Raw genomic sequence first — 225,999 nt, 5'->3', positions numbered from 1 at the left:
CGCGCGGGCGAACGGCGCGCTCGCGTACACCAGGTCGATCCGCATGCCCTTGTTCTGGTGGAACATCCCGGCCCGGTAGTCCCAGTACGTGAACGGGTGTGGCCCCTTCATCGGCGTCGGCACCACGTCCTCCAGCCCGAGGTCACGCAGCGCGGCCAGGGCGGCCCGTTCGGCCGGGGTGACGTGGGTGGAGGTGGCGAACAGCGCGGGGTCCCAGACGTCGGCGTCGGTGGGCGCGACGTTGAAGTCGCCGCAGACGGCCACCGGCAGGGGCCCGGCGACCTCCGGTTCCAGGGCGTCGCGCAGCGCCGCGAACCAGGCCAGCTTGTACGCGTAGTGCGGGTCGTCCGGCGTGCGGCCGTTCGGCACGTACACCGACCAGACCCGCAGCCCGTCGCAGGTGGCCGAGATGGCGCGGGCCTCGGGCTCGGGGAAGCCGGGCTCGCCCGGGAAGCCGACCGCCACGTCGGCGAGCCCGACCCGGGACAGGACGGCGACACCGTTCCACCGGCCGTCGCTGTGGCTGGCCACCTCGTAGCCCAGCTCGCCCACCTCGGCGACCGGGAACGCCCCGTCCGGGCACTTGGTCTCCTGCAGGCACACGACGTCGGGTTTCGTGGTGGCAAGCCAGTCGAGCAGCCGGGGCAGGCGGGCCTTCACCGAGTTGACGTTCCAGGTCGCCAGGCGCATGGCCCCAGCCTGCCGCATCGCCGCCCGTCCCGCCGCCTCAGCGCTCCGGGGTGTCGCCGGGGCGGGTCTGCTCGGCCAGGAAGCGCTCCAGCTCGGCGCCGAGCTCGTCGGCCGTGGGCAGCGGACCGGTCTCGCCGGCGAGCAGGCTCTTCTCGCCCCGGCCGCGGGCGAACGCGTCGTACTGCTCCTCCAGCGCCTGCACCAGCGTGGCCGCCTCCTCGGTCTGGGTGACCTGGCGGTCGATCTCCACCCGGACCGCCTCGGCGGCGGTACGCAGGTCCTCGACCGGCAGCAGCAGGCCGGTGCTGCGGGACACGGCGGACAGCAGCGCCTCGGCGGCGGCCGGGTACTCGGCCTGGGCCACGTAGTGCGGCACGTGCGCGGCGAACCCGAGGGCGTCGCGGCCCTGCTCGCCGAGGCGGTACTCCAGCAAGTGGCCGACGCTGGCCGGCACCTGCACCTTCTGCAGCCACGGCTCGTGGCCGGCGATCAGGTCCTTGCGCGTGGCGTGCGCGGTGACGCCGCTGGGCCGGGTGTGCGGCACCGCCATCGGGATCGAGTTGAGCCCGACGGTGAGCCGGACGTCGAGGCGGGCGCAGAGGCCGGCGACGGCGGCCACGAAACGCTCCCACTGCAGGTCCGGCTCGGGGCCGGTGAGCAGCAGGAACGGGGTCTCGTCGTCGTCGCGCAGGAGGTGCAGCTCCAGCGCCGGGGCGTCGTAGTCGGCCCAGTGGTCCTCGACGAACGTCATCACCGGGCGGCGCGAGCGGTAGTCGAAGATCTGGTCGACGTCGAAGCGGGCGATCGTCCGGGCGTCGAGCGAGGTGAGCAGCTGTTCCCGGGCGAGCCGGGTGGCGTTGCCGGCGTCGACGAAGCCGGTGAGCGCCTGGATCAGCACCGGCTGGCCGAGCTCGGGCAGCTCGTCGGTGAGTTCGTAGAGCTCGTGTGGATCGAGCACCGGTGGGGTCCTCCCTGTCGACGCGTACGGGGGAGCGCCGAACGTGCGGTCTCCCCGGTTCGGCAAACGTACCGGGGGGTGTGGTCCATTCCGTTACGGACACCTCTGATGCCCGGATGGTGATCACGATTCGGCTACGCCCCGGTCCGGCGGCCGACATCCGGATCGTCCGAACGGACGAGTTAGTCGATCATCGGGCGGGAGCGGGACATCTACGAGGTTCGTGCCGGGAGAGTTTCGGCGCGTGGCCGGCGGGTGATTCGCCGGGTTCCCGAGGTCTGTCGTCGGCTGGGCGCGGCAGGCCGCGAGTGTCCGGCCCGGGTCGGCCGAAGTGTGGCGAGGGCCACTCGACAGGCCTGGGTGATCCCGGTTTGCCCTGCCTAGCCTCGTCGGATGCGTAGCGACGGCACCCTCGACGACCCGTTCGGCCCCGGCCGCCCGGCTGACCGTTCGGACGATACCCCCTCCACCAACCGTTCGGCGAGGCTCCAGGGACTCTTCCGGCGTACCCGCTTCTGGGCCCCCATGAACCCCCGGCCCGGCCGGACCAGGCTCGCGGTCGCCACCGGCGCGGCCTGCTGCCTCGGCCTGGTCGGCGTCAGCCAGGCCGGCTTCGGCGCGCCGGAGCGCGCCGCCGCCCCGGCGCCCTCGGCGGAGGTCGCCGAGCGCGCGGAGGCCGACGTCGCCTCCCGCGCGAGCGCCCGCCCGACCACCGCGCCGACCACCGCCGCCCCGTCCGCGCCGGCGAGCCCGAAGGCGACCGCCAAGCCCAAGCCGAAGCCCACGAAGACGGTCCGGCAGATCGTCCCGGTCGCCGGCCTGGACCGGACCCAGATGAACAACGCCAAGAAGATCGTGCAGGCCGGCAAGGAGATGGGCGTGCCGCGCCGGGCCCTGGTCATCGCGGTGGCGACCGCGATGCAGGAGAGCACGCTGCTCAACTACGCCAGCGGCGTGCTGCCCGAGTCGCAGAACTACCCGCACCAGGCCATCGGCTGGGACCACGACTCGGTCGGGCTGTTCCAGCAGCGGCCGAGCAGCGGCTGGGGCACCGTCGAGCAGCTCATGGACCCGGAGTACGCGACGAAGGCCTTCCTGTCCGCGTTGGAGGAGATCCCCGGCTGGCAGGACCTGCCGCTGTCGGTGGCCGCCCAGGCGGTGCAGATCTCGGCGTTCCCGGACGCGTACGCCCAGCACGAGTGGCGGGCCGGCGAGGTGGTGGCCGAGATCCTGGGCTGAGCCGGACGAGTGGTTGCCGAAGGGTCGATTCGGGTATCACGGGGCTTGCCGGTCCCAGGTACACATGAAGGGGACCGCGGGACGGAGGACACCATGTCGCTGATGCAACGGATCACCGCCTTCCTGCGGTCGCCGCGGGGCCAGCAGTTGGTCGACCGCGGCCGGCGTGAGATGTCCAAGCCGGAGAACCAGGCCCGGCTGCGGCAGATCGCGACCCGGCTGCAGTCGCGCCGGCGCTGACCCGCGTCACCCCCGCCGCACGAGCCCCCGGAGCCCTTCGTGACCGACCCCGCCCCCGTCGGGGAGCCCGACGCCGTCCCCGCCGCCCCCGCCCCGCCGGTGGACGCGCCCGAGGCGCCACCGGCCAAGCTCTGGGACCGGATGCGGGAGGACCCGCAGTACGCCCCGGAGCACCTGGCCCTGGAGGCGGTTCGCCGGCTCGGGCCGGAGGCCGCGCAGTGGGCGGCCCGGGAACGCGCCCTGCGGCCGGACGCGCCGCCCGAACAGCTGGCGGACCAGGCGGTCCGCAAGTTCGTCAACCACGCCCGGCTCTCCGGCGCGGTCTCCGGCGCCGCCGGGCTGCCCGGCGCGGTGATCGACGTGGGCGTGCTGGCCTGGACCCAGGCCCGGCTGGTGCTGCACGTGGCGGCCGCGTACGGCGCCGACCCGACGCACGTCGACCGGGCCACCGATCTGCTGGTGCTCCAGCGGGTGCACAAGGCCGCCCAGACCGCCCGCCTGGCGCTCGGGGTGGCCGCCGGCCGGGAGCGGGCCGGCGCGTTGTTCGGCTCCGCCGCCGATCGGGCGCTGGGCCGGGTGATGCTCCAGCTCGGTGTCCGGCTGGCCCGGATGGCCGGGGTACGCGCCGCCAAGCGGATGTTCGCCAAGGTCGTGCCGGGCGCCGCGATCGTGCTCGGCACCTGGGCCAACTCGTCGGCCACGAAGGAACTGGCCGACCGTACGCGCGCCCTCTACCGGGCCGGTGGTCCCCGGCCGCTTCCCGGCCCGCGTCAGCCCTGACCCTCCTCGGCCCCGGGCCCGTCCGTCCGGCCCGCGCCGGTCAGCTCGCCCAGCCGGACGCGTTCCAGGCCACCTCGGCCAGCCGGCCCTGCCCGGCCGCGTTCGGGTGGAACCAGTCCAGCGCGTTCACCTGGTCCAGCGTGAAGCGGTGACGGTGCACCGCGCCGCCGTCCCAGCGGCAGCGTGACCCGTACGCCCGGCAGGCGGCGCGCAGTTGTCCGTCGTACGCCTCGATCCGGTCCCGGACGCGGGCCCGGCGGGCCACCGCGGCGGGCGCGGTCGACGTGGCGTCTGCGAGCAGCGCCGGGCAGACGCCACGCGACCAGGCCCGCACGGCGCGGGGCTCGGTGTGCCCGATCTGCCAGAGCCGGTGCAGGTCCGGGATGCTGACCATCAGCACCCGGGCCTTCGGCCGGCCCTCGCGCAACACGCCGAGCGCCGCGTCGACCTGATCGCGGAACGTGGCGACGGGCGTCATGTCGTCGACGTCGCCCCGGCAGGCGTCGTTCGCGCCGATCAGCACGGTGACCAGGTCGGCCTTGTCGCGTACCGCCGACCGGGCCTGGCCGGTCAGCGCGGACGCGCGGGCCCCGGGCACGGCCCGGTTGTACGCCCGCAGGCCCGGCGCGTCGGCGCGCAGCCGCCGGTAGATGCTCTCCACCCGCAGGCCGTCCCCCGTCGACCAGGAGTTGCGTTCGCAGCTCACCAGCACCAGGCAGGAGCCGTAGCCGGTGCTGACCGAGTCCCCGAGCGCCGTGAGGACCCGGGGCTCGCCGGGGCGGGGTGTGCCGGAGGGCCGGGGCGACGCCTCGCCGGAGCCGTCACAGGCGAGCGCGACGAGCGCCGCCAGGCAGGCCAGGGCGGCGATCCAGCGTCGAGGCATGGGTTCCCCCGTCGGGCGGCGGCAACGGGCGCGTCGACCCTATGCCCCGGCGGGGTCCCGGAAGCGGTTCTGTCGGCTATCAGGCATAGACCACTGTCGTTCACATCTGTCGTGTCGGCGCAGGCCGGCCGTGCAGCCACCGGTGCAGCAGGCGGGTGATCCGGGGCAGCACCAGGTAGGTCATCAGCGGGGTGAGCACGAGCGTCATCAGCAGCGTCCGCCCGGCCAGCGGCACGTCGGCGAGGAACCGGGCGGTCAGCAGCGTGGCGGCCAGGCTGAGCGGGAAGAACGCCAGCCAGATCGTGACCGCCTGCTTCCAGCGCGGCGGCGCGGCCGGCTCCGGCTCGCCGAACGTCTCGACCACGTGGTCCACCGGCGGGTCGAACCAGCCCTCGATGCCGGTGCGCCGCTCGACCCGGGTGTGCTCGACGATGCCCTGCGCCGAGCTGAGCCACCAGCGCCGCTGCGGCGAGTCCTCCCAGCCGCGCAGCGTGTCCGCGTCGGCGAAGCGGTACATCACGTGCCACTCGCCGGAACCGGGGGCGCTGCGGACGAAACCGGCGCCGAGGAAGCCCGGGAAGCTCTCCGCGAGCGCCGTACCGGCCCGCATCCACGCCACCACCTCGTCGGTACGCGCGGGGTCGGCGCGCCGGGACACGGCGACGGTCACGGGTACGGCCTGCGTCGTGGTCATGCCATCCTCTCCACCGGCCCGCGGGATCTCCGCCGGAAACCGGCACCCCGAAGTAACGCACCCGCCCGCAGCGCGCATCCGGCGACCGCCCGCCGGGTGTCCCGGATCACCGGCGTTCCCGCCCCGGCCGGTTATCCCCGCCCGTGCCGGGGTAGGCCCCAGGAATGACCCGATCACAACCCCGGCGCGCCCGCGGCACGGTCGGCCACGCGAACAGCGCCCTGAACCTGCGGCTCGTGCTGGCGACGTTCGGTCTGGTCGTGATGACCGTCTTCGCGGTGCTCGCGTTCGCCGCCGGCATCGCCTGGCTGGGCGTGGTCTGCGCGCTGCTCGCCGTGGTGGCGGTGGTCGACCTGGTCGTGATCCAGCGCCGCCGCGCCGCGCGCCGCCGGGAGGAGCCGGGCGTGCGGCACTCGCTGTTCGAGTGACAGGAGGACGACATGCCCATCGCCACCACCAATCCCGCCACCGGACAGGTGCTCAAGACGTACGACGCGATGTCGGACGAGCAGATCGACGCCGCGATCGAGCGGGCCGACCTGGCCTTCCGGCAGTTGCGTGAGACCACCATCGCGCAGCGGGCCCGGTGGCTCACCGCCGCCGCCGACCGGCTCGACGCCGAGCGCGACGAGACGGCCCGGCTGATGACCACCGAGATGGGCAAGACGTACGCCGCCGCCAAGGCGGAGGTCACCAAGTGCGCCACCGCCTGCCGCTTCTACGCCGACAACGCGCCGGCGATCCTCGCCGACGAGCCCGCCGACGCCGTCGCGGTCAAGGCCAGGCGGGCGTACGTGCGCTACCAGCCGATCGGCCCGGTGCTCGCGGTGATGCCGTGGAACTTCCCGCTGTGGCAGGTCATGCGCTTCGCCGCCCCGGCCCTGATGGCGGGCAACACCGGCCTGCTCAAGCACGCCTCGAACGTGCCGCAGACCGCGCTCTACCTGGAGGACCTGTTCCGGCGGGCCGGGTTCCCCGAGGGCGCGTTCACCACGCTGCTGGTCGGCTCCGACGCGGTCGACCGGATCCTCAGCGACCCCCGCGTCCGCGCCGCCACGCTCACCGGCAGCGAGCCGGCCGGCCGGTCCATCGCCCAGATCGCCGGCCGGGAGATCAAGAAGACGGTGCTGGAGCTGGGCGGCAGCGACCCGTTCGTGGTGATGCCCTCGGCCGACCTGGACACCGCCGCCGAGGTGGCCACCACCGCCCGCTGCCAGAACAACGGTCAGTCCTGCATCGCCGCGAAGCGGTTCATCGTGCACACCGACGTGTTCGACGCGTTCGCCGAGAAGTTCGCCGCCCGGATGGCGGCGCTGCGCGTCGGCGACCCGATGGACGACGGCACCGACGTCGGCCCGCTGGCCAGCGAGCGTGGCCGCGACGAGGTGCACGCCCAGGTCACCGACGCGGTGGACCAGGGCGCGACGGTGCTCTGCGGCGGTGAGAAGCCGGCCGGGGACGGCTGGTACTACCCGCCGACCGTGGTCACCGACCTGCGCCCGGAGATGCGGATGTGGTCCGAGGAGGTGTTCGGGCCGGTCGCCGGGCTCTACCGGGTCGGCTCGTACGACGAGGCGATCGAAGTGGCCAACGGCACCAGCTTCGGCCTCGGCTCCAACGCCTGGACCAACGACCCGGCCGAGCAGGAGCGCTTCGCCGTCGACCTGGACGCCGGCAACGTGTTCATCAACGGGATGACCACGTCCTATCCGGAGCTGCCGTTCGGCGGCGTGAAGAACTCCGGGTACGGCCGCGAGCTGTCCGCCGCCGGCATGCGCGAGTTCTGCAACACCAAGACCGTGTGGATCGGCGAGGGCAAGGCGGGCGCGGGCGCCGGCGCGCACTCCGAGTAGACGCGATTGGCCGGACGCCGTCACGGGTAGGAGTGCCCACCATGACGGCGTTCGGCTTCCATGCATCCCACGAGCAGATCCACCCGGCCCGGCTGCTGGAGGCGGTGATCCACGCCGAGCGCGCCGGCTTCGACGCGGCCATGTGCTCCGACCACTTCTCGCCGTGGAGCGAGCGGCAGGGCCAGTCCGGGTTCGCCTGGTCCTGGCTCGGGTCCGCGCTCCAGGCCACGAACCTGTCCTTCGGCGTGGTGAACGCGCCGGGCCAGCGCTACCACCCGGCGATCATCGCGCAGGCCATCGGCACGCTCGGCGCCATGTACCCGGGCCGGTTCTGGGCCGCGCTGGGCACCGGCGAGGCGGCGAACGAGCACATCACCGGCGAGGTCTGGCCGCGCAAGGACGTCCGCTCCGCGCGGCTGCGCGAGTGCGTCGACGTGATCCGGGCGCTGCTGGCCGGCGAGGAGGTCAGCCACGACGGCCTCGTCACAGTGGACCGGGCGAAGCTGTGGACCCGGCCGGAGGAGCCGCCCGCGCTGGTCGGCGCCGCGGTCAGCGTCGCCACCGCACGCTGGTGCGCCGAGTGGGCGGACGGGCTGATCACCGTCAACGCGCCGGTCGAGCACCTGCGCCGGATGATCGACGCCTACCGGGGCGCGGGCGGACGCGGCCCGCTGCACCTGCAGGTGCACGTGAGCTGGGCGCCCGAGCAGGCCGAGGCCGAGGCGATCGCGTACGACCAGTGGCGCAGCAACGTGTTCGCGCCGCCGGTGTGCTGGGACCTGGAGACCCCCGAGCACTTCGACGTGGCGAGCGCCGACGTGCCGATGTCGACGGTCGCCGAGACCGTGAACGTCTCCGCCGACCTGGGCCGGCACATCGGCTGGCTGGAGGAGTACGTGGCGCTGGGCTTCGACCAGATCGCGCTGCACCACGTCGGGCAGGAGCAGCGCGCGTTCATCGACACGTTCGGCGCGGAGGTGCTGCCGAAGCTGCGCTCCGCCGCCTGATCACACATCGACGCCGCGGCGCATAGGCTCGACGCTCGTGGATGCTCTGTTCGAGGTAGTGGTCTTCCTGGCCATCGCCACGTTCGGCGCGGCGCTGGCCCGCAAGCTCGGCCTGCTCGCGCCGATCCTGCTCGTGGTGCTCGGTCTCGCGCTGTCCTTCCTGCCGTTCTTCCCGCACGTGCGGCTGGACCCGGACCTGGTGCTGGTGGGCATCCTGCCGCCGCTGCTGTACGTGGCGGCGGTGGAGACGTCGGTGCCGGCGTTCCGGCTCAACCTGCGGCCGATCCTGCTGCTCGCCGTCGGGCTGGTCATCTTCACCGCGTTCGTGGTGGGCACCGTCGTGCACTGGTTCCTGCCCCACCTGCCGTACGCGATCTGCCTGGCGCTGGGCGCGGTGGTGGCGCCGCCGGACGCGGTCGCCGCCACCGCGGTGGCCCGCCGGGTCGGCCTGCCCCGGCGGATCGTCACCATCCTGGAGGGCGAGAGCCTGGTCAACGACGCCACCGCGCTGGTGCTGCTGCGGGTCGCGATCGTCGCGGCGACCGCCACCACCGGCGGCGTCGGGTTCGGCGACGTGGCCCGGGAGGTGGTGGTCGCGGCCGGAGGCGGCGTCCTGGTCGGCCTGCTCGGCGTGGTGGTCTTCGGCTACCTGCACAAACGCGCCACCGACCCGGTGCTGGACAACGCGCTGTCGCTGATCGTGCCGTTCGCCGTGGTGTTCGCCGCCGAGGAGATCCACGCCTCCGGGGTGGTCGCGGTGGTGGTGACCGGCCTCGGCATCGGGCACAAGCTGCCCACGCTCATGTCGGCCGCCTCCCGCCTGCAGGTGACGGCGTTCTGGCGGCTGATCCGGTTCCTCCTCGAAGGACTGGTGTTCCTGCTGGTGGGCCTGCAGCTGCCGGAGGTGGTACGCGACCTGGAGGAGCCGCTCGGCTCGCTCGCCGCGATCACCGCCGCGGTGCTGGCCGCCGTCTTCCTGGCCCGGTTCGTCTGGGTCTTCCCGGCGACCTACCTGGCCCGGCTCGTGCCCCGGATCCGTCACCGTGACCCGGCGCCGCCGGTGCAGTACCCGGTCGTCATCGGCTGGGCCGGCATGCGGGGCGTGGTGACGCTGGCCGCCGCGCTGGGTCTGCCGCTCACCCTCGCCGGCGACACGCCGTACCCGCGCGCGCTGCTGATCTGGCTGGCGTTCGCGGTGATCGTGGCGACGCTGGTCGGGCAGGGCGCCACGCTGCCGTGGCTGGCCCGGCGGCTGCGGCTGCCGCCGGACGACCCGGTGCAGGACGCGCTGTCCGCCGCCGGGGTGCAGCAGCGGGCGAGCCGGGCGGCCCGGGAACGCCTCGACGAACTGGCCGGGGGCGCGCCGGAAGCGGTGGTGGAGCGCCTGCGTGGGCTGACCACCACCCGGGCCAACCTGGCCTGGGAACGGCTCGGCGGCACCGAACGGGAAACCCCCTCCCAGGCGTACGCGCGCCTGCGACAGGAGATGATCGACGCCGAGCGGGAGGTGTTCCGGGCCGCCCGCGACTCCGGCCAGATCCCGGAGGAGGTGCTCACCCGCGCCTACCGTGACCTGGATCTGGAGGAGTCACTGCTGCGACAGGAGGTCGTCGAATGAGTTGCCGGCACCTGGCCGAGGCGGGCACGGCCGAGCCCGCCACCACCACCGAGTGCCCGGACTGCGTGGCGATCGGCAACCCCGACTGGGTGCACCTGCGCGCCTGCCTGACCTGCGGGCACGTGGGCTGCTGCGACTCGTCGCCGTACCAGCACGCCACGAAGCACTTCGAGTCGGCCGGGCATCCGGTGATGCGGTCGGTCCAGCCGGGGGAGTCGTGGCGCTGGTGCTTCGTGGACGAGGAGATCGGCTGACTCAGCCGACCCGGCGCTCCAGCACCTGCCCGGTCCACGTCGGGCGGCCCGGCCGCTCCACGGTGAACGGCTCGGTGGCGGTGAACCCGCAGCCCTCGTAGAACCGGACGAGCGCCCGGTCGGGGCTGCGGAAGCAGTCCACCCGCAGCAGGCCGACGCCGCGTTCGCGGGCCAGCTCCGCCGCGTACGCCAGCAGCGCCGCACCGACCCCGCGCCCCGCGTACGCCCGGTCGGTGACCAGCAGGTTCACGTACAGCTCGGGTTCGGTGGCCGGCGGCACGTAGTTCGTGGCCGCGCCCACCACCAGCGCGCCCGCCACCGTCGCGTCGATCTCGGCCAGGTACAGGCCGTTCCCGGCCGCCCACTCCTCGGCCTGGGCGATGCGGCGCGGGTCGATCGACGCCGGCTCGGCGCCCCACTGGTCGGTACGCCCGAGTTCGGCCAGCCAGGCGGTGGCGCTGTCGAGCAGCCGCAACAGCGTGGGCGCATCGCCGGGTCCGCCGGGGCGGATGGTGAGGGAGGACTGGTCGGTCATCCCGCCATGCTGCTACACCGCGCTCAGCCGGGCACACCGGCGGGTTGCGCCTGCGGTGCCGGCCGGTGCGCCACCGCCCGGCGGGTCAGCGCCGGGGCGGCCAGCCCGGCGGCGGCGAAGACCACGCCGAGCACCAGCCAGCCGACCGGCCCGCCACCGAGCACCAGCAGCGTGAGCAGGCCCCGGCCGAGCGCCTGGGCCAGCCCGGCGAGCAGGCCGTCCGCGCCCTGGTAGGCGCCGATCGCGTCGGGTGGGGCCAGGTCGTAGGCGAGGCCCGCGCCGGCCGCGCCGTGCCACAGGTCGCCCACCGTCCACACCGCCGTCGCGACGAGCAGCAGCACGACCGCCGGCAGCACCGGCAGGACGCCGGTCACGGCGTACAGGGGTGTCGCCGCCGCGAGTACCAGCCCGGCCCGGCGCAGCTTCCGGGCGGCCGGCGCGGCCCGCTCCGCGCCCCGGCTCAGCCGGACCGCGAGCAGCACGGTGAGCACCGTGTTTGCCAGCAGCACCGCCGACACCACGGGTGGCGGCGCGCCGGCCCGGTCCACGGTCCACAGCGGTACGACGAGCACGAGCACCGTCACGTGCGTGCTCAGCACCGCCGACGCGCCGCTGACCGCGAGGAACCGTCCGTCCCGCAGCGGTCCGCCGCGCCGCCGCGCGCCCGGTCCGCGTCGGGTGCCACCGCCGGTCGTCATCGCTCCGGGCGTCGTCTCCGCGTCGGGTGCCGGTCTCGCCGCCGTGGCCCGGCGCGCGTCGGCGGCCGGCTGCGGCGGCAGGCGCAGCAGCAGTGCCGCCGAGAGCAGGTAGGTGACCGCGTTGCCGACCACGAGCACCTGGTACGCCCGGTGCGTGTCCACCGCGAGCGCGATTCCGGCCAGCGCGGTACCGACGGTGATGCCCAGGTTCGCCACCGCGCGCAGCGTGGCGAAGGCGTGCACCCGGCCGTCCGGGCCGCCCACCGCGGCCACGAGCGCCGCCCGTACCGCCAGGTTGCCGGCCGCGAGCAGTGCCTCCGGCACCGCCACCGCCAGGAACGCCGGGAACGAGCCGACCAGCAGGTACGCGAGCGCGGCGAGCGCCTGCCCCACCTGGAGGACGGCCCGGAGCGTACGCGGATCCCACCTGTCCGCCAGCGCGCCCAGCGGCACGCTCGCGGTCAGCCCGACCAGCCCGGCGACTGTGAGCCCGGCGCCCACCGAGGTGGCGGAGAGCCCCACGTCCCGGGTCAGGTAGAGCGCTCCGCCCGCCAGCCACAACCCCGCGCCGACGGTGTTGACCAGCGTGGCGTACGCGAGCGTGCGCAGCGGCCCGGGCGGCGGGAGCGGCGAGACGCGCCCCATCAGCGGGGTCCGGCGAGGGCCATGTGATCGACGCTAGGGCCGTTCCCCCGCCCCCGGAGCCCCGCCAGGGGCGACGCCCGTCACACCGCGAGGCGGCGCTGGGCCTCGACCCGGGCCGAGCGTGTCACGACGGCGGCCGGTGGCCCTCCGGAAAGGTGAGGCCTCGAGCGATATGACTCTCAGGCATATTTATGCCCCACAGTCATATCGCTTTTTGGATGTTCCTTGTTCTCGCCACGACACGCCGGGCCGCCACGTCGCGAGGGGCGTCGTCGCGAGGCGGGCCGGGAGCCGTTAACCGGTCGACCGGGGGCGCGGGCCGTGCCACGATCGCGCGATGCCTGCCTCCGTGACCGGCCTGCTGCGCTGGCAGTTCGACCTGACCTGGGCGCTCGCCGAGTACCACTTCGACCGGCTGGAGCCGGCGGATTTCCTCTGGGAGCCGGCCGCGCTGTGCTGGACCATGCGCCCCGGCCCGGGCGGCGGGTGGCGTCCCGACTGGGCCGACAGCGAGCCGGACCCGGTCCCGGCGCCCACGATCGGGTGGCTGACCTGGCACATCGGCTGGTGGTGGTCGGTCGCGACCGACCACGTGCGGCAGCGCCCGGCGCGGGAACGCGACGACATCCGCTGGCCCGGGCCGGGCGCGGAGACGGTCGCCTGGCTGCGGGACCTGCGGACGGAGTGGACTGAAGCGCTGGACGGGCTGGCCGAGGCCGACCTGGACCGGCCGTCCGCGTACCCCTGGCCCGCCGACGCCGGTCTCACCGTGACGCACCTGGCCGCGTGGGTGAACGCCGAGCTGATGAAGAACGTGGCCGAGATCGGGCAGCTCCGGCTGCTGCGCGCGGCGGCCTGAGCCGGGTGGCGCTCAGTGCGCGCCGCCGAGGTTGAGCACCACCACCCCGGCGATGACCAGCCCCGCCCCGATCACCTTCGCCACGCTCAGCGGCTCGCCGAGGAACGCCGCGCCGATCGCCATGATGGCGGCGGTGCCGAGACCGGACCAGACGGCGTACGCGACGCCGACCGGGATGTCCTTCACCGCCAGCGAGAGCAGCCCGAACGCGGACAGGTACGCCACCGCCAGGCCCAGTGTGGGCCAGAGCCGGGTGAAACCGTCTGTGGCCTTGAGCAGGCTGGTGCCGATCACCTCGGCGGTGATCGCGCCGAGCAGGAAGAGGTACGCCATCGCAGGACCGTACCCGGTCCTGCGATGGCGTCCGGTCAGCTCGGTCAGGAGACCGTGCAGGCCTTCCCGTTCAGGGTGACCAGCCCCGGATCCGGGTTCGGGAACCGGGACGCGGTGCCGTTGAAGCCGAACGTGGTGGACGCGCCCGGCGCCAGCTTCGCGTTCCAGGACAGGTTCTTCGCGGTGACCGTGGCGCCGCTCTGGCCGAGCTGCGCCGACCAGGCGTGGTCCACCTTCTGGTCGCCGAGGAACGCCCACCGCAGGCTCCACCCGTTCACCGCCGTCGTGCCGGTGTTGCGCACCGTCACCTGGGTGGTGAAGCCGGACGGCCAGCTCCCGTGCGTGGTGTAGGTGACCGCGCAGGACGGCGCCGGCACCGCGCCGGCGTCACCCTGGTCGGCCAGGAACGACGCGAGCCACGCCAGCGCCGAGTTCCAGTTGATCGCCACCTCGTTCGTCGCGTACGAGTTGATGTCGTCGACGTAGCAGAACATCGGCGCGCATCCGGCGAGCAGGTTCGCCGCGAACGGGTCCTGCAGCGCGGCGTTCGGGCCACCGGCGAGCGAGCCGGCCGGCGGGCGCGGCAGGTCCGGGTTCAGCTGGTGGCCGAAGATCCGGCTGTGCTGGTTGCGGGCGTGCTGCTCGCCCCACCCGGTCACGTACGACATGTTCAGCGCGTTGCGGCCGAACAGGTAGTCGGCGGCCTGCACCGCGCCGTCCCGGTACTTCGCGTCCCGGCTCAGGTCGAACGCGGTGGCCAGCACGATCGCGTTGTTCACCAGGTTGCTGTTGCTGCCCCAGACGTACGCGTCGGCGCTGCCCGGGAACGGCAGCCCGTACGCCTGACCGGCGATCGTGGCCAGGTAGCTGTCGGCGGCGGCGGTGATCGACTCGCGGATCCGGGTCTTCTCCGCGGCGGGCAGCGTGTTCGGCACGGTGGCCAGGTCCAGGCGGCCCAGCGCGGCCACGCTCTGCCAGCCGAACGCGCCGTTCGGGGCGAACACGTCGGCGGTGTGCATCGGCGAGCCGGTGACGTCGGCCAGGTACGCCTTGTCGCCGGTGGTCAGCCACAGCTCGACCGCGGCCCAGTAGAACTCGTCGCTGACGTTGGAGTCGTCGTACGCGCCGCCGCCGGTGCCGTCGCTGGCCGAGGCGTAGATCGCCGGGTGCGCCTTGGCCGCGGCGTACGCGGTCTTCGCGGCGGTGCCGCAGCGCGCGGCGAAGGCGGCGTCGTACGGGGCGTACAGCCGCTGGCACTGCGCGGCGACGGCGGCCAGGTTCAGCGTGGCGGCGGTGGACGGCGCGTGCAGCTCGCGCGGCTCCGGGTCGTCCTGGGGCTGCAGCGGCAGGCCGGTCCAGTTCCGGTCGTGGATCTTGTGGTGGACCATCCCGGCCAGCGGCTTGCCGGCCGGCACCTGCATGCGCAGCAGGAACTCCAGCTCCCAGCGGGCCTCGTCGAGCACGTCCGGCACGTCGTTGCCGCGTTCGGGCAGCCGCAGCGTGGAGTCGCCCAGGGCGGCGCCGCCGTCGGCGGTCTCGGCGGTCTTGGTCCGCTCGAAGGTGCTCAGGAGCTGGTAGGTGGCGATGCCGCCGTTGACCACGTACTTGCCGTGGTCGCCCGCGTCGTACCAGCCGCCGCGCACGTCCAGCGAGTAGTCGCAGACGCCGGCCTGGCACGGCACGTCGGTGTCGCCCTGGTTCGGCGCGACGCCGAGGTGACCGGCCGGGCGGGCGTACTCCTCGCCGATCAGGTCGCCGTCGATCTCGATGCCGCTGCGCTGGGCGTAGAAGAACTGCAGCGAGTCGGCGCGCAGCCGGTCGTAGAGCGCGCCGGAGATGTCGAACGGGTGGCTGGTCTCGCCGTCCACGGTGAGCGTGTAGCCGGTGCCCGGCTTGCGGTACGCGGAGAAGTCGACGGTCTGCACGTTCTGCCCGGAGGCGGCGTCGGTGCCGCGCGGCGTGGTCTTCCCGCTGGCGACCACCGCGCCGCTGCCCGACTTCAGCTGCCAGGGCAGCGCGTCGGTGGCCTCGGTGACCACAGTGGCGTGCTTCGGCCCGCCGGGCAGGTAGCCGACCTGGTTGACCCGGACCCGGGGCCCGGTGTCCGGCTCGTACGGCGGCGCCGGCTCCCCGCCGCGCAGCGACACGTTGTCCAGGCAGAACGTCTGCGCCTCGGCGCTGCCGCCGACCTGGAAGATCAGCTGGGCGGTGGGGTTCTCGGCCGGGGAGGTGAACGTGGTGGTGACGCGCTTCGAGGTGCCGGTGGCGGTCGCGTCGACGCTCGCGTACGTGGTGTAGGGGGCGCTGCCGAGCTGCAGCACCGCCTTGACGGCCGCGCCCGGGGTGGCGGAGACGTCGAAGGACAGCTCGTACTCGGCGCCCTGCATCAGCGGCACCGCGTCCTGGCCGATGCCGGCGTCCCACGGGTTGGCGGTGCCGGCCGCGACGGTGGTGCAGAGCCGGCCGTCGACGACAGCGAGGTCGCCGGTGCCGTAGGAGAACCAGGGGGAGACACCGGCGCTGAAGTCGCCGTTGCGGAGTTGTTCGGGGGCGTCCGGCGGCACCTCGGCAAGGGCCGGGCCGGCGGTGAGGCCGGTGAGCGCCAGCGTGGTGGCCGCGAGCGCGGCGAGCCGACGTCGGGATCGGGTCACGGAGGTTCCTTCCGTGCTCGGGGGTGGTGGGGGGAGACCGGGAACTGGGAGCGCTCCCAATATCAGGCCGATGTTTCCACCGCGTTCCGTCGCTGTCAATCGATCCGGCCCGATGCTCGGCCGAGCGCCCGCTCGCGGAGGGGTCCGGCGCGCCACGTACGATGTCGGTGATCTCCTACAGACAACCGAGCCCTCGACCTGGCAGGCTGCGACCCATGACCCTGAAGCTTCGTTCCGTCGGAGCGAGCGACCGTGGGCTGATCCGCAGCGGCAACCAGGACGCCCAGCACGCGGGCCCCTGGCTGGTCGCGGTGGCCGACGGCATGGGCGGCATGGCGGCCGGCGACCTGGCCAGCCGTATCGCGATCGACGCGATCGCCCCGCTGGACGTGGAGACGCCGGAGGACGCGCTCGTCGCCGCGCTCCAGGGCGCGATCGAGCTGGCCACCGCGCGGATCCGCCAGGCGGTGGAGGAGGACCCGGAACGTCAGGGCATGGGGACCACGCTCACCGCGCTGCTGTTCGCCCGCACCGGCAGCTGCCTGGCGCTGGCGCACGTCGGCGACTCCCGCGCCTACCTGTTCCGCGAGGGCGTGCTCAAGCAGGTCACCCGCGACGACACGTTCGTGCAGATGCTCGTCGACCAGGGCGTGATCACCGCCGAGCAGGCCAGCAGCCACCCCCGGCGGGCCGTGGTCACCCAGGCGTTGCAGGGCGACCAGGTCTCCCCGTCGTACGCGACGATGGTGCCCCGCGCGGGCGACCGCTGGCTGCTGTGCAGCGACGGCCTCTCCAACGTCGTTCGCGCGGACACGCTCACCGAGGTCCTCAACGAGCAGATGGAGCGGGACGCCTGCGCGGCCCGGCTGATCGATCTGGCGCTGCGGGCCGGCGGCCCGGACAACATCACCGTCGTGATCGCCGACGTCGTCGAGGAGTAGCCCTCACCGGCGGCGCGGAGCGGCCCGGCGGGTCGGCTCGGCGGTGGTCGGGTCCTCCGGCCACGGGTGACGCGGGTAGCGGCCCCGCAGCTCCGCCCGCACCTGCGGATAGCCGGTGCGCCAGAACGACGCCAGGTCGGCGGTGACCGCCACCGGCCGCCCGGCGGGGGAGAGCAGGTGCAGCAGCACCGGCACCCGCCCGTCGGCGATGCGCGGCACGTCCCGCCAGCCGAACGTCTCCTGGAGCTTCACCGCCAGCACCGGCGCGGCCGGATCGGCGTAGTCGACACGTACCCGCGACCCGCTGGGCACCGCGAGCCGTTCCGGGGCCAGCTCGTCCAGCCGGGCGGCCTGCCGCCAGTCCAGCAGCCGGCGCAGCGCCGCCACCACGTCCACCCGGCTCAGGTCGGCCCGGCGGCGGGCGCGGACCAGCTCCGGCCCGAGCCAGTCGGGGGCGCGGTCGAGTAGCGCCGCGTCGGAGACGTCCGGCCAGTCCCCGCCGAGCGCCTGGCGGCAGAACGCCATCCGGCGGCGCAGCCCGGTCGCCTCCGGCGTCCAGCGCAGCAGTCCCGGCCCCTCCTGCCGCAGCCCGTCCAGCAGCGCCGCCGCGACCAGCTCCGGTTCCGGCGCGGTCAGTTGCCGCTCGCGCAGCTCGATCGCGCCGAGCCGGTCCACCTCCCGGGCCACCACGTCGCCGCCGGTCCAGGCCACCTCCCGCCCGGAACGCAGCAGCGCCGCCCCGGCCTCCCGGGCGGTCGCCTCGTCGATCGGCGCGGCCAGCCGTACCCGCGCGGCCGGCGCGCCGGGGGAGCGGTCCGCCACCGCGACGGCCAGCCACGCCGCTCCGGCCAGCCCCGACCCGGGCGCCAGCTCCGCGGCGGTCCCGCCGGCCATCAGGTACGCGGACCCGCCCGGCCGCCGCGTCCGGGCCAGCCGTTCCGGGTACGCGAGCCCGGCGAGCAGCCCCGCGGCCAGATCGTCGGGCAGGCGCTCCCGTTCGGCGTCGTCGGCGGGCAGAGCGGCGCGCAGGCGGCGTACCTCGGTGCGCCAGCGCGCGGTGGCGGCCGGGTCGACGCCGTCGCGCAGCCGCCGCCAGCGGGCGGGCAGGTCGTCCCCCGTCCCGCCCAGCGTGTCCTCGCCGAGGATCGCCACCACCTCGGCGGCCCGGTCCGCGCCGACCCGGGGCGCGCCGTCCAGCAGGGCCCGCGCCAGCCGGGGATGCGTGCCCGCCGCCGCGACCGCCCGGCCGCGCGCGGTGATCCGGCCGTCGTCGTCCACCGCGCCGAGCGTGCCCAGGGTCTCCCGCGCCACGGCCAGCGCGGCCGGTGGCGGCGGATCGGGCAGCGCCAGGCCGGCGCCGTCCGGGGTGCCCCAGGCCGCCAGCTCCAGCGCGAACCCGGTCAGGTCGGCGGTGGCGATCTCCGGCTCGGGCTGCGGAGCGAGCCGCTCGTGTGCCGCCTCGGACCAGCAGCGGTAGACCGCGCCCGGCGCCTCCCGCCCGGCCCGGCCCGCCCGCTGCGTCGCCGCCGCCCGGGACACCGGCACCGTCACCAGCGAACCCAGCCCCCGGGCCAGGTCGGTACGGGGCACCCGGCTCAGGCCGGCGTCCACCACGACCCGGACGCCCGGCACGGTCAGGCTGCTCTCCGCCACCGCCGTCGCGAGAACCACGCGCCGCCCGGCGGCGGGGGTGAGCGCCGCGTCCTGGGCCGGGCCGGGCAGCCGTCCGTGCAACGGCAGCACCGTGACGTCGCGCAGGTCGGCCAGGCGGCGCGCGACGGCGCCGATCTCACCCGCGCCGGGCAGGAAGACCAGCACGTCGCCGTCGCGTTCGCGCAGCGCCCGGCGGACCGTGGCGGCCACGTGGTCCAGCAGCGCGGGATCGACCCGGCCACCGCCGGGTGGCGTCACCGGGCGCGGCGGCGGCGCCCACACCCGCTCGACCGGGTGCAGGGCGGCCTCGGCGCGTACCACGGGGGCGGCGTCGCCCGCGCCGAGCAGCGCGGCGAAGCGGTCCGCCTGCGGGGTGGCCGACATGGCCAGCAGCCAGAGGTCCGGGCGCAGCGTGCCGCGCGCCTCGACGCTGAACGCCAGCGCCAGGTCCGCGTCGAGCTGCCGTTCGTGGCACTCGTCGAGCAGCACCGCGTCCACGCCGGGCAGCTCCGGGTCGTGGTGCAGACGGCGCACCAGCAGACCGGTGGTGACCACCTCGATCCGGGTACGCGGCCCGGCCCGGCGCTCGCCGCGCACCGCGTAGCCGATCCGGTCGCCGACCCGGTCGCCGAGCAGCGCGGCCATCCGGTGCGCGGCGGCGCGTGCGGCGACCCGCCGGGGCTGGGCGATCACCACCCGTCCGGCGACGGCGTCGGCGACCGCGAGTGGCGCGGTGGTGGTCTTGCCGGTGCCCGGCGGCGCCACCAGCACGGCGGCGCCCCGGTCGCGCAGCGCTTCGACGAGTGCCGGCAGCACCGGCCGGACCGGCAGGTCGAGGGCGACGTCGGCGAGCACCGACCCACTCTCGCACCCGCCCCCGGCGGGCTGTCGCACCGGCCCCGGTGGGCGGGCACGGAACGGCCCGGCCGGCGCACCGCCGACCGGGCCGGGTGGACCGCTGCGCCGGGTCCGCCGACCCGGCCGCCGCCACCTGCTAGTACGTTCCGTCGAGCTGACCGCGCAGCTTGGTCAGGGCCCGGGACAGCAGCCGGGACACGTGCATCTGCGAGACGCCGATCTGCTCGGCGATCTGCGACTGGGTCAGGTTGCCGTAGAAGCGCAGCGTGAGGATCTTCTGCTCGCGCTGGTCGAGCGTGGCCAGCGCCGGGCCGAGGGCGACGCGCGTCTCGGCCAGCTCGAACTCGCCGTCCTCGCCGCCGAGCAGGTCGCCCAGCTCGGTGGCCCGCTCGCCGTCGCCGGTCGGCGTGGACAGCGACACCGCGTTGTAGGCGCGGGCGCCCTCCAGGCCTTCGAGGACCTCTTCCTCGGTGAGCTTGAGGTGGGCGGCGATGTCGGCGACCGTCGGCGAGCGGCCGAGCGTCTGGAGCAGCGTGCTGTTGGCGTCGGAGATCGCCAGGCGCAGCTCCTGCAACCGGCGGGGGACGCGGATGTCCCAGGTGCGGTCGCGGAAGTGGCGCTTGAGCTCACCGATGATGGTGGGGATCGCGTAGCCGGCGAAGTCGACGCCGCGTGACGGGTCGAACTTGTCGATCGCCTTGATCAGGCCGATCGCGGCGGTCTGCGCCAGGTCGTCGTTCGGTTCGCCGCGGCCGCTGTAGCGGTGGGCCAGGTGGTTCGCCAGCGGCAGCCACGCCTCGATGGCGCGGTCGCGCAGCGCGGGCCGCGAGGGGTGGCCGGCCGGCAGCGCGGCCATGGCGGCGAGCAGGTCGGCGGCGCTGTCGGTGAGCGAGCGGGGGTCGAGCTTCGCGGAGCCGGCCGGCGTGGTCGCCGGGGCGCTGATCGTGTGGGCGGTCATGGGTGGTCCTCCCTGCACCTCGTCCGCGGAAGAAAAAAGACGTGACGCTCAGGTTTAGGTGACGTAGTACGTTCGGGAGCCACCATAGCCCGATCGTGCTGCCGAAATCTAGCCGAAAGTACGATGTACTTAAGGTGTGGCGGGGTATGGACCTCGTTTTTCCGGGCATAGCGCGCCCCGATCGGTCAACGCGGAATCCGACAGGTGGGCGAAGTGTCGCCTTTCTGTCGTTGTCCCGCCGACGGGACCGCCCGTACCGTCCGTAGCGACACGTCAACGGAGGCACCGTGCTGGATCCCGCCGCGCCGCAACTCGTCATCAACGCCCGGACGCTGCTGTTCAGCTGGCTCCCGGCGGATCCCGGCGTGGTCGAGACCCTGCTGCCCGCCGGTCTGCGTCCGCACCCGCAGCGTCAGGTCTTCGTCAACCAGTACGTGGTCGACGACGAGACACAGACCTCCGGCTTCGGCGCGTACTCGCTCACCTACCTGGGTGTCTCACTGGCGGACATGGATCCGCCCGACGGCGGGACGCCGGGTGGCTGGTGGACCCACTACTTCTCCTCCAGCGAGCGGGTCCGGCGGTACGCCGCCGCACGGGGCGCGCCCGCCGCCGCCGGGGAGACGCGACTGGACCTGCGGGGCGACCGGCTCACCGCCGAGACCCGGGCCGGCGACGGCACGCTGCTGATCCGGGTCACCGCCCGGGTCGGGCACACCGGCACCGAGGTCCACAACGGCCACCACCGCTACCTCACCGGCCGCGACGGCGAGCTGATCGTCACCGACTATCCGTACGTGGCCGAGCCGGTGTCACCGTTCGAGGTCGAGTCGGTGGAGTTCCCGGCGCCGGAGCATCCGGTCCACGCGCTGCGGCCGGCCAACCCGCTGCACGTGTGCTGGGGGTTCTACTCGCCCCGGGTCTCGTTCGCCTATCCGGCCCGCCCGAACGTGCCCGACGAGGTGAGCGACCGTCACCAGGTGCCGGCCCGCCGGGCGCGCAGCGGCCTGCCGTCCGGGTCGTAGACCAGCCGGTACGCGGGCAGCGCCCAGAGCCGCGTACGCCAGGGCAGCCGCTCCGGGCGGTGCGGCCGCAACCGGCCCGGCGGACGGGGACCGGCCCGGCCCCCGGCGTGCCAGCGGTCCAGTTCCTCCGCCGCCGTGGTGATCGCGGCCACCGCGTCCGCCGGGTCCAGCAGGTCGTCGTCCTGCGTGCCGCCGGGATCACGGTCCAGGTGCTCGCGCCACAGCCGCAGCCGCAGGTCGCGGGCGAACACCCGGGCTCCGTCGCCCATCCCGGCCGGGTCGGCCGGCGCGCGGGTGTCGCGGGTGTCGTCGAGCACCGCGCAGGACAACTCGCTGTCGTGCGTCCAGGAGCGGCGGTTGAAGTTGTCGCTGCCCACGCTGGCCCACACGTCGTCCACCACGCAGATCTTGGCGTGCACGTAGACCGGCGTGCCGTCGTGGTTCTCCACGTCGAACACGTGCACCCGCTCCGGCGCGGCCCGGTGGCACAGCGACAGCGCCTGCTCCCGGCCGACCATGTTCGGCGGCAGCGCGAGCCGGCCGTCCACGTCCGGGTGCCGGGGCACGACCGCCACCAGGTGCAGGTCCGGATGCTCGTGCAGCGCCTGCGCGAACAGCTCGGCCACCTCGGTCGACCAGAGGTACTGGTCCTCCAGGTAGATCAGCCGCCGGGCCCGGCGTACCGCCTTGGTGTAGCCGCGGGCCACGGTGCGCTCGCCGTCCGGGGCGAACGAGTAGCGGGGCCGCACCGCCGGGTAGGTGCGCAGCACCTGCACGTGGTGCGGCCCGCAGGGCGGCGGGTCGGCGGGCTGTTCGGGCAGCGGGTCGGGGCGCAGGTCGGAGCCGCGCAGCCGGTCCCGCAGGTAGGCCATCGGGTTCTCCGAGTCCAGCGGCATCGGGTCGGTCCACCGCTCCCGGAACGTGGTGTCGAGCGCGCCGACGACCGGCCCGCGCACCGCGAGCTGCACGTCGTGCCAGGGCGGCGTGGGGCCGTACCGGGGGGACATGCCGATCGGCTGCGGGTCGCCGGCGTGGCCGGCGTCGTCGCGGCGGCTGTGGCACAGGTCGATGCCGCCGGCGAACGCGATGTCCCGGCTCGGGTCGCCCGGATGGCGCAGCACCACCAGCTTCTGGTGGTGCGAGCCACCGCGCCGGACCCGCTGGTCGAGCAGCACCTCGCCGCCGGCCGCCCGGATCGCCTCGCTGAGGTCGCGGTTCTCCGCCTCGCTGTAGGACAGCGTGTCGAGGTGGGAGCGCCAGACCAGGCCCTTGACGATCACCCCGCGCTGGGCGGCCCGCGCGAACAACTGCGCCACCGTCGGGCCGTCCGGGCGCATCCGCTCGTCCGGGTCGCCGCGCCAGTCGGTGAAGAACAGATGATCGCCCGCGGTGAGCGATTCCACCTCGCTGACCAGGCGGTCGAAGTACGCGGCTCCGTGAATCAACGGCTCGGCGAGGTTTCCATCGGTCCAGACGGGTAACTCAGACCCCGGGTTGGCGCGTTCCTGTGCGGTGAGGAACCAGTCCCGCAGAGTCACGTTCCACCCCCGAGGTCGACGACGTCCTCACACGGTAGGACCCCCGGCAGGACCCCGCACGGCGAGCAGCAGGTCGCGTGGGTGCCGCGCGCCAGGGGTACGCCGGACCCCTGGATCGCGACACCGAGGAGGCACCGACATGCCCGCCGAGACGACGAACACCGTGACCGACGACCGCGACCAGGCGGTGGAGGGGGAGCGGGGTGCGCTGGTGGCGGTCCTGTTGATGGTGATCCTCGGCGTGGCCGGGATCTTCGCCGTCTCCTGAGACCGCGGCCGGGCGCCCCGGCGGACCGGGGCGCCCGTGGCAGGTCAGGGCCGGTCGCCCTGGCCGTCGCTGTGCGGCACCCGCCCGGTCGGGATCACCCCGAGCCGGCCGGCCTGGAAGTCCTCGACCGCCTGGATCAGCTCGGCGCGGGTGTTCATCACGAATGGGCCGTAGTGTGCCACCGGCTCGCGGATCGGCTGGCCGCCCATCAGGTACAGCTCCAGCGCCGGGGCGTTGGAGTCCTGCGTCCGGTCGGCGGTGATCCGCAGCGCCTCGCCGGGCCCGTGCACGGCGAGCTGGCCGAGGTGGATCGGCCGCCGGTCGGTGCCGACGGTGCCGCGGCCGGCCAGCACGTACACCAGCGCGTTGAAGTCCGACCGCCACGGCAGGCTCAGCTCGGCGCCGGGCTGCAACGTGACGTGCGCGATGGTGATCGGCGTGTGCGTCGAGCCGGGACCCTGGTGCCCGGCGACCTCCCCGGCGATGACCCGGATCAGGCCGCCGCCGTCGGGCGTGGTGAGCAGCGCCGACTCCCGGCCGCGGATGTCCTGGTAGCGGGGCGCGCTCATCTTGGCGATGCTGGGCAGGTTGACCCAGAGCTGCAGGCCGTGGAACAGCCCGCCGCTCATCACCAGGTGCTCCGGCGGCGCCTCGATGTGCAGCAGGCCACTTCCGGCCGTCATCCATTGAGTGTCGCCGTCGGTGATGGTGCCGCCGCCACCGGTCGAGTCCTGGTGGTCCATGATCCCGTCGATCATGTAGGTCACCGTCTCGAAGCCGCGGTGCGGGTGCCAGGAGGTACCCTTCGGCTCGCCCGGCGCGTAGTCGACCTCGCCCATCTGGTCGAGGTGGATGAACGGGTCCAGCTCGGTCATCGGCACGCCGGCGAAGGCCCGGCGGACCGGGAAGCCCTCGCCCTCGTACCCGCTGGGGGCAGTGGTGACCCGGCGGACGGAGCGGTATTCGGTGGCCTCGCCGAGCTTCGGCAGGCGGGGCAGGACGAGGACGTCGTCGACGGTGATCGCGGGCATCGCGGGGCTCCTTACTTGTCGGCCGGGACGGACGACGCGGTGCGGTCGGCGCGCAGGCGCCGGCCGAGCCGCTCGAAGACCCGGGTGAGGCAGGCGACCTCGGCGTCGTCGAGGTCGTCGATCAGGTGGGCGCGCACGGAGCGCAGGTGGTGCGGCGCGGCCTCGCGCAGGGCGAACAGGCCGGCCGCGGTGAGCACTGCCTCGCTGCCGCGCCGGTCGGCCGGACACGCCTCCTTCGCCACCAGTCCGCGCTTGCGCATCGTGGTGATCTGGTAGGTCAGCCGGCTCGGCGAGAACACCAGCCGGTCGGCCAGCTCCCCCATGCGCAGCCGCTGGCCGGGCGCCTCGGAGAGCAGCACCAGCACGTGGTAGTCGGCGAAGCTCAGGTCGCTGTCGGCGCGCAGGTCGTCCTCGAGCCGGGTGAACAGCCGCTGGCTCGACTCGATGTACGCGCGCCAGCAGGCCATCCGCTCGGCGTCCAGGCTCTCCGTCATGGCTCCGAGAGTAGCACTATTTAAAATTTAAACAAGTGGCCCTGGCGTGCGCGGACCAGCGCGCCTTAGGGGGCTTCTTAAAACCTGAACGGGCCGCCCGGCTAGGGTCGGGGAATGGACGATCTCGACCTGCTCGACTGGCGGGAGCGGGTGGCGGCGCTCTACCTGTCCGACCTCGACCTGGCCGGCTTCCGGGCCGCCCGCGACGAGCTGTTCCGCACCCACCCCAGCAGCCCGGTGCCGCCCGCCGAACGGCCCGGCTTCACCGGACTGCGCTGGTACCCGCCCGACCCGTCGGCAGTGGTCGAGGCGCCGCTGCGCGCCGCCTCCGGCGAGCTGCGCATCGACACCGGCGGCCCGGACGGCGTGGTCGCGTACCGGCGGGTGGCCGTCGCCGACACGCCGTGGGGACCGCTCACGCTCTGGTGGATCGAGGCGTACGGGGGTGGGCTCTTCCTGCCCGTGCGTGACGCCACCTGCGGCGACGGGTCGTACGGCGGGGGCCGGTACCTCACCGACACGGTGAAGGGCACGTTCGGCCGCGGCCTGACCGTGCTGCCCGGCGACCGGGTCCGGCTGGACGCCAACTACCTCTACAACCCCAGCTGCGCCTACGACGACAGGTGGGCCTGCCCGCTGGCCCCGCCGGAGAACCGGGTGGACGTGCCGCTGCGCGCCGGCGAGCGCGCGTACCACGAATGAGGGGAGGGCCGCCCGGCCCTCCCCTCATCGCCCTGCCGGTCAGCGGGCGGTGGCGCCCGTCGGTGTCAGGTGCATCCGGCTGAGCAGCTGCTGGGCCTGCCCGGCCATCTCCGCGTCCACCGTCACCGCGTACTGGGCGGCCCGCAGCGAACTGGCCGACGTGAAGTCACGCTGACCGCCGCTCATCGCGTGCGCGACAGCGCCGAACACGGCACCCCAGATCGCGCCGATCACGAGGCCGACCAGGATCACCGCGAGCCAGTTGCCGGCGGTGAAGATGCCGAAGAGCAACCCGATGAACAAACCGAACCAGGCGCCGGTGCCGGCCCCGAGCAGGGCCGCCCGGCCCGTGGTGAGCCGTCCCATCACGGTCTCCACGAGCGTGAGGTCCGTACCGACGATCGAGGTACGTTCCACCGGGAACCGGTTGTCGGCCAGATAGTCCACCACCCGCTGGGCGGACGGATAGTCCGGGTACGAGCCGATTGTGACGGTCGCCGAACCGGTCTGCGGTCCGTGCCCGTCCCCGCTCGGCGGCGTCGGGCGACCGCCCGGGCCGGACGGGAGGTTGTCGCTGCCCGGCATGCCGGGTTGCCAGGCCGTGGTCGGAGTCGAGGGTCTGGTCATGAGCATCCTCCTTCGTCAACCCGCCGCGTTCCCGTCGCCGGGCAGCGGTAACGCACCGGCCCGGACCGATGTGGCGAGGCATGCCGACGCCCCGCGCCGGGTAGCCACACCCGTGCCGACCCGACACATCAGCGAGCACGGCTTCCTCGCCGACGGGCGCAGCGCGGCCCTGGTCGACCGCGACGGCTCGGTCGACTGGTGGTGCCCGCCCCGGTTCGACGCGCCGTCGGTGTTCGGCCGCCTGCTCGACGAGGACGCGGGGCACTGGAGCATCCGCCCGGAGGGGCAGTCGACGAGCACGCGCTCCTACCTGGACGACGCGCTCGTGCTGCGTACCGTCTTCGCCACCGCGACCGGCACGGTGGCCGTCACCGACGCGCTGGCGCTGGAGCCCGGCGCGCGCGGTCACGACATCGGGATGCGCTCGCCGCGGGTGCTGGCCCGGCTGGTGGAAGGGCTCACCGGCGAGGTGACGATGCGCGTCGACTACGCGCCCCGCTTCGAGTACGGCCGCGTCGGCGCCTACCTGACCGAACGCGACGGCGTGATCCGCGCCACCGCCGGCGCCTGCCGCCTGGAGTTGCGCGCCGACGTCCCGCTCACCATCGCCGGGGGAGCCGCCACCGGGCGGTTCACCGCCCGCGCCGGCAGCACGCACCGCTTCACCCTCGGGTACGCCCCGACGTACGCCGGCGCCGAACCGGCGCTGCCCGACGCCGCCGAGGTGATCGCCGAGACGGTGGCCGGGTGGCGGTCCTGGTCGGCGCTGCACGACTACCAGGGCGAGTACCGCGACGAGGTGCGGCGCAGCGCGCTCGCGGTGCAGGGCATGACGTACGCGCCCAGCGGCGCCGTCGTCGCGGCGGCCACCACCTCGGTGCCGGAGCGGCTCGGCGGCGACCGCAACTACGACTACCGCTACGTCTGGCTGCGCGACTTCAGCCTCACCCTCCAGGCGCTCTGGCGGGCCGCCTGCCCGGACGAGGCGGACCGGCAGTTCACCTGGGTGGCGCGGGCGATGGGCCGGATCGGCGACGAGCCGGTGCCGATCATGTACGGCGTCGAGGGGGAGCGGGACCTGACCGAGCACGACCTCGACCACCTCGCCGGGTACGCCGGCAGCCGGCCGGTGCTCGTCGGCAACGACGCCTGGCGGCAGCGGCAGAACGACGTGCTGGGCGAGGTGCTGGATGCGGCCTGGCTGATGCGCTACTACCTCGACCCCATGTCACCGGAGGTGCGTGACCTGCTGCGCACGCTCGCCGACCAGGCCGAGCGCGGCTGGCACCGGCCCGACGCCGGCATGTGGGAGACGCGCGGCCCGCAGCGGCACTACGTCTCCTCCAAGGTGGAGTGCTGGACCGCGCTGGACCGGGCGGTCCGGTTCGGCTCCCGCATCGGCGAGCCGGCCGACGTGGCCCGCTGGGCCGCCGCGCGCGACGAGGTGCGGGCGGCGGTGCTCGCCCGGGGCTGGAACGAGCGGGTCGGCGCGTACACCGGTGCGTTCGGCTCCGACGACCTGGACGCCTCGGTGCTGGTCATGCCGCTGGTCGGCTTCCTGCCGGCGGGCGACCGGCGGATGCGCGCCACGATGGACCTGCTGGAGCGGCGGCTGTCGCGTGACGGGCTGCTGCGCCGCTTCGACGGCGACCCGGCCGGGTTCGTGATCTGCTCGTTCTGGCTGGCCGCCGGCCTGGCCGAGGCGGGGGAACTGGACCGGGCGCGGCGGCTGTTCGAACGCCTTGCGGCCCGCACCAACGACCTCGGCCTGTACGCCGAGCAGATCGACCCGGGCACCGGCGAGCAGATGGGCAACTTCCCGCAGGCGTACTCGCACATCGGCCTGATCACCGCCGCCGGCCGCATCACCGACGCCGCCGCCCGCGCCGCCGCCCCCGCCCGCGCCGCCTCTCCGCGTTGATCATGAAGTTGACGGCGTAGTCGATCTCCCCGAGTGCCGCCAACCTCATGATCGGCGCGGGAAAGAGGGGGGTGGGGGAGGATGAGGGGGTGGATCTGGTGATCATGGCGGACACGCACGTGCCCAAGCGGGCGCGGGATCTTCCGGGGCCGCTGTGGGCGGCCGTGGAGGCCGCGGATGTCGTGGTGCACGCCGGGGACTGGGTGGACGTGGCGCTGCTGGACGCGCTGGAGGCGCGGTCGCGCCGGCTGGTCGCCGTGTACGGCAACAACGACGGGCCGGAGCTGCGCGCCCGGCTGCCCGAGGTGGCCCGGGTCAAGCTGGACGGCCTGCGCGTCGCCGTGGTGCACGAGACCGGCCCGAAGACCCGCCGCGAGGAGCGCTGCGCCGCCGCGTACGGCGACTGCGACCTGCTCGTCTTCGGGCACTCGCACATCCCCTGGGACAGCGTCGCCCCGGGCGGCCTGCGGCTGCTCAACCCCGGCTCGCCGACCGACCGGCGGGCGCAGCCGCACGCCACGTACCTGACCGCGCGGGTGGCGGCGGGGCGGCTCGACCGGGTCGAGCTGCACCGCCTGCCCCCGCGCTGACCGCTCAGCGGCCCCGGCCGGTCTCCGCCTGCAACTCGTCGATCCGCCGGGACGCCTCGGCCTTGGTCAGGCCCTCCGGCACCGGCTCGCCCGCCTCCTGCGCCAGCGTGTGCAGGTACGACTCCTGGGCGGCGGTGGGCGGCTCGTCGCCGGTGACCCAGTCGTCCGGGTCCTTGACGGCGGCGTCCGGGTTCACGTTCCTGCCGTTGGTGTTGGCGCGGTCGGCCATGCTCATCACCTCTCCTCGAACAGGTGTTCCACTACCCCCGGGCCGCCGGGTTCATGCCGGCCGCCGCCTACGATCACCTGGTGACGACGGACCGGGCGGGCGTGGTGGTGGTCGGCGCGGGCATCGCCGGAGTGGCGTGCGCGACCGAGTTGGCGCGGGCCGGGATCCCGGTACGGCTGCGCGAGCGCGCTCGGGTCACCGGCGGGCGGATGGCCAGCAAGCGTTTCGACGGCCGCCCGGCCGACCTGGGCGCCGCGTACTTCACCGTCGACGACCCGGACTTCGCCGCCGTGGTGGACCGGTGGCGGGCGGCCGGGCTGGCGCGGGAGTGGACCGACACGCTCGCCGCGTACGGGCCGGGCGGACGCGAGCAGGTCACCGGCCCGATGCGGTGGGCCGCCCCACGCGGGCTGCGCTCGCTCGTCGAACACCTGGCCGGCGACCTTCCGGTGACCCACAACCGGCTGGTGATGACAGTCGAGCCGGGCCCCCGGGCCGACGGCGCCGAGGCCGAGGCGGTGGTGCTCGCCATGCCCGGCCCGCAGGCCGCGCTGCTGCTGGACCCGGCGCTGGCCGAGGCGACCCGGGCGGTGGCCGCGCAGCGGTGGTCGTCCGCGTTGACCGGGGTGCTGCACTTCCCGGCCCGCCGCTGGGCGGACTTCCGGGGCGCGTTCGTCAACGACCACCCGGTGCTCAGCCTGGTCTGCGACGACGGCGACCGGCGCGGCGACGGCGCGCCGGTGCTCGTAGCGCACACCACCGCCGGGTTCGCCGCCCGGCACCTGCTCCAGCCCACCGCCGCCCGCGAGGCGATCGAGCAGGCGGTCCGCGACCTGCTCGGGCTGCCCGAGCCGGCGCTGTCGACCCACGTGCACCGCTGGACGTACGCGACCCCGGCCGCGCACGCCGGGGATGCCACGTTCCACCTGGACGACGACGGCATCGGCCTGGCCGGCGACGCGTTCGGCCGCCCGCGCGTGCAGACCGCCTGGCGCTCCGGCCGGGACCTCGGCCGCGCGCTCGCCGCCCGGCTGGGCTGAACCGGGGCGCGCTCAGCCGGTGGCGCCCACCGGCTGCGCCGCCGACCCGGCCCGCGTGTCCTCGCCGGTGCGTTCACCCTCCCGGTCCAGCAACTGCATGACCGGTGTCGCGGCGATCCCGTGCGCCACCACCGAGACCACCACCACGAGACCGACTGTGGCCCAGACCAGCTCCGCCTGCGGGAAGTCGGTCTTGCTGGTGGCGTACGCCAGGTAGTAGAACGAGCCGACGCCGCGGATGCCGAACAGCGAGATCACCCAGTGCTCGGCCGGCTTGCCGGGCGCGCCGCGCAGCGACAGCCACCCGGCCAGCGGCCGGATCACCAGCACCAGGGCCAACCCGGCCAGCGCGGCCGGCCAGGTCAGCGGCGCGAGCAGCCCGCCGATCACCGCGCCGCCGAACAGCAGCAGCAACAGCACGGTGAGCAGCCGCTCCACCTGCTCGGCGAAGTCGTGCAGCACGGAGTGGAACTCGTGGGTGCGCTCGGCGGCCCGGATCGCCCGGGCGGCCACGAACACGGCCAGGAAGCCGTACCCGCCGATCACCTCGACCAGCCCGTACGCGAGGAACGTCGCGGCCAGCGCGAGGAACCCCTCGGAGTGCCGGGCCAGCCGCAGCTTGCTCGGGGCGCGGAAGAACAGCTTGCCGAGCAGCCAGCCGACGAGCAACCCGCCGCCCACCCCGGCGGCGAGCTTGTAGAGCACGTCGACGGCGAACCACTCGCCGAGCCAGCCGGACGGCGCGAGCCCGGTGGTGGCGATCGCGATGGCCGCGTACACGAACGGGAAGGCCAGCCCGTCGTTCAGGCCCGCCTCCGAGGTGAGCGCGAAGCGCACCTCGTCCTCGGAGTCCTCCACGTCGGTCGGTTCGCCCACCTGCACGTCGGAGGCGAGCACCGGGTCGGTGGGCGCGAGCGCCGCGCCGAGCAGCAGCGCCGCGGCCGGCACCAGCCCGGCCCACCACCAGCCGAGCAGCGCCACCGCGGCGATGCACAGCGGCATGGCGATCGCCAGCAGCCGCCACGTCGACGACCAGCGGGCCCAGCTCAACGGACGGTCGATCTTCAGGCCGGCGCCCATCAGCGCGACGATCACGCCGACCTCGGTGAGGTGGGTGGTCAGCTCCGGCCAGCGCAGCGGATCCGGTGTGGGCAGACCGGTGGGCAGCACGAAGACGAGCATGCCGAGCCCGAGGAACGCGATCGGCATCGACAGCGGCCGTCGCTCCAGGACCCGGGGCAGCACCCCGGCCAGCAGCGCACCGACGCCCAGCAGAGCGAACGCGACATCGACCGGTTCCACGGCACCACCCTTCCGACGCCCGGCGGCCGGGCGGTGGAGTCCAGCAGTGCCCCGAAGCGGACCCGGCTAAGCCTGCGCGCGCCCGCCGGTTGACCGCCGCTCAGCCGAGCGAGGCGATGGCGCTGTCGGACAGGGCGTCCAGCAGCGCGGCCGGGTCGTCGTACACCGCGACCGCGCCGGCACCGGCCAGCTCCGCGCGGCCGGTGCCGCCGCAGGTCAGCCCGATGCAGGGGATGTCGAGCTTGCCGGCGGCGGCGACGTCCCAGACCGAGTCGCCGACGAACACCACCCGCTCGGCGGCCAGCCCCGACTGCTCCAGCGCGGCGACCAGAATGTCCGGCGCCGGCTTGCTCTCCCGCGCGTCAGCCGACGAGGTGACCGAGTCGATCACGTCGTCGGCGTCCAGCGCGGCCCGTAGCGCGGTCACCTCGTGCTCGGCGGCCGAGGTCGCGAGCACCACCCGCAGCCCGCGCTCCGCGCAGGCGCGCAGCAGCTCCCGCGCCCCGGGCAGTGGCGTGAGGCGCTCCCAGTACTCGCCGTAGAGCGCGTCGTGCGCGTCGCGCAGCCGGCCGTCGGCGTCCCGGTCGCGCTCCGCGCCGAGCAGGTGGTCGAGGAGCTTGTCCGAGCCCATGCCGATGGACCTGTGGATCCGCGCCATCGGCACCCGGTGGTCGGCCTGGCGCAGCGCCTCCCACCAGCTCACCGTGTGCAGGTACGTGGTGTCGACCAGGGTGCCGTCCACGTCGAAGAGGACACCGCGGCGCTTGTCGTCGGTCATGTCCGGCTCCTACCCGGCCGGGGCGTCGCCGACGCGCGGTCCGTCCGCCGGGATGAGGATCTCGAACCACACAGTCGATCCGCGTACGGTCGGGTCGGTCCCCCAGGCGTCGCTCAGCTCCTCGATCAGGCCGAGCCCACGCCCCCGGCTGCTGAGCGTGTCGGTCTGGGCGCGGGTCACCTGACCCCGGGTGCCCGAGTCGGCCACCGACACCAGCAGCCGCTCCGCGGACAGGTCGACCTCGACCCGGGCGGCGGTGCCCGCGTGCAGCAGCGCGTTCGTGGTCAGCTCGCTCGTGCACAGCACCGCCGCGCCGATCACCGCCTCGGGCACCTGCCACTCGGTGAGCTGCGCGGTCATCCAGTGCCGGACCCGGCTCGGCGCGGTCGGCTCGGCCGGCACCTCCATGCTCGCCGACCGGCTCGGCCGGACCGCGTACTCCACCGCGAGCACCGCCACGTCGTCCTCGGTGGCGCCCGGCACCGCGGCGGTCGCGACAGCGCACAGCGCGCGCGGGTCCCCGCCGGCCGCTCCGGTCACCGCCGCGCCCAGCCCCGCCATCCCGGCGGCCACGTCCTGCCAGCGGCGCTCCACCACGCCGTCGCTGTAGAGCAGCAGGGTGTCACCGGGGCGGAACGGCACGGTGGCGGTACGCGCCCGCCCGCCCAGGCCCAGCGGAGGAGCGGGCGGCACGTCGACGAACTCGGCCACCGCCGCGTCGGGTCCGGCGCGCCGGATCAGCGGCGCGGGATGCCCGGCGCTGGCCAGCGTGACCAGTTCCCGGTCCGCATCGATCACGCCGAACACCACTGTGACGAACAGCTCCTGGGTGCCGCCCTCGACACCGAGGCTGGCGACCAGCCGGTCCAGGCCGTCGAGCACCGCGTCTGGGCGAGGGTCGACCAGGGCGAGCGCGCGCAGCGCGGCGCGCACCTGGCCCATCCGGGCGGCGGCCTGCACGTCGTGCCCGGCCACGTCGCCCAGCACCACCCCGAGCGCGCCGGTGGGCAGCAGGAACGCGTCGTAGAAGTCGCCGCCGGCGGCGTTGCCGTCCACGCCCGGGTCGTACCGGGCGGCGATACGCAGCCGGGGCAGGTCCGGCAGCCGCTCCGGCAGCATGCTGCGTTGCAGCATCTGGGCGGTGCCGTGCTGGGTCTCGAAGCGGCGGGCCCGCTCGGCGGCCTGGCCGACCAGCTCCGCCGACGCGGCGAGCAGCGCCCGTTCCGCGGGGGACCACGGACGCGGCTCCCGGTAACCGATGGTGAGCGAGCCACGGACCACACTCGTGCGCAGCGGCAGCGCCGCCAGCGCGCGGATCTTCTCGTCGTGCCGGTCCGCCGCGACGCCGCGCAGCGGCTGGCCGTCGGCGGTGAACGAGGCCACGCCGCTGCGCGCGGACACCACCGCCGGCAGCGCCGACTCGGCGGACATCCGCCGCCACAGCGGGGGCAGCCGCTCGTCGGCCTCGTCGAGCAGTTCGCCGCGGATGCGGCGGACCAGCCGCCAGGCGCTGCCCTCGTCCACCGCGAACGACACCCGGTCCGCGTCGAAGGAGTGCAGGCAGTAGCGCAGCGTCACCCGGGCCACGTCGTCCAGGGTGAGCGTGCCGGACAGCGCCGCCGCGAAGTCGCTCAGGCTCTGCAACTGCTGGGTCAGCTGGGTGGTCTGCGCCGAGACGGTGAGCACGCCGACGATCCGGCCGGTGGAGTCGCGTACCGCGCAGTGCCCACGGGTGAACACGGCCGGCTCGGCCGGACCCTGCCGGTCGGCGGGCAGCACCGCCTCCCGCTGCAGGAACGGCTCACCGTGCCGGTAGACGCGCTCCAGCGCCTCGCCGGCGCCGGGATCACGCCACACCTCGGCGAACGCCTCGGCCGCCGGCCGGCCCAGCGCGTGCGGGTGCCGGTCGCCGATCAGCTCGGCGTACCCGTCGTTGTAGAAGACGACGAGGTCGTCGCCGAGGAGCAGCGCCATCGGCACCGGGGAGGCGAGCACCACGTCCATCACGGCGCGTACCGCCGGATCCCAGCCCTGCGGTGCGCCCAGCGGCGTGCCGGCCCACGGATGACCGGTCTGCGCGGGCGGCCCGTGGACGACGGGATCGGCGGGCGCTCCCGGTGCGGGGGCGGGCGGTGTGGGAACCCGACCGACGGTGCCTGGCATGACCGCAGCCTAACCGGAGCGTGGCGGGCTGGTTCCGATCATGCGTTCGTGGCGGGTCCCGGCTTCCGGCGGCGCGGACGTTCGGGCAGGTCACGGCCGGTTCGATCACCCATGTCGGGAAATTGGCCCGGTCCGGCTCGGAGTGCTGCCCAGGTCACCGGGTATGCGGGCGGCGCAGTTCACGCGACAGGAGGGACATCATGCCGAAAACCCTCGCGGTCGGGCAGGTCGACATCGGTGCGGCCTGGACCGACTTCTGGAGGTCGGTGCTGCTCTTCGTACCGCGAGCGATCGCGTTCATCGCGATTCTCGTCGTGGGTTGGCTCATCGCTAGAGCCGTACTCAAAATCGTGGACGCGGCACTGGAACGGGTCGGGTTCGACCGCGCCGTGGAACGGGGCGGTATCAAACGGGCCCTGGAACGCACCAAGTACGACGCCAGCGACATCCTGGCCAAACTGGCCTACTACGCGGTCCTGCTGTTCACCCTGCAGTTCGCCTTCGGGGTGTGGGGGCCGAACGCGATCAGCGACCTGATCCGCGGGGTGGTGTCCTGGCTGCCGCGAGCCTTCGTGGCGATCGTGATCGTGGTGATCGCCGCCGCCATCGCCAACGCCGTCCGGGACCTGGTCTCCGGCGCGCTCGGCGGGCTCTCGTACGGCCGGGTGCTGGCCGACGTGACAGCGATCTTCATCCTGGCGCTCGGCATCATCGCCGCGCTGAACCAGGTGGGTATCGCCACCACGGTGACCACACCGGTGCTCGTGGCCTTCCTCGCCACCGTGGCCGGCATCCTGATCGTCGGTGTCGGTGGTGGTCTGGTCAAGCCGATGCAGGACCGCTGGGACGGCTGGCTGCACCGGGCCGCCGAGGAGTCCCGGGCGATCCGGCAGCAGCGGCAGGCGCAGCAGGCCGGCCGGGGCGACTACGAACGCAAGATGGCCGACCGGGGCGGGCAGCCGACGCCGGCCGCGCCGCAGTCGTCGATGTCGGGCGCGGGTACGTACCGCTCCGGCGAGATGGGCGACGAGACGCAGCAGTTCCGCCGGCCGGGAGGCTGACGGCAACGGGTGACGGGGTGTCCGCGGGATGGTGGCGGGCGCCCCGAAACCGTGTCCGGGTCCGGCCGGCTGCCGGTCAGGCCAGGTGACGCGGGTCGAGTCCGCGGGCCAGCAGGCAGACCGCCAGCAGGCGGGTGAGCACCCAGTCCGGCGCGGACCAGTCCACCGGCTCGGCCGGCGGCGTCCAGCCGTGCTCCGCCGCCGCGTCGCGCAGCCCCTCGGCGTATCCGGCGAGCGCCGCCACGGTGAGCGGGTGGCGGTCGCCGCGGAGGCTGTCGCGTACCCCGGCGGCGTGCTGGTCGACCTCGGCGAGCAGCCCGGGGTTCGCGTGGGCCGCGGCGAGGCCGGCGGTGCCGACGGCGGCGGTCAGCGTGGTGAGGGTCGACCGCGCGGCCACTGCCGCGGAGCGGGTCGCGACCCGGTTGTTCGGCACGCGCATGGTGTCCGAGGCTAACGCCGCCCGGTGCGGACCGACCTCGGCCGACCGGCGGACTGCGGGGTCGTCCGGGAGAGCGGCCACGTCGTCCGCGGGGATTGAGTCGCCCGTGCGGGGGCAGAAGTCCGGCACGAGGAGCACGCAGCAGCCCCACGGAGGGACACCATGGGACATCTGGCCGACGGCCCGGACCGGGCGCACCGCCGCCCCGACGGGGTGAGTGACGCCACGGTCGAGGCGCTGGGCAGGCTCAGCGAGGCCCTGGAGTGCGTCGAGCGGGCACGCGGGCACCTCTACGAGCTGCATCAGCTGATCGGCCACGCCGATCTGATGCTCGACGACGCCGTGGAGATGTTCCGCCGCGCCGGGCACCCGGGCCTGGCCGAGCGGATCGACCGGGAGCTGCTCGGGCGTAACGTCATCGCCGGGCGGTGGACGTTCCAGATCGTCGAGGACTTCGACGACGGGTACTACGCGCTCTTCCGGGAGCTGGACCGGCAGGCCCGCGACGAGCTGGTCGAGGGCCGGCGGCACCTCTACGAGGCCGAGATGAAGGAACGCCGCCGCAGCCGGGGGATGCCGGGGCACGAGGCGCGCCCCGGCACACGCTGACTCAGTCGGAGGAGCGGGCGTCGGCCGGACGGCGGCGCGCGCCGTCGTCGGCGATGATCACGGTCGCGACCATCAGCGCGACCACCAGGCTGAACAGCCAGGAGCTGTCCTCGGTGAACCGGGCGGAGACCGGAGCCTGGATCGCGGCGAGCAGGAAGCCCAGCCAAGCGAGCTTGCGCTGACGGTTGGAGAGGAAACCGGAGCCCTGTTGCATCCCGAAAGTCTTGCGCGCGACAGGGGGAGTGCCGTCAGCCGTTCGGCCGATTCTGGATGGGCTGTCCGTTTTCCTGGCTGTCCGTACCGCACTTTTTGTCGTATCGGCCGAGCATGAATCCGGCGGCCACGGGCATCGGCGCGGGTGCCCGCAGCCGTCCGGGGATCACATGCTGTCCGGGCCGGTCCGCCCGATCGTCGACGGCCGGTAGGCCCGGTCCGCATCGGTCATCTCGCGCCGCTCGGCCTCCGGGCCGGCGCCCCGGTCCACCGCCTCCGGGCCGTGCCCGAACGCGGCCTCCTCGCCGGCGTCGTTGGCGGTGACGTCGTCGCCCTGGCCGTCCGTGGCCGACCGGGCGATGGCCTGGTCCAGCTCGTGCAGGGGAGTGCGGTCCTCGTCGCGCCACACGTGGCGGTCGTTGTCGGTCATTCCCCTGCGGTACCCGGACCGGATGATCGCAAACGGGCACGGCGACAGCCGCGGTCCCGGCTCGTTTCGATCCCGACACCCGGTGGCCCGGAACGCTTCCCGGGCCACCGGGCATCGGCGATGGCGCTACTTGGCGCCGGTGAGGGCCACCAGGGCGTTGGCGGTGCGGAAGTACGGGTTGCGGCCGAGGTCGCCGACGGTGGTGATGTTGAAGGCGTCCTTGAGCAGCTTGGCGTCGCCGTCGCTGACCCCGGCGAGGGCGGACACCGGGGCGTCGACGATCTCGGTGAGGGTCTTGTCCTGGTAGGCCTTGTCGACCAGCTTGGTGAGGTCGGCGGTGACGGGCATGCACACTCCTTCGAGTTCCGGTCGGGCAATCCGACCGGTTGCGGACAAACCTGACGGAATTAGATCATGAAGCGGTACCAGAGATCCACTGTGGATCCCCGGGCTCACTCCTCCTCGTCGCCGCCCTCGTCGTCGCCGAAGGAGTCGAACACCTCGTCGGCGAGCATCCCGCCGGCGAAGCCGAGCGCGGCGCCGCCGACCACGCCCGCGGCGACGGCGCCCATGCCCGGGCCACCGTGCCGCTCGTGGTGCTCCTCCTTGTGGTGGCCGTACGCGGCGTGCCCGTAGCCGGGCGCGCCGTAGGCGGGCTGTCCGTAGCCGGGCGCGCCGTAGGCGGGCTGCCCGTAGCCGTGGCCGGCGTGCATGCTCTGGTAGCCGTCGAGGGCCTGGCGGACCCACGCGTCGACCTGAGCGGCCCAGTCGACCTGGTCGGCGTCGGTGTGCGCGACGTGGTAGCGGCCGAAGGAGTCATGGCCGCCGGAGAACAGGCCACCGCGCTTGTCGAACTCCAGCACGACGTCTACGCCGTACTCGTTCGCGACGAAGGTCAGCTCGACCTCGTTGACGGCGTGGGCGTACTGCGGGGCGGCGTAGTACTCGATCTCCTGGTAGAACGGCAGGCTCTGGCGCAGGCCCGAGATGTGCCCGCGTTCCAGGTCGGCGCCCTTGAACTGGAATCCGAGCCGGCCGAAGCCCTCCAGGATGCGTTCCTGCACCGGCAGCGGGTGCACGTACACCGGGTCGAGGTCGCCCTTGTCCACGGCGCTGCGGATCGCCACCTCGGTGCGCAGTCCCATCGTCATGCCGTGCAGGCGCTGCCCGTACAGGTCGGTCACCGGCGTCTCCCACGGCATCGCCACCTGGAACGGCAGCGACATCTGCTGTCCCTCGGACAGGCGCAGACCGCCGGCGACCTGGACCCGGTGGAACTCCACGAGGGCGTCGTACTCCTGCTCGGCGCCCTCCATCTCCACCCGGGTGACCAGCCCGACGGTGATGTGGTCGATCTCCACGTCGTGGCTGCCGCCGGTCAGGTTCACCTGCCCGCCCAGCATCAGCCCCGGGCGGGTACCCGGATTGGCCAGGACCGTGTCGACAGCGGGGCCGCCCACCCCGAACGCGCCCAGCATCCTCTTGAACACCACGAACATCTCCCTTGACGGCCACCGGACGTGCGGCACCCGGGATCCGGGGAGAGATTCACCTGGAACCCTTGTGCGCAACGAGATCAACGGCGTCCATAATGGATCACGCCGCGCCGGGAGACTACCAACGCCACCTGAGAGGTAGCTGAAAGCATTCGCTTCGTCACTGTGGGCCATCGGTCGGCGTGGGGCGCCGGAACAGCCGCAGCAGGCGGGCCGCGACCTCGCCGTCGCCCCGGACGACGACGTCGGCGGCATGCAGCGGCACGCCACCGAAGATGAGCGAGCGGAAGGTCCCGGCGCCGGCCCGGATCACCAGGTCGGGATCGGCGGCGTCGGCGCGTACCACGTCGACGCGTCCGTCCTCGACGGTGACGAGCAGGCTGTCGCCGTCGAGAAGAAGCTGACACCGTACGGCGAAGTCGCGCGCCGCGGCCGGGTCGAAGGTGGTCTTCATGGCGAGGGCCAGCGCGTCGACGCTCAGCTGCGCCGACGAGGTCAGCGGACCCCGGCTGCCCCACCTGGCCAGCCCCAGCAGGGCGGGTTCGAGGTCCCGCCCCCATTCGGTCAGCTCGTACGCCCGGACGCCCGCCGGTGGCCCGAGACGCCGCCGGCGCACCACTCCCGCCTCCTCCAACTCGGCGAGCCGGGCGGTGAGCATGCTCTGACTGGCGCCGGGCAGGCCGCGCCGCAGGTCGGTGAAGCGCTTCGGTCCGAGCAGCAACTCACGGACGATCAGCAACGCCCATCTGTCGCCGACCAGGTTGAGCGCCCGGGCCAGGCCGCAGGGATCGTCGTATGCGCGCGCCATCCGCTGATGGTATCGCTACAGCACTCTCTGGTGCTAAATTCGCACCGTGACGGCGTACATCCTGATCCCGGGAGCCGGCGGCGACGCCTGGTACTGGCACCGCCTGGTTCCCCTGCTGGAGCAGCGCGGCCACGAGGCGATCGCCGTCGACCTCCCGGCCGCGGACGACAGCGCGGGACTGCCGGAGTACGCGGAAACAGTGGTCGAGGCGGCCGGTGACCGCGGGGACCTGGTGGTGGTGGCCCAGTCGATGGGCGGCCTGACCGCGCCACTGGTCTGCAGTCGGCTGCCGGTCTCACGGCTGGTCCTGGTCAACGCGATGATCCCGGCGCCCGGTGAGACCGGCGGCGACTGGTGGACCAACACCGGGCAGGACCAGGCCCGCCGGGAGTGCGACAGGCGCGAGGGCCGCTCTCCCGACGGGCCGTTCGATCCGCTGGTGTACTTCTTCCACGACGTGCCGCAGGACATCACCGACCAGGCCATGGCGGGTGGGTCACCGCAGTCGGGCACGCCGTTCGCGCAGCCCTGGCCGCTTGATGCGTGGCCCGACGTGCCGACCGAGGTCCTGAGCGGCGGCGCGGACAGGTTCTTCCCGGCCGAGTTCCAGACCCGGGTGGCCCAGCAGCGGCTCGGCGTCACGCCCGAGCGCCTGCCCGGCGGGCATCTGCTGGCCCTCAGCCGGCCCGAGGCGCTGGCTGCCGCGTTGGACCGCTGAGGGCGGGGGAGGTTGCCTCAGGGGATGGGCCGGTCGACCGCACCGCGCCAGGCGCCCGTCTCCTGACCGCGCCGCTCGATGAACTGCTTGAACCGCTCCAGGTCGCCCTTGGCGCGCCGGTCGACCACGCCGAGCTTGTCGCCGGCCTGCTCGACCGCGCCGTGCGGCTCGAACTCCATCTGCAGCGTGACCCGGGTGTGCCCCTCGTCGAGGCGGTGGAAGGTCACCACGCCCGCCTGCTGGGTGCCCCCGGTGGAGCGCCAGGCCACCCGCTCGTCCGGCAGCTGCTCGGTGATCTCGGCGTCGAACTCGCGCTTCACGCCCGCGATCTCGACGGTCCAGTGGGTCATCGTGTCGGAGAGCTGCCGCACCTCCTGCACGCCGTCCATGAAGTGGGGGAACTCCTCGAACTGGGTCCACTGGTCGTACGCGGTCCGGATCGGGACGTCCACGTCCACGTGCTCGGTAACGCCACTCATGTCGGGGTTCCTCCTGTTCCGCCGGTGTGTGTCTCGTACGGGCCGTGGGCCGGCCCGCTCACCAGCGCGTCGTCTCGTTCCTGTGCCCGAGTGCGGCCCACACCTCGGAGATCGTCTGGTAGTGGGCGTCCGCGGGCAGGGTCTCCAGGGCGGCGACGATGTCCGTCGGCGCCTCGTTCTCCCGCGCGTTCGCCAGCAGCGCCTCCCGGTCGCCGGGCAGGGCGGTCATCGTGATGAACCGCCCCAGACGGCTGCGCGCCTCGACGTCCTCGGAGCTCATGCCCTGCGGCGTGCCGCTGCGCAGCTCCCCGGCCGGCGCCGTGGTGGCCTCCGGCTGGTCCTCGCCGGCGGGCTCCGGGATCCGGAACTCCTCGGCCCGCGAACCGCCGGTGCCGGCGCTCTGGACGAGACCGCTGACCTCGCTGCTCATCTGGTCGTCGACCCTGGGCGAGTGCTTGCTGCTGCCACGTTCCATGCCTTGGGAGATGCCCCGGGGGACCGCCGGTAAACCGGCGCCGGCCGGGAGAGCCGGTCATCCGGGCGGCAACCGGTCGGCCGGCCGCTGCCCGTCCGCCTTCTCGTCGTCGGCCGGGGCGCGCGGCGGCAGCACCGGGTCGTCCGGGTCCTCGACGCCGGCCTGCATCGCCCGCCCGCGCTGCAGCTCGGCGTTGACCTGCACGCCGAGCATCAACGCGCAGTTGGACAGGTAGAGCCACACCAGGAACGCGATGACCGCGCCGAGACTGCCGTAGGTGACGTCGTACGAGCCGAAGTTGGCCACGTACAGGCCGAAGCCGAAGGACGCGAGCACCCAGGCCACGAGCGCCAGCGCGCCGCCCGGGGTGAGCCAGCGGAACCGCGGCTGCTGCACGTTCGGCGCGATCCAGAACAGCAGCGACAGCAGCGTCATGGCGACCACGGCGAGCAGCGGCCACTTCGCCACCGACCACGTGGTGCGGGCCACCGCGCCGGCGTGCAGCAGGTCACCCACCGCGTCGGTGACCGGGCCGCTGACGATCAACCCCGTGGCCACCACCGCGAGCAGCACGATCGTCACCGCGGCCATGCCGATCTGCAACGGGCGCAGGCGGTAGAACGGACGGCCCTCCCGCACCCCGTAGATCGCGTTGGAGGCGCGGGTGAACGCGCCGATGAACCCGGACGCGGACCAGAGCGCGCCGAGCAGACCGAAGCTGAGCAGCACCTTCGCCGAGCCCTGCTGCTCGACCACGTTGCGCACCACACCCACGAACGCGTCGTTGCCGACCACCGAGCCGGCGCCGATCTCCCCGGCCAGGTCGATCACGGTGTCGACGGTGCGCGGGCCGTCGGAGACCAGGCCGACCAGCGCCACCACCACGATCGTGGACGGGAACAGCGCCAGCACCCCGTAGTAGGTGAGCGCCGCCGCCCAGTCGGCGCAGTTGTCGGTGACGAAACCCTTGCCGCTGCGCACCAGCACGCCCCGCCAGGTACGCCAGTTGAGCTGGCGGATCCGGCGGGGGAGACGGGACCGCGTCCGGCCGCCGACCGTCTGTGGTGTCGTCACGGTCATGTCCGCCTCCTCCAGGCTCCGCCACCGGGCGTGGCCGGGCGGTACCCCCGGGGGGAAATCGACAAACCGGGGCGCCGGTTTGCCCGCCGGACGGGAGGGAACCACACCAGGCAGCCGATCGAGACTCCAGGAGGAGGACGAGATGCCCGGGCGCGAGGTACTGCCCAGCACGCTGCGGCGCTCCCCGGCGAAGGCGCAGCGGACCTGGGAGAAGACGCACGACTCGGCGGTCGAGACGTACGGCGAGGGGGAGCGGGCGCACCGCACCGCCTTCGCCGCGGTCAAGCACGAGTTCGAGAAGGTGGGCGACCACTGGGAGCCCAAGGGCCGCAAGGGGCCCAGCGACGAGCAGGCCGAAGGCGGCGGCCCGGCCCGGCGCGCGCCGACGGCCGGCGGGGTGGACGCCAACGCCAGCAAGGACCACCTCATGGAGGTGGCGAAGAAACTGGACGTGCGCGGCCGGTCCCGGATGACCAAGCCGGAACTGGTCAAGGCGATCGAGAAGGCAAACAACAACGCGACCCGCAAGGCCCGCGGGGGTCGCTGACCCCTGGGGGTACGCGTCGAGCCCGGGACCGCCTCGGTCCCGGGCTCGTGTCGTGCCGTCTCACCAGTGGCCGCCGCCCGGCGCCTGAAGGTGCACCGCCTTGACGGTGCTGAACTCGTCCAGCAGTTCCGGGCCGTACCCGAAGCCCTGACCGCTGCCCCGGCGCGGCTGGGCCGCGCCCCCCGGTGCCCCGCCGAACACCGAATTGATCTTCACGGTGCCGACCGGCAGTTCCCGCCAGGCGCGCTGGGCGTGGCTCATCGAGCCGGTCAGCACGGTGGCGGCCAGGCCGTACGGGGAGTCGGCCGCGCAGCGCAGCCCCTCGCTGAACGAGTCGACCACCACCACCGCGGCGACCGGCCCGAACGTCTCCTCGCGGACCAGCGCCATGTCGTGCCGGCACCCCTCGACCACTGTCGCCGGGTAGAACGCGCCCGGCCCCTCCGGCAGCACACCGCCGGCGCGTACCCGGGCGCCGTCGGCGAGCGCGGCCGTCACCTGCCCGTGCACGTGGTCCCGGTGCCGCCGGTCCACCAGCGGGCCGAGCTGCGTTTCCGGGTCACGGCCGGGGCCCACGGTGAGCGCCTCGGCGCGCGCCACGAGCGCGTCCAGGAAGCCCTCGGCGACGTCCCGGTGCACGTAGACGCGTTCCACCGCCACGCAGATCTGACCGGCGTTGGCGAAGCACCCGAGCGCCGCCTGCTCGGCCGCCCAGACCGGGTCGACGTCCGCGTCCACCACCAGCGGGTCGCTGCCGCCGTTCTCCAGCAGCACCTTCGCGCCGGTACGGGCGCCCGCGGCGGCGATCGCCCGGCCGGTCGCAGTGGAACCGACGTGGGCGACGACGTCGACGTCCTGCCCGGACAGCGCGGCCCCCACCTCGCCGCCGCCGCTGAGCAGCGACAGCACCCCGGCCGGCAACGCCGAGTCCAGCGCGCGGGCGAGCAGCCAGCCGGTGGCCGGGGTGCGCTCGCTCGGCTTGTGGACCACCACGTTGCCGGTGACCAGGGCCGCGCCGAGCAGGCCGCACGACACCGCCACCGGGTCGTTCCACGGGGTGATCGCGGCGACCACGCCGCGTGGCTCGGGGGCCATGAAGTCCAGCGCGTCGTGCGCGCCGTGCAGCGTCCGGCCGCCCCGGACCGGCGCCAGTTCGGCGTACTGTCGCAGCGTGCCGATGCCCGCCGCCACCCCGCCCCGCGCGTCCTCCAGGGGCTTGCCCATCTCCGCGGTGGTCGCCTCGGCCAGATCTCCGGCCGCCGCCTCGACCGCGTCCGCGGCCCGGTGCAGCGCCGCGGCCCGCTCCGCGGTCGGGGTCGCGGCCCATTCCGCCGCCACGCCCCGGGCCGCCTCCACCGCCTTGGCCACCTCGTCGGCGGTCGCCACCGGCGTCCGGGTCACCGGCGACCCGTCCGCCGGATCGTGGACGACAAGCTCGCCGCCCTCGCCGCCGGCACCCCACACTCCACCTATGAGCTGCGCAACCGTGTACATGCGGCCCTGCTTGCCCCGGCCTGGGCTGGGCAAACGCGTTTCGCCCGGTGACCGGCCGGGTAGGCGGATCCGATGACCTCGACCGCCGACGCCGTCGTCATCGGAGCCGGGCACAACGGGCTGGTGGCCGCGAACCTGCTGGTGGACGCCGGCTGGGACGTCACCGTCCTGGAGGCCACCGAGGCGCCCGGTGGGGCCGTCCGCTCCGCGTACGTGACAGCGCCCGGTTACCTCAGCGACCTCTACAGCTCCTTCTACCCGCTCGGGTACGCATCTCCGGTCCTGGACGGGCTGAGCCTGGAACGGCACGGTCTGTCCTGGACGCACGCCCCGGACGTGCTGGCGCACCTGCTTCCGGACGGCCGGGCCGCCGTGGTCAACCGCGACCTGGACACCACAGCGGCCTCGCTGGAGGCGTTCGCGCCCGGCGACGGGGAGCGCTGGCGGCACGCGTACGCCGACTGGCGCCAGGTGGCCGAGCCGATGCTGCAGACCATCACCACCCCGTTCCCGCCGGTACGCGGCGGGCTGGGCCTGCTGCGGCAACTCCGGGTCGGCGGCGCGCTCCGCCTGGCCCGCCGCCTCCTGCTGCCCGTCCGCAAGCTCGGCGCGGAACTGTTCCAGGGCGAGGGCGGCACGGTCCTGCTGGCCGGCTGCGCCCTGCACACCGACCTGTCCCCGGAGGACGCCGGCTCCGGCGTGTACGGCTGGCTGCTCGCCATGCTCGGCCAGCAGGTGGGCTGGCCGGTGCCGGTCGGCGGCGCCCAGCGGATCACCGACGCGCTGGTGGCCCGGCTGGTCGAGCGGGGCGGGCGGATCGAGTACGGCGCCCGGGTCGAGCGGGTGCTCACCGCCCGGGGCCGCGCGATGGGCGTCCGTACCGCCGGGGGAACCGACTGGCGGGCCCGCCGCGCGGTGCTCGCCGACGTGCCCGCGCCGGCGCTCTTCCTCGACCTGGTCGGCGCGGCGGCGCTGCCGCCCCGGATGGTCGAGGACCTGGCGCACTTCAAGTGGGACGGCTCCACGCTCAAGGTCGACTGGGCGCTGTCCGCGCCGGTGCCGTGGAAGAACCGGGAACTGGCCGGCGCCGGCACCGTGCACCTGGGCGCGGACCTCGACGGGCTCACCACGTACGCGGCCGAACTGGCCCGCGGAGAACTGCCCCGGGACCCGTTCCTGCTGGTCGGGCAGATGTCGGTGGCCGACCCGAGCCACTCGCCGCCGGGCACCGAGTCGCTCTGGTCCTACACGCACCTGCCGTTCCGCCGGGACTGGCGGGCCGAGGACGTCGCGGGGCACGTGGAGCGGATGGAGGAGGTGCTGGAGGAGGCGGCGCCGGGCTTCCGGGCCTCGGTCGTCGGGCGGCACGTGGCCGCCCCGGCCGACCTGGAGGCCGCCGAGCCGAGCCTGGTGGGCGGCGCGCTCGGCGGTGGCACTGCCGCCGCGTACCAGCAGTTGTTCCTGCGGCCGATCCCCGGCCTGGGCCGCGCCGACACCCCGGTGGACCGGCTCTACCTGGCCAGCGCCTCCGCCCACCCCGGCGGCGGTGTGCACGGCGCGCCGGGGGCGAACGCGGCGCGGGCCGCGCTGGCCCGCGACCGGGCCGTCACCGGCGCGGTGTACGCCCGCACGATCGCCGCCGCCCACCGCGCCGTCTACCGCTGACCGCGTCTGCGCGGCACCACCCTCGCCGCTGCCGTCCTCCGCGCCCTCGCGGCAGTGGGGTCCGGCCCGCGTCAGCGCACCCGCTGCGGCTGACCTCCGCCGACGTCCGCTCGCCCTGGCTGACCTCCGGTCGCACCCATTGCGGCTGACCGCCCGACCCGCCAACCGCAGGACGCCTGGCACCGGAAGCTCACCCACCGACAGGCGGGTGGGCGTGCGGCGTGGCGGCTGGCGAGGGGCGGTCTCGCCCCTCGGAACACGGCGACCCGGCACGGGCAGGCTGGCCGAACACTCCCTTGACACACCGCGCGACGATCAGGCACCTAACCGCAGTCAGTACGTCACCGGGCACAGGCGCGGCCCGCAGATCTTGGTACGAAACGGCCCCCATGAGGGCCGTTTCGTACCAAGATCTGCGCCAGTTCCCGGGATGCGGGTTGCTGATCTCACTTGGCGAGATGAGGGCGGGAAGCGGCACCGTCCCGCGCGATCTTGCAGTTGGCGCCCGAGGGGTGCCGGTTTTGCCAGGCTTTGCCGGGCACCAAACTGCAAGATCGCGCCTGTGGCGGGGTGGCGGGGTGGCGGGGTGGCGAGGTGGAGCGGTGAGGCATGCGGGGTTGGTTACGCGGCGTGCTTGATTGCGCCTGGGGTGGGGCCGTGGCGCCGGGAGAGCGCCCCAGGTCAACGCGGTGCTGCGCCGGTGGCGGCAGAGCAAAGGCGCGGGGTGCGGGACATGGCGGGGCGAGCGCGCCCTCACGCGCCGTGACAGCGGCGTGAGGGCGCGTTGCGGGCGCGCGGCAGGGCAGGGCGGATCAGGAGTCGAGGTTGCGGTGCCGGCTGCGCAGCTTGAACGGCATCAACGCGCTCTCGATCTTGGTGGCGGTGGTCATCTTCGAGTCGCCGTCGCGGCGCTCCTCGAAGCGGATCGGCACCTCCAGGATGGTGTGGCCCAGCTTGGTGGCGAGGTAGTGCATCTCCACCTGGAAGCTGTAGCCGTTCGACTGGACCCGGTCGAGCCCGATCGCGCGCAGCGCCTCGGCCTGCCAGATCTTGAAGCCGGCGGTCAGGTCACGGATGCGCACGCGCAGCAGCGTGTGCACGTACAGGTTGGCCCAGCCGCTGAGCGCGCGCCGGTACAGCGGCCAGTTCTCGTCCAGCTCACCGCCGGGCACGTACCGCGAGCCGATGACCACCGAAGCCTGCGTGGACAGCAGCGCGCCGAGCATGCCGGGCAGCGCCTCCGGCGGGTGCGACAGGTCGGCGTCCATCTGGGCGACGAAGTCCGCGCCGTCGTCGAGCGCCCGGCCGATGCCGTCCACGTACGCCCGGCCGAGACCCTCCTTGCCCGGGCGGTGCACCACCGTCACCCGGTCCGGGTGCTCGATGGCCAGCTTGTCGGCGACCTCACCGGTGCCGTCCGGGGAGTTGTCGTCCGCGACCAGCACCTTCAGCCCCGGCAGAGGCAGCGCGAGCAGGCGCTCGACCAGCACCGGGAGGTTGCCCGCCTCGTTGTAGGTCGGAACGACGACGGTCAGGCGCGCATCCCCCCACGGGGAGGGTAACTGCACGGGTTCGATCATCACGGACATCCTCGGTCAGCGGACAGGTTCATCTGAGAGGGTATCCAGTGGGCCGTGCGGCGGCCGCACAGACGCCCCGCCGAGGGATCGATCCCGCTCCGGCTTCTGCCGGGTCGCGATGTCGGACAGCCGGGCCAGCGTCTCCCGGTTGCGAAGATGCAGCACCAGGTCGTTGAGCTTGGTCCGGACCCATCGCAGCGGCCCGGCGGCGAAGTCCTCGCCGATGGTCACCCGGGTCCGGCCGTCCTCCAGCGGTTCCAGAGCGAACGCCACTGTCGCCTCGCCGGCCGGCCACAACCCGGCGCGCAGCACGAGCCGGTGCGGCGCCTGGCACTCCAGCACGGTGGACTTGTCCTGCAGCGAGAACGGCCAGGGCCCGGCCCGGTGGTGCAGGTTGCTGCCGACCCGGGGCCACGTGTCGTCCACGTCCCGCACGTGCACGGTGCCCACCACCCAGTCGCTGTACGTCCACCCGTCCGCGAGCACCTCGAAGACCTGCTCCGGAGGCGCGTCGATCACTTTCTCCACAACCGCCATCACCAACCGGTACCCCGCCCCGGGCCGCCGCTAACGGCGATGCGGGTTAGCTTCTCGGGGGCGGCGGGTATCGCCGGACCGGAACGGTCGTGGCAACGTGTGCGCCGGCACCGGCGGGGCGCGCCTGGCACCGACGTCGACGTTTACTCCTCGGGGGCTCGGGAACCCGCCGCCCGTGCGACGGGACCAGGAGCGGGATCAGTGCAGGTCAGCCCGGGTTGACCCGGGTGCTGACCGGTTCCCGTCCGGCCTCTACGACGCGGTGCTGCTGGACCGGGACGGCACGCTGATCGAGGACGTGCCGTACAACGGCGACCCGGAGAAGGTACGGCCGGTGCCGGGCGCCCGGGAGGCGCTGGACCGGTTGCGGGCGGCCGGGTTGCGGCTCGCCGTGGTGACCAACCAGTCCGGCCTGGCCCGCGGCTGCTTCACCGCGGACGAGCTGAGGCTGGTCAACGCCCGGGTGGAGGAACTGCTCGGGCCCTTCGACCACTGGGCGATCTGCCCGCACGCGGAAGCCGACGGGTGCGCCTGCCGCAAGCCGGCGCCCGGGCTCGTACACGAGGCAGCCCGCGCGCTCGGCACCACACCGACCCGGTGCGTGCTGATCGGCGACATCGGCGCGGACACGGCCGCCGCCGCGGCGGCCGGCGCTGCCACGATCATGGTGCCCACGCCGGCCACCCGGGCCGCCGAGGTGGCCGCCGCGCCGACCGTCGCCGCCGACCTGCCGGACGCGGTGAGCACAGTGCTGGCCAGGATGCGCCTCACGGCCGCGCCGCAACGCGCGGGCCGTAACCGCCGGGGCACGGTCCTCGTGGTCCGCAGCGACGCCGCCGGTGACGTGCTGGTGACCGGTCCCGGCATCCGCGCGGTGGCGGCCGGCGCGCAGCGGGTGGTGCTGCTGTGCGGGCCACGCGGCCGGGCGGCGGCCGAACTGCTGCCCGGCGTGGACGAGATCATCGAAGCGCCGCTGCCGTGGATCGACGCGCCCGCCCCACCCGTCGACCCGGGCGACATGCGTGCGCTCACCGACCGGCTCGCGGCCGTACGCGCCGACGAAGCCGTCGTCTTCACCTCCTTCCACCAGTCCGCGCTGCCGCTGGCGCTGCTGCTGCGCCTGGCCGGGGTGCCCCGGATCAGCGCGATCAGCGACGACTACCCGGGCAGCCTGCTCGACGTGCGCCACCGCGTCCCGGCCGGCGTACCCGAACCGGAACGCGCCCTGTCCCTCGCCGCCGCTGCCGGATTCGCGCTGCCCGGCCACGACGAACCCGCCCTGCGCATCCGCTCCGACCGGCTTCCGCCGCCCGCGGCCGAGGCCGGGGCGCCCGGCTACGTGGTGCTGCATCCCGGGTCCTCGGTGGAGACCCGCGCCTGCCCGGAGGAACTGGCCACGCGAGTGGTCCGGGTGCTCGGCGCGGCCGGTCACCGGGTGGTGGTCACCGGCGGGCCGGACGAGCGGGAGCTGACCGCCCGGGTCGCGGCGGCGGGCGGCGTCGACCTCGGCGGGCGTACCGGGCTGGCGGAGCTGGCCGCTGTGGTCGCCGGCGCCGGCGCGCTGGTGGTCGGCAACACCGGCCCCGCGCACCTGGCCGCCGCGCTCGGCGTGCCGGTGGTGAGCCTGTTCGCGCCCACGGTGCCGTTCGGGCAGTGGGGGCCCTACCGGGTGCCGACAGTGCGCCTCGGTGACGCGGCGGCGCCCTGCCGGGACACCCGCGCCACCGTCTGCCCGGTCCCCGGGCACCCGTGCCTGTCGGCGGTCGAGCCGGGCCGGGTGCTGGAGGCGTTGCGGCTGCTCGGCGTGCCGGCGCCGGTGGCGGGCGGGGTGGTCGGATGAACATCCTGCTGTGGCACGTCCACGGGTCGTGGACGACGTCCTTCGTGCACGGCAAGCACCGCTACCTGGTGCCGGTGACGCCGGACCGGGGCCCGTACGGGCTGGGCCGGGCGCGCACCTACCCGTGGCCGGACAGCGCGGTCGAGGTCACGCCGGAAGACCTGCGCGGCGCCGACGTGGACCTGGTGATCCTGCAGCGCCCGGAGGAACTCGACCTGGCCGCCGAGTGGCTCGGCCGCCGCCCCGGACGCGACGTCCCGGCGATCTACGTCGAGCACAACACGCCGAAAGGCGACGTGCCGAACACCCGTCATCCCATGGCCGACCGCGACGACCTGCTGCTCACCCACGTCACCGCGTTCAACGAGCTGTTCTGGGACAACGGCGGCACCCGCACCACAGTGGTCGACCACGGCGTCGTACCGCCCGCCGTCGAGTGGACCGGCGAACTCGACCGCCTCGCCGTGGTCATCAACGAGCCGGTACGCCGCTGGCGAGTCACCGGCACCGACCTGCTCGCCCGGTTCGCCGCGCTCGCCCCGCTCGACGTCTACGGCATGAAGGTGGCCGGTCTCGCCGCCCACCTCGGACTGCCCGAGGACCGGCTGACCAGCCACGACGACGTACCCCAGCACGCCATGCACGCCGAACTCGCCAAGCGGCGCGCCTACCTGCACCTGTGCCGCTGGACCTCACTGGGCCTCAGCCTCGTCGAGGCCATGACCATGGGCATGCCGGTGGTGGCGCTGGCCACCACCGAAGCGGTGGAAGCCGTCCCGCCGGAGGCGGGCGCGCTGTCCACCCGGGTCGACACGCTCGTCGAGGCCGCCCGTGGCCTGCTGGACGACAGGGAGTCCGCCCGCCGGGCGGGCGCCGCGGCGCGGGCCGCCGCCCGGGGCCGCTACGGCCTGGAGCGTTTCCTCGCCGACTGGGACCGGCTGCTGGAGGAGGAAGTATGCGCATCGCGATGATCTCGGAGCACGCCAGCCCGCTCGCCGTCCTCGGCGGGGAGGACGCCGGTGGCCAGAACACGCATGTCGCGGAGCTCTCCGCCGCGCTCGCGGCCGCCGGTCACGACGTACGGGTCTACACCCGGCTCGACGCGGTGGACCTGCCGGTGAGCGTGCGGGCCCCGGACGGGTACGAGGTGGTGCACGTACCGGCCGGGCCGGCCGAGCCGGTGGCCAAGGACGACCTGCTGCCGTACATGCCGGCGTTCGGCAACTGGCTGGCCGACCGGTGGCGCACCGGCGACTGGCAGCCCGAGGTGGTGCACGCGCACTTCTGGATGAGCGGGCTGGCCGGGCTCGCCGCGGCCCGCCGCGCGGGCGTGCCGGTGGTGCAGACCTACCACGCGCTCGGCACCGTCAAGCGCCGCCACCAGGGCGCGCAGGACACCAGCCCGCCGGGCCGGGTCGAGCACGAGCGGAAGCTGGGCCGCTCGGTGGACCGGGTGGTCGCCCAGTGCCAGGACGAGGTCGCCGAGCTGGTCCGGATGGGTGTGCCCCGCTCCCGGATGACAGTCGTGCCGTCGGGGGTGAACCTGTCCACGTTCGCCCCGCTCGGCCCGGTCGCCGACCGTGACGGCGGCCGGGCCCGCATCCTCACCGTCGGCCGGCTGGTCGAGCGCAAGGGCTTCCAGGACGTCATCCGGGCCGTCGCCGAGGTGCCGGACGCCGAGTGCGTGGTGGTCGGCGGCCCGCCGGCCGGGCTGCTGGAGACCGACCCGTACGCGCTGCGCCTGCGGACGCTGGCCCGCTCGCTCGGCGTCGCAGACCGGGTGCGGCTGGTCGGCGCGGTCCCCCGGGAGGAGATGGGCCGCTGGTACCGGTCCGCCGACGTGCTCGTCGCCGCACCCTGGTACGAGCCGTTCGGGCTCACCCCGCTGGAGGCGATGGCGTGCGGCGTGCCGGTGGTCGGCACCGCGGTCGGCGGGCTCATCGACACGGTGGTGCCCGGTCGCACCGGCGACCTGGTGCCGGCCCGCGATCCGGCGGCGCTCGGCGCGGCGATCCGGGGCCTGCTCGGTGACCGGATCCGCCGGTTCGCCTACGCCACCGCGGCGCTGGAGCGGGCGCGCACCCGCTACTCGTGGGCCACCACCGCCGACCGCCTCACCGAGTTGTACGGCGAGGTGGCCAGCGTCGGCCGTCCCACCCGGGTGGTCGCCTGATGACGGCGACCCCGCCGGCCGCCGGCGGCACGCTGCTGGAGGACCATCTGGCGCTGCTGGCCGCCGCGCTGCTGCCGCTGCGGGAGTCGGAGCGGATGCTGGCCCGCTGGGGTGAGGATCTGGCGCAGCGGCTCGCCGCCGGCGGGCGGCTGCTGGTGGCCGGCAACGGCGGCAGCGCCGCCGAAGCCCAGCACCTCACCGCCGAACTCGTCGGCAAACTCCGCCACGACCGCCAACCCCTGTCCGCCATCGCCCTCCACGCCGAAACCAGCGCCCTCACCGCCATCGCCAACGACTACGGATACGACGAAACCTTCGCCCGACAGGTCCGCGCCCACGGCCGACCCCACGACATCCTCCTGCTTCTCACCACCAGCGGCACCAGCACCAACCTCCTCACCGCCGCCCACGCCGCCCACCAGACCGGCCTGCGCACCTGGGCCTTCACCGGCCCCGCGCCCAACCCCCTCGCCGACCTCTGCCACGAGCACCTGGCGATCGACTCGCCGGACGGGCAGGTGGTGCAGGAGCTGCATCTGGTGGCCTCGCACGTGCTCTGCGAGTACGTCGAACGGGCGCTGCCGGCGGCGCTCGCCGCCCCGGCGCCGGCCGAACCGGTGCGTACCGGCGTCGAGGTGGTGCTCGGCGACCCGGACCCGGCGGCGCCCGCCGGACCGGGAGGCCGGGCATGAGGGGGCCGGTGGTGGTGCTCGGGGACACGCTTCTGGACCGCGACGTCGAGGGTCTGGTGAACCGGCTCTGCCCGGACTCCCCGGTGCCGGTGCTGGACGAGACCTCCTCCGTCGACCGTCCCGGCGGCGCCGGCCTGGCCGCGGTGTTCGCGGCCGCCCAGGGCGCCGAGGTCGCGCTGGTCACAGCGGTCGCCGACGACGCCGGCGGGGCCCGGCTCGGCACGCTGCTCGCCGCCGCGGGAGTGCGGTTGTACGCGCTGCCGCTGGCCGGCGCCACCCCGGAGAAGGTCCGGCTGCGGGTACGCGGCCGGGTGCTGCTGCGCCACGACCGGGGCGGCGCGGCCGGTGTGCCCGGTCAGCCCAGCGACGCCGTGCTGCGGCTGATCGCCGACGCGTCCGCCGTGCTGGTGAGCGACTACGGCCGGGGCGTGGCCGGGCATCCCGCGCTGCGCGCCGCGCTGGCCGCCACCCGGGCGCCGGTGGTCTGGGACCCGCATCCACGCGGACCGGCAGCCGTACCCGGGGTGCACCTGGCCACCCCGAACGAGCCGGAGGCCCGCGACCTGGCCAAGACGCCGCCGGGCGGGTCCCGCCTCGCGGCCGCGTCCCGCAGCGCGCAGGCGCTGCGCCGCCGCTGGCAGGCGCGCGCGGTCGCGGTGACGCTCGGCGGGGACGGCGCGCTGCTCTGTCACGCCGGATCCACGCCCCTGGTGGTGCCGGCGCCACCGGCCGAGGGGGACACCTGCGGGGCGGGGGACCGCTTCGCGTCCACCGCGACGCTCGCGCTGGCCCGTGGGGCGCTGGTCTCCGAGGCGGTGCAGGAGGCGGTCGCGCAGGCGTCCGCGTACGTGGCCGGGGGCGGCGTGGCCGCCGCGCTGCCGGCCCCGGTACGGGCGGTGGCCCCGGCGGTGGTCACCGGCGGCGGCGACCGGGTCGGCGCCGGGGCGGCCGGTGAGGTGGTGGCCCGGGTACGCGCGGCCGGCGGCACCGTGGTCGCCACCGGCGGCTGCTTCGACCTGCTGCACGCCGGGCACGTGGCGACGCTCCAGGCGGCCCGGCAACTCGGCGACTGCCTGGTGGTCTGCCTCAACTCCGACGCCAGCGTGGCCGGGCTCAAGGGACCGGAGCGCCCGGTCGTGCCGCAGGGCGACCGGGGCCGGCTGCTCGCCGCGCTCGGCTGCGTCGACGCGGTGCTGATCTTCGACGAGCCGACCCCGGAGGCGGCGCTGTCCTGGCTGCGTCCGGACATCTGGGTCAAGGGCGGCGACTACGCCAGCGGCGGCGGCGCCGAGACGTTGCCCGAGTCGGAGATCCTGGCCCGCTGGGGCGGGCACACGGTGGTGGTGCCGTACCTCGACGGGCGCTCGACCACCGACATGATCGCTGCCGCGCGGGCGGGACGGGGCAGCGGCGGCTGGCCGGCCCCGACGCTCGACCCGGCGGAGGCCGTCGCGCAGACGGTGGTCCGGTCCACGGCGAAGGGAGCACGATGAACGAGCGACGCATCCGATCCGGCGCGGTCGCGCGGGCGGCGGCATGAACGCCCCCGCCCCCGGCGCCGGGCCCGCGGTCCTGGTCACCGGCGGGTCGAGCGGGCTCGGCGCGGCGGTGGTCGCCGCGGTGGCCCGCTCCGGTGGACGCCCGCTGGTGCTGGACCGGCAGCGTCCCGCCGACGGTGTGCCCTGGGCCGAGTGCGACCTGGCCGACACCCGAGCCGCCGAGGCCGCCACGCGCGATCTCGCGGAACGCTCCGGCGGGCTGGACGCCGTGGTCACCGCCGCCGGCATGGACGTGCCGGGGAAGCTGGCCGACATCCCGGCGGAGACCTGGGAACGGATCGTCACTGTGGACCTGCTCGCCACGGCCGCGGTGATCCGGGCCGCGCTGCCCTGGCTGGAGGTGTCCCGCGGCAACATCGTCACGGTGGCCTCGACGCTGGGCGTGAAGGCGGTGAGCGACGCGACGGCGTACTGCGCGGCGAAGTTCGGGGTGGTGGGCTTCACCCGGGCGCTCGCCGCCGAGCTGGCCGGCACTGTGGGCGTGACGCTGCTGATCCCGGGCGGGATGCGGACCGCGTTCTTCGACGAGCGGGACGCGCAGTACCGCCCCGGCCCGGACGCGGTGCTCAACGAGCCGTCCGACACCGCCGCCGCGGTCATGTTCGCACTCTCCCAGCCGGCCGGCTGCGCGGTACGCGAGATGGTGGTGTGCGCCGCGCAGGAGTCCTCGTACCCGTGATCCTGGTGCTGCGGGCTCTCGGCGTCGGCGACCTGGTCACCGCCGTGCCGGCGTTGCGTGGCCTGCGCGCCGGCCTGCCGGGCCGGGAACTGGTGCTCGCCGCGCCGGACTGGCTGGCGCCGCTGGCGGAGCTGACCGGGGCGGTCGACCGGGTACTGCCCACCACCGGACCGGACCGGATCGCGTGGACCGGACCGCCGCCGGAGGTGGCGGTCAACCTGCACGGCCGGGGGCCGCAGTCGCACCGGGCGCTGGCCGCCGTACGCCCCGGCCGGCTGCTCGCCCACCGCAACCCGGACGCCGGGCACCCGGACGGCCCGGCCTGGGACGACGACGAGCACGAGGTGCGCCGCTGGTGCCGCCTGCTGCACGCGTACGGCCTGCCGGCCGACCCGGGAGACCTCGCGCTGCGCCGTCCGGCGGCGGGCGGCGTACCGGCCGGGTTGACGCTGCTGCACCCGGGCAGCAAGATCCCGGCGAAGCGCTGGCCGGCGCGGCGGTTCGCCGGGCTGGCCCGGGAGCTGACCGCGCGCGGTCACCGGGTGGCGGTGACCGGATCTGCCGGCGAGCGGGCGCTGGCCGAGCGGGTCGCCCGCGACGGGGGGCTGCCGCCGGAGGCGGTGCTGGCCGGCCGGACCGGGCTGGCCGAGCTGGCCGCGCTCGTCGCGGGCGCGCGGCTGGTGGTCAGCGGGGACACCGGAGTGGCGCACCTGGCCACCGGCTACGGCACCGCCTCGGTGGTGCTGTTCGGGCCGGTGCCGGCGGCGCACTGGGGGCCACCGGCGGACCGGCCTCGCCACCGCGCCCTCGGTGCGATCGAGCCCACGCACGTCAACCCGGATTCGACCGGGTCACGCGGGGTAGGAAGCCACCCGACATTGAATGCCATCGGGATCGACGAGGTGGTGGCCGCGGTGGCCGACGTGGAACGGGTATCCGGTGCGGTTGCGGCGTAGCGATCCGGGCCGGCCGGGGTACGCGCGCCGGCGGCGCGGCAAGGGCTGGCTGTTCCTCGACCCGGCCGGCGAGCCGGTGCGCGACGCCGGGGAGCTGGCCCGGCTGCGCGAGCTGGTCATCCCGCCCGCCTGGCAGGACGTGTGGATCTCGCCGTACCCGAACGGCCACATCCAGGCCACCGGCATCGACGCGGCGGGCCGCAAGCAGTACCTCTACCACCCGGGCTGGCGGCGCAAGCGCGACGAGGCGAAGTTCGACCACGTGCTGGAGGTGGCCCACCGGCTGCCCGCGCTGCGGGACCGGGTCACGCAGGACCTGGCGCTGCGCGGCCTGCGCCGGGAGCGGGTGCTCGCCACCGTCGCCCGGCTGCTCGACATGGGCGCCTTCCGGGTCGGCAGCGACCAGTACGCCACCGGCGACGACCCGACCTTCGGGGTGGCCACGCTGCGCCCCGAGCACACCCGCTCCCGGGGCGGGTGCGTGGTCTTCGAGTTCCCCGCCAAGGGCGGCATCGAGCAGGTCCGCCGGATCGAGGACGCGGAGCTGTGCCGGGTGCTGCTCAACCTGCGCCGGCGGCGGCGGGCCCAGGAGCGGCTGTTCGGCTACTGGGACGGCCGGTCCTGGCGCGACGTGCGCAGCGACGAGGTGAACGACTACCTGCGCGACGCCAGCGGCGGGGAGATGACCGCGAAGGACTTCCGTACCTGGCACGCCACCGTGCTGGCGGCGGCCGAGCTGGCGAACGTGGGCCCGCAGCGCTCCGCCACCGCCCGCAAGCGGGCGGTGGCCGGGGTGATGCGGTCGGTGGCCGAGTTGCTCGGCAACACCCCGACGGTGGCGCGGGCCTCCTACGTGGACCCGCGGGTGGTCGACCTCTACCACGACGGGGTGCTGGCGCCGGTGCAGCCGGAGATGCCGCGCGAGGCGGTGGAGAAGTCGGTGCTGGCGCTGCTGGAGGAGGAGGCCGGCTGACCGGCCCCGTCGGTCCTGGGGGGAAGCGCGACGGGGCCGGAAACCTCGTCCGGCGCGGATGCGGGGAGACCGCCACCGGGGCGGCCGCCCGCGGCCGGGCCGCCGCGGACGCCACGCCACGGCCCCCCGATACCAGTGGGCCACCGCTGGGAGCGGTCTCAGCCCTGCGTTCAGTATGTCCGCGCCGAGTTGACTGCGGATGCCGTGGTGTTGACGATCCGTGCCGGTTCCAGATGACGGGCCCGGAATGCCTGCGGTGTCTCCGCGTGCGCGGCCCGGAAGGCGCGGCTGAAGTGTGCCTTGTCCCGGAACCCCCAGCGGGCGGCGATGAGCTGGATCGAGCGGTCGCTCAGCGCCGGGTCGGCGAGGTCGCGCCGGCACCGGGCCAGCCGCTCGTCCCTGATGTACGCCGCGACGGTGGTCTCCTCGTCCTCGAAGAGCCGGTGCAGCGAGCGCACCGAGATGTGGTGCGCGTCGGCGATCCGGCCCGGGTCCAGCGAGGCGTCCCCGAGGTGCTGCTCCACGTACGAGCGCACCTGGGCGAGCAGGGCGCGCCGCCGGATCTCGGTGGGGACCGCCTCCTCGGAGACCAGGTTGCGGCCGAGCAGCGTGGCGACCAGGTCCAGGCCGATCCCGCCCAGCCGCTCGGCGTCGGCGGCGTGGTACTGCTCGGGGTGCGCGGTGATCCGGACGAGGAAGTCGGCGAGCAGGCCGCCGACGCCCTCGGAGCCGGACATCCGCCCGGCGAACAGGGGAGCGAGACGGCGGCGCGGCAGCGGCAGCGCGTCGTACGGCATCAGGGCCACGATCGAGCGGGCGTACGCGGGCCCGGCCGGGTCGGCGTGGTGGCTGACCTCGTGCGGGCGGGAGCAGTCGTAGAAGGTGAGGTCGCCGGGGCGGCAGCACGCCCGCTGCCCCGCCTGGTCGGCCTGGCTGGTCCCGGTGAGCGTGAGCGCGAGCAGGTAGTAGTCCGGGTCGGAGCGCTGGATCAGCTTCGACGTGCGGACGCAGTCCACCGACGGGTAGCGGTAGCGGATGAGCCGCATCCGGCCCAGCTCGACGAACTCGGCCCGCGCGACGAAGTCGTCGGCGTGCGCGGTGTGCACCCGCAGCGGCGTCGGGGTGCTGGCCATCATGTCCAGCCACATGCCGAAGCGCTCGCGTGGTGGCAGATCCTCCGTGTCGAGCACCTGCCGGCGCAGCTTCCCGTCCATCAACCGACCCCCGTGGTTCGTCACACCTGCTAGAACCAGGACGCCCCACGGGGCCGAAAAGCGACACCCGTGGGGCCGTGACGTCCGTCATTGACGGACCGGGGAGCCTTCTGTTAGCAGTCCGTTCAGTCGTTCAGCACCTGGGCCAGCCGGTCCCGGAACCGCCGCTCCGAGTCGGTCACCGTGTCGCCGCCGAGGCCCAGGATGCCGCCGGTGGAGGCCGCGCCCACCACCTGCTCGGCGATGTCCACCAGCCAGTGCCGGTACGCCCCGGCCTGGCCCTCGTCCACCCGGGCGGCGAGCAGGGCGGCGGCCTGGCCGGCCCGGGCCAGCACGTCCTCGATCATCGCCTTCGGGTCCTCCGGCGTGAGCACCGGAAGCTCCGCGCCGGTCTCCGGGTCGCCGACCCGGTCGACGATCTCGCCGGCCACCGCCGCGACGAGCGGGCTCGCCGACTCGCGGCCGGCGGCGATGGTCTGCAGCCCGGCGGCGTTCTCGGCCATGGTGCGGCGGGTGCCGTCGGACTCGGCGGCGGCCGCCGCGGTAAGCACCGACTGCGGCAGCCCCACCAGCAGCCCCCACTCCTCGTCGGAGACGCCGAACCGGGTGTACGCCGGCTGCTCGATCACGATCAGGCCCCTTTCGCCGTGGTCGTCGTTCGTCGACGGGCGCCGCCGCGGCGCCCGGGTCAGGCTAGTCGAGTTCCAGCAGTCCCTGTTCGGACACCACGGGCACGGAGAGCGTCTTGTAACCGACCTCGTCGAAGAGCACAGTCATCCGGTCCTCCTCGTAGCTGAGCACCAGGCCGGCGCCCCACTCCGGGTGGCGCACCTGGCTGTGCACGGGGAACGGCCCGACCGCGCCGTCTCCGGCCACGCTGGTGCCGGCGTGGCAGTTGTCGCAGTGCCCGCAGACCTCGTGCATCTGCTCGCCGAAGTACGCCAGCAGGGCCTGGCCCCGGCACCCGGTGGTCTCGGCGAACGCGCGCATCATGTCGGTACGCGACCGGGTCACCGTCTGCTGCCGCTCCGCCTCGGCCAGCGCGGCCCGGCCGGACTCGGCGGCCGCCGGGGCGTACCGGGGCGCGCCGATGCGCTGCCGGGCGCGCGGCTCGGCGGCGCCGACCTGCTCCAGCAGGGACAGGTACTGGCCCAGTTTGCGCGGGCCGAGCCCGGTCAGCTCGCGCAGCTCCTTGCGGTTGCGGGCCTTGCCGCGCAGCACCGCGGCCAGCTCGGTCAGCTCCTTTTCGTCCGGCAGCCCGCCGCTGAAGTAGCGCTGCAGGCCGACGTCCTCGGCGCGCCACAGCAGCAGCACCCGGGCCGGTGAGCCGTCGCGCCCGGCGCGGCCGATCTCCTGGAAGTAGCTGTCCGGCGAGTCGGGCAGCGCCATGTGCACCACCCAGGCGATGTTCGGCTTGTCGATGCCCATGCCGAACGCCGACGTGGCCACCATGATCGGCACCCGGTCGGCGAGGAACGCCTCGTGCAGCTCGTGCCGGGCCGCGGTGGGCATGCCGCCGTGGTAGAACTCGGCCGGGAAACCGGCGCCGGTGAGCCGCTCGGCCAGTTCCTCGGCCGCGCGCCGGGTCGGCACGTAGATGATGCCGGGCCGCTCGTCGTCGCGCAGCAGCGCGATCAGCCGCCGCCACCGGTAGTCGTCGGTGGGGCAGTGGGCCACCTCGAGGAAGAGGTTGGGCCGGTCCAGCCCGGAGACCACCACCTCGGGCTCGCGCAGCCGCAGCCGGGCGATGATGTCGTCGCGTACCGGCGGGGAGGCGGTGGCGGTGAGCGCCACCACCGGCGGGCGGCCCAGGCCGTCGATCAGGTGGCCCAGCGCCAGGTAGTCCGGGCGGAAGTCGTGGCCCCACGCCGAGATGCAGTGCGCCTCGTCGATCGCCACCAGCGCCGGCTTCAGCTCCCGGACCTCGGCGAGCCGGTCCGGGTTGCTCAGCGCCTCCGGCGTGATGAACAGGAACTCCGCCCGCCCGGCCCGGATGTCCTCGATCGCCTCGGCCTGCTGGGCGGCGCTCTCGTCCGAACTGATCCGCACCGCGCGCAGCTCCGGACGCTGCCGTTCGTTGAGCGCGGCGATCTGGTCCTGCTGCAACGCCAGCAGCGGGGAGATCACCACCGTGGGGCCGGGGATCAGGCTGGCCGGGATCTGGTAGATCGCCGACTTGCCGGCGCCGGTGGGCAGCACCACCAGCGCGTCGCGGCGCTTCATCACGGCGCGCATGGCGGCGAGCTGGTTGGGCCGCAGCGCGGTCCAGCCGAACAGGTTCCGTGCCGCCCGGCGCAGGCTGGAGGAGTGAGTGGTCAGTTTCATCAAGCGCCTCAGCTACCCCCGGCGATCCCGCGCGAAACCGCCTGCGCCGCTCACCCGCCCGGTGCGGATCAGCGGCGGAACATGGCGCGGATGGCGATCAGCAGGAACAGGCCGCCGACGATCAGGCCGAGCAGCCGTACGCCGGGGATGTCGGCGGCGCTGGTGGCGTCGGCGAGCGGCAGGGCGGACATGTGGGAACTCTCCCACGGGAGGTCGCGGGACGCCACCGCCTAACAGTAAGGATTGTTGACTATTTAGCTGCGCGGTGTGACCATGTCAGCACCCGCCGGCCCCGGCGGGTCCGTGGGGGAGACGGGGGTACGACAGCACATGAGCGAGCGGACCGAGGGATCGACCGGAGATCTGGCGGCGCTCGCCGCCGCCGTCCTGCAACCGGGGTTCGTCGGCACCACGCCGCCGCCGTGGGTGTGCCGCTGGCTCGGCGAAGGGCTCGGCTCGGTCGTCCTGTTCGCCCGCAACGTCGTCGACCACGAGCAGGTCGCCACGCTCACCGCGAACCTGCGGGCCGAGCGGCCGGACGTCATCGTGGCGATCGACGAGGAGGCCGGCGACGTCACCCGGATCGAGTCCGCCCGGGGCAGCTCCCGGCCCGGCAACTACGCGCTCGGCGCGATCGACGACCCGGCGCTGACCGAGGAGGTCGCCCGCGACCTCGGCGCCGAACTGGCAGCCGTCGGCGTCACTCTGGACTACGCCCCGGACGCCGACGTCAACTCCAACCCGGCCAACCCGGTGATCGGGGTGCGCGCGTTCGGCGCCGACCCGGACCTGGTCGCCCGGCACACCGCCGCCTGGGTACGCGGCCTGCAGTCCGGCGGCGTCGCCGCCTGCGCCAAGCACTTCCCCGGACACGGCGACACCCGGGTCGACTCGCACCACGACCTGCCCCGCATCGGCGGCGACCGGGCCCGCCTCGACGCGGTCGAGCTGGCCCCGTTCCGGGCCGCCGTGGCCGCCGGGGCGCAGGCGGTGATGACCGGCCACCTGCTGGTGCCGGCGCTGGACCCGGAACTGCCCGCCACGCTCAGCCCGCGCGTGCTGGGCGGGCTGCTGCGCGAGGAGATGGGCTTCGGCGGCGTGGTGGTCACCGACGCGGTGGAGATGCGGGCGGTGGCCGACCGGTACGGCTTCACCGGTGCGGCGGTGCGCGCGCTCGTGGCCGGCGCGGACGCGATCTGCGTGGGCGGGGAACGGGCCACCGAGGCCGACGCCCGCGAGCTGCGCGACGCGATCGTCGCCGCGGTGATCAGCGGCGAGCTGCCCGAGGAGCGGCTCGCCGAGGCGGCCAAGCGCGTCGGTCAGCTCGCCGCCTGGAGCGTCGCCGCCCGCGCCCGCCGGGTCGCCGGCACGCCACCGGCCGACGGCTCACCGATCGGGCTGGCCGCCGCCCGCCGGGCGGTCCGGGTCAGCGGCGACGCCGCGCTGCTGCCGCTGGCCGGGCCGGCGCACGTGGTGGAGTTCGCGCCGCCGCGCAACATCGCCATCGGCGAGGAGACGCCGTGGGGGATCGCCGCGCCCCTGGCCAGCCTGGCGCCGGGCACCACGACCGCCCGCTACGCCGCCGACGCCGTACCGGCCGACCCGGGCGACCTGCCGGCCGGACGGCCGCTCGTGCTGGTGGTGCGGGACCTGCACCGGCACGACTGGATGCGGGACGCGGTGCGCCGGGCGCTCGCCGCGCGCCCGGACGCGGTGGTGGTCGAACTGGGCGTGCCCGAGCTGGTCACCGGCGCGGTGCACCTGGCCACCCACGGCGCCACCGCCGCCGCGGCCCGCGCCGCCGCCGAGGTGCTCAGCGGCGCCCGCTGACTCCCGGGCCGGCCGGGCGGGGAGGTCCCCCGGCCGGCCCGGGCCTCACGCCGGGTCGGCCACCAGGTCGGCGTACTCGGGGTGACGCTTGACGAACGCGGCCACGAACGGGCAGCTCGGCACGATCCGGCCGCCCCGGGCGCGGACCTCGTCCAGCGCGCCCCGGACCAGCGCCGCGCCGACGCCCTGACCCTGGAACCGGTCGTCGACCTCGGTGTGCGTGAAGACCAGCACCCCGTCGCCGGGGGTGTACGCGGCGAACCCGGCCAGCGCGTCGTCCACCAGGATCTCGAAGCGACGCTTGGCGGGGTTGTCCTCGACCTGAAAGCTCACCGGGCCATTCTCCCTCCGGGGCCGGCCAGCCGGTCCAGTTCGGTCAGCAGCCGGTCCACCTCCTCGACCGTGTTGTAGTGGTAGACGCTGGCCCGGACCGCGCCGCCGTCGGCGCGCAGGCCCATCGTGCGGAAGTACTCGTAGGCGTAGTAGTCGCCGTGCGACAGGCACAGCCCCGCCTCGCCCAGCGCCGCCGCCGTCTGCGCCGGGGCCAGGCCGGCCACCCGGAACGACACCGTCGGGCAGCGCCGGGCCGGTGCGCCGTAGACGGTCACGAACGACCGGCCGGTCAGCCCGGCGAGCAGCCGATCGAAGACCGCCTCCTCGTGCGCCTGCGCGGCGGCCAGCCCGGCGCGTACCCGCTCCCGCCGGTCGCCGGTCGCGGCCGGATCCAGGCCGGCCAGATGGTCCACCGCGGCGGTCACCCCGGCCAGCAGCGGGAAGCTCGGCGTGCCGTACTCGAACCGGTCCGGCACCGAGTCGGCGGAGGGAAGCAGCTTCGCCGGGCGCAGCGCCTCCCAGCGCGCCGGGTCGGCCACCATCGCCGCGAGGTGCGGCCCGGACCACTTGTACGCGCTGGTCACCAGGAAGTCCGCGCCGAGCGAGGCCAGATCGGTCGGGCCGTGCGGCACCGAGTGCACGCCGTCCACGCACACCAGCGCGCCGGCCGCGTGCGCGGTCTTGGCGATCGCCGCCACGTCCGGCACGGTGCCGATCGCGTTGCTGCCGGCGGTCACCGCGACCAGCCGGGTCCGCTCGGTGACCAGGTCGGCGTACTGGCCGGCGGGCAGCTCGCCGCTCACCGGGTCGAACTCGGCCCAGCGCACCGTGGCGCCGGCCGCCTGCGCGGCCTGCACCCAGGGCCGGACGTTCGCGTCGTGGTCCAGCCGGGACACCACCACCTCGTCGCCCGGCCGCCAGCCGGCGCCGAGCGTGCGGGCCAGGGTGTACGTCAGCGCGGTCGCGCTCGGACCGAGCACCACGCCCGACGGCTGCGCGCCGAGCAGGTCGGCGACCGCCGCCCGCGCCCCGGCGACCAGCTCCAGCGCCCGGCGGCCGGGTACGAAAGCGGTGCTGCGGTTGCCGGTGGCGGCGCGCATGGCGCCGGTCACCGCCTCGATCACGCCGGCCGCGGTCTGGGTGCCCCCGGCGCCGTCGAAGTGGGCGAATCCCTCGGCCAGGGCGGGGTAGGCGGCCCGGACCCGGGCGACGTCGAAAGCCATTCCGGCACCCTAGCGCGCACCCCGGACGCCCCGCCCGGCGTGGCCGTCGCGGGCCCCGGGCGCGACGGCGCGCTGGCGCAGTCCGCCTATCCTTGGGCGGGTGACGATCCGACGCGCCACCTCCGCCCCCGCCCGCCGTGCCGCCGGTCTGCTCGCCGGTCTCGCCCTCGGCGCCGCGCTGCTCGCCGGATGCAGCTCCGAAGGTGCCGAGACCGACTGCGGCCTCGACGCCTGCACGATCACCTTCGACCGCGGCGTGGAAGCAAGCGCCCGGATCCTCGGCGTCGAGGCGAAGCTGGTCGGCGCCCAGGGCGACCAGGTCACCGTCGAGGTGGCCGGGGAACAGCTCTCCCTGACCGTGGGTCAGCAGGCCACCGAGGTCGCCGGCTTCCAGGTCAGCCTGGACAGCGTCACCGAGCAGCAGGTGGTGCTGCGGGTCGCCCGCGACCTCGCCGGCTGATCCGTTTCGGCCGCTCCCGGCGGGCGCGGACGTTTGGAAAATCGCCCGCCGGGAGATTGAGGGCTCATGTCTCTCACCCGGAATGCCGGAGCCACCGCCGCCCAGGCTCGAAACAGCCGGTGGCTCGAACTGTTGACCCGTGGCGGCTTCATCGGATACGGAATCGTGCACCTTCTCCTCGCCTGGCTGGCGCTGCAGATCGCCTTCGGCAAGTCCGGCGAGGAGGGGAACCAGAACGGCGCGCTGCGCACCCTCGGTGAACAGCCGCTCGGGAAGTTCCTCCTGATCGCGATGGCGGTCGGCCTGTTCGCCATGGCGATCTGGCAGGCCTTCGAGGCGATCTCCGGCCACGTCTCCCGGACCGGCAAGGAACGCACGTTCGAACGGATCGCCTCGGCGGTCCGGGTCGTCGTGTTCGTCTGGCTGGGCTGGACCGCGATCAAGGTCTTCCAGGACGCCAGCGCCAACGCCTCGGACCAGCAGCAGCAGTTCTCCGAGAAGCTGATGGCCTCCGACGGCGGCCGGTGGCTGGTCGGGCTGGCCGGACTTGCGCTCGCCGCGCTCGGCGTCGGCATGGTGATCTACGGCCTGAAGAAGAAGTTCGAGCGCAACCTCAAGACCGGCGAGATGAGCCCGAAGACCCGCCAGCTCACCCGCCGTCTCGGCATGGCCGGGTACGCCTCCCGGGGCACCGTGTTCGCCATCGCCGGCGTGCTCGTCGTGGTCGCCGCGGTCAACTACGACCCGGAGAAGGCGCGTGGCCTGGACGCCGCGCTGCGGACGCTGCGCGACCAGTCGTACGGGCCGTGGCTGCTGGCGCTCATGGCGCTGGGCATCGCCGCGTTCGGCGTCTACTGCTTCTTCCAGTCCCGGTACCGCAAGGTCTGATCCTGGTCGATACCCGGCCCGCCGGGCACCATTGGGCCTTTGCGCCCGATTCCGCCCGGTCGGAGGGAGAGAGAGTTCGTGCAGAGTTACGTCGTGACCATCGCCGCCGCGCTCGCCGCGGCGGCGATCGCGTTGGTGCTGGCCCAGGTGGTGCACCGGGTCACCCGCCGGCTGGGCCGCCGCTCGCTGCTGATGACCGAGCTGACCGAGCACTCGCACCGCGCGTTCCAGGTGGCCGCCACAGTGGTCGCGGTGCAGATCGCGGTGCGGTTCACCACCCTGTACGCGGTCGGCAGCCCGTGGCGGCAGTTCGTCCTGCACACGCTCGTGCTGGCGATGATCGCCGCCACCGCCTGGCTGGTGGCCTCGCTGCTGGTGGTGGCGGAGGACACCGCGCTGGCCCGGTTCCGGGTGGACGTGCCGAACAACCGGCACGCCCGCCGGGTGCGTACCCAGGTGGTGCTGCTGCGCCGGCTGACCATCGCGGTGATCGTGATCCTCACCGTCGGCGTCATGCTGATGACGTTCCCGGCCGTACGCGGCGTCGGCGCGGGTGTGCTGACCTCCGCCGGTGTGATCGCCGCGGTCGCCGCGCTCGCCGCGCAGAGCCTGCTCGGCAACGTCTTCGCCGGTCTCCAGCTCGCGTTCAGCGACGCGGTGCGGCTCGACGACGTGGTGGTGGTCGAGGGCGAGTGGGGCCGGATCGAGGAGCTGACGCTCAGCTACGTGGTGGTGCAGGTCTGGGACGACCGCCGCCTGATCCTGCCCACCTCGTACTTCACCAGCCGGCCGTTCCAGAACTGGACCCGGACCGAGGCGGCGGTGCTCGGCACCGCCGAGTTCGACCTGGACTGGGCCATCCCGGTGCAGGCGATGCGGGAGGAGTTGCGCCGCCTGTGCGAGGGCACCGAGCTGTGGGACGGGCGGGTCTGCGTGCTCCAGGTGACCGACGCGACCGGCGGCATGGTCAAGGTCCGCGCGCTGGTCAGCGCCGCCGACGCGGGCAGCCTGTGGGACCTGCGCTGCCTGGTCCGTGAGCACCTGGTGACCTGGGTACGCGACCAGCGCCCCACCGCCCTGCCCCGGCTGCGTGCCGAGGTGGGCGACGCCACCGGCCCCCTGCCCTGGCAGGCGGCGCAGCCGCGCCGCCCGGTCCGCCGCCCGGCCGGCACCGAGGCGCCCGACGACGCGCGGGTCTTCGGCGGCAGCGACGACGGCGAGGCGCGCAGCGAGGTGTTCGTGGGCCGCGAGGACCACGCCGAGGCGCGTCGCTGACCCCGTACCCCCGATCGGGACCCCGGCTGCCCACGGCGCCGGGGGTTCCCGCGTTCGGGCGGCTTTCCGGCCGGACGGGTTTGGCCGGACGGTTGCGGGGGACGTGGTGCGCACGCCCCGGATCCGGCGCTCACGGCGCCGGGTTCCGGCGGCGCGCGGCCGGGCGGACCGGCCGCGCCGCGCAGGATTGACGGGCGGCGACTCCGGGCATACAGCGCGGTGATGACGAAAGGAGGACAGCATGGCTGACGTCGCGAGTCGCAGCACGTCCCGGACCGGGAACGAGCCGTCCACCGCGGAACTGGTCCAGCGCGCCACCGAGCAGGTCACCCGTCTGGTACGGGACGAGCTGGCGCTGGCCCGGGCGGAACTGACCCAGAAGGGCAAGCACGCCGGGATCGGGATCGGTCTGTTCGGCGGCGGCGGGGTGATGGCGCTCTACGGCGCCGGCGCCCTGGTCGCCACCGTGATCCTGCTGCTGGCGCTGGTCATGCCGGCGTGGCTGGCGGCCCTGATCGTGGCGGTGGCGTTGTTCCTGCTCGCCGGGATCCTGGCGCTCGTGGGCAAGAAGCAGGTCAGCCGTGCCGTCCCGCCGGTGCCCGAGGCGGCCGTCCGTAGCGTGCGGGCGGACGTCGACACGGTCACCGCCGCGGTGAAGGACGGGAGACGGGCATGACCGGCAACGGAACCGGGGACGTGGCGGCGCTCCGGGAGGAGATCCGCCGGACCCGGGTGGAACTCGGTGAGACGATGGAGCTGCTCGCGGCCAGGGCCGACCCGAAGGCGCTGGTGCGGCACTCCGCCGAGGCGGCGAAGGCGCGGATGCGCGAGCAGGCGTCGCTGACCGCGGCCCGGGTGCGCGGGCGGGCGGCGGAGCGGGCCCGGCTGGTCCGGGCGCAGGCGTACGAGAAGGGTGAGGCGGTCGGGCGCAACCCGTTGCCGTGGGCGGCCGTCGCGGCCGGGGCCCTGGTGACGGTGGTGGTGCTGGCGATCGTCCGAGGGAGGCGCAGGTGAGCGGGAAGATCGGCAAGGCGGCGTACAAACCGGTGGGGGTGCTGCTCGGCCTGGCCGCCGGTACCGTCGCCGGCGTGATCTTCCGCCAGGTCTGGAAGTTGACAGCGGGCGACGGCGAGGCGCCGAGCGCCACCGACGAGGACCGCCGCTGGGGCGAGGTGCTCGCCGCCGCGGCCCTGCAGGGCGCCATCTTCTCGGTGGTGCGGGCCGCCGTCGACCGAGGTGGAGCGGTGGGCGTGCGCCGGTTGACCGGTCGCTGGCCGGACTGACGAAAGGCCGGAAAGGCCCCTTTCCCGAGCGCGGGAAAGGGGCCTTTCGCATGGCTCCGGCGGGGCCGCGCAGCGGCGTCGGCGCGACCTTCAGGTCACATGTCGGAGAATTTCGTCCGCTAGGCTGTGCGAAGTTTTTGCGTACGTGGTTTGCTGTCTCACGCTGTTGAGAGACGCGTGGGTTGAGAGAAGTCTCCGGTACTGGGGGCCGCCTCAGGCGCCGCTGCTCGAAAACGGCCAATCGGCCGCACGGCGTGCTCGGCCGCCAGTTTTAGAAGGAGATACACATGGCGCAGGGAACCGTGAAGTGGTTCAACGCTGACAAGGGCTTCGGCTTCATCACCGTCGACGGCGGGGGTGCTGACGTGTTCGTCCACTTCTCGGCCATCCAGACCAGCGGCTACCGCACGCTGGAGGAGAACCAGCGGGTGGAGTTCGAGATCGCCCAGGGTCAGAAGGGTCCGCAGGCCGAGCAGGTCCGCCCCATCTGAGCTGACCGCACCGGCCGCGCCGGCCGGTGCCGGAAGCCCCGCATCCCGTACGGGAGGCGGGGCTTCGCCTTGCCCGGCGCCTCAGCGGCGGGCACGCATGCCCCACCACAGCCCGACGAGTCCGATCAGGATCAGCACCGCGCCCACGTACGCCCAGAGCCGCTCGTCGCTCAGCGCGCTGCCCTCGACATACCCGAGCCCGAGCACCGTCCACAGCGCACCCAGCACCACGGCGAGCAGCCCCACTGTGAGCCGGAACCAGCCCCTCATCGTTCCCCCTCCGACGACGACAGTTCCGCTCCAGCATGCCCGGCGGCGCGGGCGGCCGGCGACGCCGCGCCGGCCGGCCGGCTCACCACCGGTCGTGCACCTGCGGGCGGATCAGCTCGTCGTAGGCGGCCCGCACCGCGGCCAGCTCCACGTCGGTCAGTGCCGGCTGGCCGGCTGCCTCCGCGTTGCGCCGCGCCTGCTCGGGGGAGCGGGCGCCGGGGATCACCACCGTCACGCCCGGCTGGTCGAGGATCCAGCGCAGCGCGAACTGCGCCATCGTGCGGTCGTCGCCGACCAGCGGCGCGAGCCGGCGCACCGCGGCCAGGCCCAGGTCGTAGTCGACGCCGGAGAACGTCTCGCCGACGTCGAACGACTCACCGTGCCGGTTGAACGTGCGGTGGTCGTCCGCCGGGAACGTGGTGTTCTCGTCGTAGCGGCCGGAGAGCAGGCCGCTGGCCAGCGGCACCCGGGCGATGATCCCGACCCCGGCGGCAGCGGCGGCGGGCAGCACCTGCTCCAGCGGCTTGTGCCGGACCGCGTTGAGGATGATCTGCACGCTCGCCACCCCGGGCCGGGCGATGGCGGTGAGCGCCTGGTCGCAGGTCTCCACGCTGACGCCGTACCCGGCCACGCGCTCCTCGGCGACGAGCGTGTCGAGGGCGTCGAAGACCCGGTCGTCGGCGAAGACGGCGGTGGGCGGGCAGTGCAACTGCACCAGGTCGAGCGTGTCGACGCCGAGGTTGGCGCGGGATCTGTCGGTCCAGGCCCGGAAGTTGTCGAGTGTGTACGCCTCCGGCGTCTGCTCCACCCGTCGGCCCATCTTGGTGGCCACGGTGAGCCCGTGTCCGGGGCGGGAGCGCAGGAACCGGCCGATCAGCGCCTCGCTGCGGCCGTCGCCGTACACGTCGGCGGTGTCCAGGAAGGTGACGCCCGCGTCGACGGCGGCGGCGAGCACGGCGAGCGCCGCGTCCTCGCTGACCTCGCCCCAGTCCGCGCCGAGCTGCCACGCGCCGAGTCCGATGATGCCGACGTGCCGGCCGAGCCGGTCGAAGCTGCGCTGTTCCACCCGGTCGAGCCTAGTGAGCCGCTTGCCGTGGCGCGCGGCGGGCCGTACGGTCCAAAAAGACGTACGTACGGTTTGGAGGCTGTCATGTGGGATCCGCGCACCTACCTGCGCTACGGCGACGAGCGCTCCCGGCCGTTCCACGACCTGCTGGCCCGGGTCGGCGCCGAGTACCCGCGTGCCGTGGTCGACCTCGGCTGCGGCCCCGGCACGCTCACCGCCACGCTCGCCGGCCGCTGGCCCGGCAGCCGGGTCACCGGCCTGGACTCCTCCCCGGAGATGATCGCCCGGGCGAGCGCCGAGAGTGGACCGGTCGGCTACGCCGTCGGCGACGTCCGCGACTGGCGGCCCGAGCCCGACGTCGACGTGCTGGTCGGCAACGCCGTGCTCCAGTGGGTGCCGGAGCACCGCGACCTGCTCCGCCGCTGGGCGCACGCACTGCCGGCGGGCGCCTGGATGGCGTTCCAGGTGCCGGGCAACTTCGACGCGCCGTCGCACCGGCTGCTGCGCTCCGTCGCCGCGCGGGAACCGTGGCGCGACGCGGTCGCCGGCAAGCTGCGCGAGGCGCCGGTCGACGAACCCGTCGGCTACGCCACGCTGCTGACCGGCGTGGGCTGCGCGGTCGACGCCTGGGAGACTACGTACGTGCATCTGCTGCCCGCCACCGGCGCCGACCACCCGGTGCTGGCCTGGATGGAGGGCACGGCGCTGCGCCCGGTCCGCGCCGCGCTGGACGCCGCCGGCTGGGCCGCCTTCCGCGCCGAGCTGGGGGTACGGCTCGCGCAGGCGTACCCGGTGCGGCAGGGTCAGGTGTACTTCCCGTTCCGCCGGATCTTCATGGTGGCCCGCACCGGCGCCCGCGCAGAGGAGAACTCGTGACCGACCTGCCCACCTTCATCGCCGGACTACCAAAGGTGGAGCTGCACGTGCACCACGTCGGCTCCGCCTCGCCCCGGATCGTCGCCGAGCTGGCCGCCCGGCACGAGGGGCGCAGCCCGGTGCCGGCCGACCCGGAGGCGCTCGCCGACTACTTCGCGTTCCGCGACTTCGCCCACTTCATCGAGGTCTACCTCAGCGTGGTGGACCTCATCCGCGACGCCGACGACGTCTGGCTGCTCACCCACGAGGTCGCCCGGGAACTGGCCCGCCAGCAGGTCCGGTACGCCGAGCTGACCGTCACGCCGTACTCGCACGTGAACCGGGGCATCCCGGCGCCGGCGTTCTGCGAGGCCATCGAGGACGCCCGCAAACGCGCCGAGGCCGACTTCGGCATCGCGCTGCGCTGGTGCTTCGACATCCCCGGCGAGGCCGGCCTGCCCGCCGCCGAGCAGACGCTGCGGATCGCGCTCGACGAACGACCCGACGGGCTGATCAGCTTCGGCCTCGGTGGCCCCGAGATCGGCGTGCCCCGGCCGCAGTTCAAGCCGTACTTCGACCAGGCGCGGGCGGCCGGGCTGCGCTCGGTGCCGCACGCCGGTGAGACCACCGGCCCGGAGACGATCTGGGACGCGCTGCGCGAACTGGGCGCCGAGCGGATCGGCCACGGCATCTCCGCCGTGCAGGACCCGGCGCTGCTGACCTACCTGGCCGAGCGGCGGATCCCGCTGGAGATCTCCCCGACCTCCAACGTGCGGACCCGGGCCGTGCCGAGCATCGACGCGCACCCGCTGCCCCGGATCGTCGAGGCCGGCGTGCCGGTCAGCATCAACTCCGACGACCCGCCGATGTTCGGCACCACGCTCAACGACGAGTACGCGGTGGCCGCCCGGCTGCTGCGACTCGGTCCGGACGGCGTCGCCGCGCTGGCCCGCGACGCGGTCGCCGCTGCGTTCCTGCCCCCGGCCGAGCAGGCCCGGATCAGCGCCGAGATCGACGCGTACCGGGTGAGCGCGGCACGCTGAGCGGCCGTACCGGCGTCGGCCGCCGGGAACCCCGGGGCGGCCGGCGCCGCGCGGTCAGCATCACCCCGGCCAGGGCCAGCGCGGACAGCGCGGCGGCCGGACCTGACGCGACAGCCGCCGGCCGGACCGGGCCGTGGGCGAGCACCGGGTCCTGCCAGAAGGCGAGCGTGAGGGCGATGCCCAGGCCGATCACGGCGGCCCAGCGGAGCAGACGGCCGACGGTCGGCGTCATGACGGTCACCTCGCCCGGAACGACGGGAGAGCGCGCGACGGGAGCGAGGTGTGGGGGGACCGAACTCCCGCCGCGCGCACCGATCCGTCGGCCGAAAGGTGTTACGGGGCGTCCCGGCCGACGGAACTGATGGGTTCTGTCGGTAATCCTGGCAGTTCACGGCGGTTTCCCGGCCGTCGTTAAACCACCTTTAAGGAGAACTTGCGCCGGCCCACAGTCAAGGCGTCAGCGCGGACGCGGCCAGCGCCGCCCGGCACGCGGCTCGCGGGCGTCCCGGGCCATCCGTCCGACCAGCCCGAACCGGTTCACCGGCCGGGGCGCCGCGTCCGGGTCGGCCAGCAACATGACCACGCTGGCCCCGCCCAGCCGGGCCCGGTCGATGCTCACCGAACCGTTGGCCTGCAACGCGACCCGCTTGGCGATGTCCAGCCCGAGCCCGGTGGAGCCCTGGTCGCTCTCGCCCCGGCGCAGCGCCCGGTCCGGGTTCGGGATGCCCGGCCCGGCGTCGTCGATCCGGATCGCCACCCAGCCGTCCCGGCGGCTCACCGCCACCTCGAACGCGGTGCCCTGCGGCGTGTACCGGAACACGTTGCCGATCACCGCGTCCAGCGCGGCGGCCAGCTCGGCGCGCGGCACCGGCGCCGGGATGCGCAACTGCGCACCGACCACCCGGTGCGGGCGGTTCTGGTCCCCGGCCAGCGCCGACCAGAACACCATCCGGTCCCGCACCACCTCGCTGACGTCGCACGACGCCGGCGCCGACTCCTGGCTCACCGCCTTGCGGGTCGTCTTGATCAGCTGGTCGACCTCGCCCTCCAGCGTGACGATCGCCTGCCGGATACGCCGGATGCCACGCCGCCGGTCCAGCTCCGCCTCACTGAACGTGCCGATGCTCGTGTCGTCGGACTCCAGCGCCTCGGCGTCCAGCCGCAGCGCGGTCAACGGCGTCCGCAGCCGGTGCGACAGGTCGGCGACCAGCTCGTGCTCGTCGGCACGCAACGCGACCAGCCGTTCCGTCATCCGGTTGAACGCGTGCCCGGCCTCGGCCAGCTCGCGCGGTCCGGTCGGCTCGACCCGTACCCCCAGCTCGCCGTCACCCACCGCGAGCGCCGCCTTGACCAGGTCGCCGGTGGCGTCCACGGCCCGGGCCGCCACCCGGTCGACCACCACCACCGCCGCGCCGACCAGCGCCAGCGCAATCCCGAGCAGCAGCAGCCAGCGGCCCCCGCCCTCGTCGAGCGCCTCGTCGGGTACGAAGACCTCCACCACGGCGACCCGCTCGCCGAGCACCACCGGGTCCAGCCGCAGCACCCCGCCGTCCACCTCGGTCACCACCGAACGCCGCTGCGCGGCGGCGTCGGCGAGAGCTGCCGCGTCGGCCCGGCCGGCGGACTCGTCCGCCCCGATGCCGTGCACCACCGGGCGCAGCGCCGGGTCGTCGCCCGCCGCGGCGGCCACCGCCCGCTCGACAGCAGCGGTGTCGGTGCTCACCGCCAGGGCCCCGGTCACCAGCGCGGCGCGACGCGCGGCGTCGGCCAGTTCCGCCTCCCGGGCCCGGTCGGCGAGGGTGAGCCCGAGCGGGACGAGGAAGGCGAGCGCGATCAGGCCGCACATGCCGGCGGTGAGCCCGGCCAGCGTCAGCCTCAGTCCGGCGCCACCAGCCGGAAGCCGACCCCCCGCACGGTGCGCAGGTAGCGCGGCTTCGCCGCGGACTCGCCCATTTTGCGGCGGAGCCAGTACAGGTGCACGTCGATGGTCTGGTCCTCGCCGACCGATGGCTGCCGCCATACCTCCTCCAAGAGTTCCCGCCGGGACACTACCCGGCCGGGACGTGCGGCGAGATACGCCAGCAGGTCGAATTCCTTGCGGGTCAGCGCCAGCGGTTCCCCGTCCAGCACCGCGCTGCGCTCACCCACGTCGACCCGCAGGCCGCCGACCGTGTGCACGGCCGGCGCGACGGTACGGCTGGCCCGCCCGGCCCGCCGCAGCACAGTGGTGATCCGGGCGTCCAGGTGCGCGCCGGTGAACGGCTTGACCATGTAGTCGTCCGCCCCGGCGCGCAGCAGACGCACCACGGACTGCTCGTCGTCGCGGGCGGTGGCGATGATGATCGGCACGTCGGTGATGCCACGCAGCATGCGCAGCGCGTCCGAGCCGTCCAGGTCGGGCAGACCGAGATCGAGCACCACCAAATCCGGTGTCTCGGCGGCGACCCGGCGCAGCGCGTCGAGCGCGGTGCCGACGGCGTGCACCGCGTGCCCCCGGTCGGTGAGCGACCGCAGCATGGCGCCGCGCACGACGTGGTCGTCTTCGACCAGCAGGACGGTTGCCACGTCAGCACCGTACTCGTCGTGGCAAGCCGGTCGCGTTGCGGCGGTCCGGCGAAGCGGGCAAGCTGGGACGGCGATGACGTTCACGCTCTTCCCCGACACCCGCCTCACGCTCGCCCGCGACGCGCTGGCCGGCCTGTCGGTGGGCGACGCCCTCGGCTCCCAGTTCTTCGTTCCCGGCCGGCGCCCGGACGACCTCGCCGCCGGCCGGCTGCCCGCGCCGCCGTGGGAGTGGACCGACGACACCGAGATGGCCTGCTCGGTGGTGGCCGAACTGGCTGCCGGGGCACGGATCGACAGGGACCGGCTGGCGTTGGCGTTCGCGCAGCGCTGCGAGCCCTACCGGGGGTACGGGCCGGGCGCGGTGAGGGTGCTGCGGCTGATCCGTACCGGCACGCCGTGGCCGGTGGCCGCCGCGTCCGCGTTCGACGGGCAGGGCTCCTGCGGCAACGGCGCGGCCATGCGGGTCGCGCCGCTCGGCGCCTGGCACGCCGACTCCACCCGGCGCGCCGCCGAGCAGGCCCGGGCGTCGGCCGAGGTGACCCACGCCCACCCGGAGGGCGTCGCCGGCGCGGTGGCGGTCGCTGTCGCCGCCTCGCTCGCCGCCCGCGCCCGCCTCGACGGCGACCGGCCCGAGCCGGCCCGGCTGCTCAGCGCCGTCGCCGGGGCGCTCGACCCGGCCGGGGAGGTGCACCAGGGGGTACGCCGGGCCGCCACGCTGCTCGGTCGTCCCGCCGCCGAGGCGGCCGACGCGCTCGGCAACGGATCCCGGGTCACCGCGCAGGACACCGTGCCGTTCACGCTCTGGGTCGCCGCCACGCTGCTGCACGACTATCCCGCCGCGATCCGCGTCTGCGTGGAGGCGGGCGGCGACGTGGACACCACAGCCGCGATCGTGGGCGGGATCGTTGCCGCGTACACCGGGGTCGGCGGGCCCGGCGGCGTGCCGCAGGACTGGCTGACCGCGCGCGAGCCCCTTCCCGGCTGGGTCACCACCCCCGCCTGACCCGTCTCACCCGCACCCGCGCTCGCGGTTTGCCGCCGTAGGAGTCCGAGATCTTGGTACGGAACGGCCCTCCTGGGGGCCGTTCCGTACCAAGATCTACTGTGGTCTCGCATCGGTGCTCCCGCTTGCTGGGCGGGCGGCGGTCAGGGGCGCGTGGAGGCGGTGCCGGCGGTGACGGGTTCGCCGGCTTCGGAGGTCGCGCTCTCGAGGGCCGCGTTGCCGACGCGGGGCACGCTGTCTTGGGTCGCGGTGGCGTCGGGAGGTGTGCGGCAGTCGGGGGCCGCGGTGGTGTCGTCGAGCGGCAGGGTCATGGCGTCGCGCCGGCGGCGGCTGAGCAGCCAGCCGATCGCCGCGCCGCCGGCCAGTCCGGCGAGCAGGCCGCCGCCGAGCAGCAGGTCCGCGCTCGGCCCGTCGTCGACCGTGCCGGCCGTCGGCGCGCCGTTCGGGGCACCGTTCTGCACCCCGCCCTGCACCCCGCCCGCCGCGCCGTGACCGCCGTGCGCGCCGCCGTTCGTGCCGGCGCCGTTCGCGCCGGGGTCGCCGTTGTGCGTCATGGCGCCCGGCAGCGGCGGCAGCAGGTCGACGGTCGGCGCCGGGTGCTTGCCGCCCGCCGGGTCGGCCCACTGCACGACGGTGCCGTCGGCGTACGTCTGGGTCACTGTGAACGTGAGCCGGTCGGTGGCGGGCATCGGACCCATGCCGAGCGGCAGCCGGGCCGCTCCGGCGCCGGTGCCGGGCACCCGCAGCCAGGTCACCGAATGGGTCACCTGGTTCAGTTCGGCCGCGTGCATGCCGGGGACCGGCTGGTCCAGGGTGCGGGTGGTGATGGTCGGCGCCCAGTCCGGCACCGACAGCGGGTACACCTCGCCGATCGGGGCGTCCGGGGGCATGGTCAGTTCGATCTTCGTGGTGCGGGTGCCGGGGCGGTCCGCCGGCACCACCACAGACAGCTGGATCGCGTCGCCCTGGCGTACCTCGGCGGGAGAGGTCGTGACCGTGACCTCGGCCGCGCTCGCCGCGCCCGGCCAGCTCACCGCTCCGGCGAGCGCGGCGGCCAGCAGCGCCGCCGCCCACCGGCCCTGACGAATCATCCTCATCGTGGCCCCCATCCATCTCGACCGGGGCCGGTCCGGCTCCGGCCCCACCTGGTAGTTCGGGCGGCGGGGCGAAAAGGTTCAACGCGGGCCGAACTCGTTGCCGGCGGGCAGCGGCGTCGGCGACGGCACGCCTCGGGGCGACCGATAGCATCGCAGGGGCCGGTCACCGGCCGATCCGTACCGTCGACGACTAGGAGTCACCGTGTCCGCACCCCGTACCCCCGTCGTGGCCGACCCCGTCGTCGTCGCCGCCGGGACCACGGCGGCCGACGCGGTGGCCGCGGCCGGCCTGCCGATGAGCGGGCCGAAGGCGATCGTGGTGGTCCGCGATCCGCAGGGCCAGCTGCGCGACCTGGACTGGCGTCCGGCCGAGGAGGTCGCGGTCGAGCCGGTCGCGCTGGACAGCCCGGACGGGCTGAACGTGCTGCGCCACTCCACCGCGCACGTGCTGGCCCAGGCGGTGCAGGACGTCTTCCCGGAGGCGAAGCTCGGCATCGGCCCGCCGATCGAGAACGGCTTCTACTACGACTTCGGCGTCGACAAGCCGTTCCAGCCGGACGACCTGGCCAAGCTCGAGAAGCGCATGCAGGAGATCGTCAAGTCCGGCCAGCGGTTCCGCCGCCGCCGGTTCGCCGACCTGGACGAGGCGCGGTCCGAGCTGGCCGCCGAGCCGTTCAAGCTGGAGCTGATCGAGGTCAAGGGGGAGGGGCTGGACTCCTCCGAGGTGATGGAGGTGGGCGGCGGCGAGCTGACCATCTACGACAACCTCGCCGCGAACGAGGACAAGGTCTGCTGGTCGGACCTGTGCCGCGGCCCGCACCTGCCGAACACCCGGCTGATCGGCGCGTTCAAGCTGATGCGCTCGGCCGCCGCGTACTGGCGCGGGTCGGAGAAAAACCCGCAGCTGCAGCGCGTGTACGGCACCGCGTGGCCGACCCGCGACGAGCTCAAGGCGTACCTGAAGCTCCTGGAGGAGGCCGCCCGCCGCGACCACCGCAAGCTCGGCGCGGACCTCGACCTGTTCAGCTTCCCCGACGAGATCGGCTCCGGCCTGCCGGTCTTCCACCCCAAGGGTGGCGTGCTCAAGCGGGTGATGGAGGACTACGTCCGGGCGCGGCACGTCGAGGAGGGCTTCGACTACGTCGGTACGCCGCACATCTCCAAGGAAGGTCTCTTCCACACGTCGGGACACCTGCCCTACTACAAGGACACGATGTTCCCGCCGATGGAGATGGAGGGCAGCGACTACTACCTCAAGGCCATGAACTGCCCGATGCACAACCTGATCTACCGGTCGCGCGGGCGGTCCTACCGGCAGCTGCCGCTGCGGCTGTTCGAGTTCGGCACGGTCTACCGGTACGAGAAGTCGGGCGTCATCCACGGCCTGACCCGGGTGCGCGGATTCACCCAGGACGACTCGCACTCCTACTGCACGAAGGAGCAGGCGCCGGCCGAGATCAAGCACCTGCTCGGCTTCGTGCTCAGCCTGCTGCGCGACTTCGGCATCGACGACTTCTACCTGGAGCTGTCGACCCGCGACGACTCGAAGCCGGACAAGTTCGTCGGGTCCGACGAGGACTGGGCGACCGCCACCGCCGTGCTGGAGCAGTGCGCGCTGGAGACCGGGCTGGAGCTGGTGCCGGACCCGGGCGGCGCGGCGTTCTACGGCCCAAAGATCTCCGTGCAGGCCAAGGACGCCATCGGCCGGACCTGGCAGATGTCGACGATTCAATACGACTTCAACCAGCCGAAGGGCTTCGGGCTGGAGTACCAGGCCGCCGACGGCACCCGGCAGCAGCCGGTGATGATCCACTGCGCCAAGTTCGGGTCGATCGAGCGGTTCATCGGCGTGCTCACCGAGCACTACGCGGGCGCGTTCCCGGCCTGGCTGGCGCCGGTGCAGGTGGTCGGCATCCCGATCCGCGAGGAGCACGGCGACTACCTGGTCGACTTCGCCGCGACGCTGCGCCGGCACGGCGTCCGGGCCGAGGTGGACCTGGGCGACGACCGGATGCAGAAGAAGATCCGCAACGCGCAGCAGCAGAAGATCCCGTTCATGGTGATCGCCGGGGACGACGACGTGGCCGCCGGCACCGTCTCGTTCCGCTACCGGGACGGCTCGCAGCGCAACGGCGTGCCGATCGACGAGGCGGTCGCGCACGTGCGCGAGGTGGTGGAGTCGCGCACCAACGCCGGTCCTGCCGCCGAGCGGGCCGGATCGTAGGATCGCCGGTGTGACAGGGGCGGAGCGGGACACCGGGTACGGCGGCGACAACGGTCTGGCGGACGGGCTGGACCGGCTCTGGACGCCGCACCGGATGACCTACATCTCCGGCGAGGACCGGCCCGAGGGCGGGTACGAGAAGCCGGCCGGCTGCCCGTTCTGCCTCGCGCCCGGGCTGCCGGCCGAGGAGTCCCTGGTGGTGGCCCGGGGCGAGCACGTCTTCGCGGTGCTCAACCTCTACCCGTACAACCCCGGGCACCTGCTGGTCTGCCCCTACCGGCACGTGGCCGACTACACCGAGCTGGACGAGCCGGAGACGGTCGAGCTGGCCGCGTTCACCAAGGCCGCCATGCGGGTGGTCCGGCACGTCTCCAGCGCGCACGGCTTCAACCTGGGCATGAACCAGGGTGGCGTGGCGGGCGCGGGCATCGCCGCGCACCTGCACCAGCACGTGGTGCCGCGCTGGGGCGGCGACGCCAACTTCATGCCGGTGATCGGCCGGACGAAGGTGCTGCCGCAACTGCTCGCCGACACCCGCGAGCTGCTCGCCAAGGCGTGGGCGGCGGCCTGACGCCGGCCCGTTCCGACAGTACGATCTTGCGCATGGCTCTCCTGCACCGCGCGGAACTGCGCCCCTCGAAACTGGAGCTGCTCGTACCCTGGCTGCCCGGCCGGTCCTGGTTCGCCGGGGAGGCGGGCGCGGAGGTCACCCGGGTCGCGGCGTACCGGTTCGACGATCCGGCCGGTGAGGTGGGCGTCGAGACGCTGCTCGTGCGCGCCGGTGACGGCCCGGTGCTCCAGGTGCCGCTGACCTACCGGGGCGCGCCGCTGGCCGGGGCGGACGACTTCTTCGTGGGTCTCGTCGAGCACTCGGTGCTCGGCCGCCGCTGGGTGTACGACGCCTGCGGCGACCCGGTGTACCCGCCGCTGCTTGCTGCCGCAGTGCTCGCCGACGCCGGCCAGGCCGAGGAGTATTTCGAGGTCGACGGCAAGCGTGAGATGCGTCCGGCGAGCATGACGCTGACCGGGAGCCGGACCGGCCGCCCGGTGCCGACCGGTCCGGCTTCGGCTGGTTCGGTGTCGGCTGGTTCGGTTTCGACCGGCTCGGGTGACGGCGGCGTGACGGTGGTCCGGGTGGGGGACGTCGAGCTTGCGGTGGTCCGGCGGCCCGTACCGGCCGAGGTGCCGGGCTCCGGCGGGCTCACCGGCTCCTGGCCGGGCCAGGACGAGCCGGTGCTGCTGGCCTACGCGCGCTGACGGCTCGCCGGGCGGCGGCGTTCCTCCGCAGAGCCGGATCGGGAGGGATGACCTCGGACCGATATACCTCAGAGTCATATTTATGACTCTGAGGTATATCGCTTCACCGCGAACGTCCACCGCCTGGCGTCACGCGGCGTGACCGCGCCCGGACTCTTCGGCTACGAACCGGCCCGCGATCGCCGGGAAGATGACAGGATGCGGCGGTGGCAGTCGACAAGCGACAGTTGGGGCGCAGCGGCATCGAGGTGAGCGCCCTCGGTATGGGGTGCTGGGCCATCGGCGGCCCCTGGGCCGAGGGCGCCCGCCCGCTGGGCTGGGGCCAGGTCGACGACGACGAGTCGGTACGCGCGATCCGCCGCGCGCTCGACCTCGGTGTCACGCTGTTCGACACCGCCGACACGTACGGCGCCGGGCACGGCGAGCGGGTGCTCGGCCGGGCGCTCGCCGGGCGGCGCGGCGAGGCCGTGATCGCCACGAAGTTCGGCTACACGTTCGACGAGAGCGCCCGGCAGGCCACCGGGGAGAACGCCTCGCCGCACTACCTGCGCCGGGCGGTGACCGACTCGCTGCGCCGGCTGGGCACCGACCACATCGACCTCTACCAGCTGCACCTCGGTGACCTGCCGCTGCCCCGGGCCGAGGCGCTCATCGGCACGCTCGACGACCTGATGGACGACGGCCTGATCCGGGCGTACGGCTGGAGTACCGACCGGGCCGACCGGGCCGCCGCGTTCGCCCAGGTCGCCCGGGGCGCCGCCGCCGTGCAGCACGCGCTGTCGGTGCTCCGCGACGCCCCGGCCATGCTCGACGCCTGCGACAAGCACGACCTGGCCAGCCTGGCCCGGGGACCGCTCGGGATGGGGCTGCTCACCGGCAAGTACACGCCGGAGTCGACGCTGCCCCGCGACGACGTACGCGGACTCGGGCCGACCTGGCTGGAGTGGTTCCGCAGCGGCCGGCCCGCCCCGGAGTGGCTGCGCCGGGTCGCCGCCGTCCGCGACGCGTTGACCGCCGACGGCCGTACCCTCGCCCAGGGGGCGATCGGGTGGATCTGGGCGCGCAGCGACCGCGCGGTGCCGATCCCCGGCGCCCGTACCGTCGCCCAGGTCGAGGAGAACGCGGCAGCGCTGAGCTGGGGTCCGCTCGCCCCGGACCACTTCGCCGAGGTGGAGCGGCAGCTGGCGGCGGTACGCTCGGCAGCCCTCCGGGACGCCGACCGCCCCCACTGGCCGATGCCCCCGGTCCCCGCCGTCCGCCCCTGACCCCGCAGCGGTCCGCCCCCGTCGGCGTCGGCGTCGATCTTGCGGTTCCGGCCCTCAAGGTGCCCGAAATGTTCGCCTTTCGGGGGCTGAAAGTGCAAGATCGACGCCGACGGGGGCGGGTGGGCGGGGCGGGCGGGGTCAGTGGGAGGTGGACTCCTTGCGGGCCTGGTCGGCCAGGTGGGCGGGCATGGGCTCGTGGCGGGCGAACTCGCGGCGGAACGTTCCCGTGCCGGCGGTCATCGAGCGCAGCTCCACCGCGTACCGCAGCAGCTCCGTGGCGGGCACCTCGGCGCGGACCAGCGTGCGGCCCTCGGCCTCCGGGTCCGGCTCGGTGCCGAGCACCCGGCCGCGCCGCCCGGACAGGTCGCCCATCACCGCGCCGACCGACGAGTCCGGCACCCGCACGGTGATCTCGTCGACCGGCTCCAGCAGGGTCGGCTGGCCCTTCTCGGCGGCGTCACGCAGCGCCAGCGCGCCGGCGGTCTGGAACGCGGCGTCGGAGGAGTCGACGCTGTGCGCCTTCCCGTCCACGAGCGTCACCCGCAGGTCCACCACCGGGTAGCCGGCGACCAGGCCGCGTTCCATCTGGGCCCGTACACCCTTCTCCACCGACGGGATGTAGTTGTGCGGGACCGCGCCGCCGACCACCCGGTCGACGAACTCGAAGCCGGCGCCCCGGGGCAGCGGCTCCACCTCGATGTCGCAGACCGCGTACTGACCGTGGCCGCCGGACTGCTTGACGTGCCGGCCGTGCCCGCGCGCGGCGGCGCCGAACGTCTCGCGCAGCGGCACCCGGACCGGCTCGGTGTCCAGCTCGACCCCGCCGCCGCGCAGCCGGTCGAGCACCACGTCGGCGTGCGCCTCGCCCATGCACCACAGCACCAGCTGGTGGGTCTCCGCGTTGCGTTCCAGCCGCAGCGTCGGGTCACCGGCGACCAGCCGGGACAGGTTGCGGGCCAGCGCGTCCTCGTCGGCCCGGCTGCGCGCCACGATCGCCACCGGCAGCAGCGGCTCGGGCATCTCCCAGGGCGCGACCAGCAGCGGGTCGTCCTTGGCGGAGATGGTGTCGCCGGTCTCCGCACTGCCCGACTTGGTGATCGCGCACAGGTCACCGGCGACGCAGGCGGCCACCTCGCGCAGCGTCGCGCCCAGCGGGGTGTAGACGTGGCCGACCCGCTCGTCGGCGTCGTGGTCGGGGTGGCCGCGCTCGGCCATGCCGTGACCGGACACGTGGATGACCTGGTCGGGGCGGAGCGTGCCGGAGAAGACGCGCACCAGCGAGACCCGCCCGACGTGCCTGTCGACTGTCGTCTTGACCACCTCGGCGACGAGCGGGCCGTCCGGGTCGCAGGTCAGCGGCGGGCGGGGCGAGCCGTCCACGCCGGTGACCGCCGGCAGGTCGTGCTCCAGCGGCGACGGGAACGCCGCGACCAGGCCGTCGAGCAGCGCGTCCAGGCCCACGCCGGTCTCCGCGCAGACCGGCACCACCGGGTAGAAGTGGCCGCGGGCCACAGCGGTCTCCAGGTCGGTGATGAGCACCTCGGGGTCGATCTCCTCGCCGCCGAGGTAGCGGTCCATGAGGGTCTCGTCCTCGCTCTCGGCGATGATCCCCTCGATCAGCTCGTTGCGGGACTCCTGGATGGCCGGCAGGTGCTCCGGGTCCGGCTCGCGTACCTCCGGCGGCAGCCCGGCCGAGTAGTCGTACACCCGGCGGGTGATCAGCCCCATCAGGCCGGCCACCGACTCGCCGTCGTCGCCGAGCATGGGCAGGTAGAGCGGGAGCACGTTGTCGCCGAAGACGCGCTGGCACAGCGCCACCGCCTCGTCGAAGTCGGCCCGCGGGTGGTCCAGCCGAGAGACCGCCACCGCGCGGGGCATGTCGACGGCGGCGCACTCCTCCCACAGGGCGGCCGTGGCGGCGTCCATGCCGTCGACGGCGGAGACCACGAACAGCGCCGCGTCGGCGGCGCGCAGCCCGGCGCGCAGCTCGCCGACGAAGTCGCCGTAGCCCGGCGTGTCCAGCAGGTTGACCTTGACGTCGCGGTGCACCAGCGGCGCGCAGGCCAGGCTGACCGAGCGCTGCTGCCGTACGGCGGCGGGGTCGTGGTCGCAGACGGTGGTGCCCTCGGTGACGGCGCCGGCCCGGCCGATCGTGCCGCTGGCGGCCAGCAGCGCCTCGACGAGAGTCGTCTTGCCGGCGCCGGAGTGCCCGACGAGCACCACGTTGCGAACCCTGCCGGGCTCGGTCACCACCGGCGCGCCGCCGGTGACACCCTTCTCGTTCTTCTGCGCCATCGCGGCGCACCTCCCTCAACCGGTGGTGGTGGCGACCGCCGCGGGCGACGGGGGAGCGGACCCGGGACGGGCGCCGCGGCGATATCTTCCGGTGATCTCCTGCTGGCCGGGAACGCGGACCGGTGATCCGGTGAACTGGCTCACCTCCTGGCTCGATCTCACACCCGCGCGAGTGCGGGCACAAGGGCCGTCGGGCGGGTCGTGTGCCCGGCTGTGTCCCCGGCGGTTGCGGGCCGTTATCGTGGGACCGCCATGGCGAAGATCTTCCAAGTGACGGCCCGCGCGGGCATGACCCGCGTCGTGGAGCCGATCGCCCGTGCGCTGCTGCGTGCGGGCGTGTCCCCCAACGCGGTCACCGTGACCGGCACCGTCGGCGTGCTCGTCGGCGCGCTCGGCTTCGGCGCGCGCGGCCATCTGGTCGCCGGCGCGCTGATCGTCACGGTCTTCGCCCTCACCGACCTGCTCGACGGCACGATGGCGCGGATGAGCGGCGGGTCCACCCGGTTCGGGGCGTTCCTCGACTCGAGCATGGACCGGGTCGCCGACAGCGCGGTGTTCGGCGCGGTCGCGTACTGGCTGGCCACCGAGCACGACTACTCGGGCGTGGCGGCGGCGCTGATCTGCCTGGCCGCGGGCGGGCTGGTCTCCTACGTCAAGGCCCGCGCCGAGGGCCTCGGGATGACCTGCAACGTGGGCATCGCCGAACGCACCGAGCGGCTGCTCATCGTCGGCGTCGGCGGCCTGCTCACCGGCCTCGGCGTACCGCTGGCGCTGGAGATCGCGCTCTGGCTGCTCGCCGCCGTCTCGATCTTCACCGTCGGGCAGCGGATGGCCCACGTGTACCGCCAGGCCCAGCAGGTCGGCGTCGAGTGAACCTCACCGAGGCGGGCTTCGTCGCGGGCTGGCGCCTGATCCGGGCGCTGCCCCGGCCCGTCGCGGCCGCGGCCTTCCGGGCGGGCGCCGACCGCGCCCACCGCAAGGACGGCGGGGGTACGCGCCGGCTGCGCGCCAACCTGCGCCGGGTGGTCGGCCCGGAACTGCCCGACGCGGAGCTGGACGCGCTGGTGCGCGAGGGCCTGCGCTCGTACGCCCGGTACTGGATGGAGGCGTTCCGGCTGCCCGGCCTGAGCCGGGCGCAGATCCTCGCCGGGTTCCGCCTGGACGGGCAGGAACTGCTCGCCGCCGACGTGGCGGCCGGGCGGGGCGCGGTGGTGGCGCTGCCGCACGCCGGCAACTGGGACGCGGCCGGCGCCTGGGTGGCGGCCACCGGCTGGCCGATGACCACGGTGGCCGAGCGGCTCCCGGACGGCGTCTACGAGCGGTTCGTCGGGTTCCGGGAAGGGCTGGGCATGGAGATCCTGCCCAACACCGGCGGCCCGCGTCCCGCGTTCGACGTGCTGGTGGACCGCCTGCGCGCCGGCTACGTGGTGCCGCTGCTGGCCGACCGGGACCTGTCGGCCCGGGGCGTGGAGGTCGACTTCTTCGGCGGCCGGACCCGGATGCCGGCCGGGCCGGCGCTGCTGGCGATCCGCACCGGCGCGCCGCTCTACGTGGCCTCGATGTGGTACGAGCCGGACGCGGCGTGCGCGTCGATCGACGGCCCGCTGCCGCTGCCGGACCCGGACAGCGCCCCGCTGGACGAGCGGGTCCGCGCGGTGACGCAGCGGATTGCCGACGGTCTGGCGGCGGGCATCGCCCGGCATCCGCAAGACTGGCACATGTTGCAGCGGATGTGGCTGGACCAGGGCCGGGACGGTACGCCCACGTCGGCGGCGCCGCCGGCCACCACCGGGACGGTCTAGGGGGAGGGCGCAGTGCGTATCGGCATCGTGTGCCCGTACTCGTTCGACGTGCCGGGCGGGGTGCAGAACCACGTCATGGACCTGGCCGAGGCGCTGCTCGGGCTCGGCCACGAGGTGAGCGTGCTGGCGCCGGCCGACGAGGACTCGGCGCTGCCGCCGTACGTGGTGTCGGCCGGGCGGGCGGTGCCGCTGCCGTACAACGGGTCGGTGGCCCGGATCGCGTTCGGCCCGGTCTCCACCGCCCGGGTGCGGCGCTGGATCACCCGGGGCGACTTCGACGTGCTGCACGTGCACGAGCCGCTCACGCCGAGCCTGTCGATGCTGGCCGTGCTCTGCGCCCGCGGCCCGGTGGTGGCCACGTTCCACACCGCGATGACCCGTTCCCGGGTGCTGTCGGCCGCGCAGGGCGCGCTGCAGATCGTGCTGGAGCGGATCACCGCCCGGATCGCGGTGAGCGCGCTGGCCCGCAAGGTGCAGGTCGAGCACATGGACGGCGGCGCGGTGGAGATCCCCAACGGGGTGGCGGTGGCGAAGTTCGCCGGGGTGCCGCCGCTGCCCGGCTGGCCGGGGGAGTGCGCGCCGGGCACCGGCGGCACGCTGGGTTTCCTGGGCCGGTTCACCGAGCCGCGCAAGGGTTTCCCGATCCTGCGGGACGCGTTCGTCGCGCTCGCGCCGCACCGCCCCGGGCTGCGCCTGCTGGTCGCCGGGCCGGGCGACGCCGACGAGCTGTACGGGCGGTTCCCGGCCGCCCTGCGCGACCGGGTCACGTTCCTCGGCCTGGTCTCCGAGGCGGACAAGGCACGCATGTTGCGCAGCGTGCACCTCTACGTCGCACCGAACACCGGCGGGGAATCCTTCGGGATGATCCTCACCGAGGCGCTGGCCGCCGGGACGACTGTGGTCGCCAGCGACCTGGACGCGTTCCGCCGGGTGCTCGACGGCGGCCGGGCCGGACAGCTGTTCCCGACCGGCGACGCGGCGGCGCTGGGCGGCGCGCTGTCCGAGCTGCTCGACGACGCCGGCCGCCGCGCCGGGCTGACCGCCTGCGGCGACCAGGTGGTGGCGAATTTCGACTGGCCCGTGGTTGCCCGCCGTGTTCTGGAGGTATACGCAGCCGCGATCGAGGCCACCGACGGCCGGGTCATGGACCAGGAGTGGGCGGGACTGGGCTGACCGGGGTGGCCGCTGCGGCCGCTGTGACGAGCGCGTCGACCGGTGCCCCGCGCCGGGCGGGCGGGATGAGGAGCAGCACTACGATGCCGGGCATGTGGTGGGTGGTGGGCGCGGTCGGTGTGCTCGGGCTGGTCTCGGCGTACCTGATCTGGACCTCCGGCCGGGTGCAGCGGCTGCAGGTCCGCGCGGACTCGGCGGCCCGCGCGCTGGAGGCGCACCTGCTGCGCCGCGCGGCCGCCGCCGCGGTCCTGGCCGAGCAGCGGTACGGCGTGGAGCTGTACGCCGCCGCCCGGATCGCGCTCGACGCCGCCCCGGAGGAGCGCGAGGCGGCCGAGAACGACCTGACCCGGCAGTTGCGGGCGGTGCGGCTGGACCCGGACGACCCGGGCTGCGCGGCGGTGATCGCGGCGAGCCGCCGGCTGGCGCTGGCCCGGCAGGTGCACACCGACCTGGTCCGGGATGCCCGCTCGGCGCGCAGCCGCCCGGTGGTGCGGCTGTTCCGGATGGGGCGGGGGCGGGAGTGGCCCCGCTACTTCGACATCGACGATCCCACGCTGGCCTCCCCGGCGGACGTGACCACCGGCTGACCGCCGGTCGTGACCGGGGCCACACGGCAGGCCACCGGGGGTTCGATTGGCGCTCGGAGCGGCGTCGCGACGGTCGTAGCATTCCTGCGCAGTCACCTCCCGAGCACGCCGAGGAGCGATGTCCCGTGTCTGAGTCCGCAGCCCCGACCCCCGCCACCGCCGTCGGCACCGCCCGCGTCAAGCGCGGCATGGCCGAGATGCTCAAGGGCGGTGTGATCATGGACGTGGTCACCCCCGAGCAGGCGAAGATCGCCGAGGACGCCGGCGCGGTGGCCGTGATGGCGCTGGAGCGGGTGCCGGCCGACATCCGCGCGCAGGGCGGGGTGTCCCGGATGAGCGACCCGGACATGATCGACGGCATCATCTCCGCCGTCTCGATCCCGGTGATGGCCAAGGCCCGGATCGGCCACTTCGTCGAGGCGCAGATCCTCCAGGCGCTCGGCGTCGACTACGTCGACGAGTCCGAGGTGCTGACCCCGGCCGACTACGCCAACCACATCGACAAGTGGGCGTTCACCGTCCCGTTCGTGTGCGGCGCGACGAACCTGGGCGAGGCGCTGCGCCGGATCACCGAGGGCGCCGCGATGATCCGCTCGAAGGGTGAGGCGGGCACCGGTGACGTCTCCAACGCCACCACCCACATGCGCAAGATCCGGCAGGAGATCCGCCGGCTCCAGTCGCTGCCCGACGACGAGCTGTACGTGGCGGCCAAGGAGCTGCAGGCCCCGTACGAGCTGGTCAAGGAGGTCGCCGAGCAGGGCAAGCTGCCGGTCGTGCTGTTCACCGCGGGCGGCATCGCGACCCCCGCCGACGCGGCCATGATGATGCAGCTCGGCGCCGAGGGCGTCTTCGTCGGCTCGGGCATCTTCAAGTCCGGCAACCCGGCGCAGCGGGCCGCCGCGATCGTCAAGGCGACCACGTTCCACGACGACCCGGACGTGCTCGCCAAGGTGTCGCGCGGGCTGGGCGAGGCGATGGTCGGCATCAACGTCGACGAGATCCCGCAGCCGCACCGCCTCGCCGAGCGCGGCTGGTGAGTGAAAGGAAGGGCCCCCTGTTAACGCCTCCGGTAGAGGCGGGGCCCCTTGTTAACACCCCGGAAGGAGCGGCGTGACCGTACCGGTGATCGGCGTGCTCGCGCTGCAGGGCGACGTACGCGAGCACGTCGCGGCGCTGACCGGCGCGGGCGCCGACGCCCGGCCGGTGCGGCGCCCCGGCGAGCTGGACGCGGTCGACGGCCTGGTGGTGCCCGGCGGCGAGTCGACCACGATCAGCAAGCTGGTGGACATCTTCGAGATGCGCGAGCCGATCGACAAGCGGATCGCCGCCGGCATGCCGGTCTACGGCTCCTGCGCCGGCATGATCATGCTGGCCGTCGAGGTGCTGGACGGCCGCCCCGACCAGCGCGGCTTCGCCGGCGTCGACATGACGGTGCGGCGCAACGCGTTCGGCCGTCAGGTCGACTCGTTCGAGGCGCCGGTGGCGCTCACCGGCGTCGACGGCGGCCCGTTCCACGCCGTGTTCATCAGGGCGCCCTGGGTCGAGCGCGTCGGCCCCGACGTCGAGGTGCTCGGCCGGGTGACAGACGGCCCGGCCGCGGACCGGATCGTCGCGGTACGGCAGGGCAACCTGCTGGCCACCTCGTTCCACCCGGAGCTGACCGGCGACCTGCGCCTGCACCGCCACTTCGTGGAACTGGTCCGGGCGAGCCGCTGAGCGGCCGGTCCGTCCCTGATTGTGCCGGTTCGGGCGGCTCGGGGCGGGCCGCTGCCGTGCGGCGCGTGACAGTGACCCGGCCCCCGCCGGTAGGATTGCCGAGATTCGGCAGGGCCATCAGCCCGCCGCGGCTCCCAGCAGAGATCACGGCACCTCGGCGTCGGCGTGCGCCGGCGGGGGAGCGGGGCGTGTGGTGCGGTCGATGCAGACGGCGGGTAGCAACGGAGGTAACAGATGTCCGGCCACTCAAAGTGGGCGACGACCAAGCACAAGAAGGCGGTCATCGACGCCAAGCGCGGCAAGATGTTCGCCAAGCTGATCAAGAACGTCGAGGTGGCCGCCCGTACCGGCGGTGGTGACCCGGCCGGCAACCCGACTCTCTACGACGCCATCCAGAAGGCGAAGAAGAACTCGGTCCCGAACGACAACATCGACCGCGCGGTCAAGCGCGGCTCCGGCCTGGAGGCCGGCGGCGCCGACTGGCAGACGATCATGTACGAGGGTTACGGCCCGAACGGCGTGGCGATGCTGATCGAGTGCCTCACCGACAACCGCAACCGTGCCGCCACCGAGGTGCGTACCGCGCTGACCCGCAACGGCGGCTCGCTGGCCGACGCCGGCTCGGTGTCGTACATGTTCTCCCGCAAGGGCGTGGTGATCGTCCCCAAGGGCGGCACGACCGAGGACGACGTGATGATGGCCGTGCTCGACGCGGGCGCGGAGGAGGTCAACGACCTCGGCGAGGCGTACGAGGTGGTGTCCGAGCCGGGCGACCTGATCGCGGTCCGCACCGCGCTGCAGGACGCCGGCATCGAGTACGAGTCGGCCGAGTCCTCCCTCATCCCCAGCGTGAACGTGCCGCTGGACGAGGAGGGCGCGCGCAAGATCTTCAAGCTGATCGACGTGCTGGAGGACTGCGACGACGTGCAGAACGTCTACGCCAACTTCGACGTGTCCGACGAGGTGATGGCCGCGGTCGGCTGACCCCGGTCCGACGTGCCGAGCGCCGGCTCCCCGCTGCGGGGTGGCCGGCGCTCGGCGTATGCCGTCGTCAGCCGATCGGCTCGCGCTGCCGCCACGCCGCCCGCACCGAGGTCCGCCCGTTGGTGCGCAGCAGCGAACCCTCGTAGACCCGGGCCCCGGCGAGCAGGAACCCGGCCGCCGCGAGCAGCAGCAGCGCCAGCGACACGAACGGCTCCCACGTCGCCGCGTCACCGGTGAACAGCCGTACCGGCATCGCTGTGGGCGCGGAGATCGGCAGGTACGACAGGACCCGCATCGCGGTGGCGTTGTCGTTGAGGAACACCACCGCGAAGAACGGCGCCATCACGGCGAGCTGCACCGGGGTGGACGCCCCGGCGATGTCCTCCTGCCGGTTCACCAGCGCGCCGGCCGCCGCCCACATCGCAGCCAGCAGCAGGAAGCCGCACAGGAAGAACGGCACGAACCAGCCGATCGCGGGCGCGATCAGGCCCAGCAGGTCACCGCCGTCGGTCAGGCGCATCCCGATCAGCGCGACGGCCGCGATCAGCGTGATCTGTCCCAGCGCCAGCGCGCCCGCGGCGAGGATCTTGCCGGCCAGCAGCGCCCGGGCCGGCACGGCGGCCACCAGGATCTCCACGATCCGGGTCTGCTTCTCCTCGGTGACGCTCTGCGCGATCTGCAACCCGAACGTCTGGGACATGAAGAAGAAGACGAACGCGAAGGCGAACGGCACCAGGTACGCGACGAGTGGATCCACCGCGTCCGGGTCCAGCAGCTTCACCTGCGGGGCCGCGCTGAGCGCGGCGACCACGTCGTCCGGGGCCCGCTCGTCGGCGACCACCACCGGACCGGCCACCACCGCGGCGTCCGCGTCGCCGTCGCGTACCGCCTGCTCGGCGGCGCCGTCGTCGGCGACCAGCAGGACGTCCAGCCCGGCCGCGCGCAGCGGTTCGGCGCCGGCCGCGGTCACCGCCACCGTGGACGGGCCGCTGCTCAGCATCGCCGGCACCACGGTGGCCACGACGGCGAGCAGCAGGAAGATCAGCGTGCTGTAGAGGAACGTCTTGTCGCGGACCTTGACCTTGATCTCGCGGGCCGCGACCAGCCGGGTGGCCTGGAACGTGTTCACTGGTTGACCTCTCGGAAGATCTCGGCGAGGGACGGGGTGACCGGGCCGAACGCGCGTACCGGGCCGCGTTCCAGCGCCGCGCGCAGCACCGCCTGGTCGTCGGCGGGCGGGTCCACCTCGAACACGGCGCGCGCGCCGTCGAGGTCGACCAGCCGCACGCCGGGCTGGTCCCGCAGCCAGCCGGCGTCGCCGTCCACCACGAGCGAGAACCGGGGCAACGTGTACGCGGCGCGCAGCTCCTCGCGGGCGCCGGCGGCCCGGATCGTCCCGCCGGCGATGAGCACCAGGTCGTCGCAGAGCCGCTCCACCACGTCGAGCTGGTGGCTGGAGAACAGCACCGGCGCTCCGGCGGCGGCACGTTCCCGCAGCACCGCGACCACCATGTCGACGGCGAGCGGGTCGAGCCCGGAGAACGGCTCGTCCAGGATCAGCACCTCCGGGTCGTGCACCAGCGCGGCGGCGATCTGCGCGCGCTGCTGGTTGCCCAGCGACAGCGTCTCCAGCAGGTCGTCGGCCCGCTCGCCGAGACCGACCCGCTCCAGCAGCGCGTCGGTGCGGCGGCGCGCCCCGGCGGCGTCCAGCCCGTACAGGCGGCCGAGGTGGACCACCTGCTCGCGGGGCGTCATCTTCGGGTAGAGGCCGCGTTCCTCGGGCATGTAGCCGAACCGGGCCCGGTCCTCCCGGGTGAGCCGGTGTCCCCGCCAGGTGACCTGCCCGGCGTCCGGGGCGAGCACGCCGAGGATGATGCGCATGGTGGTGGTCTTGCCGGCGCCGTTGCCGCCGACGAACCCGGTCATGCGCCCGGCGGTCACGTCGAAGGAGACGTCTTTGAGCACCTGACGGCCGCCGAAGCTGCGGTCGACGCCGTCGAGGCGGAGCACGCTGGTCATGATCCCGACGCTACGGCCGGCGCCCGCACCCGTCGTCCCACCGCGGAACGATCACGTGGTCCGCCCTGCGGCGGACCGGCGTCATCCGCCGGGCCGGACCACCCCGTGCTCGTACGCGAACACCACCGCCTGCACCCGGTCACGCAGCCCCAGCTTGGCCAGGACGCGGCTGACGTGGGTCTTCACCGTCGCCTCGCCGACGCGCAGCACGTCCGCGATCTCGGCGTTGCTGGCGCCGCTCGCGACCAGCTCCAGCACCTCCCGCTCGCGCGGGGTCAGGTCCGCCGTCGCCGCGTCGTGCCGGGGGTCCGGCGGCGCCCCGCCGGGCCGGGCGAACGTGGAGATCACCCGCCGGGTCAGCGCCGGCGCGATCAGCCCTTCGCCGCGCGCCACCACCCGCACCGCCTCGACCAGGTCCTCCGGGGTGCCGTTCTTCAGCAGGAAGCCGCTCGCCCCGGCGCGCAGCGCCGCGAACAGGTAGTCGTCCCGGTCGAACGTGGTGAGGATCAGCACCGCCGGGCCGCCCGGCGTCGAGTCGGCGGTGATCCGGCGCGTGGCCTCCAGCCCGTCGAGCACCGGCATCTCCACGTCCATCAGCACCACGTCCGGCCGCAGCGCGGACGCCATCGACACGGCGCGCTGCCCGTCGGCGGCCTCGCCGACCACCTCGATGTCGTCCTCGACCTCCAGGATGACCCGGAAACCGGTCCGGACCAGGTGCTGGTCGTCGACGAGCAGCACCCGTACCGGCGCGTTCACGCCGCCCGCCCGGCGGCCTCGACCGGCAGCGGCATGCGGGCCCGGACCCGGAACCCGCCGCCGGGGCGCGGCCCGGCCTCCACCTCACCGCCGTGGGCGGCGACCCGCTCCCGCATGCCGATCAGGCCGAGCCCGGTCCCGGCCGCCGGCGCGCCGCCCTGCCCGTCGTCGCTCACGTCGATCTCCAACTCCCTCGCCAGATAGCGGATGCGCACGTCCAGCGTGGTGGCGTGGGCGTGCTTGACCACGTTCGTCACCGCCTCCTGGACGATCCGGTACGCCGCCTGCGACACCGAGCGCGGCAGCGGCACCGGCTCCCCGTACACCCCGAGGTCGGCCCGTAGCCCGGTCTCCCGGGCCCGGTCGACGAGCGCGCGGACCTGGTCGATGCCGGCGGTGTCCTCCGGCGCGGTGACCGCGCCGGCCGCGGCGTCCGGGTCGCGCAGCACGCCGAGCATCCGGCGCAGCTCGTCGACGGAGGTGCGGGCCGTCTGTTCGATGGCGGCCAGCGCGGTACGCGCCTTGTCCCGGTCCCGGTCGAACACGCGCCGGCACGCGGCGGCCTGCACGCCCATCACCGACACGTGGTGGGCGACCACGTCGTGCAGTTCGCGGGCGATGCGGACCCGCTCGCCCATCACCGCGCGCTCGCGCGCCTCCGCCTGGGAGCGGCGCAGCTGCTCGGCCTGTTCGCGTAGCTCGTGCCGGCGGCGCGCGGCCACCCAGGCGGTCTGCCCGGAGTAGTAGGCGAAGCCGAAGAACAGCACGTTGTAGAGCACACCGTTCACCACTGCGGCGAGCACCGGCGGCACCGGGCCGGCGGCGTCGGCGAAGGAGGCAGCGGAGATCTGGTCGGCCCGCAACGCGAGGGACAGCCAGAGCCAGGCGAACATCGCGACGATGATGCCGGCCCGCAGCCGCCCGGCCAGCCGCCGGTCGGTGCCCCACGCGCCGAGCGTGAACAGGGCGGCGAACAGCGCGCCCGACGGGATCTGGGCCAGCGGGACCGCCCGGGCCTGCCCGGCGACGAAGGCGACGGCCACGATCACCGCGACGGTGGCGGGCCAGCGCCGCCGTACGGCCAGCGGGGCGGTCACCGCGACGGTCCACCAGACCTGCTCGGCGACGCTCGGCGGCGGCCCGAGCAGGAACGCCCCGGTGCTGTACGCCAGGGTCAGCTCGAACAGGGCCAGCACGGTGACCGCGAGCCCGACCCAGAGGTCGGCGCGGAACTGCGCCGCCGTGGGAGCCGGCCGGCGCCAGGCGGTGGTGGGTGCGGTGCTCACCGTACGACCATGCCACCGACCGGGCCGTCGCGGTGGCCGGGGCGTAATCGGGTGGGCCGGACGACAGTGCCGACGTAGCCTGCCGGGGTGTTCGTGCCTGATCTGCCGTTGCGTACCGAGCGTCTGCTGCTGCGCGCCTTCACCGCCGCGGACGTGACCGTGCTCCGGGACTACCGGGGCCGCCCGGAGGTCACCCGCTACCTCTACCACGAGCCGTACGACGACGGCGCCGCCCGGGCCGCGATCGAGCGGCTGGTCCGGCGGACCGCGCTGCGCGCCCCCGGCGACGTGCTCAACCTCGCCGTGACGGTCGCGGACACCGGCGAGTTCGTCGGCGACGTGCTGCTGAGCTGGACCAGCGGGGAGCACCGGCAGGGCGAGATCGGGTACGTGGCGCATCCCGCGCACACCGGCCGCGGGTACGTCACCGAGGCGGCCCGGGAACTGCTGCGGATCGGCTTCGACGGGCTGGGCCTGCACCGGATCGTCGGCCGGCTGGACGCCCGCAACACCGCCTCGGCCCGGTTGCTGGAGCGGCTCGGCATGCGCCGGGAGGCGCACCTGCGGGAGAACGAGTTCGTCAAGGGGGAGTGGACCGACGAGGTGGTCTACGCGCTGCTGGCCCGGGAGTGGCGGGCGGCGGCCTGACTGCCCGCGTACCCGGAAGGGCCCGGCACGCCCTCGACGGGGCGTGCCGGGCCGGGCGTGGCTCAGGTGGCGCGGGCGGCCTTGACCGCGCTGTCGATCACGTCCCAGATCGCGACCAGCACGACCACCGCGCCCGCCACCCGGGCGAACTCGACGGTGCCGCCGTCGCGCAGCCAGGCGAACCGCTCGACCAGCTCCGGGTTGAGCAGCCGGTCGGTGGCGAGCAGCCAGAGCACCGGGGCGGCGAAGGCGACGTTGAGCACCGCGTTGACCGCCACCAGGGGCCAGGTCCACCGGCCGGACCGGTACTTGGCGATCTCCAGGCCGACGGTGGCCAGCAGCACCACGATCAGGGCCGGCAGCCAGAAGCTCCAGAGCGCCGGGTCGAGCGCCGGCAGCCGGGTGCCGTCGTCGGTGGTCCAGCGCTGGAAGTGCTGGCCGATCAGGAGGCCGATGGTGGCGAGCAGGAACACCACCGAGGCGATGCTGTCGGAGTGGTTGATCTGCCGTTCCCGGGTCTCCTCGGGGAGCTGGTCGACGGTCCACTCGGGCAGGCCGAGCGGGGTGCGGGTGCGTTCCAGCACGGCGAACACCAGCGTGACCCAGAACGCGATCTGCACCGCGGTCTGCATGGCGGCCACGATCGCCGCGCCGATCGCCGCGCCCGGCTCGCCGTCGACGAGCGCCTTCGTGACGCCGGAGAGCACGCCGACGATCGCCGGGATCCAGGTGAGCAGCAGTCGCAGCAGCCGCCACCAGGTCAGGTAGTAGCGCGGGCCGATGAGTTGCAGCGTGCGGTCGCTGTAGCGGGCCGCGAGCTTCTCCGGGTGGCCCAGCTCGGTGAGCACCTCGCGTTCGGCGGAGGCGTGGTCCTGCCCGCCCGCGGTCCGGTCGTCGATCATGTCGGCGATGGAGCCGCGCAGTTCCTCGGCGAGTTCCAGGCGGCGCTGCGCGGGCACGGCCCGCATGGTGGCGGCGACGTAACGGTCGGTCAGGGAACTCATCGTTCCGCTCCTTCGATCAGGTCGGTGACGGACGTCCGCACCGCGGTCATGTCGTCGAGCAGGCGGTTCAGGACGGACTCGCCGTCGCCGCTGGTCCGGTAGAACTTGCGCGGCCGGCTCTCCTCGGTGTTCCACTCGCTGGTCAGCAGGCCCTGGTCCTCCAGCCGGCGCAGCAGCGGGTAGAGCGTGTTGGCGTCGACCGCGAAGCCGTGCGCGGCCAGCCGTTGCAGCAGGGCGTATCCGTAGTCGGGGCGGCGCAGGGCGACCAGGCTGGCCACCACGACAGTGCCGCGCCGTAGCTCCTGGAGGTGGGTCCGGAGGACCTCTTCGCTGACCATGCTCAACACGATAGTGTGTGCCACACACCATTGCAATAGAGAAGAACATCGCGTGCCGCACACCGGCCGGCCGGAGAGACCCGGGCCACGCCCGGCGCGGACGGTGGAGCCCGCGAGATCACCTCGGTAGGGTGGGTCGGTCGACTCCGACGCAGCTTGATCCACAACCCGGGGGGCGCCACGCATGGGCGATTCGTTCGCGCATCTGCACGTACACACCGAGTACTCGATGCTCGACGGGGCGGCCCGGCTCAAGGACCTCTTCGCCGAGGCGGCGCGGCTCGGCATGCCGGCGGTGGCGATCACCGACCACGGCAACATGCACGGCGCGAACGACTTCTACAAGCAGGCCATGGACGCCGGGGTCAAGCCCATCCTCGGCGTCGAGGCGTACGTCGCGCCGGAGTCGCGCTTCCACAAGGCGCGGGTCAAGTGGGGGCGCCCCGAGCAGAAGAGCGACGACGTCTCCGGTAACGGCGCGATCACCCACATGACCATGTGGGCGGCCAACCGCGACGGCCTGCACAACCTGTTCAAGCTCAACTCCCGCGCCTCCATGGAGGGCCACTACGTGAAGTGGCCCCGGATGGACATGGAGCTGATCGCCGAGCACGCCCAGGGCATCATGGCCACCACCGGCTGCCCGTCCGGCGCGGTGCAGACCCGGCTGCGGCTGGGCCAGTTCGACGAGGCGCTCAAGGTCGCCGCCGCCTATCAGGACATCTTCGGCAAGGACAACTACTTCCTGGAGATCATGGACCACGGCCTCGACATCGAGCGCCGCGTCCGCGACGGGCTCACCGAGATCGCCCGCAAGCTCGACATCCCGCCGGTGGTCACGAACGACTCGCACTACACGCACGAGGCGCAGGCCGAGGCGCACGACGTGCTGCTCTGCGTACAGACCGGCAGCAACGTGGCCGACCCCAACCGGTTCCGGTTCGAGGGCGGCGGCTACTTCGTCAAGTCCGCCGACCAGATGCGCGCCGTCGACTCCTCCGAGCTGTGGCAGCAGGGCTGCCGCAACACGCTGCTCGTGGCCGAGAAGGTCGACCCGGCCGGCATGTTCACGTTCCACAACCTGATGCCGCGCTTCCCGATCCCCGAGGGCGAGACCGAGGAGTCCTGGTTCCGCAAGGAGACCTTCGCCGGGCTGAAGCGCCGCTTCCCCAACGGCATCCCCGAGGGCCACGTCGTCCAGGCCGAGTACGAGCTGGGCGTCATCATCCAGATGGGCTTCCCGTCGTACTTCCTCGTGGTCGCCGACTTCATCCAGTGGGCCAAGAGCCAGGGCATCGCGGTCGGCCCCGGGCGTGGCTCGGCGGCCGGCTCGCTCGTGGCGTACGCGCTCGGCATCACCGACCTCGACCCGATCCCGCACGGCCTGATCTTCGAGCGGTTCCTCAACCCCGAGCGCGTCTCCATGCCCGATGTCGACATCGACTTCGACGAGCGCCGGCGCGGTGAGGTCATCAAGTACGTGACCGACAAGTGGGGCGAGGACAAGGTCGCGCAGATCGCCACGTTCGGCACGATCAAGGCGAAGGCCGCGATCAAGGACTCGGCCCGGGTGCTCGGCTACCCGTACGCGGTCGGCGACCGGATCACCAAGGCCATGCCCCCGGCGGTGATGGGCAAGGACATCCCGCTGTCCGGCATCTTCGACCCGAAGCACCCCCGCTACGCCGAGGCGGGCGAGATCCGTGGCCTCTACGAGTCCGACCCGGACGTCAAGAAGGTCATCGAGACCGCCAAGGGCATCGAGGGCCTGATCCGGCAGACAGGTGTGCACGCCGCCGGCGTCATCATGTCCGCCGAGCCGATCATCGAGCACATCCCGCTCATGCGGCGCGACTCCGACGGCGTCATCATCACGCAGTTCGACTACCCGACCTGCGAGTCGCTCGGGCTGCTGAAGATGGACTTCCTCGGCCTGCGCAACCTGACGATCATCGACGACGCGGTGAAGAACATCCAGCTCAACCACGGCCGGGAGCTGGACCTGCTCGGCCTGCCGCTTGATGACAAGCAGGCGTACGAGCTGCTGGCCCGCGGCGACACGCTCGGCGTGTTCCAGCTCGACGGCGGGCCGATGCGCTCGCTGCTGCGGCTGATGAAGCCGGACAACTTCGAGGACATCTCCGCCGTCCTGGCGCTCTACCGGCCCGGCCCGATGGGCGTGGACTCGCACACCAACTACGCGCTGCGCAAGAACGGCCTCCAGGAGATCACCCCGATCCACCCGGAGCTGGAGGAGCCGCTGCGCGAGATCCTCGCGCCCACCTACGGCCTGATCGTCTACCAGGAGCAGGTGCAGCGCGCCGCGCAGATCCTCGCCGGCTACACGCTCGGCCAGGCCGACCTGCTGCGCCGGGCGATGGGCAAGAAGAAGAAGGAGATCCTCGACAAGGAGTTCATCCCGTTCCGGGACGGCTGCCGCGAGCGCGGCTACTCCGACGAGGCCATCCAGGCCGTGTGGGACGTGCTGGTCCCGTTCGCCGGCTACGCCTTCAACAAGGCCCACTCCGCCGCGTACGGCCTGGTCTCCTACTGGACCGCGTACCTCAAGGCGCACTACCCGGCCGAGTACATGGCCGCCCTGCTCACCTCCGTCGGTGACGACAAGGACAAGATGGCGATGTACCTGTCCGAGTGCCGCCGGATGCGCATCCAGGTGCTGCCGCCGGACGTCAACACCTCGGCCGGGCCGTTCACCCCGGTCGGCGAGGAGATCCGCTTCGGTCTCGGCGCGGTACGCAACGTCGGCGCGAACGTGGTCGCCTCGATCATGCGGTGCCGCGAGGAGAAGGGCGACTACGCCGACTTCTACGACTTCCTGTCCAAGGTCGACGCCGTGGTCTGCAACAAGAAGACAATCGAATCGCTGATCAAGGCCGGGGCGTTCGACGCGCTCGGCCACCCGCGCAAGGGCCTGCTCGCAGTGCACGCCGACGCCATCGACGCGTACGCCGACGTCAAGCGCAAGGAGGCGGTCGGCCAGTACGACCTGTTCGGCGCGGGCTTCGGCGAGTCCGAGACCGGCGGCACCACCACCGTCATGCCGGTCATCGGCGAGGGGGAGTGGGACAAGCGCGACAAGCTCGCGTTCGAGCGCGAGATGCTCGGCCTGTACGTCTCCGACCACCCGCTGTTCGGTCTGGAACACGTGCTCGGCGCGGCGGCGGACACCACCATCGCCGCGCTGTCGGAGGAGGGCACGGTGCCCGACGGCGCGGTGGTCACCCTGGCCGGCATCCTCTCCGGCGTGCAGCGCCGGGTCACCAAGCAGGGCCGGGCGTGGGCGTCGGCCACCCTGGAGGACCTGGCCGGCGGCGTGGAGACGCTGTTCTTCCCGAACACGTACGAGGTGATCGGCCAGTACATCGCCGAGGACGCGATCGTGGTGGTCAAGGGCCGGGTCGACCGGCGCGACGACACCCCGCGCATCATGGCGATGGACATGTCCATGCCGGACGTCACCAGCAACCCGGCGAACAAGCCGGTCACGCTCACCATCCCGGTGCACCGCTGCACGCCGCCGCTGGTGGAACGGCTCAAGGAGACGCTCGTGCTGCACCCCGGCGACACCGAGGTGCACGTCAAGCTGCTCAACGGCGGCAAGGTCACCACGCTGCGCCTCGGCCCGTTCCGGGTCGCGCCGACCACTGCGCTGATGGGTGACCTGAAGAGCGTGCTCGGCCCGGCCAACGTGAGCTGACCGGGCCGAGCGGGGACGTGCCGGCTAGACGCGGGTGACGCGGATGGCGTCGGCGATCACGTACCCGGTGCTGCCGGACCACCTGCTGACACCGACCTTGTTGGCGTCACCGGCGGCCAGGGTGAAGGTGCCCAGTGACCGCCACGCACCGCCGTTGGCGCTCTGGTTCACCGCTACCGTCTGGTTGCCGCTCGTCGTCGCGACGATGTACGGCGTGGAGGTGTTGTAGCCGGCGACGGCCGGATACCAGACCTCAACCCGGTAGGTGGCCGTCGCCGGGATGTTCACCTTGTACCAGGCGGTGTCGCTGGCCGCGACGGGGTTGGCGTACCGGTAGTCGGCGCCGTAGCGCTGCGCCGAGTACGTCGAGGTGCCCCAGTTGGCGCTCGCGGTGAACCGGCCGGCGGTGGTGTTGTCCACGATCGTCGACCAGGCAGTCGGCGGGGGAGTGGTGCCGCCGGTGACGAGCTGCATGTAGTAGGTCCAGTTCCAGTTCGACCCCGGGTCGGTGTGCGTGGCGCCCGGCACCTGGTTGTGCCCGATGATGTTGGTGCGGGTCTTCGGGATGCCGTACTTGTCGCACAGGAAGCGGGTCAGCGCCGCCGACGACCGGTACATCGCGTCGGTGTACCAGGAGGCGTTGTCGACGTACCCCTCGTGCTCGATGCCGATCGACTGGGTGTTGTAGGTCCAGTTGCCGGCGTGCCAGGCGATGTCCTTGTCCCGCACCATCTGGGTCACCGCGCCGTCGGAGGAGCGGAGCAGGTAGTGCGCGCTGGTGCCGGCGGCGGCGTTCTGGAACCAGCTGATCGAGCCGGCGTAGCTGCCCTGCATGGTGTGGATGACGATGTAGTTGATCGGGTACGCCGACTCGCGGCTGGAGACCGTGTAGTTGGACGAGTTGGCCGGCACCCATGCGGCCGGGCCGTAGTCGGTGCTCAGGGTGCCGAAGTCGCCGGTGCCCAGCGGCGCCACGGCGGCGTACCGGCCCCGCTGCGGCGCGACCGGACGGCCGTCCACGCTGACCTCGCCGCCGGCGGTGGTAGCGATGAAGCCCCGGGCGAGCAGGTCGTACACGGCGTCCGCGTACAGCCGGGCGGTGGCCGCGTCCGTCGAGCCGCCGTAGCGGGCGATCGGGACGTACCACTGATTGACGTCGTCGCGCTGCGCCGCGGTCAGCCCGGCCTCGTCGGCGTAGGAGCGCAGCACGGCCGCCGCGCCGGCCACGTTCGCCGCGTCCCGGGTACGCAGGTCGGCCCGGTCCAGCCGGGTCCGGCGTGCGGCCTCGTCCAGCGTCCGTACCTTCGGGTTGCTGGTCAGGTGCATCACGCCGTATCCGCCGGAGGCGCTGGGCTGCCCGCCGTGACCGTCCAGTCGGGTCTCGGCGTACCCGAGCGCGGCGAGCAGGTCGCGCGGCACGTCGGAGCCGGCGGCGGCCCGGTCGAAGGCCGCGGCGAGCGGTGGCGCGGCGAGCGGCTGAGCGCCGTGCGCAGGCGCGGCGTGGGCCGGCTGGCCGGTCAGGCCGATCATGAGGATCACGGCGCCGCCGAGCAGGTGGCTCACCCGGCGCGAGGGTCTCCGAACTGTCACGTCACTCCTCGTCGACTGCATGGGGCGACTGGCTCCCGTCGCCGGTTCGCCGCACCTTATAGCGTGACGTTCGTCTATGTCGATACCTTGCGTCGAAGGGCAGTTTGCTGAAGACTTCCTTCAGATGCGGAGCTGTCCCCGTACCGTCGCGGTCTTGCCCGCCGCGCCGCGGCCGGGCAGCATCGTGCGGATGCCGCCCACCGACCTGCTGCTCGTCCGTGACCTGGTGCCCGACTTCCTGGCCCGCGCCGAACGGTCCGGCCCGCCGTGGACCTCCCGCTACCTGGCCGGGCACCCGGACGTGGTCCGGGCGCTGCGCCGCGACGGCGGCTGGTCCGACGCAGCCGGCGTGGCCGCCGCCCTGGACGGGCTCCGCGGCCGCGCCACCGAGCTGGCGGCACGAGCCGAGACGGTACGCGCGCTGCTGCCCGGCGGCGTCGCGGCGGTGGCCGGCGCGCTGGGCTGGTCCGGCGACGGCGGGCCGGTCGAGTGCGTGGTGCTGGTCGGGCGCAACCAGGCCAACGGCTGGGCCGGTGAGCTGAACGGCAGGTACGCGCTCTTCCTCGCCGTGGAACAGCTCGGCCCGCCCGAGGATCTCGACCTGCTGGTACGGCACGAGGCCGCGCACGTGGTGCACGACCGCGGCGCCGCGATCCGCGACTGGCCCGAGTACGGGGTGGCGAACGCCCTGTTCACCGAAGGGCTCGCCACCCAGGTGACGGCGGAGCTGGACCCCGGGCGGCCGGACGAGGAGTACCTCTGGTTCGGCCGGCCCGGCCACCGGCAGTGGCTCGACGAGTGCCGCCGCCGGTGGCCGGAGATCCTGCGCCGGGTCCGCGCCGACCTCGACGCCACCGACGTCGAGCACCACGCCCCGTACTTCCTGATGCGGGACTCGCCGCTGGCCGACGGCCTGCCCAAGCGGTGCGGCTACCTGGTCGGCCTGACCGTGGTACGACACCTGCGCCGCCACCACTCCCTGCGAGACCTGGCCACCTGGCCCCTGCCCCGGGTCCGCGAGGAGCTCACTGCCGCACTCCCCAACCTCCCCCCACCCCCCTGACCCTCCCCACCCCACCGCGTCGATCATGAAGTTGACGGCACCTGACGTCCGATTTGTCGCCGCCAACTTCATGATCGACGGGACGGGGAGTTGGCGCGTTGGTGCCCACGCCTGGCCCCGCGATCTTGCACATTCCGCCCCTCGCCCTCGTTCCGCCGCGCGATTTTGTACATCTCGCCGCCCCCAACGCCCTCGTTCTGCCGCGATCTTGCAGCTTCGGCCCCACCGAGGGCCTGTTTGCCCCGATTCGCCGGGGCCGAAAGTGCAAGATCGCGGGGCCGGGGCGGGGGCGGGCGTGGGGGCGGGGGTGCGGGGGCCACGGGGGTGGGATTGGTGGTGTCGGGGGTGGGGTGGGGGTGGTTAGCGTCGGGGGCATGGAGCTGGAGCAGGCACGGAAGTTGTGGCAGCCGGAACCGGGCTGGTTGAACACCGCCACCTACGGGCTGCCGCCCGAGCCGGTGTGGGACGCCGTGCAGCGGGTGCTCGCCGACTGGCGGGGCGGACGGGTGTCGTTCGAGGTGTGGGACGAGTCGGTGGACCGGTCCCGGGCCGCGTTCGCCCGGCTGACCGGCGTGGACGCCGCCGACGTGAGCATCGGTTCCGCCGTGTCGCAGCTGGTCGCGCCGATCGCGGCGAGCCTGCCGGAGGGTGCGACTGTGGTGGTGCCCGAGAGCGAGTTCACCTCGATCCTGTTCCCCTGGCTCGTCCAGCAGGAGCGCGGGGTGCGGGTCCGCACCGTGCCGCTGGCCGGCCTGGTCGACGCGATCGACGCCGGCACCGACCTGGTGGCGTTCAGCGTGGTGCAGTCCGCCGACGGCGTCGTGGCCCCGTACGACGAGATCGTCGCGGCGGCCCGGGCGCACGGCGCCGTCGTGGTGGTCGACGCCACGCAGGCGTGCGGGTGGCTGCCGTTCGCCGCGGACCGGGCGGACGCGGTGGTGGTCGGGGCGTACAAGTGGTTGATGGCACCGCGCGGCGCGGCCTTCGCCTACCTGGCGCCGGAGCTGCGCGAGCGGATTCGCCCGGACGCGGCCGGGTGGTTCGCGGGCAAGGACCCGCACGCCTCCTACTACGGACTGCCGCTGCGCCTGGCCGACGACGCCCGGCGCTTCGACATCTCCCCGTCCTGGCTGTGCTACGTCGGGGCCGCGCCCGCGCTGGAGTTGCTCGCCGACCTCGATCCGGAGGCGGTGCGCGCGTACGACGTGGGGCTGGCCAACCGGTTCCTGACCGGGCTGGGCCGCCCGCCCGGCGACAGCGCGATCGTCAGCGTGGACGTGCCGGACGCGCAGGAGCGGCTGGCCCGCGCCGGGGTGCGCGCGGCGGTACGGGCGGGCCGGGTCCGCGCCTCGTTCCACCTCTACACGACCGAGGAGGACGTGGACCGGGCGGTCGAGGCGCTGACCGGCTGACGGCTACGCCCGGCGACCGCCCAGGCCACTCAGGCCGCTCAGGCCAGGTGCCCGCCGATCTTCGTGTAGCCGCGCAGCAGGTCCCGGGAGATGATCAGCCGCTGCATCTCGTCGGTGCCCTCGAAGATCCGGTAGAGCCGGACCTGCCGGTACCAGCGTTCGATCGGCAGCTCGCGGGTGTAGCCCATGCCGCCGTGGATCTGCAGCGCGCGGTCCACCACCCGGTTGACCATGCCGGCGCCGTAGAGCTTGCCCATCGAGGAGGCGTGCCGGGGGTCGAGGCCCTGGTCGACCGTCCAGGCCGAGCGCAGGATCAGCCAGCGGGCCGCCTCCAGTTCGGTCTCCGAGTCGGCGATCATCCACTGGATGGCCTGGTTGGTGGCGATCGGCGCGCCGAACGTCTCCCGCGTGTTGGCGTGGTCGATCGCCATCTGGAGGACTCGTTCGGCGATGCCGACGGCGTGCGACGGGATGGTGTAGCGGCCCTTGCCGATCCACTCCATGCCGAGCGTGAAGCCCTGCCCGATCTCGCCGAGGATGTTGCGGTGCGGCACCCGTACGCCGTCGAAGATCAGCGAGGCCGGGCCGCCCTCGCCCATGGTCTGGATGAACTCCGAGCGCCAGCCCATCGCGCGGTCCACCAGGAACGCGGTGGCGCCGCCGCGGCGGGCGCCCTTCTCCGGGTCGGTCACCGCGACCACGATGGCGAAGTCGGCGTCGTTGCCGTTGGTGATGAACGTCTTCTCGCCGTCGAGGATCCAGTCGTCGCCGTCGCGGCGGGCGCGCAGCTTGATGTTCGCCGCGTCGGAGCCCGCGCCGGGCTCGGTGATGGCGAAGCAGGAGATCCGTTCCCCCTCGATGGTGGGGATGAGGAACTCGCGCTTCTGCTCCTCGGTGGCGTGGAACAGGATGTTGTCGGCTTCGCCGCCGAAGCGGAACGGCACGAAGGTGCGGCCCAGCTCGGTCCAGATCAGCGACTGCATGACCGCCGGCAGCGCCATGCCGCCGTACTCCTCCGGGGTGGCCAGCCCCCAGAAGCCGAACTTCTTCGCCTTGAGCTGCAGTTCGCGCAGCTCGGAGCGGTCGAGGCCGGGCTGGTGGGCGCGCTCGCGGCGCAGCACCTCCGCCTCCAGCGGCATCACCTCGCGGGTGACGAACGTGCGAACGGTGTCCCGGATCGCGCGTTCCTCGTCGGACAGTGCGAAGTCCACGGTTCCCCCTCAGGTCGACTGGCTATAAACTAGCGCTGGAAGTTTTCCCGCGTCCAGACCCGATGTCGAAAGGAGGATGATGATCAGGTGCCCCGACCCCGACAGGCCCTGCTCACCCGCGACCGGATCGTCGAGACCGCGCTGGCGCTGATCGACGCCGACGGGCTGGACGCGCTCTCCACCCGGCGGCTCGCCGCCGCGCTGGGCGTACGCGGCCCCTCGCTCTACAACCACTTCGCCACCAAGGAGGAGATCCTCGACGCGGTGGCCGACGGCGTCGCGGCGACCGTGGACATCGGCGTCTTCGACGAGTACGAGTGGCTCGACGCGCTCGGCCGCTGGGCGCGCTCGTACCGGGCCGCGCTGGCCGCGCACCCGAACATCGTGCCGTACCTGGCGCAGGGGCCGGGCCGCCGTCCGGCCGCGCTCGCCATGGCCGACGCGGTCTACGGCGCGCTGGTCCGGGCCGGCTGGCCGCCCGCGCGGGCCACCCACATCGGGGCCGCGATGCGCTACTTCGTGGCCGGGTCCGCGCTCGGCTCGTTCGCCCGCGGCTTCGTCGAGGACCCCTCGCTCTACGCCGCGCACCCGCACCTCAACCAGGCGCACCGCCTCGCCGGCCACCAGCGCAGCGTGGACGAGGGGGCGTTCGCGCTCGGCCTGGACGCGCTGCTGCACGGCCTCGCCGCCGAGTACGCGGCCACCGTCGCCCCGCTGGAACGGGTCGGCGGTCCGGAGTAGCGTCCAAACTCCCACCGCTAGTTTCCACCGCCGCCCCCGAAGGACGCCATGGATCTCGCCGCCGCCCCGCCCGCCCTGCTGACGCGCCGCCACCTGCACATCGCCGGTGACTGGGCCGACCCGTCGTCGGACGACACCGTCCCGGTGGAGAACCCGGCCACCGCGAGCATCATCGGCGAGGTGCCGGCCGGTACGCCGGCCGACGTGGACCGCGCGGTCGCCGCCGCCCGCGCCGCGTTCCCCGGCTGGGCCGCAACCGCCCCCGAGCAGCGGGCCGCGCACCTGGACCGGCTGCACACCGCGCTCGCCGCGCGCGCCGACGAGATCGCCCGCACCGTGGCCACCGAGCTGGGCACCCCGCTCAAGCTCGCCACCCGCGTCCAGGCCGGGCTGCCGCTCAAAGTGCTGCGGAGCATGGTCGACCTGGCCGCCCGCCCGGCCGCCGAGCACACGGTCGGCAACTCGCTCGTCGTCCGCGAGCCGGTCGGCGTGGTCGGCGCGATCACCCCGTGGAACTACCCGCTGCACCAGGTGGTCGCGAAGGTCGCGCCCGCGCTCGCCGCCGGGTGCACAGTGGTGCTCAAGCCCAGCGAGTTGACGCCGCTCACCGCGTACCTGCTGTTCGACGCGATCACCGACGCCGGCCTGCCGCCCGGCGTGGTGAACCTGGTGCCCGGCACCGGCCCGGTGGTCGGCGAGGCGCTGGCCGCGCACCCCGACGTCGACCTGGTCTCGTTCACCGGCTCCACCGCCACCGGCCGGCGCATCGCCCACCTGGCCGCCGAGCGGATCGCCCGGGTGTCGCTGGAACTCGGCGGCAAGTCCGCGAACATCGTCCTGGCCGACGCCGACCTGCCCACCGCGGTCAAGGTCGGCGTCGGCAACGCGCTGCTCAACTCCGGGCAGACCTGCACCGCCTGGACCCGGATGCTCGTACACCGCGACCGCTACGACGAGGCCCTGGACCTGGTCGCGGCGGCGGTGGCCGGCTACCGGCTCGGCGACCCCTTCGACCCGGCCACCCGGCTGGGCCCGCTCGCCTCCGCCGCGCAGGCCCGGCGGGTACGCGACCACGTGGACCGGGCGCTCGCCGACGGCGCCCGGCTCGTCGCCGGCGGACCGGACGCGCCGCTGCCGCCGCAGGGGCACTTCGTCGCGCCCACCGTCTTCGCCGACGTGCACCCGGACAGCGCGCTCGCCCAGGAGGAGGTGTTCGGCCCGGTGCTCGCGGTGATCCCGTTCGCTGACACCGACGAGGCGGTCGCCATCGCCAACAACTCCCGGTACGGGCTGGCCGGCGCGGTCTGGTCCGCCGACCCCGACGCGGCGCTGGCGGTGGCCCGGCGGATGCGTACCGGTCAGGTGGACGTCAACGGCGGCGCGTTCAACCCGCTCGCCCCGTTCGGCGGCTACAAGCAGTCCGGCCTGGGCCGGGAACTGGGCGCGTACGGCGTGGAGGAGTTCACCGAGCTGAAGGCGATCCAGCGGTGAGGGCGCTGGTGGTACGCGGCCGGGGCGAGACCCCGGCGGTCGAGGAGGTACGCCTGCCCGCCCCCGGCCCGGGCGAGCTGCGGGTACGCATCCGCGCCGCCGGCATCTGCCACTCCGACCTGGCCATGGTGGACGGCACGCTGGCGCCCGCGTACCCGCTGGTGCTGGGCCATGAGGCGACCGGCGTGGTGGCCGAGGCCGGGCCGGACACGACGATCGCGGTCGGCACGCCAGTGGTGCTCAACTGGGCGCCGGCCTGCCGGGACTGCTGGCACTGCCGGCACGGTGAGCCGTGGCTCTGCGCGGCCAATCCCAACCCGTCGACACCCCGGGGTGAGACGGCCGCCGGTGAGCCCCTCGCGGTCACGCTCGGGCTCGGCGCGCTCGCCGAGGAGGTGGTGGTGCCGCAGCGCGCCGCCGTACCGGTGCCGGCCGGGCTGCCGCCGGAGCAGGCCGCGGTGCTGGGCTGCGCGGTGCTCACCGGCGTCGGCGCGGTCCGCAACACCGCGCGGGTCGCGCCCGGCGAGTCGGTAGCGGTGATCGGGCTCGGCGGGGTGGGCCTGGCCGTGCTGACCGCCGCGCGGCGGGCCGGCGCGTCGCCGATCCTCGCCGTGGACGTGGTGGAGGCCAAGCGGGACCTGGCGCTCGCGGCCGGGGCCACCGACTTCCTGCGCTCCGACGACACGCTGGGCAAGCAGATCCGGGCGCGCACCGACGGGCGCGGCGTGGACCACGCCTTCGAGTGCGTCGGCCGGTCCGCCACCATCCGCGCCGCCTGGCGGGCGACGCGGCGCGGGGGAGCGGTCACCGTGGTCGGCATGGGCGGCAAGGACGACATGCTCAGCCTCTCCGCGCTGGACATCTTCCACTCCGCCCGCACGCTGCGCTCCTCGGTGTACGGCTCGACCGACCCGGACCGGGAGGTGCCGGAGCTGGCCGCCGCGCTCGCCGCCGGTGATCTCGACCTCGGCCCGCTGGTGAGCGGCACGGTGCCGCTGGCGGAGGCGCCCGAGGCACTCTCGCGGCTGTCCCGTGGCGAGGGCGCCCGCTGGGTGGTGACCTTCCCGGACTGACCGGCCGATCCGGATCCGCCGTCGGCGCATCCGGATCGGCCGGTGCGAGCGAACCCCTGGGTAGGAGAGCTACCCGGGGGTACGTCCGTTGCTGACCGAGAACATGCCGGCCGGGGCCGCCGAGACGGCCCGCAAACGGCTGACCGCCGCCGCCGAGGACCTGGACGACAACCAGGTCGCCGGGCTGCTGCTCGACCTGGCCGCCGAGGCCGGCGTGGTGCCCGCCTGGGAACAGGTCTGCCTGCCGCTGCTGGGCTCGCTGCGCGGCGACAGCGCCGCCGAGATCGCGATGGAGCACGCCCTCTCCGAGGGGCTGCGGGTCGGGCTGGACGTGTTCGGCCGCGAGCCGACCCGGCCGCTGCCCGCCCAGGGTGTGCTGCTGGCCGGCGCCGAGCACGAGACGCACTGCCTCGGGCTGCACGCGCTCGCCGCGGCGCTGCGCGAGCGCGGGCGCGGCGCGCTGCACCTCGGCCCGGCCCTGCCCTGGTCGGCGCTGGCCAGCGCGGCGGCGCGGGTCCGTCCGCGGGTGGTGGTGGTCTGGTCGCAGACCCCGGTGACCGGCCGCGCGTACCGCCTGGTCCGGCTGCGGCGGGACCTGCCGGGGGTACGGGTGCTCGCCGCCGGCCCGGGTTGGATCGAGCCGTTCCCGCCCACCTCGGCCGTGCCGCAGCGCCTCACCACGCTCGGCGAGGCCACGCTGGCCTGCCTGCGTAGCGCCGCCTGACGCCGAGAAGTGACCTGGCACACATTCGATACGAACCGGTTCCGTATCGAAATCCTCGCGCCTACGCTCGTCACCGTTACGAGTCTGACCCGTATCGTATTTCGACGCGGGGGAGCCGGGGGGAGAACCTGCAGTGGAACCACACGGGAACACCGGACACCCGAGGAGGTGGGCGATCCTCGGGGTGCTGGTGATCAGCCTCCTCGTGGTCGTCCTCGACAACACCATCCTCAACGTCGCGCTGCGCACCCTCGCCGACCCGGTGCACGGCCTCGGCGCCACCCAGGGCGAGCTGGAATGGGCGATCAACTCCTACACGCTCGTCTTCGCCGGGCTGCTGTTCACCTTCGGCGTGCTCGGTGACCGGCTCGGCCGCCGCCGCTTCCTGATCCTGGGCCTGGCGCTGTTCGGGCTGGCCTCGCTGCTGTCCGCGTACGCGCAGGACCCGGCCCAGCTCATCGCGGCCCGCGCGCTCATGGGCGTCGGCGGCGCGGCCATCATGCCGGTGACGCTCTCGATCATCTCCAACGTCTTCGACCCGCGCGAGCGGGCCAAGGCGATCGGCGTCTGGGCCGGCGCGGTCGGCCTCGGCGTGGCGATCGGCCCGGTGCTCGGCGGCGCGCTGCTGGAGCGCTTCTGGTGGGGCTCGGTCTTCCTGATCAACGTGCCGGTGGTGGCGCTCGGCGTGGTGCTGGTCGCGGCCCTGGTGCCGGAGTCCCGCGACCCGAAGCCCGGCCGGGTCGACGTGCCCGGAGTGCTGCTGTCGGTGGTCGGCCTGGTCGCGCTCACGTACGGCATCATCGACGGCGGCGAGCACGGCTTCGACCGGCCGCAGGTGTGGGTAGCGGTGCTGGGCGGTCTCGCGGTGCTCGGCTGGTTCATCGCCCACGAGCTGCGCAGCGACCACCCGTCGCTGGACGTACGGCTGTTCCGGGTGCCCCGCTTCGCCGCCCCGGTGGCGCTGGTCGGGCTGGTCTTCTTCGCCGCCATGGGCGTGATGTTCTTCGGCGCGTTCTACCTGCAGCTCGTCCGCGGCTACAGCCCGCTGGAGAGCGGCCTGCTGTTCCTGCCGTTCGCGGTGGCCCAGCTGATCTTCGCCCCGCGCAGCGCGGCGATGGTCCGCCGCTACGGCGGCCGGTCGGTGGCGGCGGTCGGACTGCTGCTCACCGCCACCGCGCTGGGCGCGTTCGTCTTCATCGACGCGGACACCCCGATCTGGATCTTCTCGGCGCTCGGCTTCCTCCAGGGCGCCGGCATGGCCAACATCATGCCCCCGGCCACCGAGTCGATCATGTCGTCGCTGCCCCGGGAGAAGGCCGGTGTCGGGTCGGCGGTCAGCAACACCGTGCGGCAGGTCGCCGGCGCGCTCGGCGTGGCGGTGCTCGGCTCGGTGCTCTCCGCCGTCTACCGCGACCAGGTCGCCCCGGCGGTGGCCGCCCTGCCCGCGCCGGTACGCGACGCGGCCCGCGAGTCGGTCTCCGGGGCGTACGCGGTCGCCGACCGGCTCGGCCCGGCCGCGCCGCGACTCATCGACGCGGCGAACGACTCCTTCGTCTCGGCCATGCACTGGGCCGCCGGCGTCTCGGCGGTGGTGGCCGCGCTCGGCCTCGTCATCGTGCTGCGCTGGATGCCCGGCCGGCCGGTCGCCGCCGCCGGTGGTGCGACCCCCGCCACGGACCGGGAGCTGGCCGGGGCCGCGTAGGTTCGTGGACAATGTCTGACATGACTTCCACGGCGGATGCTCCGCGGTCGCCCGGACGACCGCGGAGCACCCGCGCGGACGAGGCGATCGTGGACGCCACACTCGACCTGCTGGCCGAGGGCAACAGCGTCGAGTCGCTGAGCATCGAGGCGATCGCGGCCCGCGCCGGAGTCGGCAAGGCCACCATCTACCGCCGCTGGCCGGGTAAGGACGCGCTGCTGCTGGACGCGCTGCGCACGCTCAAGGGGCCCGCGCCGCACTGCGCCGGCCGTTCCGTCCGCGACGACCTGGTGCTGCTCGTCGGCGCCGTCGGTCAGCACGCCGACCCCCGGGCCCGCAAGATCATGCCGTGCCTGGTGCCCGAGGTGAACCGCAGCTCGGCCCACCGGCAGGCGTACGAGGCGATCGTCGAGCCGCGCCGCGAGGCGTTGCGCGAGGTGCTGCGCCGCGCGATCGAGCGCGGCGAACTCCGCGCCGACATCGACATCGAGGTGACCATGGCGCTGCTCACCGCGCCGATGCTCACCCAGCGGATGCTGCACTGGCACGCCGGGGACGAGCGGGTGGTGCCCGAGCGGATCGTGGACACCGTCCTGGACGGCCTGCGCGTCCGCTGACCCCGGGTCGCCGTGCCCGGCCCGCTCAGCGGGCGGGCGTGCGCAGGCGGTGCAGGCGCAGCGCGAGCTGCACCTCCAGCGCCCGATCCGGGCGCTGCCAGTCCGCGCCGAGCAGTTGCCCGACCCGTTCCAGCCGCTGGGTGACCGTGTTCACGTGCACGTGCAGCTGCTCGGCGGCCCGGGCCAGGCTGCCGCCCACCCCGAAGTACGCCTCCAGCGTCTTGACCAGCGCCGTGCCCCGCCGGGCGTCGTAGTCCACCACCGGACCCACTGTCGCGGTGAGGAATCCGGCCACGTCCCGGTCCCCGGCGTCGCCCACCGCGCCCAGCAGCAGCCCGACGAAGCCCAGCTCGGCGGTGCTCGCCCCCTGCCCGGCCCGGCCCAGCGCGCCCAGCGCGGACAGGCAGCGCTCCGCCTCGGCGAACGTGACTGCGAGCGACGCCGGCCCGGTCGAGGGGCCGCTCGCCCCCGCCGTCACCGGCCGCCCGGTCACCCGCGACAGGTCCCGGGCCACCGCCCGGGCCGCGCCGCCCGCGTCCCGGCCCGGCAGCATCAGCACCACCCGCCCGTCGCGCGCCGCCGCCAGGCCGCCCCGGGTCGAGGCGTACGTGGTGGCCCAGGACAGCACCCGCTGCCGGGCCGAGCCGGTCTCGGCGAACGCGTCGTCGCCGACCGCCACCAGCACGTGCGGCGCGTCCAGGTCCACCCCGATGCGGCGGGCCCGCGCGCGCAGCGCGTCCGCGTCGCGCAGCGGCCGGGCGATCAGGTCGTCCAGCAGCTCGCCGCGCACGCGCCCCTCCGCCTCGGCCACCGTGCGGCGGAACAGCAGCAGCAACGCGGTCACCAGCGCGGCCCGCTCCAGGATGCGCTGGTCGGCGTCGACCAGCTCGTCGTCCGGGCGCAGCACCAGCGCGCCCAGGTTCTCCGCGCCGGCCACCACCGCGGCGTACCAGAGCGGACCCCGGCGCACGCTGCGCCCCTCGGTACGCGACGCGGCGACCGCCTCCACGATGTCCGCCCGGTCCGGCTCCTCGATCTCGCCGACCCGGGCCAGCCGCCGGCCCTCGGAGTCCAGCGCCAACAGCGCGCCGCCGAGAACCTCGGTGACCGCCGCGGCCACGTCCTCCATCCCGCCGCCGCGCACCACCAGCGCGGTCATCCGGTCGTGCGCGGCGGCGGCACGCTCCACCGAGCTGCTGTGCGCCCGGATCGTGCTGTTCGCCGCCGACAGCTCGGCCAGCGCCGCCCGCGTCTCGGCCAGCAGCCGCGCGGTGTCGATCGCCACCGCCGCGTGCGCCGCCAGCGACACCAGCAGCGAAACCTCCTCCCGGGCGAACGGCCGGGCCGAGCGGTTCGCCGCGTACAGCACGCCGATCACGCTGGAGCCCAGCCGCAGCGGCACGCCCAGGATGGCCACCAGGCCCTCCTCGCCCACCCCGCCGTCGATCTCGCCGGTGTGCCGGAACCGCTCGTCCTCCTGGTAGTTCGAGGTGACGTACGGCGTCCCGGTCTGCGCCACCAGGCCGCCCAGGCCGTCGCCCAGCTCCAGCCGCAGCCGCTGGAACCGGGCCGAGATCGAGCCGTCGGTCACCCGCATGTACGTGTCGCCGCGCTCCTCGTCGTTGAGCGTCATGTACGCCACGTCGGTGCCGAGCAGGATCCGCGCCCGGTGCACGATCGCGTGCAGCACGTCGTCCAGGTCGCGCAGCCCGGCCAGGTCGCTCGCGGTGTCGTAGAGGCCGGACAGCTCGGTCTCCCGGCGCCGCCGCCGGGCCAGCAGCGCCCGTACCCGCAGCGCCACCACCTTCGCCTGCTCCAGCTCGGCCAGCCGGTCGGCGGGCAGCCCGGCGGCGCGCGCGGCCACCAGCGGACCCTCGAACTCGACCGCGGCGGCCTCGCGCGCCAGCAACTCCAGGAACTCGACCGGCGACGACATGACCGACATTGTGCGTGGCGCCACTAGTTCGCCGTCCAGCCCCCGTCGAGGGCGATCGAGGCGCCGGTGAGGAACGCGGCCGGCGGGGAGCACAGGTACGCCAGCAGCTCGGCCACCTCCTCCGGCTCGATCAGCCGCTTGATCGCCGCCCGGGCCAGCATGATCTTCTCGACCACCTCGTCCTCGCCGATGCCGTGCGTGGCCGCCTGGTCGGCGATCTGGCTCTCCACCAGCGCGGTCCGCACGTACGCCGGGTTGATGCAGTTGGCGGTGACGCCGTGCGCGGCGCCCTCCAGCGCGACCACCTTGGACAGGCCCTCCAGCGCGTGCTTGGCCGAGACGTACGCGGCCTTGAACGGCGAGGCGCGCAGCCCGTGCACCGAGGAGATGTTGACGATCCGGCCCCAGCCGTTCGCGTACATCCGGGGCAGCGCCCGGCGCACGAGCAGGAACGGCGCCTCGACCATCACCCGCTGGATGTACTCGAAGCGCTCGACCGGGAAGTCCTGCACCGGCGAGACGTGCTGCAGGCCGGCGTTGTTGACCACGATGTCGGCGTCGACGTCGAGGCGGTCCACCGCCGCCGGGTCGGCGAGGTCGATCCCGACCGCCCGGCCACCGGCCTCGGCGGCCACCGCCCCGGCCGCCGCCTCGTCGCGGTCCAGCACCACCACTGTCGCGCCGGCCGCCGCGAGGCGCAGGGCGCAGGCGCGTCCGATGCCGCTGCCGCCGCCGGTGACCAGCGCGGTACGGCCGGTCAGGTCGACGTGTACGACGTGGGGGACCACCACGGGTTCTGCCGTCATGGCGCATGAACGTACGAGCCGGGTGCCCCCTGGCACATGGGGCGGCGACACATACTCCACCGCTCGGGTGTGTGGTGCGCCGCGTCACCGGCCGCGCCCGGCGTGTCCGGCCGACCCGCCGTCGGCGGGCACCAGTAGGGTGTGTCGAACACACGTACTGCTGGCGGCTCGGGGAGGAGGCGGCGTGCGCGTGCTGGGCGTCGACCCGGGGCTGACCCGGTGCGGGGTCGGCGTGGTCGAGGGCGTGCCGGGCCGCCCCTGCACGCTCGTGGCCTACTACGTGGTCTACACCGACCCGGCCGACGACCTGCCGCTGCGCCTGCTGCACCTGGACCGCTCGCTCACCGACCTGGTCGCCGAGCACCGCCCGGACGCGGTCGCCGTGGAGCGCGTGTTCAGCCAGCACAACGTCCGCACCGTGATGGGCACCGCGCAGGCCAGCGGCGTCGCGGTGCTCGCCGGGGCCCGGGCCGGGCTGCCGGTGACGACGTACACGCCGAGCGAGGTGAAGGCGGCGGTGACCGGCTCCGGCCAGGCCGACAAGGCGCAGATGACGGCGATGGTCACCCGGCTGCTGCGGCTGCCCGAGCCGCCGAAACCGGCCGACGCCGCCGACGCGCTGGCGCTGGCCATCTGTCACGTGTGGCGCGGCGGCACCCGGTCCAAGCTGGCCGAGGCCGCGCAGCGGGCCCGACGAGGAGGGACGCGATGATCGCGAGCGTACGCGGCACGGTGACCGCCACCGGCCCGGATCACGCGGTGGTGGAGGTGGGCGGCATCGGCCTGGCCGTGCAGTGCGCCCCCGGCACGATCGCCGAGCTGCGCGTGGGCCAGCCGGCCCGGCTGGCGACCAGCCTGGTCGTCCGGGAGGACTCGCTCACCCTCTACGGCTTCGCCGACGACGACGCCAAGCAGCTGTTCGAGCTGCTCCAGACCGCCAGCGGGGTCGGTCCCCGGCTGGCCCAGGCGGTGCTCGCCGTGCACACGCCGGATGCGGTCCGCAAGGCCATCGCCAACGCCGACACCGCGGCGCTGACCCGGGTGCCGGGCATCGGCAAGAAGGGCGCCGAGCGGCTGGTGCTGGAGCTGCGCGACCGGATCGGCCCGGTGCCGGTGGGCGCCGACGGCGCGGCCGGGGTGACCGCCGGCGCCTGGCCGGAGCAGGTCCGCCAGGCCCTCGTCGGGCTGGGCTGGACGGCCGCCCAGGCCGAGCAGGCGGTGGCCGCGGTGGCGGAGACCGTGGACGGTGAGACGCCGCCGGTGCCGGTCCTGCTCAAGCAGGCGATCCGCCTCCTGGGCCGGACCCGATGAGCGGGGAGAACCTGGTCTCGGCGTACGTCGACGACGCCGAGCGGGACGCGGAGGCGAGCGTCCGGCCGAAGCGGCTGGCCGAGTTCATCGCCCAGGACCGCGTCCGGGACCAGCTCGACCTGCTGCTGCAGGGCGCGATGCGGCGTGGCTCGCCGCCGGACCACATCCTGCTGTCCGGTCCGCCCGGCCTGGGCAAGACCAGCCTGGCCAACATCGTCGCCGCCGAGCTGGGCGCGGGGATCCGGGTGACCAGCGGCCCGGCCATCGAGCGCTCCGGCGACCTGGCCGCGATCCTGACCAGCCTCGCCGAGGGCGACGTGCTGTTCATCGACGAGATCCACCGGATCGCCAAGCCGGCCGAGGAACTGCTCTACAGCGCCATGGAGGACTTCCGCGTCGACGTGGTGGTCGGCAAGGGCCCGGGCGCGACGGCCATCCCACTCGACGTGGAGCCGTTCACGCTGGTCGGCGCCACCACCCGGTCCGGCCTGCTGACCGGGCCGATGCGCGACCGCTTCGGCTTCGTCGCGCACCTCGACTTCTACGCCCCGGCCGACCTGGAGACGCTGCTGCACCGGTCGGCCCGGATCCTCGGCGTGCCGATCACCGCTGACGGCGCGGCCGAGATCGCCGGCCGGTCCCGCGGCACCCCGCGTATCGCCAACCGGCTGCTGCGCCGGGTGCGCGACTACGCCGAGGTGCGGGCCGACGGCGTGGTCACGCTGGAGACCGCCCGGGCCGCGCTGACCGTCTACGACGTGGACGCGCTGGGCCTGGACCGGCTCGACCGGGCGGTGCTCACCGCGCTCGTCGACTCGTTCCGGGGCGGCCCGGTGGGCCTGTCCACGCTGGCGGTCGCGGTGGGGGAGCAGCCGGACACGGTCGAGGAGGTCTGCGAGCCGTTCCTGGTGCGGGCCGGCCTGCTGGCGCGTACGCCGCGGGGGCGGGTGGCGACGGAGGCCGCTTGGCGGCATCTGGGCCGCAACCCGCCGAATGGTACATTTGGTGCGGATACCTCTTCGGGGCCCGATCTCTTCTCGGTACAGACCGACCAGCCGTGATCCGTTCGTGATCTGTGCCGCATTCGGTCTTCTCAGGAGCAGGGACTAGACTTCGCCGCGGTTTGTACAGGACGTGAGAATCCGCTTCCGCTGCGGCGCCCTCCGGCGCCGGGACGGAGGCCAACCGGAAGGTCTACACCGTGCTTTACGCAGCAGCGAGTGGCGGGGGAGCCGGCGGTCTGACGCCGATCCTGATGATCGCTCTGCTCTTCGTCGTCATGTACTTCATGATGATCCGACCGCAGCAGAAGCGCCGCCGCGAGGCCGAGCAGATGCAGTCCGCCCTGGCCCCGGGCGACGAGGTGGTCACCATCGGCGGCCTGCACGGCACTGTCACCGCGGTCGAGGACGAGACCGTCCTGCTGGAGGTGGCCCCGGGTGTGCAGACCCGGTACGCCCGCCCCGCCGTGGCCCGCGTGATCAAGCGCGCCGAGGCGCCGGCCGCCGAGACGATCAGCGAGGAAGCCGAGCCGGTCAAGGAGTGACTGCCGCCCCGGACGGGGCAGCGGAATCATCGGTACAAGTGGATAGTTGGGGTCGGCGCCCGGCGCCGGCACCCGGCCAGGCCGTGCGGCGCCCCCGCGCCGTGCCCCGGTCGGCGTGCCGTCGGCCGGTGCCGATCCGCCGGAGCAGTCGGGCGGACACCCCCGGCCCGACAGTTGTCGCCGCCGCGGAAGCGGCGCGACCGTACAGGGAGACAGGACAGCCGTGGCACCACCTCAGGGACAGATGCGGCCCGGACGGCAGCTCGCCGTGCTCGGGCTCATCTTCGTCGTCCTCTATCTTTTGGTGTTCTTCTCGGGCGGCGCCAGCGGTGGCTGGAAGGACCGGCTGGAGCCCCGGCTCGGCCTGGACCTCGTCGGCGGCACCCGGCTGACGCTCGAGGCCACAAACACCGTGGACGGCAAGCCGCCGACCGCCGGCAACCTCGAGGAGGCGCGCCAGATCATCGAGAGCCGGGTCAACGCCTACGGCGTGGCCGAGGCCGAGGTGGTCACCGAGGGCAACCGCAACATCGTCATCTCCCTGCCCGGCCAGAACCGGGACCTGACCGACGTGGGCAGCGCCGCCGAGCTGCGCTTCCGCAAGGTCCTCAAGGCCACCGACGGCAGCGGCGCCGCCGCCGCGCCCGCGCCGACCCCGAGCGTCGCTCCGTCCGGGACCGCCAGCCCGGCGCCGTCGGGCAGCGCGTCGCCGCAGGCGACCACGAGCCCCAAGGTCAGCGGGTCGCCGAGCGCCGGCGGACAGGGCGGCATGGCCCCGAACCCGAGCGCCAGCGCCTCGGCCACCCCGTCGGCCTCGCCGAGCGCCGCGTCCCCCAGCGCCAGCGCCAGCGCCGAGCCGGTGCCGCAGAGCATCGAGCAGCAGCGCAAGGCCGTCGAGCAGAAGGTCGGCGCGGCCGCCTGGGCCGCCGCCTCGGGCCTGCAGGCCCCGGCCGACCTCACCACCGACCCGACGCTCGCCGACAAGCTCAAGCCGTTCGGCACGCTCACTCCGCAGGAGGTCGCGGTCCTGCCGGTCGAGATGCAGTTCAACGTCCCGACCATCACCTGCGCCCAGCTCGACAAGCGCCCGGCCGCCTCGATCAAGGACGAGAAGCAGAAGGCGGTCGCCTGCGAGTCCGGCGCGAAATACCTGCTCGACGTGGCGAAGGTGCTCGGCACCGACGTCAAGAACGCCTCCGCCCAGCTCGACCAGACCAGCTCCTGGGTGGTCAGCCTCAACTTCACCGGCAAGGGCCAGGAGAAGTGGACCGCGCTGACCCGCGAGGCGTTCAACAACGAGGGCCAGGCCTGCGACCAGACCGCGCTCGGCCAGGACGGCAAGTGCCGGGTCGCCGTGGTCCTGGACAACGAGATCGTCTCGTCCCCGGAGATCCAGGGTGTGCTGACCGGTGACTCGCAGATCACCGGCAGCTTCGACAACAAGACCGCGAACGCGCTCGCCAGCCAGCTCCGCTACGGCGCGCTGCCGGTCACGTTCGAGCCGCAGGAGCAGCAGAACGTCACCGCCACGCTCGGCGACAGCCACCTCAAGGCGGGTCTGCTGGCCGCCGGCATCGGCATGCTGCTGGTCATCATCTACTCGTTCTTCTACTACCGGCTGCTCGGCTCGGTCATCTTCCTGAGCCTGGTGCTCTCCGCGCTGCTGGTCTTCGGCGCGCTCGTGGTGCTCGGCCGTTCGATCGGCTTCACGCTCACGCTCGCCGGCATCGCCGGCATGATCGTCTCACTGGGCGTCGCGGCGGACTCGTTCGTCATCTACTTCGAACGATTGAAGGACGAGATCCGGGAGGGCCGCAGCCCACGCAGCGCGGTGCCGCGCGCCTGGATCCGGGCCCGCCGGACGATCATCTCGGCGAACGCGATCACGCTGATGTCGGCGGTGGTGCTCTACATCGTGTCGGTCGGCGCGGTGAAGGGCTTCGCCTTCGCGCTCGGCCTGGCGACAGTGCTCGACCTGGTCGTCGTGTTCCTCTTCCGCCACCCGATCATGACGATGTTCGCCCGCACCCGGGCGTTCCTGTCGCCGCGGGTCAGCGGTCTGGGCCGGGCTCTGCCGGCCCGGTCGGCCGAGTCGGGCACCGCCCGCAACCCGCGTGTCAAGGAGGCCTGAGATGGCTAAGAACGGTCTGGCCGCCCGGCTCTACCGGGGCGAGGCGGATCTCAACATCGTCGGCCGCCGCAACCTGTGGTTCGGCGTGGCGGGCGTCCTCGTCCTGATCGCGGTGCTCAGCTTCGCGATCAGCGGCTTCAAGCTCGGCATCGAGTTCGCCGGCGGCAACACGTTCCAGGTGCCGGCCAGCGTCGGCACGCTGGACCGGGCCGAGCAGACCGTCGACGAGGTGCTGGCCGACGAGGCGCCCGGCGTCGAGGTGGTGAGCGCGCAGAAGGTCGGCAGCACCAGCGGCGAGTTCTACGAGATGCGCACCGGGCAGCTCAGCGCCGAGCAGGCCAACGCGGCCAAGGCCGCGATGGCGGAGGAGTTCGGCATCCAGGCCGACCAGATCAGCGGCAGCCAGGTCTCCGAGGCGTGGGGCAGCCAGGTCACCTCCCGCGCCTTCCTCGGTCTGCTGATCTTCATCGCGGTGGTGTCGATCTACCTGGTGCTGCGCTTCGAGTGGCGGATGGCGGTCGCGGCGATCACCTCGCTGCTGACCAACCTGGTCCTCACCGCCGGCATCTACTCGCTGGTCGGCTTCGAGGTCACCCCGTCGACGATCATCGGCTTCCTCACGATCCTGGGCTTCGCGCTCTACGACGTGGTGGTGGTCTTCGACAAGGTGCAGGAGAACACACGCGGCATCACCGCGAACAACAACGTCACCTACGGCGAGGCGTCCAACCTGGCGCTCAACCAGAGCCTCATGCGGTCGCTGAACACCTCGGTGGTGGCGCTGCTGCCGGTCGGCGGCCTGCTCTTCATCGGCGCCGGCCTGCTCGGCGCGGGCACGCTGAAGGACCTCGGCCTGGTGCTGTTCGTCGGTATGGCGGTGGCGTTCCTGACCTCGATCGTGCTGGCCACCCCGCTGTTGGTGCTGCTGAAGAACATGGACCCGCGGATCAGCGCGCACAACAAGCGGGTGCTGTCCCGCCGGGCCGCGCTGGCCCGGGGCGAGATCACGCCGAAGGGCGCCTCGCGCGCCGCCCCGGCTGCCGACGCCGACGCGCCGATCGACCCGGAGGCCGCCGCGCTCGCCGGCGCCGCCCCCAAGGTCGGCGCCCGCCCGGCCGGCAAGCGTCCCAGCGGCGCCCGCGGCGGCCGGCCCGCCGGGGGTGGCGGCAACCGGCCCGGCGGCAAGCGCCGCTGAACCACGGGCCCGGACGTAGTCGCGACGACGGCGTCCGTCATGCTGGACTCACGGCATGACGGACGCCGTCGTCGTTTCGAAAGGACATGGGACGCACTGTGACGGAGACCCACACCACGGGCGTACGCGGAGACAGCGGCCCGGAGGTCGCCCAGCTCGTCGCCAGCCGGTTGCTGGACGTGCCGGACTTCCCCAAGCCGGGTGTCGTGTTCAAGGACCTGATGCCGCTGTTCGCCGACGGTACGGCGTTCCGTGAGGTGATCGACGGCATCATCGCGTACCACGGGCGCGACTCGTTCGACGCCGTCGCCGGCATCGAGGCGCGTGGGTTCGTGCTCGCCGCGGCCGTCGCGTACGCCACCGGGGTCGGCGTGGTGCCGGTGCGCAAGGCCGGCAAGCTGCCCCGGGCGACGCACTCCGCCTCCTACGCGCTGGAGTACGGCGAGGCGACGCTGGAGGTGCACCAGGACGCCTTCACCGCCGGCCACCGCGTGCTGGTGCTCGACGACGTGCTCGCCACCGGCGGCACCGCCGAGGCGACGCTGGACCTGGTGGAGCGGGCCGGTGGCACGGTGACCGGGTTCACCGTGCTGCTGGAGCTGGGCTTCCTGGAAGGCCGCAAGCGGCTCGCGCCGCGTCCGGTCCACGCCCTGTTGACCGTTTGACCCGGCCCCGGCCGTCGGGCCGGTCGGCGCCGACCGTCCGGGGGAGCGGTGGCGTACCCTGCGTACGGGTAGCATTGCGCTTTGCCCGACCCGGCCGAGGTGTCCGGGGCGGCGAAGGCGCCGGGGCCCGGCCCCGGTGACCGCGCGGAACAACACCGGCCCCCGGGCCGGTTGAACCAGACGTCGGCCGAACGGCCGGCGCATCCCGGCGAGCGGTGAGGAGGCCGGTGTCCCACGATGTCGTCCCTCCGGTGGAGGGCACGGTGCACCCGACAGGCGACGCGGACGGCTCGGTGACCGAGCGCAGCGGCAACCCGCAGGCCCGGGCGACCGGCGCCACCGGCGGCGCGCCCGACGCGACGGCCGACGGCGGGGCGGTCGTGGTGCCGTTCCCGACCGAGGCTGCCGCCGACGCGGCGACCAGCGGCGGGTTCGCGCTCTCCAACGCGCCCACCGGCCGGCGGGTACGCGCCCGGCTGGCCCGGTTCAACGCGCCCTGGCAGACCTCGCAGGTCAGTGAGGTGCTGGAGCCGCTGATCGCGACGCACCGGGAGAACCACCCCAAGGCCGACGCGCGGCTGCTGCAGCGCGCCTTCGACACGGCCGCGCGGTGGCATTCGGGGCAGTACCGCAAGTCCGGCGACCCCTACATCACGCACCCGCTCGCGGTGGCGACCATCCTGGCGAACCTGGGCATGGACACCACCACGCTGGTCGCGGCGCTGCTGCACGACACCATCGAGGACACCGAATACACGCTCGACGCGATGCGCGCCGACTTCGGCGGCGAGGTCGCGCTGCTCGTCGACGGTGTCACCAAGCTCGACAAGGTCAAGCTCGGCGACGCGGCCAAGGCCGAGACCATCCGCAAGATGGTCGTCGCGATGGCGAAGGACCCCCGGGTCCTGGTGATCAAGCTGGCCGACCGGCTGCACAACATGCGGACCCTGACCTTCCTGCCGCGCCCCAAGCAGGAGCAGAAGGCCAAGGAGACGCTGGAGATCCTGGCGCCGCTGGCGCACCGCCTCGGTATGAACACGATCAAGTGGGAGCTGGAGGACCTCGCCTTCGGCACGCTGTTCCCGAAGCGGTTCGAGGAGATCAACCGGCTGATCGGGGAGCACCAGCCGCAGCGGGAGGCGCTGCTGCGCCAGGTGACCCAGAAGGTGTCCACCGACCTGAAGGCCGCCAAGATCAAGGCGGAGACGACCGGGCGGCCCAAGCACCTCTACTCGATCTACCAGAAGATGATCGTGCGGGGGCGCGACTTCAACGACATCTACGACCTGGTGGGTGTGCGGATCCTGGTCGACACGGTGCGCGACTGCTACGCGGCGCTGGGAGTCATCCACGCCAACTGGCAGCCGGTGCCGGGCCGGTTCAAGGACTACATCGCCATGCCCAAGTTCAACATGTACCAGTCGCTGCACACGACTGTCATCGGGCCCACCGGCAAGCCGGTGGAGATGCAGATCCGCACGTACGCGATGCACCGCACCGCCGAGTTCGGCATCGCCGCGCACTGGAAGTACAAGGAGCACAAGGGCACGCCGGTGGTGGGCCCGCCGGCGCACATCGACGAGATGACCTGGCTGCGGCAGCTGCTGGACTGGCAGCGCGAGGCGGCGGACCCGAGCGAGTTCCTGGACGCGCTGCGGTTCGACCTGTCCAGTCAGGAGGTGTACGTCTTCACCCCCAAGGGTGACGTCATCCCGCTGCCGACCGGGTCGACGCCGGTGGACTTCGCGTACGCGGTGCACACCGAGGTCGGGCACAAGTGCATCGGCGCGCGGGTGAACGGCAAGCTGGTGCCGCTGGAGTCGACGCTCTCCAACGGCGACGTGATCGAGATCTTCACGTCGAAGTCCGACACGGCCGGCCCCACACAGGACTGGCTCGGCTTCGTGAAGAGCCCGCGCGCGCGTACGAAGATCCGCCAGTACTTCAACAAGGAGCGGCGCGAGGAGGCGATCGAGGCCGGCAAGGACGCGATCGTCAAGGCGATGCGCAAGCAGGGCATGCCGTTGCAGCGGATGCTCACCTCGGACGCGCTGATGGCGATCGCGCGGGACCTGCACCTCGCCGACGTGGCGTCGCTGTACGCGGCGGTCGGCGACAGCCAGGTCTCCGCGCAGTCGGTCGTGCAGAAGCTGATGGCCTCCTACGGCGGCGAGGAGGGCGCGGCGGAGGACATCGCCGAGACCGCCGTCGCCACCCGGCCACCGCGCAGCCGGCAGAGCAGCGCCGACCCGGGCGTGGTGGTCCGCGGCGTCAGCGACGTCTGGATCAAGCTGGCCCGCTGCTGCACGCCGGTGCCGCCGGATTCTGTGTTCGGTTTCGTCACCCGCTCCGGCGGGGTCAGCGTGCACCGGGACGACTGCGCCAACGCCGAGGACCTGCGCGCCCAGCCCGAGCGGGTGGTCGAGGTCAGCTGGAAGCTCACCTCGGCGTCCACGTTCCTGGTCGCCATCCAGGTCGAGGCGCTGGATCGGCACAAGCTGCTCGCCGACGTGACCCGGGTGCTGTCCGAGGAGCGGGTGAACATCCTCTCCGCGACCGTCACCACCACGCGGGACCGGGTGGCGGTGAGCCGGTTCAGCTTCGAGATGGCCGACCCGAAGCACCTGGGCCACCTGCTGGCCGCGGTCCGCAAGGTCGACGGCGTGTTCGACGCGTACCGGGTCACCTCCGGGGCCTGAGCCACCACGTACGCGAAAGCGCCCGCCGGCTGCGATCAGCCGGCGGGCGCTTCGTCGTCGTACCGGTGCGGTCAGCCGCCCTCGACCGGGCTCATCGTCACCTTGGTCATGGTGATCTCCTTCTTCGGGTGACCACCGCCGGCCTGCTTGGCGAACGCGCCGTCGTCACCGGCCGCGGCGACCTGCTTCACCACGTCCATGCCACCGGTGATGGTGCCCAGCACCGTGTAGTTCGGGTCGAGCGGCGAGTCGCCGTACACGATGAAGAACTGGCTGCCGGTGCTGCCCGGCTGCCCGGAGTTGGCCATCGCGATGACACCCTCCGGGTACGGCGGGCGCTTGTTGGTGGGGAGGTTCTCCTCGGCCAGGTTGTAGCTGGGCCCGCCGGTGCCGTCGGTGTCCCGCCAGCCCTTGCCGGTGGCGCTCGGGTCGCCGCACTGGAGCACCTTGATGCCCTCGGTCACCAGGCGGTGGCACTTGGTGTTGTCGAAGAAGCCCTTGCTGGCGAGGTGCGTGAAGCTGCCCGCGGTGCAGGGCACGGCGGCACGGTCGATCTTGGCGGTGATCGGGCCCAGGTTGGTGTCGATGGTCATCGTCTGGGAACCCTTGCCGGCCTGCTGGGTCGGCGGCAGCCCGACGTCCTTGATCTGCGGCGGCCGGCCCTCCTTGGGCACCTCCGTGTACGCGCACTGCACGGCGTCGGCAGTGGTCGTGCCGCCCGTCTGCTCGTCGTCGTCGCCGCCGAGCGAGGTGGCCAGCCACACCGTGCCGGCAACGACGAGCACCAGCACGGCCGCGGCGCCGACGATCGCCTGGGTCTGCCGGCGCTTGCGGGCCTTGCCGGCCCGCTCCGCCATCTCCCGCTCGAGCTTGGCCCGCGCCGCCGCGCGCTGGCGGTCTCTGGTGGACGTCACGGTCACTCCTCACCTGCTGCGTTTGGGGTCGGCGCGCGCGCCGCCGGTCACGTGTGGGTGAGCCGGCGGGCTGCCGCCGACTCTGGGTCGGTCAGCCCGCGCTGGCGCTCGGCGAGGGCGCGGGACTGTCGGCCGGAGCCGCGCCCGGCTCGCCGACGGTGACGCTCTGCACCAGGATCTGCGTCTTGGGCTTGACCTTGGCGCCGTTGCCATTGTCCTCCGTCGGCATGGCGCCGATCTTCTCCACCACGTCGAGCCCGCCGGTGACCTTGCCGACCACGGAGTAGGCCGGCTTCTCCGGGCTGGCGTCCTTGAAGAAGATCAGGAACTGGCTGCCGTTGCTACCCGGCGGGTTGCCGATCATGGCGACCGTGCCCTTCGGGTACGTCGCCGGCTGCCCCGGGGCCGGGGAGGCCGACGGGCTGGGCTCCGGCGCGGCCGGCACGTTCTCGTCGAAGAACGAGTAGGTCGGTCCGCCGAGCCCGGTGCCGGTCGGGTCGCCGCAGCGCAGCGCGCCCTCGGCGGTGATCTCGTGGCACGTGGTGTTGTCGAAGAACGAGCGGCCGGCCAGGTAGCTCAGGCTCGCCGCGCCGCACGGCGCGTCGGTCTGGTCCAGCTCGACGGTGATCGGGCCACCCTGGTTGGTGGTGATCGTCATCGGCCGGGTGCCCGAGGTGGGCAGGCCCGTGGTGGGCGGCTCGCCGACGTCCTTGAGGTTGGTGTTGACGGCGCCGTCCTGCGCGGTCCAGAGGCAGACGTCCTCGGCGGCCTGCTTCTCCGGCTCCGAGTCGAACGCGCCGAGCGCCCAGGCGGAACCGGCCACGATCAGCACGAGCACCACCGCGGCGCCCACACCGGCCCGGATCTGCCGGCGGCGCTTCGCGGCCGCCGCCCGCCGGGCGAGCTGCCGGTCGAGCTTGGCCCGCGCCAGTTTGCGCTGCCGGTCCCTGCTGGAAGCCACGTGCGCTCCCCTTCCTCTGCCTGAATCGCCGCCGGCGCCGGGCGCCGGCCGCCGTTCCGGTCGGGGTGCGCCACGCCACACGCCCGCCAGAGTGTACGGGTAGCGACTGTGAATGTCGTGTACGAGGTCCCGTCATCTCAGCCCGGCCGGGGCGGACGGGCCCGGTGGCGGGCGGAACTCGCTCGCCGCTACGACTAGGCTGCAAGCAGACGACGACCGGACGGAAAGGGGAGCGACGTGCTCGTGGCCGGCTTTCCCGCGGACGCCTTCGGCACCAACTGCTACGTGGTGGCGACCGCTCCGGGGGAGCAGTGCGTGGTGGTCGACCCCGGCATCGGGGTGCTCGACCGGCTCGACGCCGTGCTCGCCGAGCATCGCCTGCACCCGGCCGCCGTGCTGCTCACCCACGGCCACCTGGACCACACGTTCTCCGTCGCCCCGGTCTGCGGCGCGCGGGGCATCCCCGCCTACGTCCACCCGGACGACCGGGAGCTGCTGGCCGACCCGAGCAAGGCGCTGTCGATGGACCTGACCCAGCTGTTCGGCGGCCGGCTGCCGTACGCCGAGCCGGACGACGTGGCCGAGCTGACCGACGGCGCGACGCTGTCGCTGGCCGGGTTGGAGATCACCGTCGACCACGCCCCCGGCCATACCGGCGGGTCGGTGCTGTTCCGGTTGCCCGGCGCCGGCTCGCCCTGGGAGGCGGAGCAGATCTGCCTCTCCGGTGACGTGCTGTTCGCCGGCTCGATCGGCCGTACCGACCTGCCGGGCGGCAGCATGCCCCGGATGCTGTCCAGCCTGCGGGACAAGGTGCTCCCGCTGGCCGACGACACAGTCGTCCTGCCCGGCCACGGCCCCGCGACCACTATCGGCCGCGAGCGCGCGACCAACCCGTACCTCGTCGAGGTGGCGGGCACCGGCGGCGCGCGCCCGGCCGCGCCCACCCGAGGCCTCTAGACCCTCACCCGCGCCCGCGCGGGTTCTCAAGGAGTTCGTGATGAGCAAGCCCACGCCCATTTCCGGCTTCCCCGAGTGGACGCCGGCGCAGCGGATGATCGAGCAGTTCGTGCTCGACCGGATCCGCGCCACGTTCGAGCTGTACGGCTTCGCGCCGCTGGAGACCCGCTCGGTCGAGCCGCTGGACCAGCTCCTGCGCAAGGGGGAGACCTCCAAGGAGGTGTACCTGCTGCGCCGGTTGCAGGCCGACGCCGACGGGCCGGCCGGTGACGACGCGCTCGGCCTGCACTTCGACCTGACCGTGCCGTTCGCCCGCTACGTGCTGGAGAACGCCGGCAAGCTGCAGTTCCCGTTCCGCCGCTACCAGATCCAGAAGGTGTGGCGGGGTGAGCGCCCGCAGGAGGGCCGCTACCGGGAGTTCCTCCAGGCCGACATCGACATCGTCGACCGGGACACGCTGCCGGCGCACTACGAGGCGGAGATGCCGCTGGTCATCGGTGACGCGCTGCGGTCGCTGCCGATCCCGCCGGTGCGTATCCAGGTCAACAACCGCAAGATCTGCGAGGGCTTCTACCGGGGCATCGGGCTGACCGACACGGAGGCGGCGCTGCGCGCCGTGGACAAGCTCGACAAGATCGGCCCGGCCGGGGTGACGGAGCTGCTGGCGAGCACCGCCGGGGCGAGTGAGGCGCAGGCCAAGGCCGTGCTGTCGCTGGCCGAGATCTCCGCGCCGGACGCCTCCTTCGCCGACGCGGTGCGCGGCCTCGGGGTGAGCGATCCGCTGCTGGACGAGGGCGTCGCGGAGCTGGCCGCCGTGGTGGAGACCGCCGCCGCGCACGCGCCCGGCCTCTGCGTGGCCGACCTGCGCATCGCGCGGGGCCTGGACTACTACACGGGTACGGTCTACGAGACGCAGATGATCGGCTACGAGCGGTTCGGGTCGATCTGCTCCGGCGGCCGGTACGACAACCTGGCCAGCTCCGGCAACGTCCGGTTCCCCGGGGTGGGCATCTCGATCGGGGTGACCCGGCTGCTCGGCCTGCTCTTCGGCGCCGAGGCGCTGTCGGTGTCCCGTTCGGTGCCGACCTGTGTGCTGGTGGCGGTCACCGCCGAGGAGGACCGGGCGGCCAGTGACGCGGTCGCGGCGGCGCTGCGGTCGCGCGGTGTGCCGACCGAGGTGTCCCCGTCGGCGGCCAAGTTCGGCAAGCAGATCCGGTACGCCGAGCGGCGCGGCATCCCGTACGTCTGGTTCCCCGGCGCGGACGGCGACGAGGTCAAGGACATCCGTTCCGGTGAGCAGGTGGCCGCTTCGGCGGGCGAGTGGACGCCGCCCCGGGCGGACCTGAAGCCGCTGGTCGGCCCGGCCGGCACTGGCGTCTGAAGGCGTTTGGACCTACGGTGGCGTAAGTTACGCCACCGTAGGGAGAACGTCGTGACCGTGCTCAGCCAGACCGCTCTGCTCACCGAACTCGAGCCGGTGGTCGAGAAGAACCTCGACCGCCACCTGTCGCTGGCCAAGGAGTGGTTCCCGCACGAGTACGTGCCGTGGAGCGAGGGCCGCACCTTCGACGGCCCGCTGGGCGGCGAGGCCTGGTCACCGGAGGACTCGACGCTGCCCGACGTGGCCCGGACGGCGCTGATCGTCAACCTGCTCACCGAGGACAACCTGCCCTCGTACCACCACGAGATCGCCACCCTGTTCGGGCGCGACGGCGCGTGGGGCACCTGGGTGCACCGGTGGACCGCCGAGGAGGGGCGGCACGGCACGGCGATCCGCGACTACCTGACGGTGACCCGGGCGGTGGACCCGGTGGCGCTGGAGCGGGCCCGCATGGTGCACATGTCGGCGGGCTACCAGAACGTCCACGACCAGGAGATGCTGCACTCGCTGGCGTACGTGTCGTTCCAGGAGCTGGCGACCCGCATCTCGCACCGCAACACGGGCCGGGCCACCGGCGACCCGACGTGCGAGGCGCTGCTGGCCCGGGTGGCGGCGGACGAGAACCTGCACATGGTCTTCTACCGCAACCTGCTCGGCGCGGCGTTCGAGCTGGCCCCGTCGCAGGCCATGCGCGCGGTCGCCGACGTGCTGGCCAACTTCCAGATGCCGGGCGTGGGCATCGACGGCTTCGCCCGCAAGTCGGTGGCGATCGCGTTGGCCGGCATCTACGACCTGCGCCAGCACCGCGACGACGTGGTGATGCCGGTGCTGCGCCAGTGGAACCTGTTCGACGTGACCGGCCTGAACGCCGACGGCGAGACCGCCCGCGACCAGATCGCCGCCCACCTGGACATGCTGGAGACCCAGGCGTCCCGCTTCGAGGAGAAGCGCGCAGCCCGAGCAGCCCGCCTGGCCGCAACCCGCTGACCCCGCCCCCTCTCTCCCGCGCGATCTTGCACTCACGGCCCCCGCGAATGCCGCGAAACCGGCGCTGCGGGGGCCGCAACCGCAAGATCGCCGGGCGCGCCGGGCGCGGCGGGGGCGCGGGGTGCGGTGGTCAGGGGAGGGGGAAGATCAGGCAGGTTGAGGTGGCGTGGGCCACCAGGCGGTCGGCGGGGTCGGTCAGGCGGGCCTCGGCCAGGGCGGTGCGGCGGCCCCGCTGGAGCACAGTGCCCTCGCAGCGCAGTGTGCCGGTGTCGACGGTTACCGGGCGCAGGAACTTCACGTTGAGGTCGAGCGACGTGTAGCCGACCCCGGGCGGCAGCGTGGTGTGCACGGCGCAGGCCGCGGCGGTGTCCAGCAGCGTGGAGAGGACGCCGCCGTGCACCGTGCCGAGCGGGTTGTAGTGGAACTCCTGCGGCAGCAGCTCGACCGCCACGCGCCCCTCTTCGGCCTCCATTCGGGACATGTCGACGAGGTGCATGATCGGCGGGGCGGCCAGCTCGCCGGCGATCATCGCCCGCATCAGTTCCAGGCCGCTGCGCCGGCCCAGGTGGGCGGCCCCGGCGGCCGGGTCGGACCAGGTGAACGTGCGCGAGCGTTCCTGCGTCTGCGTCATGGACTCAGCCTGGCAGCGCGTTGCTGAGTCTGTCAATCAGACCTAGCCTGGTCGGATGAGACCCGCGGCACTGGACTGGTCGGTGGAGAACTGCACCATCGCGCGCGCCATGGAGGTCCTCGGCGAGCGGTGGACACTGGTCGTGCTGCGCGAGGTCTTCAACGGTGTACGCCGCTTCGACGACATGCGGGTGCGTACCGGCATCCCGCGCCAGGTGCTGACCAACCGGCTCGCCATGCTCGTCGAGCGCGGGGTGCTGCGTCGCGAGCCGTACCGGGAGCCGGGCAGCCGGCCGCGTCACGAGTACCGGCTCACCGAGATAGGGCTGGACCTGTGGCCGGTGCTCGTCGCCGTGCTCGGCTGGGGTGACCGCTACCTGGCCGACCCGGAGGGCTCCCCGCTGAGCGTGGCGCATCGTGACTGTGGCGCCGAGGTCCGGGTCGAGCTGCGCTGCGCCGAGGGGCACGAGATCACCGAGGCGCGCGACGTGCTGCCCCGTCCCGGCCCCGGCGCCCACCGCCGCGCCTGACCACCCCGCGCGCCTGACCGTTCGCCGCGCCTGCCCCCAGCACGTCGACGCGGGTCGATCCCCGGCTCTGACACCTTGAGTCGATGTTGTTGCTGGGGCGTTACATCGGGCGCAGGTGCGAATCCGGGCAAAGCCATGTCTTGTTTACGATCTTAAATGTGTGAATACTTTGGGCACCCGGGCGGTTTCCCCAGGTCGCCCGGGTTGTCCTCGGGCGCGCCCCCATGACAGCGCCCGTTCACCCCCATTCGGAGGTTGTTACATGCGACCCACGAGGTCCACGCTCCGCCGCGCCGCCGCAGTCGCCGTTGCCGGCACCCTGGTCACCGGCTCGCTGCTCAGCGCCCCCGCGCAGGCCGCCCCCGCGGCCCTCTCGCCGGACGCCGCCGCCACCCTCGTCGAGAAGCTCGGCGCCCGCGCGGCCGGCACGTACGCCGACGCCAGCGGCAAGATGATCGTCACGGTGACCGACACCGCGACCGCCCGTCAGGTGCGCGCCGCCGGCGCCATCCCGAAGATCGTGACGCGCGGCGCGGACAAGCTCAACGCCGCCACCAGCGAGCTGGAGCGCTCCGTGAGCATCCCCGGCACCGCCTGGTGGACCGACCCGGTCACGAACCAGGTCGTCGTCTCCATCGACAGCACCGTCACCGGCGCCAAGCTGGAGCGGGTCAGGGCCGCCGCCGCCCGGCACAACGGCGCGATCCGCGTCGAGGCCGAGGCCGGCGTGCTGAGCACCCGGATTTCCGGCGGCCAGGCGATCTACGCCAGCGGCGGGCGCTGCTCGCTCGGCTTCAACGTGCGCAGCGGCTCGACGTACTACTTCCTCACCGCCGGGCACTGCACCAACATCGGCTCGACCTGGTACTCCAACTCCAGCCGCACCACCGTGCTCGGCACCCGGACCGGCACCAGCTTCCCGGGCAACGACTACGGCATCGTCCGGCACAGCAACTCGGCCAACGCGGCCGGTAACGTCTCGCTCTACAACGGCAGCACCCAGGACATCACCTCGGCCGGCAACGCCTACGTCGGCCAGTCCGTCCGCCGTTCCGGCAGCACCACCGGCGTGAAGAGCGGCAGCGTGACCGCGCTCAACGCGACCGTCAACTACGCCGAGGGCCGCGTCTCCGGCCTGATCCGCACCACCGTCTGCGCCGAGCCGGGCGACAGCGGCGGCTCGCTGTTCGCCGGCACCACCGCCCTGGGCCTCACCTCCGGCGGCAGCGGCAACTGCTCCTCCGGCGGCACCACCTACTTCCAGCCGGTCACCGAGCCGCTCAGCGTCTACGGCGTGAGCGTCTTCTGATCCACGCACTCATGAACGGGCCGCCGGTCACCCGGCGGCCCGTTCCGCGTACCCGCTCAGGCGCCCGCTCCAAGACGGCCCGGACCGATCGGCGGCCCGTCCGGGCGGGGCGGGTCCGACGGCCGGGCCGTCCAGTGCCGGTGGGCCCGCCGCGCCGACAGCACCGCCGCCAGCGGCCAGAGCGTCACCGCGAGCGCTGCCACCCGCTCGGCCAGCCCGGTCCGGGAGCCGCCTGTCACCTCCGCCACCGACCAGCCGAACAACGCCAGCAGCGCCGCCGTCACGGCCAGCGCCACCGGCCGGCGGAACGCCCACGGCGGCGTGCCGGCCGGGGAGGCGGCCACCTCGCGCGGGACTCTGCGGGGCAGCCGCAGCGCCGTCCCGGCCGGCCACAGCGACAACGCGAGCACCGCCACCGTCGCGACCACGCCGTGCGCCGGGGAGCCACCAACCTGCGGGCGGGGGAACGCGACCAGCGCGACGGTGGCCACCCCGCCGACCGCGAGCAGGAAGCGGCTGGGCAGCCCGGCGGCGTGCAGCGCGGCGGCGGTGGCGGCGTAGCAGCAGCCGAGCAGCACCAGCGCGCCGCCCATCAGCCACGGATCGGTGGCGCCCTCGCCGGCCAGCTCGCTGATCGTGTCCCGCACCGGGTCGTACCCCGGCCCCTGGCGGGCGCCCGCGACCGTCCAGCCCGTGACCAGCAGCGCGGGCGCGGCGGCCGCGGTGACCACGGCCCAGCTCGGTACGGCACGCACCCGGCCACGGTAGACCGCCGGAGCCGGCCCGCACGGCGCTTTCGCCACCGCCGGGGCGGACCGGCTCGACGGGTGCCCGGGAGCGGGCCCGCCCGCCCTGACAGAATGCGGGGGAGCAGTGAGTGGACCAGATTGAGGAGACGCCAGCCGTGATCCGTACCCACAATGCCGGAAGCCTGCGCGCCGCGGACGCCGGCTCGACGGTGACGCTCGCCGGGTGGGTGGCCCGCCGGCGCGACCACGGCGGTGTCATCTTCGTCGACCTGCGCGACGCCTCCGGTGTCGTGCAGGTGGTCTTCCGCGAGGAGGACGCGCACGCGCTGCGCAACGAGTTCTGCGTCAAGGTCACCGGCGAGGTGACCCGCCGCCCCGAGGGCAACGAGAACCCGGACCTGCCCACCGGCGAGGTCGAGGTGACCGCCTCCGCGCTGGAGGTGCTCTCCGAGGCCGCGCCGCTGCCGCTGCCGGTGGACGACCAGATCGAGGCCGGCGACGACATCCGGCTCAAGTACCGCTACCTGGACCTGCGCCGGGGCGGCCCGGCGAAGGCGATGCGGCTGCGCTCGCGGGCCAACCAGATCGCCCGTGGTGTGCTGCACGAGCGGGACTTCCTGGAGATCGAGACGCCGACGCTCACCCGCTCCACCCCGGAGGGCGCGCGCGACTTCCTGGTGCCGGTGCGGCTGCAGCCGGGCAGCTGGTACGCGCTGCCGCAGTCGCCGCAGCTGTTCAAGCAGCTGCTCATGGTCGGCGGCATGGAGCGGTACTACCAGATCGCCCGCTGCTACCGCGACGAGGACTTCCGTGCCGACCGGCAGCCGGAGTTCACCCAGCTCGACATCGAGATGTCGTTCGTCACCGAGGACGACGTGATCGACCTCGGCGAGGCGATCGTCTCGGCGCTGTGGAAGGACCTCGCCGGCTACGAGATCGCCCGGCCGATCCCGCGCATCACCTGGCACGACGCCATGTCCCGGTACGGCTCGGACAAGCCGGACCTGCGCTACGGCGTGGAGCTGACCGAGCTGACCGAGTACCTGCGCGGCACCGAGTTCCGGGTGTTCGCCGGCGCGATCGACGCGGGCGGCTACGTCGGCGCGGTGGTCATGCCCGGCGGCGCGGCGCAGACCCGCAAGGAGCTGGACGGCTGGCAGGACTGGGCCAAGGCGCGCGGCGCGCGCGGCCTGGCGTACGTGGTGCTGGACGCCGAGACCGGCGAGCCGCGCGGCCCGGTGGCGAAGAACCTGTCCGAGGCGCACCTGTCCGGTCTGGCCGACGCGGTCGGCGCGAAGCCCGGCGACGCGATCTTCTTCGCCGCGAGCACGAACACCCGCGAGGCGCAGGAGCTGCTCGGCGCGGCCCGGATCGAGATCGCCAAGCGGTCGAACCTGATCGACGAGAGCGCCTGGGCGTTCTGCTGGGTCGTCGACGCGCCGATGTTCGAACGCACCGACGAGGGCGGCTGGACCGCCGTGCACCACCCGTTCACCTCGCCGAACGCCGAGTGGGTGGACCGGTTCGAGGACGCGCCGGAGCGGGCGCTGGCGTACGCGTACGACATCGTCTGCAACGGCAACGAGATCGGCGGCGGCTCGATCCGTATCCATCGCGGCGACGTGCAGCAGCGGGTGTTCGACCTGCTCGGCATCACCGCCGACGAGGCGCAGGACAAGTTCGGCTTCCTGCTGGAGGCGTTCAAGTACGGCGCCCCGCCGCACGGCGGCATCGCGTTCGGCTGGGACCGGGTCTGCATGCTGCTGGCCGGCGCCGACTCGATCCGCGAGGTCATCGCGTTCCCGAAGACCCGCGGCGGCTTCGACCCGCTGACCGGCGCGCCCACCCCGATCACCGGGCAGCAGCGCGCCGAGGCCGGCATCGACGCCAAGCCGAAGGCCCCGGCCGGTCCGCACGCCGGCACCGCCGGCCCGGCCGCCCCGGTGGCCGACCCCGTCTGATCCTCGCTTTCCGGAACTGGCCCGCGTCATGATGACGCGGGCCTTTTTCGATCTTCGGGGGAGACGACATGAACCTGCTCGTGGTGGGAGCCAGCGGCTTCCTCGGCGCCGAGGTGTGCCGGCAGGCGGTCGCCGCCGGGCACCGGGTCGCCGGCACGTACCACCGCGCCGCCGTCGCGGTGCCCGGCGTCGCGCCGCACCGGCTCGACGTGACCGACCGCGCCGCCGTGCGGGAGCTGCTGACCCGGGTACGCCCCGACGCGGTCGTCGCCACCCCCTACCGGTACGACGACTGGGCGGTCACGGCGGACGGGGCGGCCCACATCGCGGTAGCCGCCGCCGAGGTGGGCGCCCGGCTGGTGCACCTGTCCAGCGACGCGCTGCACGCCGGGCGGCCTGCGCCGTACGCGGACGAGGACGTGCCCACGCCGCTGCACGCGTACGGGGCGGCGAAGGCGGCGGCGGAGACGGCGGTGCGGGCGGTCGATCCGGGCGCGGCGCTGGTGCGTACCTCGCTGATCGTGGGGGAGGGCAGCAAGCAGATCCAGCTCTGCCGGGAGGCGCTCGCGGGGCGGGCCACGCTGTTCACCGACGAGCTGCGCTGCCCGGTGCACGTCGCCGACCTCGCCGGCGCGGTGCTGGAGCTGGTGCCGGGCGACTATGCCGGGCTGCTGAACGTGGCCGGGCCGGACGCGGTGAGCCGCGCCGAGCTGGGGCTGCTGGTGGCCCGGCACGACGGGGTGGATACGGGCGGGCTGCGGACGACCACGATCGCCGCCGCCGGGCTGCGCCGACCGGGCGAGGTGGTGCTGGACTCCACCCGCGCCGCGGGCCTGCTGCGGACCCGGCTGCGGGGGATCACCGAGCTGTACGGCTAGTTGCACAGATTCTTTGCAAGTATCTTGTGCATGGAAAGTGTGCACAGATATTGTGCATCTCATGGAGGAGAAGAAGCGCACCGTACGCATCGACCACCGTCAGGTCCGCGCGCTGGCCCAGCCGCTGCGCATGCGGCTGATCGGGGCGCTGCGCGTGGTGGGCCCGTCCACCGCCACCGCCCTCGCCGAGGCGCTCGGCACCAACAGCGGCGCGACCAGTTACCACCTGCGCCAACTCGCCGAGGTCGGCCTCGTGGTCGAGGACCCGAGCCTCGGCACCGGCCGGCAGCGCTACTGGCGGGCCGCGCACGATGTCACCAGCTGGGAGTCCAGCGACTTCGACGACGACCCCGACTCGCGGGCGGCCATCGAGTGGGTCGAGGCGGACTACGTCCGCTTCTTCGCCGGGCACGCCGAACGCTGGTTCGCCCAGCGGCACCGGTGGTCGCCGGCCTGGCGTGACGCGTTCGGCATGGGCGACTTCTTCATGCGCATCCCGGTGGACCGCCTCAAGGCGATCCAGGAGGAGGTCTTCGCGGTCTTCGAGCGGCACCGCGACGAGACCGACCCGGACGACCCCGACGCCGAGACGGTCCAGCTCTACCTCGCCGCCCTCCCGATGGACGCGGCGTTCCCCCGGTCCACCCCGCCACCCGCCGAGGAGAAGCCGTGACCGCGCTGTCCGTACGCCAGATCCGGATCCGCTACCTCACGCTGTACGGCCTGCGCTGGCTACCCAGCGGCCTGCTCATGCCGGTGATGGTCCTGCTGATGCAGGAGCGCGGCCTCACGCTGTCCCAGATCGGCCTGGTCGCCACCGCGCAGGGCCTCGTCGTGCTGGCGCTGGAACTGCCCACCGGCGGCTTCGCCGACGCGCTCGGCCGCAAACCCGTGCTGGTCGCCGCCTGGGCCATCGGCCTCGGCTCGCTGGCGCTGATGGCGGTGGCCGACTCGTTCTGGATGTTCTTCCTGGTCTGGGCGCTGCAGGGCGTCTACCGGGCGCTCGACAGCGGCCCGATGGAATCCTGGTACGTCGACGCCACGCTCGCCGCCGACCCGAAAGCCGAGTACGAACGCGGCCTCGGCTGGGCCGGCACCGTGATCGGTGTCGCCATCGGCGCCGGCGCCCTGCTCAGCGGCGGCCTCGTCGCGCTCGGCCCGATCGGCCCGGTCAGCGCCCTCGCGCTGCCGGTGATCGTCGCCGCCGTGCTCCAGGCCGTGTCCATCGTGGCGCTGCTCGCGCTGATGGCCGAGCGGCGGCCCGCGTCCGGCCCGGCCGCGCTGCGCGCCTCCGTGGTCGACGCGCCCCGGATGGTCGGGCAGGCCGTCGGGCTGCTGCGCCGAAACCGGGTGCTGGCGGCCCTGGTCGCCGTCGAGCTGTTCTGGGGCTTCGGCATGGTCACCTTCGAGTCGCTGCTGCCGGTACGCCTCGCCGAGGTGCTCGACGACCCGGCCCGCGCCGCGGCGCTGCTCGGCCCCGCCGGCACCGCGGCCTGGCTCGCGAACGCCGCCGGCGCCGCGCTCACCCCGTTCCTGCTGCGCCGCCTCGGCGCCGCCCCGGCCGCCGCGCTGATGCGGATCCTCCAGGGCGTCACAGTGGTCGGCATGGGCCTGCTGGCCGGGCCGGTCGGCATCCTCATCGCGTACCTGGCCTGCTACACCGTGCACGGCGCGTCGAACCCGCTGCACATGGGACTGCTGCACCGGCAGGTCGACGGGCCGTACCGCACCAGCGTGCTGTCGCTCAACTCGATGGCCGGCCAGCCGGCCGGCGCGCTCGGCGCGGTCACGCTCACCGCGCTGGCCGACGCCACGAGCGTCAGCACCGCCATGATCGTCGGCGGGGTGGTGCTCGCCGTGGCCGCGCCGCTCTACCTGCCGGCCTGGCGCGCCGCCCGCCGTACCCCCTCGGCGGTCGACGTGACGCCGGAGGTGACGGGCGGCGGCCCCGGCCACGCCGGCCTGGCGTCCGAGCCGCCCCTCGACGCGGCGGACCGTGGCGCCGCCGTCGGCGCGGACGCGGCTGCCGTCACTGGCGGGCCCGGGCCGGTGGTCGTGCCGGCGTCACCCGGCCGCGACTGAGTCCTGCGGGCGTCGTCCGGCAGTGGTTGGGCCGTCCCGGCGTCCCGGCGTCCCGACGGCGGGCGTCGCCCGGCGGCGGCCGAGTGGTGCCGGCGTTGTCGGCGGCAACGTTCCCGGCATCGCCGTGCGGGTCACCGCCCCGCGGGTGGAACGTCATGGGTGTCTCGGCTCCCGTTTGACACCCATGACGTTCCACTCACCGGTTCGACGCGCCCGCTTCCGATCGCGGCCCTGGCCGGGTGCCGGCAGCGTCAGGCCAGCTTGATCGAGGTGCGGCGTTCGGTGGCGGTGAAGCCGAGCCGCCGGTAGAGCCGGATCGCGCCCAGGTTGTCCGGGTAGACGCCCAGCGCCACCGTGTCGTACCGGGCGAACAGCGCGCCCGTCATGCCGGCGGTCAGCGCCGCGCCCAGCCCCCGGCCGCGAAGCCCGGGTGCGACGGTCAACCCGGCCAGGAAGCCGATGTCGGCGCGGCTGCGATCCGCGCCGCAGGCGAGCAGGCGGTCCCCGTCGCGGATCCCGTACCAGTCGACGATGCCCGGCTCGCCCGGCCGGGAGGTGGTGCTCGGGAACGCCTCCTCGATCAGCGCGGTCAGGGCGGGGCGGTCGGCAGCGGTGAGCCGCTCCACCCGCTCCTGCTCCGGCTGGTGCGGCGGCGGCGCGGTGGTCCAGAGGAAGTCCCACTCGATCAGCCGGGCCACCGGCAGCCGCGCGGCCACCTCGTCCGGGTCGGCGTGGGGCAGGTTGATCGACTGACCGGCTCGCAGCGTCCCGTCCGCCCGGTGGGCGGCGAAGACGTCGATCGCCGGGCCGGGGGCGCCGACCGCCCCGCCGGCCGACCACTCGCCCGGCGGGAGCAGCCACCCGACCGCGCCGCCGTGCCGCCATCCGCGTACGGCCTGGTCGTCCCGCAGCGCGTGCCGGGCGTACGGGTGGTCGCCGGCCGCGGCGAGCAGCGCCTCGCGCCCGGTCAGCGCCTCGTCGACAGTGATCATTGCGCCAGCCTACGAGCACCCGCAGCCCGTATCGGAGGACGGCCATCTCCTGTTCCAGGGTGGAGATTGACGAACAGACCGATTGGGTACATCCGTCGCCGACCTGCTGGGAACCCCCACCGGAGGAACGACATGCTCGCCATTCTCGCGGCCATCGTGTTCGGTTTCGCGCTGCTGCTCGACTTCATGAACACCGACCTCGGCGCGCCCGATCTGTTCAGCACCTCGACGCTCATGCTCATCGGCTTCCTGCTGCTCTCGCTCTACCTGGCCGGCGTCGGCTCCGGCCCGCGCGGCGGCGGTGGCGGCCGCTGGTACCGGGGCCGGCGGCCGGGTCGCGGCTGACCGGAAACGACCACCCGGGTCGGGTCGGCGGCGCGATTCCGGCGCCGTCGGCCCGGCCCGGTACTGTTCTCGTGATGGAATCGGACGCCCTCTTCACCCTCGGCGAGCCCGCCGGAGCACCCGCGGGCGCGAGCGGCGCCGACGGCTTCACCGACGCCCGGGCGGACTCGCCCCTGCCGGTGCGGATGCGGCCGGCCGGCATCGACGAGCTGGTCGGGCAGGAGCACCTGCTCGCACCGGGCGCGCCGCTGCGTCAGCTGGTCGAGGGCGCGGCGCCGATGTCGGTCATCCTCTGGGGGCCGCCGGGCAGCGGCAAGACCACGATCGCGCATCTCGTGGCCCGGGCCACCGACCGGCGGTTCGTGGCGATGTCCGCGCTGACCGCAGGTGTGAAGGACGTCCGCGCGGTGATCGAGACCGCGCGGCGGCAGCGGCGTTCCGGCGGCCCGCCGACGGTGCTGTTCATCGACGAGGTGCACCGGTTCAGCAAGACCCAGCAGGACTCGCTTCTCGCCGCCGTCGAGGACCGTACTGTCACGCTGCTGGCGGCGACCACGGAGAACCCGTACTTCTCGGTCATCTCGCCCTTGTTGTCGCGGTGCGTGCTGCTCACCCTCCAGGCTCTCGACGACGACGACGTACGCGGGCTGCTGCGCCGCGCGGTCGCCGACGAGCGCGGCCTCGGCGGCGCGCTGGTGCTGGCCGAGGAGGCGGAGGACCACCTGGTCCGGCTCGCCGGGGGCGACGTGCGCAAGGCGCTCACCGCGCTGGAGGCGGCCGCGGCCACCGCGACCGCGCTCGGCGCCGGCCGGATCGACCTGGCCGTGGCGGAGCAGGCGGTCGACGTGGCGGCGGTGCGCTACGACCGCGACGGCGACGCGCACTACGACGTGACCAGCGCGTTCATCAAGAGCATGCGCGGCTCCGACGTGGACGCGGCGCTGCACTGGCTGGCCCGGATGCTGGTGGCCGGCGAGGACGCCCGGTTCATCGCCCGCCGGCTGGTGATCTTCGCCAGCGAGGACGTCGGCATGGCCGATCCCACCGCGCTGACGGTGGCCACCGCCGCCGCCCACGCGGTCGAGTACGTGGGCCTGCCGGAGGCGCAGCTCAACCTGGCCCAGGCGGTCATCCACCTGGCCACCGCGCCGAAGTCGAACTCGGCCACCGCCGCGATCGGCGCCGCTGTCGCCGACGTACGCGCCGGTCGTGGCGGCCCGGTGCCGCGCGGGCTGCGCGACGCCCACTACTCCGGCGCGCGCGGACTCGGGCACGGGGCCGGCTACCGCTACCCGCACGACGACCACCGGGGGGTGGTCACCCAGCAGTACGCTCCGGACGACCTCGTCGGGACCGACTACTACCAGCCCAGTGGGCACGGCGCGGAGCGGGCGGTGGCCACCCGGCTGCCGCTGCTGCGCCGGATCGTCCGTGGGCTGCCGGCACCGGCGACCCGGGCGGAGGCCGGCGCCCCAGCCGCCGTGAACGGGGCCCGGGTGGGTGGCGGCGAGCAGGCCAGCGGGGCGAGTGAGGGCGGCAGCGACGCCGCCGAGGGGGGTCAGTAGTGATGGCGCGTGGTCCGGAGCGGCCGGCGGACGGCCCCGACGAGCGGCGCGATCCGCGGGCCAAGGGCCGCCGGTGGGGACGCGGCCGGGCCGAGCCCGAGCTCGACCCGACCGTCGTCGGCGAGGAACTCGGCTGGATCGACGATCTGCGTACCGCCAAGCAGCAGGGCGGCGAACTCGGACCGGAGGCGGATTCCTCCGCGCCCGCGCCGGGCCGGCCGGGAGCAGCACCGGGCCCGGCCGCCGGGCCCGGCATGCCTCCGCCCGCCGCCGGGCCGGGGATGCCCGCCCGGTCCGCTCCGCGGCCCCCGGCGCCGGGCCCGCAACCACCCGGCCGGCCGGGTCCGCAGCCGCCCGCGTCCGGTCACCCGGGTCCGCAGCCACCCGTCTCCGGTCGGCCCGGCCCGGCGGCGCCTCCGTCGTCCGCCCGGCCCGGTCCGTCGTCTCCCGCCGCCCCGCCCCCCGGCCGTCCCCAACCGGCCGGGCCGGTGCCGGACGGCCGCACCGACCCGACGCAACCGGCCGTTTCCGGTCGTGGCGGCCCGGCGTTCCCGCCAGGCGTGGGCCGCGGAGGACCGGCCGGGCCCGGTCACGTCCGGCCCGGCGCGGACGTACCACCTGTCGCCGGGCGTTCCGCAGCGGACGCGGGCGCCGCCCGGCCCGGTCCGGAGATGCCACCCGGCCGCCCGGCTGACGCGCCGCCCCCGATGCCCGGCGGCCGGCCCGGTCCGCGTCCTCCGGTGACCCGGCGCGGTCCCGACCAGCTCGGCCCGGCCGCGCCGCCGGTGCGCCCCGGCGGTCCCGAGGCCGGCGCGCCGCGCCCGCCCGTCGACGGTCCCTGGCCCGGCGTGCCCGAGGCCCGTCGTCCGGCGGGAGCACCCGCCCGCCGGGGCGCGGACGGCCCCACCGGCCAGCAGCCGCCGGTCACCGGCGTCTCGCCGCCGCCCGGCGCGCCCGCCGGGCCGCCACCCGGCCGGGTACCCGCCGAGCCGGGCCGCCCGCCCGTCGACGGCGAGCACCGGCCCCCGACACCTCGCGGCCGGCACGGCGCCGGCGTGCCGGAGGGCGCGCACCAGGCCGCGGCCAACCCGCCCGTCACCTCGCCGCCCGGCGGCCGCCGGGCCCGGCCCGACGACACCGCCGGCGTCCAGCCGGTCTCCGGCGGGCCCCGTCGCGCGCGACCGGACGACGTTGCGCCCGGTGTCCGGCCCGTGTCGGGCGCGGGCCGTCGTGCCCGGCCGGACGACGTTCCGCCCGGCACCCGCCCCGTCTCCGGCGCCGGCCGCCGCGCCGCGCCGGAGGGCGTCGTGCCCCCGGCGGGTGGCCGCCGGGCCGCCCCGGAACCGGACCGCCCGCCGGTGGTGCCGCGCAGCGGAAACGCGCCGGACCTGCCCGGCGCGCCCGTGTCCGGCGGCCCGGCGAACGCGCCGCGCCGCGCCGCGCCGGGTGGCCGGAGGGCCGCTCCCGACGGGCCGGCCGAACCCGGCGCCGCGGCCGAGGCGGCGCGGCCCGGACGTCGCGCGGCGCCTGACGACACCGGCGACCCGCGCCCGCAGCGGCCGGGCGAATGGTTGCGGCAGGCCGGTCGCGCGCCACACACCGACCCCGCCATGCCGGTGACCCGCCGCCCGGCCGACGAGCCGACCGGCCGTACCGGCGCCGCCGTCCCACCGGTCCGCCCCGAACCGGCCGATCCGGGTACGCCGTCGCGGCGGCCCGGTCCGACCGGGCCGGGTGGGCCGGCGCGTGGCGCGGCGGCAGGCCCTCCGGCTGCACCGGTCCGGCCCGACCAGTCCGGCCCGATCGCGCCCCCGGCGGGTCCCCCGATGCCCGCCCCGGCCGCGAACCCCGCCCGTCCCGGCCCGGCCCGGGGCGCCGCCCGCCCCGGCGTACCACCCGGTGGCGGCCCGCAGAGCGACGTCGAGCGCACGGGTGGTGTGCCGATCGGTGGTGGCCGTCCCGGTGGTGGCCCGCCGCGTCCGGCCGGTCCGCCCGGCGGCGACGGTGGCCGTATCGGTCCCGGCCCGCATCCGCCCCGGCAGGGGCCCGGCGGGTCCGGCCCGGTCCGGCCCGGTGAGGCACCTCCGCCCGGTGGCGGACCCCGTCCACCGGTGGCGCCCGGCGCCCGGGGCGCGGCCGCCGGACCGGCGCCTGCCGCCCGCGCGGCGGCGGGTGTGGCGCGACCGGTCGGGCCAGACGAGCGGACCACCGGCCGGGCGGCCGGCCCCGGACCGGAGCCGGACCGCAGCGGTCCGGGCAACCCGGCCGGCATGGCACCGCCTCCGGGCGCTCCGGCGGTGGCGCGGGCGGCTGCTGTCGTACCCCCGGGGGAGGCTGCCGGGCCACGGCCCGGCGCGGACGGCATGCCCGCGCCGCGACCCGCCGGTCCCGGCGTGGACGAGACCGACGCGGAGGCCGGTGGCCTGCGCGGCGCCCGGTCCGAGCTGCGGCGGCAGATGCGCGAGCGGCGCCGCCTGCGGATGGGTGTCCTCGCGCTGGTGAGCCTCCTGCTGCTGGGCGCGGTACCGCTCTACTTCGGCATGCGGACGCTCAGCCGCGATCCGGTCTTCGACACCCTCGACGCGCTCGACGTGCCCGCCTGGGCCGAGAAGAAGACAGTCGACAACGTCAGCGGCAGCCGCTGGTGCCTGCAGGACTGCCGGCTGCGGGAACGCGCGGTCGAGTCGGAGCAGGGATGGGAGCAGACGGTCGCCGTCTACGAGCAGGCGCTGGCCAAGGACGGCTGGCGGCGGTGGAGCGTCGAACGCTGCCCGGAGGAGAAGGTCGAGGGCAGCTACACCTGCTGGCGTCGCGACGAACTCACGCTTGACCTGTGGGTACGCGACCCGGCCTGCACGCCGCCGCCGATCGACGGCGCGCCCGCGCCCTCCGCGCCGGCCGCGCCCGCAGCGGCGACGTGCACCGGCTCGTTGGTGTCGGTGAAGGTGCGCAACGCGATCGACGACGAGCGCACCGGGCCGACGCCGACCACCGATCCGTCACTCACCGGTGAGGATCCGTTCCCGACGCTGACCGACGACCCGCTGGGCGAGGCGACTCCCTCACCGTCGTGAGCCGACTTTCATCACGGACGGTAGGGTCTGGGGCTGGCACGCCCGTCCGCGCCCGGTGACCGGGTCGGCGTGGCGCGAAGTGGGTAGGTACGGTCGCGCGTTCCGGAGCGTCGGGTTCCGGGACACTGCTTGAGGAGGACATGCGCGTGAGTGGTGGAGAAATCGCTGCGCTGATCGCGGCCGGCGCGTTCCTGATGCTGGTGCTCGTGCTGGCGGTGCCGATCCTGCGGCTGCGGCACACCGTGGACGCGACGACCCGCATGATCACCGAGGTGAACGAGCGCACCGCGCCGCTGCTCGGGGACGTGAACACCACGGTGAAGAACGTCAACGTGGCGCTGGAGCAGGTGCAGACCTCGCTGGACGGGGTGAACCTGCAGCTCGCCAAGGTGGACACCATGACCAGCCACGCGCAGAACGTCACCGCGAACGTGGCGAACCTGGCCACCGTGGTCTCGGCCGCCGCCGCGAACCCGCTGGTGAAGGTGGCCGCGTTCGGGTACGGCGTGCGCCGCGCCGCCTCCGCGCGCCGGCACGCCGAGACCGAGCGCGAGGTGCGCGACACCATCAAGCAGCAGCGTCGCGCCGCCAAGCGCGGCAACCGCTGACCCCGACCGGCGTACGCGGGAGGATGAGAGCATGAGGCGGTTGTTCTGGCTGGGCATCGGGCTGGCCGTGGGCGTCCTGGTGGTGCGCAAGGCCACCCGGACCGCGCAGGCGTACACCCCGGCCGGCATCGCCAGCGGGCTGTCCGAGTCCGCCGGCGGTCTGGTCGAGTCGCTGCGGGCGTTCGTGGACGACGTCCGGGTCGGCATGGCCGAGCGTGAGCAGGAGATCCACGAGGCCTTCGCCCGCGGCGAGGTGTACGACGACCAGTTCGCCGAGCTGCGGGAGGACCCGCGCATCGGCGACCGAGAGATTTTCCCGGAGGACCACCAGCGATGAAGACGGCGGAGATCAAGCGGCGGTTCCTCGCCCACTTCGAGGCGAACGGGCACACCGTGGTGCCGTCCGCTCCGCTGCCCGCCATCAGCGACCCGAACCTGCTGTTCATCAACGCGGGCATGGTGCAGTTCGTGCCCTACTTCCTGGGCCAGCAGACCCCGCCGTACGCGCGGGCGACGAGCGTGCAGAAGTGCATCCGGACGCCTGACATCGACGAGGTCGGCAAGACCAGCCGGCACGGCACGTTCTTCCAGATGAACGGCAACTTCTCCTTCGGTGACTACTTCAAGTCCGGGGCGATCCCGCTCGCCTGGGACCTGGTGACGAAGTCGGTCGAGGCGGGTGGTTTCGGGCTGGACCCGGAGCGGATCTGGGCCACGGTCTACCTGGACGACGACGAGGCGTACGACATCTGGCGCGCCACCGGCGTGCCGGCCGAGCGGATCGTGCGCCGCGGCAAGGCCGACAACTTCTGGTCGATGGGCATCCCCGGCCCGTGCGGCCCGTGCTCCGAGCTGTACTACGACCGCGGCCCGGCCTACGGCCGCGAGGGCGGTCCGGAGGTCGACGAGGACCGTTACCTGGAGTTCTGGAACCTCGTCTTCATGCAGTTCGAGCGCGGCCCGGGCACCGGCAAGGAGGACTTCCCGATCCTCGGTGACCTGCCGGCGAAGAACATCGACACCGGCATGGGCCTGGAGCGGATGGCCTCGCTGCTGCAGGGCGTGGACAACCTCTACGAGATCGACGAGGTCCGCCCGATCCTCGACAAGGCCGCCGAGCTGACCGGCAAGCGCTACGGCGTGCACTCCGGTCACGCGGCGAACGAGTCGCACCCGGACGACGTACGGCTGCGGGTCATCGCCGACCACGTGCGCACCTCGCTGATGCTCATCGGCGACGGCGTGACCCCGTCGAACGAGGGCCGGGGCTACGTGCTGCGCCGGATCATGCGGCGGGCGATCCGGGCGGTGCGGCTGCTGGGCTACCAGGACCGGGCGCTGCCGGAGCTGCTGCCGGTGGCGCGCGACTGCATGGCGCCGTCGTACCCGGAGCTGGCCGAGGACTTCGGCCGGATCTCCCAGTACGCGTACGCCGAGGAGGACGCGTTCCTGGCCACGCTGCGCGCCGGCACCACGATCCTGGACACCGCGATCGCGGAGACCAAGTCGGCCGGCAAGGCGGCGCTCTCCGGTGACAAGGCGTTCCAGCTGCACGACACGTACGGCTTCCCGATCGACCTGACCCTGGAGATCGCGGCCGAGCAGGGGCTGCAGGTCGACGCGGAGGGCTTCCGCCGGCTGATGGCCGACCAGCGCAGCCGGGCCAAGGCCGACGCGCAGGCGCGCAAGACCGGGCACACCGACGTGTCGGCGTACCGGTCGGTGCTCGACGGCGGCGGGCCGGTAAAGTTCACCGGCTACACCGAGCTGAGCCGGGAGTCGCGGGTGCGCGCGCTGCTGTCCGGCGGCGCCGCGATCTCCGCCGCGGTCGAGGGCGACACCATCGAGCTGGTGCTCGACACCACCCCGTTCTACGCCGAGGGCGGCGGGCAGCAGCCCGACCAGGGGCTCATCACCGTCGGCGGAGGCCAGGTCGAGGTCTTCGACGTGCAGCAGCCGGTGCCCGGCCTGATCGTGCACCGGGCCAAGGTGGTGCGCGGCGAGGTCCGCTCCGGGGAGACCGGGTACGCCGAGATCGACGTGTCCCGCCGCCGGGCGATCTCCCGCTCGCACACCGCGACGCACCTGGTGCACCAGACGATGCGCAACTTCCTCGGCGAGTCGGCCACCCAGGCGGGTTCGCTGAACGCGCCGGGCCGGCTGCGGTTCGACTTCAACACCCCGACGGGTGTGGCGCCGAGCGTGCTGCACGACGTGGAGCAGCAGGTCAACGAGGTGCTGCTGGCCGACCTGGAGGTGCACGCGTTCGTCACCAGCCAGGAGGAGGCACGCCGGATCGGGGCGATGGCCCTGTTCGGCGAGAAGTACGGCGAGCGGGTCCGGGTCGTCGAGGTCGGCGACTACGCCCGGGAGCTGTGCGGCGGCACGCACGTGGCCCGCTCTGCCCAGCTCGGCCTGGTGAAGATCCTCTCCGAGGCGTCGGTGGGCTCCGGGGTACGCCGGATCGAGGCGCTCGTCGGCATGGACGCGTTCGGCTTCCTGGCCCGCGAGCACCTGCTGGTGTCCCGGCTGGCCGAGCTGTTCCGGGTGCCGGGGGAGCAGGTCGCCGACCGGGTGGAGCAGACCGTCACCCAGCTTCGCGACGCGGAGAAGGAACTGGAGAAGCTGCGCGCCCAGCTTGTGCTCGGCGGGGCCGGCGCCTTGGCCGCGCAGGCCAAGGACGTGCGTGGCGTCGCGTACGTCGGCACCGAGGCGCCCGAGGGCGCGGCCGCGAACGACGTGCGGACGCTCGCCCAGGAGATCCGGGGCCGGATCGACGCGGCCCGCCCGGCGGTGGTCGCGGTGGCGGCCCGGGCCAACGGCAAGGCGTCCCTGGTGGTGGCCGTCAACCAGGCTGCCCGAGGCCGGAGCCTGAGCGCGAAGGACCTCGTGAAGGCGGCGTTCTCCGGCCGGGGCGGCGGCAGCGACGACCTGGCCCAGGGCGGCGGCCTGCCCGCGGCGGAGGCGCCGAACCTGCTGGTCACCGTCGAGCAGGCGGTCGCTGGCACGGCATGAGTGAACGCACCGAGCGGAGCGAGGGCCGTGAGCGCATGCCTGGCGATACGGCATGAGCGCACCGATCGACGCCAGGGCGGACCACCCGGTCCGCCCTGGCCCGTACCGGCGGGGAGGTGTCCGATAGTGGCCGAGCTGTCCCGTGGCGTCCGGCTGGGCGTCGACGTGGGCCAGGTCCGGGTGGGTGTGGCCCGATGTGATCCGCACGGCATCCTCGCCACGCCCCTGGTCACGTTGGCCCGCGACCTGACCGCCGAACCGGACGCGGTGCCCGCCGACATGGCCGAGCTGGTCCGGCTCGCCGCCGAGCACGAGGCGGTGGGAATCGTCGTCGGGCTACCGGTCAACCTCGCCGGAAAGCACGGCCCCGCAGCGGTGAACGTATCAGCCTATGCCAGCCGATTGGCTGATGTAATGAGGCCGATTCCGGTGACGCTGACGGACGAGAGGATGTCTACCGTCGTCGCGAGTCGTAGGCTGGCCGAACGGGGCGTCCGGGGAAAGCGCCAACGGGCGGTGGTCGACCAGGCCGCCGCGGTGGAGATTCTGCAGAGCTGGCTGGACGCACAGCGGAGGCGGACGCAATGATCGACGACCTTGATCTGGGCTTCGACGAGCAGGACAGGGGGGAGAAGGGCCGGCACCGGCGCGGCGCGGTACGCCGACGGCAGGGCAAGTCCGGCGGCGGCCGGGGCAAGACCCTGCTCGCCCTCGCGCTCGCGCTGATCCTGCTGGGCGGCATCGGCGGCGGCGCGTTCTACGGCTTCGACCGGGTCCAGAACTACTTCGTCACCCCCGACTACGACGGCTCCGGCACCGGCGAGGTGACCGTCGAGATCAAGCAGGGCGCGCTGCTCGCCGACATGGCCGACGCGCTCGTCGCCGCCGACGTGGTGAAGAGCACCAAGGCGTTCATCGAGGCCGCCGAGGAGAACTCGCGCAGCAAGAACATCCAGCCCGGCACGTACAAGCTGCGCAAGCAGATGAGCGGCGACGCGGCGGTCGCGGCCATGCTGGACCTGAAGAACCGGATCGTGAACGGGATCACCATTCCCGAGGGGCTCACCGCGAAGACGGTCTACAAGCGGCTCTCCGAGAAGACCGACATCCCGGTCAAGGACTTCGAGGCGGCGGCGAAGGATCCGGAGGCGCTCGGCGTGCCGGACTGGTGGTTCAAGCGCTCCGACGGCAAGAAGGTCAAGCCGTCGATCGAGGGCTTCCTGTTCCCCGACACCTACGAGATCCCGCCGAAGGCCACCGCCGAGACGGTGCTCAAGCTGATGGTGAACAACTTCCTCACCGTCACCTCGAACATGCAGTACGCCGAGAAGGTGCAGCAGGACCGCGGTGGCATCACCCCGTACGAGGCGCTGATCGTCGCCTCGCTCGCGCAGGCCGAGGCCGGCAACAAGGTCGACCTGGGCAAGGTCGCTCAGGTCGCCTACAACCGGGTCTACAAGGGCAACTTCGACTGCGGCTGTCTGGAGATGGACGTCACCGTCAACTACTACCTGGAGTTGACCGGGCGGCCGACCAAGGCGTCGAAGGACATGACCGCCGCCGAGCTGGACGACCCGAAGAACCCGTACAACCGCAAGCTGCGCGGCCTGATCCCCACCCCGATCAACAACCCGGGCAAGGACGCCCTGCAGGGCGCGCTCAGCCCGCCGCCGGGCAAGTGGCTCTTCTTCGTGGCGATCAGCAAGGACGGGCGCTCCGCGTTCGCCGAGACCTACGCCGAGCACCAACGCAACGAGCAGAAGGCGCGCGAGGCCGGGATCATCTGATGGCCGATCCCCGCCGCGCCGCGGTGGTCGGCAAGCCGATCGCCCACTCGCTCTCCCCGGTGATCCACACCGCCGGGTACGCGGCGGCCGGGCTGAGCGGCTGGTCGTACACCCAGATCGAAGCCGGCGCCGACGACCTGCCCGGCCTGGTCGCGGGCCTCGGCCCGGAATGGGCCGGGCTGTCGGTGACCATGCCGGGCAAGGAGGCGGCGCTCGCGCTGGCCGACGAGGTCTCACCGGCCGCCGCCGCCGTCGGCGCCGCCAACACGCTGGTACGACGCGCCGACGGCACCTGGTACGCGGACAACACCGACGTCACCGGCATGGTCGAGGTGCTCACCGGCGCGGGCTGCGTCGCCGGGGCGGTCGTCACCGTGCTCGGCGCCGGTGGCACCGCCCGGGCGGCCATCGCGGCGGCAGCCCGGATCGGGGCGGCCGAGGTGACTGTGGTGGCCCGCCGCCCGGAGGCGGTCGACGAGCTGCGCCCGGTCGCGGCGGCGGCCGGCGTGCCATTGGCCGGGGCCGAGTGGGACGGCGCGCCCGCGCACGCCCGCGCCGACCTGGTGATCTCCACGGTGCCGAAGGGCGTGGCCGACCCGCTCGCCGACAACTTCGACTGGCGACCGGAGTCGGTCTTCTTCGACGTCGTCTACGATCCGTGGCCCACGCCGCTCGCGGCGGCGGCGCTGACAGCCGGGTGCCGGGTGGTCTCCGGGCTGGACCTGCTGCTGGCCCAGGCGTACGGCCAGTTCGAGCACTTCACCGGCGTCACCGCCCCACGCGCCGCGATGCGCGCTGCCCTGCCGGTGTAAGGAAGGGCCCCTTATTAACTCCTCCGGTAGAGGAAGGGCCCCTTGTTAACGCCTCGCCCCACGAGGCGGCAGATCGGCGCGGAGGCGGCCTGTCCGGTGGGCGGGATGCGGCGGGCGGCGTACGCCGGTGACCACCGGGCGTGACACACTGACCGTCGTGTTGCGCTGGCTGACTGCAGGTGAATCGCACGGACCCGCCCTCGTCGCGATGCTGGAGGGCGTACCCGCCGGCATCGGGGTGACCACCGGGGAGATCTCCGGCGAGCTGGCCCGGCGCCGGCTCGGCTACGGCCGGGGTGCCCGGATGTCGTTCGAGCAGGACGAGGTCGAGATCATCGGCGGGCTCCGGCACGGCGTGACGCTCGGCAGCCCGGTGGCGATCCGGGTCGGCAACTCCGAGTGGCCCAAGTGGCGCACCGTGATGGCCGCCGACCCGGTCGACCTGGAGGAGCTGGCGAGCCAGGCCCGCAACGCGCCGCTGACCCGTCCCCGCCCGGGTCACGCCGACCTGGCCGGCATGCAGAAGTACGGGCACACCGACGCCCGGCCGATCCTGGAGCGCGCCAGCGCCCGGGAGACCGCCGCCCGGGTCGCGGTGGGCACCGTCGCCAAGGCGCTGGTGCGTCAGGCGCTCGGCGTCGAGATCGTCTCCCACGTGGTCGAGCTGGGCCCGGTGGCGGTCAAGCCGGGCCTGCGGCCCACCCCGGAGGACGCCGCCCGCATCGACGCCGACCCGCTGCGCTGCCTCGACGCCGAGGCCAGCGCCCGGATGGTCGCCGAGGTCGACGCCGCGAAGAAGGCCGCCGACACGCTCGGTGGCGTGGTCGAGGTGCTCGCGTACGGGGTGCCGCCGGGCCTGGGCAGCCACGTGCAGTGGGACCGCAAGCTCGACGCGCGCCTCGCCACCGCGCTCATGTCGATCCAGGCGATCAAGGGCGTGGAGATCGGCGACGGCTGGCAGCAGGCCCGCTCGCGCGGCTCGGAGGCGCACGACGAGATCGTGCCCACCGCCACCGGCGTGCGGCGGATCACCGACCGGGCCGGTGGCCTGGAGGGTGGCATCACCACCGGTGAGCCGCTGCGGGTGAAGGCGGCCATGAAGCCCATCTCGTCGCTGAACCGGGCCCTGGCCACGGTCGACGTGACCACCGGCGAGCCGGCCACCGCGATCAACCAGCGCTCCGACGTGTGCGCGGTGCCGGCGGCGGCGGTGGTGGCCGAGGCGATGGTCGCGCTCGTGCTGGCCGAGGCGGCGGTGGAGAAGTTCGGCGGCGACTCGGTCGCCGAGATGCGCCGCAACCTGACCGGTTACCTCGACAGCCTGGTGATCAAATGAGTACCCGGCCGATCTGCGTGCTGGTCGGTGCGCCCGGTGCCGGCAAGACCACTGTCGGCACGGCGCTGGCCGAGGCGCTCGGCGTCGACTTCCGGGACACCGACGCCGACATCGAGAACCTCGCCGGCAAGCCCATTCCGGAGATCTTCGTGGACGAGGGGGAGGAGCACTTCCGTACCCTCGAACGGGCCGCCGTGGCGGCGGCGCTCGCGTCGCACGCGGGCGTGCTCGCGATCGGCGGCGGCGCGGTGCTGGCCGAGGAGAACCGGGCCGCGCTGATCGGCCACACCGTGGTGCACCTGTCGGTGGAGCTGCCGGACGCGGTCAAGCGGGTCGGTCTGGGCGCCGGGCGTCCGTTGCTCGCGCTGAACCCGCGCGCCACGCTCAAGCATCTGATGGACCAGCGCCGCCCGCTCTACGCCGAGGTGGCGACCGCGACCGTGGTGACGGACGGGCGTACGCCGGAGGAGTTGGCCGCGGAGATCGCCGCGCTGCTCAAGCCCTGACACCCGCACTGCCGCGCCCGGCTCCCGCCCTCGGTGGAACGCGGTGGGTGTCTCCGGGGTGTCGTGGCACCCATGACGTTCCACCCGGCGTGGATGACGTTGGTGGGTGGAACGCCTTGGGTGTCTCCCGAGCGTTATGGCACCCGTGGCGTTCCAGTCGGCGTCGGTGGCGTCGGTGGGTGGAACGCCATGGGTGCGTGGGAAAGCGTGCCGGTGCGGGACGGGCCGGTCAGGCATTTGCCGCAACGGCCCCGGCCGCCCTGCGGCGAGGGCTCCGCTCCGGTCGCCAGGTGGCGAGCAGCGCCAGCGCCAGCGCGATCTCGGCCAGGTCACCGAGGTAGTACATGAGCGTGGCGCCGGCCCGCAGCTCGGCGGCGGTCGCCGGCACGTCCACGAACAGCCCGGCGTAGAGCAGCTGGGCGATGGTGGCGTGCGCGGCCACCCCGAACCCGATCACCACCAGCCGCACCGGTACGCGCGGGCGGTGCGGGCCCGGGTCGGGACCGGCGATCGACCAGGCGAACAGGCAGCCGCTGAGCAGGAAGTGCACGTTCACCAGCGTGTGCAGGGCCGGGCTGTCCAGCGTGGCCCGGTACAGCGGGGTGAGGTAGAGCAGCCAGAGCCCGCCCGCGGTGAGCAGCAGGCCGGTCACCGGGTGGCCGAGCACCCGCGCTGTCGGATGCCGCAGCAGATGGACCAGTGCCCGGCCGGTACGCCGGTCCAGCGTGCGCAGCAGCAGCGTGACCGGGGCGCCGAGCACCAGCGCCAGCGGCGCGAGCATGCCGATCAGCAGATGCTGCCACATGTGTCCGACGAAGTCGCCGGCCGGCCACGCCAGCCCGCCCGCCAGCAGCAGCGCGCCCAGCCCGAAGCTCGCCGTCCGGGCGTGCGGCCAGCCGGGCCCGCCCGGGTCCCGCAGCCGCAGCGCGGCGGCCAGGTACGCCCAGAACAGCGCCGCCGGGATCAGCGCGATCGCCGGGAAGCCGCCGTCGGCGTGCCCGGCGTGAGCCAGGCTCACCGGCGCTCCGGCGCGCAGAGGTCCACCGCGCGGGCCCGGCGCTGGATCGTCCAGCCGACTGCGATCAGCACCACGCCGAGCGCGAGGAACCCGAGGTCCCACCAGAGCTGGTTCGGGCCGCCGCGGACGTGGTGGATGCCGAGCAGGTGGTGGTCGACGACGCCCTCGACCAGGTTGAACAGGCCCCAGCCGATCAGCGCCCAGCCCCACAGCATCGGCGAGCGCCACAGCCGGCCCCGCGAGTGTGTGACCCGGGAGTAGAGCAGGGCCAGGCCGGTCAGCACCGCCACCCAGGTGACCACGTGGAACAGGCCGTCCCAGAGCGTGTTCATCTGCAAGCCGGGCACGGTGTCCACCGGGTACTCGCGCACGCCGATCCGGTCGCTGCCGGTGCTGCTGAGCATGTGGTGCCACTGCAGGACCTGGTGCAGGACGATGCCGTCGACGAAGCCGCCGAGCCCGACGCCGAGGATCGTGGCGGGCAGCCGGATGCTCGTCGCGGACTCCGGTCGGGTCGCGTGTGCCGTCGTCTCACTCATTCCGGCCGCCCTACCCGCGATGTGGCCGGACAAACACCCAGCCAGTGGACAACGGCCGCGCGGGGGCGGCGCGCTGGACTAGGCTGCCCGCGATGGACGAGGTGACCCGGATCCCGGTCGGCGGCGAGCGGCCGTACGACGTGCTGGTGGGACGTGACCTGCTGGACCCGCCGCCGGTGCTGCTGGCGGGCGCCGAGCGGGTGGCCTTCCTGCACGCGCCGCCGCTCAAGGCGCTCGCCGACCGGCTCGCCGACGCGGTCCGCGAGGGCGGCGTGACGCCGCTGCTGATCGAGGTGCCGGACGCCGAGGCGGGCAAGCACGTCGACGTGGCGGCGGCCTGCTGGGAGCGGCTCGGCGACGCCGGGTTCACCCGTACCGACGCGGTGGTCGGGGTGGGCGGCGGCGCGGTCACCGACCTGGCCGGTTTCGTCGCCGCGACCTGGCTGCGCGGCGTGCGCTGGGTGCCGGTCGCCACGTCGCTGCTCGGCATGGTCGACGCGGCGGTGGGCGGCAAGACCGGCATCAACACGGCCGCCGGCAAGAACCTGGTCGGCGCGTTCCACCCGCCGGCCGGCGTGCTGGCCGACCTGGCGACGCTGGACAGCCTGCCCCCGTCCGACCTGGCCGCCGGCATGGCCGAGGTGGTCAAGTGCGGGTTCATCGCCGACCCGGTGATCCTCGACCTGGTCGAGCGGGACCCGGCCGCCGCGCTCGACCCGGCCGGGCCGGTGCTGCGGGAACTGGTCGAGCGCGCGGTCCGCGTGAAGGCCGACGTGGTCGCCGGGGACCTGCGCGAATCCGGGGTACGCGAGGTGCTCAACTACGGGCACACCCTCGCCCACGCGATCGAGAAGGTGGAGGGGTACCGCTGGCGGCACGGTCACGCGGTGTCGGTCGGCCTGGTCTACGCGGCCACTCTCGCGCGGCTCGCCGGCCGGCTCGACGCGGCCGACGCCGAGCGGCACCGCCGGGTGCTGACCGCGCTCGACCTGCCCACCGGCTACCGGGCCGACGCCTGGCCGGAACTGCTGGCCGCGATGCGGGTGGACAAGAAGGCCCGGGGCAGCCGGCTGCGGTTCGTGGTGCTCGACGGGATCGCCCGCCCGGCGATCCTGGAGGCGCCGCCGGACGACCTGCTCGCCGCCGCGTACGCGGAGATCAGCTCATGAGGGTGTACGTGCTCAACGGGCCGAACCTGGGCCGGCTCGGCACCCGCCAGGTCGACGTGTACGGGGTGACCAGCTACGCCCAGCTGGTGGCCGACTGCGAGCGGCACGGCCGGGAGCTGGGGTTGGACGTGGTGGTCCGGCAGACCGACGCCGAGCACGAGATGCTGGCCTGGCTGCACGAGGCGGCCGACGAGGAGGCGGCGGTGGTGCTCAACCCGGCGGCCTGGACGCACTACTCGGTGGCGGTGCGGGACGCCTGCGCGATGCTGCGCGGCCCGCTGGTCGAGGTGCACATCTCCAACATCCACGCCCGGGAGGAGTTCCGGCGCCACTCGGTGGTCTCCGCGGTGGCGACCGGGGTGATCTGCGGGCTGGGCGTGGACGGCTACCGGCTGGCGCTGCAGCATCTGGCTCAGCGTGCGAGTCCGATTCGACAGGGCGAGTAGACTTGGACGGTCTGTCCGCCAATTGATGATCAAGGCAGGAAATGGCCACCACCAACGACCTGAAGAACGGCCTGGTACTCAACCTGGACGGCGAGCTGTGGGCCGTCGTCGAGTTCCAGCACGTCAAGCCCGGTAAGGGTGGTGCCTTCGTGCGCACCACGCTGAAGAACGTGCTGTCCGGCAAGGTGGTCGACAAGACCTTCAACGCGGGCACCAAGGTCGAGACCGCGACCGTGGACAAGCGCACCATGCAGTACCTGTACGCCGACGGCGAGGACTACGTCTTCATGGATCTGGAGACGTTCGACCAGATCACCGTCCCCGGCGGCACCGTCGGCGAGGCCGCCAACTACCTCCTCCCCGAGGCCGAGGCGACCGTCGCCACCCACGAGAGCGTGCCGCTGTACATCGAGCTGCCGACCTCGGTCGTGCTCGAGGTCACCTACACCGAGCCGGGCCTGCAGGGCGACCGGTCGACCGGCGGCAACAAGCCGGCCACCGTCGAGACCGGCGCCACAGTGCAGGTGCCGCTGTTCATCACCACCGGTGAGAAGATCAAGGTCGACACCCGCGACGGCCGTTACCTCGGCCGAGCCTGATGGCCGAGGGTCCCAAGCAGCAGATGCCCGCGCGTCGCAAGGCGCGCAAGCGGGCGCTGGACGTGCTCTTCGAGGCCGACCTGCGGGACCGCCCGCCGGTCGAGGTGCTCGCCGGCTACCTGGAGCGGATCGAGCAGCCGCGCCCCGACCACCTCGGCTACGCGGTCGGGCTGGTCGAGGGCGTGGCGGCGCACCTCGACCGGATCGACGAGACGATCGCCAGCTACGCCGAGGGGTGGACGCTGGACCGGATGCCGGTGGTCGACCGCAACCTGGCCCGGATCGCCGTGTACGAACTGCTCTACGTCGACGAGATCGACGACGCGGTGGCGATCAGCGAGGCGGTGGAGCTGGCCCGGCAGATGTCGACGGACGACTCGCCCCGGTTCCTCAACGGCATCCTCGGCCGGATCGCCGAGTACGCCTCCCGCTGAGCCCCACGCTCCGACGACGAAAGGGCCCGTGCCTTCCGGCACGGGCCCTTCTCGTACGTGATGTCAGGACGCGAAGAACGCCCGCGGGTCGGCGACCAGCACGCCGTGCTCGGTCAGCCGCTCGATCAGCCCCGACGGTGAGGCGTCGTAGACGATCGCGAGGGCGCGCAGGTCGTCGGCGCGGATGGAGAGCACCCGGCCGTTGTAGTCGCCGCGCTGCTGCTGGATGGCGCGCGCGTAGCGGGCGACGTAGGCCAGGTCCTCGGAGGCCTCGTCGTAGAGCCGCTCCAGGTCCAGCACGATCTTGCTGGTGGGCTCGTGACGCACCCCGCTGCCGTCGGGCAGCAGCTCCGAGACGGGAACGCGGTAGAAGTCGGCCAGTTCCGCCAGGCGGGACACGGTGACGGCGCGGTCGCCGCGCTCGTACGAGCCGACCACCACGGCCTTCCACCGCCCGTTCGACTTCTCCTCCACCCCCTGCAGGGACAGGCCCTGCTGCTGGCGGATGGAGCGCAGGCGGGCGCCCAGCGACTTGGCGTATTCAGAGGGCATTCGGACACTCCCAGTGCTGCTCGGGGTTCTCCCAGCTATCGCTACGGAGCGTGACGGTACGGGGATTGCGACACGCGGTCAAGTGTTGCTGTCCACGACGTCTAGGACGCTCGTGTGGCTTGTCCCCATTTCTCCGGGCTGACCAGCAGGTCAGTACCGGCGGCGGGCGGCCCGGTGACCGCTGGTAACGTGGCGTGAAGCCCCGGTCCGGGCCCCGCGCGGGCCCCCGGAGCCGACCCAGACGTCCTTTAACGACCCGTCCCGTGAGGCGGGGAAGGAGGTCCGCCGTGGCCTACCCACCGGCTGCCCATTCGTCACCGCCGCGACAACCCTCGGTGAAGGTGATCCTCGCCGCTGCGGACGTGTCGCGGGTGGTCGACCGCATCGCCCACCAGATCCTGGAGAAGACCCAGGGCGCCGCCGACACCGTGCTGCTCGGCATCCCCACCCGCGGTGTGCCGCTGTCCCGCCGCCTCGCGGACCGGATCAGCACGTTCGAGGACGTCACCGTCCCGGTCGGCGTGCTCGACATCACGCTCTACCGCGACGACCTGCGCCGGCACGCCACCCGCGCGGTCGGCCCGACCGACCTGCCGTCCGGCGGGATCGACGGCAAGCGGGTGATCCTCGTCGACGACGTGCTGTTCTCCGGCCGCACCGTGCGGGCCGCGCTCGACGCGCTCAGCGACGTCGGCCGCCCGGCCTCGGTGCAGCTCGCCGTCCTGGTCGACCGCGGTCACCGTCAGCTCCCGATCCGCGCCGACTACGTCGGCAAGAACATCCCCACCGCGCTGGCCGAGAACGTGAAGGTCACCCTCGCCGAGACCGACGGCGCCGACGAGGTACGGCTGTACGGAGGCTCTCCCGCATGATCCGGCACCTGCTCTCCGGCGCCGACCTGGACGCCGCCACCGCCACCCTGGTCCTGGACACCGCCGCGGAGATGGCGACGGTGGCCGGGCGCGAGGTCAAGAAGCTGCCCGCGCTGCGCGGGCGCACCGTGGTGAACCTCTTCTACGAGGACTCCACCCGGACCCGGATCTCGTTCGAGGCGGCCGCCAAGCGGCTCAGCGCCGACGTGATCAACTTCTCTGCCAAGGGCTCCAGCGTGGCCAAGGGGGAGAGCCTGAAGGACACCGCGCTGACGCTCCAGGCGATGGGCGCGGACGCGGTGGTCGTCCGGCACCCCGCCTCGGGCGCGCCGCACCGGCTGGCCGAGTGGGTCGACGGGTCGGTGGTCAACGCCGGTGACGGCACCCACGAGCACCCCACCCAGGCGCTGCTCGACGCGTACACGATGCGGTCCCGGCTGGGCCGGCTCGACGGCCTGCACGTGGCGATCGTCGGCGACGTGCTGCACTCCCGGGTGGCCCGCTCCAACGTGCTGCTGCTGTCCACGCTCGGCGCGAAGGTCACCCTGATCGGCCCGCCCACGCTCATCCCGGTCGACATCGCCGCCGCCCTGGCCCCCGGCACCGACGTCTGTTACGACCTCGACGCCGTTCTCCCAGATGTGGACGTGGTGATGATGCTGCGGGTGCAGCGCGAACGGATGGGTGACTCCTACTTCCCGTCGGCCCGCGAGTACGCCCGCCGCTACGGGCTCGACGGGCCGCGCATGCGCCGGCTGCCCGAGCACGCGATCGTCATGCACCCCGGGCCGATGAACCGGGGCATGGAGATCACGCCCGAGGTGGCCGACTCGCCCCGCTCCACCATCGTCGAACAGGTCGCCAACGGGGTCTCCGTGCGGATGGCCGTGCTCTACCTGCTGCTCGGAGGGAACAACCGGTGACCGCGTACCTCATCACTAACGTCAGTGTGGTCGGCGGCGAGCCGACCGACCTGCTCATCCGCGACGGCGTGGTGGCCGCCGTCGGCGACGGACTCGCCGCCGACGACGCCACGGTCGTCGACGCGACCGGCCTGGTCGCGCTGCCCGGCCTGGTCGACCTGCACACCCACCTGCGCGAGCCCGGCCGGGAGGACGCCGAGACCGTCGAGTCCGGTTCCCGGGCCGCGGCGCTCGGCGGCTACACGGCGGTGTGCGCGATGGCGAACACCTCGCCGGTCGCCGACACCGCCGGCGTGGTCGAGCAGGTGTGGCGGCTCGGCCGGGAGGCCGGCCTGGTCGACGTGCAGCCGATCGGCGCGGTCACCGTCGGGCTGGCCGGCGAGCGCCTGGCCGAGCTGGGCGCGATGGCCGACTCCGCCGCCGGGGTGCGGATCTTCTCCGACGACGGGCACTGCGTGGCCGACCCGCGGCTGATGCGCCGGGCGCTGGAGTACGTCAAGGCGTTCGACGGCGTGATCGCCCAGCACGCCGAGGAGCCCCGGCTCACCGAGGGCGCGCAGATGCACGAGGGCGAGGTGTCCACCCGCCTCGGCCTGACCGGCTGGCCGGCCGTCGCCGAGGAGGCGATCATCGCCCGGGACGTGCTGCTGGCCGAGCACGTGGGCAGCCGCCTGCACGTCTGCCACGTCTCCACCGCCGGCAGCGTCGAGGTGCTGCGCCAGGCCAAGGCGCGCGGGGTACGGGTCACCGCCGAGGTCACGCCGCACCACCTGCTGCTGACCGACGCCAAGGCGGAGAGCTACGACCCGGTCTTCAAGGTCAACCCGCCGCTGCGCACCGCCGCCGACATCGCCGCGCTGCGGGAGGCGCTGGCCGAGGGCGTGATCGACATCATCGCCACCGACCACGCCCCGCACGCCGTGGAGGACAAGGAGTGCGAGTGGGCGTACGCCCGGCCGGGCATGCTCGGCCTGGAGACCGCCCTGTCCATCGCGCTCGACGTGTTCGGCCCCCGCTGGGACCTGATCGCCGAGCGGATGTCCCGCACGCCGGCCCGCATCGCCGGGCTGACCGGGCACGGCGTCGACCCGGCGCCCGGCGTGCCGGCCAACCTGACCCTTGTCGACCCCGCCGCCCGCCGCGTCATCGAACCGGCGGAGCTGGCCAGCCGTAGTCGTAACACCCCGTACGCCCGCATGACGCTGCCGGGTCGCATCGTGGCGACCTTCCTGCGCGGCGAGCCGACGGTCCTGGACGGAAAGGCAGTTAAGTGAAGAGACGTCCTGCGATTCTCGTCCTCGAGGACGGGCGCACGTTCCACGGCGAGGCGTACGGCAGCGTCGGGGAGACCTTCGGCGAGGCGGTCTTCAACACCGGCATGACCGGCTACCAGGAGACGCTCACCGACCCCTCGTACCACCGGCAGGTGGTGGTGCAGACCGCGCCGCACATCGGCAACACCGGCGTCAACGGTGAGGACGACGAGTCCGACCGGATCTGGGTGGCCGGGTACGTGGTGCGTGACCCGGCCCGGATCAGCTCCAACTGGCGCGCCGACGGCGGGCTGGAGGACCGGCTCGCCGCCGAGGGCGTCGTCGGCATCAGCGGGGTGGACACCCGGGCGCTGACCCGGCACCTGCGCGAGCGCGGCGCGATGCGGGTCGGCATCTCCAGCGTCGAGGACGACCCGGCCGCGCTGCTGGAGCGGGTGCGCCGTTCGCCGCAGATGGTCGGCGCGAACCTGTCCGACGAGGTGACCACCGCCAAGCCGTACGTGGTCGAGGCGGAGGGCGAGCACCGGTTCACGGTGGCCGCGGTGGACCTGGGCATCAAGCGCAACGTGCCGCGCCGGCTCGCCGCCCGCGGCGTCACCACCCACGTGCTGCCCGCCGGGTCGACGATCGAGGACCTGCTCGCCACCGGCGCGGACGCGGTCTTCTTCTCGCCCGGCCCGGGCGACCCGGCGACCGCCGACGGTCCGGTGGCGCTGGCCCGGGAGGTGCTGGCCCGGCGGATCCCGCTGTTCGGCATCTGCTTCGGCAGCCAGATCCTCGGCCGGGCGCTCGGCTTCGGCACCTACAAGCTGGGGTACGGCCACCGCGGCATCAACCAGCCGGTGCTCGACCGGGCCACCGGCAAGGTCGAGGTGACCAGCCACAACCACGGCTTCGCGGTGCAGGTGCCGGGCGCCGGGGCTGGCGCGGTGGTGCCGGATCAGGTGATCCAGACCGAGTTCGGCGGTGTCCAGGTGTCACATGTCTGCCTCAATGACAACGTGGTCGAGGGGCTGCGGGGCGTCGACATCCCCGCTTTCACCGTCCAGTACCACCCGGAGGCGGCGGCCGGCCCGCACGACGCGGACTACCTCTTCGACCGTTTCGCAGAGCTGATCGAGGGGCGCAAGAATGCCTAAGCGGACCGACCTCAAGCACGTCCTGGTGATCGGCTCCGGGCCGATCGTGATCGGACAGGCCTGCGAGTTCGACTACTCCGGCACCCAGGCCTGCCGGGTGCTGCGCAGCGAGGGGATCCGGGTCAGCCTGGTCAACTCCAACCCGGCGACGATCATGACCGACCCGGAGTTCGCCGACGCCACGTACGTCGAGCCGATCACCCCGGAGTTCGTCGAGCTGGTCATCGCCAAGGAGCGCCCCGACGCGCTGCTGCCGACGCTCGGCGGGCAGACCGCGCTGAACACCGCCGTCGCGCTGCACGAGGCCGGCGTGCTGGAGAAGTACGGCGTCGAGCTGATCGGCGCGAACATCGAGGCGATCAACCGGGGCGAGGACCGGCAGCTGTTCAAGGAGATCGTCGCGAAGGCCGGCGTACGGCTGGGCCTGGAGGATCCGTCCGCGCTGGTGCCGCGCTCGCGGGTCTGCCACTCGATGGACGAGGTCCGCGAGACGGTCGCCGAACTGGGCCTGCCGGTGGTCATCCGGCCGTCGTTCACCATGGGCGGCCTCGGTTCCGGCATGGCGCACACCGACGAGGACCTGGAGCGCATCGCCGGTTCGGGCCTCGCGGCCAGCCCGGTGCACGAGGTGCTCATCGAGGAGAGCGTGCTCGGCTGGAAGGAGTACGAGCTCGAACTGATGCGCGACCGCCACGACAACGTGGTGGTGGTCTGCTCGATCGAGAACGTCGACCCGATGGGCGTGCACACCGGCGACAGCGTCACCGTCGCGCCGTCGATGACGCTCACCGACCGGGAGTACCAGCGGCTGCGTGACCTCGGCATCGCGGTGCTGCGCGAGGTCGGGGTGGACACCGGCGGCTGCAACATCCAGTTCGCGGTCAACCCGGCCGACGGCCGGATCGTCGTGATCGAGATGAACCCCCGGGTGTCGCGTTCCTCGGCGCTGGCCTCGAAGGCCACCGGCTTCCCGATCGCGAAGATCGCCGCGAAGCTCGCCATCGGCTACACGCTGGACGAGATCCCGAACGACATCACGCTCAAGACGCCTGCGGCGTTCGAGCCGACGCTCGACTACGTGGTGGTGAAGATCCCCCGGTTCGCGTTCGAGAAGTTCCCCGGCGCCGACCCGGAGCTGACCACCACCATGAAGTCGGTGGGCGAGGCGATGAGCCTGGGCCGCAACTTCACCGAGGCGCTGAACAAGGCGATGCGCTCGATGGAAACCAAGGCGTCGGGTTTCTGGACCACTCCGGACCCGGACGGCGCCACGTTGGAGAACACCCTCGCGGCGCTGCGGACGCCGCACGACGGCCGGCTCTACACCGTCGAGCGGGCGCTGCGCCTGGGCGCGTCGATCGCCGAGGTGTCCGAGGCGTCCGGCGGCATGGACCCGTGGTTCCTGGACCAGATCGCCTCGCTGGTCGAGCTGCGCGCCGAGATCGTGGCCGCGCCGGTGCTCGACGCCGGTCTGCTGCGCCGGGCCAAGCGCGCCGGCCTGTCCGACCGGCAGCTCGCCGCGCTGCGTCCCGAGCTGGCCGCCGAGGACGGCGTCCGCACGCTGCGCCACCGGCTCGGCGTACGGCCGGTCTACAAGACGGTGGACACCTGCGCGGCCGAGTTCGAGGCGACCACGCCGTACCACTACTCGACCTACGACTCGGAAACCGAGGTGGCGCCCTCGGCGCGGCCGAAGGTGCTGATCCTGGGCTCCGGGCCGAACCGGATCGGTCAGGGCATCGAGTTCGACTACTCGTGCGTGCACGCGGTCCAGGCGCTCCGGGCCGTGGACTACGAGACGGTGATGGTCAACTGCAACCCGGAGACCGTCTCCACCGACTACGACACCGCCGACCGGCTCTACTTCGAGCCGCTGACGTTCGAGGACGTGCTGGAGGTCTGGCACGCCGAGGACTCCTCGGGCAAGGCCGCCGGCGGCCCCGGCGTGATCGGGGTGATCGTCCAGCTCGGCGGGCAGACGCCGCTCGGCCTGGCCCAGCGGCTCAAGAACGCCGGGGTGCCGATCGTCGGGACCTCCCCGGAGTCGATCCACCTGGCCGAGGAGCGCGGCGCCTTCGGCGCGGTGCTGTCCCGGGCCGGGCTGCGCGCGCCCGCGCACGGCATGGCCACCTCGTACGACGAGGCGAAGGCGATCGCCGACGAGATCGGGTACCCGGTGCTGGTCCGTCCCTCGTACGTGCTCGGCGGGCGCGGCATGGAGATCGTGTACGACGACGCCACGCTGCGCGACTACATCGGCCGGGCCACCGCCATCTCGCCGGACCGCCCGGTGCTGGTGGACCGGTTCCTGGACGACGCCATCGAGATCGACGTGGACGCGCTCGTGGACGCCGACGGCGACGTCTACCTGGGCGGCGTGATGGAGCACATCGAGGAGGCCGGCATCCACTCCGGCGACTCGTCCTGCGCGCTGCCGCCGATCACCCTGGCCGGCTCGCACCTGGCCCAGGTGCGCCGTTACACCGAGGAGATCGCCCGCGGCGTCGGGGTGCGCGGCCTGCTCAACGTCCAGTACGCGCTGCAGGGCGACATGCTCTACGTGCTGGAGGCCAACCCGCGCGCCTCCCGTACCGTGCCGTTCGTCTCGAAGGCCACGGCGGTGCCGCTGGCCAAGGCGGCGGCCCGGATCGCGCTCGGCGCCACCATCGCGCAGCTGCGCGCCGAGGGGATGCTGCCGCCCACCGGCGACGGCGGCACCATGCCGGCCGACGCGCCGATCGCGGTCAAGGAGGCGGTGCTGCCGTTCAAGCGGTTCCGCACCCCCTCCGGCAAGGGCATCGACGTGCTGCTCGGCCCGGAGATGAAGTCCACCGGCGAGGTGATGGGCATCGACACCGGCTTCGGGCAGGCGTTCGCCAAGTCGCAGGCTGCCGCGTACGGGTCGCTGCCCACCGCCGGGAAGATCTTCGTCTCGGTCGCGAACCGGGACAAGCGCGGCATGATCTTCCCGATCAAGCGCCTGGCCGACCTGGGCTTCGAGATCGTGGCCACCACCGGCACGGCCGAGGTGCTGCGCCGGCACGGCATCGCCTGCGAGCAGATCCGCAAGCACTACGAGTCGGGTGAGGGTGCGGACGCGGTCTCGCTGATCCTCGGCGGGGACGTGGCGCTGGTGGTGAACACGCCGCAGGGCTCCGGCGCGAGCGCCCGCTCGGACGGGTACGAGATCCGCAGCGCCGCGGTGAGCGTCGACATCCCCTGCGTCACCACGGTCCCCGGCGCCGCAGCCGCGGTAATGGGCATCGAGGCCCGAATCCGAGGCGACCTGAAGGTCCGCCCCCTGCAGGACCTGCACGCCGCCCTCCGGGCGGGCGAGTGACCCCGCGCCTGACCGCGCCGATCATGAGGTTGGCGGCGATGTGGATCTCCAAATCCGCCGCCAACCTCATGATCAACGGGGAGAGCGGGCGGGGGGCCGGGGCGTGATCTTCGAGAAGGTGGTGCGGCCCCGGCTGTTCTCGCTCGCGGGCGGGGACGCCGAGGGGGCGCACGAGTGGACCCTGGAACGGCTCGCGGCGGTGTCGCGGCAGCCGGCCGTTCTCGCGGCGCTGCGACGGGCGTACTTCCGGTCCGCGCCGCGCACCGTGTTCGGGGTGCGCTTCCCCAACCCGGTCGGGCTGGCCGCCGGGATGGACAAGAACGGACTCGCGTTGCCCGCCTGGCCGGCGCTCGGCTTCGGCTTCGTCGAGGTCGGCACCGTGACCGCGCACGCCCAGCCGGGCAATCCCCGGCCCCGGCTGTTCCGGCTGAGCGACAGCGAAGCGGTGATCAACCGGATGGGCTTCAACAACGCGGGCGCGGCGGCCCTCGCCGACCGGCTGGCGGCGTTGCCGCGCCCGCTCGGCGTACCGCTGGGCATCTCGCTCGGCAAGTCCAAGGTGACCCCGTTGGACCAGGCGGTCGAGGACTATCTCGACTCCTACCGGGCGCTCAAGGGACACGGTGACTACTTCGCCGTGAACGTGTCCTCACCGAACACTCCCGGGCTGCGCTCGCTTCAGGACCGGTCCCACCTGGACGCGCTGCTGGCCGCGCTGGTGGGGGAGAAGCCGGTGCTGGTGAAGATCGCCCCGGACCTCACCGAGCCGGCCGTGGCCGAGCTGCTGGAGGTCTGCCTCGACCGGGGCGCCGCCGGGGTCATCGCCACCAACACCACGCTCGCCCGGGACGGGCTGGCCCCGGCCGACCGGGCGCGCGGCGCGGAGACGGGCGGCCTGTCCGGCCGGCCGCTGACCGTACGGGCCCGGGAGATGGTCGCCTTCGTGCACCGGGAGACCGGCGGCCGGCTGCCGGTGATCGGCGTCGGCGGCATCCTCGACCCGGACGACGCGACGCGCATGTTCGACGCCGGCGCGTCCCTGGTCCAGCTCTACACCGGCTTCATCTACCGCGGCCCCGCCCTGACGAGAGCCATAACCCGGACCACCCACCCCTGACCCACCCCTCTCTTCCCCGCGATCTTGCACTCGCGGCCCCGGCACACCCCCTCATTCCGGGCGCGGCAGGGGCAGCAACCGCAAGATCGCGGGGGAAGAGAGGGGGCGGCGGGGAGGGGTGAAGGAGGAGACGTGACGCCTGAGGAGATTCTGGACGCGGACCGGCGGCACGTGTGGCATCCGTACGCCGCGATGCCCTCCGCCGGCGCGCCGTACGTCGTGGACAGCGCGCAAGGGGTGCGGCTGCGGCTGGCGGACGGGCGGGAGCTGGTCGACGGCATGTCGTCGTGGTGGGCGGCGATCCACGGCTACCGGCACCCGGCGCTCGACGCCGCGGTGACCGGCCAGCTCGGGCGGATGAGCCACGTGATGTTCGGCGGGCTCACCCACGAGCCGGCGGTACGCCTGGCGCGCACGCTCGTCGAGCTGACCCCGGACGGCCTGGAACACGTCTTCCTGGCCGACTCCGGCTCGGTGAGCGTCGAGGTCGCGGTGAAGATGTGCCTGCAGTACCAGCGGGCGCGGGGACGCCCGCAGCGCCGCCGGCTGGGCACCTGGCGGGGCGGCTACCACGGTGACACGTTCCACCCGATGAGCGTCTGCGACCCGGAGGGCGGCATGCACCACCTCTGGGGCGACGTGCTGCCCCGGCAGGTGTTCGCGCCGGCGCCGCCGTCCGGCTTCGACGCGCCGCCCGACCCGGCGTACGAGGCGGCTCTGGTGGACGCCGTGGAGCGGCACGCCGACGAGCTGGCCGCGGTGATCGTCGAGCCGGTGGTCCAGGGCGCCGGCGGGATGCGGTTCCACCACCCGCACTACCTGCGTGTGCTGCGCGAGGTGACCCGGAAGCACGGCATCCTGCTGGTCTTCGACGAGATCGCCACCGGCTTCGGCCGGACCGGGAAGATGTTCGCCGCCGAGCACGCCGGGGTGGCCCCGGACGTGCTCTGCGTCGGCAAGGCGCTCACCGGCGGGTACCTGACGCTGGCCGCGGCGCTCTGCACGCCCGAGGTGGCACGGGCGATCTCCGCCGACGGGGTGCTGGCGCACGGACCGACGTTCATGGGCAACCCGCTCGCCTGCGCGGTCGCCAACGCCTCCCTGGAGCTTCTGCGGGCCGGGGACTGGGCCGGCCGGGTGGCGGGGATCGCCGAGGGCCTGCGGGCCGGCCTGGCGCCGTTGCGCGGCGCGCCCGGCGTGGCCGACGTACGGGTGCTCGGCGCGATCGGGGTGGTGCAGCTCGACCACGAGGTGGACCTGCCCCGGGCGACCGCTGCCGCGGTGGCGCAGGGGGTGTGGCTGCGCCCGTTCCGGGATCTCGTCTACACCATGCCGCCGTACGTCTGCGACGCCGCGGACGTGGCACGGATCGCGGCCGGGGTGGCCGCGGCGGTGAAGGCCGGCTGAGCCCGGCCGAGTTCGACAGGGCGCGACGGGAAGACCGTCGCCGGACACGCCCAGGCGGCCCGGGGCCGCGGGGAGAGGAGAGACGCGATGGAGACGTTCGGCGCCCGACTGCACCGGGCCGTGGCGGAGCGAGGGCCGCTGTGCGTGGGGATCGATCCGCACCCCGGGTTGCTGGCCGACTGGGGGCTGACCGACGACGTCGACGGACTCGACCGGTTCTGCCGAACCGTGGTGGAGGCGATCGGGGACCGGGTGGCCGTGGTCAAGCCGCAGTCGGCGTTCTTCGAGCGCTTCGGCTCGCGCGGCGTCGGGGTGCTTGAGTCAACTATCCGACAGTTGCGAGATCTGGGAGCGCTCGTTCTGCTTGACGTGAAGCGCGGCGACATCGGCTCGACGGTGGCCGCGTACGCGTCGGCGTACCTCGATCCATCCAGCCCGATGTATGTCGATGCGGTGACCGCGAGCCCCTACCTGGGAGTAGGTTCACTCGCGCCGATGTTCTCCACCGCAGCCGAGCACGGTGGCGGGGTCTTCGTCCTGGCCCTCACCTCGAACCCGGAGGGCGCCTCCGTGCAGCGTGCCGTCGGGGCCGACGGGCGCACCGTCGCGCAGACCGTGATCGACGAGATTTCCCAGCTCAACCGGGGTGCGGAGCCGCTCGGAAGCTTCGGTTTGGTGGTCGGCGCGACGGTCGGCGAGACCGGTCACGACCTCGGCTCCGTGAACGGTCCGCTGCTCGCTCCGGGCCTGGGCGCGCAGGGCGGCACGCCCGCCGGGTTGCGCACCGTGTTCGGCGCCGCGCTGCCGTCGGTGCTCCCGTCGTACTCCCGGGAGGTGCTCGGCGCGGGACCGGACCCGGACGCTCTGCGCGCCGCCGCCGAGCGGGCGCTGGCCGAGTGCCGGAGCGCCCTGGACGTCGTAGGCTGACTGACGGCTCGGTCACTTTCCGTTGATCATCGCGCGCCCACGTTGCCGAAATCTCCGTTGACCGCTAGTTTTCCCCGCGCTGGGAACCACGGACCCCTTTGGTTGCCAGCGACACCACGTTTCACAGATGCGGTGGGGCGCTCCGCCCGCCGTACTAGGGACCTGAGGAGAACTGGTGCCGCTCCCGTCACTGACCCCCGAACAGCGCGCTGCCGCGCTGGAGAAGGCCGCGGAGATCCGCAAGGCCCGCGCTGAGCTGAAGGAGCAGCTCAAGCAGGGCAAGACCACCCTCGCCACCGTCCTCGAGCGGGCCGAGTCCGACGACGTCGTGGGCAAGCTGAAGGTTTCGGCCGTGCTCCAGGCGATGCCGGGCATCGGCAAGATCCGGGCCACCCAGATCATGGAGAAGCTCAAGATCGCGGACAGCCGTCGCCTGCGCGGCCTCGGCGAGCAGCAGCGCAAGGCTCTGCTCGGGGAGTTCGCCGCGAACTGAACGGCCCGCCGTGTAGAAACAAGCGGTGAGCACGGATGACGAGGCGCGCTCGGCGGCTCGGCTCACTGTCCTGTCCGGTCCCTCCGGGGCCGGCCGGAGCAGTGTGGTCGAGGCGGTCCGGGCGCGCCTTGCGTCTGTCTGGGTGCCGGTGGTCGCCACCACCCGGCCGCCGCGCCCCGACGAGCGGGACGGCGTGGACCGCGTCTTCCTCGACGCGCCCGCCTTCGACCAGCTGATCGCCGCCGGGGAACTGCTGGAGTGGTGCCGCATCGGGCCGTACCGCCGGGGGGTGCCCCGGGCCGAGGTACGGGCGCGGCTCGCCGCGGGCCGGCCGGTGCTGCTGCCGCTGGACCTGGGCGGCGCGCTCGCGGTACGGGCGGCGGCGCCCGGCGCCCGGCTGGTGCTGCTCGCGCCGCCGGCGTACCGGGCCGACCCGGACGTCGCGGCCCTCTTCGCCCACGCCGTGGCACACGACCACACCGAGCGCGCCGCGGCGGAGCTGGTAGGATTGCTCGGTTCGTCCTTCCTGGCTCCGGCCCGACCGCCCGCGGGCGGCGCACGAGACGCAGAGGTTTAATTCGTGGGATCCATCGCCACCAACCCCGAGGGCATCACCAACCCGCCGATCGACGAGCTGCTCGAGAAGACCACCTCGAAGTACGCGCTGGTCATCTTCGCCGCCAAGCGCGCCCGTCAGGTCAACGCCTACTACAGCCAGCTCGGTGAGGGCCTGCTGGAGTACGTCGGCCCGCTGGTGGAGACCACCCCGCAGGAGAAGCCGCTCTCCATCGCCATGCGCGAGATCAACGCGGGCCTGCTCACCGCTGAGCCGACCGACCAGCCGTAACCGCGCCCGCGCCGATGCCCGCCGAGATCGTCCTCGGGGTCGGCGGCGGCATCGCGGCCTACAAGGCATGTGAGCTGCTCCGGCTCTTCACCGAGTCGGGTCACCGGGTCCGGGTGGTGCCGACCGCCTCGGCGCTCCGTTTCGTCGGGGCGCCGACCTGGGCGGCCCTGTCCGGCCAGCCGGTGGCCGACGACGTCTGGTCTGACGTGCACGAGGTGCCGCACGTGCGGCTCGGGCAGCACGCCGACCTGGTCGTGGTCGCCCCGGCCACCGCTGACCTGCTCGCCAAGGCCGCCCACGGCCTCGCCGACGACCTGCTCACAAACACGCTGCTGACCGCGCGCTGCCCGGTGCTGCTGGCGCCGGCCATGCACACCGAGATGTGGGAGCACCCGGCGACCGTGGCGAACGTGGCCACGCTGCGCTCGCGCGGCGTCCGGGTGATCGAGCCGGCCGTGGGGCGGCTCACCGGGCGGGACACCGGCAAGGGCCGGCTGCCCGACCCGGCGGAGATCTTCGCGGTGGCCCGCCGGGCCCTGGCCCGCGGCGTCGAGGCCGAGGCCGACCTGGCCGGCCGGCACGTGGTGGTCACCGCCGGGGGCACCCGCGAGCCGCTGGACCCGGTCCGGTTCCTGGGCAACCGGTCCTCCGGCAAGCAGGGGTACGCGTTCGCCCGCGCCGCTGTGGCCCGGGGCGCCCGGGTGACGCTGGTCGCGGCGAACGTGGCGCTGCCCGATCCGGCCGGGGTGGACCTGGTCCGGGTGGGCACCACCGAGGAGCTGCGCACGGCGACGCTGGCGGCGGCCGTCGACGCGGACGCCGTGGTGATGGCCGCCGCGCCCGCCGACTTCCGGCCGGCCAGCTACGCCACCGGGAAGATCAAGAAGTCGGACGACGGTGTCGCGCCGACCATCGAGCTGGTCACCAACCCGGACATCGCCGCCGAGCTGGGTCGCGTCCGCCGCCTCGGCCAGGTGCTGGTGATCTTCGCCGCGGAGACCGACGACGCGGAGGCCAACGGCCGGGCCAAACTGGCCCGCAAGGGAGCCGACATGATCGTCGTCAACGAGGTCGGCGTGGACAAGGTCTTCGGCGCCGACACCAACGCGGCCACCGTGATCGGCGCCGACGGCGCCGTGCACCGGCTGGCCGAGCAGCCCAAGGAGGCCCTGGCCGACGCCGTCTGGGACCTCGTCTGTCCGCGGTTGCCGTCACGTTCCTGACGGTTGGTCGGCCCGCGTTCAGGGGGTCGCGGCGGAACGAGGATGGCTAAACTGCCGCCGAGCGACCTTTAAAAGTCTTCACATGCTTAGGAGTGCCGTGACACGTCTCTTCACGTCCGAATCGGTCACGGAGGGCCACCCGGACAAGATCGCCGACCAGATCAGTGACGGCATTCTCGACGCGCTGCTCGCCCAGGACCCGCACAGCCGGGTCGCGGTGGAGACCTTGATCACCACCGGTCAGGTGCACGTGGCCGGTGAGGTGACCACGAAGGCGTACGCCGACATCCCCACCATCGTCCGGGAGACCATTCTCGGCATCGGCTACGACTCGTCGAAGAAGGGCTTCGACGGCGCGTCCTGCGGCGTCAGCGTGTCCATCGGCGCCCAGTCGCCGGACATCGCCCAGGGCGTCGACAACGCCTTCGAGCTGCGTACCGGCGGGTCGGAGAGCGCGCTGGACGCGCAGGGCGCCGGTGACCAGGGCATGATGTTCGGCTTCGCCTGCTCCGAGACGCCCGAGCTGATGCCGCTGCCGATCGCGCTGGCGCACCGGCTGGCGCGCCGGCTCGCCACGGTCCGCAAGGACGGCACCATCCCCTACCTGCGGCCGGACGGCAAGACCCAGGTGACCATCGAGTACGACGGGCTGCGCCCGGTCCGGCTCAACACCGTCGTCGTGTCCAGCCAGCACGCGGCCGACATCTCGCTGGAGTCGCTGCTCACCCCGGACATCCGGGACCACGTCATCACCCCGGAGCTGGAGGGCCTCGGCCTGGAGACCGAGGGCTACCGGCTGCTGGTCAACCCGACCGGGCGCTTCGAGATCGGCGGCCCGATGGGTGACGCCGGCCTGACCGGCCGGAAGATCATCGTGGACACCTACGGCGGGTACGCGCGCCACGGCGGCGGCGCGTTCTCCGGCAAGGACCCCTCGAAGGTCGACCGCTCGGCCGCGTACGCGATGCGCTGGGTGGCCAAGAACGTGGTCGCCGCCGGGCTGGCCGAGCGGTGCGAGGCGCAGGTCGCGTACGCGATCGGCAAGGCCCACCCGGTGAGCCTGTTCATCGAGACGTTCGGCACCGAGACGGTGCCGGTCGCCTCGATCGAGAAGGCCGTCGCCGAGGTGTTCGACCTGCGCCCGGCCGCCATCATCCGGGACCTGCACCTGCTCCGCCCGATCTACCAGCAGACCGCCGCGTACGGCCACTTCGGCCGGGAGCTGCCGGACCTGACCTGGGAGGGCACCGACCGGGCCGCCGACCTCAAGTCGGCCGCGGGAGCCTGACCGCCGCCACGCGCCGCGACCGGCGACCCGCGCAGGGGTCGCCGGTCGCGCGCGTCTGCGTGGACGTGCCCCTGCCGCACCTGGACCGCCCGTTCGACTACCTGGTGCCGGCGGCGCTCGACGCCGAGGCGCAACCGGGGGTACGGGTGAAGGTGCGCTTCGCCGGGCAGCTGGTCGACGGCTGGCTGCTGGAGCGCGCCGAGTCCTCCGCGCACCCGAAACTGGCGTACCTGGAGAAGGTCGTCTCGTCGGTGCCGGTGCTTTCCCCGGAGGTGGCCCGGCTGGCCCGCGCGGTCGCCGACCGGTACGCGGGCAGCCTCGCCGACGTGCTGAGGCTGGCGGTGCCGCCCCGGCACGCCCGCGCCGAGAAGGCCGTCACCGCCGACGCGGACGCGCCCGCCGACCCCGACGCGCCCGCGGACGCCAGGCCGGGAGGCCGGGCGGAGGTGGACCCGCGCGGCTGGCGGGACTATCCGGCCGGGCCGGCGCTGCTGCGGGCGCTCACCGACGGCCGGCCCGCCCGCGCGGTCTGGTCGGCGCTGCCGGGGGAGGACTGGGCCGGCCGGTACGCCGACGCGGTGGCCGCCACCGTGGCCGGTGGCCGGGGCGCAGTGGTCGTGGTGGCCGACGCCCGTGACCTGGACCGGCTCGACGCCGCCCTGACCGCCGTCCTCGGCGCGGGGCGGCACGTGCGCCTCACCGCCGCCGACGGCCCGGCCCGCCGCTACCGGGCGTTCCTGGCCGCCCGGCGCGGCGACGTGGCAGTGGTGATCGGCACCCGGGCGGCCATGTTCGCCCCGGTGGAGCGGCTCGGCCTGGTGGCGATCTGGGACGACGGCGACGACCTGCACGCCGAGCCCCGCGCGCCCTACCCGCACGCCCGGGACGTGCTGCTCACCCGGGCGCAGCTCGGCGACGCCGCCGCCCTGGTCGGCGGGTACGCCCGCAGCGCCGAGGCGCAGCTGCTGGTGGAGACGTCCTGGGCCCGGGAGGTGGTGGCCGACCGGGCGGTGGTGCGCGCGCGTACCCCGGCCATGGCGCCCACCGGCGACGACCCGCAACTGGCCCGCGATCCCGGCGCGGCCTCGGCGCGGCTGCCGAGCCTGGCCTGGACCAGCGCCCGGGACGCGCTGCGCGCGGACCTGCCGGTGCTGGTGCAGGTGCCGCGCCGGGGTTACGTGCCGTCGGTGGCCTGCGCCGACTGCCGGACCCCGGCCCGCTGCCCGCACTGCGCCGGGCCGCTCGCGCTGCCCTCGGCGCAGGGCACGCCCGCCTGCCGCTGGTGCGGCCGGGTGGCCGCCGCGTACGCCTGCCCGGAGTGCGGTGGGCGGCGGCTGCGCGCCTCGGTCACCGGCGCCCGGCGCACGGCCGAGGAGCTGGGCCGGGCGTTCCCGGGCGTGCCGGTGCGGACCTCGGGGCGGGAGGAGGTGCTCGCCACGGTGCCGGGCGGGGCCGGGCTGGTGATCGCCACGCCGGGCGCCGAACCGGTGGCCGACGGCGGCTACGGCGCGGTGCTGCTGCTCGACTCCTGGGCGCTGCTGACCCGGGCCGACCTGCGGGCCGGTGAGGAGGCGCTGCGGCGGTGGATGGCCGCCGCCGCGCTGGCCCGGCCCGGTACGGCCGGCGGGCGGGTGGTGGTGGTCGCGGACGGCGCGCTCGCGCCGGTGCAGGCGTTGCTGCGCTGGGACTCCGCCTGGTTCGCCGCCCGCGAGCTGGCCGAGCGGCGCGAGCTGGGCTTCCCCCCGGCGGTGCGGATGGCGAGCGTCACCGGCGTCGCCGAGGCGGTCAGTGACCTGCTGGACGGCGCCCGGCTGCCGGACGGCGCCGAGGTGCTCGGGCCGGTGCCGGCCGACGAGGGCCGGGAGCGGATGCTCGTGCGGGTGCCCCGGTCCCGGGCCGCCGCGCTGGCCGAGGCGCTGCACGCCGCCGCCGGCCAGCGCAGCGCCCGCAAGGCGGCCGATCCGGTACGCCTGCAGGTCGATCCGCTCGTGCTGTTCTGACCGGCCGCCGCCGCGTGACACTGCGCACGCGGCCCCTCACGCACGGTCGTGAGCTGGGGTTTGCCGCACACCTGGTCCGGCAATTGGGTAGCGGGCGGTGATAGCATCGCCCGTCATGCCCAGCCGCGCGGTTTCCCCGCGCGGGACGCGGCGCGGCGGGTGCCAGAGCACGTCGGGCCGACACGGATTCGATGTCGTCAGTCAGCCGGTGAGCAGGGGTGGACCAGTCGTGACCGTTCGTCAGTCGATCGTCTTCAACGGTGACCTCGGCAGTGGCAAGAGCACCGTGTCCGTCGAGATCGCCAAGCGGCTGGGGCTGCGCCGGGTCAGCGTCGGCGACCTCTACCGCCAGATGGCCCAGGAGCGGCAGATGACCGCTCTGCAGCTCAACCTGCACGCCGAGCTGGACCAGGCGGTCGACGGCTACGTCGACCAGCTCCAGCGCGACATCGCCGCCTCCGGCGAGTCGCTGGTCATGGACTCCCGCCTGGCCTGGCACTTCTTCACCGACGCGCTCAAGGTGCACATGATCACCGAGCCGACCGAGGCGGCCCGGCGCGTGCTGGCCCGCCCGTCCGGCCCGGCCGAGAGCTACACCTCGCTGGAGGAGGCGCGGACCAAGCTGCGCGAGCGCAGCGAGAGCGAGCGGGGCCGGTTCATCGTCCGCTACGGGGTCGACAAGGCCCGCCTGCGCAACTACGACCTGATCTGCGACACCACCCGGGCCAACCCGGAGCAGGTCATCCAGCACGTCATCGACGTCTACGAGGGCCGCCTCGGCGCGGACGTGCTGCGCGCCGGTCAGCCGCTGCTGCTGCTCGACCCGACCCGGGTCTACCCCACCGAGGACGTGTCCGCGCTGCGGGGCCTGTGGGACGCCGACCTCGCCGCCGAGCTGGCCGAGAGCGGTGAGGAGCCGGAGCCGCTGAGCATCGGCTACACCGGCGAGTACTTCTTCGTCGTCGACGGGCACCGGCGGCTCAGCTCGGCGGTGCGCGCCGGCCTGCCGATGGTCCCCGCCCGGCTGGTCGCCGAGGTGGACGAGCCGGTGGTCGGCGGGATGAGCGCCGTCGACTTCTTCACCACGCAGGCCCGGCCGGGGCTGATCCACGACTGGGAGGACGCCCACGGCATCACGCTGCCGCTGCCCGAGCACGCGCTGCTCGACGGCGGCCCGGTGCTGGCCGGGGAGCCGGGCGCGGGCGCCTGACCGCGGTGGATACCGCCGTCTCGCCGTGACGGGTTGACCACCCTCGGGCGGCGCGGAGCATGATGGGGGTCTCCGACGCCTGGGGAGGCGGACCGTGGATCCTGCCGACGCGCTCGCGCTGCTGATGTCCCCCGAGGGTCGTGTCGACCCCTACCCGACGTACGAGCTGCTGCGCGCGCACGGCCCGGTGGTCCAGGCCGGCCCGGTCTTCTTCGTGGTCACCGGGTACGCCGAGGCCGACGCGATCCTGCGCGACGCCCGGTTCGGGGTGCTGGACGACGCGCTGCGCGACCAGTTCATGCCCGGCTGGCGGGAGAGCCCGGCGATTCTGTCGATCTCCCGGTCGATGCTGCGCACCAACCCGCCCGACCACAGCCGGATGCGGCGGCTGGCGGCGGGCGCGTTCACCCCGCGCCGGATCGCCGCCATGCACGACGTGGTGCGGGCGCAGGCCGACGAGCTGGTCGACGCGATGCTCGCCGCCGAGGGGCCGGTCGACTTCATGGCCGGGTTCGCGTACCCGCTGCCGGTCGGGGTGATCTGCGCGCTGCTCGGCGTGCCGGCGGCGGACCGGCCGTTGTTCCGGCGCTGGGCCACCGACCTGACCGGCGTGCTGGAACCGGAGATCACCGAAGAGGAGCTGGCGGTCGCCGACCGGGGCGCGAGCGAGTTGCGCGCCTACTTCACCGAGCTGGTGTCGGCGCGCCGCCGGGCGCCGGCCGACGACCTGACCAGCGCGCTGGTGCAGGCGCACGACGGCGGTGACCGGCTCTCCGGCGACGAGTTGCTGGCCAACCTGATCGTGCTGCTGGTGGCCGGCTTCGAGACCACCACCAACCTGCTCGGCAACGGCCTGGTGGCGCTGCTGGAGCACCCGCGCGCGGCGGCGACGCTGGCCGAGCACCCGGAGTTCGCCCCCGGGTACGTCGACGAGCTGCTGCGCTACGACTCGCCGGTGCAGCTCACGTCCCGGATGAGCACCGCGCCGGCCCGGTACGGCGACGTCGACCTGCCGCCGGAGAGCTGGGTGATCGTGATGCTCGGCGCGGCCAACCGTGATCCGCGCCGCTATCCGGAGCCGGCGCGCTTCGACCCGTGGCGTCCGCAGGTCCACCCGCTGTCCTTCGGCGCCGGGCCGCACTACTGCCTCGGCGCGGCGCTGGCCCGGCTGGAGGCGCAGGTGGCGTTCCCGCTGCTGCTGCGCCGGCTGCCCGGCCTCGCCGTGGCGGGCCGGCCCGAGCGGCGCGTCCGGCTCACGCTTCGTGGTCACGCCACGCTGCCGGTGCGCGTCGGCCGGGAGGCGTCCCCGGTCACCGTTCCCGGTACGCCACCCGGGGCGGCCGGGCCGACTCCGTAGACTGGACGCGCATCGTTCGACCCAGACAAGGAGCCACGCCGAGTGACCGTCCAGCCCATCCGTCTGTTCGGCGATCCGGTGCTGCGCACGCCGGCCGACCCGGTCGTCGACTTCGACGCCGAGCTGCGCAAGCTGATCGCCGACCTGACCGACACGATGCGCGAGCAGAGCGGCGCCGGCCTCGCCGCGCCGCAGCTCGGGGTGGGCCTGCGGGTGTTCACCTTCGACGTCGACGACGTCCTCGGCCACCTGGTCAACCCGGTGCTGGAGTTCCCCGACGAAGAGGAGCAGGACGGCCCGGAGGGCTGCCTGTCCATCCCCGGGCTCTACTTCGACACCAAGCGCCGGCAGAACGTGATCGCCAAGGGCTTCAACGGCTACGGCGACCCGTTGCAGATCGTCGGCACCGGCCTGATGGCCCGCTGCGTGCAGCACGAGACCGACCACCTCGACGGCGTGCTCTTCGTCGACCGGCTCGACCCGGCCGGCCGCAAGGAGGCCATGAAGGCGATCCGGCAGGCCGAGTGGTACGACCAGGCCGCCCCGCCCACGGTCAAGCTCAGCCCGCACGCCGCCGGCAACCCGTTCGGCCTGGGCCGGTGACCCGGATGCGCCTGGTCTTCGCCGGCACGCCGGCCGTCGCCGTACCGGCCCTGGACGCGATCGCCGCCTCCGGGCACGAACTGCTCGCCGTGGTCACCCGCCCCGACGCCCCGGCCGGGCGCGGCCGGGGGCTGGTCCGCTCGCCCGTGGGCGCGTGGGCCGACGCGCACGGCGTCGAGGTGCTTACCCCGGCCCGCCCGCGCGAGCCGGAGTTCCTCGACCGGCTGCGCGAGCTGGCGCCGGACTGCGTACCGGTGGTCGCCTACGGCGCGCTGGTGCCGCCGGTGGCGCTGGAGATCCCCCGGCACGGCTGGATCAACCTGCACTTCTCGTTGCTGCCCGCCTGGCGTGGCGCGGCGCCGGTCCAGCACGCCGTGCTGCACGGCGACGAGGTGACCGGGGCCAGCGTCTTCGAGCTGGAGGAGGGGCTGGACACCGGCCCGGTCTACGGCACGGTCACCGACGAGATCCGCCCGTCCGACACCTCCGGCGACCTGCTGGAGCGGCTCGCGCACTCCGGCGCCGGGCTGCTGGTCGCGGTGCTCGACGCGATCGGCGCCGGCACCGCCCGCGCCGTGCCGCAGCCGGTCGACGGCGTCTCGCTCGCCCCGAAGCTGACGGTGGAGGACGCCCGGGTCCGTTGGGGCGACCCCGCGTTCGCGGTGGACCGGCGCGTCCGCGCCTGCACTCCCGCGCCCGGCCCGTGGACGACGTTCCGCGACGACCGGGTCAAGCTCGGTCCGGTCACGCCGGTGGCCGACGGCCCGGAGCTGAAGCCGGGGGAGCTGCACGTGGCGAAGTCCGGTGTGCTCGTCGGCACCGCCACCACGCCGGTGCGCCTCGGCGAGGTGCGCGCCGCAGGCAAGAAGGCCATGCCCGCCGGCGACTGGGCGCGCGGCGCCCGGGTCACCGCCGGCGAGGTGTTCGCGTGACGGGGCCGTCGCGCGAGGACCGGCCCGTCGAGGGCGAGCGTCAGCGGGGGTACGGCGACCGGCAGCGTTCCGACCGGCAGCGCTCCGAGCGGCCCGGCGGCGACCGGCGCGGCGGGGACCGGTTCGGTGGCGACCGGCGCGGCGGGCGTCCGGTCCGTCCGGCCGTGGACCTGCCCCGGCAGATCGCCTACGAGGCGATCGCGGCGGTGCACCGCGACGACGCGTACGCCAACCTGGTGCTCCCGGCGATGCTGCGCGAGGCGGGTCTGACCGGCCGGGACGCCGCGTTCGCCACCGAGCTGACCTACGGCACGCTGCGGCACACCGGCACGCTCGACGCGATCGTGACCGACGCGGCCGGGCGGGACGTGCAGCGCATCGACCCGCCGGTGCGCGACGCGCTGCGGCTCGGGGCGTACCAGATCCTGCACATGCGGGTGCCCGCGCACGCCGCGGTGTCGTCCACCGTGGACCTGGTCCGGTCGGTGGGGCCGGGCGCGACCGGGTTCGCCAACGCGGTGCTGCGGGAGATCACCAGCCGGGACGCCGACGCCTGGGTGGCCAAGCTCGCCCCGGCGCAGGAGACCGACCCGGTCGGGCACCTCGCGCTGGCGTACAGCCATCCGCAGTGGATCGTGCGGTCGTTCGCCGAGGCGCTCGGCGGCGACATGGGCGAGACGACCCGGCTGCTCATCGAGGACAACGAGCGCCCGCCGGTGCACCTGTGCGCCCGGCCGGGCCTGGCCGACCCGGTGGCGCTGGCCGACGAGGTGGGCGGCGCGCCCGGCGCGTTCTCGCCGTACGCGGTCTATCTGCCCGGCGGCGCGCCGGGCGACCTGGCGGCGGTGGCCGACGGCCGCGCGCACGTGCAGGACGAGGGCTCCCAGCTGGTGGCGGACGCGCTGGCGGCGGCGCCGCTGGACGGCCCGGACGGCCGGTGGCTGGATCTGTGCGCCGGTCCGGGCGGCAAGTCCGGTCTGCTCGGCGCGCTGGCCGCGACGCGGGGCGCGCGGCTGACGGCGGTCGAGGTGGCCGAGCACCGGGCGCGGCTGGTGGAGCAGGCCACCCGTGGGCTGCCGGTGACCGTGCTGAACACCGACGGGCGCAGCGTGGGCAGCGACCCGAAGCTGCCGGAGGGGCACTTCGACCGGGTGCTCGTCGACGCGCCGTGCACCGGGCTGGGCGCGCTGCGCCGCCGGCCGGAGGCGCGATGGCGTCGCCAGCCGTCGGACCTGCCGCCGCTGACCCGGTTGCAGCGTGAGCTGCTGACCGCCGCGTTGCGGGCGGCCCGGCCGGGTGGCCTGGTCGCGTACGTGACGTGTTCGCCGCACGTGGTGGAGACGCACGTGACGGTGACCGAGGCGGCCCGGCGCTGCGGCCTCGGCGTCGATTTCGTCGACGCGCGGCCGCTGCTGCCGGCCGGCATGCCGGGCCTGGGGGACGGCCCCACGGTGCAGCTGTGGCCGCACCGTCACGGCACCGACGCCATGTTCCTGGCGGTCCTGCGCCGGAACTGACCCACCTCTCGCAGTCGACCAAGGAGTTCGTGTCCGCCGTGCCCGGACACGAACTCCTTGCTCGTCATGCGGAGAAATGGGGAGCGATGGAGCGTGTGCGGCATCCCGGTGGGGGAGGGGGCCGGTGGGATGTGACAGCCCGTTGACTGTCCGATCGATGCATGTAACTGTTTCGACCACCGGTCCCGGCACCCCGCCCGCCGAACCCCCACGAGGAGTCTCCATGAGACGCAGAACGCCGACCACGAGCCTCGCGCTCGCCCTCGTCGCCACCCTGACGACGGCGAGCCTGGCCGGCACCGCCTCCGCCGCCCCCGCGCCGGCCGCCGCCCCCGCCCCGGCGATCGCCGCGCTCGCCGCGCCGGACGTCTCCCTCAGCAACATCCAGGCCCACCTCACCCAGTTCAACTCCATCGCCACCAGCAACGGCGGCAACCGGCGCGCCGGCTCGGCCGGCTACACCGCGTCGGTCAACTACGTGAAGGGCAAGCTCCAGGCGGCCGGCTACACGGTCACCGAGCAGAACTGCTCCACCTGCACCTACCCGGGCAACAACCTGATCGCCGAGTGGCCGCAGGGCCCGTCGGACCAGGTCGTCATGTTCGGCGCGCACCTGGACGGCGTGGCCGCCGGGCCGGGCATCAACGACAACGCCTCCGGCTCGTCGGTGCTGCTGGAGAACGCGCTGGTGCTGGCCGCGCAGAACCCGACCATGACCAAGCGGGTCCGGTTCGCCTGGTGGAACGGCGAGGAGCAGGGCCTGCAGGGCTCCAAGCACTACGTCAACCAGCTCAGCTCCACCCAGCGCGGCTACATCAAGGGCTACTACAACTTCGACATGGTCGGCTCGCCCAACGGCGGCTACTTCATCAACCGGATCACCTCGGCCACCGCGGCGCCGCTGAAGGCGTACTGGGACTCGTTCGGCATCTCGCCGGAGGAGAACACCGAGGGTCAGGGCCGCTCCGACGACTACTCGTTCGCCAACGCCGGCATCCAGACCTCCGGCTACGCGGCGGGCGCCAGCTACACCAAGACGTCGGCGCAGGCCAGCAAGTGGGGCGGCACCGCCGGCGCGGCGTACGACGGCTGCTACCACCGCTCCTGCGACAACACCAGCAACATCAACACGACCATCCTGAACCGGGCCGCGGACGGCGTCGCGTACACGATCTGGGCGCTCGCGGTCGGCGGCGGCACACCCGCCAACGACTTCTCCGTCTCGGTGAGCCCCACCTCCGGCAGCGTCGCCCGGGGCGGCTCCACCACCGCCACCGTCAGCACCGCCACCACCTCCGGCAGCGCGCAGACCGTGGCGCTGTCCGCCAGTGGCGCCCCGAGCGGCGTGTCGGTGAGCTTCAGCCCGTCCTCGGTCACCTCGGGCGGCTCGTCCACCATGACCGTCAGCGCCTCGTCGACGGCCACCACCGGCACGTTCACGCTCACCGTGACCGGCACCGGCTCGGCCACCCGCACCGCCAGCTACACGATCACCGTGACCGGCGGGAGCGGCGGCTGCACCGGCGGCCAGCTCATCGGCAACAGCAGCTTCGAGTCCGGCACCACGCCGTGGACGGCCAGCTCCGGCGTGATCACCAACAGCTCCAGCCAGGCGGCCCGCACCGGGTCGTACAAGGCGTGGCTGAACGGGTACGGCTCCTCGCGTACCGACACGCTGTCCCAGTCGGTCACGCTGCCGTCCGGGTGCAGCAGCTACACGTTCTCGTTCTGGCTGCACATCGACTCGGCCGAGACGACCAGCTCGACCGCGTACGACAAGCTCACCGTGCAGGTCGGCTCGACCACGCTGGCCACGTACTCGAACCTGAACAAGGCCACCGGCTACACCCAGCGCACCTTCAACCTGGCCGCGTACGCCGGGCAGACGGTCACGCTGAAGTGGACCGGGGTCGAGGACTCCTCGTTGCAGACCAGCTTCGTCGTGGACGACGTGACGCTGCAGGTCGGCTGAGCGGACACGGGCGGGGTGGGCGCCGGCCCGCCCCGCCCGTGGCTCAGGTGATCGGCAGCGCCTTGGCGCCCGCGCCCTTCACCGAGCGGGTCAGCGTCCGGTCGGAGACCCAGAGGAAGCACTGCACGCCCCGGTCGCCGTCGCGCCACTGCTCCGCGTACGGGTGGTAGATGATGGTGCCGGCCCGGTACTGCATGTTGCCGTCGTCGGGCAGCTTCGCGTACTTGGCGATCAGCCCGCGGCACGCCTTGTGCGTACGCAGCGGCGTGCGCTCGAACTCGGCGTAGCTGATGTCCGGCGCCTGGTAGACGCCGACGAACTCGGCGTGGTGCTTCGCGGTGCAGGCCACCGGCCGCATCTCCTGCACGTCGTCCTTGCTCATCTTCGGGTTGAAGCAGCCCAGCGCCAGCTTCGAGCCGGGCTTCAGCGCGCCCCGCAGGCTGCCGGTGCGCTCGGCCACGTCGCCCTGATCCAGGTCGGTCACCTCGGCGACGTCGCAGCGGTACCAGCGGGCCCCGCCGGACCAGGCGAGCGCCGAGGGGAAGACCACCGACAGCCGCAGCCGCCCGGAGCGCCAGTCCCCGCCGAGGGCCTGGGTGACCTGGCGGGCGCAGTCGCCGTGCGCGGCGCGCATACCGGCCGAGCCGGTGCGCGGCGGGGCGGAGCGCTCCGCCTCCGGGCCGCTCATCGTGCCGACGTGCAGCGTCTCGGCGCGGTGGGTGGCGGCGCAGTCGACCGGCTGGTAGCCGCTGAGGTAGCCGACGTCGGCGACGGTGGGGTGACAGGCCCCGGTGCTCGGCACGAAGCCGACCGGCGCGGCGAACGCGGGCCAGTCGTCGGTCAGGTCGCGGTCCACTCCGGCCGGCGCGGCGCAGCCGCCGAGCGCCAGCGCCGCCACCGTTGACACGGTGACCGCCACCCACAAACGCCGCATCGCGACAGACCTCCCCGTGCGTCCGGAGCCGACCGGCCCCCCGGTACGCCTCGGCGGTGCAGCATACGGCAGCCGATCAGGTCACCGGGAGCCCCTCGGGACCGGCACCGCGCACCGATCGGTTGAGCTTGCGGTCGTCGCTCCACAGGAAACAACGCACCCCCCGGTCGCCCTCCTCCCACTCCCGCTGCGACGGTGGGTAGTAGATGGACCCGGCCCGGTACGGCAGTTCGGCGTTGTCCGGCACCTCGGCGAACTGGGCGATCAGCGTCATGCAGCGCCGGTGCGTGGCGGGCGCGCCCTTGGTGAACTCCGCCCAGCTCATGTCGCGTTCCTCGTACACGCCGACGAACTCCGCGCGGTGCGGCTCGGTGCAGAGCACCGGGGCCATGTAGTTGAGGTTCTTGCCGATCAGCTTCGGGTCGAAGCACCTGTGCACGAGCGGGTTGTCGCCGACCAGCGCGCCGCGCAGGCTGCCGACCCGGTTGATCGGACGGGTGTTGTCGATGCTGTCGGTCTCGGCCAGGTCGCAGCGGAACCAGCGCGCGCCGGCGCCCCAGGCGGCCACAGTCGGCAGCGCGATGTTCAGCGTGAGCCGGGCGGCGTGCCAGTCCCCGCCGATCATCTCCCGGGCGCTCCGGTCGCACTCGGCGCGCGCGGTCCGCAGCGCCGGGGTGCCCGGCTCGGGGCGGTCGCCGAGCGTCTCCGGCCCGGTGAACGTGCCGACGTGCACCGTCTCGGCCAGGTGGCTGCCCGCGCAGTCGACGGTCTCGTACGTGGCGGCGGCCACCACCGTGGTGAGCCGGGGCAGGCACGCGTCTGTCGCCGGTACGAACAGCCGCGGCGCCGGCAGCGCCGCCCAGTCGTCGATCAGGTCGCCATCGGCCCGGTGTGTCTGAGCGCAGCCGGCGAGCACCGCAGTCGCGGCGCCGGCCAGCGCGAGCACGTGGAGCCACCGTCGCATCGTCCGCCCCTTCCGGGAGAGATGGCAGCCGGTCGCCATAGGCCCGACCGGCGTCCCCCGCGCCCGGGCGTGCAGCATACGTGACCGTCCCTGTAGGAGTTTCGTCATCTTTCAATCGATCGGCTAGTCACCGACGACTATTCGTGCCATTTTCCGCTCCGGACGGCCCGATGGTGCACCACGGGTGACGGAAGGCTCACCACCTGTCGCTCCGGGAGCCGTGCCGCGACCTCCGGATCACCGCGTTCGTACACTGGCCCGGTGACCGTACCGCCGCCGATCGTCGCGCCGAGCATCCTGGCCGCCGATTTCGCCCGCCTCGCCGACGAGGTCCGTGCCGTGGAGCCCGCCGCCGACTGGCTGCACGTCGACGTCATGGACAACCACTTCGTGCCCAACCTGACCATCGGGCTGCCGGTGGTGCAGAGCCTGCGCGCCGTGACCGAGATCCCGTTCGACGTGCATCTGATGATCACCGATCCGCGCCGCTGGGCGCCCGGGTACGCCGACGCCGGGGCGTACAACGTCACGTTCCATGCCGAGGCGTGCGACGACCCGGTGGCGCTCGCGAAGGATCTGCGCTCGGCCGGGGCGAAGGCGGGCCTGGCGATCGACCGGGACACCCCGATCGAGCCGTACCTGGAGCTGCTGCCGAGCTTCGACACGCTGCTGATCATGACGATCAAGGCCGGTTTCGGCGGCCAGCGGTTCCTGCCGCAGCTGCTGGACAAGGTGCGCGCCGCCCGCCGGCACGTCGACAGCGGCCACCTGGAGCTGCGCATCGAGGTCGACGGCGGCATCGCCGCGGACACCATCGAGCAGGCCGCCGCGGCCGGGGCCGACGCGTTCGTCGCGGGCACCGCCGTCTACGGCGCCGACGATCCCGCGGAGGCGGTACGCCGCCTGCGGGGCCTGGCGGAACGTGCGATGACCGGGGCCTGAGATGGACGCGGCCGGCGAGCGCCCCGACGTCATCCTGGTCGTCGACGACGACGAGGACATCGCCCGCTTCGTCGAGTTCAACCTGCGCCTGCACGGTTTCGAGGTGCTGCACGCCAGTGACGGCCAGGAGGCGCTGGAGATCATCGAGCGGCAGCGGCCCGACCTGGCGGTGGTGGACCTGATGATGCCGCGCGTCGACGGCCTGGAGCTGACCCGGCGGCTGCGCGCCGACCCGATGACCTCCGCGCTGCCGGTGATCATGCTGACCGCCAAGGGGATGACCCAGGACAAGGTCAACGGGCTCAGCGTCGGCGCCGACGACTACCTGGTCAAGCCGTTCGACACGCTGGAGCTGGTGGCCCGGGTCAACTCCACGCTGCGGCGCAACAAGGAGTTCCGCGAGGTCTCGCCGCTGACCGGCCTGCCCGGCAACAGCCGGATCCGGCGGGAGATCAGCGACCGGGTCCGCAACGGCGTCGACTACGCCGTGGGCTACATCGACATCGACCGGTTCAAGAGCGTCAACGACCGGTACGGCTTCGTGCGCGGCGACGAGTTCATCTCGGCGCTGGCCCGCAGCCTGCACCGGGCGGTGGTGTCGATCGGGCTGCCGCCGGCGTTCCTCGGGCACGTCGGCGGCGACGACTTCGTGATCGTCTGCGCGCCCAGCCAGGTCCGGCCGCTGACCAGCCGGGCCGTTGTCGACTTCGAGAAGGCCGCGGACGCGCTCTACGACGCCACCGACCGGGAACGCGGCTTCGTCGAGCTGAAGGACCGGCGCGGCAACATCCGCCGCGCCGCGCTCGTCACGCTCTCCATCGGGGTGTCGCTGTCCGATTCCGGCAAGCGGTTCACCGACCCGCTGGAGGCCATCGCGGTGGCCTCGGAGATGAAGACGGTGGCCAAGAGCCAGCCCGGCTCGTACGTGGCGGTGGACCGCCGGCGCGGCGTCACCTGAGCGCTCCTGTGAGGTAGCTCGCCTCTGTGGCGCGCACCCGGCCGGAACGTGTAAGACTTCCCGTATACCCACCACGCGCTGGCGGGGCTCGGTGAAATTCCGAACCGGCGGTGATCCACGGTCCGACCGTGGTAAGCCCGCGACCCGGACGGCTTCGGCCGGACGGTGGACCTGGTGAGAATCCGGGGCCGACGGTTGGGGTGCGGCTCGTCCGCCCCCAGACAGTCCGGATGGGAGACAGCGCGCGGAACGGGGGAGGCCCCTGCCGGCCGCTGAGCACCCTCAGCCGCCGCGTGGGCTCCCCGGGGTCGGCGACGCCGTCCCCGGGTTCTCCGCCGCCGCGTGTCCGCGGCTTTGTGGCCGCTGCTCCCGAACCCGCCCGCGCGCGACCGGCGAGCGGGAGGACAGACGGCCATGGCGAGCGTCTCCGTCGACGAGGCGATGCGTCGTGCCATCGAACTGGCCGCGCGCGGCCTCGGCGCCACCAGCCCCAACCCGGTCGTCGGCTGCGTGCTGCTCGACACCGACGGCGAGGTCGTCGGCGAGGGCTTCCACGCCTACGCCGGCGGCCCGCACGCCGAGATCGTCGCGCTGGCCCAGGCCGGCGCCCGCGCCCGCGGCGGCACCGCTGTGGTCACCCTGGAGCCCTGCGACCACACCGGCCGCACCGGCCCCTGCAGCCACGCGCTCATCGCCGCCGGGGTGGCCCGCGTCGTGGTCGCCGTGCCCGACCCCAACCCGGTCGCCTCCGGCGGCGCGGCCACGCTGCGCGCCGCCGGGGTCCAGGTGACCCTCGGGGTACGCGCCCAGGAAGCCGAGGCCGGCAACGTCGCCTGGCTCACCTCGATGCGCCGGGGCTGGCCGTACCTGATCTGGAAGTACGCGGCCACGCTCGACGGGCGCTCGGCCGCCGCCGACGGCACCAGCATGTGGATCACCTCCGAGGCGGCCCGGATCGACGTGCACGCGCTGCGCGGCACCGTCGACGCGGTGCTCGCCGGGGTGGGCACCGTGCTCACCGACGACCCCCGGCTCACCGCCCGCAACCTGCGCGACGGCACCCTGGCCATCCGGCAGCCGCTGCGGGTGGTGGTGGACAGCTCGGGGCGTACCCCGGCCGAGGCCCGGGTCCGCGACGGTGCCGCCCGCACCTGGGTGGCCACCGCCGCGGAGGTCGGCGCCGGGCCGGACGGCCGGGTCGACCTGGCGGCGCTGCTCGCGGAGCTGCACCACCGCGGCGTGCGGGCCGCGTTGCTGGAGGGCGGGCCGACGCTGGCCGGCGCGTTCCTCGCCGCCGGCCTGGTCGACAAGATCGTCGGGTACGTCGCGCCGAAGCTGCTCGGCGCCGGCCCGACCGCGCTGCTCGACGCCGGCGTGAGCACCATCGCCGACGCCATCGATCTGGAGATCACCGACGTTACGCGGGTCGGTCCCGACCTGCGGATCACCGCGCTGCCCCGGAAGAGGGAGGCCTGACATGTTCACCGGCATCGTCGAGGAGCTGGGCGAGATCGTCCGGAGCACCGAGACCGGCGACGACTCCGCCCTGGTCGCCATCCGTGGCCCGCTCGTCACCTCGGACGCCCGGCACGGCGACTCCATCGCGGTGAACGGGGTCTGCCTGACCGTTGTCGACGTCGACGGCGGGGTGTTCACCGCCGACGTGATGGGCGAGACGCTGCGCCGCACCGCGCTGGGGGCGCTGCGCCCCGGCGACCCGGTCAACCTGGAACGCGCCGCCGCGCTCAACAGCCGCCTCGGCGGGCACCTGGTGCAGGGCCACGTCGACGGCGTCGGCGAGATCGTCGCCCGGGAGCCGGCCGCGCAGTGGGAGACGGTCCGGTTCCGGCTGCCCGACGGGCTGGCCCGGTACGTGGTGGAGAAGGGCTCGATCACCGTCGACGGCGTGTCGCTTACCGTCGCCGAGGCGGGCGACGACTGGTTCTCGGTCGGCCTGATCCCCACCACGCTCAAGCTCACCGTGCTCGGCACGAAGCAGGTCGGCGACCCGGTCAACCTGGAGGTCGACGTGCTGGCCAAGTACGTCGAACGGCTGCTCGGCGACCGCGGCGCGGGAAGCGTGCGGTGATGGGCCCGCTCGGCTGGCTGCTCGACGCCCAGGTGCACGTGGCCGGCTCGCCGGTGCTGGTCCGGGAGATCGTCGGCAACGGCTTCGGGCTCGCCTCGGCGCTGCTCGGACTGCGCCGGGTGGTGTGGGCCTGGCCGGTCGGCATGATCGGCAACGCGCTGCTGCTCACCGTGTTCCTCGGCGGCGTCTTCGTCACCCCGCAGGCGCACGACCTCTACGGCCAGGCCGGCCGGCAGGTCTTCTTCTTCGCCGTCAGCGTGTACGGCTGGTGGCGCTGGTCGCGCAACCGGCGTGCCGGTGGCGGGGACGAGCCGGCCGTGGTGCCGCGCTGGGCCACCTGGCCGGAGCGGCTCGGCCTGCTCGTGGCCGCCGTCGTCGGCACCGCCGCCGCGTACCCGGTGCTCGCCGCGCTCGGCTCGTGGGGGCCGCTGCCTGATGCCTGGATCCTGGTCGGCAGCCTGCTCGCCACGTACGGCATGGCCCGCGGCTGGGTCGAGTTCTGGCTGATCTGGATCGCCGTCGACGCGGTCGGCGTACCGCTGCTGCTGCGCGGCGGCTTCTACCCGTCGGCCGCCATGTACCTGGTCTACGGCGCGTTCTGCGCGGCCGGCCTGTACAGCTGGTGGCGCACCTCCCGGGCCGTCGCGACCGCGCCCGCCCCGATCCCGGCGACGTACTCGGAGGCAGTGGCATGACCACTTTCGGATCGATCGAGCAGGCGGTGGCGGACATCGCCGCCGGGCGCCCCGTGGTCGTGGTCGACGACGAGGACCGCGAGAACGAGGGCGACCTGATCTTCGCGGCCGAGCTGGCCACCCCGGAGCTGGTCGCGTTCATGGTCCGCTACACCTCCGGCTACATCTGCGTGCCGCTGACCGAGGACGAGTGCGACCGGCTCGACCTGCCGCCGATGCACCACACCAACCAGGACCGGCGCGGCACCGCATACACCGTGACGGTGGACGCCCGGGAGGGCGTCAGCACCGGCATCTCGGCCGCCGACCGGTCGCACACCATCCGGCTGCTCGCCGACGCCGCCACCGACCCGACCGACCTGGCCCGGCCCGGCCACGTGGTGCCGCTGCGCGCCCGCGCCGGCGGGGTGCTGCGTCGACCCGGGCACACCGAGGCGGCGGTGGACCTGACCCGGATGGCCGGGCTGCGCCCGGCCGGGGTGCTGTGCGAGCTGGTGAACGACGACGGCACCATGATGCGCCTGCCGGACCTGGAGAAGTTCTGCGCCGAGCACGGCCTGACGCTGGTCACCATCGCGGATCTGATCGCCTACCGGCGGCGTACCGAGAAGCAGGTCGAGCTGGCCGCCGAGGCCCGGATGCCCACCCCGTACGGCGTGTTCAAGGCGCTCGGCTACCGCGCCGAGCACGACCCGGCCGAGCACGTCGCGCTGGTCATGGGCGACCTCGGCGACGGGCGGGACGTGCTGGTGCGGGTGCACTCCGAGTGCCTCACCGGCGACGTGTTCGGCTCGCTGCGCTGCGACTGCGGGCCGCAGTTGCAGGCCGCGCTGGCCCGGGTCGCGGCCGAGGGCCGCGGCGTGGTCCTCTACGTGCGCGGGCACGAGGGCCGGGGCATCGGCCTGCTGCACAAGCTGCAGGCGTACCAGCTCCAGGACCAGGGCCGCGACACCGTGGACGCGAACCTCGACCTGGGCCTGCCGGCGGACGCCCGCGACTACGGCACCGGCGCGCAGATCCTCTACGACCTGGGCGTCCGCTCGATGCGGCTGCTGACGAACAACCCGGCCAAGCGGGCCGGGCTGGAGGGGTACGGGCTCACCGTGACCGGCCGGGAGGGGCTGCCCGTGCGGTCCAACCCGGAGAACGTGCGCTACCTGCGCACCAAGCGGGACCGGATGGGTCACCTGCTGGACGGACTGGACGAGGTGACCGAGGCGCCGATGGGCCGCCCGGTCGCCGGTGACGAGATCGGAGCGTAGGGCGATGGCGGGTTTCGGGGAGCCGGGCGTGAGCGCGGTGGACGCCGCCGGCATGACTGTCGGCGTGGTGGCCGCCCGCTGGCACGGCGAGCTGACCGACCACATGACCGAGCGGGCGGTGGCCGCCGCGCAGGCGTGCGGGGCGCGGGCCGTGGTGGCCCGGGTGGCAGGCTCGGTGGAGCTGCCGGTGGTGGCCCAGGCGATGGCCCGCCGCTTCGACGTGGTGGTCGCGCTCGGCGTCGTGGTACGCGGCGCGACGGCGCACTTCGACTACGTCTGCCAGTCGGTCACCGAGGGGCTGACCCGGGTGGCGCTGGACGAGGGCAAGCCGGTGGCGCACGGGGTGCTGACGGTGGACACCGTCGAGCAGGCCCGGGACCGGGCCGGGCTGCCCGGCTCGGCCGAGGACAAGGGCTGGTCGGCGACGGTGGCCGCGCTGGACGCCGCCCTCGCGATTCGCGGCCTGGACGCCCAGTCCGCCCACCGCGTCGGCTTCGCCTGACCCACCCGGCCCGTCACCAGCAGCGGCTGGAAGAATCGCCTTCCGTGAAGACGTTCGAGGAGTTGTTCGCCGAGCTGCAGGCCAAGGCCGCCGCCGGCACCCCGGGCTCGGGCACGGTCGACGCGCTCGCGAAGGGCGTGCACTTCATCGGCAAGAAGGTCGTCGAGGAGGCGGCCGAGTCGTGGATGGCCGCCGAGCACGAGGGCCCGGAGCGGGCCGCCGAGGAGATCTCCCAGCTGCTCTACCAGGCGCAGGTGCTGATGCTCGCCACCGGTCTGGAACTGAAGGACGTCTACCGACATCTGTGAGTGCCCGTCCGCTGATCATCCGATCGAACGAAGGAGCACTCCCATGCTGCGTGTCGCAGTACCCAACAAGGGCGCTCTGGCCGAGAAGGCGGCCCAGATGCTGCGCGAGGCGGGCTACCGCCAGCGCACCGACCCGAAGGACCTGGTCTGCCGGGACGAGCCCAACGACATCGAGTTCTTCTACCTGCGCCCCAAGGACATCGCCACCTACGTCGGCTCCGGTGACCTCGACGTCGGCATCACCGGGCGGGACCTGCTGATCGACTCCGGCGCTCCGGCCGAGGAGGTGGTGGACCTCGCCTTCGCCCAGGCCACCTTCCGGTTCGCCGCACGCCCGCAGGACGTGGACGACGTCCGGGATCTGGGCGGGCACCGGATCGCCACCGCGTACCCGGGTCTGGTCGAGCGGCACCTGGCCGAGCTGGGCGTCAAGGCCGACGTGATCCGCCTGGACGGCGCGGTGGAGAACGCCATCCGCCTCGGCGTGGCCGACGTGGTCGCCGACGTGGTGGAGACCGGCGCGACGCTGCGCCAGGCCGGCCTGGTGGTGTTCGGCGAGCCGCTGCTGCGTTCCTCGGCGGTGCTGGTCCGCCGCGCCGGCACGCCCGGCGGCGCCCAGCACGAGCAGCTGCTGCGCCGGCTGCACGGCGTCCTGGTCGCCCGGCGCTACGTGATGCTCGCCTACGACGTGCCGGCCGGCCTGCTCGACCGGGCCAGCTCGCTGACCCCCGGCATCGAGTCGCCGACGGTCTCGCCGCTGCACCGGGAGGGCTGGGTCGCGGTGCAGGCGATGGTGCTCCGCGACGACGTGCACCGGATCATGGACGAGCTGTACGAGCTGGGCGCCCGCGCGATCCTGGTCACCAACATCCACGCCTGCCGCCTGTGAGGCCGCTGCCGCTCCCGGCCGCGCTCGCGGTGGTCGTGGCCGGTGGCGTGGCCTCCGCCGCCCAGGGCGTGGTCAACGCCGAGATGGGGGAGCGGACCGGCGCCCCGGTCCTCGGCGCGGTCGTCAACAACCTCGGCGGCTGCCTGCTGGTGCTGGCCGGGATCGTGGCGCTGCCGTCGATGCGCGCCGGGCTGGCCGCGTTGCGCCGCTCCGGGCTGCCCTGGTGGACCTACCTGGGCGGGGTGGGCGGCGCGGTGATCGTGCTGGTCGCGCCGGTGGTGGTGCCCGTGCTCGGGGTGGCGGTGTTCACCATCGCCCAGGTGGCCGGCGGCAGCCTCGGCGGCCTGGCGGTGGACCGGGCCGGGCTGGCCGCGACCGGGCGGATGCCGCTCACCGTGCCCCGCGTCGGCGGGGCGGTGCTCGGCGTCGGCGCGGTCGCGCTCGCCCAGCTCGGCCGCCCGGTCGGCGAACTGGCGGTCGGGCTGGTGCTGCTCTGCGTCCTGGGCGGGCTGGCGGTGGCGACGCAGTCCGCGCTCAACGGCCGGGTCGCCGCCACCGTGGGCCCGGCCGCCGGGCTCGCCGTCAACTTCGCGGTCAGCACCGTGGTGATCGGCGCGGTGGCGGCGCTGACCGGCGCGCTCGCGAGCCAGCCCCGCTGGCCCGGCCAGTGGTGGCTCTACGCCGGCGGCCTGCTCGGCGTCGGCATCGTGCTCTCCCTGCTGGTCGGCGTACGCGCCGCCGGGGTGCTGCGCACCGGCCTGGCGCTGGTGGCCGGGCAGCTCGGTGGCGCGCTGCTGCTGGACCTGGTCCTACCCGGCGGGCCCGGCGTGCGGCTGCCGGTGCTGGCCGGCGCCCTGCTCACGCTGCTCGCCGTGGTGGTCACCAGCCTGCGCCGGCGCGGCCCGGACCGTGTGGCGGCCGAAGATGCGCGCGAACCGGATGGCAGACTGGTCGGGTGAGCGATTCCGTGGTGACCGTGCGACCCCGCCGCGTCCGGGTCGTGTGCTGGGTGTCGGCCGTCACGCTGTTCGTCGTGTTCAGCCTCGTCGCGACGTCGCTGACCGGCGCCACCGGCAACGGCTACGGCACGTTCCAGCGCGGCGACCAGTTCGCCATGATCGGCCTGGGCGTGTTCGGTGCGCTCGGCTTCCTGCTGTTCACCCGCCCGCGCGTGGTCGCCGACGCCAAGGGCGTCCGGGTGCGCAACGTGTTCAGCTCGTACGAGCTGCCGTGGGAGGTGATCCGCGGGGTCCGGTTCGACCGGGGCGCCCCGTGGGCCAGCCTGGAGCTGCACGACGACGACCTGCTCCCGATGGTCGCGTTGCAGGCCGCCGACAAGGAGAGCGCGGTCGAGGCGGTCCGCGCGTTGCGCCGGCTGCACCAGGCGCACCTGGCGGCGCTGTCCGCCGGCCAGTCGGCACCCCGCTGACCAGCGAGCCCGGTTTGGGCGGGCCTGGGCCGAGGGTGTAGTGTTGCGGAGTCGACCAGACTGCCCCCGTCCCTGACGCGCGGGCGGTCGTGAAGCGGAGCGCCCGCTCCCACCCGAGTCGCCGCCACGGTGGCCGGGTCCGGTCCCCGGTTTCGGGCACGTCCCGGCGCCGGATGCGCGATCCTGTGATCGTGCCGACCGGTCGAGTGGGCCCTGGCATATGCCGGGGCCTTCTGCTTTCCGGGTCGGCTCCCGCCCGGGAGCCCGCGGAGTCGGCACCGTAGGAGACTCGACTCGAGGAGGCCCCATCAGCGTCGAACCACGCGTGAACGAGCAGATCCGGGCACGTGAGGTCCGACTGGTCGGCCCTGAGGGTGAGCAGGTGGGCATCGTCCCGCTTGAGCGCGCCCTGCAGCTGGCCGCGGACGTCGACCTGGACCTGGTCGAGGTTGCGCCGATGGCGCGCCCGCCGGTGTGCAAGCTCATGGACTTCGGCAAGTTCAAGTACGAGAGCGCACTCAAGGCGCGCGAAGCGCGGCGTAACCAGCAGCAGACCGTCATCAAGGAGATGAAGCTCCGGCCGAAGATCGACCCGCACGACTACGAGACCAAGAAGGGTCACGTGGTGCGGTTCCTCAAGGCCGGCGACAAGGTCAAGGTGACGATCATGTTCCGCGGTCGGGAGCAGAGCCGCCCGGAGCTGGGTTACCGGCTCCTGCGCCGGCTCGAGTCCGAGATCACGGACCTGGGATACGTCGAGGCCGCTCCGAAGCAGGACGGCCGCAACATGATCATGGTTCTCGCTCCGCACCGGGCCGTCAAGGCCTCCGCGGTCGCCGCCACGGCGTCCCGCGGTGGACCGCGCGACCGGGCCGCGGAGGAACCGGCCGCTCCGGCCGGCGAGACCCCGGCGGCCGGCGACACCGCAGCAGCCGGCGAGACCGGTACGACCGCTGAGACCAGCGGCCAGTAACAGGGGAGAAGACGTTCCAATGCCGAAGATGAAGAGCCACACGGGTATGGGCAAGCGGGTCAAGGTGACCGGCAAGGGCAAGATCGTTGCCCAGCAGGCCGGCCTTCGCCACAACCTGGAGAAGAAGCCCAGCACCCAGACCCGTCGGCTGACCGGCACCGTCGAGCTGGCCAAGGCCGACGTCAAGCGCATCAAGAAGCTGCTCGGCCGCTGACGCGAGCCACCTGAACCGAAGAAGGAGTTGAGATGGCACGCGTCAAGCGGGCTGTGAACGCCCAGAAGAAGCGTCGTACCCTGCTGGAGACCGCGAGCGGTTACCGCGGTCAGCGCTCCCGGCTGTACCGCAAGGCCAAGGAGCAGGTGCTGCACTCGATGCAGTACTCCTACCGGGACCGTCGCGACCGCAAGGGCGACTTCCGGCAGCTCTGGATCCAGCGGATCAACGCCGGCGCCCGGGCCAACGGCCTGACCTACAACCGGCTGATCCAGGGCCTGCGCCTGGCCGGCATCGAGGTCGACCGGAAGATCCTGGCCGACATGGCCGTCAACGACGCCGCCTCGTTCGCGGCGATCGTCGAGCTGGCCCGCGCCGCCGTGGCGGCCGAGGGCACCGGTGGCGCCGCGGCTCAGGCCGCCTGACCCACCCCGTACGGCAGATCGAGGCGTCTCCCATGCAGTCACATCCGCAGGGGAGGCGTCTCGACGCCGTTCCCGGACCGTTCACCCCGCGTACCCCCAGGGTCGTGGCGGCCCGCCGGCTGCACCGCCGGCGCGACCGCGACCAGGCCGGCCGGTTCCTGGCCGAGGGGCCGCAGGCGGTCCGGGAGGCGCTGGCCCGCGCCGGCACCGTGGTGGAGCTGTTCGGCACCCCGGCGGCGCTCGACAGGTACGCCGACCTCGCCGCCGCGGCCGCCCGGGCCGACGTGCCCGTCTCCGAGGTGACCGACGACGCGCTGGCCGCGCTGGCCGAGACGGTCGCGCCGCAGGGACTGGTGGCGGTGTGCCGGCACCTCGACGTACCCCTGGCGCAGGCCGTGGCGCGCGGACCGCGACTGGTCGCGGTGCTCGCCGGGATCCGCGACCCGGGCAACGCCGGCACCGTGCTGCGCACCGCCGACGCGGCCGGGGCGGGCGCGGTGATCTTCGCTGGCGAGGCGGTCGACCCCTACAACGGCAAATGCGTGCGGGCCTCCGCCGGCAGCCTCTTCCACGTCGACGTGGTGCGCGCCGCCGACCCGCTCGCCGCCGTCGAGGCGCTGCGGGCCGCGGGCCTGAAGATCTTCGCCACCACCGGGTACGGCGACAGCGACCTGGACGACCTCGCCGACGCCGGAAGGCTGGCCGCGCCGACAGCGTGGCTGTTCGGATCGGAGGCGCACGGCCTGCCCGAGGAGCTGACCGCCGCCGCCGACGCCCGGGTCCGGGTGCCGCTGCACGGGCGCGCGGAGAGCCTGAACCTGGCTGCGGCTGCCGCCGTCTGCCTGTATTCTTCCGCCAGAGCACTGCGTGTCCCCCGGGGCGCGCGAGAGACAGCAGGGGAGTCCGCCTCGTCATGAACGCGCCACGGCGTTCGTTTAGCCAGCCCGCCGGTGTCGGCGGGCGGCGGGCCTGACCCTTCCCCCTGCACGACTCCCCACCGGCGGGCTGCGGCGAAGCCGCGCGTCCGTAGACTCGCCTAGCCACCCGTGAGGGTCGGCGCCGCCGTGAGGGAGTGCCCGTTCACCATGAGCTACCGCAACGATCCGTACGACCCGAAGCAGGTCGCCCTGCTCGACCCGGACGCCCTGGCCGGAGCAGTGGCCGACGCCGAGAAGGCGTTCGCCGACGCCACCGACCCGGACGCGCTCACCGCGCTGCGCCCCGCGCACCTCGGCGACCGGTCGCCGGTGTCGCTGGCGCGCCGGGAGATCGGCGCGCTGCCGCCGGCCGCGAAGGCCGACGCCGGCAAGCGGGTCAACGAGGCCCGCCGGGCGATCGAGTCCGCGTACGCCGCCCGGCAGGAGATCCTGGAGCGCGAGCAGGCCGAGCGGGTGCTGGTCGAGGAGCGGGTCGACGTGACCCTGCCGTACGACCGCCGGCCGCGTGGCGCCCGCCACCCGCTGAGCGTGCTGATGGAGCAGATCAGTGACCTGTTCATCGGCATGGGCTACGAGGTGGCCGAGGGTCCCGAGGTCGAGCTGGAGTGGACCAACTTCGACGCGCTGAACATCCCGGCCGACCACCCGGCGCGCGGCCTGATGGACACGTTCCACATCGCACCCGAGGGCTCGGGCCTGGTGCTGCGCACCCACACGTCGCCGGTGCAGGCGCGCACCATGCTCAGCCGCAAGCCGCCCATCTACGTGGTGGTGCCCGGCCGGGTCTACCGCACCGACGAGCTGGACGCCACCCACGCGCCGGTCTTCCACCAGGTCGAGGGCCTCGTGGTGGACAAGGGCATCACCATGGCGCACCTGCGCGGCACGCTCGACCACTTCGCCCGGGCCATGTTCGGCGAGGGCGCGAAGACCCGCTGGCGGCCGCACTACTTCCCGTTCACCGAGCCGTCGGCGGAGTTCGACGTCTGGTTCCCGGAGCACCGGGACGGTCCGCAGTGGGTCGAGTGGGGCGGCTGCGGCATGGTCAACCCGCGGGTGCTGCGCGCCTGCGGCATTGACCCGGAGGTCTACTCCGGATTCGCGTTCGGCATGGGCATCGACCGGACCGTGATGGTCCGGCACGGCGTCAGCGACATGCGGGACATGGCCGAGGGCGACGTGCGGTTCACCCGCGCGTTCGGCGCCTGAGCTACGGGAACGGTGGTTTAACAGTCATGCGAGTTTCTGTCAGTTGGCTGCGCGAGTACGTCGACCTGCCGGCCGACCTGCCCACCGGCGACCTGGAGCAGGCGCTGGTCGACCTCGGCATCGAGGTCGAGTCCGTGGTGGACCTGCGCGAGTCCGTCACCGGCCCGCTGGTCGTCGGCGAGGTACTGGAGATCGAGGAGCTGACCGGCTTCAAGAAGCCGATCCGCTTCTGCCGGGTCGACGTCGGCGCCGCGAACGGCACCGGCGAGCCGCAGGAGATCGTCTGCGGGGCGCGCAACTTCGCCCAGGGCGACAAGGTCGTGGTGATCCTCCCCGGCGGCGTGCTGCCCGGCGGGTTCGCGATCGGCGCGCGCAAGACGTACGGGCGCAACTCCCACGGCATGATCTGCTCGGCCCAGGAGCTGGGACTGGGCGACGACCACTCGGGCATCGTCGTGCTGCCCGAGGACGTCAAGGCCCAGCCCGGCGACGACGCCCGGCCCGTCGTCGGCCTGGACGACGTCGTGGTCGAGATGGAGATCACCCCGGACCGCGGGTACGCGCTGAGCGTGCGCGGCATCGCCCGGGAGCTGTCGCACGCGCTCGGCGTGCCGTTCCGCGACCCGGCCGACGCGCCAGCGCCCGGCGCGACCGCCGAGCCCGCGTACCCGGTGGAGGTCCGTGACCCGGTCGGCTGCGACCGGTTCGCGGCGCGGATGGTGCGCGGCGTCGACCCGACCGTGGAGACGCCGGGCTGGATGCGGCAGCGGCTCACCGTGGCCGGCGTGCGCAGCATCTCGCTCGCGGTCGACATCACCAACTACCTGATGCTCGAACTCGGCCAGCCGATGCACGCCTTCGACGCGGACCGGATCGCCGGGCCGCTCGTGGTGCGCCGCGCCGAGGCGGGGGAGAAGCTGACCACGCTGGACGGGGTGAGCCGGACGCTGTCCGCCGAGGACCTGGTGATCTGCGACGACACGGGTCCGATCTCGCTGGCCGCGGTGATGGGCGGTGAGACCAGCGAGGTGCTCGCCTCCACCACGAACGTGCTGTTCGAGGCGGCGCACTGGGATCCGGCGACCGTCGGCCGTACCGCGCGGCGGCACAAGCTGTTCAGCGAGGCGGCGAAGCGGTGGGAGCGGGGCGTCGACCCGGCGCTGCCGCTGGTCGCGCTGGACAAGGCGGTCCGGCTGCTCACCGACCTCGCCGGCGGCACGGCCGGCGACGAGGTGCTCGACATCGACCACGTCGCGCCGCGTACGCCGGTGACGCTGCCGGTGGACCTGCCGTCGCGGCGGGTCGGCGTGTCCTACTCGCCGGACCGCGTGGTGGAGCTGCTGGAGCAGGTCGGTTGCACAGTCACGCGCGGCGCGGACCGGCTCGCCGAGGACCCGGGCACGGCCGGGGTCGGCTCCGGCGAGGGTGAGGTGCTGACCGTGACGCCGCCGAGCTGGCGTCCCGACCTGACCGACCCGGCCGACCTGGTGGAGGAGGTGGTACGCCTCGACGGCTACGACCGGGTGCCGTCGGTGCTGCCCACCGCGCCGCCCGGCCGGGGCCTGACCTGGCAGCAGCAGCGCCGCCGGGCCGTCGCCCGCTCGCTCGCCGAGCGCGGCTACGTCGAGGTGCTGGCGCAGCCGTTCGTCGCGCCGGAACTGGTCGACCAGCTCGGCCTGCCCGCCGACGACCCGCGCCGCCCCGCGGTACGCCTGGCGAACCCGCTGTCGGAGGAGGAGCCGCTGCTGCGCACCACGCTGCTCGGCCCGCTGCTCGGCATCGTCAGGCGCAACGTCGGCCGGGGTCAGCGGGACGTGGCGATCTACGAGATCGGCACCGTCTTCCACCCGCGCCCCGGCGCCGGCGCCCCGCCCGCGATGGGCGTGGACCGGCGGCCCACCGACGAGGAGTTCGCCGCCGCCGACGCGGTGGTACCTGCCCAGCCGCGGCACGTCGCGGTCGCGCTGACCGGCGAGATCGAGCCGGCTGGCTGGTGGGGCGCGGGCCGCGCGGCCGGCTGGGCCGACGCGATCGAGGCGGGCCGGGCCGTGCTCGACGCCGCCGGGATCCCCGCCGACCGGGTGACGGTACGGGCCGGCGAGCGCGCGCCCTGGCACCCGGGCCGCTGCGCCGAACTGGTGGTGGACGACGTGGTCGTCGGCCACGCCGGTGAGCTGCACCCGGCCGTGCTGGCCGCGCTGGAGCTGCCCCGGCGGACCAGCGCCATGGAACTGGACCTGGACGCGCTGCCCGCCGCCCCCCTGGTCGCCGGCCCGACCATCTCCACGTTCCCGCCGGCGCTGATCGACGTGGCGCTCGTGGTGGACGACGCGGTGCCGGCCGCCGAGGTGCGGGCGGCGCTGGTCGAGGGCGCGGGCGCGCTGCTGGAGGACGTCCGCCTGTTCGACGTCTACACCTCCGAGCAGCTCGGCGAGGGGCGCAAGTCGCTGGCGTACAAGCTGACGTTCCGCGCCCCGGACCGGACCCTGGCGGGCGAGGAGGCGGTGGCGGCGCGCGACGCGGCGGTCGCTGTCGCCGCCGAGCGCTTCGGCGCCACCCTGCGCGGCGCCTGAAAGGAGGGGCCCCCTCTTAACGCCTCCGGTAGAGGAGGGGGCCCCTTTTAACACCGCGCGCACGCGAGCCGCCCGTGAACGTTGTCTCATGGCTATGCAGCGCGCCGTATGACCTTGCGATGAGGTCGCCCCGACCGGTACCCTTCTCTGCATAGTCATGCGGAGGTGGGTATGGGCATTCGAACAGTGGTGGCCGGGGCGAGTGGATACGCCGGGGGCGAACTGCTGCGCCTGCTCGCCGGTCACCCCGAGTTCGAGCTGATCGCCGCCACCGCGCACACCCAGGCTGGTCAGCCGGTCACCGCCGTACACCCGCAGCTCGCCGGCCTGGACCTGGTCTTCGCCGCGACCGAACCGGCGACCCTGGCCGACGCGGACCTGGTGTTCCTGGCCCTGCCGCACGGGCAGTCCGCGGCGCTCGCCGCGGCGCTGCCCGGCACGGTCAAGGTGGTCGACCTGGGCGCGGACCACCGGCTGCGCGACGCCGGCGCCTGGTCCCGCTACTACGGCGGGGAGCACGCCGGCGCCTGGACCTACGGGCTGCCCGAGCTGCCCGGCCAGCGGGCCGAGATCGCCGCCGCGTCGCGGGTCGCCAGCACCGGCTGCTACGCGGTGGCGACCACGCTGGCGCTGGCGCCGCTGATCGCGGCCGGCGCGGTACGCCCCGACGACGTGGTGGTGGTCGCCGCCTCCGGCACCTCCGGCGCGGGCCGGGCCGCCAAGGCCCACCTGCTCGGCAGCGAGGTGATGGGCGACCTGTCGCCCTACAAGGTGGGCGCGCACCAGCACGTGCCGGAGATCAAGCAGGCCACCGGCGCGACCGGCCTGTCCTTCACCCCGGTGCTCGCGCCGATGCCCCGGGGCATCCTGGCCACCGTCACCGCCGTGCCCACCGGCGACGCCGACCCGCGCGCGGTGCTGGCCGCCGCGTACGCCGACGCGCCGTTCGTGCACGTGCTGCCCGAGGGCGCGTGGCCGCACACCGCCGCCACCGCCGGCTCGAACGCCTGCCACCTCCAGGCGACGGTGGACGTCGACTCGGGGCGGGTGATCGTGGTCAGCGCGATCGACAACCTGGGCAAGGGCGCGGCCGGCCAGGCCGTGCAGAACGCCAACCTGATGGTGGGTCTCCCGGAGACCACCGGTCTGTCCGTGTTTGGAGTGGCCCCGTGAGCGTCACCGTCCCCCGTGGGTTCCGCGCCGCAGGTGTCGCGGCCGGACTGAAGTCTTCCGGCGCGCCCGACGTCGCCCTTGTGATCAACGACGGCCCGGACGCCGGTGTGGCGGGTGTCTTCACCGCCAACCGGGTCAAGGCCGCGCCGGTGCTGTGGAGCCAGCAGGTCGTGCACGGCGGCGTCGTGCGCGCCGTGGTGCTCAACTCCGGCGGCGCGAACGCCTGCACCGGCCCGGCCGGCTTCCAGGACACCCACGCCACCGCCGAGCACACCGCCGCCGCGATCACCGCGGCGAACGCGCGGCTCATCGTCGGCGCGGGCGAGGTCGCTGTGTGCTCGACCGGCCTGATCGGCGAGCGGCTGCCGATGGACAAGCTGCTTCCCGGCGTACGCGACGCGGTGCGCGGCCTGTCCCGCGACGGCGGCCCGGCGGCCGCCGAGGCCATCATGACCACCGACACCCGGCCCAAGACGACAGTGGCGCAGGGTACGGGCTGGACCGTCGGCGGCATGGCCAAGGGCGCGGGCATGCTCGCCCCGGCCATGGCCACGATGCTCTGCGTGCTCACCACCGACGCGGTGGCCGGGCCGGACGCCCTGGACGCCGCGCTGCGCGCCGCCACCCGGATCACGTTCGACCGGATCGACTCCGACGGCTGCATGTCCACCAACGACACGGTGCTGCTGCTGGCCAGCGGCGCGTCCGGCATCGAGCCGACCGCCGAGGAGCTGACCGCCGCGGTCACCGCCGCCTGCCACGACCTGGCCCAGCAGCTCCTGGCCGACGCGGAGGGCGCGACCAAGGAGGTCGCGATCGAGGTGGTCGGCGCGGCCAGCGAGGACGACGCGGTCGAGGTGGGCCGTACGGTGGCCCGCAACAACCTGGTCAAGACCGCGCTGTTCGGCAACGACCCGAACTGGGGCCGCATCCTCGCCGCGGTCGGCACCACCACCGCCGTGTTCGAGCCGGACGGCGTCGACGTCGCGGTCAACGGCATCTGGGTGTGCCGGGGCGGCGCCGCCGCCGAGGACCGCGCCAAGGTGGACCTCACCGGCCGCGGCGTCACCGTCCGGATCGACCTGCACGCCGGCGTCGACACCGCCACCATCTGGACCAACGACCTGTCCCACGCGTACGTACACGAGAACTCGGCCTATTCCACATGAACTTGAGTGCTGACCTCACCCGGGCCCAGGCCAAGGCCGCCACGCTGATCGAGGCGCTGCCCTGGCTGGCCCGTTTCTCCGGCGCCACCGTCGTGGTCAAGTACGGCGGCAACGCCATGGTCGACCCGGAACTGCAGCGGGCGTTTGCCGCCGACATGGTGTTCCTGCGCTACGCCGGCCTGAAGCCGGTGGTGGTGCACGGCGGCGGCCCGCAGATCTCCGCCATGCTCGGCCGGCTCGGCATCGCCAGCGAGTTCCGGGGCGGCCTGCGGGTCACCACCCCGGAGGCGATGGACGTGGTCCGGATGGTCCTGGTCGGCCAGGTCGGCCGGGAACTGGTCGGGCTGATCAACGCGCACGGCCCGTACGCGGTCGGCCTCTCCGGCGAGGACGCCGGGCTGTTCACCGCCGTGCGCCGTCCCGCGTACGTGGACGGCGAAGCGGTCGACGTGGGCCAGGTGGGCGACGTGGAGTCGGTGAACGTCTCGGCGGTCACCGACCTGATCGCCGCCGGCCGGATCCCGGTCATCTCGACAGTCGCGCCGGACGCCGACGGGGTGCTGCACAACCTCAACGCGGACACCGCCGCCGCCGCGCTCGCGGTGGCGCTGGACGCCCGCAAGCTGGTCGTGCTGACCGACGTGCCCGGCCTGTACGCCGACTGGCCGGACACGTCCAGCCTGGTCAGCGAGATCACCGCGGACGACCTGGCGAAGCTGCTGCCGTCCCTGGAGTCGGGCATGGTCCCGAAGATGGAGGCCTGCCTGCGGGCGGTGCGCGGGGGAGTGCCCGCCGCGCACGTCGTCGACGGCCGGGTCGCCCACTCCACGCTGCTGGAAGTGTTCACGTCGGAGGGCTTCGGAACCATGGTGATCGACTCATGAGCACGCTGGTGCAGCGGTGGAACGCCACCATGATGGACAACTACGGCACGCCGCCGCTGGCGCTCGTCTCCGGCTCCGGCGCCGTCGTGACCGACGAGACCGGCCGGGAGTACGTCGACCTGCTCGGCGGCATCGCCGTCAACGCGCTCGGCCACGCCCACCCGGCGGTGGTGGCCGCCGTCAGCAAGCAGGTCGCGACGCTCGGGCACGTGTCCAACCTGTTCGTCGCCGAGCCGCCGGTGGCGCTGGCCGAGCTGCTGCTCGCGCTGGCCGGCCGCCCCGGCCGGGTGTTCTTCGCCAACTCCGGCGCGGAGGCCAACGAGGCGGCGTTCAAACTGTCCCGGCTCACCGGCCGCCGGCACGTGGTCGCCACCCACGGCGGCTTCCACGGCCGGACCATGGGCGCGCTGGCGCTGACCGGGCAGCCCGCCAAGGCCGACCCGTTCCGCCCGCTACCAGGCGACGTGACGCACGTGCCGTTCGGCGACGCCGACGCGCTGGCCGAGGCGGTCACCGACGACACCGCCATGCTGATCATCGAGCCGATCCAGGGCGAGAACGGCGTGGTCGTCCCGCCGCCCGGCTACCTCGCCGCGGCCCGGCGGATCACCGCCGCGCACGGCGCGCTGCTGGTGCTGGACGAGGTGCAGACCGGCATCGGCCGGACCGGCCACTGGTTCGCCCACCAGGCCGAGGGAGTCGAGCCGGACGTCATCACGCTCGCCAAGGGCCTCGGCGGCGGCCTGCCGCTGGGCGCCTGCCTGGCCTTCGGCCGGGCCGCCGACCTGCTCACCCCCGGCTCGCACGGCACCACGTTCGGCGGCAATCCGATCAGCTGCGCCGCCGCGCTCGCGGTCGTCTCCACGATCGCGCACGAGGGCCTGCTCGACCACGTCAAGCGCGTCGGCGAGCGGCTGCGGCGCGGCGTCGAGGCGCTCGGTCACCCGCTGGTCCGTGAGGTGCGCGGCGCCGGCCTGCTGCTCGGCATCGTGCTCGACCAGCCGGTCTCCGCCGCCGCGGCGGCAGCGCTGCGCGACGCGGGTTTCCTGGTGAACCCGGTGCAGCCGGACGTGATCCGGCTCGCCCCGCCGCTGATCCTCACCGTGGCGCAGGCCGACGCCTTCGTCGCCGCGCTGCCCGCCGCGCTGTCCGCCGCCGCGCCGCACCCTTCCACCGACGCCGCAGCGACCGCCGACGACGCCGCGTCCGACGCCACGACCCCGACGGAGGCTCCCGCATGATCCGCCACTTCCTGCGCGACGACGACCTCACGCCCGCCGAGCAGGCCGCCGTGCTCGACCTCGCCGCCCGGATGAAGACCGACCGGTACGGCCACCAGCCGCTGGCCGGACCGAAGTCGGTGGCGGTGCTGTTCGACAAGCAGAGCCTGCGGACCCGGATCTCGTTCGACGTGGGCATCGCCGAACTGGGCGGGCACCCGCTGGTGGTGGACACCCAGGTCACCCACTTCGGCCGCGGCGAGACGCTCGCCGACGCCGGCCGGGTGCTGTCCCGCTACGTCGCCGCGATCGTGCTGCGCACCCACGGCGACGACCGGATCGCCGAGGTCGCCGAGCACGCCACGGTGCCGGTGGTCAACGCGCTCACCGACACGTACCACCCCTGCCAGATGCTGGCCGACCTGCTCACCGTGCGGGAGCGCTTCGGCGGCACCGCCGGGCGGATCCTCGCGTACGTGGGCGACGCGGCGAACAACATGGCCCACTCGTACCTGCTGGCCGGCGCGACCGCCGGGATGCACGTGCGGATCGCCGGCCCGGCCGGGTTCCAGCCGGACCCGGAGATCGTGGCCCGCGCGGAGAAGATCGCCGCCACCACCGGCGGCTCGGTCCAGGTGCTCACCGACCCGGCCGAGGCGGTACGCGGCGCGCACGTCGTCGCCACCGACACCTGGACGTCGATGGGACAGGAGGCCGACGGGCTGGACCGGATCACGCCGTTCCTGCCGTACCAGGTCAACGCCGCGCTGCTCGGCCACGCCGACGCCGACGTGATCGTGCTGCACTGCCTGCCCGCCCACCGGGGCGAGGAGATCACCGACGAGGCGCTCGACGGCCCGCACAGCGCGGTGTTCGACCAGGCGGAGAATCGGCTGCACGCCCAGAAGGCGCTGCTGACGTTTCTCCTGGAGGAATCCGCATGACCGCTCCGCTGACCCGCGCCGCGCGGCACGCCCGCATCGTCGAGCTGATCCGCGACACCCCGATCCACTCGCAGACCGAGCTGGCCGACCTGCTCGCCGGCGACGGCATCCAGGTCACCCAGGCCACGCTGTCGCGGGACCTGAAGGAACTGGGGGCGGTGACCGCGCGCGGCGGTGACGGGCGGGGCGTCTACCTGATCCCGGAGGACGGGCACCGGCCGCTGCGCGACGCCGAGGGCGCGCCGGCCCGGCTGGTCCGGCTGCTGCGTGAGCTGCTCAACGGCGTCGACTCCAGCGGCAACATCGCGGTGCTGCGCACCCCGCCGGGCGCGGCCCAGTACCTCGCCAGCGCGCTGGACCGGGCCGGCCTCACCGAGATCGTCGGCACCATCGCCGGCGACGACACCATCCTCGTCGTGGCCCGGGAGGCCGACGGCGGGGCGGCGCTGGGCGAGCGGCTCGCCGCCTGGGCCCGCCGGGACGACACAGTCGAAGGGAGCACGACGTGACCGAGCGGGTCGTGCTGGCGTACTCCGGGGGCCTGGACACCTCGGTCGCCATTCCGTACCTGGCCGAGCAGACCGGCGCGGAGATCATCGCGGTGGCGGTCGACGTCGGCCAGGGCGGCGAGGACATGGCCGTGATCCGGCAGCGCGCGCTCGACTGCGGCGCGGTCGAGGCCGAGGTGGTGGACGCGCGCGACGAGTTCGCCGCCGACTACTGCCTGCCGGCCATCCGGGCCAACGCCCTCTACATGGACCGGTACCCGCTGGTGTCCGCGCTGTCCCGGCCGCTGATCGTCAAGCACCTGGTCGCCGCGGCGCGCGCCCACGGCGGCACGATCGTGTCGCACGGCTGCACCGGCAAGGGCAACGACCAGGTCCGCTTCGAGGTCGGCCTGGGCGCGCTCGCGCCCGACCTGAAGGTGATCGCCCCGGCCCGGGACTTCGCCTGGACCCGGGACAAGGCGATCGCGTTCGCCGAGGAGAAGGGGCTGCCGATCGACGTGTCGGCGAAGTCGCCGTACTCGATCGACCAGAACCTGTGGGGCCGCGCGGTGGAGACCGGCTTCCTGGAGGACATCTGGAACGCCCCGGTCGAGGACCTCTACGCGTACACCGTCGACCCGGCGTCGGAACGCGACCCGGACGACGTGGTGCTCACGTTCGACGCCGGCGTCCCGGTCGCGATCGACGGCGAGACGGTCACCCCGTACGAGGCGATCCGGGAGCTGAACCGGCGCGCCGGGGCGCACGGCGTGGGCCGGCTCGACATGGTCGAGGACCGGCTGGTCGGCATCAAGAGCCGCGAGGTGTACGAGGCACCCGGCGCGGTCGCGCTGATCACCGCCCACCAGGAGCTGGAGGCGGTGACAGTCGAGCGGGACCTGGCCCGGTTCAAGCGCGGCGTCGACCAGCGCTGGGGTGAGCTGGTCTACGACGGGCTCTGGTTCTCGCCGCTGAAGCGCGCGCTGGACGCGTTCATCGACGACGCGCAGCGGCACGTCAGCGGCGAGGTGCGGCTGCGGCTGCACGGCGGCCGGGCCGTGGTGACCGGCCGGCGTTCCGAGGCGAGCCTGTACGACTTCGGCCTCGCCACGTACGACACCGGTGACACGTTCGACCAGTCGCTGGCGAAGGGTTTCGTGCAGTTGTGGGGCCTGCCCAGCCGGATGGCGGCGGCGCGGGACGCCCGGATGGGAGGAGTCTGATGGGGGGCACCACAATGGGTGGGGTGGACGACAAGAGCCTGACCGAGAACAGCGCCCCCGCCAACCGGACGAGCCTCTGGGGCGGCCGGTTCGCCGGCGGCCCCGCCGAGGCGCTCGCGCGGCTGTCGGTGAGTGTCCAGTTCGACTGGCGCCTCGCCCCGTACGACATCGCCGGTTCCCGCGCGCACGCCCGGGTCCTGGCCGGCGCCGGCCTGCTCGACCCGGACGAACTGGGCCGGATGCTTGCCGCGCTGGACGACCTGGAGGCGGCGTGCGCCTCCGGCGCGTTCCGCCCGACCGTTGACGACGAGGACGTGCACACCGCGCTGGAGCGTGGCCTGCTGGAGCGGCTGGGCAGCCTCGGCGGCAAGCTGCGCGCCGGCCGGTCCCGCAACGACCAGGTCGCCACCGACCTGCGGCTCTACCTGCGTGACCACGCCCGCGGGGTGGCGGCCCGGCTGGTCGAGCTGGCCGAGGCCCTCGTCGAGCAGGCGGAGCGGCACGTGGACACCGCCGCGCCGGGCATGACGCACCTGCAGCACGCCCAGCCGGTGACGTTCGGGCACTGGCTGCTGGCCCACGTGCAGCCGCTGCTGCGCGACCTGGAGCGGATGCGGGACTGGGACGAGCGGACCGCGATCAGCCCGCTCGGCGCGGGCGCGCTGGCCGGGTCGGGGCTGCCGCTGGACCCGGTGGCGGTCGCCAAGGAGCTGGGCTTCCGTACCTCGTTCGCCAACTCGATGGACGCGGTCGCGGACCGCGACTTCGTCGCCGAGTTCCTGTTCGTCACCGCGATGATCGGCGTGCACCTGTCCCGCCTCGGCGAGGAGGTGGTGCTCTGGACGTCGCAGGAGTTCGGCTGGGTCGAGCTGGACGACGCGTTTGCCACCGGCTCGTCGATCATGCCGCAGAAGAAGAACGCGGACATCGCCGAGCTGGCCCGGGGCAAGTCCGGCCGCCTGGTCGGCGGCCTGATGAGCGTGCTCACCATGCTCAAGGGCCTGCCCATGACGTACGACCGGGACATGCAGGAGGACAAGGAGCCGGCGTTCGACGCGGTCGACACGCTGGAGCTGCTGCTGCCCGCGCTGGCCGGGATGATCTCCACGATGACGGTCCGGGTGGACCGGCTGGTGGCGAGCGCCCCGTCGGGTTTCTCGCTCGCCACCGAGGTCGCCGACTGGCTGGTCCGGCGCAACGTGCCGTTCCGCGACGCGCACGAGATCACCGGCAAGCTGGTGGCGCTCTGCGCGGCCCGGGACTGCGCGCTGGACGAGGTGTCCGACGCCGACCTGGCCGCCGTCAGCGAGCACCTGGACCCGTCGGTGCGCGACGTGCTGTCGGTGCGTTCGGCGCTGGCCGCCCGCATCACGCCCGGCTCCACCGGGCCCGGCCCGGTCGCCGACCAGCTCGCCGCCGCGGCGGACAAGCTGACCGGCTGGCGGGAGTGGGCCGCCGAGCGGGTCGTCCCCCGCTGACCTGCGGCTGATCCGGGGGCAGGCACCCGCCTGCCCCCGGATCACACCGGTCAACCGGTGGGGCGCTCGCGTTTCGGCAGCTTCGCCACCACCGCGTCGTACGACCCGTCGACCGCCTCGACCAGCTCGTCGTCCGGGATGCCGCCGGAGAGCCGCAGCGTGTTCCAGCCCGACCGGCCGATGTAGGGGGAGGGGCGCGCGTCGGCCGGGAACCGGTGCAGCCACTCGTCGGCCACCTCCCGGGACGCCCCGCACTTCACCCCGACCCGCGCCTCACCCTCGGGCGAGCCGAGGAACGCGAAGATCCGGCTGCCCACCTTCACCACCTCGTCGCCCTCCCACGGCCGGTCGAGCCAGGCTCCCGGCTTGGCCAGGCAGTAGGCGAGCATCTCCTCGCGCGTCATCGCGTCCTCCCGTGCCGTCGTCCGGCGCAGTCTCGCCCGCGGCTGTGACAGTGCGCGCCGCCGGTCAGTCGCCGGTGCCGGTGCGGACGGTGAGCCGCTCGTAGCGCTGCCGGGCCGCCTGGGCGCTGCCCAGCCCCAGCCCGAAGGCGATCGCCTGCCAGGTCATGCCCCGGCCGCGGGCCACCTGGAGCAGCCCGGCCTCCAGTGCGTCCACCTCGGAGCGCACGTGCGGGATGAGCGTCAGCGCGGCCATCAGGTCGGCCTGGTCGACCGGCTCCTCACCCTCGTCCAGCTCGGCGCCCCCGGCGAGCGCCATCACCAGCGTGGCCGCCTCGTAGGCGTCGGGCACGTCGGGGTGGGCGTAGCGACGGCGGCGGGAGTTGGTGCCGGCGTGCCGCTCGGCGATCCGCAGCAGCGCCGCGTAGTTGCGGTGCGCCCGTGCCTGGGCAGCATCCGGAGCGGTGAACGGGTCGTTGTCCACGGTGACCATGTCGTCCATCCCACACCCAAGAATGGCCCGTTGTCAACACCCCGTTGAAAGCCCCTCGTATAAAACACCGTGACCTCAACGCATGGTGAAGGGTCGGCGCGTCATGCCACCACAGACGCGCCGCGGGGTGTCCCGGGTTGCCCGGAACGGCCGATTCAGGCCGGCGAGTTCCGCACCGGGGCGGCCGGAGCGGGCCGGCGACGCGGGGTGTGCCGCCGGTAGACGCTCACGCTCGGCTCGTCCGCCAGCCAGAACCGCCACGGCAGGTCGTGCGCGGCGGCGACCCCGACACGCGGCCCGGCGACGATGTGCGCCGGGTCGACCGGGATCGCCGGTGGCGTCAGCAGCAGCGGGCCGCTGCCGTCGATAGCCGAGGTGCCGTTCGCGTCCCGCCCGATCCCGAGCGCGGTGACCAGCCGGGCCGGCCCGCGGGCCAGATCCCGGTCGGCGGCGCGCGGCCTGCGCTCGCGGGCGGTCTCGACGCCGCCGACCACCTCGCCCGCGCGCAGCAGCACCGCCGCCGCCTCGCCGTCGCGCCCGCAGACGATGTTCGCGCACCAGTGCATGCCGAACACGAAGTACACGTAGACGTGCCCGGCGGGCCCGAACATGACCTGGTTGCGCGGCGTCGGCCCGCGGTGGGCGTGCGACGCCGGGTCCTCGCCGGTGCCCGCGTACGCCTCCACCTCGGTGAGGCGTACGGTGACGCCGCCGGCCGACACGGTCCAGCCGAGCAGCGTCCGCGCGGTCTGCGCGATCTGCGCGGCGGGCGCGGAGAGCCAGGGGTACGTCATCGCGGCAAGGGTAGTCGGTGGGAGGCGCGTGATCCGGGCCACGCCGGGGCGGGCGGCCACCGGAATAGTTGACTCGTCAAATATGTTGTGAGGAGCGATCCCGGGCCGACCGGTCCGGACCCCACGCGAGGAGCTGGTCATGCAGTTCGGAGTCTTCACCGTCGGTGACGTCACCCCCGACCCGACAAACGGGCGACTGCCGTCCGAGCGTGAGCGGATCAAGGCCATGACCGCCATCGCGCTCAAGGCCGAGGAGGTCGGCCTGGACGTCTTCGCCACCGGCGAGCACCACAACCCGCCGTTCGTGCCGTCGTCGCCGACCACCATGCTCGGCTGGATCGCCGCGCGCACCGAACGGCTGCTGCTGTCCACCGCGACCACGCTGATCACCACCAACGACCCGGTGAAGATCGCCGAGGACTACGCGATGCTGCAGCACCTCGCCGACGGCCGGGTGGACCTGATGATGGGGCGCGGCAACACCGGGCCCGTCTACCCGTGGTTCGGCCAGGACATCCGCAACGGCATCCCCCTGGCCATCGAGAACTACGACCTGCTGCGCCGGCTCTGGCGCGAGGACGTGGTCGACTGGAAGGGCCGGTTCCGTACGCCGCTGCAGGCGTTCACCTCGACCCCGCGCCCGCTCGACGGCGTGCCGCCGTTCGTCTGGCACGGCTCGATCCGCAGCCCGGAGATCGCCGAACAGGCCGCGTACTACGGCGACGGCTTCTTCGCCAACCACATCTTCTGGCCCAAGGAGCACACCCAGCGGATGGTCGGCCTCTACCGGGAGCGGTTCGCGCACTACGGCCACGGCTCACCCGACCAGGCCATCGTCGGCCTCGGCGGGCAGGTATTCATGCGCCGCAACTCCCAGGACGCGGTACGCGAGTTCCGCCCCTACTTCGACAACGCCCCGGTCTACGGGCACGGCCCGTCGCTGGAGGAGTTCACCCGCGAGACGCCGCTGACGGTGGGCAGCCCGCAGCAGGTCATCGACCGGACGCTGGGCTTCCGCGAGTACGTCGGCGACTACCAGCGGCAGCTCTTCCTGATCGACCACGCCGGCCTGCCGCTGAAGACGGTGCTGGAGCAGCTCGACCTGCTGGGCGAGGAGGTGGTACCGGTGCTGCGCAAGGAGTTCGACTCGCTGCGTCCCGCGCACGTGCCCGAGGCGCCCACCCACGCCGGCCTGCTGGCCGCCCGCGACGCCGCTCCGGCCGACGGGGAGCAGCGATGACCCGTCGTACCCTGGCGGTCGTCTCGGCCGGGCTCGCCCAGCCGTCGTCCACCCGTCTGCTCGCCGACCAGCTCGCCGCGGCCGCCCGCGACGAGCTGGCCGGGCGCGGCGCGACGGTGGAACTGCGCACCGTGGAGCTGCGCGAGCACGCCCACGACGTGGTGAACCACCTGCTCACCGGCTTCGCGCCGGCCGCGCTGCGACAGACACTCGACGCCGTGGCGGCCGCCGACGCGCTGATCGCGGTGACGCCGATCTTCAACGCGTCCTACAACGGGCTGTTCAAGTCGTTCTTCGACGTGATCGACCGGGACACGCTCGCGGGCAAGCCGGTGCTCATCGGGGCGACCGGCGGCACCGCCCGGCACTCCCTCGCGCTGGAGCACGCGGTCCGGCCGATGTTCACGTACCTGCGGGCGGCGACACTGCCCACTGCGGTGTTCGCCGCGCCGGAGGACTGGGCCGGTGACGACGGGGACAGCGCGCTGCGGTCCCGGATCCGCCGGGCCGCCGCCGAGCTGGCCGAGCAGGTGGACCGCCGCCCGCCCGCGACCGGCCCGGCCGACCCGTTCGCGCTCACCACCGACTTCGCCGACCTGCTCGCCGGCCGCGACCCGGCCTGACGCCGGGGCGGTGCGGCGCGGGGGCGACCGCTACCGAGCGTTACCGTCCCGGCGAAACCACGCCGGAAACTCGATATGCCTGAGAGGCATATTTATGCCTCTCAGGCATATCGCTCGGAAGACATCTCTCGCGCCGGGCGGCCCGGCGGACAGGGCCGGCGCGGGGCCGCCGCCCGCGAGGCGGCTCAGTCGTCGGCCGGCTCGGGCCGGTGGGCGACGAGCACCGGGCAGTGGGAGTGCTGCACCATTGCCTGGCTGACCGAGCCGAGCAGCAGCCCGACGAAGCCGCCCCGGCCCCGGGAGCCGACCACCACGAGCGCCGCCTCGCCGCTGGCCTCGACGAGCGCGGTCTCCGGCGAGGGGGAGGTGACGGACCGCTCCGTCACCCGCAGGCCCGGATGCGCCGACCGGACCCGGTCCGCGGCCTCGGCCAGCAGTCCCGCCGCCTCGGCCCGCTCGGCGGTGGAGGCCTCCGCCGCGACCTCGGGCGCCACCGCGCCGCGTTCCGGCGACCGGACGTGCATCAGCACCAGCTCCGCGTCGCGCCGCTCGGCCTCGTCGGCAGCCAGCTCGATCGCGTACGCGGCCGAGTCGGAGCCGTCCACGCCGACCAGCACCGGCCCGTCCACCGGAATCGGCTGCTCCTCCGGGCGGACGATCAGCACCGGGCAGTGCCCGTGCTGCGCGAGCTGCCCGCTGACCGAGCCGAGCAGCAGGCCGGCGAAACCGCCCACGCCCCGGCTGCCCACCACGACCAGCTCGGCGCGGCGGGACTCCTCGACCATCGTCGCGCCCGGACCGCCGGCCACCTGGCGCACCTGCACCCGCAGGCCCGGGTGCCGCTCGGTCAGGTCGGCGGCGACCGACTCGAGCATCTTCTCCGCCTCCGCGGTGGGCGCCGGCACCCCCAGGTCGTACGGGTTGAGCGGCACGCCGTAGCCGAGCGGGTGCAGGTAGCCGTGCACCAGCACCAGCGGCCGGGAACGTGCCACGGCGGTCGCGGCAGCCAGGTCGGCGGCGGCCAGGCTGGACGGCGATCCGTCCACTCCCACCACGACGGGTCGGTTCATCAGGTCTGTTCCCTCCGGTCGGCTCAGGCCATTGTGGCGGTCCCGGCGGCGCCGGGACCGCCGAACCGGGGTCAGCGTTCCCGGCCCCCGCGGTGCCGGACGACGGCCAGCGGGCTGTGGCAGTGGTGCAGCACGGCGTGGCTGACCGAGCCGAGCAGCAGCGAGCCGAGGCTACCCCGCCCGTGCGCGCCGACCACCGTCAGCTGCGCCCCGACGGACTCCTCGACCAGCACCCGGGCCGGCGTGGCGGCGGCGACCAGCTTCGGCCGCACCGTGACCTCCGGGTAGCGCTCGGTCCAGCCGGCGACCGCGTCGGCCAGCACCCGCTGCTCGTCGGCGCGCAACTGCTCCGGCTCGTACGCCAGCGGCAGGACGTCGCCGAACGCCTCGCGGTAGCTCACCGGCTGCGGGTACAGCCAGGTGTGCACCACCACCAGCTCGGCGTCGCGCGCCGCGGCCTCGGCGAACGCGAACCCGACCGCCTCGTCGGACAGCGCGGACCCGTCCACGCCGACCACCACCGGGCCGTCGGCGCGGGCCTCGCCCCAGGCGACGAGAACCGGGCAGTCCGCGCGGGCGGAGAGCTGCACCGCCGCCGAGCCGACCAGGAGTTCGGCGAAGCCGCCCAGGCCACGGTGGCCCAGCACGAGCAGCGCGGCGTCGCGGCTCTCCCGCAGCAGCACCGCGACCGGCCCGCCGTCGACCACCGCGCCGGTCACCGCCAGCTCCGCGTCGACCTTGCGGGCCTCGTCCACCGCCTCCTCGACCAGCTTCTCGGCCTCCTGGCGCAGCTCGATGTCGGGCAGCACCGGGGCGACCATGCCCAGCGGCGTGCCGACCAGCGGCCACAGGAAGGCGTTCACCACCCGCAGCGGCCGGTGCCGCAGCACCGCCTCGCGTGCGGCCAGCCGTACCGCGTCCAGCGCGGACGGGGAGCCGTCCACGCCCACCACGACGGGGGCACCGGTCCTGTCGGTCATGACGTCCTCCTTCGGTTCCCCCTCAGCCTGCGCCGACGGCTCCCACCTGGGCAGAGTCGATCCGCCCGGCACGGCCGGGACCATCGGCCCCTACCGGCCGGGCCGTTCGCGAGGTGGAATGGGAACCAGTGCTCCCTCCTGTCGATCCTGGAGGCGCGATGACCCCGCTGGAGATGCTCCGCGTCCACCCCTTCCTGGCCGGGCTGCCCGACGAGTGGCTGCCCCGGCTCACCGGGTACGCCCGCCCGGTGGTCTGGCACCCCGGGCACCGGCTGTTCCGCGCCGGCGCGCCGGCCGACCGGTTCTGGCTCGTCCGCGGCGGCCAGGTGGCACTCGACTTCCCGGTGCCGGGCCGCGGCGACGTGGGCATCGAGACGATCGGGCCGGGCGGCGTGCTCGGCTGGTCCTGGCTGTTCCCGCCGTACCGCTGGCAGTTCGGCGCGGTCGCCACCCAGCGCAGCACCGCCGTCGAACTCGACGCCGACGGGGTACGCCGGCTGATGGAGTCCGACGACACGCTCGGCCGCCAGCTCACCAGCCGGTTCATGAGCGTGGTGGTGGACCGCCTCCAGGCGTCCCGGGTCCGGCTGCTGGACCTCTACGGCTACCCGACGGCCGCAGCCAGCTGAACCGGCGCGCGGTCAGGTGACGGTGAGACCGCGGGCGGCGAACTGACCGCGTACCCGGGTCAGCAGGTCGGCATCAGGCGGCTCGGTGTCCGCCAGCGGGAAGGTCAGCCCCAGCTCGGCGTACTTGTGCGCACCGAGCCGGTGGAACGGCAGCACCTCCACGCGCTGCAGCGTGGCCAGCCCGGCCGCGATGTCGGCCACCCGCTCCACCTCGTCGACCGCGTCGGTCAGGCCGGGCACCAGCACGTACCGGATCCACATCGGCGTACCCCGGTCGGCCAGCCGTTGCGCGAACCGCAACGTCGGCGCGAGCCGGCCGGTGCCGGTGACCCGGCGGTACGTCTGCGGGTTGCCCGCCTTCACGTCGAGCAGCACCAGGTCGGTGGCGTCCAGAAGCGTGTCGTCGGCGCGGACGCCGAGGAAGCCGGAGGTGTCCAGCGCGGTGTGCAGGCCCAGGTCGACGTGACAGCGCCGCAGCAGCTCCCGGGTGAACGCCGGTTGCAGCAGCGGCTCCCCGCCGCTCACAGTGACGCCGCCCCCGGCCACCTGGATGAACCGGCGGTACCGGCCGGCGAGCGCGACCATCTCGTCCACGCTGCGGCGGCGGCCGCTGCGGCCGTACCAGGTGTCCGGGCTGTGGCAGTAGCGGCAGCGCAGCGGGCAACCGGCCAGGAAGACCACGAACCGGGTGCCCGGGCCGTCCACCCCGACCGAGGTGTCCCAGGAGTGCACAGCGCCGGTGACGCACCCCGGCGCCGCCGCAGTCACCTGCGGCGGCGCGGGCGGGCGGCCGTTCACAGCGACCCGTGGAAGGTCCGCGACACCACGTCGCGCTGCTGCTCCGGCGTGAGCCGCACGAAGTTCACCGCGTACCCGGAGACCCGGACGGTGAGCTGCGGGTACCGCTCCGGGTGCGCCATCGCGTCCAGCAGCGTGGCCCGGTCCAGCACGTTGACGTTGAGGTGGAACCCGCCGGCGTCGGCGTAGCCGTCGAGCACCCCGGCCAGGTTCGCGATCCGCTCGTCGCGGGTGTGGCCCAGGCCGTCCGGCGTGACGGTGCCGGTCAGCGAGATGCCGTCGCGGGCCGCGTCGTACGGCAGCTTCGCCACCGACAGCGCGGACGCGACCAGGCCGTGCGTGTCCCGCCCGTTCATCGGGTTCGCCCCCGGCGCGAACGGCTCACCGGCGCGCCGCCCGTCCGGCGTGTTGCCGGTGTGCTTGCCGTACACCACGTTCGAGGTGATGGTGAGCACCGACATGGTCAGCTCCGCGTCGCGGTACGTGCGCTGCCGGCGCAGCTTCTCCGCGAACGTCTCGACCAGCCACACCGCGATCTCGTCGGCCCGGTCGTCGTCGTTGCCGTACGTCGGGAACTCGCCCTCGACCGCGTAGTCGACCGCCAGCCCGGACTCGTCGCGCAGCACCTTGACCCGGCCGTACCGGATGGCCGACAGGCTGTCCACGGCGACCGACAGGCCGGCGATGCCGGTGGCCATGAAGCGGCGCACCGGGTGGTCGTGCAGCGCCATCTCCAGCCGCTCGTAGGCGTACCTGTCGTGCTGGTGGTGGATCACGTTCAGCGCGTCCACGTACGTCTGCGCCAGCCAGTCCAGCGTGCGGTCGTACGCGGCCAGCACCTCGTCGTAGTCGAGCGTCTCGCCGCCGACCGGCGCGGCCGGCGGGGCGACCTGCGCGCCGGACAGCTCGTCGCGGCCGCCGTTGATCGCGTACAGCAGCGCCTTCGCCAGGTTCGCCCGGGCGCCGAAGAACTGCATGTCCCGGCCGACCCGCATGGCCGACACGCAGCAGGCGATCGCGGTGTCGTCGTCGTACGCCGGGCGGATCAGCTCGTCGTTCTCGTACTGGATGGCGCTGGTGTCCAGCGACACCTGGGCGCAGAACCGCTTGAACCCCTCGGGCAGCCGCGGCGACCAGAGCACCGTCAGGTTCGGCTCCGGCGCCGGGCCGAGGTTGTACAGCGTCTGCAGGTAGCGGAACGTGGTGCGGGTGACCAGCGGCCGGCCGTCCGCGCCCATCCCGCCGAGCGACTCGGTGACCCAGGTCGGGTCGCCGGAGAAGAGCTGGTCGTACTCGGGGGTGCGCAGGAAGCGGATGATCCGCAGCTTGATCACGAAGTCGTCGATCAGCTCCTGCGCGCCGCTCTCGTCCAGCCGCCCCTCGGCGATGTCCCGCCGCAGGTAGGCGTCGAGGAACCCGGCGGTGCGGCCGAGCGACATGGCGGCGCCGTTCTGCTCCTTCGTGGCGGCCAGGTAGGCGAAGTAGAGCCACTGGATCGCCTGCGCGCCGGTGACGGCCGGGCGGGAGATGTCGAAGCCGTACGAGGCGGCCATCTCCTTCAGCTCGCCGAGCGCGCGGATCTGCTCGGCCAGTTCCTCCCGGTCGCGGATCACGTCGTCGGTGCTGCGCCGGTCGTCCAGCGCCGCCTTGAGCGCGCGGCGTTCCTCGATCAGCCGGTCCACGCCGTACAGCGCCACCCGGCGGTAGTCGCCGATGATCCGCCCGCGTCCGTACGCGTCGGGCAGGCCGGTGATGATGTGCGAGCGGCGGGCCGCGAGCACGGTCTCCGGGTACGCGTCGAACACCGCGTCGTTGTGCGTGCGGCGGTACCGGGTGAAGATCTCGTGCACGCGCGGGTCCGGCTCACGCCCGTACGCGCGCAGCGCCGTCTCCACCATCCGCAGCCCGCCGGCCGGCATGATCGCCCGCCGCAGCGGCGCGTCGGTCTGCAACCCGACGATCAGCTCCCGCTCCCGGTCGATGTACCCGGGGGCGTGCGAGGTGATCGTCGACGGGGTGGCCGCGTCGACGTCGTACACGCCGCGGCGCCGCTCCTCCGGGAACATGTCCCGCAGCCGGTCCCACACGGCGAGCGTGCGCGGCGTCGGCCCGGTCAGGAACGAGGCGTCCCCGGTGTACGGCTCGTGGTTGTGGCGGACGAAGTCGGCCACGTCGACTGTCTCCTGCCACGCGCCGGCGTGGAATCCGCGCCAGGGGGCCAGGGGTTCGGTGGCGGTCATGTCGGTCCCTCTCCGGGCGTCGGCGGCCCGGTCCCCGCGGGTGCGGGGACCGGGGGCGGGGGTCAGGGCTGGAGCACGAGCCGGGCGGCGACCCGGCCGGCGAGGACGTCGTCCACCGCGTCGTTGATGTCGTCCAGCTTGCGGGTCTCGTAGACGACCCGGGTGCGGCCGGCGGCGTGCAGCGCGAAGACCTCGGCCAGGTCGGCGCGGGTGCCGACGATCGAGCCGAGCACCGTGATGCCCTTGAGCACCGTCTCGAAGACGGGCAGGGTGATCGCGTTGTCGGCGGGCAGCGACACCAGCACCAGACGGCCGCCGCGGCGCAGCGAGCGGTGCGCCTGCTCGATCACCCGGGGGCTGGCGGCCAGCACGATCGCCACGTCCACGCCGCCCAGCGCGGTGATCCGCTCGACCGGGTCGGTGGTGGCGGCGTCGACAGTGTGCGCGGCGCCCAGCGACGTGGCCAGCTCCAGCTTCTCGGCGGTCACGTCCACCGCGACCGTCTCGGCGCCGAAGATCTGCGCGTACTGCTGGGCGAGGTGACCCAGACCGCCGATGCCGAAGATCGCGACCCGCTCGCCCGGCCGTACCCCGGCGACCTTGACGGCCTTGTACGTGGTGACGCCCGCGCAGGTCAGCGGCGCGGCCTCGAACGGGTCCACGCCATCGGGCACGCGGACCGCGTAGCGGGCCGAGGCCACCGCGTACTCGGCGTGCGCGCCGTCGATGCTGTAACCGGTGTTGCGCTGCGACTCGCACAGCGTCTCCCAGCCGGTCACGCAGTACGCGCAGGTGCCGCAGGCCCAGCCGAGCCAGGGCAGCGCGACCCGGTCGCCGACGGCGTGCTCGGTGACGCCGGGGCCGACCTGCTCGACCAGGCCGACGCCCTCGTGACCGGGTACGAACGGCGGGGTGGGCTTCACCGGCCACTCGCCGCGGGCGGCGTGGATGTCGGTGTGGCAGAGTCCGCTGGCTTCGACGCGGACCAGGATCTCGCCCGGGCCGACCTCCGGCACGGGACGCTCGGTGATCTCCATCGGACGGTCGAACGCGGTGACGACACTGGCGCGCATCGGGGGCCTCCCTCGGTCTCGTTCTCACCCTCAGCGTCGTCGGTCCGGGCGCCGCCGGGCAGGGGCGCAGGACCGCGGTGACCCGGGACCAACGGCCCCTCCGCCGAGAGCCGACGGGAGAACGGCGGTACGGCCGCCGGTGACGTACCGGCGGCCGTACCCCTGGGTGGTCAGCGGTCGACGACCAGGCGGCGGGCCCGCAGCACGCGCGCCCACCAGGGCCGGTCGTCCGGGCGCAGCCGGGGCGCCGGCAGGCCGCGCAGGCTGACCCAGCCGCCCGGCCCCATGGTGACGGTGCCGACCGACGGCGGACGGCGCCGCGACCACACCGCCACGGCGGCGGTGAGCGCGGCCACCGCGAACGCGCCGGTGGCCGCGGCGACGAGCTGGTCCGGTTCGACCACGCGCCGGTAGCGGACCCGGCCACCGGCCGCGACGAACACGCCGACCGGACGGCCGTCGCGGTTCACCGGCACCAGCGCGGCGTCCCCGGGCAGCTCCAGCACCGGGCCGACCGGCCCGGCCGGGGTGGGGGTGGGCGTCGCGGGCGGAGGCGCGGCCTGCGGTGGCGCCGGGCGGGGGACCGGCGCGACCGCCGGACCGGTCGGGTTGAAGATGGCGGTCATGACGCTGCCCTCCTAGCGGGAGTCGGACTTCTCGGTACGGGCCTCGACGGCGGCCCGGCCGGCGGCCAGCCGCGCCACCGGCACCCGGTACGGCGAGCAGGAGACGTAGTCGAGCCCGGCCGCGGCGAAGAACCCGATCGAGTCCGGGTCGCCGCCGTGCTCGCCGCACACCCCGACGGTCAGGTCCGGCCGGGCCGCCCGCCCCTCGGCTACGGCGAGGCGGACCAGCCGGCCCACGCCGGTGGCGTCGATGCTCTCGAACGGCGACACCGGGAAGATCCCCCGTTCCAGGTACGTGGAGAAGAACGCCCCCTCCACGTCGTCCCGGGAGAACGCCCAGGTCATCTGCGTCAGGTCGTTGGTGCCGAAGGAGAAGAAACGCGCCTCGGCGGCGATGTCCCCGGCGGTCAGCGCCGCCCGGGGCGTCTCGATCATGGTGCCGATCGGGATCTCCGGCGCGTCCGGCACCCCGGCCAGGACCCGCCGTGCCTCGTCCGCCACCGCGGCGAGTTCCCGCACGTCCCCGACCAGCGGCACCATGATCTCCGGGCGCGGGTCACCGCCGGCCCGGACCCGCTGCGCGGCCGCCTCGGCCAGCGCCCGCACCTGCATCGCGAACAGACCCGGCACCACCAGCCCGAGCCGCACGCCGCGCAGCCCCAGCATCGGGTTCGTCTCGTGCATCCGCCGAACCGCCGTCAGCAGCACGCCGTCGTGGCCCGGTTCCTCGCCGCGCGCCTGCGCGCCCGCCACCCGGGCGGTCAGCTCGGCGAGCGGAGGCAGGAACTCGTGCAGCGGCGGGTCGAGCAGCCGCACCGTGACCGGCAGCCCGTCCATCGCGGTGAGCAGCCCGACGAAGTCGGCCCGCTGCAACGGCAGCAGCGCGTCCAGCGCCGCGCCGACCTCGGCCGGTCCGTCGGCCAGGATCAGCCGCTCGACCAGTTCCCGGCGCTCGCCGAGGAACATGTGCTCGGTGCGGCACAGACCGATCCCTTCGGCGCCCAGCTCACGGGCCCGGCGCGCGTCGTCCGGGGTGTCGGCGTTGGCGTGGACGCCGAGCGTGCGTACCGCGTCGGCGTGCCCGAGCAGCCGGTGCACGGCGGCGACCAGCGGGTCGGCTTCCGGCCGCAGCTCACCGGTCAGGTACCGGGCCACCGGGGACGGCTGCACCGGCACCTCGCCGCGCCAGATCCGCCCGCTGGTGCCGTCGATCGAGATCACCTCGCCGGCGCGCACCACCTGCTCGCCCACCGTGAACTCGCCGCGCTCCACGTCGATGGTCAGCGCCTCGGCCCCGCAGACGCAGGTCCGGCCCATGCCGCGGGCCACCACGGCGGCGTGCGACGTCTTCCCGCCGCGCGAGGTGAGCACCCCGGCCGCGGCGATCATGCCGGGCAGGTCGTCCGGGTTGGTCTCCGGCCGGACCAGGATCACCGGCCCGGTGGACGCCGCCGCGGCGGCCGAGTCGAAGACCACCCGCCCGACCGCGGCGCCGGGGGAGGCGCCGACGCCGACGGCGAGCGGCTCGGGCGCGCCGGCGGTGTCGAAGGCCGGGAACATCAGCTGGGCGAGCTGCGCGCCGGTGACCCGGGTCAGCGCCTCGTCGGCCGTGATCAGCCCTTCCTCGGCCAGCTGCGCGGCGATCACGAACGCCGCCGCCGCGGTGCGCTTGCCGACCCGGGTCTGGAGCATCCACAGCTTCCCGCGTTCGATGGTGAACTCGACGTCGCACAGGTCGCGGTAGTGCCGCTCCAGCGTCGCCATGATCTCCCGCAGCCGGTGGAAGCTCACCGGGTCGAGGTTCGCCAGCTCGGTCAGCGGCACCGTGTTGCGGATGCCCGCCACCACGTCCTCGCCCTGCGCGTCGCTCAGGTAGTCGCCGTACACGCCGGGTGCGCCGGTGGCCGGATCACGGGTGAACGCCACCCCGGTGCCGGAGTCCGGGCCGAGGTTGCCGAACACCATCGCCATCACGTTGACGGCGGTGCCCAGGTCGTCCGGGATGCGCTCCTGCCGCCGGTAGATCCGGGCCCGCTCCGAGTGCCAGGACTCGAACACCGCGCGCACGGCCAGGAACAGCTGCTCGTGCGGGGCCTGCGGGAAGTCGTGCCCGACGTGCCGGGCGAAGATCTTCTTGTACGTGTCGACCAGGTCGCGCAGCTGCCCGGCGCCCGGCCCGCCCGGACCGGCGGTGGCCCGCAGCGCGGCCAGCTCGTGCTCGAACTCGTCGCCCGGAATGCCGTGCACGGTGCGGCCGAACATCTGGATCAGCCGCCGGTACGAGTCCCACGCGAACCGCTCGTCGCCGGTGCGGGCGGCCAGCCCCGCCACGGTGGTGTCGTTGAGCCCGATGTCGAGGATCGTCTCCATCATCCCCGGCATCGAGTACCGCCCGCCGGAGCGCACCGCCAGCAGCAGCGGGTCATGCGGGTCACCCAGCCACCGGTCCAGCCGCGCCTCCACCTCCCGCAGGTGCGCGTTTATCTCCTCGTACAGCCCGGCCGGCGGCGCCCCGGTGGCCAGGTAAGCCCGGCACGCGTCGGTGGTGACGGTGAACCCGGGCGGCACCGGCAACCCGAGCCGGGTCATCTCGGCGAGGTTGGCGCCCTTGCCGCCGAGCAGGTCGGCCTGGCTGCGGTCACCCTCGATGAAGTCGTAGACGTACTTCGACATGGTCCGGCCTCCTCGACTGCGTCGTTGCACCTCCTTGGTAACCGGGCCGGCCGGCCGTGCGGCAGGGCCGGACGGGACACACACCGGGCCGGAGGTCCCGACCGTGTCGGAGGGGGCCCGTATCGTTCCGGCCGTGACAAACGAGGTGCTGCTCCGCCCGGTGCGCGACGACGACCTGCCCGCCTTCTTCGCCCACGAGCAGGATCCGCAGGCGAACTGGATGGCCGCGTTCGGCCCGAAGGATCCGTCCGACCGGGCCGCGTTCGAGGCGCACTGGGCGCGCATCCGCGCCGACGCGCGCATCGTGAACCGCGCGGTCACCGTCGACGGCCGGCTGGTCGGGCGGGTGGCGGCGTTCCCGGTCGGCGAGCAGACCGAGGTCAGCTACTGGATCGACGCGGCGTACTGGGGGCGCGGCCACGCCACCGCGGCGCTGCGCGCGCTGCTGCGCGAGGTGCCGCACCGGCCGCTGCACGCCCGCGCCGCGAAGGACAACGCCGCCTCGCTCGCGGTGCTGCGCAAGTGCGGCTTCGTCGTGGTCGGCGAGGACTCCGGGTACGCCCCGGCGCGCGGCGCCGAGGTCGAGGAGTACGTGCTGGAGCTGCCCGCCGAGGGGCCTGACCAGGCAGACCGCTAGTCTCCCCGGGTGAACTGGCTGGAACTCGTCGGCTGGGCCGGCTCCGCGCTGCTGGTCTGGTCCCTGCTGCAGACCCGGATCCTGCGGCTGCGCGCGCTCAACCTGGTCGGCTGCCTCATCCTGATCGGCTACAACGCCGCCGTGCAGGTGTGGCCGATGGTGGGGCTGAACGTGGTGCTCGCCGTGATCAACGTCTGGTACCTGCGCAAGCTGCTGGCCACCCGGCACGACGAGCAGACCTACCAGGTGGTCGAGGTGGGCACCGGCGACGCCTTCCTGGCGCACACGCTGCGGGTGCACGCCGCCGATATCGCCCGCTTCAACCCGGGCTTCCGCTGGGACGCCGACGCCGACGACCGCTCGGCGTTCCTGGTGGTACGCGCCGACGAGGTGGTCGGCGTGATGCTCTCGCACGCCGAACCGGGCGGCGTGGCCCAGATCGACCTGGACTATGTGACCCCGCCGTTCCGGGACTTCACCCCGGGCGAGTTCGTCTACCGGCGCAGCCGGCTGTTCACCGACCGGGGCTTCCGCCGCGTGGTCAGCCCGCCCGGCATGGTCGCCCCCTACTACCACCGGCTCGGATTCCGGCCCGAGGGCGGCGCGTACGTGCTCGACCTGCCCGTACCGGCCTGAGCCCCGGCCCCGGCGGGTGACACCGGGGCCGGTCATGATTCAGCGGCGGGCCCGCGGGGCACAGAGGGGCCACGCCGACCGGATCTGCCGGCCGGCGGGTCGGCCGTCGGCCGGCCCGGATCGGGTCGAGGGAGATAACCGGTCGTGCAGAGCTACTGGAGCCAGCTGGCCCTGGTCGGTGTGCTGGTGATCCTCAACGCGGCGTTCGCCGGCAGCGAGATGGCCCTGGTGTCCCTGCGGGACAGCCAGGTGCAGCGGCTGGAGCGCAGCGGCCGGGGCGGACGGACACTGGCCCGCCTGGCGAAGGATCCGAACCGGTTCCTGGCCACGATCCAGATCGGCATCACGCTCGCCGGGTTCCTCGCGTCCGCGGCCGCCGCGGTCTCGCTGGCCCGGCCGCTGGTGCCGCTGCTCAGCGTGTTCGGCAACGCCGCCGAGACCGTCGCCATCGTCGCGGTGACGCTGGTGCTCACGTTCGTCACGCTGGTCTTCGGCGAGCTGGCCCCGAAGCGGATCGCGATGCAGTCGGCCGAGCGGTGGGCGCTGCTGGTGGCCCGCCCGCTGGACCTGCTCTCCAGCATCACCCGGCCCGCCGTCTGGCTGCTGGGCGCCACCACCGACCTGGTGGTACGCCTGTTCGGCCTGGACCCGAAGGCCGAGCCGGACGAGATCGGCCCGGACGAGCTGCGCGACATCGTGGCCGGCAACCACGGCTTCACCAAGGAACAGCGCACGATCATCGCCGGTGCGGTGGAGATCGCGGACCGGCAGTTGCGGGCTGTGCTCGTACCCCGGTTGCAGGTCTTCACGCTCGACAGCGGCACCACCGCCGAGGCCGCGCGGCTGGTCCTGGCGGCGACCGGCCACTCCCGGGCGCCGGTGGTCCGCCACGGCGGCCTGGACGACGCGGTCGGCGTCATCCACCTGCGTGACCTGGTCGGCGTCTCCGACGACCGGCCGGTCGACGAGATCGCCCGCCCGCCCATGCTGCTGCCCGACTCGCTGCCGGTGGTCGACGCGCTGCGCCAGTTCAAGGCCGAACGCCAGCACATCGCGCTCGTGGTCGACGAGCGCGGCGCGGTCGACGGGATCGTCACGCTGGAGGACATCCTCGAGGAGATCGTCGGCGAGATCTACGACGAGACCGACCGCGACCTGCGTTCCGTGCGCACCGAGCCGGACGGCACGCTGGTGCTGCCCGGCACGTTCCCGGTGCACGACCTGACCGACCTGGGCGTGGAGCTGCCGAACCGGCCGGCGGGCGACTACACCACCGTCGCCGGGCTGGTGCTGATCTGCCTCGGGCACATTCCGACGGTGGCGGGGGAGCAGGTCACCGTCGACGGCTGGGAGCTGGCGGTGGCCGACGTCGACCAGCGGGCCATCACCGAGGTGCGGGTCCGCCGGCGCGGCCGCGGCGACGACTCCCCGGACGACGACGCCGCGGACGACGCCGGCGAGCCGGCCGACGCCCCGGAACTCGACGAGGCGCGCCGCTGACGGACGGCGTCCGGCAACTCGGGCCTCAGCGGCGTCCGGCCGGCGGGCCGAACGGGAAGCCGGGCACCGGCGGAAGCAGCTGCACCGCGTCGGCGGGCAGCTGACGGGTGCTCCGCCCGACCAGCCGGGCCACCATCCGCAGCAGCCACGGCCCGGACGGGTGCAGCTCCGGGCCGATCAGGCGGCTGATCACCCGGGTCCACCAGTGCCCGGCGACGATCACGTCGGTGATCCGCAGCCGGTCCGGCGGCCACCCGCCGCGCACCACCACGTCCACCACCCGGCCCAGCCGCCGCCCGTGCAGGTCGTAGGCGGTACGGCCGAGCAGCTCACCCGCTCGCACGGCCGGACCCGGGAATGTGCTCGATCAGGTGCCGGCGCAGCCACGCCTCCACCGGCGACGGCGGCAGGTCCGCCGCCCGGCAGCGCAGCCGCACCGCGCTGTCCACGTGGGCGACCTGCGACAGCGGTACGCGCAACGGCGGCACCGGCGGGTCGTCGGTGAACCGGTCCGCCACCGCCACCAGCAGCCGACCGACCCGCCCGCCGATCCGCTCCCCGAGCGCCCCCTGCCCGGTGAGCAGGCTGTCCACGTACGGGAAGCCCTCGTCGTCGACGGCGAACGCGATGTCGTCGACCCGCCCGACCAGCCGTCCGTCCACGTCGACGATCTGCCGGTCGAGCAGCCGCTTGGCCAGCTGAACCCTCATGGACCCATCCCCGTCATGATCGCCAGTGGGATCGCGGCCACCGACGCCGCGACGATGAGCAGCAGGAACACCGCGCCGAGCAGGTTCATCCAGCGCCCGTTGACCCGGTCGCCGAGGTACCCCCTGTCGTTCGCGACCACCAGGATCGGCAGGTACGTCAGCGGCAGCACCACAGCGCTCAGCACCAGCATGTACTCGGTCAGCCGCACCGGGTCCACGGTCGTCATCAGCATCACCACGCCGAGCAGCAGACCGACCAGCAGGACGCTGTGGAACCGGGCCGCCTCCCGGGGGCGGACACGCTTGCCCCACTGCCAGCCGAAGTACTGCGCCGCCGCGTACGCCGCCGACAGGCCCGTCTCCAGCGCCGCGCCGAACGTCACCGCGAAGAACGCCAGCACGGCGGTGGCCAGGCCGGCCCCACCGAGCGCCGTGGCCACCGGCCGCGCCACCTCGTCGAGCGTACTGAGCGACACCCCGGACGGGTGGTAGGCCACCGTCGCCACGGCGACCAGCGACAACGCCAGGAACCCGCCCACCGGAAAGCCGATCAGCACGTTCGACCGGGCCCGCGCCAGGTCCGCCGCGCTCCAGCGCTCCTCGACGCCGCCGGAGGAGAAGAAGAACACCTCGTACGGGCTCACCGTCGAGGCGAACAGCGCCACCGCCACGAACCAGTACAGCGGCCAGCCGTGCCCGGCCGCGCTGATCTGCCACGCGCCCTGCCCGAGTTCCGGCCAGTCGGTCGGCAGCGCCACCAGCGCGACCGCGAACACCAGCAGCGCCAGCCCGGCGAGGCCGAAGATCCGCTCCATCAGCTCGAAGCGCAGCCGCCACAGCACCAGCCAGACGGCCAGCGCGGCGAGCGGCACCCAGAACAGGTGACTCACCCGGGTGGCCAGTTGCAGCGCCAGCGCCACCCCGCCCAGCTCCGCGGCGAGCGTGACCACCGTGACCAGCCACGACGCGACCAGGTTGAGCAGCGCCACCCGCGGCCCGAGCCGCTCCCGGACCAGGTCGAAGACCGCCCGCCCGCTCACCGCCGCGATCCGGCCGGCCATCTCCGCGTACGCGCAGATGCCGACCACGCCAGCCAGCAGCACCCAGGTGTGGGCCATGCCGAACAGCGCGCCGGCCTGACTGGCCGCCACCAGGTCACCGATGTCGACGAAGCCGCCGACGGCCGACAGCACGCCGAGCGTGGCGGCGAACAGCTTCCTCACGTCGGTTCGGGAGCGGACGATCTCACCGAGGCGACGATATCGGCGTCAGTGCCCGGTTTCGGGCGAATGCGTCAGGAGGCGGTCAGGTTTTGCAGGCGCACCTGGCCGCGGGCCACCAGCCGGCCGTCCGCGTCGGTGATCTCCACGAGCCAGAGCTGCTGGCTGCGGCCCCGGTGCACGGGCGTGCCGACGGCGGTCAGCTCGCCGTCGCGCACCGCGCGCAGGAAGTCGGTCTGGTTCGACACCCCGACCACGTTGCCCTTGTCGCCAAGCCAGAGCGCGCCGCCGATGCTGGCCGCCGTCTCGACCACCGAGCAGTAGACGCCACCGTGCTGGATCCCGTACGGCTGGTGCAGCTCCGGGCGCACCTTCCACCGGATCACCACCCGGTCCCCGCTGACCTCGTCGAACGTCAGGCCAAGCAGGGCCACGAAGCCACCGGTCAGGTTCGGCATGTCCACCGCGGTTCCTCCTCGCGTTCGACGGCGCCGCCAGCCTAGTCGGCCGCACCTCGGCAAACCCGGTACGGCCCGGGTCCGGTAATGGGGGAGAATCGGTGACCGTGACCGACAGCAACCTCCCGCAGGGGCGGGACTCCCTGACCGACGACCTGCTGTGGCGGGGCCTGATCCAGGACTCGACCGGCCTCGACGAGCTGCGCGACCTGCTCGGGGGCGGGCAGGCCACGTTCTATGTGGGCTTCGACCCGACCGCCCCGAGCCTGCACGTCGGCCACCTCATGCAGGTCCTCACCGCGCGCCGGCTCCAGCTCGCCGGGCACCGTCCGCTGCTGCTGGTCGGCGGCGCCACCGGCCAGATCGGTGACCCGAAGGAGAGCGCCGAGCGGACGCTCAACTCGCCCGACGTGGTCGCCGGCTGGGTGGAGCGCATCCGCGAGCAGCTCTCGCCGTTCGTCACGTACACCGGGGAGAACGCGGCGCAACTGGTCAACAACCTGGACTGGACCGGCGAGATGTCGGTGGTGGAGTTCCTCCGCGACGTCGGCAAGCACTTCCCGGTGAACAAGATGCTCGCCCGCGAGGTGGTCAGGGCGCGCCTGGAGACGGGCATCAGCTTCACCGAGTTCAGCTACCAGCTGCTGCAGGCGAACGACTTCTTCGAGCTGCACCGCCGGCACGGCTGCCAGCTCCAGTACGGCGGCTCCGACCAGTGGGGCAACATCACCGCAGGGGTGGACTACGTTCGCCGGCGCGGCGCCGGGCCGGTGCAGGCGTTCACCACCCCGCTGGTGACGAAGTCCGACGGCACCAAGTTCGGCAAGAGCGAGTCCGGCGCGATCTGGCTCGACCCGCAGATGACCAGCCCGTACGCGTTCTACCAGTTCTGGGTCAACGCCGACGACCGGGACGTCAGCCGCTACCTGCGGTACTTCAGCTTCCGCTCCCGTGAGGAGCTGGAGGAGCTGGAGAAGGCGACCGCGGAACGCCCGCAGGCGCGCCTGGCCCAGCGGGCGCTCGCCGAGGAGCTGACCACGCTGGTGCACGGCGAGCGGGAGACGGCCCAGGCGGTCGCGGCGAGCCAGGCGCTGTTCGGGCGGGGCTCGCTCGACGAGCTGGCCCCGGAGACGCTGCGCGCCGCGCTGACCGAGGCCGGCCTGGTGCGCCTCGACGCGCTGCCGGACGTCGCCGGCCTGCTCAAGGAGTCGGGCCTGGTGCCGAGCATGAAGGAGGCCCGCCGGGTGATCGCCGAGGGTGGCGCGTACGTCAACAACACCCGGATCTCCGAGGTCGACGCCACCGTGTCGGCGGACGACCTGCTGCACGGCCGGTACCTCGTGCTGCGCCGGGGCAAGCGCTCGTTCGCCGGTGTCGAGCTGCGCGGATAGTCCGTTGTCGACAATGTGACGCGGGACGCGCCCAGCGGATTTGACGATCACTCCGCTGGGCGCGTAACTTTCTCTCTGCCAGCGCGGAACGGACGAAACAGGGCGAAAGACCTGGAAGGCCGGAGCGCAGGACCTGAGAACCGGGTGGTGCCCCGGATTCGCCGGGAGGCGGATTTGGCGAGGCGGAACCGACCGGGTAAGGTTATCGGCCGGCAGGGAAACGGACGAGCCAGCGGGAAACCGTGGGCGGCCGGCCTGCCGAATTCCTCGGAACGACCGACGGAAGTCGGTTGAATCGGGGTGCCCGGTAAAAGGGTGATGCACGACAAACTGGTTGACACCGGTTTGACACGGCAGAAACCACCGGGTAACGTAGCAAAAGTGCCCGGCGCGAGAGCGGCGGGTGGTTGAACGAAATGCCCCGGCTGGGGGTTCTGCTGATGCGGGGCCTGGTGGTTGGTGTGTGGTTGTTCTTTGAGAACTCAACAGGGTGCTTGTAAAGCCAGTGCCAATTGTTTTATACCCCGGACTGGTGGCTGTTCTTTGGAATGGTTGCTGGTTGGGATTCCTTTGGCAACAC

General features: G+C 73.8%; 222 protein-coding genes and 1 riboswitch (1 of these 223 only partly in view). Of the genes, 145 read left to right on the top strand and 77 right to left on the bottom strand.

All coding sequences use genetic code 11. The features are described from left to right. Positions 1-690 carry the 5' portion of an exodeoxyribonuclease III gene (locus tag DQE82_RS17060; protein ID WP_043325066.1) on the bottom strand. It extends 108 nt beyond the left edge of the window, so 690 of the gene's 798 nt are visible here — the first part of the coding sequence; its start codon is at positions 688-690; its stop codon lies beyond the left edge, outside the window. Positions 691-727: 37 nt separating this feature from the next. Continuing rightward, entirely contained in the window at positions 728-1,648 is a 921-nt protein-coding gene (locus tag DQE82_RS17055; protein ID WP_043325065.1) for a proteasome assembly chaperone family protein, read from the bottom strand. 393 nt (positions 1,649-2,041) lie between these two features. Between DQE82_RS17055 and DQE82_RS17050 the strand changes: the two genes are divergently transcribed. The 3 genes from DQE82_RS17050 to DQE82_RS17045 all read left to right on the top strand — a co-directional run bounded on the left by DQE82_RS17050 (position 2,042) and on the right by DQE82_RS17045 (position 3,907). Continuing rightward, complete coding sequence (locus tag DQE82_RS17050; protein WP_113973189.1) at positions 2,042-2,887, top strand: peptidase M23; 846 nt, start codon at positions 2,042-2,044, stop codon at positions 2,885-2,887. A 93-nt stretch (positions 2,888-2,980) separates the two neighbouring features. Continuing rightward, positions 2,981-3,127, top strand: coding sequence for a hypothetical protein (locus tag DQE82_RS30825; RefSeq protein ID WP_166456378.1), 147 nt, complete (start codon positions 2,981-2,983; stop codon positions 3,125-3,127). A gap of 39 nt (positions 3,128-3,166) precedes the next feature. Next, positions 3,167-3,907, top strand: coding sequence for an EcsC family protein (locus DQE82_RS17045; RefSeq protein ID WP_064447511.1), 741 nt, complete (start codon positions 3,167-3,169; stop codon positions 3,905-3,907). Between the two features lie 40 nt (positions 3,908-3,947). Here the strand turns inward: DQE82_RS17045 and DQE82_RS17040 are convergent, their stop codons facing one another. Beyond that, positions 3,948-4,790 (bottom strand): GDSL-type esterase/lipase family protein, encoded by an 843-nt coding sequence (locus tag DQE82_RS17040; RefSeq protein WP_113973188.1) that lies wholly within the window; start codon positions 4,788-4,790, stop codon positions 3,948-3,950. Between the two features lie 100 nt (positions 4,791-4,890). Further along, positions 4,891-5,484 (bottom strand): antibiotic biosynthesis monooxygenase, encoded by a 594-nt coding sequence (locus tag DQE82_RS17035; RefSeq protein ID WP_043325061.1) that lies wholly within the window; start codon positions 5,482-5,484, stop codon positions 4,891-4,893. Between the two features lie 164 nt (positions 5,485-5,648). On the opposite strand from DQE82_RS17035, the gene DQE82_RS17030 reads away from it, so the two are divergent. Genes DQE82_RS17030 through DQE82_RS17010 form a run of 5 tightly spaced genes read left to right on the top strand, consistent with a single transcriptional unit; the run spans position 5,649 to position 10,216 of the window. Beyond that, complete coding sequence (locus DQE82_RS17030) at positions 5,649-5,912, top strand: DUF6343 family protein (protein ID WP_043325060.1); 264 nt, start codon at positions 5,649-5,651, stop codon at positions 5,910-5,912. 12 nt (positions 5,913-5,924) lie between these two features. Further along, entirely contained in the window at positions 5,925-7,337 is a 1,413-nt protein-coding gene (locus tag DQE82_RS17025) for an NADP-dependent succinic semialdehyde dehydrogenase (RefSeq protein ID WP_113973187.1), read from the top strand. 32 nt (positions 7,338-7,369) lie between these two features. After that, the gene (locus DQE82_RS17020; RefSeq protein WP_255423753.1) at positions 7,370-8,344 is read left to right on the top strand and encodes a TIGR03885 family FMN-dependent LLM class oxidoreductase; all 975 of its coding nucleotides are present in this window, start codon (positions 7,370-7,372) and stop codon (positions 8,342-8,344) included. Positions 8,345-8,381: 37 nt separating this feature from the next. Beyond that, positions 8,382-9,962, top strand: a complete 1,581-nt coding sequence (locus DQE82_RS17015; protein WP_113973185.1) for a Na+/H+ antiporter — start codon at positions 8,382-8,384, stop codon at positions 9,960-9,962. After that, positions 9,959-10,216 (top strand): UBP-type zinc finger domain-containing protein, encoded by a 258-nt coding sequence (locus DQE82_RS17010; protein WP_043325056.1) that lies wholly within the window; start codon positions 9,959-9,961, stop codon positions 10,214-10,216. The genes DQE82_RS17015 and DQE82_RS17010 overlap by 4 nt, the downstream gene beginning before the upstream one ends. A gap of 1 nt (position 10,217) precedes the next feature. Here the strand turns inward: DQE82_RS17010 and DQE82_RS17005 are convergent, their stop codons facing one another. Together DQE82_RS17005 and DQE82_RS17000 are read right to left on the bottom strand one after the other, a co-directional pair. Further along, on the bottom strand, positions 10,218-10,751 hold the full coding sequence (locus tag DQE82_RS17005) for a GNAT family N-acetyltransferase (RefSeq protein WP_113973184.1): 534 nt from the start codon (positions 10,749-10,751) through the stop codon (positions 10,218-10,220). Positions 10,752-10,774: 23 nt separating this feature from the next. Beyond that, positions 10,775-12,094, bottom strand: coding sequence for an MFS transporter (locus tag DQE82_RS17000; RefSeq protein ID WP_113973183.1), 1,320 nt, complete (start codon positions 12,092-12,094; stop codon positions 10,775-10,777). A 337-nt stretch (positions 12,095-12,431) separates the two neighbouring features. Between DQE82_RS17000 and DQE82_RS16995 the strand changes: the two genes are divergently transcribed. After that, positions 12,432-12,953, top strand: a complete 522-nt coding sequence (locus DQE82_RS16995; RefSeq protein WP_113973182.1) for a DinB family protein — start codon at positions 12,432-12,434, stop codon at positions 12,951-12,953. Between the two features lie 12 nt (positions 12,954-12,965). Here the strand turns inward: DQE82_RS16995 and DQE82_RS16990 are convergent, their stop codons facing one another. After that, a complete protein-coding gene (locus tag DQE82_RS16990; RefSeq protein WP_043325054.1) occupies positions 12,966-13,286 on the bottom strand; it encodes a multidrug efflux SMR transporter in 321 nt (106 codons plus the stop codon). 44 nt (positions 13,287-13,330) lie between these two features. Next, on the bottom strand, positions 13,331-15,937 hold the full coding sequence (locus tag DQE82_RS16985) for a glycoside hydrolase family 9 protein (protein WP_113973181.1): 2,607 nt from the start codon (positions 15,935-15,937) through the stop codon (positions 13,331-13,333). A 215-nt stretch (positions 15,938-16,152) separates the two neighbouring features. Between DQE82_RS16985 and DQE82_RS16980 the strand changes: the two genes are divergently transcribed. Further along, entirely contained in the window at positions 16,153-16,878 is a 726-nt protein-coding gene (locus DQE82_RS16980; protein WP_043325052.1) for a PP2C family serine/threonine-protein phosphatase, read from the top strand. A gap of 3 nt (positions 16,879-16,881) precedes the next feature. Here the strand turns inward: DQE82_RS16980 and hrpB are convergent, their stop codons facing one another. Both hrpB and DQE82_RS16970 read right to left on the bottom strand, forming a co-directional pair. Then, positions 16,882-19,386, bottom strand: a complete 2,505-nt coding sequence (gene hrpB / locus DQE82_RS16975; RefSeq protein ID WP_113973180.1) for an ATP-dependent helicase HrpB — start codon at positions 19,384-19,386, stop codon at positions 16,882-16,884. 139 nt (positions 19,387-19,525) lie between these two features. Then, the gene (locus tag DQE82_RS16970) at positions 19,526-20,347 is read right to left on the bottom strand and encodes a SigB/SigF/SigG family RNA polymerase sigma factor (protein WP_113973179.1); all 822 of its coding nucleotides are present in this window, start codon (positions 20,345-20,347) and stop codon (positions 19,526-19,528) included. 287 nt (positions 20,348-20,634) lie between these two features. On the opposite strand from DQE82_RS16970, the gene DQE82_RS16965 reads away from it, so the two are divergent. Beyond that, entirely contained in the window at positions 20,635-21,372 is a 738-nt protein-coding gene (locus DQE82_RS16965; protein ID WP_064448764.1) for a hypothetical protein, read from the top strand. Here the strand turns inward: DQE82_RS16965 and DQE82_RS16960 are convergent. Continuing rightward, entirely contained in the window at positions 21,321-22,910 is a 1,590-nt protein-coding gene (locus DQE82_RS16960; protein ID WP_113973178.1) for a phospholipase D-like domain-containing protein, read from the bottom strand. The two genes, DQE82_RS16965 and DQE82_RS16960, sit on opposite strands and share 52 nt — an antisense overlap. 139 nt (positions 22,911-23,049) lie before the next feature. On the opposite strand from DQE82_RS16960, the gene DQE82_RS31340 reads away from it, so the two are divergent. Beyond that, positions 23,050-23,178, top strand: coding sequence for a hypothetical protein (locus tag DQE82_RS31340; RefSeq protein ID WP_255292629.1), 129 nt, complete (start codon positions 23,050-23,052; stop codon positions 23,176-23,178). A gap of 44 nt (positions 23,179-23,222) precedes the next feature. On the opposite strand, the gene DQE82_RS16955 is transcribed toward DQE82_RS31340, so the two are convergent. Both DQE82_RS16955 and DQE82_RS16950 read right to left on the bottom strand, forming a co-directional pair. Then, on the bottom strand, positions 23,223-24,209 hold the full coding sequence (locus DQE82_RS16955) for a pirin family protein (RefSeq protein WP_069089910.1): 987 nt from the start codon (positions 24,207-24,209) through the stop codon (positions 23,223-23,225). An 11-nt stretch (positions 24,210-24,220) separates the two neighbouring features. After that, on the bottom strand, positions 24,221-24,703 hold the full coding sequence (locus DQE82_RS16950; protein WP_043325045.1) for a MarR family winged helix-turn-helix transcriptional regulator: 483 nt from the start codon (positions 24,701-24,703) through the stop codon (positions 24,221-24,223). 114 nt (positions 24,704-24,817) lie between these two features. Here DQE82_RS16950 and DQE82_RS16945 point away from each other — a divergent pair, with 114 nt between their 5' ends. Continuing rightward, a complete protein-coding gene (locus DQE82_RS16945; RefSeq protein WP_113973177.1) occupies positions 24,818-25,405 on the top strand; it encodes a DUF1684 domain-containing protein in 588 nt (195 codons plus the stop codon). Positions 25,406-25,444: 39 nt separating this feature from the next. Here the strand turns inward: DQE82_RS16945 and DQE82_RS16940 are convergent, their stop codons facing one another. Then, positions 25,445-26,032: a general stress protein gene (locus tag DQE82_RS16940; RefSeq protein ID WP_113973176.1), complete on the bottom strand. Its 588-nt coding sequence runs from the start codon at positions 26,030-26,032 to the stop codon at positions 25,445-25,447. Positions 26,033-26,144: 112 nt separating this feature from the next. Here DQE82_RS16940 and DQE82_RS16935 point away from each other — a divergent pair, with 112 nt between their 5' ends. Beyond that, a complete protein-coding gene (locus DQE82_RS16935) occupies positions 26,145-27,953 on the top strand; it encodes a glycoside hydrolase family 15 protein (RefSeq protein WP_113973175.1) in 1,809 nt (602 codons plus the stop codon). 89 nt (positions 27,954-28,042) lie between these two features. Continuing rightward, a complete protein-coding gene (locus tag DQE82_RS16930) occupies positions 28,043-28,543 on the top strand; it encodes a metallophosphoesterase (protein WP_064448760.1) in 501 nt (166 codons plus the stop codon). 4 nt (positions 28,544-28,547) lie between these two features. Here the strand turns inward: DQE82_RS16930 and DQE82_RS16925 are convergent, their stop codons facing one another. After that, positions 28,548-28,772, bottom strand: a complete 225-nt coding sequence (locus DQE82_RS16925; RefSeq protein WP_013474820.1) for a DUF3072 domain-containing protein — start codon at positions 28,770-28,772, stop codon at positions 28,548-28,550. A gap of 101 nt (positions 28,773-28,873) precedes the next feature. On the opposite strand from DQE82_RS16925, the gene DQE82_RS16920 reads away from it, so the two are divergent. Next, on the top strand, positions 28,874-29,812 hold the full coding sequence (locus tag DQE82_RS16920) for an NAD(P)/FAD-dependent oxidoreductase (RefSeq protein WP_043330356.1): 939 nt from the start codon (positions 28,874-28,876) through the stop codon (positions 29,810-29,812). A 12-nt stretch (positions 29,813-29,824) separates the two neighbouring features. On the opposite strand, the gene DQE82_RS16915 is transcribed toward DQE82_RS16920, so the two are convergent. The 3 genes from DQE82_RS16915 to DQE82_RS16905 all read right to left on the bottom strand — a co-directional run bounded on the left by DQE82_RS16915 (position 29,825) and on the right by DQE82_RS16905 (position 34,055). Further along, positions 29,825-31,114, bottom strand: coding sequence for a sodium:proton antiporter (locus DQE82_RS16915; RefSeq protein ID WP_043325040.1), 1,290 nt, complete (start codon positions 31,112-31,114; stop codon positions 29,825-29,827). A gap of 100 nt (positions 31,115-31,214) precedes the next feature. Continuing rightward, positions 31,215-31,892: an HAD family hydrolase gene (locus tag DQE82_RS16910; RefSeq protein WP_043325039.1), complete on the bottom strand. Its 678-nt coding sequence runs from the start codon at positions 31,890-31,892 to the stop codon at positions 31,215-31,217. A gap of 9 nt (positions 31,893-31,901) precedes the next feature. Continuing rightward, positions 31,902-34,055: a SpoIIE family protein phosphatase gene (locus DQE82_RS16905; protein ID WP_043325038.1), complete on the bottom strand. Its 2,154-nt coding sequence runs from the start codon at positions 34,053-34,055 to the stop codon at positions 31,902-31,904. Positions 34,056-34,255: 200 nt separating this feature from the next. Here DQE82_RS16905 and DQE82_RS16900 point away from each other — a divergent pair, with 200 nt between their 5' ends. Continuing rightward, positions 34,256-35,116 (top strand): hypothetical protein, encoded by an 861-nt coding sequence (locus tag DQE82_RS16900; protein WP_043325037.1) that lies wholly within the window; start codon positions 34,256-34,258, stop codon positions 35,114-35,116. A 76-nt stretch (positions 35,117-35,192) separates the two neighbouring features. On the opposite strand, the gene DQE82_RS16895 is transcribed toward DQE82_RS16900, so the two are convergent. Beyond that, a complete protein-coding gene (locus DQE82_RS16895; RefSeq protein ID WP_043330355.1) occupies positions 35,193-35,555 on the bottom strand; it encodes a DUF6401 family natural product biosynthesis protein in 363 nt (120 codons plus the stop codon). 162 nt (positions 35,556-35,717) lie between these two features. Between DQE82_RS16895 and DQE82_RS16890 the strand changes: the two genes are divergently transcribed. Further along, positions 35,718-36,164: a hypothetical protein gene (locus DQE82_RS16890; protein WP_030499855.1), complete on the top strand. Its 447-nt coding sequence runs from the start codon at positions 35,718-35,720 to the stop codon at positions 36,162-36,164. A 1-nt stretch (position 36,165) separates the two neighbouring features. Here the strand turns inward: DQE82_RS16890 and DQE82_RS16885 are convergent, their stop codons facing one another. The 5 genes from DQE82_RS16885 to DQE82_RS16865 form a co-directional block, all read right to left on the bottom strand. Next, positions 36,166-36,378: a hypothetical protein gene (locus DQE82_RS16885; RefSeq protein ID WP_030499856.1), complete on the bottom strand. Its 213-nt coding sequence runs from the start codon at positions 36,376-36,378 to the stop codon at positions 36,166-36,168. Positions 36,379-36,543: 165 nt separating this feature from the next. Then, entirely contained in the window at positions 36,544-36,807 is a 264-nt protein-coding gene (locus DQE82_RS16880; protein ID WP_030270328.1) for a hypothetical protein, read from the bottom strand. Positions 36,808-36,933: 126 nt separating this feature from the next. Beyond that, positions 36,934-37,155: a hypothetical protein gene (locus DQE82_RS16875; protein WP_018788305.1), complete on the bottom strand. Its 222-nt coding sequence runs from the start codon at positions 37,153-37,155 to the stop codon at positions 36,934-36,936. Positions 37,156-37,259: 104 nt separating this feature from the next. After that, a complete protein-coding gene (locus tag DQE82_RS16870; protein ID WP_113973406.1) occupies positions 37,260-38,300 on the bottom strand; it encodes a sporulation protein in 1,041 nt (346 codons plus the stop codon). A gap of 163 nt (positions 38,301-38,463) precedes the next feature. Next, complete coding sequence (locus DQE82_RS16865) at positions 38,464-39,111, bottom strand: helix-turn-helix domain-containing protein (protein ID WP_197494992.1); 648 nt, start codon at positions 39,109-39,111, stop codon at positions 38,464-38,466. 46 nt (positions 39,112-39,157) lie between these two features. Between DQE82_RS16865 and DQE82_RS16860 the strand changes: the two genes are divergently transcribed. Continuing rightward, entirely contained in the window at positions 39,158-39,829 is a 672-nt protein-coding gene (locus DQE82_RS16860; protein WP_113973174.1) for an alpha/beta fold hydrolase, read from the top strand. 17 nt (positions 39,830-39,846) lie between these two features. On the opposite strand, the gene DQE82_RS16855 is transcribed toward DQE82_RS16860, so the two are convergent. From DQE82_RS16855 to DQE82_RS16845, 3 genes are read right to left on the bottom strand one after another with little or no spacing between them, the layout of a single operon-like run. Further along, positions 39,847-40,308 carry an SRPBCC family protein gene (locus tag DQE82_RS16855; RefSeq protein ID WP_030499861.1) on the bottom strand — a complete coding sequence of 154 codons (462 nt, stop codon included), beginning with the start codon at positions 40,306-40,308 and terminating at the stop codon, positions 39,847-39,849. Positions 40,309-40,366: 58 nt separating this feature from the next. Next, positions 40,367-40,783: a DUF2795 domain-containing protein gene (locus DQE82_RS16850; protein WP_043325035.1), complete on the bottom strand. Its 417-nt coding sequence runs from the start codon at positions 40,781-40,783 to the stop codon at positions 40,367-40,369. A 57-nt stretch (positions 40,784-40,840) separates the two neighbouring features. Continuing rightward, positions 40,841-41,863, bottom strand: coding sequence for a YihY/virulence factor BrkB family protein (locus DQE82_RS16845; protein WP_113973173.1), 1,023 nt, complete (start codon positions 41,861-41,863; stop codon positions 40,841-40,843). Positions 41,864-42,005: 142 nt separating this feature from the next. Here DQE82_RS16845 and DQE82_RS16840 point away from each other — a divergent pair, with 142 nt between their 5' ends. After that, entirely contained in the window at positions 42,006-42,410 is a 405-nt protein-coding gene (locus DQE82_RS16840; RefSeq protein WP_043325033.1) for a ChaB family protein, read from the top strand. A 60-nt stretch (positions 42,411-42,470) separates the two neighbouring features. On the opposite strand, the gene DQE82_RS16835 is transcribed toward DQE82_RS16840, so the two are convergent. After that, the gene (locus DQE82_RS16835; protein ID WP_104115374.1) at positions 42,471-43,904 is read right to left on the bottom strand and encodes an aldehyde dehydrogenase; all 1,434 of its coding nucleotides are present in this window, start codon (positions 43,902-43,904) and stop codon (positions 42,471-42,473) included. Positions 43,905-43,976: 72 nt separating this feature from the next. Between DQE82_RS16835 and DQE82_RS16830 the strand changes: the two genes are divergently transcribed. Further along, entirely contained in the window at positions 43,977-45,569 is a 1,593-nt protein-coding gene (locus DQE82_RS16830) for an NAD(P)/FAD-dependent oxidoreductase (RefSeq protein WP_113973172.1), read from the top strand. A gap of 812 nt (positions 45,570-46,381) precedes the next feature. On the opposite strand, the gene DQE82_RS16825 is transcribed toward DQE82_RS16830, so the two are convergent. Beyond that, positions 46,382-47,149 (bottom strand): polyprenol monophosphomannose synthase, encoded by a 768-nt coding sequence (locus DQE82_RS16825; RefSeq protein WP_043325031.1) that lies wholly within the window; start codon positions 47,147-47,149, stop codon positions 46,382-46,384. Between the two features lie 15 nt (positions 47,150-47,164). Next, positions 47,165-47,686: an SRPBCC family protein gene (locus tag DQE82_RS16820; RefSeq protein WP_307189071.1), complete on the bottom strand. Its 522-nt coding sequence runs from the start codon at positions 47,684-47,686 to the stop codon at positions 47,165-47,167. Positions 47,687-47,861: 175 nt separating this feature from the next. Here DQE82_RS16820 and DQE82_RS16815 point away from each other — a divergent pair, with 175 nt between their 5' ends. Genes DQE82_RS16815 through DQE82_RS16780 form a run of 8 tightly spaced genes read left to right on the top strand, consistent with a single transcriptional unit; the run spans position 47,862 to position 56,558 of the window. Next, complete coding sequence (locus DQE82_RS16815; protein ID WP_113973171.1) at positions 47,862-49,526, top strand: HAD-IIIA family hydrolase; 1,665 nt, start codon at positions 47,862-47,864, stop codon at positions 49,524-49,526. Next, a complete protein-coding gene (locus DQE82_RS16810) occupies positions 49,523-50,497 on the top strand; it encodes a glycosyltransferase (RefSeq protein ID WP_064448753.1) in 975 nt (324 codons plus the stop codon). The genes DQE82_RS16815 and DQE82_RS16810 overlap by 4 nt, the downstream gene beginning before the upstream one ends. Beyond that, on the top strand, positions 50,482-51,699 hold the full coding sequence (locus DQE82_RS16805) for a glycosyltransferase (RefSeq protein ID WP_043325028.1): 1,218 nt from the start codon (positions 50,482-50,484) through the stop codon (positions 51,697-51,699). The genes DQE82_RS16810 and DQE82_RS16805 overlap by 16 nt, the downstream gene beginning before the upstream one ends. Beyond that, positions 51,699-52,391, top strand: coding sequence for an SIS domain-containing protein (locus DQE82_RS16800; RefSeq protein WP_043325027.1), 693 nt, complete (start codon positions 51,699-51,701; stop codon positions 52,389-52,391). Before DQE82_RS16805 ends, DQE82_RS16800 begins: the two co-directional genes overlap by 1 nt. After that, positions 52,388-53,884, top strand: coding sequence for a PfkB family carbohydrate kinase (locus DQE82_RS16795; RefSeq protein ID WP_069089900.1), 1,497 nt, complete (start codon positions 52,388-52,390; stop codon positions 53,882-53,884). Before DQE82_RS16800 ends, DQE82_RS16795 begins: the two co-directional genes overlap by 4 nt. 43 nt (positions 53,885-53,927) lie before the next feature. Then, positions 53,928-54,629: an SDR family oxidoreductase gene (locus DQE82_RS16790; protein ID WP_113973170.1), complete on the top strand. Its 702-nt coding sequence runs from the start codon at positions 53,928-53,930 to the stop codon at positions 54,627-54,629. Continuing rightward, positions 54,626-55,585, top strand: a complete 960-nt coding sequence (locus DQE82_RS16785) for a glycosyltransferase family 9 protein (RefSeq protein WP_069089899.1) — start codon at positions 54,626-54,628, stop codon at positions 55,583-55,585. Before DQE82_RS16790 ends, DQE82_RS16785 begins: the two co-directional genes overlap by 4 nt. Continuing rightward, on the top strand, positions 55,569-56,558 hold the full coding sequence (locus DQE82_RS16780) for a DNA topoisomerase IB (RefSeq protein ID WP_043325023.1): 990 nt from the start codon (positions 55,569-55,571) through the stop codon (positions 56,556-56,558). The genes DQE82_RS16785 and DQE82_RS16780 overlap by 17 nt, the downstream gene beginning before the upstream one ends. Before the next feature lie 170 nt (positions 56,559-56,728). Here the strand turns inward: DQE82_RS16780 and DQE82_RS16775 are convergent, their stop codons facing one another. The 4 genes from DQE82_RS16775 to DQE82_RS31335 form a co-directional block, all read right to left on the bottom strand. Further along, positions 56,729-57,772, bottom strand: a complete 1,044-nt coding sequence (locus DQE82_RS16775; protein ID WP_043325022.1) for a helix-turn-helix domain-containing protein — start codon at positions 57,770-57,772, stop codon at positions 56,729-56,731. A 125-nt stretch (positions 57,773-57,897) separates the two neighbouring features. Beyond that, entirely contained in the window at positions 57,898-58,401 is a 504-nt protein-coding gene (locus DQE82_RS16770) for a hypothetical protein (protein ID WP_064448748.1), read from the bottom strand. A 64-nt stretch (positions 58,402-58,465) separates the two neighbouring features. Next, the gene (locus tag DQE82_RS16765; RefSeq protein WP_064448747.1) at positions 58,466-60,097 is read right to left on the bottom strand and encodes an ATP-dependent DNA helicase RecQ; all 1,632 of its coding nucleotides are present in this window, start codon (positions 60,095-60,097) and stop codon (positions 58,466-58,468) included. 68 nt (positions 60,098-60,165) lie between these two features. Next, a complete protein-coding gene (locus tag DQE82_RS31335) occupies positions 60,166-60,288 on the bottom strand; it encodes a hypothetical protein (RefSeq protein WP_255358596.1) in 123 nt (40 codons plus the stop codon). Positions 60,289-60,427: 139 nt separating this feature from the next. On the opposite strand from DQE82_RS31335, the gene DQE82_RS16760 reads away from it, so the two are divergent. After that, positions 60,428-61,927, top strand: a complete 1,500-nt coding sequence (locus DQE82_RS16760) for a glycoside hydrolase family 3 protein (protein ID WP_113973169.1) — start codon at positions 60,428-60,430, stop codon at positions 61,925-61,927. 45 nt (positions 61,928-61,972) lie between these two features. Here the strand turns inward: DQE82_RS16760 and DQE82_RS16755 are convergent, their stop codons facing one another. Continuing rightward, the gene (locus DQE82_RS16755; RefSeq protein WP_064448745.1) at positions 61,973-62,260 is read right to left on the bottom strand and encodes a GNAT family N-acetyltransferase; all 288 of its coding nucleotides are present in this window, start codon (positions 62,258-62,260) and stop codon (positions 61,973-61,975) included. After that, positions 62,257-63,483, bottom strand: a complete 1,227-nt coding sequence (locus DQE82_RS16750) for a cysteine desulfurase-like protein (RefSeq protein WP_113973168.1) — start codon at positions 63,481-63,483, stop codon at positions 62,257-62,259. The genes DQE82_RS16755 and DQE82_RS16750 overlap by 4 nt, the downstream gene beginning before the upstream one ends. A gap of 100 nt (positions 63,484-63,583) precedes the next feature. On the opposite strand from DQE82_RS16750, the gene DQE82_RS16745 reads away from it, so the two are divergent. The 7 genes from DQE82_RS16745 to DQE82_RS16715 all read left to right on the top strand — a co-directional run bounded on the left by DQE82_RS16745 (position 63,584) and on the right by DQE82_RS16715 (position 67,880). Further along, entirely contained in the window at positions 63,584-63,943 is a 360-nt protein-coding gene (locus tag DQE82_RS16745; RefSeq protein ID WP_043325017.1) for a hypothetical protein, read from the top strand. Between the two features lie 66 nt (positions 63,944-64,009). Continuing rightward, entirely contained in the window at positions 64,010-64,831 is an 822-nt protein-coding gene (locus tag DQE82_RS16740) for a DUF1206 domain-containing protein (RefSeq protein WP_043325016.1), read from the top strand. 78 nt (positions 64,832-64,909) lie between these two features. Next, on the top strand, positions 64,910-66,106 hold the full coding sequence (locus DQE82_RS16735) for a mechanosensitive ion channel family protein (protein ID WP_113973167.1): 1,197 nt from the start codon (positions 64,910-64,912) through the stop codon (positions 66,104-66,106). 241 nt (positions 66,107-66,347) lie between these two features. After that, on the top strand, positions 66,348-66,782 hold the full coding sequence (locus tag DQE82_RS16730) for a phage holin family protein (RefSeq protein ID WP_043325014.1): 435 nt from the start codon (positions 66,348-66,350) through the stop codon (positions 66,780-66,782). Next, entirely contained in the window at positions 66,779-67,120 is a 342-nt protein-coding gene (locus tag DQE82_RS16725; RefSeq protein ID WP_043325013.1) for a DUF3618 domain-containing protein, read from the top strand. Before DQE82_RS16730 ends, DQE82_RS16725 begins: the two co-directional genes overlap by 4 nt. Further along, the gene (locus tag DQE82_RS16720) at positions 67,117-67,389 is read left to right on the top strand and encodes a DUF4235 domain-containing protein (protein WP_043325012.1); all 273 of its coding nucleotides are present in this window, start codon (positions 67,117-67,119) and stop codon (positions 67,387-67,389) included. The genes DQE82_RS16725 and DQE82_RS16720 overlap by 4 nt, the downstream gene beginning before the upstream one ends. A gap of 287 nt (positions 67,390-67,676) precedes the next feature. Next, on the top strand, positions 67,677-67,880 hold the full coding sequence (locus DQE82_RS16715) for a cold-shock protein (protein ID WP_007075740.1): 204 nt from the start codon (positions 67,677-67,679) through the stop codon (positions 67,878-67,880). Positions 67,881-67,961: 81 nt separating this feature from the next. Here DQE82_RS16715 and DQE82_RS16710 read toward each other — a convergent pair whose 3' ends face one another. Next, entirely contained in the window at positions 67,962-68,150 is a 189-nt protein-coding gene (locus DQE82_RS16710) for a hypothetical protein (protein ID WP_043325011.1), read from the bottom strand. An 82-nt stretch (positions 68,151-68,232) separates the two neighbouring features. After that, positions 68,233-69,216: an aldo/keto reductase gene (locus tag DQE82_RS16705; protein WP_043325010.1), complete on the bottom strand. Its 984-nt coding sequence runs from the start codon at positions 69,214-69,216 to the stop codon at positions 68,233-68,235. A gap of 84 nt (positions 69,217-69,300) precedes the next feature. On the opposite strand from DQE82_RS16705, the gene DQE82_RS16700 reads away from it, so the two are divergent. Both DQE82_RS16700 and DQE82_RS16695 read left to right on the top strand, forming a co-directional pair. After that, a complete protein-coding gene (locus tag DQE82_RS16700; protein ID WP_113973166.1) occupies positions 69,301-70,092 on the top strand; it encodes a trans-aconitate 2-methyltransferase in 792 nt (263 codons plus the stop codon). Then, positions 70,089-71,114 (top strand): adenosine deaminase, encoded by a 1,026-nt coding sequence (locus tag DQE82_RS16695; RefSeq protein WP_064448740.1) that lies wholly within the window; start codon positions 70,089-70,091, stop codon positions 71,112-71,114. Before DQE82_RS16700 ends, DQE82_RS16695 begins: the two co-directional genes overlap by 4 nt. Here DQE82_RS16695 and DQE82_RS16690 read toward each other — a convergent pair. The 3 genes from DQE82_RS16690 to DQE82_RS16680 form a co-directional block, all read right to left on the bottom strand. Beyond that, the gene (locus DQE82_RS16690; protein WP_113973165.1) at positions 71,071-71,346 is read right to left on the bottom strand and encodes a hypothetical protein; all 276 of its coding nucleotides are present in this window, start codon (positions 71,344-71,346) and stop codon (positions 71,071-71,073) included. The genes DQE82_RS16695 and DQE82_RS16690 overlap by 44 nt on opposite strands. Before the next feature lie 225 nt (positions 71,347-71,571). Further along, positions 71,572-72,960 (bottom strand): HAMP domain-containing sensor histidine kinase, encoded by a 1,389-nt coding sequence (locus DQE82_RS16685; RefSeq protein WP_176722905.1) that lies wholly within the window; start codon positions 72,958-72,960, stop codon positions 71,572-71,574. 29 nt (positions 72,961-72,989) lie between these two features. Further along, positions 72,990-73,679 (bottom strand): response regulator transcription factor, encoded by a 690-nt coding sequence (locus tag DQE82_RS16680; RefSeq protein WP_064448739.1) that lies wholly within the window; start codon positions 73,677-73,679, stop codon positions 72,990-72,992. A gap of 73 nt (positions 73,680-73,752) precedes the next feature. Between DQE82_RS16680 and DQE82_RS16675 the strand changes: the two genes are divergently transcribed. Beyond that, the gene (locus DQE82_RS16675; RefSeq protein WP_113973164.1) at positions 73,753-74,682 is read left to right on the top strand and encodes an ADP-ribosylglycohydrolase family protein; all 930 of its coding nucleotides are present in this window, start codon (positions 73,753-73,755) and stop codon (positions 74,680-74,682) included. Positions 74,683-74,825: 143 nt separating this feature from the next. Here DQE82_RS16675 and DQE82_RS16670 read toward each other — a convergent pair whose 3' ends face one another. Continuing rightward, positions 74,826-75,779 (bottom strand): YcnI family protein, encoded by a 954-nt coding sequence (locus tag DQE82_RS16670; protein WP_116962587.1) that lies wholly within the window; start codon positions 75,777-75,779, stop codon positions 74,826-74,828. A gap of 202 nt (positions 75,780-75,981) precedes the next feature. Between DQE82_RS16670 and thrS the strand changes: the two genes are divergently transcribed. The 4 genes from thrS (at position 75,982) to DQE82_RS16650 (ending at position 80,525) form a co-directional block, all read left to right on the top strand. After that, positions 75,982-78,003 (top strand): threonine--tRNA ligase, encoded by a 2,022-nt coding sequence (gene thrS, locus DQE82_RS16665; protein ID WP_043325007.1) that lies wholly within the window; start codon positions 75,982-75,984, stop codon positions 78,001-78,003. A gap of 10 nt (positions 78,004-78,013) precedes the next feature. Then, positions 78,014-78,574: an HIT domain-containing protein gene (locus DQE82_RS16660; protein WP_043325006.1), complete on the top strand. Its 561-nt coding sequence runs from the start codon at positions 78,014-78,016 to the stop codon at positions 78,572-78,574. Positions 78,575-78,606: 32 nt separating this feature from the next. After that, entirely contained in the window at positions 78,607-79,260 is a 654-nt protein-coding gene (locus DQE82_RS16655; protein ID WP_113973405.1) for a hypothetical protein, read from the top strand. A 263-nt stretch (positions 79,261-79,523) separates the two neighbouring features. After that, complete coding sequence (locus DQE82_RS16650) at positions 79,524-80,525, top strand: aldo/keto reductase (RefSeq protein WP_199496038.1); 1,002 nt, start codon at positions 79,524-79,526, stop codon at positions 80,523-80,525. Between the two features lie 138 nt (positions 80,526-80,663). Here DQE82_RS16650 and DQE82_RS16645 read toward each other — a convergent pair whose 3' ends face one another. Then, entirely contained in the window at positions 80,664-82,820 is a 2,157-nt protein-coding gene (locus tag DQE82_RS16645) for an elongation factor G-like protein EF-G2 (protein ID WP_113973162.1), read from the bottom strand. 252 nt (positions 82,821-83,072) lie between these two features. Here DQE82_RS16645 and pgsA point away from each other — a divergent pair, with 252 nt between their 5' ends. The 7 genes from pgsA (at position 83,073) to DQE82_RS16610 (ending at position 89,082) form a co-directional block, all read left to right on the top strand. After that, on the top strand, positions 83,073-83,693 hold the full coding sequence (pgsA, locus tag DQE82_RS16640; protein ID WP_043325003.1) for a phosphatidylinositol phosphate synthase: 621 nt from the start codon (positions 83,073-83,075) through the stop codon (positions 83,691-83,693). Further along, entirely contained in the window at positions 83,690-84,622 is a 933-nt protein-coding gene (locus DQE82_RS16635; protein WP_064448893.1) for a phosphatidylinositol mannoside acyltransferase, read from the top strand. Before pgsA ends, DQE82_RS16635 begins: the two co-directional genes overlap by 4 nt. A gap of 12 nt (positions 84,623-84,634) precedes the next feature. Next, positions 84,635-85,795 (top strand): glycosyltransferase family 4 protein, encoded by a 1,161-nt coding sequence (locus DQE82_RS16630; protein WP_043325002.1) that lies wholly within the window; start codon positions 84,635-84,637, stop codon positions 85,793-85,795. 83 nt (positions 85,796-85,878) lie between these two features. Beyond that, a complete protein-coding gene (locus DQE82_RS16625) occupies positions 85,879-86,382 on the top strand; it encodes a hypothetical protein (RefSeq protein WP_043325001.1) in 504 nt (167 codons plus the stop codon). Between the two features lie 125 nt (positions 86,383-86,507). Continuing rightward, the gene (pdxS, locus tag DQE82_RS16620) at positions 86,508-87,419 is read left to right on the top strand and encodes a pyridoxal 5'-phosphate synthase lyase subunit PdxS (protein WP_043325000.1); all 912 of its coding nucleotides are present in this window, start codon (positions 86,508-86,510) and stop codon (positions 87,417-87,419) included. Positions 87,420-87,492: 73 nt separating this feature from the next. Next, positions 87,493-88,098 (top strand): pyridoxal 5'-phosphate synthase glutaminase subunit PdxT, encoded by a 606-nt coding sequence (pdxT, locus tag DQE82_RS16615; RefSeq protein WP_043324999.1) that lies wholly within the window; start codon positions 87,493-87,495, stop codon positions 88,096-88,098. 234 nt (positions 88,099-88,332) lie between these two features. Continuing rightward, positions 88,333-89,082, top strand: a complete 750-nt coding sequence (locus DQE82_RS16610) for a YebC/PmpR family DNA-binding transcriptional regulator (protein ID WP_043324998.1) — start codon at positions 88,333-88,335, stop codon at positions 89,080-89,082. A gap of 67 nt (positions 89,083-89,149) precedes the next feature. On the opposite strand, the gene DQE82_RS16605 is transcribed toward DQE82_RS16610, so the two are convergent. From DQE82_RS16605 to DQE82_RS16590, 4 genes are all read right to left on the bottom strand, one after another. Continuing rightward, the gene (locus DQE82_RS16605) at positions 89,150-90,211 is read right to left on the bottom strand and encodes an ABC transporter permease (RefSeq protein WP_113973161.1); all 1,062 of its coding nucleotides are present in this window, start codon (positions 90,209-90,211) and stop codon (positions 89,150-89,152) included. After that, positions 90,208-91,101 (bottom strand): ABC transporter ATP-binding protein, encoded by an 894-nt coding sequence (locus DQE82_RS16600; RefSeq protein ID WP_043324996.1) that lies wholly within the window; start codon positions 91,099-91,101, stop codon positions 90,208-90,210. Before DQE82_RS16600 ends, DQE82_RS16605 begins: the two co-directional genes overlap by 4 nt. Before the next feature lie 81 nt (positions 91,102-91,182). Then, positions 91,183-91,860, bottom strand: a complete 678-nt coding sequence (locus DQE82_RS16595) for a response regulator transcription factor (protein WP_104115898.1) — start codon at positions 91,858-91,860, stop codon at positions 91,183-91,185. After that, entirely contained in the window at positions 91,857-93,146 is a 1,290-nt protein-coding gene (locus tag DQE82_RS16590; protein ID WP_043324994.1) for a sensor histidine kinase, read from the bottom strand. Before DQE82_RS16590 ends, DQE82_RS16595 begins: the two co-directional genes overlap by 4 nt. An 87-nt stretch (positions 93,147-93,233) precedes the next feature. On the opposite strand from DQE82_RS16590, the gene DQE82_RS16585 reads away from it, so the two are divergent. After that, positions 93,234-93,794 carry a GNAT family N-acetyltransferase gene (locus tag DQE82_RS16585; protein WP_043324993.1) on the top strand — a complete coding sequence of 187 codons (561 nt, stop codon included), beginning with the start codon at positions 93,234-93,236 and terminating at the stop codon, positions 93,792-93,794. Positions 93,795-93,856: 62 nt separating this feature from the next. Here the strand turns inward: DQE82_RS16585 and DQE82_RS16580 are convergent, their stop codons facing one another. After that, on the bottom strand, positions 93,857-94,798 hold the full coding sequence (locus tag DQE82_RS16580) for a permease prefix domain 1-containing protein (RefSeq protein WP_113973160.1): 942 nt from the start codon (positions 94,796-94,798) through the stop codon (positions 93,857-93,859). After that, positions 94,795-95,136, bottom strand: coding sequence for a PadR family transcriptional regulator (locus DQE82_RS16575; protein WP_113973159.1), 342 nt, complete (start codon positions 95,134-95,136; stop codon positions 94,795-94,797). The genes DQE82_RS16580 and DQE82_RS16575 overlap by 4 nt, the downstream gene beginning before the upstream one ends. Before the next feature lie 184 nt (positions 95,137-95,320). On the opposite strand from DQE82_RS16575, the gene dnaE reads away from it, so the two are divergent. Then, complete coding sequence (dnaE, locus tag DQE82_RS16570; RefSeq protein WP_043324990.1) at positions 95,321-98,854, top strand: DNA polymerase III subunit alpha; 3,534 nt, start codon at positions 95,321-95,323, stop codon at positions 98,852-98,854. 24 nt (positions 98,855-98,878) lie between these two features. Here dnaE and DQE82_RS31455 read toward each other — a convergent pair whose 3' ends face one another. Continuing rightward, a complete protein-coding gene (locus tag DQE82_RS31455) occupies positions 98,879-99,829 on the bottom strand; it encodes an N-acetylmuramoyl-L-alanine amidase (RefSeq protein ID WP_369799359.1) in 951 nt (316 codons plus the stop codon). A 769-nt stretch (positions 99,830-100,598) separates the two neighbouring features. On the opposite strand from DQE82_RS31455, the gene DQE82_RS16560 reads away from it, so the two are divergent. Both DQE82_RS16560 and DQE82_RS16550 read left to right on the top strand, forming a co-directional pair. Further along, positions 100,599-101,507 (top strand): hypothetical protein, encoded by a 909-nt coding sequence (locus DQE82_RS16560; protein ID WP_233514691.1) that lies wholly within the window; start codon positions 100,599-100,601, stop codon positions 101,505-101,507. Between the two features lie 374 nt (positions 101,508-101,881). Then, positions 101,882-102,919 (top strand): aminotransferase class V-fold PLP-dependent enzyme, encoded by a 1,038-nt coding sequence (locus DQE82_RS16550; protein ID WP_113973156.1) that lies wholly within the window; start codon positions 101,882-101,884, stop codon positions 102,917-102,919. Between the two features lie 38 nt (positions 102,920-102,957). On the opposite strand, the gene DQE82_RS16545 is transcribed toward DQE82_RS16550, so the two are convergent. Continuing rightward, positions 102,958-104,130: an acyl-CoA dehydrogenase family protein gene (locus DQE82_RS16545; protein ID WP_043324984.1), complete on the bottom strand. Its 1,173-nt coding sequence runs from the start codon at positions 104,128-104,130 to the stop codon at positions 102,958-102,960. Positions 104,131-104,217: 87 nt separating this feature from the next. On the opposite strand from DQE82_RS16545, the gene DQE82_RS16540 reads away from it, so the two are divergent. The 6 genes from DQE82_RS16540 (at position 104,218) to DQE82_RS16515 (ending at position 110,478) form a co-directional block, all read left to right on the top strand. After that, positions 104,218-104,871 (top strand): TetR/AcrR family transcriptional regulator, encoded by a 654-nt coding sequence (locus tag DQE82_RS16540; protein WP_043324983.1) that lies wholly within the window; start codon positions 104,218-104,220, stop codon positions 104,869-104,871. A gap of 48 nt (positions 104,872-104,919) precedes the next feature. Then, positions 104,920-106,362 (top strand): aldehyde dehydrogenase family protein, encoded by a 1,443-nt coding sequence (locus DQE82_RS16535; protein WP_064448532.1) that lies wholly within the window; start codon positions 104,920-104,922, stop codon positions 106,360-106,362. Continuing rightward, positions 106,359-107,435: a zinc-binding dehydrogenase gene (locus DQE82_RS16530; protein WP_231915646.1), complete on the top strand. Its 1,077-nt coding sequence runs from the start codon at positions 106,359-106,361 to the stop codon at positions 107,433-107,435. The genes DQE82_RS16535 and DQE82_RS16530 overlap by 4 nt, the downstream gene beginning before the upstream one ends. Before the next feature lie 88 nt (positions 107,436-107,523). Beyond that, on the top strand, positions 107,524-108,159 hold the full coding sequence (locus tag DQE82_RS16525) for a transcriptional regulator (protein WP_223201133.1): 636 nt from the start codon (positions 107,524-107,526) through the stop codon (positions 108,157-108,159). A 133-nt stretch (positions 108,160-108,292) separates the two neighbouring features. Continuing rightward, entirely contained in the window at positions 108,293-109,861 is a 1,569-nt protein-coding gene (locus tag DQE82_RS16520) for an MFS transporter (RefSeq protein WP_043324981.1), read from the top strand. Between the two features lie 11 nt (positions 109,862-109,872). Next, complete coding sequence (locus tag DQE82_RS16515; RefSeq protein ID WP_030502541.1) at positions 109,873-110,478, top strand: TetR/AcrR family transcriptional regulator; 606 nt, start codon at positions 109,873-109,875, stop codon at positions 110,476-110,478. A gap of 25 nt (positions 110,479-110,503) precedes the next feature. Here DQE82_RS16515 and DQE82_RS16510 read toward each other — a convergent pair whose 3' ends face one another. Together DQE82_RS16510 and DQE82_RS16505 are read right to left on the bottom strand one after the other, a co-directional pair. After that, positions 110,504-112,423 carry a helix-turn-helix domain-containing protein gene (locus tag DQE82_RS16510; RefSeq protein WP_113973155.1) on the bottom strand — a complete coding sequence of 640 codons (1,920 nt, stop codon included), beginning with the start codon at positions 112,421-112,423 and terminating at the stop codon, positions 110,504-110,506. Between the two features lie 14 nt (positions 112,424-112,437). After that, a complete protein-coding gene (locus DQE82_RS16505) occupies positions 112,438-113,220 on the bottom strand; it encodes a 3-hydroxybutyrate dehydrogenase (protein ID WP_030502539.1) in 783 nt (260 codons plus the stop codon). 184 nt (positions 113,221-113,404) lie between these two features. On the opposite strand from DQE82_RS16505, the gene ruvC reads away from it, so the two are divergent. From ruvC to DQE82_RS16465, 8 genes are all read left to right on the top strand, one after another. Further along, positions 113,405-113,932 (top strand): crossover junction endodeoxyribonuclease RuvC, encoded by a 528-nt coding sequence (gene ruvC / locus DQE82_RS16500; protein ID WP_030502538.1) that lies wholly within the window; start codon positions 113,405-113,407, stop codon positions 113,930-113,932. Next, complete coding sequence (ruvA, locus tag DQE82_RS16495) at positions 113,929-114,531, top strand: Holliday junction branch migration protein RuvA (RefSeq protein WP_043324978.1); 603 nt, start codon at positions 113,929-113,931, stop codon at positions 114,529-114,531. Before ruvC ends, ruvA begins: the two co-directional genes overlap by 4 nt. Next, positions 114,528-115,592, top strand: a complete 1,065-nt coding sequence (gene ruvB, locus DQE82_RS16490) for a Holliday junction branch migration DNA helicase RuvB (protein ID WP_064448528.1) — start codon at positions 114,528-114,530, stop codon at positions 115,590-115,592. The genes ruvA and ruvB overlap by 4 nt, the downstream gene beginning before the upstream one ends. Positions 115,593-115,732: 140 nt before the next feature. After that, positions 115,733-116,077: a preprotein translocase subunit YajC gene (yajC, locus tag DQE82_RS16485; RefSeq protein ID WP_036343450.1), complete on the top strand. Its 345-nt coding sequence runs from the start codon at positions 115,733-115,735 to the stop codon at positions 116,075-116,077. Positions 116,078-116,300: 223 nt separating this feature from the next. Next, a complete protein-coding gene (gene secD / locus DQE82_RS16480; RefSeq protein WP_176722758.1) occupies positions 116,301-118,208 on the top strand; it encodes a protein translocase subunit SecD in 1,908 nt (635 codons plus the stop codon). Position 118,209: 1 nt separating this feature from the next. Beyond that, the gene (gene secF, locus DQE82_RS16475; RefSeq protein ID WP_043324975.1) at positions 118,210-119,403 is read left to right on the top strand and encodes a protein translocase subunit SecF; all 1,194 of its coding nucleotides are present in this window, start codon (positions 118,210-118,212) and stop codon (positions 119,401-119,403) included. Between the two features lie 98 nt (positions 119,404-119,501). Further along, positions 119,502-120,068, top strand: a complete 567-nt coding sequence (locus DQE82_RS16470; RefSeq protein ID WP_043324974.1) for an adenine phosphoribosyltransferase — start codon at positions 119,502-119,504, stop codon at positions 120,066-120,068. A 227-nt stretch (positions 120,069-120,295) separates the two neighbouring features. Further along, positions 120,296-122,767, top strand: coding sequence for a bifunctional (p)ppGpp synthetase/guanosine-3',5'-bis(diphosphate) 3'-pyrophosphohydrolase (locus DQE82_RS16465; protein WP_043324973.1), 2,472 nt, complete (start codon positions 120,296-120,298; stop codon positions 122,765-122,767). Between the two features lie 71 nt (positions 122,768-122,838). Here the strand turns inward: DQE82_RS16465 and DQE82_RS16460 are convergent, their stop codons facing one another. Further along, positions 122,839-123,681: a peptidylprolyl isomerase gene (locus DQE82_RS16460; RefSeq protein WP_043330340.1), complete on the bottom strand. Its 843-nt coding sequence runs from the start codon at positions 123,679-123,681 to the stop codon at positions 122,839-122,841. Positions 123,682-123,772: 91 nt separating this feature from the next. Further along, positions 123,773-124,642 carry a peptidylprolyl isomerase gene (locus tag DQE82_RS16455; protein ID WP_064448526.1) on the bottom strand — a complete coding sequence of 290 codons (870 nt, stop codon included), beginning with the start codon at positions 124,640-124,642 and terminating at the stop codon, positions 123,773-123,775. A gap of 237 nt (positions 124,643-124,879) precedes the next feature. Here DQE82_RS16455 and DQE82_RS16450 point away from each other — a divergent pair, with 237 nt between their 5' ends. Genes DQE82_RS16450 through DQE82_RS16440 form a run of 3 tightly spaced genes read left to right on the top strand, consistent with a single transcriptional unit; the run spans position 124,880 to position 127,967 of the window. Beyond that, the gene (locus tag DQE82_RS16450; RefSeq protein ID WP_030502528.1) at positions 124,880-125,599 is read left to right on the top strand and encodes an MBL fold metallo-hydrolase; all 720 of its coding nucleotides are present in this window, start codon (positions 124,880-124,882) and stop codon (positions 125,597-125,599) included. Between the two features lie 40 nt (positions 125,600-125,639). After that, the gene (gene hisS, locus DQE82_RS16445) at positions 125,640-126,980 is read left to right on the top strand and encodes a histidine--tRNA ligase (RefSeq protein WP_113973154.1); all 1,341 of its coding nucleotides are present in this window, start codon (positions 125,640-125,642) and stop codon (positions 126,978-126,980) included. A 51-nt stretch (positions 126,981-127,031) separates the two neighbouring features. After that, positions 127,032-127,967: an acyl-ACP desaturase gene (locus tag DQE82_RS16440; RefSeq protein ID WP_113973153.1), complete on the top strand. Its 936-nt coding sequence runs from the start codon at positions 127,032-127,034 to the stop codon at positions 127,965-127,967. A gap of 130 nt (positions 127,968-128,097) precedes the next feature. On the opposite strand, the gene DQE82_RS16435 is transcribed toward DQE82_RS16440, so the two are convergent. Beyond that, a complete protein-coding gene (locus DQE82_RS16435) occupies positions 128,098-128,598 on the bottom strand; it encodes a PaaI family thioesterase (RefSeq protein ID WP_104115182.1) in 501 nt (166 codons plus the stop codon). Between the two features lie 55 nt (positions 128,599-128,653). On the opposite strand from DQE82_RS16435, the gene DQE82_RS16430 reads away from it, so the two are divergent. Further along, positions 128,654-129,127, top strand: coding sequence for a helix-turn-helix domain-containing protein (locus DQE82_RS16430; RefSeq protein WP_113973152.1), 474 nt, complete (start codon positions 128,654-128,656; stop codon positions 129,125-129,127). 262 nt (positions 129,128-129,389) lie between these two features. After that, positions 129,390-130,436 carry a S1 family peptidase gene (locus DQE82_RS16425; RefSeq protein ID WP_113973151.1) on the top strand — a complete coding sequence of 349 codons (1,047 nt, stop codon included), beginning with the start codon at positions 129,390-129,392 and terminating at the stop codon, positions 130,434-130,436. A 56-nt stretch (positions 130,437-130,492) separates the two neighbouring features. On the opposite strand, the gene DQE82_RS16420 is transcribed toward DQE82_RS16425, so the two are convergent. Further along, complete coding sequence (locus tag DQE82_RS16420) at positions 130,493-131,191, bottom strand: DUF998 domain-containing protein (protein WP_233514690.1); 699 nt, start codon at positions 131,189-131,191, stop codon at positions 130,493-130,495. A gap of 149 nt (positions 131,192-131,340) precedes the next feature. Here DQE82_RS16420 and aspS point away from each other — a divergent pair, with 149 nt between their 5' ends. The 4 genes from aspS (at position 131,341) to DQE82_RS16400 (ending at position 136,106) form a co-directional block, all read left to right on the top strand. Further along, on the top strand, positions 131,341-133,146 hold the full coding sequence (gene aspS, locus DQE82_RS16415; protein WP_113973149.1) for an aspartate--tRNA ligase: 1,806 nt from the start codon (positions 131,341-131,343) through the stop codon (positions 133,144-133,146). A gap of 68 nt (positions 133,147-133,214) precedes the next feature. Then, positions 133,215-134,024, top strand: a complete 810-nt coding sequence (locus DQE82_RS16410) for a sugar nucleotide-binding protein (protein ID WP_113973148.1) — start codon at positions 133,215-133,217, stop codon at positions 134,022-134,024. Between the two features lie 61 nt (positions 134,025-134,085). Next, complete coding sequence (locus DQE82_RS16405; protein ID WP_104115176.1) at positions 134,086-134,697, top strand: winged helix-turn-helix domain-containing protein; 612 nt, start codon at positions 134,086-134,088, stop codon at positions 134,695-134,697. Then, positions 134,694-136,106 (top strand): MFS transporter, encoded by a 1,413-nt coding sequence (locus tag DQE82_RS16400; protein WP_113973147.1) that lies wholly within the window; start codon positions 134,694-134,696, stop codon positions 136,104-136,106. The genes DQE82_RS16405 and DQE82_RS16400 overlap by 4 nt, the downstream gene beginning before the upstream one ends. 251 nt (positions 136,107-136,357) lie before the next feature. On the opposite strand, the gene DQE82_RS16395 is transcribed toward DQE82_RS16400, so the two are convergent. After that, positions 136,358-137,098, bottom strand: a complete 741-nt coding sequence (locus tag DQE82_RS16395) for a GNAT family N-acetyltransferase (protein ID WP_113973146.1) — start codon at positions 137,096-137,098, stop codon at positions 136,358-136,360. Positions 137,099-137,230: 132 nt separating this feature from the next. On the opposite strand from DQE82_RS16395, the gene DQE82_RS16390 reads away from it, so the two are divergent. The 11 genes from DQE82_RS16390 (at position 137,231) to DQE82_RS16335 (ending at position 150,146) form a co-directional block, all read left to right on the top strand. Then, positions 137,231-137,443 carry a hypothetical protein gene (locus DQE82_RS16390; protein ID WP_018785054.1) on the top strand — a complete coding sequence of 71 codons (213 nt, stop codon included), beginning with the start codon at positions 137,231-137,233 and terminating at the stop codon, positions 137,441-137,443. Between the two features lie 74 nt (positions 137,444-137,517). After that, positions 137,518-139,008 (top strand): replication-associated recombination protein A, encoded by a 1,491-nt coding sequence (locus DQE82_RS16385; RefSeq protein ID WP_043324963.1) that lies wholly within the window; start codon positions 137,518-137,520, stop codon positions 139,006-139,008. A 2,456-nt stretch (positions 139,009-141,464) separates the two neighbouring features. After that, positions 141,465-142,082, top strand: a complete 618-nt coding sequence (locus tag DQE82_RS16375; RefSeq protein ID WP_043330338.1) for a hypothetical protein — start codon at positions 141,465-141,467, stop codon at positions 142,080-142,082. 146 nt (positions 142,083-142,228) lie between these two features. Continuing rightward, entirely contained in the window at positions 142,229-142,690 is a 462-nt protein-coding gene (locus DQE82_RS16370) for a DUF948 domain-containing protein (protein WP_104115776.1), read from the top strand. A gap of 31 nt (positions 142,691-142,721) precedes the next feature. Next, positions 142,722-143,027 (top strand): hypothetical protein, encoded by a 306-nt coding sequence (locus tag DQE82_RS16365; protein WP_013285491.1) that lies wholly within the window; start codon positions 142,722-142,724, stop codon positions 143,025-143,027. Further along, positions 143,024-145,705 carry an alanine--tRNA ligase gene (gene alaS, locus DQE82_RS16360; protein WP_113973144.1) on the top strand — a complete coding sequence of 894 codons (2,682 nt, stop codon included), beginning with the start codon at positions 143,024-143,026 and terminating at the stop codon, positions 145,703-145,705. Before DQE82_RS16365 ends, alaS begins: the two co-directional genes overlap by 4 nt. Positions 145,706-145,831: 126 nt before the next feature. Then, positions 145,832-146,293, top strand: a complete 462-nt coding sequence (gene ruvX / locus DQE82_RS16355) for a Holliday junction resolvase RuvX (RefSeq protein ID WP_043324961.1) — start codon at positions 145,832-145,834, stop codon at positions 146,291-146,293. Then, on the top strand, positions 146,290-147,492 hold the full coding sequence (mltG, locus tag DQE82_RS16350; RefSeq protein WP_043324960.1) for an endolytic transglycosylase MltG: 1,203 nt from the start codon (positions 146,290-146,292) through the stop codon (positions 147,490-147,492). The genes ruvX and mltG overlap by 4 nt, the downstream gene beginning before the upstream one ends. Further along, complete coding sequence (locus tag DQE82_RS16345; RefSeq protein ID WP_064448514.1) at positions 147,492-148,304, top strand: shikimate dehydrogenase; 813 nt, start codon at positions 147,492-147,494, stop codon at positions 148,302-148,304. The genes mltG and DQE82_RS16345 overlap by 1 nt, the downstream gene beginning before the upstream one ends. A 157-nt stretch (positions 148,305-148,461) precedes the next feature. Then, positions 148,462-149,640: a chorismate synthase gene (gene aroC / locus DQE82_RS16340; protein WP_113973404.1), complete on the top strand. Its 1,179-nt coding sequence runs from the start codon at positions 148,462-148,464 to the stop codon at positions 149,638-149,640. Beyond that, positions 149,637-150,146: a shikimate kinase gene (locus DQE82_RS16335; RefSeq protein ID WP_043324958.1), complete on the top strand. Its 510-nt coding sequence runs from the start codon at positions 149,637-149,639 to the stop codon at positions 150,144-150,146. The genes aroC and DQE82_RS16335 overlap by 4 nt, the downstream gene beginning before the upstream one ends. Positions 150,147-150,375: 229 nt before the next feature. Here DQE82_RS16335 and DQE82_RS16330 read toward each other — a convergent pair whose 3' ends face one another. Together DQE82_RS16330 and DQE82_RS16325 are read right to left on the bottom strand one after the other, a co-directional pair. Then, positions 150,376-151,164, bottom strand: a complete 789-nt coding sequence (locus DQE82_RS16330; protein WP_064448512.1) for a cytochrome c oxidase assembly protein — start codon at positions 151,162-151,164, stop codon at positions 150,376-150,378. Further along, entirely contained in the window at positions 151,161-151,703 is a 543-nt protein-coding gene (locus DQE82_RS16325; protein WP_043324956.1) for a DUF2243 domain-containing protein, read from the bottom strand. Before DQE82_RS16325 ends, DQE82_RS16330 begins: the two co-directional genes overlap by 4 nt. 92 nt (positions 151,704-151,795) lie before the next feature. On the opposite strand from DQE82_RS16325, the gene aroB reads away from it, so the two are divergent. From aroB to nusB, 4 genes are read left to right on the top strand one after another with little or no spacing between them, the layout of a single operon-like run. Next, complete coding sequence (gene aroB / locus DQE82_RS16320; protein ID WP_113973143.1) at positions 151,796-152,872, top strand: 3-dehydroquinate synthase; 1,077 nt, start codon at positions 151,796-151,798, stop codon at positions 152,870-152,872. After that, the gene (gene aroQ / locus DQE82_RS16315) at positions 152,869-153,318 is read left to right on the top strand and encodes a type II 3-dehydroquinate dehydratase (protein ID WP_113973142.1); all 450 of its coding nucleotides are present in this window, start codon (positions 152,869-152,871) and stop codon (positions 153,316-153,318) included. Before aroB ends, aroQ begins: the two co-directional genes overlap by 4 nt. A 41-nt stretch (positions 153,319-153,359) precedes the next feature. Then, complete coding sequence (efp, locus tag DQE82_RS16310; protein WP_013285503.1) at positions 153,360-153,917, top strand: elongation factor P; 558 nt, start codon at positions 153,360-153,362, stop codon at positions 153,915-153,917. Positions 153,918-153,940: 23 nt separating this feature from the next. Next, positions 153,941-154,351 carry a transcription antitermination factor NusB gene (gene nusB, locus DQE82_RS16305; RefSeq protein WP_174534511.1) on the top strand — a complete coding sequence of 137 codons (411 nt, stop codon included), beginning with the start codon at positions 153,941-153,943 and terminating at the stop codon, positions 154,349-154,351. 63 nt (positions 154,352-154,414) lie between these two features. Here nusB and DQE82_RS16300 read toward each other — a convergent pair whose 3' ends face one another. Then, on the bottom strand, positions 154,415-154,903 hold the full coding sequence (locus tag DQE82_RS16300) for a transcriptional regulator (RefSeq protein WP_013285505.1): 489 nt from the start codon (positions 154,901-154,903) through the stop codon (positions 154,415-154,417). Between the two features lie 287 nt (positions 154,904-155,190). On the opposite strand from DQE82_RS16300, the gene pyrR reads away from it, so the two are divergent. The 20 genes from pyrR (at position 155,191) to DQE82_RS16200 (ending at position 179,344) form a co-directional block, all read left to right on the top strand. Continuing rightward, positions 155,191-155,775 (top strand): bifunctional pyr operon transcriptional regulator/uracil phosphoribosyltransferase PyrR, encoded by a 585-nt coding sequence (pyrR, locus tag DQE82_RS16295; protein ID WP_043324953.1) that lies wholly within the window; start codon positions 155,191-155,193, stop codon positions 155,773-155,775. Continuing rightward, complete coding sequence (locus DQE82_RS16290; RefSeq protein ID WP_030502502.1) at positions 155,772-156,698, top strand: aspartate carbamoyltransferase catalytic subunit; 927 nt, start codon at positions 155,772-155,774, stop codon at positions 156,696-156,698. Before pyrR ends, DQE82_RS16290 begins: the two co-directional genes overlap by 4 nt. Beyond that, positions 156,695-157,972 carry a dihydroorotase gene (locus tag DQE82_RS16285; protein ID WP_113973141.1) on the top strand — a complete coding sequence of 426 codons (1,278 nt, stop codon included), beginning with the start codon at positions 156,695-156,697 and terminating at the stop codon, positions 157,970-157,972. Before DQE82_RS16290 ends, DQE82_RS16285 begins: the two co-directional genes overlap by 4 nt. Next, positions 157,969-159,111: a glutamine-hydrolyzing carbamoyl-phosphate synthase small subunit gene (carA, locus tag DQE82_RS16280; RefSeq protein WP_043324951.1), complete on the top strand. Its 1,143-nt coding sequence runs from the start codon at positions 157,969-157,971 to the stop codon at positions 159,109-159,111. Before DQE82_RS16285 ends, carA begins: the two co-directional genes overlap by 4 nt. Further along, positions 159,104-162,451, top strand: a complete 3,348-nt coding sequence (carB, locus tag DQE82_RS16275; RefSeq protein ID WP_064448508.1) for a carbamoyl-phosphate synthase large subunit — start codon at positions 159,104-159,106, stop codon at positions 162,449-162,451. The genes carA and carB overlap by 8 nt, the downstream gene beginning before the upstream one ends. 103 nt (positions 162,452-162,554) lie before the next feature. After that, a complete protein-coding gene (locus DQE82_RS16270; RefSeq protein ID WP_113973140.1) occupies positions 162,555-163,568 on the top strand; it encodes a quinone-dependent dihydroorotate dehydrogenase in 1,014 nt (337 codons plus the stop codon). Between the two features lie 132 nt (positions 163,569-163,700). Next, the gene (locus DQE82_RS16265) at positions 163,701-164,975 is read left to right on the top strand and encodes an adenosylmethionine--8-amino-7-oxononanoate transaminase (protein ID WP_069087676.1); all 1,275 of its coding nucleotides are present in this window, start codon (positions 163,701-163,703) and stop codon (positions 164,973-164,975) included. Positions 164,976-165,062: 87 nt separating this feature from the next. After that, positions 165,063-165,902 (top strand): orotidine-5'-phosphate decarboxylase, encoded by an 840-nt coding sequence (pyrF, locus tag DQE82_RS16260; protein WP_113973139.1) that lies wholly within the window; start codon positions 165,063-165,065, stop codon positions 165,900-165,902. A 175-nt stretch (positions 165,903-166,077) separates the two neighbouring features. Next, the gene (gene mihF, locus DQE82_RS16255; protein WP_013285515.1) at positions 166,078-166,395 is read left to right on the top strand and encodes an integration host factor, actinobacterial type; all 318 of its coding nucleotides are present in this window, start codon (positions 166,078-166,080) and stop codon (positions 166,393-166,395) included. Positions 166,396-166,420: 25 nt separating this feature from the next. After that, positions 166,421-166,972, top strand: coding sequence for a guanylate kinase (locus DQE82_RS16250; RefSeq protein WP_064448505.1), 552 nt, complete (start codon positions 166,421-166,423; stop codon positions 166,970-166,972). A gap of 3 nt (positions 166,973-166,975) precedes the next feature. Next, entirely contained in the window at positions 166,976-167,242 is a 267-nt protein-coding gene (gene rpoZ, locus DQE82_RS16245; RefSeq protein ID WP_013285517.1) for a DNA-directed RNA polymerase subunit omega, read from the top strand. A gap of 14 nt (positions 167,243-167,256) precedes the next feature. Continuing rightward, positions 167,257-168,465 carry a bifunctional phosphopantothenoylcysteine decarboxylase/phosphopantothenate--cysteine ligase CoaBC gene (gene coaBC, locus DQE82_RS16240; RefSeq protein WP_113973138.1) on the top strand — a complete coding sequence of 403 codons (1,209 nt, stop codon included), beginning with the start codon at positions 167,257-167,259 and terminating at the stop codon, positions 168,463-168,465. A 97-nt stretch (positions 168,466-168,562) separates the two neighbouring features. Next, positions 168,563-169,753 (top strand): methionine adenosyltransferase, encoded by a 1,191-nt coding sequence (gene metK, locus DQE82_RS16235; protein ID WP_223201130.1) that lies wholly within the window; start codon positions 168,563-168,565, stop codon positions 169,751-169,753. Positions 169,754-169,812: 59 nt separating this feature from the next. Next, the gene (locus DQE82_RS16230; RefSeq protein WP_113973137.1) at positions 169,813-171,753 is read left to right on the top strand and encodes a primosomal protein N'; all 1,941 of its coding nucleotides are present in this window, start codon (positions 169,813-169,815) and stop codon (positions 171,751-171,753) included. Positions 171,754-171,982: 229 nt separating this feature from the next. Beyond that, positions 171,983-172,963 carry an AAA family ATPase gene (locus DQE82_RS16225; protein ID WP_113973136.1) on the top strand — a complete coding sequence of 327 codons (981 nt, stop codon included), beginning with the start codon at positions 171,983-171,985 and terminating at the stop codon, positions 172,961-172,963. Positions 172,964-173,057: 94 nt separating this feature from the next. Next, positions 173,058-174,320 (top strand): cytochrome P450, encoded by a 1,263-nt coding sequence (locus DQE82_RS16220; RefSeq protein WP_104114317.1) that lies wholly within the window; start codon positions 173,058-173,060, stop codon positions 174,318-174,320. 42 nt (positions 174,321-174,362) lie between these two features. Continuing rightward, positions 174,363-174,923: a peptide deformylase gene (gene def, locus DQE82_RS16215; RefSeq protein WP_043324943.1), complete on the top strand. Its 561-nt coding sequence runs from the start codon at positions 174,363-174,365 to the stop codon at positions 174,921-174,923. A 5-nt stretch (positions 174,924-174,928) separates the two neighbouring features. Beyond that, complete coding sequence (fmt, locus tag DQE82_RS16210; RefSeq protein WP_113973403.1) at positions 174,929-175,855, top strand: methionyl-tRNA formyltransferase; 927 nt, start codon at positions 174,929-174,931, stop codon at positions 175,853-175,855. Beyond that, a complete protein-coding gene (locus tag DQE82_RS16205) occupies positions 175,852-177,372 on the top strand; it encodes an RsmB/NOP family class I SAM-dependent RNA methyltransferase (RefSeq protein ID WP_113973135.1) in 1,521 nt (506 codons plus the stop codon). The genes fmt and DQE82_RS16205 overlap by 4 nt, the downstream gene beginning before the upstream one ends. A 223-nt stretch (positions 177,373-177,595) precedes the next feature. Continuing rightward, positions 177,596-179,344: a M28 family peptidase gene (locus tag DQE82_RS16200; RefSeq protein ID WP_064448499.1), complete on the top strand. Its 1,749-nt coding sequence runs from the start codon at positions 177,596-177,598 to the stop codon at positions 179,342-179,344. A gap of 43 nt (positions 179,345-179,387) precedes the next feature. On the opposite strand, the gene DQE82_RS16195 is transcribed toward DQE82_RS16200, so the two are convergent. Further along, a complete protein-coding gene (locus DQE82_RS16195; protein ID WP_043324941.1) occupies positions 179,388-180,278 on the bottom strand; it encodes a septum formation family protein in 891 nt (296 codons plus the stop codon). 76 nt (positions 180,279-180,354) lie between these two features. Further along, complete coding sequence (locus DQE82_RS16190) at positions 180,355-181,242, bottom strand: septum formation family protein (RefSeq protein WP_043324940.1); 888 nt, start codon at positions 181,240-181,242, stop codon at positions 180,355-180,357. Positions 181,243-181,503: 261 nt separating this feature from the next. Here DQE82_RS16190 and rpe point away from each other — a divergent pair, with 261 nt between their 5' ends. From rpe to argH, 25 genes are all read left to right on the top strand, one after another. Then, on the top strand, positions 181,504-182,184 hold the full coding sequence (rpe, locus tag DQE82_RS16185; protein ID WP_043324939.1) for a ribulose-phosphate 3-epimerase: 681 nt from the start codon (positions 181,504-181,506) through the stop codon (positions 182,182-182,184). A gap of 1 nt (position 182,185) precedes the next feature. Further along, on the top strand, positions 182,186-183,142 hold the full coding sequence (locus DQE82_RS16180) for a response regulator (RefSeq protein ID WP_043324938.1): 957 nt from the start codon (positions 182,186-182,188) through the stop codon (positions 183,140-183,142). A gap of 73 nt (positions 183,143-183,215) precedes the next feature. Further along, positions 183,216-183,388, top strand: a riboswitch (FMN riboswitch). Positions 183,389-183,556: 168 nt separating this feature from the next. Continuing rightward, complete coding sequence (gene ribD / locus DQE82_RS16175; RefSeq protein WP_043324937.1) at positions 183,557-184,618, top strand: bifunctional diaminohydroxyphosphoribosylaminopyrimidine deaminase/5-amino-6-(5-phosphoribosylamino)uracil reductase RibD; 1,062 nt, start codon at positions 183,557-183,559, stop codon at positions 184,616-184,618. A 1-nt stretch (position 184,619) separates the two neighbouring features. After that, positions 184,620-185,231 (top strand): riboflavin synthase, encoded by a 612-nt coding sequence (locus tag DQE82_RS16170; RefSeq protein ID WP_064448497.1) that lies wholly within the window; start codon positions 184,620-184,622, stop codon positions 185,229-185,231. After that, positions 185,231-185,926, top strand: coding sequence for a nicotinamide riboside transporter PnuC (pnuC, locus tag DQE82_RS16165; RefSeq protein ID WP_030502479.1), 696 nt, complete (start codon positions 185,231-185,233; stop codon positions 185,924-185,926). Before DQE82_RS16170 ends, pnuC begins: the two co-directional genes overlap by 1 nt. Further along, the gene (locus tag DQE82_RS16160) at positions 185,923-187,188 is read left to right on the top strand and encodes a bifunctional 3,4-dihydroxy-2-butanone-4-phosphate synthase/GTP cyclohydrolase II (protein WP_113973134.1); all 1,266 of its coding nucleotides are present in this window, start codon (positions 185,923-185,925) and stop codon (positions 187,186-187,188) included. The genes pnuC and DQE82_RS16160 overlap by 4 nt, the downstream gene beginning before the upstream one ends. A 4-nt stretch (positions 187,189-187,192) precedes the next feature. Next, entirely contained in the window at positions 187,193-187,690 is a 498-nt protein-coding gene (gene ribH / locus DQE82_RS16155) for a 6,7-dimethyl-8-ribityllumazine synthase (protein WP_043324935.1), read from the top strand. A 26-nt stretch (positions 187,691-187,716) separates the two neighbouring features. Continuing rightward, a complete protein-coding gene (locus tag DQE82_RS16150) occupies positions 187,717-187,998 on the top strand; it encodes a phosphoribosyl-ATP diphosphatase (protein WP_197494977.1) in 282 nt (93 codons plus the stop codon). 43 nt (positions 187,999-188,041) lie between these two features. Then, complete coding sequence (hisG, locus tag DQE82_RS16145; RefSeq protein ID WP_113973133.1) at positions 188,042-188,887, top strand: ATP phosphoribosyltransferase; 846 nt, start codon at positions 188,042-188,044, stop codon at positions 188,885-188,887. Then, positions 188,884-189,846, top strand: coding sequence for a DMT family transporter (locus DQE82_RS16140; protein WP_113973132.1), 963 nt, complete (start codon positions 188,884-188,886; stop codon positions 189,844-189,846). The genes hisG and DQE82_RS16140 overlap by 4 nt, the downstream gene beginning before the upstream one ends. Beyond that, positions 189,843-190,316, top strand: coding sequence for a PH domain-containing protein (locus tag DQE82_RS16135; RefSeq protein WP_030502474.1), 474 nt, complete (start codon positions 189,843-189,845; stop codon positions 190,314-190,316). Before DQE82_RS16140 ends, DQE82_RS16135 begins: the two co-directional genes overlap by 4 nt. Positions 190,317-190,641: 325 nt before the next feature. Next, on the top strand, positions 190,642-191,289 hold the full coding sequence (gene infC, locus DQE82_RS16130) for a translation initiation factor IF-3 (protein WP_043324929.1): 648 nt from the start codon (positions 190,642-190,644) through the stop codon (positions 191,287-191,289). A gap of 19 nt (positions 191,290-191,308) precedes the next feature. After that, entirely contained in the window at positions 191,309-191,503 is a 195-nt protein-coding gene (gene rpmI / locus DQE82_RS16125) for a 50S ribosomal protein L35 (RefSeq protein ID WP_026267805.1), read from the top strand. Positions 191,504-191,535: 32 nt separating this feature from the next. Next, entirely contained in the window at positions 191,536-191,928 is a 393-nt protein-coding gene (gene rplT / locus DQE82_RS16120) for a 50S ribosomal protein L20 (protein WP_043324928.1), read from the top strand. A 32-nt stretch (positions 191,929-191,960) separates the two neighbouring features. After that, complete coding sequence (locus DQE82_RS16115) at positions 191,961-192,845, top strand: RNA methyltransferase (protein ID WP_113973131.1); 885 nt, start codon at positions 191,961-191,963, stop codon at positions 192,843-192,845. A 168-nt stretch (positions 192,846-193,013) separates the two neighbouring features. Beyond that, positions 193,014-194,075, top strand: coding sequence for a phenylalanine--tRNA ligase subunit alpha (gene pheS, locus DQE82_RS16110; protein WP_043324926.1), 1,062 nt, complete (start codon positions 193,014-193,016; stop codon positions 194,073-194,075). Positions 194,076-194,101: 26 nt separating this feature from the next. Continuing rightward, positions 194,102-196,648 (top strand): phenylalanine--tRNA ligase subunit beta, encoded by a 2,547-nt coding sequence (pheT, locus tag DQE82_RS16105; protein ID WP_064448493.1) that lies wholly within the window; start codon positions 194,102-194,104, stop codon positions 196,646-196,648. Positions 196,649-196,819: 171 nt separating this feature from the next. Continuing rightward, positions 196,820-197,821, top strand: a complete 1,002-nt coding sequence (argC, locus tag DQE82_RS16100; protein ID WP_113973130.1) for an N-acetyl-gamma-glutamyl-phosphate reductase — start codon at positions 196,820-196,822, stop codon at positions 197,819-197,821. Continuing rightward, a complete protein-coding gene (gene argJ, locus DQE82_RS16095) occupies positions 197,818-198,990 on the top strand; it encodes a bifunctional glutamate N-acetyltransferase/amino-acid acetyltransferase ArgJ (RefSeq protein WP_113973129.1) in 1,173 nt (390 codons plus the stop codon). The genes argC and argJ overlap by 4 nt, the downstream gene beginning before the upstream one ends. Beyond that, complete coding sequence (argB, locus tag DQE82_RS16090) at positions 198,987-199,874, top strand: acetylglutamate kinase (RefSeq protein WP_043324923.1); 888 nt, start codon at positions 198,987-198,989, stop codon at positions 199,872-199,874. Before argJ ends, argB begins: the two co-directional genes overlap by 4 nt. Continuing rightward, positions 199,871-201,115 carry an acetylornithine transaminase gene (locus DQE82_RS16085; protein WP_104114302.1) on the top strand — a complete coding sequence of 415 codons (1,245 nt, stop codon included), beginning with the start codon at positions 199,871-199,873 and terminating at the stop codon, positions 201,113-201,115. The genes argB and DQE82_RS16085 overlap by 4 nt, the downstream gene beginning before the upstream one ends. Then, a complete protein-coding gene (gene argF, locus DQE82_RS16080; RefSeq protein ID WP_043324921.1) occupies positions 201,112-202,038 on the top strand; it encodes an ornithine carbamoyltransferase in 927 nt (308 codons plus the stop codon). Before DQE82_RS16085 ends, argF begins: the two co-directional genes overlap by 4 nt. After that, positions 202,035-202,547, top strand: a complete 513-nt coding sequence (locus DQE82_RS16075; RefSeq protein WP_043324920.1) for an arginine repressor — start codon at positions 202,035-202,037, stop codon at positions 202,545-202,547. Before argF ends, DQE82_RS16075 begins: the two co-directional genes overlap by 4 nt. Next, the gene (locus DQE82_RS16070; protein ID WP_113973128.1) at positions 202,544-203,749 is read left to right on the top strand and encodes an argininosuccinate synthase; all 1,206 of its coding nucleotides are present in this window, start codon (positions 202,544-202,546) and stop codon (positions 203,747-203,749) included. Before DQE82_RS16075 ends, DQE82_RS16070 begins: the two co-directional genes overlap by 4 nt. 14 nt (positions 203,750-203,763) lie before the next feature. Continuing rightward, positions 203,764-205,227, top strand: a complete 1,464-nt coding sequence (argH, locus tag DQE82_RS16065; RefSeq protein ID WP_030271078.1) for an argininosuccinate lyase — start codon at positions 203,764-203,766, stop codon at positions 205,225-205,227. A gap of 50 nt (positions 205,228-205,277) precedes the next feature. Here argH and DQE82_RS16060 read toward each other — a convergent pair whose 3' ends face one another. From DQE82_RS16060 to DQE82_RS16050, 3 genes are all read right to left on the bottom strand, one after another. Further along, positions 205,278-205,631, bottom strand: a complete 354-nt coding sequence (locus tag DQE82_RS16060; RefSeq protein WP_064448489.1) for an MmcQ/YjbR family DNA-binding protein — start codon at positions 205,629-205,631, stop codon at positions 205,278-205,280. A 64-nt stretch (positions 205,632-205,695) separates the two neighbouring features. Beyond that, entirely contained in the window at positions 205,696-206,130 is a 435-nt protein-coding gene (locus tag DQE82_RS16055; RefSeq protein WP_030502457.1) for a hypothetical protein, read from the bottom strand. Positions 206,131-206,276: 146 nt separating this feature from the next. Beyond that, positions 206,277-206,915 carry a DNA-3-methyladenine glycosylase gene (locus DQE82_RS16050; RefSeq protein ID WP_043324917.1) on the bottom strand — a complete coding sequence of 213 codons (639 nt, stop codon included), beginning with the start codon at positions 206,913-206,915 and terminating at the stop codon, positions 206,277-206,279. 139 nt (positions 206,916-207,054) lie between these two features. Between DQE82_RS16050 and DQE82_RS16045 the strand changes: the two genes are divergently transcribed. Together DQE82_RS16045 and DQE82_RS16040 are read left to right on the top strand one after the other, a co-directional pair. Next, complete coding sequence (locus DQE82_RS16045) at positions 207,055-208,155, top strand: LLM class flavin-dependent oxidoreductase (RefSeq protein ID WP_043324916.1); 1,101 nt, start codon at positions 207,055-207,057, stop codon at positions 208,153-208,155. Then, a complete protein-coding gene (locus DQE82_RS16040; RefSeq protein ID WP_043324915.1) occupies positions 208,152-208,778 on the top strand; it encodes a CE1759 family FMN reductase in 627 nt (208 codons plus the stop codon). The genes DQE82_RS16045 and DQE82_RS16040 overlap by 4 nt, the downstream gene beginning before the upstream one ends. 185 nt (positions 208,779-208,963) lie before the next feature. Here DQE82_RS16040 and DQE82_RS16035 read toward each other — a convergent pair whose 3' ends face one another. Both DQE82_RS16035 and DQE82_RS16030 read right to left on the bottom strand, forming a co-directional pair. Further along, positions 208,964-209,848 (bottom strand): universal stress protein, encoded by an 885-nt coding sequence (locus DQE82_RS16035; RefSeq protein WP_064448488.1) that lies wholly within the window; start codon positions 209,846-209,848, stop codon positions 208,964-208,966. Between the two features lie 71 nt (positions 209,849-209,919). Beyond that, entirely contained in the window at positions 209,920-210,828 is a 909-nt protein-coding gene (locus tag DQE82_RS16030; protein WP_064448487.1) for a universal stress protein, read from the bottom strand. Between the two features lie 158 nt (positions 210,829-210,986). Between DQE82_RS16030 and DQE82_RS16025 the strand changes: the two genes are divergently transcribed. Next, positions 210,987-211,457 carry a cyclic nucleotide-binding domain-containing protein gene (locus tag DQE82_RS16025; protein ID WP_043324912.1) on the top strand — a complete coding sequence of 157 codons (471 nt, stop codon included), beginning with the start codon at positions 210,987-210,989 and terminating at the stop codon, positions 211,455-211,457. A gap of 12 nt (positions 211,458-211,469) precedes the next feature. On the opposite strand, the gene pflA is transcribed toward DQE82_RS16025, so the two are convergent. From pflA to ppdK, 5 genes are all read right to left on the bottom strand, one after another. Then, complete coding sequence (gene pflA / locus DQE82_RS16020; protein WP_051611069.1) at positions 211,470-212,255, bottom strand: pyruvate formate-lyase-activating protein; 786 nt, start codon at positions 212,253-212,255, stop codon at positions 211,470-211,472. Beyond that, complete coding sequence (gene pflB / locus DQE82_RS16015) at positions 212,252-214,495, bottom strand: formate C-acetyltransferase (protein ID WP_064448486.1); 2,244 nt, start codon at positions 214,493-214,495, stop codon at positions 212,252-212,254. The genes pflA and pflB overlap by 4 nt, the downstream gene beginning before the upstream one ends. 62 nt (positions 214,496-214,557) lie before the next feature. Beyond that, the gene (adhP, locus tag DQE82_RS16010) at positions 214,558-215,568 is read right to left on the bottom strand and encodes an alcohol dehydrogenase AdhP (RefSeq protein WP_064448485.1); all 1,011 of its coding nucleotides are present in this window, start codon (positions 215,566-215,568) and stop codon (positions 214,558-214,560) included. A gap of 170 nt (positions 215,569-215,738) precedes the next feature. After that, entirely contained in the window at positions 215,739-216,194 is a 456-nt protein-coding gene (locus tag DQE82_RS16005; RefSeq protein ID WP_113973127.1) for a hypothetical protein, read from the bottom strand. 12 nt (positions 216,195-216,206) lie between these two features. After that, positions 216,207-218,867 carry a pyruvate, phosphate dikinase gene (gene ppdK / locus DQE82_RS16000; protein ID WP_113973126.1) on the bottom strand — a complete coding sequence of 887 codons (2,661 nt, stop codon included), beginning with the start codon at positions 218,865-218,867 and terminating at the stop codon, positions 216,207-216,209. A 133-nt stretch (positions 218,868-219,000) separates the two neighbouring features. Between ppdK and DQE82_RS15995 the strand changes: the two genes are divergently transcribed. The 3 genes from DQE82_RS15995 (at position 219,001) to DQE82_RS15985 (ending at position 221,640) form a co-directional block, all read left to right on the top strand. Continuing rightward, positions 219,001-219,504, top strand: a complete 504-nt coding sequence (locus DQE82_RS15995) for a GNAT family N-acetyltransferase (RefSeq protein ID WP_113973125.1) — start codon at positions 219,001-219,003, stop codon at positions 219,502-219,504. Between the two features lie 9 nt (positions 219,505-219,513). After that, positions 219,514-220,140 (top strand): YgjV family protein, encoded by a 627-nt coding sequence (locus tag DQE82_RS15990; protein WP_113973124.1) that lies wholly within the window; start codon positions 219,514-219,516, stop codon positions 220,138-220,140. A 144-nt stretch (positions 220,141-220,284) separates the two neighbouring features. Beyond that, complete coding sequence (locus DQE82_RS15985) at positions 220,285-221,640, top strand: hemolysin family protein (RefSeq protein ID WP_043324907.1); 1,356 nt, start codon at positions 220,285-220,287, stop codon at positions 221,638-221,640. Positions 221,641-221,665: 25 nt separating this feature from the next. On the opposite strand, the gene DQE82_RS15980 is transcribed toward DQE82_RS15985, so the two are convergent. The 4 genes from DQE82_RS15980 to DQE82_RS15965 form a co-directional block, all read right to left on the bottom strand. Next, a complete protein-coding gene (locus DQE82_RS15980) occupies positions 221,666-221,983 on the bottom strand; it encodes a PRC-barrel domain containing protein (RefSeq protein WP_113973123.1) in 318 nt (105 codons plus the stop codon). Then, entirely contained in the window at positions 221,970-222,350 is a 381-nt protein-coding gene (locus DQE82_RS15975; RefSeq protein WP_043324905.1) for a hypothetical protein, read from the bottom strand. Before DQE82_RS15975 ends, DQE82_RS15980 begins: the two co-directional genes overlap by 14 nt. After that, on the bottom strand, positions 222,347-223,573 hold the full coding sequence (locus DQE82_RS15970; RefSeq protein WP_043324904.1) for an NRAMP family divalent metal transporter: 1,227 nt from the start codon (positions 223,571-223,573) through the stop codon (positions 222,347-222,349). Before DQE82_RS15970 ends, DQE82_RS15975 begins: the two co-directional genes overlap by 4 nt. A 71-nt stretch (positions 223,574-223,644) precedes the next feature. Then, positions 223,645-224,034, bottom strand: coding sequence for a PaaI family thioesterase (locus DQE82_RS15965; RefSeq protein ID WP_043324903.1), 390 nt, complete (start codon positions 224,032-224,034; stop codon positions 223,645-223,647). Positions 224,035-224,135: 101 nt separating this feature from the next. Here DQE82_RS15965 and tyrS point away from each other — a divergent pair, with 101 nt between their 5' ends. Then, on the top strand, positions 224,136-225,419 hold the full coding sequence (gene tyrS / locus DQE82_RS15960) for a tyrosine--tRNA ligase (protein WP_113973402.1): 1,284 nt from the start codon (positions 224,136-224,138) through the stop codon (positions 225,417-225,419). The last annotated feature ends 580 nt before the right edge of the window (positions 225,420-225,999 follow it).

It is taken from the genome of Micromonospora sp. LHW51205 (assembly GCF_003315815.1).
In the GTDB taxonomy this organism is placed as follows: domain Bacteria; phylum Actinomycetota; class Actinomycetes; order Mycobacteriales; family Micromonosporaceae; genus Micromonospora; species Micromonospora chalcea.
Note: the sequence above shows the minus strand (reverse complement) of the source record. Positions and strands in the feature narration are given on the sequence as shown.

Bases quoted from the DNA above. Each gene is read 5' to 3' on its own strand.
- DQE82_RS17050 (WP_113973189.1), top strand. From the start codon at position 2,042: ATGCGTAGCGACGGCACCCTCGACGACCCGTTCGGCCCCGGCCGCCCG.
- DQE82_RS30825 (WP_166456378.1), top strand. From the start codon at position 2,981: ATGTCGCTGATGCAACGGATCACCGCCTTCCTGCGGTCGCCGCGGGGC.
- DQE82_RS17040 (WP_113973188.1), bottom strand. From the start codon at position 4,790: ATGCCTCGACGCTGGATCGCCGCCCTGGCCTGCCTGGCGGCGCTCGTC.
- DQE82_RS17035 (WP_043325061.1), bottom strand. From the start codon at position 5,484: ATGACCACGACGCAGGCCGTACCCGTGACCGTCGCCGTGTCCCGGCGC.
- DQE82_RS17030 (WP_043325060.1), top strand. From the start codon at position 5,649: ATGACCCGATCACAACCCCGGCGCGCCCGCGGCACGGTCGGCCACGCG.
- DQE82_RS17025 (WP_113973187.1), top strand. From the start codon at position 5,925: ATGCCCATCGCCACCACCAATCCCGCCACCGGACAGGTGCTCAAGACG.
- DQE82_RS17010 (WP_043325056.1), top strand. From the start codon at position 9,959: ATGAGTTGCCGGCACCTGGCCGAGGCGGGCACGGCCGAGCCCGCCACC.
- DQE82_RS17005 (WP_113973184.1), bottom strand. From the start codon at position 10,751: ATGACCGACCAGTCCTCCCTCACCATCCGCCCCGGCGGACCCGGCGAT.
- DQE82_RS17000 (WP_113973183.1), bottom strand. From the start codon at position 12,094: ATGGGGCGCGTCTCGCCGCTCCCGCCGCCCGGGCCGCTGCGCACGCTC.
- DQE82_RS16995 (WP_113973182.1), top strand. From the start codon at position 12,432: ATGCCTGCCTCCGTGACCGGCCTGCTGCGCTGGCAGTTCGACCTGACC.
- DQE82_RS16990 (WP_043325054.1), bottom strand. From the start codon at position 13,286: ATGGCGTACCTCTTCCTGCTCGGCGCGATCACCGCCGAGGTGATCGGC.
- DQE82_RS16980 (WP_043325052.1), top strand. From the start codon at position 16,153: ATGACCCTGAAGCTTCGTTCCGTCGGAGCGAGCGACCGTGGGCTGATC.
- DQE82_RS16970 (WP_113973179.1), bottom strand. From the start codon at position 20,347: ATGACCGCCCACACGATCAGCGCCCCGGCGACCACGCCGGCCGGCTCC.
- DQE82_RS31340 (WP_255292629.1), top strand. From the start codon at position 23,050: ATGCCCGCCGAGACGACGAACACCGTGACCGACGACCGCGACCAGGCG.
- DQE82_RS16955 (WP_069089910.1), bottom strand. From the start codon at position 24,209: ATGCCCGCGATCACCGTCGACGACGTCCTCGTCCTGCCCCGCCTGCCG.
- DQE82_RS16950 (WP_043325045.1), bottom strand. From the start codon at position 24,703: ATGACGGAGAGCCTGGACGCCGAGCGGATGGCCTGCTGGCGCGCGTAC.
- DQE82_RS16945 (WP_113973177.1), top strand. From the start codon at position 24,818: ATGGACGATCTCGACCTGCTCGACTGGCGGGAGCGGGTGGCGGCGCTC.
- DQE82_RS16940 (WP_113973176.1), bottom strand. From the start codon at position 26,032: ATGACCAGACCCTCGACTCCGACCACGGCCTGGCAACCCGGCATGCCG.
- DQE82_RS16925 (WP_013474820.1), bottom strand. From the start codon at position 28,772: ATGGCCGACCGCGCCAACACCAACGGCAGGAACGTGAACCCGGACGCC.
- DQE82_RS16910 (WP_043325039.1), bottom strand. From the start codon at position 31,892: ATGACCGACGACAAGCGCCGCGGTGTCCTCTTCGACGTGGACGGCACC.
- DQE82_RS16905 (WP_043325038.1), bottom strand. From the start codon at position 34,055: ATGCCAGGCACCGTCGGTCGGGTTCCCACACCGCCCGCCCCCGCACCG.
- DQE82_RS16900 (WP_043325037.1), top strand. From the start codon at position 34,256: ATGCCGAAAACCCTCGCGGTCGGGCAGGTCGACATCGGTGCGGCCTGG.
- DQE82_RS16895 (WP_043330355.1), bottom strand. From the start codon at position 35,555: ATGCGCGTGCCGAACAACCGGGTCGCGACCCGCTCCGCGGCAGTGGCC.
- DQE82_RS16890 (WP_030499855.1), top strand. From the start codon at position 35,718: ATGGGACATCTGGCCGACGGCCCGGACCGGGCGCACCGCCGCCCCGAC.
- DQE82_RS16885 (WP_030499856.1), bottom strand. From the start codon at position 36,378: ATGCAACAGGGCTCCGGTTTCCTCTCCAACCGTCAGCGCAAGCTCGCT.
- DQE82_RS16880 (WP_030270328.1), bottom strand. From the start codon at position 36,807: ATGACCGACAACGACCGCCACGTGTGGCGCGACGAGGACCGCACTCCC.
- DQE82_RS16875 (WP_018788305.1), bottom strand. From the start codon at position 37,155: ATGCCCGTCACCGCCGACCTCACCAAGCTGGTCGACAAGGCCTACCAG.
- DQE82_RS16865 (WP_197494992.1), bottom strand. From the start codon at position 39,111: ATGGCGCGCGCATACGACGATCCCTGCGGCCTGGCCCGGGCGCTCAAC.
- DQE82_RS16855 (WP_030499861.1), bottom strand. From the start codon at position 40,308: ATGAGTGGCGTTACCGAGCACGTGGACGTGGACGTCCCGATCCGGACC.
- DQE82_RS16850 (WP_043325035.1), bottom strand. From the start codon at position 40,783: ATGGAACGTGGCAGCAGCAAGCACTCGCCCAGGGTCGACGACCAGATG.
- DQE82_RS16845 (WP_113973173.1), bottom strand. From the start codon at position 41,863: ATGACCGTGACGACACCACAGACGGTCGGCGGCCGGACGCGGTCCCGT.
- DQE82_RS16840 (WP_043325033.1), top strand. From the start codon at position 42,006: ATGCCCGGGCGCGAGGTACTGCCCAGCACGCTGCGGCGCTCCCCGGCG.
- DQE82_RS16835 (WP_104115374.1), bottom strand. From the start codon at position 43,904: ATGTACACGGTTGCGCAGCTCATAGGTGGAGTGTGGGGTGCCGGCGGC.
- DQE82_RS16830 (WP_113973172.1), top strand. From the start codon at position 43,977: ATGACCTCGACCGCCGACGCCGTCGTCATCGGAGCCGGGCACAACGGG.
- DQE82_RS16825 (WP_043325031.1), bottom strand. From the start codon at position 47,149: ATGATCGAACCCGTGCAGTTACCCTCCCCGTGGGGGGATGCGCGCCTG.
- DQE82_RS16820 (WP_307189071.1), bottom strand. From the start codon at position 47,686: ATGGCGGTTGTGGAGAAAGTGATCGACGCGCCTCCGGAGCAGGTCTTC.
- DQE82_RS16810 (WP_064448753.1), top strand. From the start codon at position 49,523: ATGAACATCCTGCTGTGGCACGTCCACGGGTCGTGGACGACGTCCTTC.
- DQE82_RS16805 (WP_043325028.1), top strand. From the start codon at position 50,482: ATGCGCATCGCGATGATCTCGGAGCACGCCAGCCCGCTCGCCGTCCTC.
- DQE82_RS16800 (WP_043325027.1), top strand. From the start codon at position 51,699: ATGACGGCGACCCCGCCGGCCGCCGGCGGCACGCTGCTGGAGGACCAT.
- DQE82_RS16795 (WP_069089900.1), top strand. From the start codon at position 52,388: ATGAGGGGGCCGGTGGTGGTGCTCGGGGACACGCTTCTGGACCGCGAC.
- DQE82_RS16790 (WP_113973170.1), top strand. From the start codon at position 53,928: ATGAACGCCCCCGCCCCCGGCGCCGGGCCCGCGGTCCTGGTCACCGGC.
- DQE82_RS16775 (WP_043325022.1), bottom strand. From the start codon at position 57,772: ATGGACGGGAAGCTGCGCCGGCAGGTGCTCGACACGGAGGATCTGCCA.
- DQE82_RS16765 (WP_064448747.1), bottom strand. From the start codon at position 60,097: ATGAAACTGACCACTCACTCCTCCAGCCTGCGCCGGGCGGCACGGAAC.
- DQE82_RS31335 (WP_255358596.1), bottom strand. From the start codon at position 60,288: ATGTCCGCCCTGCCGCTCGCCGACGCCACCAGCGCCGCCGACATCCCC.
- DQE82_RS16760 (WP_113973169.1), top strand. From the start codon at position 60,428: ATGAGCGAGCGGACCGAGGGATCGACCGGAGATCTGGCGGCGCTCGCC.
- DQE82_RS16750 (WP_113973168.1), bottom strand. From the start codon at position 63,483: ATGGCTTTCGACGTCGCCCGGGTCCGGGCCGCCTACCCCGCCCTGGCC.
- DQE82_RS16740 (WP_043325016.1), top strand. From the start codon at position 64,010: ATGTCTCTCACCCGGAATGCCGGAGCCACCGCCGCCCAGGCTCGAAAC.
- DQE82_RS16730 (WP_043325014.1), top strand. From the start codon at position 66,348: ATGGCTGACGTCGCGAGTCGCAGCACGTCCCGGACCGGGAACGAGCCG.
- DQE82_RS16725 (WP_043325013.1), top strand. From the start codon at position 66,779: ATGACCGGCAACGGAACCGGGGACGTGGCGGCGCTCCGGGAGGAGATC.
- DQE82_RS16715 (WP_007075740.1), top strand. From the start codon at position 67,677: ATGGCGCAGGGAACCGTGAAGTGGTTCAACGCTGACAAGGGCTTCGGC.
- DQE82_RS16710 (WP_043325011.1), bottom strand. From the start codon at position 68,150: ATGAGGGGCTGGTTCCGGCTCACAGTGGGGCTGCTCGCCGTGGTGCTG.
- DQE82_RS16700 (WP_113973166.1), top strand. From the start codon at position 69,301: ATGTGGGATCCGCGCACCTACCTGCGCTACGGCGACGAGCGCTCCCGG.
- DQE82_RS16690 (WP_113973165.1), bottom strand. From the start codon at position 71,346: ATGACGCCGACCGTCGGCCGTCTGCTCCGCTGGGCCGCCGTGATCGGC.
- DQE82_RS16685 (WP_176722905.1), bottom strand. From the start codon at position 72,960: ATGTGCGGCCTGATCGCGCTCGCCTTCCTCGTCCCGCTCGGGCTCACC.
- DQE82_RS16675 (WP_113973164.1), top strand. From the start codon at position 73,753: ATGACGTTCACGCTCTTCCCCGACACCCGCCTCACGCTCGCCCGCGAC.
- DQE82_RS16670 (WP_116962587.1), bottom strand. From the start codon at position 75,779: ATGAGGATGATTCGTCAGGGCCGGTGGGCGGCGGCGCTGCTGGCCGCC.
- DQE82_RS16655 (WP_113973405.1), top strand. From the start codon at position 78,607: ATGGCTCTCCTGCACCGCGCGGAACTGCGCCCCTCGAAACTGGAGCTG.
- DQE82_RS16650 (WP_199496038.1), top strand. From the start codon at position 79,524: ATGGGGTGCTGGGCCATCGGCGGCCCCTGGGCCGAGGGCGCCCGCCCG.
- DQE82_RS16645 (WP_113973162.1), bottom strand. From the start codon at position 82,820: ATGGCGCAGAAGAACGAGAAGGGTGTCACCGGCGGCGCGCCGGTGGTG.
- pgsA (WP_043325003.1), top strand. From the start codon at position 83,073: ATGGCGAAGATCTTCCAAGTGACGGCCCGCGCGGGCATGACCCGCGTC.
- DQE82_RS16625 (WP_043325001.1), top strand. From the start codon at position 85,879: ATGCCGGGCATGTGGTGGGTGGTGGGCGCGGTCGGTGTGCTCGGGCTG.
- DQE82_RS16610 (WP_043324998.1), top strand. From the start codon at position 88,333: ATGTCCGGCCACTCAAAGTGGGCGACGACCAAGCACAAGAAGGCGGTC.
- DQE82_RS16600 (WP_043324996.1), bottom strand. From the start codon at position 91,101: ATGACCAGCGTGCTCCGCCTCGACGGCGTCGACCGCAGCTTCGGCGGC.
- DQE82_RS16580 (WP_113973160.1), bottom strand. From the start codon at position 94,798: ATGAGTTCCCTGACCGACCGTTACGTCGCCGCCACCATGCGGGCCGTG.
- DQE82_RS16575 (WP_113973159.1), bottom strand. From the start codon at position 95,136: ATGGTCAGCGAAGAGGTCCTCCGGACCCACCTCCAGGAGCTACGGCGC.
- dnaE (WP_043324990.1), top strand. From the start codon at position 95,321: ATGGGCGATTCGTTCGCGCATCTGCACGTACACACCGAGTACTCGATG.
- DQE82_RS16550 (WP_113973156.1), top strand. From the start codon at position 101,882: ATGGAGCTGGAGCAGGCACGGAAGTTGTGGCAGCCGGAACCGGGCTGG.
- DQE82_RS16535 (WP_064448532.1), top strand. From the start codon at position 104,920: ATGGATCTCGCCGCCGCCCCGCCCGCCCTGCTGACGCGCCGCCACCTG.
- DQE82_RS16515 (WP_030502541.1), top strand. From the start codon at position 109,873: ATGTCTGACATGACTTCCACGGCGGATGCTCCGCGGTCGCCCGGACGA.
- DQE82_RS16510 (WP_113973155.1), bottom strand. From the start codon at position 112,423: ATGTCGGTCATGTCGTCGCCGGTCGAGTTCCTGGAGTTGCTGGCGCGC.
- DQE82_RS16505 (WP_030502539.1), bottom strand. From the start codon at position 113,220: ATGACGGCAGAACCCGTGGTGGTCCCCCACGTCGTACACGTCGACCTG.
- ruvA (WP_043324978.1), top strand. From the start codon at position 113,929: ATGATCGCGAGCGTACGCGGCACGGTGACCGCCACCGGCCCGGATCAC.
- ruvB (WP_064448528.1), top strand. From the start codon at position 114,528: ATGAGCGGGGAGAACCTGGTCTCGGCGTACGTCGACGACGCCGAGCGG.
- secF (WP_043324975.1), top strand. From the start codon at position 118,210: ATGGCTAAGAACGGTCTGGCCGCCCGGCTCTACCGGGGCGAGGCGGAT.
- hisS (WP_113973154.1), top strand. From the start codon at position 125,640: ATGAGCAAGCCCACGCCCATTTCCGGCTTCCCCGAGTGGACGCCGGCG.
- DQE82_RS16435 (WP_104115182.1), bottom strand. From the start codon at position 128,598: ATGACGCAGACGCAGGAACGCTCGCGCACGTTCACCTGGTCCGACCCG.
- DQE82_RS16430 (WP_113973152.1), top strand. From the start codon at position 128,654: ATGAGACCCGCGGCACTGGACTGGTCGGTGGAGAACTGCACCATCGCG.
- DQE82_RS16425 (WP_113973151.1), top strand. From the start codon at position 129,390: ATGCGACCCACGAGGTCCACGCTCCGCCGCGCCGCCGCAGTCGCCGTT.
- DQE82_RS16410 (WP_113973148.1), top strand. From the start codon at position 133,215: ATGAACCTGCTCGTGGTGGGAGCCAGCGGCTTCCTCGGCGCCGAGGTG.
- DQE82_RS16405 (WP_104115176.1), top strand. From the start codon at position 134,086: ATGGAGGAGAAGAAGCGCACCGTACGCATCGACCACCGTCAGGTCCGC.
- DQE82_RS16395 (WP_113973146.1), bottom strand. From the start codon at position 137,098: ATGATCACTGTCGACGAGGCGCTGACCGGGCGCGAGGCGCTGCTCGCC.
- DQE82_RS16390 (WP_018785054.1), top strand. From the start codon at position 137,231: ATGCTCGCCATTCTCGCGGCCATCGTGTTCGGTTTCGCGCTGCTGCTC.
- DQE82_RS16385 (WP_043324963.1), top strand. From the start codon at position 137,518: ATGGAATCGGACGCCCTCTTCACCCTCGGCGAGCCCGCCGGAGCACCC.
- DQE82_RS16375 (WP_043330338.1), top strand. From the start codon at position 141,465: ATGCGCGAGCGGCGCCGCCTGCGGATGGGTGTCCTCGCGCTGGTGAGC.
- DQE82_RS16365 (WP_013285491.1), top strand. From the start codon at position 142,722: ATGAGGCGGTTGTTCTGGCTGGGCATCGGGCTGGCCGTGGGCGTCCTG.
- alaS (WP_113973144.1), top strand. From the start codon at position 143,024: ATGAAGACGGCGGAGATCAAGCGGCGGTTCCTCGCCCACTTCGAGGCG.
- mltG (WP_043324960.1), top strand. From the start codon at position 146,290: ATGATCGACGACCTTGATCTGGGCTTCGACGAGCAGGACAGGGGGGAG.
- DQE82_RS16345 (WP_064448514.1), top strand. From the start codon at position 147,492: ATGGCCGATCCCCGCCGCGCCGCGGTGGTCGGCAAGCCGATCGCCCAC.
- DQE82_RS16335 (WP_043324958.1), top strand. From the start codon at position 149,637: ATGAGTACCCGGCCGATCTGCGTGCTGGTCGGTGCGCCCGGTGCCGGC.
- DQE82_RS16325 (WP_043324956.1), bottom strand. From the start codon at position 151,703: ATGAGTGAGACGACGGCACACGCGACCCGACCGGAGTCCGCGACGAGC.
- aroB (WP_113973143.1), top strand. From the start codon at position 151,796: ATGGACGAGGTGACCCGGATCCCGGTCGGCGGCGAGCGGCCGTACGAC.
- aroQ (WP_113973142.1), top strand. From the start codon at position 152,869: ATGAGGGTGTACGTGCTCAACGGGCCGAACCTGGGCCGGCTCGGCACC.
- efp (WP_013285503.1), top strand. From the start codon at position 153,360: ATGGCCACCACCAACGACCTGAAGAACGGCCTGGTACTCAACCTGGAC.
- nusB (WP_174534511.1), top strand. From the start codon at position 153,941: ATGCCCGCGCGTCGCAAGGCGCGCAAGCGGGCGCTGGACGTGCTCTTC.
- DQE82_RS16300 (WP_013285505.1), bottom strand. From the start codon at position 154,903: ATGCCCTCTGAATACGCCAAGTCGCTGGGCGCCCGCCTGCGCTCCATC.
- DQE82_RS16290 (WP_030502502.1), top strand. From the start codon at position 155,772: ATGATCCGGCACCTGCTCTCCGGCGCCGACCTGGACGCCGCCACCGCC.
- carB (WP_064448508.1), top strand. From the start codon at position 159,104: ATGCCTAAGCGGACCGACCTCAAGCACGTCCTGGTGATCGGCTCCGGG.
- pyrF (WP_113973139.1), top strand. From the start codon at position 165,063: ATGGAGACGTTCGGCGCCCGACTGCACCGGGCCGTGGCGGAGCGAGGG.
- coaBC (WP_113973138.1), top strand. From the start codon at position 167,257: ATGCCCGCCGAGATCGTCCTCGGGGTCGGCGGCGGCATCGCGGCCTAC.
- fmt (WP_113973403.1), top strand. From the start codon at position 174,929: ATGCGCCTGGTCTTCGCCGGCACGCCGGCCGTCGCCGTACCGGCCCTG.
- DQE82_RS16200 (WP_064448499.1), top strand. From the start codon at position 177,596: ATGAGACGCAGAACGCCGACCACGAGCCTCGCGCTCGCCCTCGTCGCC.
- DQE82_RS16195 (WP_043324941.1), bottom strand. From the start codon at position 180,278: ATGCGGCGTTTGTGGGTGGCGGTCACCGTGTCAACGGTGGCGGCGCTG.
- DQE82_RS16190 (WP_043324940.1), bottom strand. From the start codon at position 181,242: ATGCGACGGTGGCTCCACGTGCTCGCGCTGGCCGGCGCCGCGACTGCG.
- DQE82_RS16180 (WP_043324938.1), top strand. From the start codon at position 182,186: ATGGACGCGGCCGGCGAGCGCCCCGACGTCATCCTGGTCGTCGACGAC.
- ribD (WP_043324937.1), top strand. From the start codon at position 183,557: ATGGCGAGCGTCTCCGTCGACGAGGCGATGCGTCGTGCCATCGAACTG.
- DQE82_RS16170 (WP_064448497.1), top strand. From the start codon at position 184,620: ATGTTCACCGGCATCGTCGAGGAGCTGGGCGAGATCGTCCGGAGCACC.
- pnuC (WP_030502479.1), top strand. From the start codon at position 185,231: ATGGGCCCGCTCGGCTGGCTGCTCGACGCCCAGGTGCACGTGGCCGGC.
- DQE82_RS16160 (WP_113973134.1), top strand. From the start codon at position 185,923: ATGACCACTTTCGGATCGATCGAGCAGGCGGTGGCGGACATCGCCGCC.
- ribH (WP_043324935.1), top strand. From the start codon at position 187,193: ATGGCGGGTTTCGGGGAGCCGGGCGTGAGCGCGGTGGACGCCGCCGGC.
- hisG (WP_113973133.1), top strand. From the start codon at position 188,042: ATGCTGCGTGTCGCAGTACCCAACAAGGGCGCTCTGGCCGAGAAGGCG.
- rpmI (WP_026267805.1), top strand. From the start codon at position 191,309: ATGCCGAAGATGAAGAGCCACACGGGTATGGGCAAGCGGGTCAAGGTG.
- rplT (WP_043324928.1), top strand. From the start codon at position 191,536: ATGGCACGCGTCAAGCGGGCTGTGAACGCCCAGAAGAAGCGTCGTACC.
- DQE82_RS16115 (WP_113973131.1), top strand. From the start codon at position 191,961: ATGCAGTCACATCCGCAGGGGAGGCGTCTCGACGCCGTTCCCGGACCG.
- pheS (WP_043324926.1), top strand. From the start codon at position 193,014: ATGAGCTACCGCAACGATCCGTACGACCCGAAGCAGGTCGCCCTGCTC.
- pheT (WP_064448493.1), top strand. From the start codon at position 194,102: ATGCGAGTTTCTGTCAGTTGGCTGCGCGAGTACGTCGACCTGCCGGCC.
- argC (WP_113973130.1), top strand. From the start codon at position 196,820: ATGGGCATTCGAACAGTGGTGGCCGGGGCGAGTGGATACGCCGGGGGC.
- argB (WP_043324923.1), top strand. From the start codon at position 198,987: ATGAACTTGAGTGCTGACCTCACCCGGGCCCAGGCCAAGGCCGCCACG.
- DQE82_RS16085 (WP_104114302.1), top strand. From the start codon at position 199,871: ATGAGCACGCTGGTGCAGCGGTGGAACGCCACCATGATGGACAACTAC.
- argF (WP_043324921.1), top strand. From the start codon at position 201,112: ATGATCCGCCACTTCCTGCGCGACGACGACCTCACGCCCGCCGAGCAG.
- DQE82_RS16075 (WP_043324920.1), top strand. From the start codon at position 202,035: ATGACCGCTCCGCTGACCCGCGCCGCGCGGCACGCCCGCATCGTCGAG.
- argH (WP_030271078.1), top strand. From the start codon at position 203,764: ATGGGTGGGGTGGACGACAAGAGCCTGACCGAGAACAGCGCCCCCGCC.
- DQE82_RS16060 (WP_064448489.1), bottom strand. From the start codon at position 205,631: ATGACGCGCGAGGAGATGCTCGCCTACTGCCTGGCCAAGCCGGGAGCC.
- DQE82_RS16055 (WP_030502457.1), bottom strand. From the start codon at position 206,130: ATGGACGACATGGTCACCGTGGACAACGACCCGTTCACCGCTCCGGAT.
- DQE82_RS16050 (WP_043324917.1), bottom strand. From the start codon at position 206,915: ATGACGTACCCCTGGCTCTCCGCGCCCGCCGCGCAGATCGCGCAGACC.
- DQE82_RS16045 (WP_043324916.1), top strand. From the start codon at position 207,055: ATGCAGTTCGGAGTCTTCACCGTCGGTGACGTCACCCCCGACCCGACA.
- DQE82_RS16040 (WP_043324915.1), top strand. From the start codon at position 208,152: ATGACCCGTCGTACCCTGGCGGTCGTCTCGGCCGGGCTCGCCCAGCCG.
- DQE82_RS16035 (WP_064448488.1), bottom strand. From the start codon at position 209,848: ATGAACCGACCCGTCGTGGTGGGAGTGGACGGATCGCCGTCCAGCCTG.
- DQE82_RS16030 (WP_064448487.1), bottom strand. From the start codon at position 210,828: ATGACCGACAGGACCGGTGCCCCCGTCGTGGTGGGCGTGGACGGCTCC.
- DQE82_RS16025 (WP_043324912.1), top strand. From the start codon at position 210,987: ATGACCCCGCTGGAGATGCTCCGCGTCCACCCCTTCCTGGCCGGGCTG.
- pflB (WP_064448486.1), bottom strand. From the start codon at position 214,495: ATGACCGCCACCGAACCCCTGGCCCCCTGGCGCGGATTCCACGCCGGC.
- adhP (WP_064448485.1), bottom strand. From the start codon at position 215,568: ATGCGCGCCAGTGTCGTCACCGCGTTCGACCGTCCGATGGAGATCACC.
- DQE82_RS16005 (WP_113973127.1), bottom strand. From the start codon at position 216,194: ATGACCGCCATCTTCAACCCGACCGGTCCGGCGGTCGCGCCGGTCCCC.
- ppdK (WP_113973126.1), bottom strand. From the start codon at position 218,867: ATGTCGAAGTACGTCTACGACTTCATCGAGGGTGACCGCAGCCAGGCC.
- DQE82_RS15975 (WP_043324905.1), bottom strand. From the start codon at position 222,350: ATGAGGGTTCAGCTGGCCAAGCGGCTGCTCGACCGGCAGATCGTCGAC.